The sequence below is a fragment of the Pseudomonas sp. LBUM1671 genome (assembly GCF_059695685.1).
The window spans coordinates 976,152-1,206,837 of sequence record NZ_CP166782.1; the positions used below are offsets into that span (position 1 = coordinate 976,152).

Consider the following 230,686-nt stretch of genomic DNA (forward strand, 5'->3'; position numbering starts at 1 on the left):
TACTCACGGCTTTGCCGTTGATGGCTCACGCCGTGGCAGCGCCCTCAGCGCACGATATCGTTAAAGACACCACCGATCGGCTGCTCGCCGATCTGTCGGCCAACAAAGAGAAGTACAAGCAGGACCCGCAAGACTTTTACACGGCGCTGAACACCATCGTCGGGCCGGTGGTGGATGCCGAGGGCATTTCCAAAAGCATCATGACGGTCAAATACTCGCGCAAAGCCACGCCGGCGCAGATGAAGACCTTTGAAGAGAACTTCAAAAGAGGCCTGTTCCAGTTCTATGGTAACGCCTTGCTCGAGTACAACAATCAGGGCATCACCGTCGATCCTGCCAAGGATGAGTCCGGAGACCGTACCAGCGTTGGCATGACGGTCAAAGGCACCAATGGCTCGATCTATCCCGTGTCGTACACACTCGAGAAGATCAACGGCGAGTGGAAACTGCGTAACGTGATCATCAACGGTATCAACATCGGCAAGCTGTTCCGCGATCAGTTCGCTGATGCGATGCAGCGCAATGGCAATGACCTGGACAAGACCATCAACGGTTGGGCCGGGGAAGTCGCCAAAGCCAAGGAAAAATCCGCGGACGCCACCGAGAAGTCTACGCAATGAGTGTGTCGGCCATTCGCATGAGCGAAACCGGCGAGCTGCGACTCAGTGGCATGCTGGATTACCGCACCGGCCCTGGTCTGCGCAAGCAGGGGCAGGCGTTGATCAAATCCAGTACGGCTGCCGAAGTGGTGGTCGATTGTTCGGCTGTGTTGAAGTCCAGCAGCGTGGGCTTGTCCCTGCTGCTGTGCTTCATGCGCGATGCTGAGGCGGCCGGCAAGGCGCTGAGCATTCGCGGGATGCCAGAAGACATGCGTGAAATCGCTCAGGTCAGCGAATTGACCGAGCTGTTGGCGCATCCCTAACCAGCATCTATAAAGAAGCCCCCCGTCAGAGTCCTGCTTCGCGGGGTTCGCAGGCGCGGGGCTTTTTTGTATGATGTCCGACCCGCGCGCACAGGGCGCCGATTGAGGTTGAGCATGCAGGCCGTAGAAGTGAAGAGCTTCCTTGAAGGAAAGCTGCCCGGAACGTTGGTAGAAGTTGAGGGCGAAGGCTGCAATTTCCAGCTGAACGTGATTAGCGATGAACTGGCGGCGTTGAGCCCGGTGAAGCGTCAGCAGCAGATCTATGCCCATTTGAACCCATGGATCACCGATGGCAGCATCCATGCGGTCACTATGAAATTTTTCAGCAGCGCGGCCTGGGCCGAGCGCACCTGAGCCCAAGGGCGTCGAGATTCTTATGGATAAATTGATTATTACTGGCGGCGTTCGTCTTGATGGCGAAATCCGCATCTCCGGGGCAAAGAACTCTGCCCTGCCGATCCTGGCTGCAACCCTGCTGTGCGATGGCCCGGTAACCGTTGCCAACCTGCCGCACCTGCACGACATCACTACCATGATCGAGCTGTTCGGTCGCATGGGTATTGAGCCGGTGATCGACGAGAAGCTCAGCGTCGAAATCGACCCGCGCACCATCAAGACCCTGATCGCCCCGTACGAACTGGTGAAAACCATGCGTGCGTCGATCCTGGTGCTGGGCCCGATGGTAGCCCGTTTCGGTGAAGCCGAAGTTGCCCTGCCTGGCGGTTGCGCCATCGGCTCGCGTCCGGTTGACCTGCACATCCGTGGTCTTGAAGCCATGGGCGCGGTCATCGATGTCGAAGGCGGCTACATCAAGGCCAAGGCGCCAGAAGGCGGTTTGCGCGGTGCGCACTTCTTCTTCGACACCGTCAGCGTGACCGGTACCGAAAACATCATGATGGCCGCCGCTCTGGCCAAGGGCCGCAGCGTGTTGCAAAACGCCGCTCGCGAACCTGAAGTCATCGACCTGGCGAACTTCCTGATCGCCATGGGTGCCAAGATCACTGGCGCCGGCACCGACACCATCACCATCGATGGCGTTGAGCGTCTGCACCCGACCACCTACAAAGTGATGCCTGACCGTATCGAAACCGGCACCTACCTGGTAGCGGCAGCCGTGACCGGCGGTCGCGTGAAGGTCAAGGACACTGATCCGACCATCCTTGAAGCCGTCCTGGAAAAACTCCGCGAGTCGGGTGCTGAAATCACCTGCGGCGAAGACTGGATCGAGCTGAACATGCATGGCAAGCGGCCGAAAGCCGTCAACGTGCGGACCGCGCCATACCCGGCGTTCCCGACTGACATGCAGGCGCAGTTCATCTCCCTCAACGCCATTGCCGAAGGCACAGGCGCTGTGATCGAGACGATCTTCGAAAACCGCTTCATGCACGTATACGAACTGCACCGCATGGGCGCGCACATCCAGGTCGAAGGCAACACCGCCATCGTCACCGGCATCGAAAAGCTCAAGGGCGCGCCAGTCATGGCCACCGACCTGCGTGCTTCGGCCAGCCTGGTGATCTCGGCACTGATCGCCGAAGGCGACACCCTGATTGACCGCATCTACCACATCGACCGTGGTTACGAGTGCATCGAAGAGAAACTGCAGATGCTCGGCGCCAAGATCCGCCGCGTACCGGGCTAGTTTCTGCTGCATGGGCGCAGGGAGGTGCCCGTTGGTTTCGTTTCAAGTCGAGGGTGTCTTTTCATTATGAGAAAGCCTTCGAAGTGTGTCCGGCGCCGTTTGCGACCGGGCATCAGTAGCCTGATAAGGACTGACGTTTCCCATGTTGACCATCGCACTGTCCAAGGGCCGCATCCTTGACGACACCCTGCCGCTTCTGGCTGAAGCGGGCATCGTGCCGACCGAGAATCCGGACAAGAGCCGCAAGCTGATTATCCCCACGACTCAGGCCGACGTGCGTCTGCTGATCGTGCGCGCCACCGATGTGCCGACCTACGTCGAGCATGGTGCCGCGGACCTGGGCGTCGCCGGTAAAGATGTGCTGATGGAATACGGCGGCCAGGGTCTGTACGAACCGCTGGACCTGCGCATTGCCCTCTGCAAGCTGATGACCGCCGGCCGTGTCGGCGACGTCGAGCCCAAGGGCCGTCTGCGCGTGGCGACCAAGTTCGTCAACGTCGCCAAGCGTTACTACGCCGAGCAGGGCCGTCAGGTCGACATCATCAAGCTCTACGGCTCGATGGAGCTGGCGCCGCTGATCGGTCTGGCGGACAAGATCATCGACGTGGTCGACACCGGCAACACCTTGCGTGCCAATGGCCTGGAACCCCAGGATTTCATTGCCGACATCAGCTCCCGGCTGATCGTCAACAAAGCTTCGATGAAGATGCAACACGCCCGTATCCAGGCGTTGATCGACACCCTGCGCAAGGCAGTGGAGTCTCGACACCGCGGCTGATTCACCTGCGCGACCGCAAGGCGCGCCGTCTATCCGCCTCATAGCCAGAATTCTCAGGTGCCCAAGCGGATCGAATGTTAGCTTCGGGTGCCTGAGTTTTTTGCCAATCCTATGAGGCTCTCGCTATGACCGCACCGACTGCAATTCGCCGACTCAACGCTGCTGACCCGGATTTCGCGCATCATCTGGATCATCTGCTGAGCTGGGAAAGTGTGTCTGACGACTCGGTCAATCAGCGCGTGCTGGACATCATCAAAGCCGTGCGCGAGCGTGGCGATGCGGCGTTGGTGGACTTCACCCGGCAGTTCGACGGCCTGGACGTTGCGTCCATGGCGGACCTGATCCTGCCGCGCGAACGCCTGGAACTGGCGCTGACCCGAATCACCGTGCCTCAGCGCGAAGCCCTGGAAAAAGCCGCGACTCGCGTGCGCAGCTACCACGAAAAACAGAAACAGGAATCCTGGACCTACACCGAAGCCGACGGCACGGTGCTGGGCCAGAAGGTCACGCCGCTGGATCGCGCCGGGCTGTACGTGCCGGGCGGCAAGGCGTCATACCCATCCTCGGTGTTGATGAACGCGATTCCGGCCAAGGTCGCCGGTGTGACCGAAGTGGTCATGGTGGTGCCGACCCCGCGCGGTGAAATCAACGAACTGGTGCTGGCCGCGGCTTGCATCGCCGGTGTCGACCGCGTCTTCACCATTGGCGGCGCCCAAGCGGTTGCCGCATTGGCTTACGGCACCGAAAGCGTACCGAAGGTCGACAAAGTGGTTGGCCCGGGCAACATCTATGTGGCCACCGCCAAGCGCCACGTATTCGGCCAGGTCGGCATCGACATGATCGCCGGCCCGTCGGAAATCCTCGTGGTATGCGACGGCCAGACCGATCCGGACTGGATCGCCATGGACCTGTTCTCCCAGGCCGAGCACGACGAAGACGCCCAGGCGATTCTGGTCAGCCCGGACGCCGAGTTCCTCGACAAGGTCGCCGCGAGCATCGCCAAACTGCTGCCGACCATGGAACGCGCCGAGATTATCGAAACCTCAATCAATGGCCGTGGCGCCCTGATTCAGGTTCGTGACATGGAGCAAGCCATCGAAGTGGCCAACCGCATTGCGCCGGAGCACCTGGAGTTGTCGGTGGCCGATCCGCAAGCCTGGCTGCCGCTGATCCGCCACGCGGGCGCGATCTTCATGGGTCGCCACACCTCTGAAGCCCTGGGCGATTACTGCGCAGGTCCGAACCACGTGTTGCCGACCTCCGGCACTGCGCGGTTCTCTTCGCCGCTGGGTGTGTACGACTTCCAGAAACGCTCGTCGATCATCTTCTGCTCCGAGCAGGGTGCGTCCGAACTGGGCAAGACCGCTTCCGTGCTGGCCCGTGGCGAGTCGCTGACCGCCCACGCGCGGAGCGCCGAATATCGCATCGTTGACGAAGACTCTTCACAAGGGCAGGGGAACTGAACATGAGTAAATTCTGGAGCCCGTTCGTCAAGGATCTGGTGCCCTACGTGCCGGGCGAGCAGCCGAAACTGGCGAAACTGGTCAAGCTCAACACCAACGAAAACCCTTACGGCCCCTCGCCCAAAGCCTTGGCGGCGATGCAGACCGAGCTCAACGACAACCTGCGTCTGTATCCGGACCCGAACAGCGATCTGCTGAAAAACGCCGTGGCTGCGTATTACGGCGTGCAGGCCAATCAGGTGTTCCTCGGCAACGGCTCGGACGAAGTCCTGGCGCACATTTTCCACGGCTTGCTGCAACACGACAAAGCGGTGTTGTTCCCGGACATCAGCTACAGCTTCTATCCGGTCTACTGCGGGTTGTATGGCATCAAGTTCGACGCGGTGCCGCTGGACGAACAGTTCCAGATCAACCCGGCGGATTATGCCAAGCCGAACGGCGGGATCATCTTCCCGAACCCTAACGCGCCGACCGGTTGCCTGTTGGCGCTGGAAGCGGTTGAGCAAATCCTCAAGGCCAGCCCGGATTCGGTGGTCGTGGTGGATGAGGCTTACATCGACTTTGGTGGGGAGACGGCAATCACTTTGGTCGACCGTTATCCGAACCTGCTGGTGACTCAGACCCTGTCCAAGTCCCGCTCGCTGGCCGGCCTGCGGGTTGGTCTGGCGGTGGGGCATCCCGATTTGATCGAGGCGCTGGAGCGGATCAAGAACAGCTTCAACTCTTATCCACTGGATCGCCTGGCAAATGTCGGGGCTGCTGCTGCGTTTGAAGACCGTGAATACTTCGACAAGACCTGCCGGTTGGTCATCGATCATCGTGAGTGGGTGGTTGCGCAACTGGAAGGGAAGGGCTTTGAAGTGCTGCCGTCCGCGGCGAACTTCATCTTCGCGCGCCATCCGAAGCATGATGCGTCGGGATTGGCTGCGAAGCTGCGTGAGCAGGGCGTGATCGTCCGGCACTTCAAGCAGGAGCGGATTGCACAGTTCCTGCGGATTTCCATCGGCACGCCTGAACAGAATCAGGCACTGATCGACGGCCTGGGCGACCTTTAAGGAATACCCCCGATCCTGTGGGAGCGTGGCTTGCCCGCGATGAACGATAACGCGGTGTAACTGATACACCGCGGTGTTCCCATCGCGGGCAAGCCTCGCTCCCACAGGGTTTTGTGGGTTATTCGTGATGCGGTTCGCCCAGGAACGTCAGCGAGCTGAACACCCCGCGTGTCGCCACATCCGGATTGTCCTTCAGCACAATCTCCATCTGCGCCGAAATCACATTCAACCCTTCATTACGCACCACCACCTGCGCGCGGCCGTCCTTATCCGTCTCGGTGCTCAACGTATTCGGCGCACTGCGGTAGTCGCCCATCAACTTCACACCCGCCGCCGGTTTCCCATCGAGCAGCACCCGCACGGGCAGCAACTTGCCCGGTCCGACCGTCAGCGGATCGACCTCCGGCAGAATCAGCAGCTTCATCTGATCCAGCTTCGGCAACTTCGCCCCTGGCTGATAGATCGCCAGGCTGTATTTGAAGGTCTGCGTTGACTCGATCGCCCCCGGCACTTTACTGCGTCCTTCGTTGATCCACTTTTTATCCGCTGTCTGCGACCACATGCCGTTGTCCAGTGCCACGGCCATCACGGCGGGCGGTTTCAAGGGTTGTAAACGCGCATGATCGGCCAGGCGTTGCACGGTCACCGGGATCATTTTGCCGTTGGCGTCATAGGCCCAGGCACCGCTGATTTTCTGCGCCTTGAAGGCGTTGTCTTCGGCACCGTGGCCGTAAATCACTTCGATGTTGCCGCGACGTTGTTCGGTCCAGAGACCATGGGCCGAGGCCTGGCCGGTAAACAACAGGCCGAGCAGCAGGCCGAGCAGCGCCAGGGGTTTGAGAGGGTGCATGGGAACTTCCTTTTACAGATTGAGTGTGAGGCTGACGGTGAAATTGCGCGGCTCGCCGGGGTTGACCCAGTAATTGCTGTACGAGCGCTCGTAGTATTTCTCGTCGAACAGGTTGTTCAGGTTCAGGCCGACAGTGACGTTTTCACTGGCCTTGTAATGGGCCAGCAGGTCGACGGTGTGGTAGGCGGGGAGCTCAAAATCGCTGCCGGATTCGCCTGAGCGATCACCGACGTACGTGAACGCCGCGCCGACGTCTGAGCCGCGCAAATGGCCATCCTGAAATTCATAAACACCCAGCAGACTGCCGCTACGCTTGGCGACGCCGAGGATGCTGCTGCCGGTGGGAATCACTTTGTCGCCTTCGGTGACCTCGGCGTCGATGTAGGCGAAGGCGCCGATCACTCGCACGGCGTCGGTCACTTGCCCGGTGACTTGCAGGTCGAATCCCTGGCTGCGGGCCTTGCCCATGGCGCGGCTGGTGTCGGTGCCCGGGTCGAGTGCGAGGACGTTTTCCTTTTCGATATGGAAGGCGGCGAGGGTGGTGCTCAAACGGTCGTCGAACAGCTCGCTCTTGATCCCCACTTCGTATCCGACGCCTTCTTCCGGGTCGAAGGATTTGCCGCCAGCGTCCAGGCCATTGTTCGGTTTGAACGAGGTGGACGCGTTGGCGAACAGCCCGACTTCGGGTGTCAGTTGATAGAGCAGGCCGGCCCGTTGGGTCAGCGCATCGTGGCTCTGACGGCTGGTGGCGCCGCGGCTGTGATCGTCGATGCTTTGCTCAAAGTGTTCGAAGCGGGCACCGAGCATGCCGCGCAGTTTGTCAGTGAAGACGATCTGATCCTGCAGGTTCAGCGCCTGGCTTTCGACGTGTTCGAAAAGGTCAGTGCCGGAGCGCGTGCCGTTGGGTTTCGGCTGACCGTAGACCGGCTGATAAATGTCGATGGCGTAGGGGCCGCCGGCAATGGTCGTGACCCGTTCGTTCTTGCGGAAGTTCTCATATTCGGTGCCGATCAGCAGTTCGTGCTGCCAGCTGCCGAGGTCGAACAGACCGCGCAATTCGAGTTGGGTGATGCTGTCGTGCCAATTGGTATCGCGCTCGCGATAACGTCGATTGACGGTGTGGCCGTCGGCATTCAGCGGACGGTTTTCGGAGGCGTAGCCCCAGAGTTTGCCTTCCTTGTAATGGCTGGCCAGGCGCAGCTTCCAGCTGTCATTGAGATGATGTTCGAGCGTGGCTTGCAGCAGGTTGTTGTGGTTGTCGATGTTGCCGTCGTTGGGTTCGCCGAGGAAGGTCGAACGTGACACGCCGCTCCACTTGTTATTCGGCGCGACAATGCCGCGATCGAACGTGGAGCTGTGACGCACGAATTCACTCTCCACCAACAGGCTGGTGTCCGGGTTCAATTGCCAACTGAAGGAGGGTGCGACGAACACTCGCTGGCTGTCGACGTGATCGCGAAAGCTGTGGTTGTCCTCGACGGACAGGTTGATTCGGGACAACACGTTGGCGTCGTCATCCAGCGGCGTGTTGACGTCGAGGGCGGTGCGATAGCGATCCCAACTGCCGGCGCTGGTTTGCAGGGTGGTGAACGCTTCGGGCTGGGGTTTCTTGGTGACGATGTTCACCGTGCCGCCGGGATCGCCGCGTCCATAGAGGCTGGCGGCGGGGCCCTTGAGCACTTCGATACGCTCGATGTTGGCCGCGTCCGGCGTGCTCGGATAACCCCGGTTGGCGCTGAAACCGTCCTTGTAGAACTCCGACGTGGTGAAGCCACGCACGCTGTATTCGTAAAGCGTCAGGCCGCCGAAGTTATTCTGCTTCGACACACCACCGGCAAAATCCAGGGCACGCTCGACGCTGGTGCTGCCCAGGTCATTGAGCACACTGACGGGAATCACGCTGATGGATTGCGGGATGTCGCGGATCGCGGTGTCGGTTTTGGTCGCGCTGGAAGACCGCGTGGCACGATAGCCCTTGACCGGGCCGGTGGGCGATTCGTAGTCGGAGGTGACGCTTATGGCGTCCAGTTCGAGGGTGCCGGGCTCTTCTGCGAAGACCGGATCCGCCAGCAGGCCAAGGGCAAGACTTGCCACGGAAGCCATTGTTCGAGACGACATGTTATGTTGTTCCAATTGAGATATTGAAACAATATAACATGTCTAATGAGACTTTCTTCTATTAGCCCGAAATCCTCGGGTTGATGTCAGCCTTCTTCTTTCTCTTTAACCGGCGCCGGTGGCGGACGCAGGCCGATCTCAGCCGTGAGCTTCAGCTCTTTGCCATTGCGCATCACCTGAATCGTGACCTTGTCGGTCGGTTTGATCCGCGCGACCTGGTTCATCGAACGACGACCGTCGCCGGCCGGTTCGCCGTCGATGCTGAGGATTACGTCGCCCAATTGCAGGCCGGCCTTCTGCGCCGGACCGTCGCGGAAAATCCCTGCGACCACAATCCCCGGGCGCCCCGACAGACCAAACGACTCCGCCAGTTCCTGACTCAATGGCTGCACTTCGATGCCGAGCCAGCCGCGAATCACCTGGCCGTGTTCGATGATCGACTTCATCACTTCCATGGCCAGTTTGACCGGGATCGCAAAACCGATGCCTTGCGAGCCGCCAGACTTGGAGAAGATCGCGGTGTTGATGCCGGTCAGGTTGCCGTTGGCGTCCACCAGCGCACCGCCGGAGTTGCCGGGGTTGATCGCGGCGTCGGTCTGGATGAAGTCTTCGTAGTTGTTCAGGCCCAACTGGTTACGCCCGGTGGCGCTGATGATGCCCATGGTCACGGTCTGGCCGACCCCGAACGGGTTGCCGATGGCCAGCGCGACGTCACCGATGCGAATGTTGTCGGAGCGGCCGACGGTGATCGACGGCAGGTTTTTCAGATCGATCTTCAGGACGGCGAGGTCGGTTTCCGGGTCGCTGCCGATCACCCGGGCCAGGGTTTCGCGACCGTCCTTGAGCGCGACCACAATCTGGTCGGCGCCGCTGGTCACGTGGTTGTTGGTCAGCAAATAACCTTCCGGGCTCATGATCACGCCCGAACCCAGGCTCGACTCCATGCGTTTCTGCTTGGGCGAGTTGTCGCCGAAGAAGCGGCGGAACTGCGGATCTTCGAACAACGGATGGTTCGGTTTGTTGATGACTTTGGTGGTGTACAGGTTCACCACCGACGGCGCGGCCGTGGTGACCGCGTCGGCATAGGACACCGGACCTTGCTGCATCGTGGTGGTTTGCGGGGCTTGCTGCAGGTTGACGTCGAGGCTCGGTAGCCCGACCCACTGCGGGTAACGCTGGATGATCAACAGAGCGATAAGCACGCCGGCCAACAACGGCCAGCCGGAAAAACGCAGCGCCTTGAGCATTAAGCACGTCCTGAGAGGTTGCAGGCGGTATGAGACCGCCCATAATGTCGCGCATTATACGAGGCGCAGCTCGCCTCTGAACGGGATATTTAGGAGTCTTTTATGGCCGTCGCCTTGAGCACCCTGGTCGAAGAAGCCGACCGTTACCTTAACAGTGCCAGGATTGCCGATTACTGCCCCAACGGCTTGCAGGTCGAAGGCCGCCCGCAGGTGATGCGCATCGTCAGTGGCGTCACCGCCAGCCAAGCGCTGCTGGACGCCGCCGTCGAAGCGCAGGCCGATCTGGTGCTGGTGCATCACGGCTATTTCTGGAAGGGCGAGAACCCGTGCATCACCGGCATGAAGCAGCGTAGGTTGAAAACCCTGCTCAAGCACGACATCAGCCTGCTGTCCTATCACTTGCCTCTGGATCTGCACCCGGACGTTGGCAACAACGTGCAGCTGGCGCGTCAGCTCGACATCACGGTCGAAGGCCCGCTGGATCCTGACAACCTTAAAGTGGTCGGCCTCGTTGGCTCGTTGAGCGAACCGATGACGCCGCGTGATTTTGCCCGTCGTGTGCAGGAAGTCATGGGTCGTGAACCGCTGCTGATTGAAGGCAGCGAGATGATCCGTCGCGTTGGCTGGTGCACCGGTGGTGGCCAGGGTTACATCGATCAGGCCGTGCTGGCCGGGGTCGATTTGTACCTTAGTGGCGAGGCTTCGGAGCAGACCTTCCACAGCGCCCGGGAAAACGACATCAGCTTCATCGCCGCCGGTCACCACGCCACCGAGCGTTACGGCGTGCAAGCATTGGGCGATTACCTGGCCCGCCGGTTCGCCCTCGAGCACATCTTCATCGATTGCCCGAATCCGATCTGATTTCCACCCAATCCCTGTAGGAGCGAGGCTTGCCCGCGAAGAACGATAACGCGGTGCATCAGGCATACCGTGTATCGTTCTTCGCCGGCAAGCCTCGCTCCTGCAAGGGGGCGGAGCCCAAACGAGGGGGTATATTCATATACCCTTTCGATCTAGTCGGCGGCCTGATTAGAAGAGGTCGCTGTGCTAGGATTCCTCGCTCGAACACGGCCCGCTGGCCGTCCATAAGATCGTTTTCGTGAGTAGCCATGGTCGACAAACTGACGCATCTGAAACAGCTGGAGGCCGAAAGCATCCACATCATCCGCGAGGTCGCCGCCGAGTTCGATAACCCGGTGATGCTGTACTCCGTCGGTAAAGACTCCGCCGTGATGCTGCACCTTGCGCGCAAGGCATTCTTCCCGGGCAAACTGCCGTTCCCGGTGATGCACGTCGACACCCGGTGGAAGTTCAAGGAAATGTACGCGTTCCGCGACCGCATGGTCGAAGATCTCGGCCTGGACCTGATCGTGCACGTGAACCCTGATGGCGTCGCGCAGGGCATCAACCCGCTGACCCACGGCAGTGCCAAGCACACCGACATCATGAAAACCGAAGGCCTGAAACAAGCCCTCGACAAGTATGGTTTCGATGCCGCTTTCGGTGGTGCTCGCCGCGACGAAGAGAAGTCCCGTGCCAAAGAGCGCGTGTATTCCTTCCGCGATACCAAGCACCGCTGGGACCCGAAAAACCAGCGCCCGGAACTGTGGAACGTCTATAACGGCAACGTCAACAAGGGCGAATCCATTCGTGTATTCCCGTTGTCGAACTGGACCGAACTGGATATCTGGCAGTACATCTACCTCGAAGGCATCCCGATCGTGCCGCTGTATTTCGCCGCCGAGCGCGACGTCATCGAGATGAATGGCACTTGGATCATGATCGACGACGAACGCCTGCTCAATCACCTGAGCGATGAAGATAAGGCGCGCATCGTCAAGAAGAAGGTCCGCTTCCGTACGCTCGGCGACTACCCGCTGACCGGTGCGGTCGAGTCCGAGGCCACCAGCCTGACCGACATCATTCAGGAAATGCTCCTGACGCGAACTTCCGAACGCCAGGGCCGGGTCATCGACCACGATGGCGCAGGCTCGATGGAAGAAAAGAAACGTCAGGGTTATTTCTAAGGGGTTGTCATGTCGCACGCATCTGATTTGATCAGCGAGGACATCCTCGCCTACCTGGGCCAGCACGAACGCAAGGAAATGCTGCGCTTTCTGACCTGTGGCAACGTCGACGACGGCAAGAGCACCCTGATCGGGCGCCTGCTGCACGACTCCAAGATGATCTACGAAGATCACCTGGAAGCCATCACCCGCGACTCGAAAAAAGTCGGCACCACCGGCGAAGACATCGACCTGGCATTGCTGGTCGACGGCCTGCAGGCCGAGCGTGAGCAGGGCATCACCATTGATGTCGCTTACCGCTATTTCTCTACCGCCAAGCGCAAATTCATCATCGCCGACACCCCTGGCCATGAGCAGTACACCCGCAACATGGCCACCGGTGCGTCCACCTGTGACCTGGCGATCATCCTGGTCGACGCCCGCTACGGCGTGCAGACCCAAACCCGTCGCCACAGCTTCATCGCCTCGTTGCTGGGCATCAAGCACATCGTGGTCGCCATCAACAAGATGGACCTCAATGGCTTCGACGAAACCGTGTTCGAGTCGATCAAGGCCGATTACCTGAAGTTCGCCGAAGGCATCGCGTTCAAGCCGACCACCATGGCGTTTGTGCCGATGTCGGCATTGAAAGGCGACAACGTGGTGAACAAGTCCGAGCGCTCGCCGTGGTACACCGGCCAGTCGCTGATGGAAATTCTCGAGACCGTCGAGATCGCCAACGACCGCAACTACACCGACCTGCGTTTCCCGGTGCAGTACGTCAACCGTCCGAACCTGAACTTCCGCGGTTTCGCCGGCACCCTGGCCAGCGGCGTCGTGCACAAGGGCGACGAAGTCGTCGTGCTGCCGTCGGGCAAGAGCAGCCGCGTGAAATCCATCGTCACCTTCGAAGGTGAGCTGGAGCATGCAGGTCCTGGTCAAGCGGTGACGCTGACCATGGAAGACGAGATCGACATCTCTCGCGGCGACTTGCTGGTGCACGCCGACAACCTGCCGCAAGTGACCGACGCCTTCGACGCCATGCTGGTGTGGATGGCCGAAGAGCCGATGCTGCCGGGCAAGAAATACGACATCAAACGCGCCACCAGTTATGTGCCGGGTTCGATCACCAGCATCGTCAACCGCGTTGACGTGAACACGCTGGAAGAAGGTCCTGCCAGCGCGTTGCAACTGAACGAGATTGGTCGGGTCAAGGTCAGCCTCGACGCGGCGATCGCTCTGGACGGTTACGCGAGCAACCGCACCACCGGTTCGTTCATCGTCATCGATCGTTTGACCAATGGCACCGTTGCCGCCGGCATGATCATCGCTCAGCCGTTGGCGCATGGCAGCAGCACGCACCACGGCAAACTGGCGCACGTGGCGACTGAAGAACGCGCCCAGCGTTTCGGTCAGCAACCGGCCACCGTGTTGTTCAGCGGCTTGTCGGGCGCGGGCAAAAGCACCTTGGCTTACGCGGTTGAGCGCAAGTTGTTCGACATGGGCCGTGCAGTGTTTGTACTCGATGGCCAGAACCTGCGTCACGACCTGAACAAAGGTCTGCCACAGGATCGCGCCGGGCGAACCGAAAACTGGCGCCGTGCCGCACACGTTGCGCGTCAGTTCAACGAAGCGGGTCTGCTGACACTGGCTGCATTTGTTGCACCGAGTGCCGAAGGTCGTGAGCAAGCCCGGGAGCTGATCGGCAAGGAGCGTCTGCTGACGGTCTACGTCCAGGCCTCGCCGACGGTTTGTGCCGAGCGTGATCCGCAAGGTCTGTACGCGGCGGCCGGGGATAACATTCCGGGCGACTCCTTCCCGTACGACGTGCCGCTGGACGCCGACCTCGTGGTCGACACCCAGTCGCTGTCGCTGGAAGAAAGCGTCAAGCAAGTGCTGGATCTGCTGCGTCAGCGTGGCGCGATCTAAGCGTTAGCCGTTAATAAAAAACCCGTCGATGATCACTCATCGGCGGGTTTTTTGTGGGTCAACTCGGTCAACTGTGGGAGCTAGCCTGCTAGCGATTGCGGTGATTCAGGCACTAAATCTGCTGAATGTGAACCCGCTATCGCCAGCAGGCTGGCTCCCACAGTGGGTCAGTGTTTATCGGGGTATTCGCGGTGCATCTGCTCCAGCAACGCATCCTTGTCTTCCCACAGCTGATTGATCCAGCCCTGAAACTGCAAGCGATACTCCCCATCCTGGTCGTAATTCTTGCCAATGAACTGCGGCGGAATCTTCAGTTCCTGAAAATGCACCACCACCTCTTCCACATTCCCACAGAGCAAATCCCAATACCCGGGACGCCCGGCCGGGTAATGAATGGTCACGTTCACAATGGACTCAAGCTGCTCACCCATCGCATCCAGCACAAACGCAATGCCGCCGGCCTTGGGTTTGAGCAGGTACTTGAACGGTGATTTCTGCTGCGCATGCTTGCCTTCAGTGAAGCGCGTGCCTTCGACAAAATTGAAGATCCCCACCGCGTTATTGCGAAACTTGTCGCAGGTCTTGCGGGTGGTTTCCAGGTCCTCGCCTTTCTTCTCCGGGTACTTTTCCAGGTAGGCCTTGGAATAACGCTTCATGAACGGAAAGCCGAGCGTCCACCAGGCCAGGCCAATCACCGGCACCCAGATCAGTTCCTGTTTGAGGAAGAACTTCAGCGGCTGGATGCGACGGTTGAGTACGTACTGCAACACCATGATGTCGACCCAGCTCTGGTGGTTGCTGGTGATCAGGTACGAGTGCTGATAATCCAGCCCTTGCAGACCGCTGAGGTGCCAGCGGGTGCGGCAGACCAGATTCATCCAGGCCTTGTTATTGCTGATCCAGGCTTCATGGGTATGGCTCATCAACCAGAGCGTGAAACGCTGGGTGAGGGCAAAGGGCAACACCTTGAAGATCGCCACGCAGAACAGAAACGAGCAGAGCAGAATGGTATTCAACGCCAGCAACAACGATGCAATCACGCCGCGCACGGCGGCAGGTAGAAAAGCCAGCATTTAAAGATCCATAGGTCGGTTGGCAGCTTGAATCGCGGTCAACGCGATGGTGTACACGATGTCATCGACTTGCGCGCCGCGCGGCAGGTCGTTCACCGGTTTGCGCAGGCCTTGCAGCATCGGTCCGAGGCTGACGCAATCGGCACTGCGCTGCACGGCTTTGTGCGTGGTGTTGCCAGTGTTGAGGTCGGGGAACACGAACACCGTGGCGCGACCGGCGACCTGGCTGTTCGGTGCCAGTTGCTTGGCCACGGTTTCGTTGGCGGCGGCATCGTATTGCAACGGGCCGTCGATCAGCAGCGAGTTCTGCTGTTCGTGGGCGAGCAACGTCGCTTCGCGAACTTTCTCGACTTCTTCGCCGCTGGCCGATTCACCGCTGGAGTAGCTGATCATCGCGACGCGCGGGGTGATGCCGAACGCTGCCGCCGAGTCCGCGCTTTGCAGGGCGATCTCGGCCAGTTCGCTGGCGCTCGGGTGCGGGTTCATCACGCAGTCGCCGTAGACCAGCACTTCTTCGGGAAACAGCATGAAGAATACCGACGACACCAGCGTGCAGCCCGGCGCCGTTTTGATCAGCTGCAGGGCAGGGCGGATGGTGTTGGCGGTGGAGTGGATGACGCCGGAGACGAGGCCGTCGACTTCATCCAGCGCCAGCATCATGGTGCCGATCACCACGGTGTCTTCCAGTTGCTGCTCGGCCATCGGCGCGTTGAGGCTTTTGCTTTTGCGCAGCGCCACCATCGGTTCGACGTAGCGTTCACGAATCAGGTCCGGATCGAGAATCTCCAGCCCCGGCGGCAGTTCGATGCCTTGAGCGCGGGCCACGGCTTCGACGTCTTCCGGTTTCGCCAGCAACACGCAGCGAGCGATGCCACGGGCCTGGCAGATTGCTGCCGCTTGCACGGTCAGTGGCTCGCTGCCTTCTGGCAGAACGATGCGTTTGTTGGCGGCCTGGGCGCGCTGGATCAATTGATAACGGAACACCGCTGGCGACAGGCGCATCTCACGCGGAGTACCGCAACGCTGGTGCAGCCAGTTGGCATCGAGGTGGCTGGCGACGAAGTCGGTGATGATCTCCGCGCGCTCGCGGTCGTCGATCGGGATTTCCTTGTTCAGACCGTTCAACTGGTTGGCAGTGTCATAGGAGCCGGTGCTCACCGACAACACCGGCAAGCCTGCCTGCAATGCGCCACGGCACAGGTCCATGATGCGCGGGTCGGGCAGGGTGTCGCTGGTCAGCAACAGGCCGGCCAGCGGCACGCCGTTCATGGCGGCGAGGCTGACGGCGAGGATGATGTCGTCGCGATCGCCCGGGGTCACCACCAGCACGCCGGGCTTGAGCAGCTCCACGGTGTTGCGCATGGTGCGGGCACAGATGATGATCTTGGTCATGCGCCGGGTTTCGTAATCGCCAGCATTGAGAATCTGCGCGCCCATAAGGTCGGCCACGTCGCGGGTGCGCGGTGCGTTCAGTTCCGGCTGGAACGGAATGCAGCCGAGCAAACGGAAGTCACCGCTGCGCAGCAACGGCGAGTGTTCCTTCAAGCGCGAAGCGAAAGCCTCCATGCTTTCATCGGTCTTGACCTTGTTGAGGATCACGCCGAGGACTTTCGGGTCTTTCGGGCCGCCGAACAATTGCGCCTGCAGTTCCACCCGGCCAGACAGTTCGGTCAGCACTTCGTTTTCCGGCGCCGAGACCAGGATCACTTCGGCATCCAGGCTCTTGGCCAGGTGCAGATTGACCCGCGCGGCGTAACTGGCGCTGCGGGTCGGGACCATACCTTCGACGATCAGCACGTCCTTGCCGACGGCGGCTTGCTGATACAGGGTGATGATTTCTTCGAGCAGCTCATCCAGTTGACCGTCGCCGAGCATGCGCTCGACATGGGCCAAGCCAAGTGGCTGTGGCGGTTTCAGGCCGTGGGTGCGCGCCACCAGTTCGGTGGAACGCTCCGGGCCGGTGTCGCCCGGATGCGGCTGGGCAATCGGTTTGAAAAAGCCGACTTTGAGGCCGGCTCGCTCAAGTGTGCGCACCAGCCCGAGGCTGATGGAGGTCAGACCCACACCAAAATCGGTGGGCGCGATAAAAAAAGTTTGCATGCGGATTCTCTGGAGGTGCATGGCAATGGTGACGACCTATGTCTGGCCGTTTACCGAAATTCAGTCGCCAAGGTTATCGCTAACCGAGCCTTGTGCGCACCAACCGCAATCAAAGGGCTGGCCTATTTTTTCAATGCGTTGCGCGGGGTCCAGGACCCAGGCGCGCGATTGCCACGGTGGCTGGTGACGCAGGTGCTGGGTGTGGCCGCAGGAAAGCTCGGCCACCCAATGCCCGTCCTCATCCTGATGGAAACCTGTGACCGTCGAGCCTTTAGTCGCCATCCGTCTGTCCGGGTTGTGTTCGCTTTCGGGCGATTGCTTCGCTAAACTTGGCCATTCTTCATTCTTATGCAAAAGGTCTCGCCCCATGCTGATCGCCGCCAATAAGGCTGTCTCCATCGACTATACCCTGACCAACGACGCTGGTGAGGTCATCGACAGCTCCGCCGGCGGCGCGCCGCTGGTCTACCTGCAAGGCGCAGGTAACATCATCCCGGGCCTGGAAAAGGCACTGGAAGGCAAAGCAGTCGGCGACGAGCTGACCGTAGCCGTTGAACCTGAAGATGCCTACGGCGAATACGCTGCCGAACTGGTCAGCACGTTGAGCCGCAGCATGTTCGAAGGCGTCGACGAACTGGAAGTGGGCATGCAGTTCCACGCTTCCGCGCCGGACGGCCAGATGCAGATCGTTACCATCCGCGATCTGGACGGCGACGACGTTACTGTCGACGGCAACCACCCGTTGGCCGGTCAGCGCCTGAATTTCCAGGTCAAGATCATCGACATCCGTGACGCCAGCCAGGAAGAAATCGCTCATGGTCACGTCCATGGCGAAGGTGGCCATCACCACTGATTTTCTGCGCTAAGCTCAGAGAACTGGAGAGGCGCCCGAGGGGCGCCTTTTTAGTCCGCGGCTGTCCCTGGCGACATCGCCAAGTGGCTGTTTCGAGTAGAACACGGGAATCTGGAGTTCGTCATGAGTGCTTTTCACGACCTTAAATTGACAGCCCTGGATGGTCAGGAGCTACCGCTGGCACCCCTCAAGGGGCACGTCGTGCTTGTGGTCAACGTCGCCTCCAAATGTGGCTTGACCCCACAGTACGCGGCGCTGGAAAACCTCTACCAGCAATACAAGGACAAAGGCTTCAGCGTGCTGGGTCTGCCGTGCAACCAGTTTGCCGGGCAGGAACCGGGCACCGAGCAAGAAATCCAGGATTTCTGCAGCCTCAACTATGGCGTGAGCTTTCCGTTGTCCAGCAAGCTGGAAGTCAACGGTCACGATCGTCATCAGTTGTACCGTTTGCTGGCGGGCGAGGGTGCGGAGTTTCCGGGGGATATCACCTGGAACTTCGAGAAATTCCTGCTGGGCAAAGACGGGCGTGTGTTGGCGCGGTTCTCGCCGCGTACGCCGCCGGATGATCCGACGGTCATCGCGGCGATTGAAAAAGCGCTGAGCTGAACCCCCAAAAATCGCAGCCACCGAGCTGCGATTTTTTATGCCTGCCTTTTGACCCTTAATCACCCAGATCAATAGTGCTGTGCATCGTGTTCCACTGTGCATATTATCGCCGTCATAAAATTTGTGTCCCGTCGATATCGTTTTCGTGGAGCGTCCCATGCCAGTCAAAGCCTTGTTCAAACCGTTCCACCTCGGCACCCTCGAACTGCCGACCCGCGTCGTCATGGCGCCGATGACCCGCTCGTTTTCGCCGGGCGGCGTTCCCAATTCCAAAGTGATCGAGTATTACCGTCGTCGCGCTGCCGCCGGCGTCGGCCTGATCATCACCGAAGGCACCACCGTCGGGCACAAGGCCTCCAACGGCTACCCGAACGTGCCGCATTTCTACGGTGAAGCTGCGCTGGCCGGCTGGAAGAAAGTGGTCGATGCGGTCCACGCCGAGGGCGGCAAGATCGTGCCTCAGCTTTGGCACGTGGGTAGCGTGCGTCGCATCGGCACCGAGCCGGATGCCAGCGTGCCGGGTTACGGTCCGTCGGAAAAACTGAAGGACGGTCAAGTCGTAGTGCACGGCATGACTAAACAAGACATCCAGGACGTGATCGCCGCATTCGCCCAAGCCGCTAAAGACGCTCAAAGCATCGGCATGGACGGTGTGGAAATCCACGGCGCCCATGGCTACCTCGTGGACCAGTTCTTCTGGGAAGGCAGTAACCAGCGCACCGACGAATACGGTGGCAGCCTGGCCAACCGTTCGCGTTTTGCCATTGAATTGATTCAGGCCGTGCGTGCAGCGGTCGGCGAAGGTTTCCCGATCATCTTCCGTTTCTCGCAGTGGAAGCAGCAGGATTACACCGCGCGTCTGGTGCAAACCCCGGAAGCGCTGGGTGAATTCCTCAAGCCGCTGTCCGACGCTGGCGTGGACATTTTCCACTGCTCGACGCGTCGTTTCTGGGAGCCGGAGTTCGACGGTTCCGAGCTGAACCTGGCTGGCTGGACCCGCAAGCTGACGGGCAAGCCGACCATCACCGTGGGCAGCGTTGGCCTGGATGGCGAGTTCCTGCAGTTCATGGTCAACACTGACAAGATCGCGCAGCCGGCCAGCCTGGAAAAACTGCTGGAGCGGTTGAACAACGATGAGTTCGATCTGGTGGCGGTAGGGCGTGCATTGCTGGTCGACCCGGACTGGGCGCAGAAAGTGCGTGAGGGTCGCGAGGAAGACATCCTGCCGTTCAGCCGTGAGGCGTTGATGACGCTGGTTTAAGCGGCGACTGGCAAGGCCTCATCGCCAGCCTGCTGGCGATGACTGACTCAATGTCACCCTAGGCTCGGGGCAAGGTTGGTGCATTTGGCACCACCTGCTCCCCCACACAAGCCCCCCGCAACTGCCCCTCAAACTGCTCGATAATTGCCGCCCAGCCCTGGCGACTCGCATGCTGGCGCGCATTGAGCCGCACGCAACGCAACGTTTCGCGCTCCTCCAACAACCACGTCGCGGCATCGCAGAACGCCTCTTCATCCCCCGGCATCGCCAGCACGCCGTTGTAGCCATGGCGAATATGCTGGGCTGCTGCCGCCTGATCGTAGGCCACCACGCCCAATCCCGAGGCCAGCGCTTCAAGCACCACATTGCCGAAGGTTTCGGTCAGGCTCGGAAACAGAAATACATCCGCCGACGCATAGTGGCTGGCCAACGCTTCGCCACGTTGTGAGCCGCAGAAAATCGCTTCAGACAGTTCCTTCTCCAAAACACTTCGCTGCGGTCCGTCGCCGACCACGATCAGTTTCAGATTGCGCTGTGGGTAAGTGGCTTTCAGCGCGTCGAAACAGCGCTTGAGCAAGCCAAGATTTTTCTCCTGCGCCAACCGTCCTACATGGATAACCGCGATGTCCTTCTCGGCCAGGCCCCACTGTTCGCGTAGCGATTGCAGGCGTTTAACCGGATGAAACAATTGACTGTCGACCCCTCGGGACAACAACGCCAGGCGTTCGAAATGCCGCCGCTCAAGTTCCAGTCGCTGGCTGATGCTGGGCACCAGCGTCAGCGTCGAACGGTTATGAAACCAGCGCAGGTAATGGGTCAGCAAACGCGACAGCAATCCGAGCCCGTACTGGCTGGAATACTGCTGGAAATTGGTGTGAAAACCGCTGACCACTGAAATGCCCAAACGCCGCGCCGCTCGCAATGCCGACAATCCCAGCGGTCCCTCGGTGGCGATGTAGAGCACGTCCGGACGATGCCGCTTCCAGCGCCGCAGCAGCTTGTGCATCGACGACTGACCCCATTGCAAACCGGGATAGCCCGGCAGCGGCCAGCCGCGACACAGCAACAACTCATCGCTGCTGGCCGCCAACTGATCGCAGCCCTGACGCGGCCGCACCAGCTCGACCTGGTGCCCGCGCGCGCGCAAGCCATCACACAAGCGGCCGAGGGTATTGGCCACGCCGTTGATTTCGGGAGGGAAGGTTTCGGTGATCAGGGTGATATGCAGAGTTGTCGTCATGACCTCAGTGTCGGCTGAGGCCATGTCGTCATTGTGGCGTTTCGATGATGGATTTGTGACGGTGTCAGCGTTGGGTCACCAGATTCTCTGCGCCACGCTCCCGCACCCAGAACAATGTCGCCCCGGCCACCGCCGCCGGCATCATCAGAATATTGACCACCGGAATCAGCAGCACCAGATACACGATCCCGCCAAAACTCATGCTCTGCCAGCGCTTCTCGCGCAGCCAGGCGAGCATTTCGTTCCAGCCGAGTTTGTGGTTGTCCGCGGGGTAGTCAATGTACTGGATCGCCATCATCCACACCCCGAACAGCAGCCACAATGGCGCAGCAATGATGTTCACCACGGGGATGAACGAGAGAATGAACAACCCGATCGCTCGCGGCAGGAAGTAACCGAGTTTGCGCATTTCCCGGGACAGGGTGCGCGGGATCATGGCGATCAGTTCACCCCAGCTGAAAGCCGGGAAGTCATCGGTGCCGCGCACCACCACTTCGACTTTCTCCGCGAGGAAGCCGTTGAACGGTGCGGCGATGACGTTGGCGAGCATGGTGAAGGTGAAAAACACCATCAGAACCACCAGCACGACAAAAATCGGCCAGAGGACGTAACTGAGAAAACTCAGCCAGTCGGGCAGGGACGGCATCAGCGTATCGACCCACAGGCTGAATTGATGGCTGGCCAGGTAGATCAATCCGACGAACAGCACGAGGTTGATCACCAAGGGCAACAACACGAACAAACGCAGGCTGGGGCTCAGGACCAGCTTGAGACCTTCGCGCAGGTATTGCGGGCCGGACAGAACGGGGGCGGGCATAACGTGCTCCGAGCAAAGGGTAAACGCGCCGACCTTACCGGCTTTGCCTGACAGGCGAAAGCGCGGCAGCGACATCGACATTAACTGTAACAAAGGCGCCTATAAATTCATCGTGACCGGATAGAGACCGCCTATGAGCTGGATTGTTAAACCGTATTTCCTTAATCTTCGCCCCCTCGATACGCTGCACCCATTCTTTTTACAGGACTGTCGAACCCGAGCCTTCCCCAAGGCATTCAACGGTCCTTTTTTATTCCCGCCGGCAACCCGGCGTTCCGCGCCAGGTGTTCCGGGCCGGTCAACAGGAGCAGGTCATGTCTGAAGTCCGTCATTCGCGAGTGATTATTCTCGGTTCCGGCCCTGCCGGTTACAGCGCCGCGGTCTATGCCGCCCGTGCCAACCTCAAGCCACTGCTGATCACCGGCATGCAAGCCGGCGGTCAACTGACCACCACCACCGAAGTCGACAACTGGCCGGGCGACGTCCACGGCCTGACCGGCCCGGCGCTGATGGAACGCATGAAAGAGCACGCCGAACGCTTTGAAACCGAGATCGTTTTCGATCACATCAATGCCGTCGACTTCGCTGCCAAGCCGTACACCCTGATCGGTGACAGCGCGACGTACACCTGCGACGCCCTGATCATCGCCACCGGCGCAAGCGCGCGTTACCTCGGTCTGCCGTCGGAAGAAGCGTTCATGGGCAAAGGCGTTTCGGCCTGCGCAACCTGCGACGGTTTCTTCTACCGCAACAAGCCTGTAGCCGTGGTCGGCGGCGGTAACACTGCTGTCGAAGAAGCACTGTACCTGGCCAACATCGCCAGCACCGTGACCCTGATCCACCGCCGCGAGACTTTCCGCGCCGAGAAGATCCTGATCGACAAGCTGAATGCGCGGGTTGCCGAAGGCAAAATCATCCTGAAGCTGAACTCGAACCTGGACGAAGTCCTGGGCGACAACATGGGCGTGACTGGTGCCCGCCTGAAGAACAACGACGGCAGCTTCGACGAGCTGAAAGTCGACGGCGTGTTCATCGCCATCGGCCACACCCCGAACACCTCGCTGTTCGAAGGCCAGCTGACGTTGAAAGACGGTTACCTGGTTGTCCACGGCGGCCGTGACGGCAACGCCACTGCGACCAGCGTTGAAGGCATCTTCGCGGCCGGTGACGTGGCTGACCACATTTACCGTCAAGCCATCACCTCGGCCGGCGCTGGCTGCATGGCGGCATTGGACACCGAGCGTTACCTCGACGGCCTGCAGAACGCTTCGTTCTGATTCTGTTGAAATGAAAAAACCGGCTTCGGCCGGTTTTTTTGTGTTCACAGAAAGTGCGGTCAACACAAACCCTTGTGGGAGCTAGCCTGCTAGCGATGGGGTGTCAGTCACATCGATGTAGCTGACCCCCCATCGCTAGCAGGCTAGCTCCCACAGGGTTAACAGGGTTTGCGGAAATTGCGATCAACCGCGAAATCGCTCCTGAACGAAGTCCATGACCTTCAGCGATCGATAGATCGCATTGGCAGCCACCCGCCCGAACGGCCCGCCGTTCCAGTCCAGCAAATACGGCTTGAACAATTCATACCGCGCACTCTCCCCGCACACCGCCTCAGCGATCACCCTGCCGCCAATCGAACCGGTATTCAGCCCATGGCCGCCAAACGACGTGCATGCCCAGACACCCGGTTCCAGCGCTCCCAGATTGGGCATTTTGTTGGTGGAATACCCCATCAAACCAGACCAGGCCAATTCGATCCTGACCGATGCCAATTGCGGATACACCGAGACCATGTCGGCCTTCAACATAGCCGCCAAGGCGTTTTCATCCTGTTCGTTGCGGGTCGTGATGCGCCCGCCCCAGAGCAGGCGATCGCCTTCGACGATGCGGTAATAGTCTGAGGCGCGACGGTCATCGGAGAATGCGGCGCCCGAGTCGAGAACGTTTTTGATCGAGTCGCCCAAATGTTCGGTGAGCACCACGTAGGTGGCGATCGGCAGGAAGGCGCGGCTGAGTTTTTGCAGCTCCGGACCGCCATAACCGCCGGCGCAGAACACCAGGTCGTGACAGCGCACGCTGCCGTGAGCGGTCTGGACGATTTTGTCGGTCCCTTCGCGCCGCCAGGCAAGCATTTTTGAGTGCTCAAAAATACGCCCGCCCGCGGCTTCAATGGCCAAAGCCAGACCCAGGCAATAATTCAACGGATGAAAATGCAGGGCGTTAGGGTCTTCGACACCCTGGAAATAGCGCAGGGTGTGTGCCCGTTCCCGCACCTCGGCGGTGTCGAGGAAATTGAGTTCATAGCCGAAGTCGCGACGCATCGTGTCGATGTGGTTTTTGACGCCAGCGCTGTCGTCGTAGCGCTTGACCCGGATCGTGCCGGCGGATGGATCGCAGCCGCTAAGCGCCAGTTCGGCGATGTTGCGCCGGACAATCTCTACACCTTCGACCGACAACTGGAATAGCGCTCTGGCGTGCTCCAGCCCCAGTTTCTTGCGGATCGCTCCCGATCCTTCTGCCCAGCCCGGCGAAACCACGCCGCCATTGCGGCCGGACGCGCCCCAGGCGACCTGATGGGCTTCGAGCATGATCACGCGCTTGCCGCGCCGGGTCAGTTCCAGGGCGGCGGTGAGGCCGGCAATGCCGGCACCGATGATGCAGACGTCGCAGGTTTCGTCGGTGTTCAATTCGGACCTGGCCGCGCGAGGCAGCGAGGTTTGGGAATACCAGGTGCTGGGGAAGGACATGGTCGATCCTTGAGAAATTGCTTTTTGTGGGAGCGGCGGTGCGACGATTCGACTTGCTCACGAAGACGCCGGCACATACAACATCAATGCAAGCTGAACCACCGCTTTCGCGGGCAAGCCCGCTCCCACAGGGGAGGGCGGTGTTATTTGATAGTCGAGTAGTCGACGCCGTACCACTTGTCCGACAGCTTGGTCAGCGTGCCGTCCTTGTGCATCTGGCCGATGATTTCACTCAGCTTGGCCTTCAACTCCGGGTCACCCTTGTCGGTGGCAACGGCCAGCGGTTCGTAGAACACAACGTCGTTGTCGACGGCGCGCAATGGATAACCTTTCTTGACGGCGGCATCCAGGGTGCTGCGTTGCGTGAGGATGGCGTCCAGTCGGGCGCCGTCGCCCAGGCGCAGATCGTCCAGCGGCCCGACGGAGCCGGCGTAGGTCTTCATTTTTTCGGTTTTTACGTCGTAGACGACGGGCGGCACGTCAGTGGTTTCGATCGCCAGCGCCTGGCTGAAATAGTCCTCGGAGGTCGTGCCGCCTTCGACGCCGATGGTTTTGCCATTCAGCGCCTTGTGGTCGGTGACCGTGGATTTGTTGTGCACCGCAAACACGTAGGGCACGTAGTAATAGGTGCCGGGGAAGTCGAGAATCCGCGCACGACTTTTGGTCGCAGTCATCGAACCTACGGATACATCCCAGCGGCCATTCCACTTGCCGGCGGTAATCACATCCCAGTCGGGGGTGATGAATTTGGCCTCGACGCCCATACGTTTGGCGATCTCCTTGGACACGTCAATATCAAAACCGTCGATTTCATTCTTGTCGTTGATGAAGCCCTGCGGAGGCCAGGTCGCCGAGGTGGCGACGGTCAACGTCTTGCTGCTCTCGATCTTGTCCAGAACGGCTCCGGCGTTCGCGGCGCCGATGAACAACAGTGACAGGGCGGCTGCGAGGGTGATTGCGGGTTTTTTACTGAGCATGTCCATCTCCACTTCTCGTTATTGTTATGCGGGGGTAAAGCGCTTCTCAGTGACCGATGATCTGCGACAGGAATTTCTGCGCGCGTTCGGTCTGCGGGTTGTTGAAAAATTCGGTCGGGGTGGCTTGTTCGATCACTTGGCCCTGGTCCATGAACAGCACCCGATCAGCGACTTTGCTGGCAAAGCCCATTTCGTGGGTCACGCAGATCATGGTCATGCCGTCGGTGGCCAGTTCACCCATCACGTCCAGCACCTCGTGGACCATTTCCGGGTCCAGCGCCGAGGTCGGCTCGTCGAACAGCATCACTTTGGGGTTCATGCACAGTGCTCGGGCAATGGCCACGCGCTGCTGCTGACCGCCGGAGAGCTGCGACGGATATTTGTGGGCGTGCTCGGCAATCCGCACCCGTTCCAGATAGACCTGCGCGCGTTTTTTCGCCTCGGCAGAGGACACGCCTTGCACCAGTTGCGGGGCCAGGGTCAGGTTGTCCATCACGCTCAAGTGCGGGAACAGGTTGAAGCTCTGGAACACCATGCCGATTTCGCTGCGCACGGCGCTGACACTTTCCGCTTCGCTGGTCAGGGTGATGCCGTTGACCTGAATGTGACCTTTCTGGAAATTTTCCAGGTGGTTGATGCAGCGAATCATGGTCGATTTTCCCGAGCCTGACGGTCCGCACACCACCAGGATTTCGCCGGTGGCGACGTTCAGGTCGACGTCGCGCAGGGCGTGAAAGTTGCCGTACCACTTGTTCAGGCCAGTGATTGAAATCATCGAGGGGCTGGTCTGCGCAGCAGGGGCCAGGTTGAGTTGTTCGGCGGTATTGGTTCGAGTCATCACGCATCAACCCCTTGCCACGGATCGGTTGACCCGCTTTTCGATTCGCGCCTGTACCCGTTCCAGGATGAATGACAGGGCCCAGTAAATCATCGCGGCGGTGATCAGCATTTCCAGGTGGCGGAAGTCCGCGCGGCCCTGGGTCTTGGCCAGGTACATCAGCTCCCAGACACCGATGACCGACACCAGCGAACTGTCCTTGAGCATCGCGATGAACTGGTTGCCGGTGGGTGGAATGATCACGCGCAGGGCCTGCGGCATGATCACCCGGCTCAGGGTCTTGAACGGGCTGATGTTCAGGGCGCGCGAGGCTTCCCACTGGCCGACCGGGATGCTCTGGATGCCCGCCCGGAAAATCTCGGTCATGTAGGCGCCGTAGCACAGGGACAACGCGAGGATGCCGGCCGGCACCGCATCGACCACGTAGCCGAGTTGCGGCAGACCGAGGTAAATCAGATAGATCTGAATCAGCAGCGGCACGCCGCGAAAGAACGAGGTGTAGAACGAGGCGAGGGCATTGGCCAGGCCGTTGTTCGACAGCTTGGCCACCGCGCCGATCAATGCCAGCACGAAGGCAAGCACAATCGCGATGGCGGAGATGTACAGAGTGGTCGCAGCGCCCTGGATGATCAGGAAACCGATCTTGTCGAGGATGAAACTGTAAGACAGGTTGAAGGTGTCGAAGAACGCCAGAAACAGGATCAGCAGTTCGATCCACACCACCGTGGTCTGCACTTTGAACTTCAGGCGTCCGAGGACATGGAAATTCAGTGTGCCCAGTACGGCGATGCCCAGCCCGATGGCGATGTTGCGCGCGGTCAGACTGTCCGGGGCGTTGCCCAGTAGCGGTTGCAGAAGATGGCTGAGGGCGCTGTTGCCCAGGTTCATCAGGTAGGAGCCGAGGAACAGCACCACGGCTACGCCGAGCAGAAATTGAGGATCGTTAGACTTTTTCTTATAAATTATATTGTCGTGATACATGTCTGCCTCGGCTTGTAGGTGGTGATGTTCTCGCTAAATAAAGGGGTCTTTGGTGAGTATTACGGCGCGGATTCCGGGACAACAAGCGAACATAATTCGCTACGTCAGTCCCGGAACACACGTTGCGATCAGGACAGTTTCGCCAGGCACGCCTGGAGGATGTCCAGCCCTTCCTCCAGCACCGCCGCCTCGGTGGTCAACGGCGCCAGCAACCGAATGATGTGTCGTGATTTGCCGCTCGGCATCAACAGCAGACCCGCATCGCGCGCCAGCGCCAGCAACTGTGTGAGCTGCGCCGAGGCCGGAGTGCCGTCGGTGTTGACCAGCTCGATGCCGCGCATCGCACCGACGCCGGTCAAGCGTCCCAGGTACGGCGACAGTTTGCTGGCACGCCAGGACGCATAGCGGCTGACAATCGCTTCTTCCTGCTGCGCGCCCCAGGCTTGCAAGTTCGCGTCAGTCATCTCGTCCAAGGTCGCCAATGCGGCTGCGCAGGCGATAGGGTTGCCTGAATAAGTGCCGCCCAGTCCGCCTTTGGGCAAGGTGTCGAGCAGCGACTTGCGTCCAACCACCGCGCCCAGTGGCACGCCGCCGGCAATGCTTTTGCCCAGCAGGATCAGGTCCGGCTCGATGCCCAGGCGCGAAAAGGCAAAACGTTCGCCGGTGCGGCCGAAGCCGGACTGGATTTCATCGGCGATCAACACGATGTTTTTTTCATCGCAGAACGTGCGCAGCGCCTGTGCGAACTCGACATCCATCGCCAGGAATCCTGCTTCACCTTGCACCGGTTCGACGATAAAACAGGCCACGTCATTGACGTCGATTTCGACGCTGAACAGTCGATCCATCGCTTTCAAGGCTTCGGCGCAGGTCACGCCGTTGTCCTTGCTTGGGTACGGCAAATGGAACACCGGACCCGGCAGCACGCCGACTTTCTGTTTGTAAGGCGCGACTTTGCCATTGAGATTGAGAGTGGCGAGCGTGCGTCCATGGAAGGCGCCGTCGAAGGCAATGACGGCCGTGCGGCCGGTCGAACCGCGGACGATCTTCAGGGCGTTTTCCGCCGCTTCTGCGCCGCTGTTGGTGAGCATGCCACTGACAGCGTAGTCCACAGGAATGAACGCCGTCAGACGATCCATCAGTTCGATGTAGGGCACATGCGGGGCGGCGTTGAACGCGTAGTGGGTCAGGCGCGTGGCCTGTTCCCGAATGGCCTCGACGATGCGCGGATGGCAGTGGCCGAGGTTCAGCACGCCGATGCCGCCGACGAAGTCGATGTAGCGTTTGCCGTCCGTGTCCCAGACCTCGGCGTTTTTGCCGTGGCTGAGCGTGACGGGATGAACGACGTTGATCGACTGGCTGATGTTTTCGCTGCTCATGGATGACCGACTCTGAAGAAGGGATGCTTCTTTTTATCTAAGCCGTGAGCAGTGGTGTGGGGCAAACGAAATAAAGTGGCCGGGTCAATCTTAAAAGTCGGGATGTGTGCGAACAAGCGATGGGCAGACCAGGCGCAACCTGTGGCGAGGGAGCTTACTCCCGCTGGACTGCGTAGCGGTCCCTCTTTTTTTGGGGCCGCTGCGCGACCCAGCGGGAGCAAGCTCCCTCGCCACAGGTTCAGTGTCGCTCGTGAAGTGTTTTGCGGACTTTGATCAGCGGCGAGTCAGTGGCTGTTGGGTGAATTTCACACCGGCCAGACCATGAGCGATCAATGCGCGGATATTTCCGTGGTCGCTGCCTTCAGGCGTGGCCACCACCGAGCGGTAATGCTCGCCGAAAGCCAACAGCGCTTCTTCATCGCTCAGGCCTTCCAGCAACGCCAGACCCAGGGTCTTGCACGAACCTTCGTTCTGCCCAGCGGCATTTTCCACGCCACCGTTGTTGAACGCCTGAGGCTGGTAGTCGTAACCCGCGGCGATGAACGCCAGGGTGTCGGCGAAAGCGTGTTCGCCGCTCTTGAGGCTGGCACGCAGGGTGTTCAAATCACTCATTGGGTTTTCCTTTGGCGAACGCTTCTTGTTGTTCGGCGCTGGCTTCTTGCTGGTATTGGGCTTTCCACTCGGCGTACGGCATGCCGTAGACCACTTCGCGGGCGTCATCGAGGCTGACCTCGATCTGGCGTTCATCGGCGGCGGCCTTGTACCACTTGGACAGGCAGTTGCGGCAGAAACCCGAGAGGTTCATCAGGTCGATGTTCTGCACATCCTTGCGGCTGTCCAGGTGGGCGACCAGCCGGCGAAAGGCGGCGGCTTCAAGTTCCAGGCGTTGTTGATCGTTCATGGCGGGCTCTGTGCAATCCAATCGTGGAGCGGATGATAAAAGTCTGACGGACAATGCGCCAGACGCGGTCAGCGGCTCGCGGCCAGGGTAATCGACACCGACTCGGCGAATCGCAGGGCGTGCGGCTTGTCGACTTCAACCTCGGCATACAGCACCGATTCGTTGGCCATCACCAGGTCGAGGATTTCCTGGGTCAGGCGTTCGAGCAGGGCAAAGCGATTGCCCTCCACGTGGGCGATGATCGCCTTGGTGATGGTGCGGTAATTGAGCGCGTGATCGATGTCGTTGTCACGCACCGCTTCCTGAGCGGCATACAGGATGGTCAGGTTGATCAGCACATCCTGCTTGTTGAGGATTTCATCCTCGTTGATCCCGATGAAGGTCCGCAGGCACAGGTCCTTGACCCGGATGCGTGCCATTCCTGGTTGAAGTTGTGGCATTACTACTTGCTCCGTCCAATCAATTGCAGGAACTCCTGGCGGGTGTTGCTCGACTCGCGGAAGGCGCCGAGCATCACCGAGGTGTTCATGGTCGAATTCTGTTTCTCGACGCCGCGCATCATCATGCACATGTGCCTGGCTTCGATGACCACCGCGACGCCCGCCGCGCCGGTCACTTGCTGCACTGCGTCGGCGATTTGCCGAGTGAGGTTTTCCTGGATCTGCAGGCGACGGGCGAACATATCCACCAGCCGCGCAATCTTCGACAGGCCCAGCACCTTGCCCGTTGGAATATAAGCCACATGCGCCTTGCCGATGAAGGGCAGCATGTGATGTTCGCAAAGCGAGTACAGCTCGATGTTATCGACGATGATCATTTCATCGTTGTCTGACGCAAACAGTGCGCCGTTGACGATCTCTTCGACACTCTGATCGTAGCCATGGCAGAGGTACTGCATGGCCTTGGCCGCGCGAACCGGGGTGTCTTGCAGTCCTTCGCGGTCGGGGTTTTCACCGAGGCCGATGAGGATTTCGCGATAGCTTTGGGACAGTGAATTCTGGGGCAGGGATAACGTCATGGAACATCCTCGCGGGGGCCGCTTATTTGATGTGCCGTCCGCCGTTGACGGTCAGGGTCGTGCCAGTGACATAAGGGTTGTCGAGCAAATAACGCAAGCTCTGGTAGATCACTTCGCTGCCGGGTTCGATGCCCAGCGCGGACTTGGCCAGGGCTTTGGCGCGGTACGCGGCGTCGTCGTCGGGATTGAACATTAGCAGGGCTGGCGCGATGCCGTTGACCTTGATTGTCGGCGCGTATTTCGCGGCGAAGGACAGGGTGAGGCTGTCGAGCCCGGCTTTGCTGGCGCAGTAGCCGATGTGCTTGCTGCTGCCCCTGCGGGTCACGTCATCGCTGATGTGCACGATGTCGGCCGGGCTAGAGCGTTCGAGCAAGTCGGCACAGTGCAGGTTGATCAGGTAGGGCGCGAGCATGTGCACGCTGAACATGCGGGTGAAGGCCTCGGCATCGGTGTCCGGGGTTTCGGCCAGCCATTCGGACGCGTTATGGACAATGGCTCGCAGGCTGTCGGTGTGAGTTTTCAGTTCGGTGATGAACGCGAGGATGCCCGCTTCAGTGGAGAAGTCCGCAAACACCGCGGTCGCGCCCAGGTCGCGCAATGTCTGCACGCCGGGGCGTTCACTTCGGTAGCTGAAGATCACTGAATGGCCGTCTTCGAGCAAACGCTGCGCACAGTGCAGGCCGACACGCTGGCCGGCACCGGTGATGAGGATCGGAGCTGCGGAAGAGGTCATGAACGGCTCGCGTCGCGGTGAGAGCAAAACTATACCAGCGCGCGGCGACGTACACCTATTGTGGGAGCCTTGTGGCGAGGGGATTTATCGGAATGCCGCACCACCCCGTTGGGCTGCGAAGCGGCCCCGATTCCAACACCGCGGTGAATCAGATGCGCCGCAGACAATGGTTTTACGACTGCTTCGCAGCCGAACGGGGATAAATCCCCTCGCCACAAAGGCTCGCTTCCACAACGGTTATCCGTGATTCTGGGTGGAGGGTTCGGTGGGCAACGGGCGCGTCGGTGGGCTGTTCAGCCAGCCGGCCAGCAGGCGGGTCGACAGCGGAATGAAGAAGTAGACCATCAACGGCGTCAGGCACAGGGTGCTGATGAGCACGCGAGGCAGCAGGCTCATGTCGCCGAGCAGCGGCCCCAATACGAAGTTGAACAGCAAGGACACCGGAAAGAACGCCAGCCAGATTGCCACAGCCTGTTTCCAGCGGGGTGGACGCTGGCCGACGGCGCCGAACCAGCCTTCGATGCCGCTCACACGATGTTCCGTCTTGTGCGCAAACAGATCGCTGCCACGCGCCAGCCATGCGGTACGCGAAGCGGAATGCTCCCAGGCGTACATGGTTTGCTCGTTGGCAAAACGGAAAATAATCTGGAATTCGTTATCGCCGGGCGGCGGAGCGAGCACGCCTGAGCCGAGATAACCGGGAAAGTCGGTGGCCAGTTGTTCGCCTTCGCGCAACCAGACCATCAGGTCTTGATAACGCCCATCGGCGACACGACGAGCAACCATCAGCGTGACGGGTGAGGTAGACATGGTGAATCTCCGTATAACAGATGCGTCGCTCCGGGTAGGAGTTTCGCCAGGCGCAGCGCCGGGGTGATGGGCTGCGTCTTGAGACAAGCAAGGATTATTCCTGATTCTGACGGATACACCAGCGACATTCGTCGTTCATCGGCCTTGAACACGCACGGGGTAGAGGAGTTAGAATGGGATCCAATTTTGCACGCGGACGTCAATTGCCTAATGCCTGTCCTGACCGAGGGTGCCCCAGCGCTGCAGCAAGGTACTGCGCTGGAACAAGAGGAGCTGTTTCCCATTCGTGAAGTGGCGCGTTTGACGGGTATCAACCCCGTCACCTTGCGGGCATGGGAACGACGTTATGGCCTGATCCAGCCCACACGCACCGAAAGCGGGCATCGGTTGTACTCGATGGCCGATATTGAAAAGGTTCGCAGCATTCTCGGCTGGATCGATCGCGGCGTCGCAGTCAGCAAGGTCGGCAAGATACTGGCCAAGACCGAACCCCTCAAAGCCCTGGCGAAGATCATTCCCGACGAACTCGTTCAGGCCGACTATGCCCAGTGGCAACAGCAGGTTGAGGCGGCCGTGACGGCATTTGACGAGGTGCAACTGGAGCAGATCTATGGACAGGTTTTTTCCAGCTATCCCCTGACAGTGGTGTTCCAGGACATCCTTATGCCGATCTGGAAGTTGATGCTTCAGCGACATGACGCGTTCGGTCAGACCAGCGAATGGCTGTTCCTGGATGGTTTTCTGCGATCTCGCGTATTGCAACGCATGCTGCTTGTGCGCGTCATGCAACCGCGCCGTGTGATTATCTGCGCCCTGGCCGATCAAGCCCATGAACTCGAAGTGCTGCTCACGGCGCTGTATCTGAGCAGTGTCGACTCGGCCATTCAATTGCTGGCGATCGGTCAGCCCTTCGACGAGTTGACCCTGGTTTGCGAGCGGATCAAGCCCACGGCACTGGTGCTGGTATCGAATCACGCGCCGGCCGCTGAATTGCCTCGACGTTTGAACCGACTGGCCATGAGCCTGGACTGTCAGTTGCTGCTGGCCGGCGATGCGTCGGACCTGGTACAGGACAGCCTGGCCGGAACGTCGATCGGGTGTCTGGGGAATGAGGGAATGGTGATGCGTCAGCGTCTGAAACAGTTCCTGGCAGGAAACCTGGATACCTGAATCAGATGTGCAGGGCGGGATGTGTCAGACGATGTTGCTGAAGGATGTACTGACGCAGACGCTCGGTCTCGTCCTTGTCACTCTGGCTCAATTCGTAGGCGTAGAAGCCTTGCTCGGTTTCACGCTCGAAGGTGCCGCGCAATGCAATCCGCTCATAGCCTGACGGGCTGAACCACAGCGCGAAGTGCTTGGGTGGTTTGGTCTTGTTGCGCACTTCCAGCAACACCCCTTTGAACGATATTTCATGCACCCACATCGTGCCGGGTTGGCCTTTGGCATTTTCCAGCGCCACCGGCTCTTCAAGTGACAAGCGCCATGGACGAACCATCGGCCCGTCTTCAAAAATACTCGGCACGCCCAGGCGCAAATGCAGCGCGTGAAACTCGTCTTCCACCAGGTGCAGCGGAAAGGTCATTTGCTGGTTTTCGAAGTTCGCCTGAATGGTGACTTGCTCATGTGCCGCCAGGCGCGTGAGCAAATCACGGATTTGCGATCCACCGTTGACGAGCAGGCTCGACGTCGCGTCCCGCACATTGAGTTGCGGGTTGTGTTGCATGGTCTGGATGAAATCCAGCTCATCCTGTGTCAGGAGTGCGTCGCGTTGCATGGCTAACTCGAAAGAAAAAGTTACAAAGTCATCGGTGATTGTAGTTAATGACAATTAATTCGCTGTTTTGTTTTCGCCGTTCGTCGCTTTGAGCGCAGCCAGTTCGGCTTGCGTCTCAGCCAATTGCGCTTCCAGTTGCGCTACTCGCTGCTGTGCCTTGACCTGCACCGTAACGTCTTTCTGAACGCCGACAAAATAAGTTTGCCCATCGCTCGGGTTCTTCACTGCAGAAAGGGACAGTTCATTCCAGAACGGCGTGCCGTCCTTACGGTAATTTCGCAGGATCTCCCGGCAGGAGCCGCCACGGGTCAACGACTCGCGAATCGTAGCGAGGGCCTCTTGATCGCGGTCGCCAGACTGCAGGAAACGGCAATCCTGGTAGAGAATTTCTTCGCTGGTGTAACCCGTCAGACGCTCAAACGCCGGGTTTACGTAAATCAGGATGTTGTCCTGTTCGCCTTCCTTTTCAGCAATCACGATGCCGTCGTTGGAAGCGTTTATCACCATTTGCAGCAGTTGAGCGTTGATCATCGGAGAGTCCTTTCCGTATTGATAGAGATTTTCATTCTAAAAGATCAAATGAGCCTGTGCTGTTAATATCTGTGTCTTTTACTCAGCTTCAGGATCAGTTTGATGAAAGTTGCCATCATTTCCGGCTCGGTGTACGGCACCGCTGAAGAAGTTGCCCGTCACGCCGCAAAGATTTTAAACGCCGCCGGTTTCGAGACCTGGCACAACCCGCGCGCATCACTTGCCGACGTTCAGGCCTTCGGCCCGGACGCGTTTCTGGCGGTGACGTCGACCACCGGTATGGGTGAATTGCCGGATAACCTGCAACCGTTGTATTCGATGATCCGTGACCAATTGCCTTCAGCCTGGCGCGGTTTGCCAGGGGCGGTGATCGGCCTTGGAGATGCAAGTTACGGTGATACTTTCTGCGGTGGTGGTGAACAGATGCGTGAATTGTTCGGCGAACTGGGCCTGCGCGAAGTGGCACCGATGCTGCGCCTGGACGCCAGCGAAAGCGTGACCCCGGAGACCGACGCCGAACCTTGGCTGGCCGAGTTGATCAGCGCGCTGCGGGGCTGACCGGCCGCTCGCGCAGGAGGGCGAGCCAGGCTTGTGCGGCCTTCGACAGGTACGCGCCCTGACGCCAGATAAAGGCAATGTCCCAGCGCAAATAGCTCGGGGCATTCAAGGTCAGGCGCACCACCCCTGGCCGCACCAGCCCGCGCGCCACCACGCTGGGCAACAGCACCACGCCCTGGCCGGCGGCCACCAGTGCCGCGAGAAAATCCGCCTGGCCACTGCGCCCACCTTCCTTGGGCGTAAAGCCCAACTGATGACAGGCCTGCAACAAACGGTCGTTGAGCACGAAGCTGCGTTGATACAACAGGAACGGCGTCTCGGCCAACTCCTCCAAACCGATCACCGACTTGTTCGCCAGTGGATGATCCGCAGGCAGCAGCGCGTCCAGCGGCTCATCACAGAACGGCTGGAAAGCGAACTGCGGATCCTTCGGCAACAGACTGCCACCGAGTTCGAGCTCACCGCTCAACACAGCCTGTTCGATGTTCAGGCTACCGCCCTCCAGTAACTGGATGCTGATATTCGGGTAGCGCCGCCGGTACTCGGCAATCAGCCCGGCAAACAGCGCGTCACTGCCCAGCAGAGGCAGTCCAAGGCGCAATTCCCCGCGAGCCAGTTGGCTCAAATCGTCCAGTTCGCTGAGCAATTCGTTGCGCAGGCGCAGCATGCCTTCGGCCCGTTGCAGCACCACGCTGCCGGCGGCGGTCAGGCGAAGCTGCGAACCCAGGCGTTCAAGCAGCGGGATGCCCAGGCTCTGTTCCAGCTGAGCGACTTGCTTGCTGACCGCCGATTGGCTGATGTGCAGGGTCTTGGCGGCTTGAGTGAAACCACCTTGGTGCATGACCTCAACAAAGCTGCGTAGCTGTTTGAATTCCATGAGCTGGATTCCATATTGGAATAGAGCAGAGTCTAACAATTCGTTTCGGGGATGGCAGCCCGCTCCGTAAAATGAGCGCCTGTGAGGACCGAAACCATGAATGCATCAACCCTGAAACGCCTGGCTCGATTAACCGCTGAACTGGCCGTGTTGCTCGGCATCTACCTGCTTGGCTGTGAGATTGCCGTAGGGTTTGCCTGGCCGATCCCGGGTGGCGTCGTCGGTATGGCGCTGTTGCTGCTGGCGTTCGCCGTTGGCGCTATCAAACCGGCGGCACTGCAAATGGGTGCCGGCCTGTTGATGGCCGAGATGCTGCTGTTTTTTATCCCGGCGCTGATGAGCCTGCTCGACTACGGTGGCCTGATGCGCGACGACGGCTGGCGGATTCTGCTGGTGATCGGCGTCAGTACGCTGATGGTGATGCTGGTCACCGCATTCACCGTGGAGTGGGTGGTGCGGTTGAGGAGGTCCCATGAAGCTTGAACTGATGCCGATGTTCTGGCTGGCCTTCACGCTCTCGGCCTATTTATTCAGTCGCTGGATCTATCGGCGCACCGGGCATTATCTGCTGTCGCCGCTGATTCTGGTTCCAGCCCTGCTGCTGGCCCTCGCTGTGCCGCTGCACACCGCGTATTCGGAATATTCGAGCAACACCCATTGGCTGATGTTGGTGCTGGGGCCCGTGACCGTCGCGTTCGCGGTGCCGATCTGGCAACAGCGGCAGATGCTGATGCGGCATTGGTCGGCGTTGCTGCTCGGAATGCTGGCGGGCAGCGCGGCGTCCATCGGCACATCGTTCGGTCTGGCCAAGGCGTTGGCACTGGACAGTTCGGTGACGATGTCGCTGGTGCCCCGTTCCATCACCACGCCCTTTGCCATGCCACTGGCTCAAGACCTCGGTGGCGTGCCGGAACTGACGGCGGTGTTCGTGATGTTCACCGGGGTGTTCGGGGCGATGCTCGGCGGCATTTTGCTGAAGTGGCTGCCGTTGCGCAGTGCCCTTGCGCGCGGCGCGTTGTTTGGCGTTGGCGCGCACGGTGCCGGCGTCAGTCGGGCCCATGAAGTGGGCGGTGAAGAAGGCTCGGTCGCGGGGCTTGTCATGGTGCTGACCGGGCTGTTGAACCTGTTTGCCGCGCCTTTGTTGGCGGCGGTCCTTTGACATGGATCCAGGCTTTCTTATGAACTGACTCGTTAGGCCATCAAGCTGGCTGCCAATGCAACTACACGAACTCCGGGGCCTGACTAGACTGCTGTAACGACAGTAAAACAATAAGAACAGGAGGTCCTTGCCGTGAATGTTGCTCCCGTCCAATCCCCCCACAGTGTCAAAGACCAGGTCAGTGCTGCCGAGTGGCAGACCCGCGTCGACCTGGCTGCCTGTTATCGTCTGGTCGCCTCGCATGGCTGGGACGATCTGATCTTTACGCACATTTCCGCCAAGGTGCCGGACACCGAAGATTTCCTGATCAACCCGTTCGGGCTGATGTTTCACGAGATCACCGCGTCGAGCCTGGTCAAGGTCGATCAGGCCGGCAACAAGCTGATGGACAGTCCTTACGAGATCAACCCGGCGGGTTACACCATTCACAGCGCGGTGCATGAAGTGCGTCACGATGTGGTCTGCGTGCTGCACACTCACACCGCAGCGGGTGTGGCGGTGTCTGCGCAAAAGCAGGGCATTCTGCCGATCAGTCAACAGTCATTGTTTGTGCTGTCCAGCCTGGCTTACCACGCCTACGAAGGCGTTGCCCTGAACCATGAAGAGAAGGCGCGCCTGCAAGCCGATCTGGGTGAAAACAATTTCCTGATGCTGCACAACCACGGCTTGCTGACCTGTGGCAGCACCATCGCCGACACGTTCCTGATGATGTTCACCTTCCAGCGTGCCTGCGATATCCAAGTGCTGGCGCAGAACGGTGGTGCCGAGCTGATTGCCATCGAGCCGCAGATTCTGGCGGGCGCCAAGGCGATGATCGCCGGCGTGACCAAAAGTGCTCAAGGAATGGGCGGCGCGTTGGCCTGGCCGGCGTTGCTGCGCAAACTCGATCAACAAGACCCGGGTTATAAACTCTAATGGCACTCGCCGAGATTCCCCTGTGCGTCTGGCGCAAACGCGGCCAGACATTCGTATTCCGTGGCCAGACCATCCGCTACTGGACGGCGGGGCAGGGTGAGCCGCTGCTGCTCATCCATGGTTTCCCGACCGCCAGTTGGGACTGGCATTACCTGTGGCAACCGCTGACGCAGCGCTATCGGGTGATTGCCTGCGACATGCTCGGCTTCGGCGACTCAGCCAAACCGGTCAACCATGAATACAGCCTGTTGGAGCAGGCCGATCTGCAACAGGCCTTGCTCGCGCACCTGAACGTCGAGCAGCCGGTGCATGTGTTGGCCCACGATTACGGCGACAGCGTGGCCCAGGAACTGTTGGCCCGGCATTACGAATCCCGCATTGATATCGCCAGTTGCGTGTTCCTCAATGGTGGCCTGTTTCCCGAAACCCATCGACCCCTGCTGGCGCAAAAGCTATTGCTCAGCCCCTTAGGCTGGATGATTGGCCGCGCCTTCACGCGTGATGCGATGGTGAAAAGTTTCCGGCAGATATTTGGTCCACAAACTCGACCCACCGAAAGTGAGATGGATGATTTCTGGGGCCTGATCGACAGCAATCACGGCCAGCGGATCATGCATAAACTCATCGCTTATATCCCTGAGCGGCGTGTCCAGCGCGAGCGTTGGGTCAGCGCCATGCAGCGCGGCGAGGTCCCGTTGCGGGTCATCGATGGCGAGGTGGATCCGATTTCCGGCGCGCACATGGTCAAGCGCTATCGGGAACTGGTCCCCAACCCGGACACGGTGCTGCTGCCTGATATTGGCCATTACCCACAGACCGAAGCACCGGCGCAGGTGCTCAAGCATTACCAGGAGTTTCGGGATCGGCTGGTTTCTCCGCCGCGCAGGGCCGCCTGTTCCTGACTATCCCCCAGCCTTATCGGGCACCATTCAGCTCTACCTGTGTTTATTGTGACCAGCAGCCTGGTGCCTGACACTCGGACTTACTGTCCCTGGTCTGCTGGAGTTCCCCCATGAGTGAGTCTGTGCGCTTCGAAGATAAAGTCGTGATCGTCACGGGTGCCGGCGGCGGCCTGGGCCGGGCGCATGCGCTGCTGTTCGCCAAACAAGGCGCCAAAGTGTTGGTCAACGATCTCGGCGGCTCGGCTCAAGGGGAAGGCGCGAACGCGTCGGCAGCAGACCGCGTAGTGGCGGAGATCCGTGAGGCGGGCGGCATCGCCGAAGCCAACCACGACTCCGTCACCGACGGCGACAAAATCGTCCAGCACGCCCTCGACGCCTTCGGCCGCATCGATGTCGTGGTCAATAACGCCGGAATCCTGCGCGACAAAACCTTCCACAAAATGGACGACGCCGACTGGGACCTGGTTTACCGCGTCCACGTCGAAGGCGCCTACAAAGTCACCCGCGCTGCCTGGCCGCACATGCGCGAGCAAAACTATGGCCGCGTGATCTTCACCGCATCGACCTCGGGCATCTACGGCAACTTCGGCCAGTCCAACTACGGCATGGCCAAACTCGGCCTCTACGGCCTGACCCGCACCCTCGCCATCGAGGGCCGCAAGAACAACATCCTGGTCAACGCCATCGCGCCCACCGGCGGCACTCGCATGACCGAAGGCCTGATTCCGCCGCAAGTGTTCGAGCAACTCAAGCCGGAACTGGTCAGCCCGTTGGTGGTGTACCTGGCCAGCGAGAATTGCCAGGAGACTTCCGGGTTGTTTGAAGTCGGCGGCGGCTGGATGGGCAAGGTGCGCTGGGAACGCAGCCTGGGCGCCGGGTTTGATCCGCGGGTGGGTTTCTCGCCGGAAGATGTCGCGGCGCAGTGGGAGCAGATTTGTGATTTCGAAGGGGCGGCGCATCCGAAGGACAATATTGAAGCGCTGAAGGAAATGATGGGGAATTTGCAGAAGTATTCGATTTAACAGTTTAGGGGAGCAAGCATGAATGCTTGCTCCCCTATTTTTTATTCTTCGGGTTTGAAGCCTGGTTTTCCGTTGGCGGCTCGCCATTCCTTGATGGCTTTTAGTACGCCAGCAGGGCTGTCTTCAACGCCCGGTTCGGGATAATACAAAATGCCTGTGCCGTTTGGGTGTTCTGAGGTGCTTACGATGTGGTCGACAATTGCATCGTGTTCTCGCTCCGATAGGTAGTCGCCTTCAATTAATCGGTTTATCAGGCTTATATATTCGGATTCTGTGTATTCTTCGAATTTTTTTTGAAAGGTCATCTCATTTATCTCCTTTTTTGGAGTGGATCCTGATGTGCTGTTTTGGTGTTAGTACTCGAAGATTATCTAGATCGTAAACCGAACCACCTTCGCTGATTGGCTGGATGTGGTGAATTTCAAACTTTTGCCGTCCACCCACTTGCTCTGATGGCAGAGCGCTCGGAGAAAGCCCTCTCCTGATATCAATTTTGTTGAAGAAGGAGAATTGGTCCATCAGAAACTTGTCATTCGCCACCGTCCTCCAAAACGCTCTCCGAAAAGCATCGAAACTCGAAAACTCCCTCCCACGAAGTTTATCCGCAATCTGCATCGGGATTGGGGCGCCTTCCAGTGTCGTGGCCGCACCCAACCAATTTCCTGAAACCGACTGACCAGCGCCGATGCCCACACCGGAATCCTGCCGTCGATCCCTAAGCAGGGTGAAGATCGGTGGAAGGCCGGAGTCGATCGGAAAGACGGTGATGAATCCGCCAAATCCGTAGCGATCAAACGCCGGAAATGGATCGATTCGTCCGGTGTGGGGAGTGACAGTGGCGCCTTCATAGATCGGCAGATCTGTTTCGGTCAGAGGGAAGTCAGTCGACGTATTTTGTGGGTCAACCAATGGCGTCCAGGTGATGACGGGACCATTGATGACGTTACTGCCGCAGACGTAAACATTCTTCTGTGGGTCAAAGTGAGCAAGCTTCACTGGCACTTTGTTAGGGACTGCCACTCCGTCAGTGGCAACGACGAAGAGTTCTACTCTATTGCGATACGTCTTCGAGCCTAGTGTCACCGGCAGGTCAATTTCTCCTCCGGTGACTGCTTGCTCGTACAGATTGGCAGTCGGAAGGGGCGCGAGCTCTGACAGGGGAACACTGACAGAATAAAGATCACTGTTGCCCAGCCTGGAGGGAACGATCAGCGCGGCGAAACCCATAAGGGTCGGCGCCGTTGCTGTTGCGAGCGCTTCGACAACGGCGACTACCGCAGTTCGCAGCGCAGCCTTAAGGGCCAAAGAGGCCTCGCGGCTAACGTCCACGGTTCCGTTTGTTCCGGAAAATACGGGGCCCGATGCCGCTGTCGATCCTGCGTTGGCGAACGTCAGACTGGCTTGGTATGCCTGCGTGCTCCATAGCGCATGGAGGCGCGCCTTCTCTCTCTCCACTTGTTGCTTTTCAGCTCGCGCCCGCTCGTTTTGCCGAACGAACTCGGCGTGCTTTTCCATCAACTCCCGTGAGTTTGCTTCCCTTTGTTTGCGGAACCGCTCCAATTCGGCTTCCCATTTGGCCTTGGCTTGTGCATCAAGACGGGCCTTTTCGGCGGCGACCTGCTGCGCTGCCGCTTGCGCCGCGACTCGAGCTTGTTCCTCCGCCACTCGCCGCGCATTTTCCAAGGCGGCAAGCCGCGCTTGTTCTCGAGCCCGGGCCGCAGCTTCCTCGTTTATGCGCGCCAACTCAGCGGCGGCCTTCTGTGCTTGTTCATTGGCCTGCACAGCACTGAGAAAGTTCTGCACATTGACGTTTTGCTGTCTGAGCAATTCGAGGCCTTGAGCCAACAATCTTGCATCGTGGGCCGCCCGAAGAGACTGAAATAATGCCTGCATGGCAACGCCGTTCGGCGCGGGTCTCTTTTCGATAGTTGTTGCCTTCTTCATGAATTCGTTGATGTGTCTGTTAAATGGATCTCCTCCATAAAAAGAATGGGCAACCGCTGTCTTGTTTTGGAACTCAGCCGTTTTTCGAGCGGTGAGTCTGCTTCGTACGTCCAGCTCGCGAATGATCGATTGCACAAGCGGAAGTGGATCGGTTGAACCCTCAAGCCGAGTGGTGGCGAGTTCATTCTCAATGGTTTGCGGTAGTTGGCTGGACTTGGTTTGATATTCCTGTTCCAGCGCATTGGAAGTGGCTTTGATTGTATTGAGATTCTGGTAGTAAACCGGTATGCCGTGTCCGTGTGGGCCGGTTGTTACTACGTTTGATGTTAGAGGTGCGGGGATGATGTGATCGGGTGCTTCGCCAATCGTGTGAACAGGTGTGCCGATATCAAGAAATCCTGGTCTTGATTGATCTGGTGGCTTTTGCATATTCATATCCTTTTGAATGTGCAGGGTGATTTAGAAAGCGCGCGTGGTTGGCATGTCTTCTAAAAATAAATTCGAGTTATTACGTCGTGCCCATAAAACGTTACAACCAAAACCAACAGTCTGGGTCCGAGAGATGTGTGGGCTGTTACAGACAGGATTGAGAGAAGTTTCGATGCGGCAGGAATAAAGACGTGAATGTCTTTCGCGTAAATAGATGTTTCTTATCCCGATATAGGAAATATCTTGCAGGAGATTCTCGAGCGGAAATCCCTGTCCCCATCGCCAGCCACAAAACCACCGCCCATAAAAAAGGCCGCTGCAAACGCAGCGGCCAAAGTAAGACGTTGGATCAAGGAGCTACAAATCAACGTCAGTGAACACGGGGCGATCAATCGATAAAGCGTCGATTCATCAGGATTCTGTCGCCAATGGCATGGGCATGATCACATGCCATCGCTTCGCGCTTCCTGGCTACTCACCGTGAAAGCCCGGCAAGAATAAGGCCTTGAGCCCAAAGGAAAAATAGCGATTCGCGACATGAACTGTTGCAGCATAAGTAAAAGTCCACTGCGCCAAGGCCCCTGTAGCAGCTGCCGAGCAACGCGAGGCTGCGTTCGGCTGCGAAGCAGTCGTTTAATCAGCCAACGCGGTTCACCAGGAGATTTGCATATGCAGGTTTTGCGACTGCTGCGCAGCCGAACGCAGCCTCGCGCTGCTCGGCAGCTGCTACATCGGTCGGTGCCATCCTCCCGCCATGCGTTCTGCTGATAACCCTCCATCCAGCCCATCCATGCTCAGCGCAAACGCCCGTCCCATCAGGCCATTCATCCTTTAGAGGTACACCACGAATACCTCCTTGGTGCGCTTATCGCTCCTCACGTGCGGCAGTAGGGTGGGGCCTTCTGTCACTCACCGGGGAAGACGCATGACAAAAACAACAATGCGCGCCATCTTCACGCCGCAAGCGCTGGCCGCTGCGGTTGCCTTGGGCTGCTGTGCCCAGGCGCAAGCGGTTGCATTCAACATTGGCGAAATCGAGGGGACGTTTGACTCCTCGCTGTCCGTCGGCGCGAGTTGGGGTATGCGCGATGCCGATAGATCGTTGGTGGGCACCGTCAACGGCGGGACCGGACAGTCTTCGACCGGTGATGACGGCCGGCTGAATTTCAAGAAGGGCGAAACCTTCTCCAAGATCTTCAAGGGCCTGCACGACCTCGAATTGAAATACGGCGACACCGGCGTGTTCGTCCGTGGCAAGTACTGGTACGACTTCGAGCTCAAGGACGAAGACCGCGAGTTCAAGCCGATCAGTGACAGTGGCCGCAAGGAGGGCGCCAAGTCGTCCGGTGCGCAGATTCTCGATGCCTTCGTCTATCACAACTATTCCATTGCCGATCTGCCGGGCACTGTGCGCGCCGGCAAGCAGGTGGTCAGTTGGGGTGAAAGTACCTTCATCGGCAACTCGATCAACAGCATCAACCCGATCGACGTCTCCGCGTTCCGTCGCCCAGGCGCCGAGATCAAGGAAGGTCTGATTCCGGTGAACATGCTGTTCGCCTCCCAGGGCCTGACCGATCAGCTCTCGGTGGAAGGTTTCTATCAACTGGAGTGGGACCAGACGGTCGTTGACAACTGCGGCACCTTCTTCGGCAACGACGTAGTGGCGGATGGTTGCAACAACAACTACACCGTCGGCAGCCCCGCGATTGCCCCGTTGGCGCCTTTGGCGTCAGCCTTCGGTCAACCAATCCAGGTGACCCGCGAAGGCGTGGTCGTTCCCCGTGGCGGCGACCGCGATGCGCGGGATTCCGGGCAGTGGGGCACGGCGTTGCGCTGGCTCGGTGACGACACCGAGTACGGCCTATATTTCATGAATTACCACAGCCGCACACCGACGGTCGGCACCACCACCGCCGGCCTGTCGACGCTGGCCAGCCTTCCAGGCATGGTGAGTGTGGCCAACCGTCTGGCGCCGGGCAGCGGTGCAGGCCTGGCCCAAAGCGTGATGCTCGGACGCGGTCAGTATTACCTCGAATACCCGGAAGACATTCGTCTCTACGGCGCGAGTTTCTCCACCACCTTGCCGACCGGCACCGCGTGGAGCGGCGAGATCAGTTATCGGCCGAATGCTCCGGTGCAGCTCAGCACCAACGACCTGACCCTGGCAATGGTCAACCCGATTGCCGGTGGCGCCGCATCGCCGATTGCCACCACGCCTGGCGCTGATAACAAAGGCTACCGCCGCAAGGAAATCACCCAGATCCAGACCACCCTCACGCAGTTCGTCGATCAAGTGTGGGGCGCCCAGCGCTTGACCCTGGTCGGCGAAGCAGCGGTGGTTCACGTCGGTGGTCTGGAGTCGCGCAGCAACCTGCGTTACGGCCGCGACTCGGTCTACGGCCAGTACGGTTTCGGCGGCGATACCGAAGGTTTCGTCACCTCGACCTCCTGGGGTTACCGCGCCCGGGCGATCCTCGATTACGCCAACGTGATTGGCGGGATCAACCTCAAACCCAACCTGTCCTGGTCCCATGACGTCGCGGGCTACGGCCCCAACGGGCTGTTCAACGAAGGCGCCAAGGCAGTCAGCGTCGGCGTCGATGCCGACTACCGCAACACCTATACCGCGAGCCTGAGTTACACCGATTTCTTCGGCGGTGACTACAACACCCTGGAAGACCGCGACTTCCTGGCACTGAGCTTCGGCGTGAACTTCTGATCTGGCTGAGAAGGATGAATGTGATGCGCAAGATGATTCTGCAATGCGGCGCCCTGGCCCTGAGCCTGCTGGCGGCCAACGTGATGGCGGCGGTCTCGCCGGACGAAGCGAACAAACTCGGCACCAACCTCACGCCGCTCGGCGCCGAGAAGGCCGGTAACGCGGATGGCTCGATCCCGGCGTGGACCGGTGGCATCCCGAAAAACGCCGGTGCGGTGGACAGCAAAGGCTTCCTGGCTGACCCCTTCGCCAGCGAAAAACCGCTGTTCGTGATCACCCCGGCCAACGTCGACAAGTACAAGGACAAACTCTCGGAAGGCCAGGTGGCGATGTTCAAGCGCTACCCGGAAACCTACAAGATCCCGGTCTACCCGACTCACCGCACCGTGGCCGTACCACCGGAGCTTGTCGAGTCGGCCAAGCGCAGCGCGTTGAATGTGAACAGCATCAACGAGGGTAACGGCCTGGCCAACTTCACCGGCAACCGCTACTACGCGTTCCCGATTCCGAAGACGGGCGTGGAGGTGTTGTGGAACCACATCACCCGTTATCACGGCGGCAACCTGCGTCGCATCATCACCCAGGTGACGCCGCAGACCAACGGCAGCTACACGCCAATCCGCTTTGAGGAAGAGATCGCCGTCCCGCAATTGATGAAGGACCTGGACGCGGAAAAAGCCGCCAACGTGCTGACCTTCTTCAAACAGTCGGTCACGGCGCCGGCGCGTCTGGCGGGTAACGTGCTGCTGGTGCACGAAACCCTCGATCAGGTGAAAGAACCGCGCCTGGCGTGGATCTACAACGCCGGCCAACGCCGTGTGCGCCGCGCGCCGCAAGTGGCCTACGACGGACCGGGCACCGCCGCCGACGGTCTGCGCACCTCCGATAACTTCGACATGTTCTCGGGTGCACCGGATCGCTACGACTGGAAACTGGTCGGCAAGAAGGAAATGTACATCCCCTACAACAGCTACAAACTCGACTCGCCGAGCCTCAAGTACGACGACATCGTCAAGGCCGGCCACATCAACCAGGACCTGACCCGCTATGAACTGCACCGCGTCTGGGAGGTGATCGGCACGGTCAAGTCGAGCGAGCGGCACATCTATGCCAAGCGCCACATGTACATCGACGAAGACAGCTGGCAAGTGGCGCTGGCGGACCACTACGACGGTCGCGGTCAACTGTGGCGAGTGGCCGAAGGTCACGCCCAGTACTACTACGATCACCAGACCCAGGCGTACACCCTGGAAGCGCTCTACGACATCATTGCCGGTCGTTACATTGCGTTGGGGATGAAGAACGAAGAGAAGCACAGCTTTGAATTCGGCTTCGAAGCCAAGGCGGCGGACTACACGCCATCGGCGCTGCGCGCGGAGGGCGTTCGGTAAGGCAATTGATACATTCGCAGTGCAAAAGGCGACCACTTGGTCGCCTTTTTTATGGGCGTCAATCAGCGTTCTGAATACTTCTAAACAAGCGGGTTGTAGAGGGCTAGGGTTGCCGGACAATTATAAATAGGCACGCCGCAATGACCGCCATGACCCCGTGTCTTGACCGTTCTGGATTCCTGCCCCGTCTGTCCTCGCATCACCTGTCGCGTGATCGATTGACCGGGCCTTTGCTGGCTTCCACGTCACGGGTGAAATTACTCTGCGCGCCCGCCGGCAGCGGCAAGACCGCGCTGCTCGCCGACTGCCTGTTACAGGCGCCGCCGCACTGCCGGGTGGGCTGGTTGCCGTTGTCCGGTGTGGCGATGAGCGCGGTGGATTTTCGTCAGCGAGTGGCCGAAGCGCTGGGGTTGGCTTCGTCGGAAGAGTCGGCAATGCTCGGCGCGCTGGCCCGATGGCAGACGCCGACCTGGCTGTTTCTCGATGACTATTGCCGCGTTCCGAACCCGGAGCTGGACCAACTGCTGGATCGCATGCTGGCCGTCAGCAGCCCGATGCTGACCTGGTGGCTGGGTGCCCGCCGCCGCCCGCAATGCAATTGGCCACGGTTGCTGCTCGATGACGAACTGTACGAATGCGAGCGCGCCACGCTGGCCTTCAATCAAGTTGAAATCGCCTCGCTGTTGCGTCACCTGACACCGGCCGATGCCAGCACCGCCGCCAGCAAAATTATCCAGCGCAGCGGAGGGTGGTGCGCCGGTGTGCGCGTTGCGCTGCTGCAAAAATGCGACTGGTCGCGCAACGACCCGCATCACAGCCGAGCGGACACGTTGCTTGATTACCTCGAGCACGAACTGTTCACCAGCTTGACTCCGGAGTTGACGGAGGCTTGGCGGGTGCTCGCGCATTTGCCACGCTTCAATGCGCGGTTGTGCGATCACCTGTTTGGTGCGGGGGAGGGCGCGCAATGCCTGAAGACGTTGCAGGACCTGGGCTGCTTTATCGAGCCTTGGCAGGACTCGACCGACTGGCTGCAGATCTTCCCTCCACTCACGCAGTTGATGCGCGATGAGCAATGGCCGGCCGGGCGTTCCTGGCATCGCCGCGCCTGCCAGTGGTTCGCCGCCGAACTGGACTGGAAAGCCGCGTTCGAACAGGCCTTGCTGGCCGAAGAGTTCGAGGTTGCGGTCAGCCTGTTACAGCATTTCAGTTTCGAGCATTTGTTCGAGGAACAGACGGTCGTGCTGTTGTTGCGGTTGTACGAGCAACAAGGCGAAGCGCTCATGTTCGGCTCGCCGCAACTGGTCGGGCTTATCAGCGCGGCATCGCTGTTTGCCGGACGGTTTGAACAGGCCGGGGATTGCATCGAGCAGTTGTCACGATTCACCCCGCAGCCGTCGGCGATTCTGCAACGGCAGTTGATCGCACGGTGGCAGGCTCAGCAGGGTTGGCTGTTGCATCTGCAGGGGCGGGCAGAGGGCTCACGCGCGCATTTTCTCGATGCGCTGAATGACCTCGGCCCCGAGCTCTGGACTGTGCGCGTGATGTGCTTGTCGGGGTTGACTCAGCAGGCCTTGCTGCGGGGTGAGCTGGATGTCGCTCAGGCGATGAATCGTGAAGCATTGTGCCTGGCGCGTGCGCAAGGCTCGCTGGTTTTCGAAGGACTGCTGGAGCTCGATCATGCGCAATTGCTGGAGCAGCGTGGTGCTCCCCAACGTGCCGAACACTTGCTCGCCAATGTGCATGACCGGTTCACTCGACAGCAGCGCAGCGCCGAGCCATTGCTGGGGCGGATTGCCCTGCACCGTGGGCGTTTGAGCCTGTGTCAGGGACAGGACACGCAGGCCTCCGAGTATTTCGAAAGCGGACTGCGGATCTGTCTGCGCAACCACGACAAACGGGTGTTGTATGGATTTCTCGGTCTGGCGCAGTTGGCGGCCAACCGGCGCGACTATGATTTGGCGTTTGCGCACCTGCGCGACGCAGAGCGTTTGATGCAGCAGCGAAAAAGCCCCGACACCGTTTACCGCGGCGTGTTGTTGCAAATCAGCAGTCATTTCTGGCTACAGCAAGGCCGTCCCGAACTGGCTCGCGAAGCACTCACTCGAGTGCTGCGCCATTATCGTGGTCCGCAAGCGCGGCAAGCTCCTCCCGCAACATTGATGTTGATCGCACGGATCGAATATTTACTGGTGTTGGCGCAAGTGTATCTACGCCAGGTCGACGACCCGATGAGCCAGATTGAGCAGATGCTTGAGCAGTCGCAGGGGGCCGCGATGCCGATACTGAAGGTTGAACTGCTGTTCGCAAGCTCCGAAGGTGCCTGGTTGAAAGGTGATCTGGCTGGCGCCAGGGAGTTCTTGCGCAAGGGCTTGAACCTCGCCGAGCGCTGTGGGTTGCGCCAAGCGTTTCGTGAATTACAACTGCGTCAGCCGGGGCTTCTGTCGTCGCTGGGTATTGCTGAAGATTTCATTGAAAACGCCCCATTGGTCAGTGAAATTAACCCACTCAGTCAACGTGAGTCTGAAGTGCTGAAGTTAATTGCCATGGGTAATTCCAATCAACAGATTGCAGAGCAGTTGTTTATCTCGTTACATACAGTCAAAACTCATGCGCGACGTATTCATGGGAAGTTAGGCGTGGAGCGCAGAACTCAGGCCGTTGCAAAGGCCAAACGATTGGGGCTGCTGGATTAAAGCTGCTTTGTGGATTCGTTACAGTGCTGTTGCTTTTAATTGCGATGAGAAATGTATGAGGTGTTTCTGAGTTGCGCATTATCGATTGACCAAATATGCAGAAAACTGTTTTTCGTTTTTATCGTTGAAGAGGGGCGTTAATGTTTGTTGGTAAATCAAATGGCGTATTGCCATTGATGTTATCAATAAGGATGAGTTTTATGAGTTTTATTAAAAGTGTGCCGAGCAAACGGGATTTGCGACTTGATTACTGGCGTAAGAGTTTTGCGGAACAACACGTTCAACATTTTCTGGAACTTGAGACGGCGCTGGTTGGAAGTGAAAAGAATCTGAATGAAGCGTTAGGCCCACGCGCTTCTCTAAAGTCTTATGCACTGAGCCGTGTCCGTTCGTGGGTACTCAGCGCCGCAGGTGTAGAGTGTGATCCCGACCAGATTATCGTGACGTCACGACATACGTTTCGCGTCGGTGGCAAAGAGATCATTCAGGAAGATAAAAGATCGCTGACCGAGTTTGCGATATTTGGTTTGCAAATGTCGACGCTTCAAGAATTGAGTCTTACAGGTCCGGTTTTCCCGGGGCTTACCAGCGCTAGCCTTCAACGCTGGCTTTCCTCTGTCGACATTCGTTCTGACTTCGCCGTGATGATGACTGCCGATGCAACTGGGGCGATCAATGAAGCGATGCAGGAGCATTTGGCCAGACAGATAGAATTCACTCTTTTTTGCGCAAGTGTCGAGCGTGCTTACGAACATCTGGACAATCGCTGGGTGATGCGATACCTGGCGGGTGATCCGGCATTGTTTGTCCGTGGCGTGGTGTTACCGGGTACGGGAGCTGCCATGAAAGATCTGTTTGTCATCAGCGAGAGAGGGAATCCGCAGGGGCGCAACATCCTGTATGCGCCCGGTGCGCCCGATGAGAAGGTTTGGCACAGTTTTAACAGTGTCGTCGAGATGGGTAACGCGGTCGGTGATTGGGCCAGCAAGTCTTCGGATTTTATCGATGATCAGGTTGATAGCCGTTTTCGGGATTCGGCTCACTTGTTTTTTCGTGAGCTCGCGGCGAATAAACGCTTCTGGAAAAACGACGATGTACAACTGCGTGAATTTATCGCGCCCAAGGCGGGACAGCCTTTGTTTGGTGTGGTGTCTGAAAGAATTCGTCGAGACAAAATTGAAGCGAACGAATTGGCCTCGGCAAACTATCGTAATGCGCCTGTCTTCTGGCGGGCGCAGTTTGCTCGACTCAATACCGAGCTCAAGGCGTTGTATACCATTGAGGCGCGGGATCATAAGTTGATCTCGTATCATCAGTTTGCGTATGACTTGATTAAGTATCAAGTTGAGCAGGTGCTGAAATCTCGGGGGGAACGTGTGTCGGTTGATCCGGATTTAATCATTATCGAGTTAAGTCCTTCAGAAAAATTGTCGCTCACTTCTGTAATTGTCAATGAACGTGTTTTCGAGGCCAGAAATGGGGGCGATGCGAAACCTTCGTACTACCCAAGATTCAGCCTCGCGGAGGGGCAGCCTGAATTCAAGAGGCTGGATATATACGAGTTGTCTTCGTGGTCCAAGGTGTTGCGTCCAGGTGAAAAATATATTGATATGTTGCGTGCGGTTTATCTGGATTCCACCGAGTTGAGTTACGCGTTCAGGCGCGGTGTCCATCAACAGCGTCAGCTGGCGGAAATGAACCGGGCTGCGCTGTCAGAATACTTTCAACAGCGAATTACCTTTGAACAACTCAATGGTCTTTTAGCTTTAATAAGTTCGCTGGAGGGTGCGCAAACTCGCCCTCCGTTGGGCGATTATCCAGCGATGGAAAACAGTATCTACCAGCTTCACCTTGGTCGGCTTCGTCCGGTGGAGGGGGTCTATGTGTTCCGGCTCATGACCGCGGGGAAAAACGAGGATTGGTTGTATACCCCGCAAGCACCGGACGGTTTATGGTTTCGCCCGTTCAGCCATTTTGATACGTCGGTTCGTATCAAGGGGTTGAGGGAGTACTACTCTACGCGCGTTCATTTCAGGGATCGACTCGCGGTCAGCAATTACTTTGATGGACTTGAGGCCTCGACTCGTAGCCTGCCTCCGCCGACATTGGAGCACAACAGTCGGGTCCGAGACTTCGTCAGGTCTTACGACGACATGATTTGGCGCGTCATCAGGGACGTGGACGCGCAGACGACCAGTCTGGCCGAGATCATCGCGGGCCTGACGTACAACGCTGTGATTAACGCCGCACAGGTCATCAGCCTGATTATTCCTCCTCTAGGGCTCGCGGTCGCCGGGATACAAATCACCAAAAACATTCTTGAAGGCGCGCAGGCCTATCACGATGGGGACAAAAATAAAGCGATCACCCATTTCAAGGACGCATTGATTGATCTGGCCACGTTGGGCTATGGCAAATACAAAGAGCTGGGCAAGGGCGCAATCACCGCAGCGCAAAAAACGCTGATCGACCTCGCGGGTGATGCGAAGACAGTTGCAGGCCTGGTTTCTGCCGCCACTGGGCAAGAGGTTCCGCACCAGGTACTGCAGCAAATTGTTCAGGATGTATTGGCCGACACCCAGGCACGTGGCAGCAAAACCATCGTCCGTTAACCCTGCTGATTAATCGCTGATCGGACTCGCTGCATGGACGGGCTCATGGCCCATCCGCCAACTCACGGCCCGCGTCGCCGCCAGCAATCGCTGCGCCGCCGGGCCGTTTTCGTCGGCGTGAAATAACGAGGTAGGGCCGACAATGGTCATGACCGCCGCGACATTCCCTACTGCGTTGAATACCGGTGCTGACAAGGCGTCCACCCCCGGCATGAGTAAACCATGCACATGATGCAGGCCGCGCTCGCGGATCTGTTCGCACAAGGCCGCATAGGCTTGATCGTCCGCCAAGACGTGCTCGTTGGTGTTTTGCAGTTCCTGATCGCGCAAGTCCACGGTTTCGCGCTTCGGTAGAAACGCGCCAAACACCAGGCCAGTGGACGAGCTGAGCAACGGCAGCACCGAACCCAACTGCGTCACAACCGTCACCGCACGCACCGCCGGTTCGATGTGCACCACGGTCGCACCCTGATTGCCCCACACCGCCAAAAAGCAAGTTTCGTTCAGTTCATCGCGCAACTCGGCCAAGGGCAGGGCGGCAACTTTCAGCACGTCCATACTGTTGAGCGCGGCGAGGCCCACGCGCAGTGCTTCACGGCCGAGTCCGTAATGGTTGGTGGCGGTGTTCTGCTCGGCGAAACCGCTGGCGATCAGCGCCTGCAAATAACGATGAACCTTGCTTGCCGGCATCTGCACGTGTTCGGCCAGGCGCGACAACGAGGTCGAGGGCGACAACTCGGCGAGTGCCTTGAGGATGTCGGTACCGACCTCGGCCGAGCGGACTTTCTGTTTGTCGTTGTTGCGCGGCGTTTCCATGAAGGCAGTCTGATCCCGGGGGCGAATGGGCGTCTTTATAGCTTGACGGTCAATACCAATCAAATTACGTTATGCGTAATCGAATTACGACAAAAATAACCCGGGCGTGCCGAGAACTCTGCAGTAGAGCGACAGGCCATTGCCTACTCCCTGTTCAGGAGGCTCCATGAACCTCGATTCAACGGCGCCAGCGCTGGCTTATCAGTCAGGCTTCGGCAACGAATTCAGCAGCGAAGCGTTGCCCGGCGCACTGCCCGTCGGCCAGAACTCCCCGCAAAAAGCCCCTTACGGCCTCTACACCGAACTGTTCTCCGGTACCGCGTTCACCATGGCCCGCAGCGAAGCGCGGCGCACCTGGATGTACCGGATTCAGCCGTCGGCCAATCACCCGGCGTTCGTCAAACTGGATCGGCAATTGGCCGGTGGTCCGTTGGGTGAAGTAACCCCCAATCGCCTGCGCTGGAACCCGCTGGACATCCCGAGCGAACCGACCGATTTCATTGACGGGCTGGTGAGCATGGCCGCCAACTCGGGCGCAGACAAACCCGCCGGGATCAGCATCTACAGCTACCGCGCCAACCGTTCCATGGAGCGCGTGTTCTTCAATGCCGACGGTGAACTGCTGCTGGTGCCTGAGCAGGGCCGCCTGCGCATCGCCACCGAATTGGGCGTGCTGGAACTGGAGCCGCTGGAAATCGCCGTGCTGCCGCGCGGTCTGAAATTCCGCGTCGAATTGCTCGACCCGCAAGCGCGCGGCTATATCGCCGAAAACCACGGCGCGCCACTGCGCCTGCCAGACCTGGGGCCGATCGGCAGCAACGGTCTGGCCAATGCCCGGGACTTCCTGACGCCCGTTGCGCATTACGAAAACCTCAAGCAACCGATCACTCTGGTGCAGAAATTCCTCGGCCAATTGTGGGGCTGTGAGCTCGATCATTCGCCGCTGAACGTGGTCGCCTGGCACGGCAATAACGTGCCGTACAAATATGACCTGCGCCGTTTCAACACCATCGGTACGGTGAGTTTCGATCACCCGGATCCGTCGATTTTCACCGTCCTGACCTCGCCGACCAGCGTCCACGGTCTGGCCAATCTGGACTTCGTGATCTTCCCGCCACGCTGGATGGTCGCCGAGAAAACCTTCCGTCCACCATGGTTCCACCGCAACCTGATGAACGAATTCATGGGCCTGATCAAGGGCGAGTACGACGCCAAGGCCGAAGGTTTCGTGCCCGGCGGCGCGTCGTTGCACAGCTGCATGAGCGCTCATGGCCCGGACGGCGAAACCTGCACCAAGGCCATGAACGCCGAACTGGCGCCAGCGAAAATCGACAACACCATGGCGTTCATGTTCGAGACCAGCCAGGTGCTGCGCCCGAGCCGTTTCGCCCTGGATTGCCCGCAACTTCAACCTAATTACGATGCCTGCTGGGCCACGCTGCCCGCCACTTTCGACCCGACCCGGAGATAACCCATGACTCAGACTTCCATCACTCGTAGCTGGGTTTCTTCCGCCAACGGCCATGCTGATTTCCCGCTGCAAAACCTGCCGCTGGGCGTGTTCAGTGTGAAGGGCTCTGCACCGCGCAGTGGCGTCGCCATTGGCGAACACATTTTTGATCTGGAAGCGGCGCTGGACGCCGGCCTCTTCGACGGCCTGGCAAAAACCGCCGTAGAAGCCACCCGTGGCGGTCAGCTGAATGCGTTTTTCGAATTGGGTCGTGAGGCTCGCGTTGCACTGCGTGAGCGTCTGCTGGAACTGTTCGCTGAAGGCAGCACCCTGCACGGCAAGATCGAAGCCCAAGGCGCAAAGCTGCTGCCACTGGCGGCAAACTGCGAGATGCACCTGCCGGCGAAAATCAACGATTACACCGACTTCTACGTCGGCATCGAGCACGCGCAGAACGTCGGCAAACTGTTCCGCCCGGACAACCCGTTGCTGCCGAACTATAAGTACGTACCGATCGGCTATCACGGTCGTGCTTCGACCATTCGCCCGTCCGGCACCGACGTTCGCCGTCCGAAAGGCCAGACCTTGCCAGCCGGTCAGACCGAGCCGACCTTTGGCCCGTGCGCACGCCTGGATTACGAACTGGAACTGGGTATCTGGATCGGTCAGGGCAACGAGATGGGTGACTCGATCGCCATTGGCGACGCGGCCGATCACATTGCCGGTTTTTGCCTGCTCAACGACTGGTCGGCGCGGGACATCCAGGCCTGGGAATACCAGCCGCTGGGGCCGTTCCTGTCGAAAAGTTTTATCACCAGCATCTCGCCCTGGGTCGTGACAGCCGAAGCGCTGGAGCCGTTCTGTCGTGCTCAACCGGCGCGCCCGGAAGGCGATCCGCAGCCGCTGCCGTACCTGTTCGACAAGCGTGATCAAGCCTTGGGTGCTTTCGATATCGAGCTGGAAGTGCTGCTGCTGACCGAAGGCCTGCGCGAGCAAAAACTGCCGGCCCATCGCCTGACGCTCAGCAACACCAAACACATGTACTGGACCGTGGCGCAAATGGTCGCGCACCACAGCGTCAACGGCTGCCAGTTGCAGGCCGGTGACCTGTTCGGTTCGGGCACGTTGTCGGGACCGGAAAACGGTCAGTTCGGCAGCCTGCTGGAAATCACCGAGGGCGGGAAAAAGCCGATCGAGCTGGCGTCGGGCGAGGTGCGCAAGTTCCTTGAAGACGGCGACGAAATCATCTTGCGGGCGCGTTGCAGCCGCGACGGTTTTGCCTCCATCGGTTTCGGCGAATGCCGCGGCAAAGTCATCGCGGCGCGCTAAGAGGATCGGCTCATGGAGCTCTACACCTACTACCGTTCGACGTCGTCTTACCGGGTGCGCATTGCGTTGGCATTGAAGGGCCTGGATGTCCAGGCGCTGCCGGTCAATCTGATCGCACCGCCGGGTGGCGAGCATCGGCAAGCACCGTATCTGGCGATCAATCCGCAAGGCCGGGTGCCGGCCTTGCGCACCGATGAAGGCGAACTGCTGATTCAGTCGCCGGCCATCATCGAGTACCTGGAGGAACGTTATCCACAGGTGCCGCTGCTGTCCAAAGACCTGGTCGCGCGCGCTCATGAGCGTGGTGTTGCAGCCGTAATTGGTTGCGACGTGCATCCGTTGCACAACGTCAGCGTGCTCAACAAGCTGCGGCAATTGGGTCACGATGAGACGCAGGTGGTGGAGTGGATCGGGCACTGGATCAGCCAGGGGCTGGCGACGGTCGAGCAGTTGATTGGGGATGAGGGGTTTTGCTTTGGGCCGGAGCCAGGCTTGGCGGACGTCTATCTGATACCTCAACTGTACGCGGCCGAGCGGTTCAGTATTTCGCTTGAAGCGTACCCGCGGATTCGTCGAGTGGCGGCACTGGCGGCGCAGCATCCCGCGTTCATCAAGGCCCACCCGGCCAACCAGCCGGATACCCCTTAACGCTTCACCCTCGACCGAATGTGGGAGCGGGCTTGCTCGCGAAAGCGGTGTGTCAGTCAGCATCGATGGTGACTGACACTCTGCTTTCGCGAGCAAGCCCGCTCCCACATTGGATCTGCGATCAGTGGACGATCGAGTTCGGCGGCAGATGCCCCAGTCGTTCAGTCAGGCGAATCCGCTGGATCGGGTCGTCACTGAGCAGCAATGCATGCTCCAGGTCGAAGCGCTCGGCGTTCGGGCAGTCCAGCCGTTGATAGAGGCTCGCCCGGGCCAGGTAATCGGAGGCGTTGGCGTTGCCCAGTTCCAGCACGCGTTCAGCGTCGATCAGCGCGCCGATGTAGTCATCGTGGGAAAGGTGCAACTGGCGCAGGTTGCGTGACAGCCGTTGCAGCATTTGCGCCGGTTCGGCGGTCAGCAAATGCTCGGCGTTGAGTTTTATGTTCGGGCCGTACTGGCGTTGCAGCAATTCACGGCAATCGTTGGGGTACAAGCGGCGCCCGCCGCACGGGTCCAGCAGGTGATCGGCACCTGGCACCCGCAGCAGGAAGTGCCCGGGGAAATTGACCCCGACCAACGGGATCTCCAGGCGTCTGGCCAGCTCCAGCGCGATCAACCCCAAGGACAGCGGCTGGCCGCGCCTGAGTTCCAGCACCTTATTGACCAGTGCCACTTGCGGGCGCAGCGGGGTGAAGTCGTCCTGGGCGAACCCCAGGTCATTCATCCGCCGCAACAGCGGCTGGGCCAGTTCGCTCACCGGCAGCATCGGCAAGCCATAACTGACCCGCTGTTGCAGATCGCGAAAGTCTGCCAGCACCTTCTCGGGATTTACCTCTTTGTCATGCTCGGCCGCCATCCACAGCGCCGCCTCGAACAGCGCGGGCGGTGATCGTTGCAGGCAGTCAAAAAAGTGTTGGCGCGGGGTCATCAAAATCTCCGGGCAATGCCTCGTTTTAGCCCCGTCGCCGGCATTCGTCCAGTGCGGCACACATGCGGTATCAGGTTATGTCCGAAAGCCTGCATTGCGGCGCTGCTTATTCCGGTGCGCTTCTGCAATTTTTGGGCGCAAGCCTATACTGGCGACTACAAGAAGTGATTCGGGAGCCCTACGATGTTCGCTCTCATGCAAAGCACTCGCCTTGAATCGCTGCATCTGAGCGTCGACCCGGTCACCGGGTTGAAGGCGGTCATTGCCATTCATAACAGCCGCCTGGGGCCAGCCCTGGGGGGATGTCGTTACCTTGCCTATCCCAGCGACGAATCTGCAGTCGAGGATGCCATTCGCCTGGCGCAGGGCATGAGTTACAAGGCGGCGCTGGCGGGCTTGGCCCAAGGTGGCGGGGTGGCGGTCATTGTCCGACCGGTGCATGTGGAAAATCGTGCCGCGCTGTTCGAAGCCTTCGGCCGCTGCATCAATCAACTCGACGGGCGCTACATCACCGCGATCGACAGCGGCACCTCGGTGGCGGACATGGATTGCATCGCCCAACAGACCCAACACGTTACCAGCACCACCTCGGCGGGCGACCCCGCGCCACACGCCGCGATGGGGGTGTTCACCGGCATTCGTGCCACCGCCATGGCTCGTCTGGGTAGTGATAACCTCGAAGGCCTGCGGGTCGCGATCCAGGGCTTGGGCAACGTCGGTTATGCCTTGGCCGAACAGCTGCACGCCGCTGGCGCCGAACTGCTGGTCAGCGACATCGATCACGGCAAGGTGCAATTGGCGATGGAGCAATTGGGCGCTCATCCGATCGCCAACGATGCGCTGCTCAGCACGCCGTGCGACATTCTCGCGCCCTGCGGCCTCGGTGGCGTGCTCAACAGCCACAGCGTCACTCAACTGCGCTGCTCGGCAGTGGCCGGTTCGGCGAACAATCAGCTGACGCATCTGGAAGTCGCCGATCAACTGGAGCGACGGGGCATTTTGTATGCGCCGGATTACGTGATCAATTCCGGCGGGCTGATCTACGTTTCGCTCAAACACCGTGGCGAAGAACTCACGACCATCACCGCGCACCTGTCGAAAATCGCCTCGCGGCTGACCGAAGTCTTTGCCCATGCGCAGGCGGAAAAACGTTCGCCTGCACGGGTGGCGGACGAGTTGGCGGAGAAAGTGCTGTACCGCTGAATCCTGCTTTTACTCCAGACATGAAAAAGGCCCTGAGCCATTCGACTCAGGGCCTATTCAATTCGGGCATTGCTTACTTCGGTGTCTTGGCGGCTTTAGCTGGCTTGGTCGGCTCAGCGGTGGCAACTTCTTCAACCGGTTCAGACGTTTCAACCACTTCGGCCGGCGCATTCAGCAGTTCGGACAAAGCATCCGGCTGGCTCTTGAATGCCTTGGCGAACACATCGCGATTCTTCGCCATGTAGATCCCGGCTTCTTCCACCTGCTGTTCGGTCAGGGACGGAACGGCTTTCTGCAACACTTCAGCCAGCAACTCAGCCAGTTCGAGCATTTTGTCATGACGGTCAGCTTCGGCTTTATCCATGAACAAGCGCTCCAGATCTCGGCTGCTGCGGTATACCACTTCGACGGCCATTCACCACCTCACATGCCTTCACATTAGTTGTCTGTTTCGACCACTGTATTTATATACAGCGAAAAGGATAAGCGAATCCCTGCGCTTTGGGTAGTGGCTTTTCAATGTAGACCGAAATCAGGGTTTGTCAGGTGGACCGAGTTGCTCCCTTCGCGAGCAGGCTGGCTCTCTCAGGTGCGACCAAACGCCACGGAGCGCGTTTTAGAGCATCTCGCCATCATGTGGCAGGCGCCTCTGGCCTTTTTTCTGCATGCAGAACAACCGTCACGTCAAACCCGCATCATCCGCTCGAACCGAGCTAAGGAAGAATCACCGTGAAAATCAACTGGGCCGAGAAACTGCGGCAGAACGTGCATCAATTGGCCGAGTCCCTGGGCAACCTGTTCGTCGAGACCTTCCATTACCTGGCGTTGTTCGCCATCGGTGCAGTGACCGCGTGGGCGGCGGTGATGGAATTTCTCGGGATGATCGAAGAAGGGCACATCAAGATCGATGACATCTTGCTGCTGTTCATCTACCTGGAACTGGGTGCGATGGTCGGGATTTACTTCAAGACCAACCACATGCCGGTGCGCTTCCTGATCTACGTGGCAATCACGGCGCTGACGCGACTGTTGATTTCCAACGTCTCGCACCACAACCCGCCGGACCTCGGCATCATTTACCTGTGCGGCGGGATTCTGCTGCTGGCGTTTGCGATTCTGGTGGTGCGTTACGCTTCGTCGCAATTCCCTTCGGTGAAGATCGAACACCCGCAACGCAAGGTCGGTGCGGGTTCCGGTGAACATCCCGAAGTGGAGAAGGGCGAAATCTAAAGTCCCATGGTGGGGCGGGGCTTGGCTTTGACTTGGGGTGGCGGCAGGTTGCGATTGTCGCCATCGGTCATGGCTTCGAGGATCGACATGGCGCTATGGCCCTGTTCGATGGCGATGCCGAACTGAATGCTTTGCACCAGGCGCTTGAGGCGCTTGGGGTCATTGCGCTGTTCGGCGCTGATCATCCGCTTGGCAACCACGTGGCCGCTGTTGGACAGGGTCAGCATGATGCGGCCGTCCAGCCCCTGAATGCTCAGGTTGATCTGATAGTCCGCTGCAAAGGCATCGGTAATGAGCTGAAAAGGGTTGTCCATGATGCGTCACCGCCTGATTGAACGTGCAGTTGTTGACCGGCCATGATCAGGTTGGTTCGCATTACCGGACCATTGGCAGGCCGCTCGCTGAGGTTTTCAAAAGTCCTTTTGCCTCAGACAAGACTTAGCAAGGGCCATGCCGGGAAAATTGTCGAACAATGATCACGGCAAAAAAGAGGCGGGCACTGAGGCCCGCCTTCTTTTTGCCTGCCCGTTTCAGGGCATGAATGAATAGATGATCGCAGACAGTGCAATCAAACCGATCAACACCACGAACACGTTCGACGCCTGCCCGGAATACTGGCGCAGGGCCGGCACGCGGCGGATGGCGTACATCGGCATCAGGAACAACAGGCACGCGATGATCGGCCCGCCGAGGGTTTCGATCATGCCGAGGATGCTCGGGTTGAAGGTCGCCACGGCCCAGCAGCTGAGGATCATGAACAGCGCCGTGATGCGGTTCAGCCAGCTCGCCGACATCACCCGGCCACGGCCGCGCAGGCTTTTCACGATCAGGCCCTGAAAGCCTTCGCTGGCGCCGATGTAGTGGCCGAGGAAGGATTTGGTGATCGCCACTAGCGCAATCAGCGGCGCCGCATAAGCGATGACCGGTGTCTGGAAGTGGTTGGCCAGGTACGACAGGATCGAGATGTTCTGCGCCTTCGCCGCCGCCAGATCAGCCGGGGACAGTGCCAGCACGCAGCTGAAGCAGAAGAACATCACCGTCACCACCATCATGGCGTGGGCGATGGCAAGAATGCCGCTGCTCTTGCGTTCGGCCTGTTCGCCGTAACGCTGTTTCTGGTCAACGGCGAACGCGGAAATGATCGGCGAATGGTTGAAAGAGAACACCATCACCGGGATCGCCAGCCACAAGGTTTTGAAGAACAGCGGCAGCGGCATGCCTTCGCTGGCGGTGGCGAAGAACGCGCCGTTCCAGTTAGGGATCAGGCTGACTCCGAGCAGCAGCAACGCCGCGACGAACGGATAAACCAGCACGCTCATGCATTTGACGATGACGCCCTGGCCACAACGCACGATGGCCATCAGACCGAGAATCAGCACCAGCGACAAAATCGCCCGCGGTGGCGGGGCGATGTGCAGTTGATGCTCCATGAAGCTGCTCAAGGTGTTGGTCAGCGCCACGCTGTACACCAGCAGAATCGGGAAGATCGCAAAGAAATACAGCAGCGTGATCAGCTTGCCGGCGCCAATGCCGAAGTGTTCTTCCACCACTTCGGTGATGTCTCCGGAGCGACCGGACAGCACGAAGCGTGTCAGGCCTCGGTGAGCGAAGTAGGTCATCGGAAACGCCAGCACCGCCAGGATCAGCAGCGGCCAGAAGCCACCCACGCCGGCGTTGATTGGCAGGAACAGCGTGCCGGCGCCGATAGCCGTGCCATAGAGGCCGAGCATCCAGGTGGTGTCGTGTTTGCTCCAGCCTTTGGTGGCGGTTGCTGTGTCGCGTTTGAGTTCTACAGCTGGGTTATCGGCAGCAGGTGTACGTACATCGGTCATCGTTTGGCCTCGTTATTGTTCTTGCTCGGGCTCACGGTTACGGGCGGTCAGGGAATGCTCCTCAGCACTCCACCCAGCTGACAGCCAGGCCGCCCCGTGAAGTCTCTTTGTATTTGTCGTGCATGTCGGCGCCGGTATCGCGCATGGTGCGGATTACCCGGTCCAGGGAAATAAAGTGTTTGCCGTCGCCGCGCAGGGCCATTTGCGTGGCGTTGATCGCCTTCACGGCGGCGATGGCGTTGCGTTCGATGCACGGCACTTGCACCAGGCCGCCAACCGGGTCGCAGGTCAGGCCAAGGTTGTGTTCCAGGCCTATTTCGGCGGCGTTTTCCAGTTGCTCGGGCGTGGCGCCGAGCACGTCAGCCAGGCCGGCAGCCGCCATGGCGCAGGCGGAACCGACTTCACCCTGGCAGCCGACTTCGGCACCGGAGATGGACGCGTTTTTCTTGCAGAGAATGCCTACGGCCGCCGCGCCCAAAAAGAACGCGACCACGTCATCGTCCGACGCGTCCGGGTTGAATTTCATGTAGTAGTGCAATACCGCCGGAATGATCCCTGCCGCGCCGTTGGTCGGCGCCGTCACCATGCGCCCGCCCGCTGCGTTTTCTTCGTTCACGGCGAGGGCGAACAGGTTCACCCACTCCATGGCCGACAGCGTGGACGTGATGACATTCGGCTTGCCGATTTCCAACAGGCTGCGGTGCAATTTCGCCGCGCGACGCGGAACATTCAGACCACCGGGCAGGATGCCTTCGTGACGCAAGCCTTGCTCGACGCACTCACGCATCACCGACCAGATGTGCAGCAAGCCCTGACGGATCTCGGCTTCGCTGCGCCAGGCCAGTTCGTTGGCCAACATCAACTCGGAAACCCGCAGGCCGTGCTGGTTACAGAGCTTGAGCAGTTCGCCAGCGCTGGAAAAATCGTAGGGCAGCACCACGTCGCTGGTCGGCGCGATACCGGACTCGGCTTCCGCCGCTTCGATGATGAAACCGCCGCCAATCGAGTAGTACGTTTGCTCCGACAACTCTCCGGTTTCGCCGAAGGCTGTCAGGGACATGGCGTTGGGGTGGTAGGGCAAACTCTCGTCGAGCAGCAGGAGATCGCGTTGCCAGTTGAAGGCAATGGTTTTGTTGCCGGCCAGAGACAACTCGCCGGTTTCGCGCAGGGTCTGGATGCGGCTGTCGATGGTGGTCGGGTCGATGCTGTCCGGCCATTCGCCCATCAGGCCCATGACGCAGGCGCGGTCGGTCGCGTGGCCGACGCCGGTGGCCGAAAGGGAGCCGTACAGACGGATTTCTACCCGACGCACGGCGTCCAGCAAACCCTGGTCAATCAGTGCCTGGGCAAAGGTCGCCGCGGCGCGCATCGGGCCGACGGTGTGGGAACTGGACGGACCGATGCCGACTTTGAAGAGATCGAAAACACTGATAGCCATGCTAAAGCCTATACAAGCAATGGAAGAGAAATCGCTGCCATTTTTGTAGGACAAGCGCAATGTCGGCGATACTGCCTACCTCGGTCCAACGTGACCAACGAAACTTCCTAAGACAGCCTTTAGCAGGACTAAACAATGAGTCGCCAATTGCACGCCCAGACTTACGTCTGGCTGCACGTGTTTTCCTGTGCCGCGCGGCACTTGTCGTTCACCCGATGTGCTGAAGAGCTGCACATCACGCCGGGTGCGGTCAGTCAGCAAATCCGTCAACTGGAAGAACGGTTGGGCTTTCGCTTGTTTCACCGCCGTGCCCGCGGTGTGGAATTGAGCGCCGAGGGCCAGCGACTGGCCATTACGGTCAACGAGGCTTACGGCAACATCGATGCGGAATTGCGACGACTGGACGCGGGAATGATCAGCGGGATTCTGCGGGTGCGGTCTATTCCATCGTTCCTGAGCAAGTGGCTGACCCCGCGCCTGCCGCGCTTGCAGCAGCGCTTCCCGGACATTCAGCTGCGCCTGGTGGCCGAGGACAGCAGCGTGCCGCTGCACGAAGGTGACTTCGACCTGGCCATCGACTTGAATGACGGCAGTTATCCCGGGTTGTTATCCACAACCCTGCTCGACGAACAGATCTTCCCGGTCTGCGCCCCGAGTCTGCTACGCGGCCGGCCACCGCTGCACGGTCCGGCCGGCCTGGTGCACTTTCCCCTGCTGCACGACATCACCGCCTGGCGCGGCAGTTACGAGTACGCGGAATGGGAGTTCTACCTCAATGCCATTGGCTTCGAGGGCGCGGACGTGCGGCGCGGGCATACCTTCAATCGCAATCACCTGACCATCGAAGCGGCGATTGCCGGCATGGGTGTGGCTATTGCGCGGCGCACGTTGCTCAACGATGAGCTGGAGCGCGGGACGTTGATTGTGCCGTTCGGCCTGGCGGTGCCCAATCACAAGCGTTACGTGCTGCTCTATGCGCCAGGCGCGCTGAGCCATCCGGGTGTGCGTGCGGTGCATGACTGGCTGGTGGAGGAGGCGGGGATCTTTCGGAGTCTGCACCCACTGGCGGAGCGGCAGATGTGAGCAATTGTGACTAAAGAGAGGGGCGACCCAACTCCCGACCTTAACAGCGCTTTTACCGGTTGTCCGGCTTTTTTTGCGAATCCATATTTATCTTTTTCTAGGGGTTGAAATGTTCTGCGCGCAGACCGATTGTGTAAGTAAGAGGTCACGGTGATGACGCCCAAGGGCCAGCCGATGCGCCTCTCGCGAGCTAGCTGAAATAAGGGATGAACTATGCAAATCCAAGTCAACAGTGATAACCATATTCAAAGCAGCATCCGACTGGAGGAGTGGGTACGTACTACCATTGAGAGCACGCTCGAACGTTATGAAGAGGACCTGACACGCGTCGAGGTTCATCTGCGGGACGAGAATGGCGACAAGCCAGGTCCCCATGACATGCGCTGCCAGCTGGAAGCGCGGCCAAAAGGCCACCAACCGATTTCTGTCACTCATAAAGCCGACACCCTGGAGCAAGCGATCGACGGTGCGGCGGAAAAACTCGAACATGCGCTTGAGCATCTGTTCGGCAAACTGCGGGGCAAACCACGTGCCGCTGTGATGCCATTCGAAAGGGCCACCGCCGACAAGCTGCTGGAAGACGAGTTTCTCGAGAACGAACAGGCTGCACAAAACGGCTGAAGCCTGATTCACTTTTTACCTTCCCACTGAAAACGGGCCTGCTGATGCAGGCCCGTTCTTGTTTCAGGGTTGGTGATTTCTATAGTTTATGAATACCTTGTGGCGAGGGGATTTATCCCCGTTCGGCTGCGAAGCAGTCGCCAATCCTGCATAGATAGTATTTCTGGAAGAATGCTAGGGGCCGCTTCGCAGCCCAACGGGGATAAATCCCCTCACCACAAAGCTGCCCGGCTTTAGAGGTCAGTGGGTCAAAACGCCACCGAGGTCTGCACATAAACCGTTCGCGGTTCCCCCACGTACTTGCCCTTGTTGTTGTCATCGAACGAGCGGGTGAAGTACTGGTGGTTGAAGATATTCTTCACCCCCACCGCTACATTCAAATCCGACAACTTCGGCCCGAAGTCATACGCCGCGCGGCTGCTGAACAACATGTACCCGGGAATCTTGCCCGTGCTGCCATCAGCGCTTTCGGCCGAGGTGTTGGCGTTGTCGGCAAACTGGTCGCTCTGATAACTGCTGTCCAGGTTCAGCTTCCATGCGCCTTCGGTGTAACCCACGCCAATCGTGCCCTTGTGTTTCGAGGAGAAAGGCACACGATTGCCCTTGTTCGGTCCGTCTTCGCGGATGGTCGCGTCCACAAAGGCGTAAGTGGCGTACACATCAAAACCGGCCAGCGACGGGCTCAAGTCATCCAGTGAATAGTTGATGCTGCTTTCGATCCCTTGATGACGCGTCTCGCCGCGGGCGATCACCGAGTCATTGGTCTGATTACTTTCGTACTGATTGTCGAAGTTGATCAGGAACGCGCCGATTTCCGCTCTCAACGCACCGTTGTCGTAACGGGTGCCCAGTTCCCAGGTCCGCGCCTTTTCCGGTTTGACTTCGCCGCTGGTCACCCGGTTAGGCATCTGGCTGTATTGCACGCTGCCGAACGAGCCTTCGGTATTGGCGTAGAGATTCCAGGAGTCCGTCACGTGATAGAGCACGTTCAGCGCCGGCAACGCGGTGTTGTAGTCGCCCTTGTACTTCACGTTGGTCAGGTTGTTGGTCTGCTGCGAATCGATCATCTCGTAGCGAATGCCCGGCGTGAGTGTCCACTTGCCGATGTCGATCCGGTCGTCGAGGAAGAACGCGTTGGCTTCGGTGCCGCCACGGGTGTCGCGATCATTGCGGCTGTTAGTGGTCGGGTAGGTATTGTTGGCAATCGGCTCGCGGTAACGCAGTTCGTGGCCGGCTTCGTTGATGTAGCGATAGCCGATACCGACTTCATGGCTGGTCGGGCCGAGGTCAAAGCCTTGGGCGAAACGGGTTTCCAGGCCGCGTACCCAATACTCGCGCGGGGACAGCGACAGGAACGTGCCCTGATCCAGATAACCACTGCGCAGGGTTTTGGTGAAGAACGTGTTGGCGGTGAATTCGCGACGGTCTTCCTGATAGCGATAGCCGAAGTTGAACATCGTCCGGCGGCCCCAGAACTGGTCTTTCGGGCGGGTCGACTGGTACGGGTCGGCATCGTAATCGGCGACGTTCAAGCCGCCGGGCATGTCGGCCTTGCCTTCGTAATACTGAGCCATCGCGTTGAAGCTGTTGGCGTCATCGAGCTGGTATTTGCCCTTGAGGATCAGGTCGTCGATTTCGGTATCGCTGCGTTCACGCCAGTCTCCACCGCGGGTGCCGGAATACAACAGCGCGCCGCCCAAGCCGTTGTCGGCGGTGCCGCCGGCCAGCAAGTTGCCGGTGGTTTTGAAGCCGTCGTGGCTGGAGGACGGGCTGGTTTCGGTCTGGAAACCACCTTTCACCGTTGGCTCATCGGGAATCGCGCGGGTCACGAAGTTGACCACGCCGCCGACGTTCTGCGGGCCGTAACGCACCGCGCCGCCGCCGCGCACCACGTCCACCGCGTCCATGTTGCCGATGCTCACTGGCGCGAAAGACAACTGCGGCTGGCCATAAGGTGCGAAGGGCACCGGGATGCCGTCCATCAATACGGTCGAGCGTGAAGCCAGGCGCGGATTGAGACCGCGAATGCCGAAGTTCAGCGCCATGTCGTGGCTGCCGGTGCCGTTGTTGTCCGGCGCGTTCACACCGGGGATGCGGTTGAGCACGTCCTTGGCCTGGGTCGCGCCCTGGCGTTCGAACTCCTCGCGGCGGATCACATCACGGGCGCCAGGATGCTCGAAGACGTTGATTTGCGCGGCGTCACCGAGCCAGTCGCCGACCACTTTCGAGGTATCCAGCTCCAGCGCGGTGTCGTCCGCCGGTTGCAGGCTGAAGGCATTGTCGCCCTCGGCACGCGCTTGCAGGCCGGTGCCTTCGAGCAATGCGTCCAGGCCCTGCGACGGGGTGAAGTTGCCTTCCAGGCCACTACTCTGCACACCGCTAGTGACTTGCGAACCGAAGGTGATCAACACGCCGGCTTCACGGCCGAACTGGTTGAGTGCGCTTTCGAGCGAGGACGGTGCGATGTGGTACGGCTTGGCATCGGCGGCGAACGCGAGCGGCAGCGCGCCGAAGCTCAAGCTGGCGCCGAGCAAGAGGTGGCGCACGGTTCGGGCCAGCGGAGTGAGGCGGGTGGGGTGCATGGAGGACGATCCTGAGAAGGTGGAATCAAGGGGGCTTTCCTTCTCTGTCACGCCAGATCTGAAAAACGGCTCACGTGGAACAAAACTTTTTTTGCGTGGATCACTTTTGTGGCGAGGGGATTTATCCCCGTTGGGCTGCGAAGCAGCCCCAAAACCAGATGAACGCATCCTTCAGGTAATCCACGTTTGCAGGTTTTGCGACTGCTGCGCAGTCGAACGGGGATAAATCCCCTCACCACAAAGCTTTTGTTTTGCCTTGGGTTACGCCTTCGCTTCGACGGTCACCCAATACCGGGTAAAGCGCTTCACTTTCACCGGCAAGCTGATTTCCAGCAGATCCAGAATCCGTTCGCTGTCGGCCAGCGGATACGTCCCGGAAATCAACAGATCCGCCACCTTCGCATCGCAATTCAACTGCCCGCGACGATAGCGGCCGAGCTCGTCGAGAAAATCCCCGAGGCGCATGTGGGCGGCCACCAGCATGCCGTCGGCCCAGGCGCCGCTGTTGGCCTCCAGCGGCAGCGGTTTACCCACGCCGCGCGGGCCGAAACCCAATTGCCGGGCGGCAGGTAAAACCAGTGGGGCGCCATCGTTCGGCATCAACTCGACTCTGCCCTCGAACACCGCCACCTGGGTGTGATCAGCAAACTGCCGCACGTTCAATCGTCCACCTTGCGTGGTCAACACGCCCTGCGCGGTCTGCACCTGAAACGCCTGGGTCGCGGTCAAGAGCAGTTCGCCCTCCAGCAAACGAATCAGCCGTTGCGGGCCCTCCACCCGCACATCCGCCGAACTCGCGGTGTTGAGCTGCAACTGATTGCCTGCGCCGAGCGCCACCTTGCGCCGCTGGCCGATGGGGCTGCGGTAATCAGCGAGCAACGGCGGCAGCACGTTGTGTTCGCGCATGCCCCAGGTGACCGCGGAACCTGCGCCGAGAATCAGCAGCAGTTTCAACGCCTGACGTCGGCTGCCGGACTTCGGCGCATTGAGCGCCGCGTGGGCCAGCGGCGAAGACAAACCGCGAAGTCGCTGATTGACCCGCTGGATATGTTCCCACGCCCGTTGATGCTCGCTGTGCCCATCGTGCCATTGCTGCCAGGCCTGTTGCTGGCGCGGGTTCAGCGGGTCTTGCTGCATTTCCATCAACCAGTGCACGGCCTGTTCGGCGACTTGGGAAGAAAAGTCCGGAGTACCGTTCATAGCGCGAAATAGCAGCGCATGGCTGCTTTACTCAAGTGGCGTTTGACCGTGGCAATGGAAATGCCCAGTTCCGCCGCGATCTGTGGATAAGTCAGGCCATCGACCTGCGCCAGCAGAAAGGCGCGTTTGACCAGACACGGCAAACCGTCCAGCAACTGATCCAGCTCCATCAGGGTTTGCAGGATGATCGCCCGTTCTTCTTCGGACGGCGCGTACACCTCAGGCATTTGTGCGAGTGCTTCGGCGTAGGCGCGTTCCAGATCATGGCGACGGTAATGGTTGAACAGCACGCGTTTGGCGATCGTGGTCAGGAATGCTCGCGGCTCGATGATCTGCGGTGTTTCCCGGGCGGTCAGCACGCGAATGAACGTGTCCTGAGCCAGGTCCGCCGCACTGTCCGGGCAGCCAAGCCTGCGCCGCAACCAACCGGTGAGCCAGTTGTGGTGGGCGTGATAGAGGATTTCGACGGGATTGGCGGGCTGCAACAGAACCACTCCGACACAAACGGATACGTTAGAGAACAAGAATTGTTCGCATTGTAGGGGTGTGCAATGCCCCCGGCAATCGGAACTGTTTTGCGTATGAGAATATTTATCATTAATATTGCGCGCTTGCTGGCCCGTGACTTTTACGCGGCCTCACCCGGTTTCAAGGTCGAAACATGAAAGGCAAAATCAGCACGCTTCCCGTTTTCTATCGATTGGCCGTCACTTCGCGAGTGCTGGCTGCGGTGTTGGGCGGCTATATCGTCGCGGCGCTGGCCAGTGTCAGCCTTAGTTTGTGGTTGCCGATGGCCCGCGCCGAAGCGGTGGTGACCGGGATGATGATCTCGTTTCTGGTCTATCTGGTCGCGGTGCTCTGGTGTTTTGCCTGTCGCAGCGCGTGGCAGGCCTGGTTCGGGTTGATCGTTCCGGGTCTGGTGCTGACAGCTGTTTCAGGGTTGGCGTACTGGATGGGCCACGCATGAAAGAAGGATTTCGTCAGGCGATGGCCTGGTTGCACACCTGGGCCGGGTTGACCTTCGGCTGGTTGCTGTTCGCGATTTTCCTGACCGGTACGCTCGCCTATTTCAAGGACGAGATCAGCCACTGGATGCAGCCCGAAATACCGGCGCGTTCGGTCACTGCCGAAACCAGTCTGACGCTGGCGCAAGACTATCTGCAGCAACACGCCCCAGGCGCCTCACGCTGGCTCATCGATTTGCCGAGTGCCCGGGAACCGGGCCTGTCGGTGCGCTGGCAGCAGTCGCCGCCCAATCCCGGTGAGCGCGGCCGTTTCACTGAAAAACTGCTCGACCCGCAAACCGGCACCGAAGTGCAGGGCCGCGAGACGATGGGCGGCGACTTCTTTTATCGCTTCCACTTCCAGTTGCAAATGCCTTATCCGTGGGGCCGCTGGTTGTCGACCATCGCGGCCATGGTGATGTTCATCGGCCTGATCACCGGGATCATCACCCACAAGAAAATCTTCAAGGACTTTTTCACCTTCCGCCCGCGCAAAGGCCAGCGCTCATGGCTGGACGGGCACAACGCCGTGGGCGTTCTGGTGCTGCCGTTTCACCTGATGATCACCTACAGCAGCCTGGTGATTTTCATGTCGATGGTGATGCCGGCGAGCATTCTGGCCTCGTACAAAGGGGATGTCCGGGCGTTTTTCGACGATGTGTTTCCAGCCTCCAGTACACCGGAACTGGCGGGAAAACCGGGGCAGTTGGCCCCCATGGCGCCACTGTTGGAACGGGCACGCGAGCAATGGGCGGGCGGTCGTGTGGAGCGCTTGACGGTGAACAATCCTGGGGATGCAAACGCCTCGGTGGTGCTGGTGCGTGACGGCGCGGATCGGGTGGTGCATGACGCGGGCAGCGCGGTGACGTTCAACGGCGTGACCGGGCAACAACTCAGCGCCACACCACAGCAACCGATGCCGATGGCGATTGCCGGCAGTTTTTATGGTTTGCACATGGGCCATTTTGCGAGCCCGGTGTTGCGCTGGTTGTACTTTATTTTCGGTCTGGCGAGCACCGCATTGATCGGCACCGGGCTGGTGGTCTGGCTCGGCAAGCGCCAGCTCAAGCATGCGAAAAGCGCCGTGATGCCCTTCGAACTGCGGTTGGTGGAAGTGCTGAACATCGCCAGCATGTCCGGGCTGGTGGTCGCAGTGGCGGCGTTCTTCTGGGCCAATCGGTTGCTGCCGGTTGAGATGGCCACTCGGTCGGATTGGGAAGTGAACAGCTTCTTCATCGTCTGGGGCTTTAGCGTGATTCACGCGGTGATCCGCCGTGGTCGCACGGCGTGGGTCGAACAATTGGCGTTGGCCGCGGTGCTGTTCTGCGGCGTGCCGCTATTGAACGCGCTGACCACGCCGTACCACTTGGGTGTGACGCTGGCTGAAGGCGACTGGACGCTCGCCGGGTTCGATTTGACCTGCCTGGGCAGTGGCCTGTTCCTGGCCTGGGCCGCGTGGAAAATGCAGCGCACCGGGCAGACCGTTCGCATTGCCAAAGAACGCGCCCGACCGATCACGCTTGAGCAGAAGGTGAACTGAATGCTGTTGGCCTTGCTGCTGTGCTACGGCGGATTCACCGCGCTGTGTTTGTCGATGGACCGGCATCACGTCGACCTGCTGGGGCGCAAGTCGTCGGCCCTGCGGCGTAAAGCATTCAAGCTGAGCGGCTGGTTGCTGCTGGCGGCTTCCTTATGGGCGGCGGTGTCGCAAACCGGCTGGGGCCTTGGGCTGGTGGAGTGGTTCGCGGTGTTGATGCTCAGCGCCTTGCTGCTGGTGTGGTTGATGCCGTATCGCCCGCGCCTGGCCCTGGCGTTGGCCGGGTTGAGCCTGCTCGCCAGCCCCGTCGCCGTGTTTGCGCAATGATGATCACCAATCCACCTGAAGCACACGATGAAGAGCATCGCGGCGCCCGTGCACATTTTCTTCAGGTGTTCCTGTCCCAGCGTTCGCAGATGGAAGCGCTGGTGAGTCGGCGTGTCGGCTGCCGAGCGACCGCCGCCGACCTGGTCCAGGATTTGTTCCTGCGGTTCTGGCGGCGGCCGCTGGTGCAGGTCGAGGAGCTCAGCACTTACCTGTTGCGTTGCGCCGGCAACATCGCCATCGACCATTTGCGCAGCGAAGGCACGCGGGTTCGGGTCAACGAAGGCTGGATGCCGGATCAACCGGACAGCCAGGGCAGCGAACCACAAGCGGCACTGGAGGCGGGCAACGATCTGCGTCACGTCGAAGCGGCGTTGCGCGCGTTGCCGGAACGCACCCGGCAGATCTTTCTGCTCAACCGCATCCATGGCCGCAAATACGCCGAGATCGCCAAGGCCATGGGCCTGTCCCAAAGCGCCGTGGAAAAACATATGATGCGCGCCCTCGATGCCTGCAAGGCCAGCCTGCAGGAACCGCCAACGCGCACGCCAAGGAAAGCACCGTGAATCAGCTCGACCGCGTCATCCCGACGCCCGCTCAGGAGCAGGCCGCGCTTGCCTGGCTGAGCCTGCTGCACGACCAGCCCAGCGGCGGCGATCAACTCACGTTCAGCCGCTGGCTGCAGGCTGATCCCGCCCACGCCGAGGCTTACGCCCAGGCGCAAGTGCTGTGGGAATTGAGCGAAGAGCCGGCGCGAACCTTGGCCGACGAAGACGCGTTCGCCTTGCAGGGTTACCTCAGTGCCATGAACCGGTCCCGCCGCACCCGTGTGCGGCGCTGGACTGGCGCGCTGGCCATGGCCGCGTGCCTGGTGTTGATGATCGGCCTTGGCGCAGGTTGGCAGCCGACGCGCTGGATCTATGATCTGGGGGCGGACTACGTGTCTGCACCGGGGGAAATCCGCACCGTGACGCTGGCCGATCAGTCGCAAGTCACGCTGGATGCCGACAGCGCCATCGCCGTGGATTTCAGTCGCGGTGAGCGCCACGTCCAGCTGCGTCGCGGTGCCGGATTTTTCAGCGTGACCCACACGGGCGATCCGTTTGTGGTGGACGCTGAAAAGGGCCAGGCGCGGGTGCTCGGTACGCAGTTCGAAGTGCGCCTGCAACCCCATGGCGCGCAGGTCACGGTGCTGTCCGGGCGGGTCGGCGTGACCGCGGACAATCACGCCGAGCAGCAGGTTCTGAGCGCTGGCCAGCAAGTGGCGTATGGCGAAGGCTCGGCGGAAAAACTGCATGCCGTCGACAGTGAAGCGCAGTTGGCGTGGCGTCAGGGCTGGCTCAATTACTACAAGGTCACCCTGGCCGAGGTGGTGCAGGATTTGGGGCGGTATTACCCGGGGCGGATTGTGTTGCTCAATGATGAACTGGCGGCGCGGCGGGTGAGTGGCAGTTTCCCCAGCAAGGATCCGCAGGCGGTGTTGAGTTCGTTGCAGGGTGTGTTGGGGTTTGAGCAGACCAGCGTTTTGGGGCATCTGATTATTGTGCGGTGAGGCAACTGGCGCCTTCGCGGGCAAGCCTCGCTCCTACAAGTTTGCGCGAACCTTGTAGGAGCGAGGCTTGCCCGCGAAGGCGTCAAACCCAACACCACTGACCCCCCAATAAAATTATTTTCAGAATTTTGATGAGGTAAACCCAACCCCCATCCGTGTAGTGACTGAAACTGCGAGTCATTCGCATCCCGTAGGTTCTACACAGGTCATTGAGCAATGAAGTCCAGGGCAAAATCGGGTTCGGTCAAACAGTGGTTGGGTGCTTCTGCACTGTGTATCTCGGCGTTGGCCTTGCTGCCATCGAGCGTCGCATCCGCCGCTGAGGCGGCCAACACGCAGCCGCTTACGCAGTTCAGTTTTGCTATCGCTGCCAAGCCGCTGCCCCAGGCCTTGAGCGACTTCAGCCGGGTCACTGGCATCAGCGTGGTCTACACCGATGAAGCGCCGTACGGTCTCACCGCCCCGGCGGTCAATGGCCAGTTGAACGCCGAGCAGGCCCTGCAGCGTTTGCTCGGCGGTTCGGGTTTCACCTTCCGCCGTAGCGACGCTCACACCCTGGTGCTTGAACCGCTGCCCACCGCCGGCACGTTGAATCTGGGCACCACCACCATCAACTCGGTGGCCGATCAAACCATGAGCTATCAGCCGCCGCCCACCAGTTCGGTGATGCGCTCGTCGGCCTTGCTCCAGGAAATCCCGCAGACCGTCAACGTCATCCCGGCCCAGGTGATTCGCGATCAGGCACCGCGCAATCTGGATGACGCGCTGGCCAACGTCAGCGGCATCACTCAGGGCAACACGCTGGCGAGCACCCAGGATTCGGTGATGACCCGCGGTTTCGGCGACAACCGCAACGGCTCGATCATGCGCGACGGCATGCCGATCGTGCAGGGCCGAGGCATGAACGCGACCGTGGACCGGGTCGAAGTGCTCAAGGGCCCGGCCTCGCTGCTGTACGGTATTCAGGACCCGGGCGGCGTGGTCAACATGGTCAGCAAGAAACCCGAACTGGAGCAATACAACGCCCTGACGCTGCGCGGTTCGACCTACGGCGACGGTAAAAACGGCAGCGGCGGCGGCCTCGACAGCACCGGCGCCCTCGGTGATTCCGGTTTCGCTTACCGCATGGTGCTGGACCACGAAGACGAAGATTACTGGCGCAACTTCGGCACCCACCGCGAGACGCTGGTGGCACCGTCGCTGGCCTGGTTCGGCGAAAGCACCAAGCTGCTTTTCTCCTACGAACACCGCGAGTTCCTGACCCCGTTCGATCGCGGCACGGTCATCGACCCGCGCACCAATCACCCGTTGGACATCTCGCGCAATGAGCGCCTCGACGAGCCGTTCAACAACATGGAAGGCCGCTCGGACCTGTACCACTTCGAGGCTGATCACGAGCTCAACGACAACTGGAACGCCCACTTCGGCTACAGCTGGAACCGTGAAACCTACGACGCCAGCCAGGTGCGCGTCACCGCCATCGACACTCGACGCGGCACGCTGACCCGCAGCATGGACGGCACCCAGAACGCCATCAGCACCGACCGTTTCACCACCGCCAGCCTTGAGGGCAAAGTGAACGCGCTGGGCATGCAGCATGACCTGGTGTTCGGCGTCGATGACGAATACCGCAAGATCTACCGCGAAGACCTGATTCGCCAGAGAAGCCTGAGCACCTTCAGTTACGTCAACCCGGTCTATGGCCGCGAGGTCGCCGGCACCACGGTCAGCCCGGCGGACAGCGCGCAGACCGATGAGCTGCGCAGCGATTCGATCTTCCTGCAGGACTCGATCCACCTCACCGATCAATGGATTTTCGTCGCGGGCGCACGCTTCCAGGAATACGACCAGTACGCCGGCAAAGGCGTGCCGTTCCAGGCCAACACCGACAGCAACGGCCAGAAATGGGTACCGCGTGCCGGTCTGGTCTATCGCTTCACCGATGAACTGTCGTTCTACGGCAGCTACACCGAATCGTTCAAACCCAACTCGACCATCGCGCCATTGAGCGGCAGCAGCACCGTGCTCGACGGCAGCGTGGCGCCGGAAGAAGCCAAGTCCTGGGAACTCGGCGCCAAGCTCGACATGCCGGGCCGCGTGACCGGTAACGTCGCGCTGTTCGACATCAAGAAACGCAACGTGCTGGTGGCCAACTCCGAAGGTCCGGTGACGATCTACAGCGCCGCCGGCGAAGTGCGCTCCCGTGGTCTGGAAGTGGACTTGACCGGCCAGCTCAGCGATCGCTGGAGCATGATCGGCAGCTATGCCTACACCGACGCCGAAGTCACCGAAGACCCGGTTTACAAGGGCAAAAAACTGCAAAACGTCGCGAAGAACAGTGGCTCGTTGTCGGCGGTCTATGACTTCGGGACCATTGTCGGCGGCGATCAATTGCGGGTCGGTGCAGGCGCGCGGTATGTCGGCGAGCGGGCGGGTAACGCCGTGAACGATTTCGACCTGCCGAGCTACACCGTGGCCGATGCCTTCGCGACCTACGACACCAAGGTTGAAGGGCAGAAGGTCAAGTTTCAGCTCAACGTGAAGAACCTGTTTGACCGCACGTACTACACCTCGGCGGCGAGCCGGTTCTTTGTGTCGATGGGGGATTCGCGGCAGATCTCACTGTCCAGCACATTGGAGTTTTGACGAAAAACCGCGTCATCGTTCATCGCGGGCAAGCCCGCTCCCACAGGGATAGTGTCGTTCGCAAAAGATGGGTTCGCCACCTGTCCTGTGGGAGCGGGCTTGCCCGCGATGGCGGCCTGATAGCCACTGATGATCTTCGGGATTAACGCAAAAACGCCTGCCGATACTCCCCAGGCGTCCCACCCAAAACCTGCCGAAACCGATTGGTGAAATGACTTGCACTGGCAAACCCGCACGCCAATGCAATCTCCCCCAGAGGCTGCGAAGTCGAACGCAACAACTCCTGCGCCCGACTCAATCGCCGCGCCAACACATACTGATGCGGCGGCAAGCCAAAGCTTTCCCGGAACATCCGCGCGAAATGATATTCCGACAGCGCACACAGCGCCGCCAATTGACCCAGGCTGATCGCCTCGGCCAATTGATTGTCGATGAACTCCACCAACTGCCGCCGCTGATGCGCCGCCAGTCCACCCTTGAGCCGCAAGCCCTCACGCATCCCGACCTGGCCGAGCAACACGTGGCTGAGCATTTCGTGAGCGAGGCTGCTGGTGAGCAAGCGTTCGCCGGGTTCGTCCCAGTTGAGCGTGAGCATCTGCCGAAAGCGCCGGGCTTGTGCCAGGTCATCAAGAAAAGTCGCTTCGCGCAATTGCAGTTCGCGCGGCTCGCGGTCCAGCAGCGTGACGCAGCCGAGGGCGAATTGCTCGGGGCTGAAATACACGTGGGCCAGGCGAATGTCGCCGTTGATTACCCAGCCTGACTGATGCTCGGCCGGCAGGATGCACAGCTTGTCCGGGCCGCCCTTGGTGCCGGGCTGGTCGCGACGGAAAGTGCCGGTGCCGCCGGCGATGTAGCAGGACAAGGTGTGGTGGCTTGGCGCCTCATAGTCCTGGGCATCGTGATGGTTGCTCCACAAGGCTGCAGCCATGCCGTCACCGAGCTCGGCGCTGTGCTCGAGGCGAGCATTGGGCGAGCGGTTGAGGGCTTGAAAGACTTGCAGGGTTTCCAGTGCGGGCATGATCGCTTTCTCTCCGACGCCTTGCATCCTACTCCGTAGACTTTGCGCTGCCAGCCTCTGCCACGACAAAAGCGCAAGTTTATGCAAGTGCGCCCACGATCAGCGCAGCACACTGGATCCCTAATCAGGCAATGCACTGTGGCGAGGGAGCTTGCTCCCGCTTGAGTGCGCAGCACTCACAATAACTGGAGAAACTTGCCAGGATGGGGCCGCTACGCAGCCCGGCGCGAGCAAGCTCGCTCACCACACCGCATTGCCCATTCCGGAGCTGTCGCCATGAACCTTTCGTTGTACTTGTTGACCGTGCTGATCTGGGGCACCACCTGGATTGCCTTGAAATGGCAGCTGGGCGTGGTGGCCATTCCCGTGTCGATCGTCTATCGCTTCGGCCTTGCTGCGCTGGTGCTGTTCGTCCTGTTGCTGCTCAGCCGACGCCTGCAAGTGATGAACCGTCGCGGGCATTTGATCTGTCTGGCTCAGGGACTGTGCCTGTTCTGCATCAACTTCATGTGCTTCCTGACCGCCAGTCAGTGGATACCCAGCGGTCTGGTCGCCGTGGTGTTTTCCACCGCCACGTTGTGGAATGCACTCAATGCGCGGGTGTTCTTCGGTCAGAAAATCGCCCGCAACGTGTTGATGGGCGGTGCACTGGGTTTGTTCGGCCTTGGCTTGCTGTTCTGGCCCGAGTTGGCCGGTCATACCGCCAGCCCGGAAACCTTGCTCGGCCTGGGTTTGGCGCTGCTCGGCACCCTGTGTTTCTCGGCCGGCAACATGCTCTCGAGCCTGCAACAGAAGGCCGGTTTGAAGCCGCTGACCACCAACGCCTGGGGCATGGCGTATGGCGCTGCGATGTTGTCGGTGTGGTGCCTGGTCAGGGGCATTCCATTCGACATGGAATGGAACGCGCGCTATATCGGCTCGCTGCTGTACCTGGTGATTCCGGGTTCGGTCATCGGCTTCACCGCGTACTTGACGCTGGTCGGGCGTATGGGGCCGGAGCGAGCGGCCTATTGCACCGTGCTGTTCCCGGTCGTGGCACTGAATGTCTCGGCATTTGCCGAAGGTTATCAATGGACCGCACCGGCATTGGTCGGGTTGGTGTTGGTGATGCTGGGCAACGTGCTGGTCTTTCGCAAGCCCAGGGCGCGAGTGTTGCAGCGGACTGGCAATCTGGTCTGACAAATCTGGAGGTCGAGCGCGTTACTGTTCAGCGCTCAATCTTTAACGCGATATACATCAGTAACGGCAACATGAAATCGACAATATGCCGAGCCCAATCCTTGGCATTCCATGTTTGCGATCTATCCATGTCGAACCATTCGACGCCCACGACCTGCAAGCAGACGTAATAGATGAATAAACCGATTAATAGACCCATGATCGAGAATTTTTTTGCTTCATGGAATTCACGGGCAGACGCATTCAGTTTTCGATAAAGGTGGTAAGTGCCTAACAGGCAGTAAATGGTGTAGGTCACTTCGAGGGTGATGATGAGCCAGTAGATGCGATGGTGCAACATGGGCGAAGTGATGGCCCGGTAGGTTGTTCGTTCGTTGTTGTAGGTTGTGTCCATGCTCAGGACATGGGCGACATATTCGTAGTTTGTGGTGTAGTCGGTGAAGTTGCTATACATCACCAAAAGTCCAAAAAAGCTTATATAAGCCATCAGTGCAATTTTGCTGATTCTGATGATCTTTTCAGTTGTGTAGTTGTTCAAGGTAATTGTTCTCCATGTACATAGTCCGGGGTCGGGCAAGTAAAGGAGAGTCTAAAGTGCTTAACTTTTTTTCGTCGGTTGACTGAATTGCAAGTTGTGTAAAGAAACGGGCAGGCACTTATAGTGTCTGCCCGTTTTAGTCAGCCTTTCCAGACTTGCGGGTTGACCAGATCCTGTGGCCGCTCGCCCAGCAGAGCGCTGCGCAGGTTACCCAGCGCGCGGTTGGCCATGGCTTCGCGGGTTTCATGGGTGGCGGAGCCGATGTGCGGCAATGTCACCGCGTTTTTCAGCTGGAACAACGGCGACTCGGCCAGTGGTTCTTTCTCGTAGACGTCCAGCCCGGCGCCGCGGATGCGGTTGTTTTGCAGCGCTTCGATCAGGGCAGGTTCATCGACGACCGGGCCGCGGGCGATGTTGACGAGGATGGCGCTTGGCTTCATCAGGGCCAGTTCGCGGTGGCTGATCAGGTGTCGGGTTTTTTCGCTGAGCGGGACGACCAGGCAGACGAAATCGGCTTCGGCCAGCAGTTCGTCAAGGCTGCGGAATTGCGCGCCGAGTTCTTGTTCCAGCTGAGTCTTGCGGCTGTTGCCGCTGTAGAGGATCGGCATGTTGAAGCCCAGGCGACCGCGACGGGCAATGGCGGCGCCGATGTTGCCCATGCCGACGATGCCCAGGGTTTTGCCGTGTACATCGCAGCCAAACAGTGGTGCGCCGATGGTGGCTTGCCATTGGCCGGCCTTGGTCCAGGCATCGAGTTCGGCGACGCGGCGGGCGCTGCTCATGAGCAGGGCGAAGGCCAGGTCGGCGGTGCTTTCGGTGAGGACGTCTGGGGTGTTGGTCAGCATGATCCCGCGTTCGTTGAAGTAGGCAACGTCGTAGTTGTCGTAGCCGACGGAGACGCTGGAGACGACTTCGAGTTTGGCGGCGTTTTCCAGTTGCGCGCGGCCGAGTTTGCGACCGACGCCGATCAGGCCGTGGGCGTGGGGCAGGGCTTCGTTGAATTGGGCGTTGATGTCGCCGTTTTTCGGGTTGGGGACGATGACGTTGAAGTCTTGCTGGAGGCGCTCGACCATTTCCGGGGTGACGCGGCTGAAGGCGAGGACGGTCTTTTTCATGGGAGGAGGGCTCGTCGGGGCTTGGTGAATGCCAAGCACGCTAACATTCTTCTCCGTTGTTGTGCGAGTCTGCGGATTGACTGGGAGTTTCTGTGGGAGCTGGCTTGCCAGCGATGGCGGCCTTCGGGCCGACCATGTTGTGGTTGACCGGGTACATATCCATTCCTGCGGTTACGGTTGCTGGCGGTTTCGCCCTTACGGCGACTCACTTTTTTTTCAAACGCCAAAAAAAAGTAAGCAAAAAAAGGCTCGCCCCAAACGTCCGGCCCCTCGCCTGGGCTCGGCGTTCCTTCGCTCCGGTATCCATCCGGGGACACTGCCCTCCGGTCTGCTTCGCGACGACCTACATGCAGCGTGTTCGACTGCGTCGAACGGCGCTGCGCGCCACTCCCCGGATGAACACCTCCACTCAGCCTCCCGACGGGGCGGGTGGATCAAGATCAAGAGCTGCAGGCGAGCTAACGCTCGGCCTGATGAGTGGTGAGAAGCGGGTGTACGTCGATCTGCTTTATGTGGGAGTGAGCCTGCTCGCGATGGCGGCCTGACAGCCGACCAATTTCTTGCAGATGTACACCAACCCCCTGTGGGAGCTGGCCTGCCAGCGATGGCGGCCTGACAGCTAACCAATCTCTTGCAGGTGTACACCAAACCCTTGTGGGAGCTGGCCTGCCAGCGATGGCGGAGTGTCAGCCAACATCAATGCCGGATGTCGGACCGCAATCGCGAGCAGGCTCGCTTCCACAGGGGGATTTGCTCCCTCAGGGATTAGCTGTGCGGCGCAGGTTTTGGTATGGCGACGTTATCCAGCATCCGGTTTGCGGCCAGTTCAGCCAGCATGACGATCTGTTGAATGGCCATCGCCTTGTGCCGGTGCGGGCCTTCCAGATAGTCCGCGAAGTCGCTCGCCATCACGCTGGCCTGGGCCAATGACTCGCAGGTGTGGGCCAGCAGGTCTTCGTCTTTGATGTCCGGTGCGATCAAAAACATCGTGCTGGGTTTGCGGTTGGCAGGGGATTTGAGGGCGGCGGGGTTGAGGTAGTGATCCAGCGCGCGTTCGGCGGCTTCGTTGAGTTTTTTGGAATCGAGGGATTCGTAGGGGGAAACGTCGTCGGTTTCCGGAGGGTTCGGTGTTTCTTTGATCATAAAAAATTACTCGATATGGGATTAATCGAGCTGCCATTTTCGTTTCCAAGCGAAAGGGTGGCAGCCATGCGCGGTCTGGAAAACCGGATATCCCACCAAAACCGGCAGACCCGAAGGTCTCCCGCGCACAGCCGCCATAACAAGGAATTGCGTGCAGAAAAAAGCGCCGCAGTATGCCATGTGCTGTGATGGGAATATCCAGGTTTCCAAGCCTGGCCGCTGATTTTGCAGCGACCCACAAAGCCTACCCATTTCCCGTCCGACCCAACAACCGACAGAACCCGTCGGAAACATTCCCCAAAATCACCGCGTCTGTAGGACCGTGAAATCAGTTCGCCACCCGAACCCCGCCCAGACTCCCACTCAATTCATACGCCACCAATTCCGCCTGATGCGCCGCCAGTATTTCCGGCAGTGACCCGCGCAAGTACTCGACCCACGTCTTGATCTTTGCGTCCAGGTACTGCCGCGACGGGTAGATCGCATACAGATTCAGTTCCTGCGAGCGGTAGTTCGGCATCACTCGCACCAGCGTGCCGTTGCGCAAGCCTTCGATCGCCGCGTACACCGGCAACACGCCGACGCCCATGCCGCTGATGATCGCGGTTTTCATCGCGTCAGCCGAGTTCACCAGGAATGGCGAGCTATTGATGGTGACCATTTCCTGGCCTTCCGGACCGTCGAAGGTCCATTTCTCCAGCGGGATCACCGGGCTCACCAGACGCAGGCACGCGTGGTTGAGCAAGTCGCTGGGTTTGTGTGCGCAGCCGTTGGCTTTCACATAAGCGGGCGAGGCGCAGACGATGCTGTAGGTGATGCCCAGGCGCTGGGAGACGAAGCCCGAGTCCGGCAGTTCGCTGGCCAGCACGATGGACACGTCGTAGCCCTCGTCGAGCAAGTCCGGCACGCGGTTGGCCATGGTCAGGTCGAAGGTCACGTCCGGGTGAGTCTTGCGATAGCGGGCGATGGCGTCGATCACGAAGTGCTGGCCGATGCCGGTCATGGTGTGCACTTTGAGCTGCCCGGCCGGGCGCGCGTGGGCGTCGCTGGCTTCGGCTTCGGCTTCTTCGACGTAGGCCAGGATCTGCTCGCAGCGCAACAGATAGCGCTTGCCGGCCTCGGTCAGGGCGATGCGGCGGGTGGTGCGGTTGAGCAGGCGGGTTTGCAGGTGGGCTTCCAGGTTGGAGACCGCGCGCGAGACGTTGGCCGTGGTGGTGTCGAGTTGCACGGCGGCGGCGGTGAAGCTGCCGGCCTCGGCCACGTAACTGAAGGCGCGCATGTTTTGCAAAGTGTCCATGGGGTGCTCTCGGGTGCGATGGCAAATTGTGACACAAGGTTTCAGAGACTGAGACCCCGACCAAGGGATTATCGCGTTAACGGTAACAAAGATTCACAGGATTCCCAGCTTATCGCCACTAAGACCCACCCCTAGAATTGCGTCGCTGCATGAAACCCTGTGGGAGCGAGCTTGCTCGCGATGGCGGTGGGGCAGGCAGCATCAATGTCAGCCGTAACGGCCTCATCGCGAGCAAGCTCGCTCCCACAAAGATCGCGTTGCCCGCTCTACCAATATCGTGCCTTCTCCATTTCAGGAATTTTCAGCAGTGCCGCGTCGCATCAACAGAGCGCTTCAGACGCTCAGTGTTCTGGCTTTATCCCTGACCCTCAGCGGCTGCATCGGAACCGGAGGAATTGCCCCGCAGGGCCAGGCACTGGAGGCCAATTCACTGGCCACCGACGACGCCATCCAGAGCGCCGCGCAGGACGCTCACTGGCCAACCGCGCAATGGTGGCAGGCCTATGGCGACCCGCAATTGAACCGCTGGATCGACCTCGCCGTGCAAGGCAGCCCGACCATGGCCATGGCCGCCGCGCGGGTGCGGCAGGCCAAGTCCATGGCCGGTATCGCCGAGTCCGCCGAGTCGTTGCAGATCAATGGCGAATCCACCCTCAAGCGCCACAACTGGCCCACGGATCAGTTTTATGGACCGGGCGAGTTGGCCAACTCGACGACCTGGGACAACAACGCCGCGCTGGGTTTCAGCTACGCCCTCGACCTTTGGGGCCGCGAAAGCAACGCCACCGAGCGCGCCGTGGACATGGCGCACATGACGGCCGCCGAAGCGCGTCTGGCTCAGCTCGAACTGCAGAACAACATCGTGCGCGCCTACATCGAACTGTCGTTGCATTACGCGCAGCGGGACATTGTCGAGGCGACCCTGAAACAGCAGCAGCAGATTCTCGATCTGGCGCAAAAACGCCTGAGCGGTGGCATCGGCACCCATTTCGAAGTCAGCCAGGCGGAAGCCCCGCTGCCGGAAACCCATCGCCAGATCGACGCGCTGGACGAAGAAATCGCCCTAAGCCGCAACCAGCTTGCAGCTCTCGCAGGGAAAGGCCCGGGCGAGGGCGCGCAGTTGCAGCGGCCCACGTTATCGTTGGCCGCGCCGCTGAAACTGCCGTCGTCTTTGCCCGCGCAATTGCTCGGCCAACGCCCGGACGTGGTTGCCAGTCGCTGGCAAGTGGCGGCCCAGGCGCGGGGCATCGATGTCGCCCACGCCGGTTTCTACCCCAACGTCGATCTGGTCGGCAGCCTCGGCTACATGGCCACTGGCGGCGGTGCGCTGGAGTTTTTGACCGGCAAGAAACTCAACTACAGCGTCGGTCCCGCGATCTCGTTGCCGATCTTCGATGGCGGGCGCTTGCGCTCGGAGCTGGGCGAAGCCTCGGCCGGGTACGACATTGCCGTGGCCCGGTACAACCAGACGCTGGTCAACGCGCTGAAAAACATCTCCGACCAGTTGATCCGCCGCGAGTCCATGGACAAGCAGCAAACCTTCGCCGCCGAGTCCGTGGCCACCGCGCAGAAGACTTACGACATCGCGATGATCGCGTATCAGCGCGGGCTCACCGATTACCTCAACGTGCTCAATGCGCAGACTTTGTTGTTCAAGCAACAGCAGGTGCAGCAGCGGGTTCAGGCGGCGCGGCTGAGTGCTCATGCTGAATTGGTGACGGCGCTCGGTGGAGGGCTTGGTGCAGGTAACGATGTGCCGGAAGACAGCCGGACCCAGGCACCGAAAACCCCGATGCTACTTAAGTGAACACAAACCCTGTGGGAGCCAGCCTGCTGGCGATTGCAGTGCGTCAGGTGACATCAGCATCGACTGACACACTGCAATCGCCAGCAGGCTGGCTCCCACAGGGATCTCATCTGGCTGAATATCAATGAGCAGGATTCCATGACTCCCTCGCCCGCACCTCTGCGCTGGCTGTATTCCCTTGAATGGCGCCGGGGTTTCTTCGACTGGGCACGCAGTGATGGCGTGACCTGGGTCTACATTTTCAAGGTGCTGATCGCCGCGTTCCTGACCCTGTGGCTGGCGATGCGCCTGGAATTGCCGCAACCGCGCACGGCGATGATCACCGTGTTCATCGTCATGCAGCCGCAAAGCGGCCAGGTATTCGCCAAGAGCTTTTACCGCTTCCTGGGCACTCTGACCGGGTCGGCGGTGATGGTCGCGTTGATTGCCTTGTTCGCCCAGAACACCGAACTGTTCCTCGGTTCGCTGGCGATCTGGGTCGGGATCTGCTCGGCCGGCGCCGCGCGATATCGCAACTTTCGCGCCTACGGTTTCGTGCTCGCCGGGTACACCGCCGCGATGGTCGGTTTGCCCGCGCTGGCCCACCCGGACGGCGCCTTCATGGCGGCGGTTTGGCGGGTGCTGGAAATCTCCTTGGGCATTCTCTGCGCCACCGTGGTGAGCGCCGCGATCCTGCCGCAAACCGCCAGCGCGGCGATGCGCAACGCCTTGTATCAGCGCTTCGGTGTGTTCGCCTTGTTCGTCACCGATGGCCTGCGCGGTCGCAGCAAACGGGACGCTTTCGAAGCCAGCAACGTGCGCTTTATCGCCGAAGCGGTCGGCCTGGAAGGGCTGCGCAGCGTCACTGTGTTCGAAGACCCACACATGCGTCGGCGCAACGGCCGGCTCAGTCGTTTGAACAGCGAATTCATGGGCATCACCACCCGGTTCAACGCCTTGCACCAGTTGCTCGAACGCTTGCGCAGCAGCGGCACCGATCACGTGGTGGCGGCGATCAAACCGGGGTTGCAAGACCTGGCGGAATTGCTCGACGGCTTCAGCGGTCGCGCCTTGACCAGCCCCGACGCCGCACGCCTGACCAGCGCATTGGCGATCTACAAGGAGCACCTGCCGACGCGGGTGCGTAGCCTGCGGGCGATCTTTCAGGAGCGCGATCCGAGCGACGCCGAGCAGCTCGATTTTCACACCGCGTACGAACTGCTTTATCGCTTCGTCGACGAGTTGCACAGTTATGCACAGACCCACGCTTCGCTGGCCGATCACAGCCATGCCCGGGAGCAATGGGACGAGCCCTTCACTCCGCAAACCAACTGGATGGCCTCGGCGGCTTCGGGGATTCGTGCGGCATTCATTCTGGTCGTACTCGGCAGCTATTGGGTGGCGACGGCGTGGCCGAGCGGGGCGACGATGACGCTGATCGCCGCGGCTACTGTCGGTCTTTCTGCCGCGACGCCGAACCCCAAGCGCATGGCATTCCAGATGGCGTGCGGGACTTTCCTCGGGGCGCTGATCGGCTTCGTCGAGATGTTTTTCATCTTCCCGTGGATCGACGGTTTTCCACTGCTGTGCGTGATGCTCGCACCGGTGATCGTGCTCGGCTCGTTCCTCACTTCGCGGCCGCAATACGCCGGTGTCGGCCTCGGTTTGCTGATCTTCTTCAGCACCGGTTCAGTGCCGGACAACCTCACCGTCTACAACCCTTACGCGTTCATCAACGACTACATCGCCATGGTGCTCGGCATGCTGGTGTGCGCCGCGGCCGGGGCGATCATTCTGCCGCCGAACAGCCGCTGGCTGTGGCGTCGGCTGGAGCAGGATTTGCGCGGGCAAGTGGTCTATGCAATCAGCGGCAAGCTCAAGGGCCTGGCCTCGAGTTTCGAAAGCCGTACCCGGGACTTGCTGCATCAGGCCTACGGTCTCGCGGTGGGTCAGCCGCAGGTACAACGGGACTTGCTGCGCTGGATGTTCGTGGTGCTGGAGGTCGGCCACGCGATCATCGAGTTGCGCAAGGAACAGGCAATTCTGCCGGTGCATCCTGCTTACGCAGAATCCCAGCCATGGCGCCATGCGATCCGCGTGATGGGCCGCTCGCTGGTGCGGCTGTTTCTGCAACCGAGCCAGAGCAATCTGGAGCGTGGATTGATCGCGGTCGACCATGCCATCAGTCGTGTGCAGGCCACCGACGAACCCTTTGCACCGCATTTCGACACCTCGGCTTTACGTCGGGTGAAGAGCTATCTGCACTTCATTCGTACGTCGCTGCTCGACCCGCAATCACCGCTCAGCGCCTATGCAACAACCCATTCCCAAGGACTTGAACATGCCTCGTGAAATCGCCTTCCACGGCGTGTACATGCCGACCATGACGCTGATGTTTTTCATCGCCGCGGCGCTGGCCTGGGCGCTGGACCGATTCCTGTCCGGGTTCGACCTGTACCGTTTTTTCTGGCACCCGGCGCTGCTGCGCCTGAGCCTGTTTAGCTGTCTGTTCGGCGCCCTGGCGCTGACTGTCTACCACTGACTCTCTATTTCTGAAGAAAAGGCACCGATGAAAAAGCTTTTCAGCCTGCTCGCCACCCTGTTGGTGCTGGCCCTCGCCCTATGGATCGGCCGCACCCTCTGGGTGCATTACATGGACACGCCGTGGACCCGCGACGGCCGGGTGCGCGCCGACATCATCAACGTCGCCGCCGACGTCACCGGCGAAGTGGTGGACGTGCCAGTGCGCGACAACCAACAGGTGAAAAAGGGCGATTTGCTGATGCGCATCGACCCCGAGCACTACCGCATCGCGGTCAAACAGGCGCAGGCATTGGTGGGTTCACGCAAGTCAACGTGGGAAATGCGCAAGGTCAACGCCCATCGCCGCGCCGACATGGATGCCCTGGTGATCTCCAAAGAAAACCGCGACGACGCCAGCAACATCGCCGACTCGGCCCTGGCCGATTACCAGCATGCCCAGGCGCAACTGGAAGCGGCCGAACTGAACCTCAAACGCACCGAGGTCCGCGCGGCGGTGGACGGTTATGTGACGAACCTCAACGTGCATCGGGGCGACTACGCGCGCATCGGCGAAGCGAAAATGGCCGTGGTCGATATGAACTCGTTCTGGGTGTATGGCTTCTTCGAGGAAACCAAGCTGCCGCACGTGCGGGTGGGCGACAAGGCCGACATGCAGTTGATGAGCGGCGAAGTGTTGAAAGGGCATGTGGAAAGTATTTCTCGCGGGATCTACGACCGCGATAACCCGGAAAGTCGCGAGCTGATTGCGGATGTGAACCCGACGTTCAATTGGGTACGCCTGGCGCAGCGGGTGCCAGTGCGGATTCACATTGATGAGGTGCCGGAGGGGGTGCTGTTGGCGGCGGGGATTACGTGCACGGTGGTGGTGAAGCAGGGTTCCGAATAGCAGGCAGCATTTGGTGAGCTCGCCTGCGCCTTACTTGCCGTCAGGCTTTGCGCAACGCATCGAATTCGGTGTCTGCATGTTGGCCATTGACCAGGAGGATTCCGGCAGTGCCGAACTTTGAACTGGGCGTCCCGTCGGGATTGAGGATCGCCACAAAACCGTGTTTCATTTCGTCCTGCGCCAGCGCATGGCCGGCGACCAGAATCCGGCCGTTGGACAGGATGTGGCAATCCTTCAGAGCGGTGGAGGCTGTTCCATCGGGCAGTTTTACTTCAACCCGTCCCTCTTTACCGAACGTTTTTACCGGGAAGCCCAGTGCGTCAAATTTGAGAAGCGTTGCTGTTTCAACGTTGAGCAGGGCTGTTACGTAGTTGGCTCCGACGATAATGCTTCCGCCCGCAAGGGTTCTAATCACTGGGGATTCGCCAATGCAGGGATGGCAGCCACTGGTGTTTTTGACGATGACTCGTCCATCGTCACCGAATTTTTTGTCCCAGCTTCCGCGGCTATCAATGCACAGAATCTCTATGTGTGGATCCAGGCAGTCAGGTGATGTTGACCAGCCAACCATAAAGACCCGGCCGTCGCCCACGGCAGTTTTAGTGCCGCCGGCATTGCCTGGAGTAGCGAATTTAATCTGCTCCGGATCCCAACTTTCATGGCGGTCTCGCGCTATGTGGTGGGGAATATTGGGTAGGGGCTGGGCCATCATGTCGACTCCCTCCTTCATCGAGCTCCAGTTGCCGGGACGAAAACTGATCTCAGATGAGGCATTGAGCCCCTGGCCCATCCTCATGACTCGCCTGTTTTCGGCGCCTCAACTTTGAGCTGATGTGATGGAGGTCGTCTACTGTCAACTCTGACAGGTAGACAAGCGTTAAATTGTGTGTTTCGCGGCTGCAATCCGACGTGCCCGGGTCTTACTGCTTGCAAAACGTCTCATGCAAATGCCGCCAGATCACCGGGCCGGACGCTTGCTTCTCAAACGCCACTGTCGAGCGTCGATCCGAATGCAGCCCCGTCGCATCCGTCTGCCGCTCGCGATAACTCACCACCGCGCCACCGTCGTACAGCGCGATACCCCGTAAATCGCTGAGCTCGATCCTGAACCCGAGTTTCCTTCCGCCCGCCAGCAGGAACAACTCGTTCAGCGCGGCGAAATCCAGCACCCGGCCCAATGGCGAGATCATGGAAAACTGTGGCGAAAAACGCGTTAGCAGGCGTTCAAGCGCGGACTCGTCCTGGTCCTCGGCCAGCCATTGCTCGATGGCGATGTGGGCCTGGATCACTTCGTCGAAGTATTCGGTGTAGTCGGTCATCAAAGTGTCCCTGAAATTTTCAATGTTCGTTCTGACGCCATCGCGGGCAAGCCCGCTCCCACAGGTTTAGCGCAGGTCCTGTGGGAGCGGGCTTGCCCGCGATGGTGTCGACTCGGTCTTAGAGTTGCCCCGTCAACCCAAACCGCTTCATCAACCCCGCCTCCAGCAACCCTTTAGGCAACAAGCCCGCCAACAACGGCAATGCCCGGCTGCCGTTGCCCAGTCGAATCAGACGCGGTGGCTTACCCTGCTGCACGGCCTTGAGCAAACCTTCGGCAAATTCCCGGGCCGGTGTCGGCTTGTCCTGAGACGCCTTGGCCCGCGCACGAATGCCTTCACGCAATGGCCACCACGGGGATTGCTCGGTAATCAATTGCTCCGCCTCATGCCCGGCATTCTTGGCGAAGCTGGATGCGATTGCCCCCGGCTGTACTTCCATTACTCGCACACCAAACGGCGCCAACTCCATGCGCAACGCATCGCTCAACGCGTGCACCGCCGCTTTCGAGGCGCAATAGGCGCCGGCAAATGGCGTGACCAATACCCCGGAAACGCTGCCGATGTTGACCACCAAACCCTTGGCACGGCGCAGCACCGGAAACAGCGCGCGTGTCACACCGACAATCGCAAACACATTGGTTTCGAACTGCCGCTGCATCGCCGGCACGCCGCCGTCGAGCAGCGGCCCCATGGCGCCGTAACCGGCATTGTTGATCAACACGTCGAGGCCGCCATGTTGCTGGTTGATCTGCTCGCTCAGCTGTTCGAGCGCGGCGCCGTCGTTGACGTCCAGTTGCACGGCGGTGAAACCGGCGGCGGCCAGAACAGCCACATCTTCAGCCTTGCGGGCGCTGGCCCAGACTTCGTATCCGGCACCTTTGAACACATCGGCGAGGGCGCGGCCAATGCCGCTGGAGCAACCGGTAATCAACGCAACGGGCATGGCGCGGTCCTTGTGCAAAAAAAATAGGGATCAGTCGGAGAAACTACCCTGCAAACGCTCGGCGCGAAACTCCAGGGTTTGCGGACGATAGCCAGGGCGTAGCGGCGGCAGGGGCAAGCAGTCTTCCCAATTGGCGCCGGCCTGCAGTTCGCCGGGGCCGCGATAGCGCGGGGCGGCGTATTGATTGTCGGCCAGATTCACCGTATCGCCCGGCGCGTACGCGGCAACGCGCCAGCGCAACTCGGTCAGCGGCACATCGTTGCCATTGTTCATGGTCAGCTGCAACGGGCGGTCCGCCGGGCAGTGTTCGGGCGCGTAGGTGATGCGTAACTCCAGGCGCGCCAGTTGCTTGACCTCGCGGCTGTCCATCCAGATCACCCACGTGGCCACCAGACCCAGGCCGATGGCGGCCGCCACAGAGACGGGCAACGCCTTGGCCGGGTAGCGCAGCAATAAAATCAGCCAGGTGATGACCAGCAGGACGCCGATGAACATGTTTGAACGCTCCTTGAACTCATGACCACCATCCTACCGAACGGCTGCCGGAATGGACATTCACGGATCAATCACGATCACCGTTGGTCGGTACTGTAATTTCTGACAGTAGCCATCCCTGAGCATGCGGAGTTAGATAACCGCAGGCAAACAGGGACGAATCGGCATGCAGGCTGCGGCAGCAGGAATGCACTACAACACACCCCGATTGTTCGCCGTCGATCCGCGAGGGCTGCCGGTTCGTTCGGTTGATTATTGGCGCGAAGACGAAAGCGCCACCGCGCTGGCGCGCATCAATCGCACCGCCTACGATGCCGCAGGTTTTGCAAGGAAGCTGTGGGATCCGCGGCTGTGGACGTCGCAAAAGGACGATCTCTCCACGCCTGCCAATCTCACGACCGTGCATTCGCTGACCGGTCATCCCGTCTGCACGGTCAGTGTCGATGCCGGCTCACAGACCAGCCTTCTCGGCCCGGCCAATGAAGTGCTGCAAGGCTGGGACAGTCGCGGTACCCGACGCGAGATTCACTACGACGAGCGGCTTCGTCCCTTGGCGGTGTTTGAGCACGTTGCCACGCAGCCACCCCGATGTGCCGAACGTATGGAATATGGTGGCGCCGATCCGGTTAACCGCGATCGTAATCAATGCGGGCAGTTGATTCGTCAGGACAGTCCCGGCGGGACCGTGCTGTTTGAGGCGTTTGCGATCACCGGCCAGTGCACCCGGCACATTCAGCACTTCACCCTCGACGCCGTTGCACCGGATTGGCCGGAGCGAATAGCGGATCGACAAACACTGCTGGAGCCGGGCGCGGGTGCCGTTTCAACGTGGCGTTACGGGCCGTTGGGGAATGTGCTGGAAACGGTCGATGCCCGGCAGAACTGCCAGGTCTTTGCCTTCACCCTTGATGCCCGGCTACGCCAAAGCGCCTTGAAGCTGGGCGGCAAAACCACTTGGCAAACACTGGTCAGCGAGATCGAGTACAACGCCGACGGACAGACCCTGCGCGAAGTCGCGGGTAATGGCGTACGAACAACGCTCACGTATGGCCCCGAGGATGGTCGGCTGATGGAGCGGCGAGCGGACAGCGATCGCGCCGGACTGCTGCAACATCTGTTCTACACCTATGACCGAATGGGCAATGTGCTGAGTATCGAAGACAAGGCACTGCCGGTGCGTTACTTCAACAATCAGCGTATTGATCCCGTCAGTCGCTTTATCTACGACAGTCTTTATCAGTTGATCCAGGCGTTTGGCTGGGAGGCGGGCAGCCCCAACCAGGGGCCGGAATCGGTCGTTCGTACTGATCCGGCGGCGGTCAGCAATTACCAGCAGACCTACCGCTACGACGAGGGCGGCAACCTGCTGAAGTTGACGCATGTCGGCGCACAAAACCCTGGGCGTGAATTGACCGCCGCGCTTTACAGCAATCGCTGCCTGCCCTGGCGCAACGGTGTGCCGCCGACGGAAGAGGACATCGCCGCTGCATTCGATGCCAACGGTAATTTACTGGAGCTGGACCCGGGGCGGTTTCTGACCTGGAATCTGCGTAATGAACTGGCGTCGGTCTGCCCGGTGGAGCGCGCGTCCGGGCGCAATGACTGTGAGCACTATCTCTACGATGGCGGCGGTCAGCGGGTGCGCAAAATTCGCTCGTTGCAGACCAATGCTCGGACCGTGGTGGCTGAAGTCCGCTATTTACCGGGGTTGGAAATTCGCACCGACAGCGGCACAGGGAAGGTGCGACAGGTCATCATTGCGCAGGCCGGGCTCAATAGTGTTCGGGTGCTGCATTGGGAAAGCGCTCCACCGTCAGGCGTCAACGATCAGTACCGCTTCACCCTGATCGATCACCTCAACTCCTGCAACGTGGAACTGACCGACGATGCGCAAATCATCAGTCAGGAAACTTACTACCCCTTTGGCGCAACAGCTTGGTCTGCCGGCCCGAACGACACCGATGGGGATTACAAAACAGATCGGTATTCGGGGAAGGAGCGAGATGCGACGGGGCTTTATTACTACGGGTACCGCTATTACATCCCGTGGTTGCAGCGTTGGCTGAATCCGGATCCGGCGGGGGATGTCGATGGTCTTAATTTGTATGCGATGGTCATTAATAACCCAATGACGTTATGGGATATGAATGGGCTGCAAAACACCGGGAACTATGTAGTGAATGTAGGGTTGAAGGAGAAACTGGCGCTGAAATTAGCTCAACTGAAGAAAATCAGCGTGCTTGATATCACGTCCGGGAAATATAAAAAGTCAGGTGAATTTAAGGTCGTGGAGGTAAATTCGGACAGCAAATACCTGGTGGTAGGTGACGAGGTAAAAAATAATCTGAAAAACTACAAGGACATTTATAGTCGGCGCTCTAACGTTTCTTCGCTCAAGAACGGAGTGAAAGAAGAATCTAACAATAGCCTTGGAAAAAGTGTTTCGGGCTACATGTTGCGAAGCGCAAATGACACCTTTGTGGAGGGGGCGAACGCTCTGGACTCACCGAACCGGCATCCTGATATGTCCGTTGAACGACGATTCTTTGTTGTTGTGAAAAGGGCGGATAAGTATAAATTGCCTGAGCAACGAGAAATTTACGGTATCTCCGAATTAAGCACTTTTACGGAAAAAGGAAAGACGGAGGTAACGGTCGTTCAAACCGTCGTCCACCCTGATACGCAAGGTGACGAGGAACAATCAGGGTCGAAGGTGGGGAGCACTGGTGCGGCAGGACGACTACCCCATATGCGAGGGATAGGTACTTACTTGACGGTGCAATCTATAACGAATGTGTCAAAAAAGATGAACGTTTCGAAAGTTCAGACCGAGGCGATCAATCCGCGCTCCGCCAAAATCGCAATAAGGTTTGGCGCTAAGTTAGTCAGTTAAACAAAAAACCGCCCAACCCGCTGCGGATAGGGAACGCAGCGGACTGGACGGGGGCTTCTGGTTTTGCTTAACGCTTACTGCGCGATGGTTTTCACCGACACGCCGCGTTCGATCGGGGTGGAGCGACCGTAGATATCTTCAAAGCGCTCGATATCGTCTTCGCCCAGGTAGCTGCCCGATTGCACTTCGATGATCTCGAGTGGAATCTTGCCCGGGTTGCGCAGACGGTGAACCGAAGCGATCGGGATGTAGGTCGACTGGTTCTCGCAGAGCAGGAACACGTTTTCGTCGCAGGTCACTTCGGCGGTGCCGCTGACCACGATCCAGTGTTCGGCGCGGTGGTGGTGCATTTGCAGCGACAGGCACGCGCCCGGCTTGACCGAGATGTGCTTGACCTGGAAACGGCCGCCCATGTCGACCGAGTCGTAGGAGCCCCACGGACGATAGACTTCGCAGTGGTTCTGGGTTTCGGTGCGGCCCTGTTCGTTCAGGGTGTTGACCATTTGTTTTACGCCTTGGACCGAGTCCTTGTGGGCGATCATCATGGCGTCCTTGGTTTCGACGACCACGATGTTTTCCAGGCCGATCACCGACACCAGTTTGCCGTTGCCGTGGATCATGCAGTTTTTGCTGTCCTGAATGACCACGTCGCCTTTGGTGACGTTACCGTTGACGTCTTTGTCATTCACTTCCCACAGCGACGCCCAGCAACCGACATCGCTCCAGCCTGCGGTCAGCGGCACGACGCAGGCGCGCTGGGTTTTTTCCATCACCGAGTAATCGATGGAATTGTCCGGGCAGCAGGCGAAGGTGGCTTCGTCGATGGTGACGGTGTCGGCATCCTGTTCGCTGCGCTCAAGCGTCAGCAGGCAGGTGTCGTAGATGTCCGGATCATGCTTTTTCAGCTCTTCCAGGAAGCGGCTGGCGCGGAACAGGAACATGCCGCTGTTCCAGAAGTAACCGCCGGACTGGACGAACTCGGTGGCGCGTTTCACATCCGGTTTTTCGACGAAGTGCGAGACGCGGCTGACGCCTTCGGGCAGCAGCGAGTCATTGGTGGACTTGATGTAGCCGTAGCCGGTTTCCGGTTTGGTGGCCGGTACGCCGAACAGCACCATTTCGCCGTTTTCGGCGGCGACGGTGGCCAGGGCCAGGGCGCGTTGCAAGGCTTTCTGGTCGTCCAGTACGTGGTCGGCCGGCAGCACCAGCATCAGCTCGTCACGACCTTCGTTGACCAGCATCATCGCGGTCAGGGCCACGGCCGGCGCCGTGTTGCGGCCGAACGGTTCCATCAGGATGCGCTGGGTTTCCAGTTTGCGGTTGGTCAACTGCTCGTTGACGATGAAGCGGTGGTCCTTGTTGCAGACCACGATCGGGGTGTCCATGCCTTCAAACACCAGGCGCTCCAGGGTTTGCTGGAACAGCGTGTGTTCGCCGGTCAGGGCGAGGAACTGTTTAGGGAACTGCTTACGGGAAAGCGGCCAAAGACGTGAGCCGCTACCACCTGACAAGATCACCGGAATCATGTTGTTACTCCTTGAAAATCGTATGGGTCAGAGCTACTGCGTTCTGTCGTTTCACTCTTGTTCTTATTCCGTAGCCAGGCCGTCTCACCGATCTCTGTAGCAGCTGCCGAGCCTGCGAGGCTGCGTTCGAGCGCGAAGCGGTCGTTATCCTGGCAACTCGGTCTCTCTGAAAGACCGAATGTGCCGGTTTTACGACTGCTGCGCAGCCGGACGCAGGCTTCGCCAGCTGCTACAGAGGGATCACCGTCCTGACGAATTATTTAGCGCGTCGAAACCGGGCGTTTTACCCAGACTGGCGACAGGCTGCTGCCTTTGCCTGTGACGTACAGCACGGCGGCTTCACCGCGTTCCAGGGCAACCGGTTTCACGTCGCCGACTTTGGTGGCGCCGTCATACAGGGCCAGGCTGACTTTGACCGGGTTGATTTCACGCTCGCCACGGCCCTTGGCCGCTACGGACGGAACCACTTCGGTCTTGCCGTCAGCAGTTTTCAGGGTCAGGGCCTTGTCGCTGAGGTTCTGTACGCGAACCAGGGATTTCTGCTTGTTCTTGAACGGCGGCTCTTCGATCAGTTGCGGCGCGCCGCTGGCGTTGTTGACCAGGGTGTAATAGTGGTCGCCGGCCAGTTTCACCGGCAGCGTCTGGCTGCCGACCTTGGCGCTGTAGTCGCCGCCCGGCATGAAGCTGAAGTCGGTGCTGGACAGCGGCGCGACTTCGGCCAGGTTGGTGCTGCCGACGGTGGCGCTGACTTCAGCGTTACCGGCGTTGTAGACACGGACGAAGCTCGAACCTTTCGGTGCAGTCGGGCCGTAGAGTGCAGCGTCACCAGCAAAGGCGGACATCGATAACACGCTCATGCCAGCAACAAGTGCAAAGGTCTTGGCGAGACGGCGAGGAGTAGTAGTGAAAGTCATGGTAGTACCTCTCTCTTTCAGTTTTGCGCCCGGTCGGGCGTCTCGGATTTAGTGTTTGCGGCTACGTTTTGTTGGCGGGCGCCGGCTTCTTTGAGCTCTGCGACCCACTGCGGGTCGGCGTCGCCGATTTCGTTGTTCACAGGCAGATAACGTTCAGGAAACTCCCAGATCAGCACCTGTGGCGGGCTGTTCTTGAAAGCATCACTTTTCAGGTAGCTGAGCATCGGCAGAATCGGGCCGTGGCCGTCTTCGGCGTAATTGACCACGTCGCTGTTCAGCGCTTGTTTCAGCGCACCGACGAAGTTCCAGTTCGGGTTGGCGCTGTAGCTGGTGCCGATCAGGGCCACCGGCACTTCAGTGTTGGCGAACAGCGCGTCATCACCGGCAGGCTGGTCTTGCGCGACCACGGTGTTGCGCTTTTGCAACGGTTCGGTCTTCGGCATCAGGTTTTCGAACAGCGGGTCCAGCGGCAGGAACAACCGCAGGTCGCCCTTGTGCGTGACTTTCTCCGCAGGTTCAGTGACGAAGCGTTGCGGCTCGCCGCTGAGCGGGGTCTTCTCGGCAATGGTCTTGGCCAGAGTCTCGGCGGCGATTTGTGCGCCTTCCGGGGTCCAGTGAGTGTCGGTTCGCAGGAACACTTGCTGACCGTCGAGCTTGGCGTGGAGCATCGGACCGAACAGGTCGGGCGCGATGATCTTGTTGGCCGCCACACGAGCGTGGAAGTCTTCATAGAGGTTGGCGTGAATGCTCGAAGGCTTCACTTGGCCCAGGTGTTCCGGGTACAGGCGAGTCTTGGCCGGCACGATCGCCATCACCAGTTTCACGCCTTTGGCCTTGAGTTCCTGACGTACGCCTTCTACGAGCGCGTAGTTGCCTTGCAGGTTCAACTCTTCGTTGACGATCGGGTTGAATTCTTCATCGCTGTACAACCATTGATCGCGGCCGAGCACGACGCCCGGACGACCTTCGTTGAACAGTTTGAAATCCAGCGCAGCCCAAAGGTTGGTGCCCAGGCGCTTGATCGGGAACTCTTCGTCGTAATGCGTTTCCACGGCTTTGGCCCAGCGGCCATTGAGCACTGTCGCGTCGGCGTTGGTGCTGAAGCCGAAGAAGCTGCGCGTCGACCACAGGCCCAGCACCAGCAGGGTCACCATGAACAGGGCGATGTAGAAGATACGTAATGAGCGGGTCATGGTCAGATCCCTCAGAACTGGAAGTAAAGGAACGGCGAGAAGCTTTGCGCCGAGAGTTTGAAAATCGAGGCGATGAACAGCACCAGGACCAGCGTGCGCATCACGTAACGGGACCAGTCCGCCGTCCAGTAGGCCGGTTGCACGGTGGCTTCAACGCCAACGGTGTAGCCAGGCTCATGGATGCTGGTCGGGTTGTCGCCCGGTACGGCTTTGATCATTCCTGGCGTGGCAGCGGCAGGGCCGTCGGCCTCGACGTTGACCACAGGCTTGGTCTTCTCAGGCGGCAGGTTGCTGTAGAAATCGCGGATGCCGAAGAACGCCAGGGTCATGTAAGCCACCACCAGGGTTGCCACTTGCAGGCCGGTGAGGCTGGCCGCGTTGAGTTCCGACAGTGACCATTCACCGAAGCTGAACATCGCGCCGTACATGCGACCGGCGACGTGCAGGTTTTCCGAGCGGAAGATCACCCAGCCCATGACCACGAGCAGGAAGGTCAGCGCCCAGCGGATCGGGTTGATGCTGCGTGGCGAGGTGTTCAGGCCCAGGGCTTTTTCAATCGCCAGCCACATGCCGTGCCACGCACCCCAGATGATGTAGGTGATGTTCGCGCCGTGCCACAGACCACCGAGCAGCATGGTCAGGAACAGGTTGCGATAGGTCATCAGCGTGCCTTTGCGATTGCCGCCCAGCGTGATGTACAGGTAGTCACGCAGCCAGGTGGACAGGCTGATGTGCCAGCGCCGCCAGAACTCGGTGATCGACTGGCTGATGTACGGCTGTTTGAAGTTTTCCATGAAGCGGAAACCCATCATCAAGCCCAGGCCGATGGCCATGTCGCTGTAGCCGGAGAAGTCGAAATACAACTGCGCGGTGTACGCCAGCGCGCCGAGCCAGGCATCGCCCGTGGTCGGGTTCTGCAAGGCGAAGCAATGGTCGGCGACCACCGCTAGGGTGTCGGCGATGAAGACTTTCTTGATGAAACCCTGCATGAACCGCGTGGCACCTTCGGAGAACTTGTCGAGGGTGTGGGTGCGGTTGTTGAACTGGTCGGCGAGGTCGCGAAAACGCAACACCGGGCCGGCAATCAGGTGCGGGAAGATCGCCACGAACGCCGCAAAGTCGATCAGGTTGCGCGTTGCCGGCGTGTCGCCACGGTAGACGTCGATGATGTAGCTGATGGACTCGAAGATGTAGAACGAGATCCCGATCGGCAACAGCACGTGGGTCAGGATGAACGGCGAAAGACCCACCGACGTCATCATCGCGTTGATGCTGTCGACGCCGAAGTTGGCGTACTTGAAGTAGCCGAGGATGCACAGGTCGACGCCCACGCCGAGCAGCAGCCAGCGCTGGGCCGGTTTGGTTCGAACGCCTGCGGCGCCGACTTTGAGGCCGATCCAGTAGTTCCACAGCGTGACGGCGGCGAACAGCGCGAGGAAGTCCACGCGCCACCAGGCATAGAACACATAGCTGGCGAGCAGCAGCAGCAGGTTGCGATAGCGTATTCCGCTTAAGTAGTACATGCCGAGAAAGATCGGCAGGAACAAAAACAGGAACACGTTGGATGAAAATACCATCCCGGTCTCTCCATGTTTAACCAACAGTCAAGGGCCAACGGCCCCCCCAAACCCCCCACCGAAAACCGAGGGAATATCACTCAACTCAAATCTTGCACTGACCCTAGTGGGAGCGAGCAAGCCCGCTCCCACAGGGGTTATGTGTTGGCCCTAAGAACCTTTGCCTTTCTCGTTGGCCGGGTCGTAGACCTTGGTCAGGTCACCCCCGAGGCGGAAGGTCTTGAACGGCTGCATCTCGTGTTTTTTCTCGAGCACATCCGGCGAGCAGGTGTAGAGCGTGCAGAACGGTTCCAGCCAGGCGAATTTCGAATCGACCTTGAGGTCGGTCATGTCCTGTTCTTTACCGTTCTTCTTCTCGAATTCGTCCGGGTCTTCAACCCCCGACAGCACTCGATCACCCAGGCGTTTCAGCGCGCCGTTGTTTTCCTGGCGCAAATCCACACCGTTGACCTGCGCAAAACTGGCGATCATCGCCAGCGGCGGCAGGGCGTAGTTGTGATAGGCGAGGGCGCGTTGCTGGCGCTTGAGTTCGTTGGGCAGGAAACCCTGGGCGTCAATTTGATTGGCGGCGACCTTGAATTCCTTCACCGACCAGTCGAACAGGTCGCGGCGGTTGGTGGCGATGGACGTTGCCATCACCGACCAGGCGGACCAGTACGAGTGGTTGTTGGTTTTTTCCAGCGGCAGGTTGTCCCAATCGCTGACCACCTGATCCGCCATTTTGCTGAACCAGGCTTCAATCAACTGCGACTCTTGCTGATGGTTGGCCAACGGATGCGAGTCGGAGAACTTCAGGCGCAGGTACGAAGACGCCATGCTGCCCAACGCCCATTTGCGCATGGACTTGCCGGTGTGGTTGAAGTCCTTGGACATCAATGCATCGGCCTTGGCCCAGGCGGTCAACCAGTTCAAGGTGCATTCCAGTTGTTCCGGACGACCGTCACGCATGTACTGCATCACGCGCTTGCTGGTGCCGCGCTCAATCTTGGTGATGTCGGCGGTGGTGTCGCGGAAGGCTTTTTCCGAGGCTTCGTTCAGGGTCGAACGGGCCTTGTCGGAGCCTTCGTACTTGCTGCGAAATTGCAGCGAACCGGTATACGGCGTCGGCACCGCATCACAGCCTTCGCTCTTGTCGCCGGTTTTGACTTTTTCAATCGGCGCGAAGTAGCCCTGGGGCGGACGAAGGGGCGCGGCGGCCTGCGTGGCGCCGGCGAACATCGCCAGCGTCAGCAGTGACGGTGCGAGTAATCTTTTCAAAGTTCGGGTTTGCATAATTGCCTCATTGCCCGGCCGAAGCGGTACGCTGCCCAGCGCCAGGGAATACGTTGCGTTTGCAGATTTTCGCTTCGACTTTCTGTGGCGTGGCACCTGCTTCAGGGCCCTGGATTTCGACGGCCAGCAAATTCTGCGTGGCCCAGTCTTCGTCCGTACGCAACTCAAAGGCAAAGCGCCCGTCGGTGTCGGAAGTTTCCGGTTTTTCGATTTTGATGTCCTCGTGGCGACCGTTCATGTACCAGAGGGTGGCTTGCAGGACTTTCACCGACGCATCGGCGAACTGGATGTCGACCTGGTGACTGCCGTTTTGCAGGTTCAGGTTCTTGCTGTTGACCATTAATTCGTTCTTGCCCGGTTTCAACGTGGTGCTGCCGGTCATCTGTGCATCCTTTCCTTCGCAACCGTTGTCCAGCAACGCCATCATCTGGCGGTAGGTGGTTTCCTGGTCTAGGCGATAGAGCGGCGAGAATTCCCAGATCAGAATCTTCGGCGGCTTGGTCTGGAACTCTTCGCTGCCCAGGTACTGCAGCATCGAACCTTCCAGGCCACCGCCGGGGAACGCCACGTTGAGGATGTCGGCGCCGATGGCCTCTTCGAGGAAACCGGCGAAGTTGTAGTTCTTGCCACTGTGGCTGGTGCCGACCAGGGTGATCTCTGGATTGCCGGAGTCACTGAACAGGTCGCCGTCGGCGGCTTCGCCCTTTGGCTCGGTGGTGAACTGATCCATGTACTGGATCGCGTAGCTGGTGCCACAGAGTTGACCGGCCATGTTGTGTAATGTTCCGGTCTTGCCCATGCGACCCGACTTATGGCTCTCGAACTCGCGCTTGGGAATGTCCGCGAACTCAGGCAATTGCTTGATTTTCTCGCCGACGATTTTCGCTGTGCGCTGGGCGCCATACGGCGTCCAGTGTTGGTCGCCGCGGAAGTAGAAGTCGTGGGCCGGCAGGGTGTCGGGCAGCGATTCGTTGGTCAGCGGCGACAGGTCCGGCACCACATAACCCATGGCGGCGAAACGGCCGAGCATGGTCTTGTAGTTCTTCAGCGCCTTGTCGAAATCGAACTTGGCTTTGTCTTCCGGATTGAGCTTGTTGCGGTTCACCAGGCCACGGGTCGGCTGGTAAACGACGACCAGTTCCACGCCTTTGCTCTTGAACGCATCGTGCAGTTCTTTCATGCGTTTGTAGCCGGCGGGGGTGGTGTCGAATTCGGTGCGCAAGTCTTCTTGCGTACGGAACAGCCAGTCGCCCTGAGCCTGCACCAGCGTGGTGAAGTTCTGCTGGTAGCGCGTGGTGTAGTTCTTCGCGTCGTGAGCTTCGGGGCACAGGTTGCAGCACGGTTCAGCACTGAAACTAGGGGCTTTGACTTCATCGGCCCGGACGCCGGCGCTGGCCGCGAGAATGCCGGCGGTCAGGGCCGACAGGCTGAGTAATTTGATCAAGTGTGGGTGCATAAAATTATCCTCAGTCCTGCATTTCGGTCTGGCGTTCGACAGGGTCGATCAGCACGGCTTTCTGCTGGCGCACCAGCAGGTCGAGAATTTCATCCTGGCGCTCGCCAAGAATCCCGTTGAAGCTGATGCCGCTGGATTTGGTCGGCGCGAGCATGGACACGCGATACAACTCGACGCTCAGCGGCGAGTCGATTGACAGCGGTCCGCTGCCGTTGCCGGCCAGTTCGCCGCCGACGATGATCAGCGACACCTGGGCGTCGAACGGGTCGAGCTTGATGTCCCGGTCGGTGTCGCTCAGGTCCTTGATGTGGCCGTAGACGCCGGTCAGGCCGTTGGCCATGGCGAGGTTTTCGTAGAGGCGGATGTTCACGCTGTTACGAATCCGGATGCCGTGGCGACGGTTGCTGATTACCTTGTTGCCGTAAATCAGATTGTCGCCACTCTCGTAGAGGGTGATGCCGTCCGTGTGGTTCTTGTAGATCTCGTTGTAGGCGATCAGGTTGTTAACGCTGTTACGGTCGATCACCAGGCCCGACAACTTGTTGTCGTAGCTGCGGTTGTTGAAGATGAAGCTGTCGTTGACCTCACGGGAAATAATGATCCCGTGCTTCTTCTTGGTCCCGTAAACGGTGTTGTCAGCGATGATCAGACCGTGTGAACGGTCATGCGGGTCAATGCCGTAGACGATGTTGTCTTTGTAGGTGTTGCCCTTGACCACGAAGTCGCGGGTTTCGTAGCAGTAGAAGCCGTACCACATGTCCGAGAACTCGGAGCCGACGATCCAGCCAGTCGGTTCAGGGCGCTTGAGCACCTTGGCCATGTTCGGCGTGTACTGGGAAATACTCACACCGTAGGACTTACTGTTGGCATAGCCGAAACTGGCGATCTTACTGTTGGCGATGTAGGTCTCGGTGCCGCCCCAGGACAGCAGGAACGGACGGAATTCCTTGGGCGACTTGAAGGCCGCCGGGCCGTTTGCCTTCTCGCTCCAGCCAGTGATTTTGGTATCACGCACGAACAGCTGGCCGTCGTTGACCAGGAACGAGCCGGCTTCTTGGGACAGGCGCAATTCCTGGGTCTGCTTGTCGATTTCCAGGATGCCGTTCTTGCCGACCACGATCGGCAGCTTCGCCAGGAACACGCCCGGCGAGGTTTCGCTGAAGTACTGCTTGGGCAGTTTCTTCGCCAGGTCCTTGAGGTTCATGTAGCCGTCGTCGACGAAGATCGCCTGCGGGATACCGTGCTGACGCACCACCCATTCAGCCATCTTGTTGTCGCCGCCGATGAAGTCCTTCAGCGCGTCTTCCTGCATCATCCGACGCACGCTGATCTTGCCGGCCTTGGTGCGCACGATCTTCGCGGCGATGGCTTCGGCGGTGTAGCCGGAGGTGTCCGGCAGTTTCGGCGCAGCCAGTTCCAGCGGCTCGGTCGGTGCGCTGCTGACGGTGTAGGTCTTGGCCTGTTGCAGGCCCTTGGCGATGGTCGCCGGCTGCCCTTTCTGCACGGGCGCTGACGGCTCCGCCGTGGCGAAGGCCGCCGAACTTGCCAGCAGCATCGCGCCGGCCAGCAAGGTCAATGAGCCTCTCTTCGGACTGTTCATGTCAGGAACTCCCTTCGCGGTTCGCATCAGAAGCGCCAGATCACGTCGATAAACGCGCGGTGCATGTACGAGTCGACGCCTTTGCCATACGCATCGCCCGGCTTGAACACACCGCCACGCAAACGCACGAGGGCCGAAGGCTCATCGATCGACTGACTCAGGGAGGCCGGCAGCAGGCCTTGCTTGAAGTACTTGGTGACGACCACGTCCATTTCCTGGCCGAGGTCTTTGTTGCCATCTTCCAGTGGCAGGGACGTGCTGGAGAGCACGGCGCCGGTCACGTCGTCAGTGTCGTTCTGCACGGCGTTGATGCCGTTGCTGCCGACTGGCTTGTTGCCGTCGACACGCCAGAATTTGTGGTAGATCACGCTGGCGTCGTATTCGTCGTTGAGCATCCACGAACCGAACAACGTCGCGGTTTGCATGTTGTTCATTTCGCCACGGAAGGCTTCGCCGAAACGGTGAACACGGGAACGGGTACCGGTGTAGTTCGAGCGGTTGCTTTCCAGACCGTTCTGTTCGTAATCGGCACTGGCGCGGGCATAGGCTGCACCGACTTGCCATTGCGGATCGAGGCGCAGACGCACGCCCAGGTCAGTGGCCCAGCCATCGACGTTACCGCTGGTCTTGGCTTGTGCCGGCGGAGTGCCGTCGGCGTTCAGCGGGTTGACCGTGTCGCGGTCGCCGTTCATGCCGGTGACGCTGCCCCAGTAATTGACAGTGTTGGTGTTGCGCCAGTTGTAGGCATCGCTGTCGGCGGTGAGGCCGATCCAGCTGATGTCGCCGTTCTCTTTCTTGTCCAGAGAATCGGCAGGAACACCTGGCTCTGGATAGTCGAGCTTGCCGTCATCGTGGGTGTGATGACCGCGAATGCCGACCCAGTTGCCCGGCGTCCACTGATACGCCGCATCGGCGTAGGCGTGCAGGCGATCCTTGTCTTTGGGCGCCAGCTCGGTGAGGTCGGTGCGGTATTCGCTGAAGCGTTCGGCGACACCGGCGTTGGCGCGCAACAGGGTGGTGTCGAAGGTCCAGTTCAGGGCTTCAATGTTGGTGTCGCGCCATTGGCCGTCGTCGTTGCGCAGGCGTTGACGACCGAGCTTGAGGATCTCGCCAGGGTACGGCGTCAAGCCGCTGTAGCCGACCCAGAACTCGCGCATCGCCAGGTAGTTTTTCTTGCTCTTGCGATCACCGTTGTCGGTGGCCTGGGTGCCGTCGCTGTCGGACTGCTGCAGGGTGTCGGTCTCGATGATGTCGGTGGACGTCACCGCCTGACCCATCGCGTATCCGCTCCACGCGCCGCTCTCGCCGTAGATCCAGGGACGCAGGTCGAGGCCGACGCCGTTGACGTCGCCGCCGCTCGCGGTACCCAGGTCGGTATCGTCTTCGGACTGGGCAGTGATTTTCACGTCCAGGCCGTAGTTCTGGTTTTCAGTCAGGGCCGCCAGGGTCGGGCACGACCACAAGAGGGCGAATGACAGGCCGATACCGGCCTTAACGAATGGATTCAGCTTCATAGGGATTCCTCGCCGTCTTCTTCTTGCAGGGCGTGCAGTTCCAGCGTGTTCTGGCTCAAGGCACCACGAACGGCCTGTTCTTGTTTCAACAGACGTTGGGCCTCGGCGAGCTGGGCAGGCGGCAGTTGCGCTTCGAGTGTTTGTGCAAGCTCGGTGGCTTGCGGGGTGTTCTGCGCCTTGGCCAATTGGCTGAAGACGTAAGCGTTAAGCGGGTCGGGCTTGGTGCCCTTGCCTTGGGAAAACAGTTGGGCAATGGCGAAGTCGGCGCTGTTCTGGCCGTTACGCGCAGCCTTGAGCAGGTGGTCCAGCGCTTTCTGCGAATAAACCTTGCCCAGGTAACCGCGACGGTAGATCTGGCCGAGGTAGTAATCGGCGGCCACTTCTCTGTCGACGGCTTTCTTGAAGTGTTCTTCGGCGACCTTCGCGTCGGCCGGGACCATTTTGCCTTCGTAGTAGAGCTTGCCCAGCAACAGTTCGGCACGCGGCTGGTCAGCGGCGCGGCCGTTGTCCAGGTACTTCATCATCGTGTCGACGTCGCCCAGTTCCGGGAAGTCGTAGAGCAATTGCGCGAGGCTGACCCAGGAAGCGGGGTAGCCCGGAGCGATGCTTTCGAGCAGCGTCTGAGCGGTTTTCTCGTCGGTCTTGCCGAGGGTCGCATCACCCAATACGCGAGCGACGCTGTCCACGCGTTGAGCAGTGACCGTGCCGCGAGCATGAGCGGCTTGCATCTGCTTGATCAGCTCGGCCTGTTGCTCAGGCTTGGCCTGTTTCTGATAAACCGTGGCCAGTTCGACGTAGCAGATGTCGGTGGTGTTCAACGCGGCCTTGCAGATGGTTTCCACTTCGTCCAGGTGCTGGTCGTAAGTGCCTTGGGTGCGATAAAGCAGCACTTGGGCCAGGCCCGCTTCCGGCTTGCCTTCGGCGCGCCATTGGCTGATCTGCTGCTGGGCGTTGACGTTCGGGAAACTGTGCGGGTATTGCAGGTACAGCATTGCCAGCGGGATCAGGGTGTTGCCTTCGCCAGCGGCCGAGGCTTTTTTCAACAAGCCTTCGGCTTCGTGCTGTTCGGCTTCGGTAGAACCCGGCTTGGCCACCAGCAGGCGACCCAGGCGAGCCTGAGCCCGCGGCGAGACGCTGGCCGCGGCGCGGTAAGTCGCCTCGGCCTGTTTGATTTGTGCCGGGTCACGGCTGTCGACCTGGATATCGGCCAGGCCAACCTGTGCTTCGCTGTAACCCAGGTCTGCCAGTTGCTGATAGTTCTGCGCCGCCAGCGCGGTGTCGCCGCGCTTGAGGGCTTCGTTGGCCAGACGCTGGTCGGGCAGGCCGGCGCAACCGGCCAGGCTTACGGCCAGGGCCAAAGCACACACCGTACCCATGTGGGAGCCAGCCTGCTGGCGATTCAAGTGACTCGGTCCATCAGACAGACCGCGGCGATCCCATCGCGAGCAGGCTCGCTCCCACAGGGACTGCGGTGCGTTCAAGATTTTTGAGATAGTCACGGGCATGTCCTCTGCTTAAAGACCGGAAGCCATGGCTTTGTCGATCAGCCAGTTCAGGTTCGGACCACGGGAGCTGTTCACTTCAACCGGGCGACCGGCGAATTTGCTGTCCAGCGGCTCGTCGGGCTGGATCAGCACGCGGATGTCGGAGGAAAGGTCGGCACTTTTCAGGCTGGTGCTGCTGACGATCTTGCCGGTGCGAGTGGTGTCTTCGCCGGCGATCTGGAAGCTGACGGTGCTGCCTGGACGCACATCGGCAAACTGGCGATAGGTGAAGCGTGCTTCAACGTTGGCTTCGCTGTTACGCGGCACCAGTTGGAAGATCACGTCGCCCTTGCTGGCGTACTGACCGTTGGCGACCAGTTGCTGGGCCACGGTGCAATCGCACGGCGACGTCAGGGTGCCGGTCATTTGCTTGCCGAACAGCTCTTCAACCTTGGCCGGTTGCAGTTGATTGTCGTCAAGATGGCCCTTGAGCACATCGAGCATGCTGGTGCTGAACGTCGCGAGCGGAGCACCTTTGGCGGCAACGCCGTCTGCCTTGATCAGGCTCTGCACGGTGCCGTCACGCGGCATGGTGATGTTCATGCCCGGCACGCTGACCAGACCGGCCTGTGCGTGGCTGACGAAGTACATGCCGTACACCGACTTGAAGATGAAACCGAACGCCGCCAGGCCGACGATGAAAATCGCCAGGCTGAACGTCACGGCGCGCAGGCGACCGAACGCGGTCATGCCGTGGCCGCCGTCCTTCATCTTGCGCGCCTTGGTGAAGTTGTCGCGCTGCAGGGTTGCCAGCACTTCACCCATGCTGACGATGTCGCCGGCCAGGTGCGAGGTGATCAGGTGGCGCAGGGTCGAGATGTCTTGCGGTTCCAGGTTCTGGAACTGGCAACCGGCACGACCGGTCTGGCGGTCGAAGGAGCGCACTTGCAGCTCCACGTCCATGGCCAGGCCGAGGTTATCGATGACGAATTGCAGGCGAGCCTTGTACACGTCGCCGATTTTCAGCGGCAGCTGACCGGCGTTGAAGGCCAGACCGCCAGCGGAAAGGTCGATCACTCGAGCTTCCATCGGGGTCCGGTCGGGACCGAAGAAGCGCAGCTTGGCCGGAATTTTTACTCGGGCGTGTTGGCGCTGGGCTTCTGACTCATGCACTACGTTGGCGTTGACGGCGGTATTCATATGGGCGATTTCCTAGTTAATTCAGGCGAGTTCGGTCAGACCATCATCAGCAGCACGGCAACAAAAATGCTGCCGGCGGAGAAGGTCATGGTCCGAGACGACCAAGTGTTGAACCAACCTTGAAAGCTGGCGAGATCACGGGTCAGGGAAGTGGGCTGGCGACTCCAGGACTGTCGGTCGAGGCGGAAGAACACGTAGATCTTCACCATCGCGCCGACGATCTGGTTGTAATAGAGAATCGCCGGGTAGGCCGGGCCGATCCGGTGACCGGACAACGACAGCAGCACGGTCAGGATCAGGCGGGTAATGCCGATCCACAGCAGGTACACCAGAATGAACGCGGTGCCGTACTTGAAGCTGGCGATCAGCGCGACCGTCAAGCCCAGCAACGAGGTCCACATCGACACGCGCTGATCGAACAGCACCACCGAGGTGAACAGGCCGAGGCGTTTAACCCCCAGGCCCAGGGCGCGGGCGTTCTGGCGCAGGTTGTTGCCGTACCAGCGGAACATCAGTTTGCGACTGGCCTTGATGAAGCTTTTTTCCGGCGGATGCTCCACGGTGTGGATCGCGGCGTCCGGCACGTAGAACGTGTCGTAGCCCAGGCGCATCAGGCTGAACCAGCTCGACTTGTCGTCACCGGTCAGGAACTTGAAGCGGCCCAGGCGCCAGTGTTGCAGCGAGTCGCTTTCCACGTCGGCGATGAAGTCCGGGTTGGTGACCACGGTGGCGCGGAATACCGACATCCGGCCGGTCATGGTCAGTACGCGTTTGGACAGGGCCATCGAGCACATGTTGATGTGGCGCTGGGCGAATCGCAGTTTGTGCCATTCGCTCATGATGTAGCCGCCGCGCACTTCGCAGAACTCGTTGGTGGTCAGGCCGCCGACATTGCCGAACAGCTGGAACCACGGCACGGTCTTGAGCACGGTGCCCTCGGCGAGCACGGTGTCGCCATCGATCACTGCAACCACTGCGCGGTCGTCCGGCAGGTGGCGGGAGATGGCGCGGAAACCGTAGGCCAGGCCATCACGCTTGCCGGTGCCGGGAATGCGCACGAAGTCGAGCTTGACCCGATCCGGCGGATTCATCTTCGTCCAAAGGCTTTTCACCAGCTTCTCATCGGACATTTCCACGATGGAGCACACCATGGTGGTCGGCAGGCCGCAGTCGATCGCTTCGCGAATGACGGAGGCGTAGACCTGTGCGGTGGTCAGCGCATCGATACGGAAGCTTGTGACCATCAGAAACACATGGGACGGGTTTGCCGCGTCACCCAGCTTGCGCACTTTGCGCCGCAGGTGCGGGTAGACCACGTACAGGAACAGCATCCCGCGCACAAAGTGCGTGGCGCCCATCGAGTAGCGCCAGATGCCGATGAAACCGATGAGGAAGATAAAGTCCTTCGAATCGGAATCGAATGTGGACGCAGGCAACGCCATGGCGATGCCCATCAATAAACTTAGGTAAAACAGCCAACCGGCGGCCTGAAGTAGGCCGTGCTTTAGCCTGTGCATAATCTGCATCCGTCTCTATCTCGGGCGAGCCTGTGGGGTGGCCCGATGGGGTTAAGGCAGGCGAAAAAGCCAGGAGGGTTGCGGGCTTTGTGAGCACCGCAAACCCTCCCGATACCGCTTGTTACCAGCAGATGCCTTCGGTACGGCCACTGACGCTGGTGGCTTTAGACATGAAGCCGACCAGGTCGACGACTTGCTTGCCGTGCGGAGCGTTCTGCGCCAGGGCGCGGAATTTCTCGTCACGGTTGCCGAGGATGATCACGTCGGAGTTGGCGATCACGTCGTCGAAGTCAGCGTTAAGCAAGGACGAGACGTGAGGGATCTTCGACTCGATGTAATCCTTGTTCGCGCCGTGGACACGGGCGTATTCGACGTTGCTGTCGTAGATGCTCAGGTCGTAACCCTTGCCGATCAGCATTTCCGCCAGATCCACCAGCGGGCTTTCGCGCAGGTCATCGGTGCCGGCCTTGAAGCTCAGGCCCAACAGGGCGACTTTGCGTTTGTCGTGGCTGGAAACGATGTCGAAGGCGTTCTGCACCTGCGATTCGTTACTGCGCATCAGCGAGTTCAGCAAAGGCGATTCCACGTCCAGGGCACCGGCGCGGTAGGTCAGGGCGCGCACGTCTTTGGGCAGGCAAGAGCCGCCGAACGCGAAGCCTGGGCGCATGTAGTACTGGGACAGGTTCAGTGTCTTGTCCTGGCAGACCACTTCCATCACTTCGCGACCGTCGACACCGCACGCCTTGGCGATGTTGCCGATCTCGTTGGCGAAGGTCACCTTGGTGGCGTGCCACACGTTACAGGTGTACTTGATCATTTCGGCAACGGCGATGTCCTTGCGGATGATCGGTGCGTCGAGCTCTTCGTACAGCGATTGCAGAACGTCGCCCGAGGCCTTGTCGAACTCGCCGATGACGGTCATTGGCGGCAGGTCGTAGTCGGCGATCGCGGTGCTTTCGCGCAGGAACTCAGGGTTCACTGCAACGCCGAAATCAACGCCGGCTTTCTTGCCGGAGCAGTCTTCGAGGATCGGGATGACAACGTTTGCGACCGTGCCTGGCAAAACGGTGCTGCGAACCACGATGGTGTGGCGGGTGGTCTTGTCACGCAGGACAAAACCGATCTCGCGGCACACGGCTTCGATGTAGTTCAGTTCCAGGTCGCCGTTCTTCTTGCTCGGCGTACCGACGCAGATCATCGACAGGTCGGTGTCACGAATCGCCTCGGCGAAGTTGGTCGTGCCGCGCAATTTGCCCGTCTCGATGCCCTTCTTCAGAAGTTCGCCCAGACCCGGTTCAACGATCGGCGATTTGCCGGCGTTGATCATATCGATTTTGTCTTTGGCAACATCGACGCCTACGACGTCATGGCCCCGTGCAGACAGGCAACCGGCACATACTGCGCCGACGTAACCCAAACCAAATATGCTGATGCGCATCGCAATTACCTCTGTGTTTTATCAAGCCATTACATGGCCGGAGTTAATGGTGTTCAGCGGTATAGTGCACTCGGAAGTGCGGCTTACAGGCGCCACAGTGCCGCGTGCAGGCATACAAAGTTCCGAGTGTCTAAATAAGTGCACTCAAGGGGTGCGCAACTAGGCCTTATTATTCTGATGTGCCCTGTTATGCAGCCGATCTTCTAATCAGAGGACCGTGAGCAAAGGTCTTGCGCGCTCAATGCCAGGCCAGAAGCCCGTAAATCAAGCGGTTGGGTGCTCAGATGAGCACGTTTATAGGGGCGCAGCCTTGGCCTTGAAGGGGATATTAATAAGCGTATCTCCTGTCCTTTATGTGTTGCCCAAATCAGAGGCCCAGTCTGCGGAAGTTAATGTGACAACTTCGCTACGTGGCGCTCTTCTCTGCGTAAGTTATCTCGTACATACATTGAGAAAATCGTTACCGGTGGTATGAGCTACGCATTTGGACATAGTTCCTGTCCGCCCATCGCGAATTCTGAAATTTCTTGAAATATTGAGAAAGATGGCACTGCTCTCAAACTGATAGCACTTACCGTTTGGCCCTTTATATATAGGCTTATTATCGACCCCGATAGTTTTGTGCCACTACCGAGAAAAATTTTCAGTGCCACTACTGAAAAAAATCATCAAAGTCGAGTGAAACTAAAGTTAGAAAATCGGGTGATGGATTTATGGCGCCAATAAGTCGGCGAATAAGGCGGGGGATTGTTGGACGATCAGGCGGTGGCGCACGACGCTTTTCTGCTGTCGTGCACCAACCGGGAGCTTACTCGGGCGCGTGATCGCGCAGGAATACCAGATGGTCCGGTTTAGACTGCTCGGCACTGTAGCGATAGCCTTGAACGTCAAATTTTTTGAGGTCTGCCGGGTCGTTGACGCGCTCTTCAATGACGAAACGGCTCATCATTCCCCGCGCTTTTTTCGCGTAGAAACTGATGATCTTGTATTGACCGTTCTTCAAGTCCTTGAAGTCGGTATTAATGATGCGTGCGTTCAAGGCACTGCGTTTGACCGCCGAGAAGTATTCGTTGGAGGCCAGGTTCAGCAATACGTCGTCGCCCTGATCGGCCAGGGCTTCGTTCAGCCATTCGCTGATCCGCGTGCCCCAGAACGCATACAGATCCTTGCCACGGGCATTTGCCAGTTTGGTGCCCATCTCCAGACGATACGGTTGCATCAGGTCCAGCGGGCGCAACAGACCGTACAGGCCTGAAAGCATGCGCAAGTGTTGTTGCGCGTAATCGAAATCGGCTTCGCTGAAGGTTTGCGCGTCGAGTCCGGTGTACACGTCGCCCTTGAAGGCGAGCAGCGCCTGCTTGGCGTTTTCCGGGGTGAACGCGGGCGTCCAGCTGCCGAAACGTGCGGCGTTGAGGCCGCCGATCTTGTCGGAGACGTGCATCAACTCGCTGATCTGCGCTGGCGTCAGGTCGCGCAACTGCATGATCAACTCTTGGGAATGGTCGAGGTACTGCGGCTGGGTAAAGCGCTGGGTCGCCGGCGGTGTTTCGTAGTCGAGGGTCTTGGCGGGGGAAATCACCATCAGCATGAAGTCGTCTCCTTTAATCGTGGGCGCGATTCTAGGGGGTTGGGCCGGTTGACTCCAGCTATCAAGTCCATAGGTGATGATCGGTGGCTTGATGTAAACCTTGTGGGAGCGGGCTTGCTCGCGAATGCGGTGTGTCAGTTACCGATGATGCCGACTGACACACCGCATTCGCGAGCAAGCCCGCTCCCACAGAGTTCGGTGCTGCTGCGGGAATGTGGGCTGGATCAGCTATAGTGCCGCGCGGGTTTTGTTATGGAGACATCCCTTTGCGTATCGTTTTTCTATTTTCGGCGTGGCTCTTGAGCTTCGGTGCCATGGCGGCGCCTGGCGACGTGGCGACGCTTGATCGCAGCACCTGGCCGGAACAGCTCAGCAGCCCGACGCTGTTCGACGTCGCATCACGCGCCGAAATCCTCATGTTCGCGCGGGTGTTGCTGGCCAGCGAATCGCTGGATGAACCGGCCCTGGCCCAACGCCTGGGCCTGCGGAAAATCAATCTGGAGGCCGTCAACAACCTGCGCCAACGCCTGTGGCAGCGCCTGCTCACCAACTACAACTTTGCCCAGCAGAGCTGCGATCAGGATGCTTCCTTCTGTTTCCTCGTCGAGGACATGGACACCCTGCGCCAGCAAGCGGCCAAGTTTCAGGTCAGCGACGACAGCTACTACATCAAGTGGTCGGAGCCGAGCCGGTTGTTCCACGCCCAGTATCTGGACGAGCAACTGCGCAAGGCGGCACTGTCCCCCCAGAGCAGCAGCGAAGTCGATCGTTTTGGCGACTATGAGCGCAACGGCGACGAGATGCATGACCGGCTGTTTTTGCTGACCTTCGACAGCGCCGCCAATGTCATGCCGGACAACACCGGCTGGGTCACGGAGTACCTGCGCAAGTCGAACATGAGCGGTACGTTCTTCGTGCTGGGCAAAGACATCCAGGCGCGTCTGGCCGAGCGCTCGGTGGCCAGTCTGCAAGCGACGTACTCAGCGCAGTGCATCGGCGTGCAAGGCTGGGAGTTTCGTTCCCACAGCCACTGGCAAGACTGGCAGGACTCGGTGCGCCGCAGCGTCGAGCTGGTCAAAAGCAAACTGCCGGAGAACTACGTGCCGCTGTTTCGTCCGCCCGATGGCCAGCGTCGTTCGGACGCCGAAGGCTTCTTCAAGGCTCAGGGTTTGCAGGTGGCGCTGTGGGACATCGATGCCCAGGACGGCGCCGGCAAACTCAAGGGCAACCCGAGTGCGCAACGCGTGTTGACGTTGATGCTGCTGTGGCGACACGGGGTGATTAACTTCAATGTGAAGCAGGATGCAGTGAAAACGGCGATGCCTTGGCTCATCACGCAAACGGCGCAAAGCGGGATCGGTTGGGAGGACTGTCAGGACGCGTTTCGCTGAAACCGTAAAAAGCCCGGAATCATTGGGTATGAGGGCGCAGCGGGGTGATTTTTGTGCAGAATTCGATGCAGGCGGACTTCCGACTTTAACGGGGTGATGGCCATCCGCCTAGTGCTATTGGTCACTCTGAAAAATAAACTTCAAAAAAGCGTCAAAGTACTTTTTTCTGTCATGGGTTTTGGAGTATTACGAAGACAGACCGCCGAAACCTGCACCACAGGTGGCGTCTTCCAAGACCCAACTATGGATGCAGTTCACTTGAGTCCCAGCAGGTGAAATTCGGTAGTCACTTCGAGGCGCAGCACCGCCAAGGTATTGCGTCGAATGGCTCCCACAAAGGTGACCGAGTATGGATGATCACGGACGTAGTTCTTCCTCCAACCAGCCAATCCTTTATGTACTCGATACCAACGTATTGATTCACGATCCAAACGCCCTTCTTAACTTCGAAGAACACCACGTTGCCATCCCGATGACCGTGCTTGAGGAGCTGGATAAGCTCAAGAGCGGGCATCACAGCGTGGCTGCGGAATGCCGTCAGGCGATTCGCCTGATCGACAAGACGTTGGGCGACGCCAGCCCAGAAGACGTCGAGCTCGGTGTACCGATCCAGCGCGGCAAGAGCGGGCCCAAAGGTTTGCTGTCAATTCTGATGAGCAAGCGTGCCGAACCGAACATCATTCTTCCCGAACACCTGAACGACAACATCATCATCAACCAGTTGATTGACCTGCACGCGCGCGAGCCGAAACTGCCCGTGGTGCTGGTCACCAAAGACATCAACATGCGCCTCAAGGCCCGGGCGTGCGGGATCGCGGCCGAGGACTACAGCACCGACCAACTGGTTGACGACGTATCGCTGCTGCCCAATGGTTATCACAACATGGACGGCTCCTTCTGGGATCGCGTGAAGAATGTCGAAACCCGTCAGGATCACGGTCGCACCTGGCATCAGGTGCAGCTGATCGACAACCTGCCGGCTGTGCATATCAATGAGTTCATCATCGACGAACAGGGTTTTGTCGGCTGGATCAAGGAGATCGAGGAGGACCGCCTGCTGATTCTCGACCTGCATCAGGAACCCCTGTTGCACCAGGAAGCCTGGGGCCTGAAACCGCGTGACATCTATCAAAGCCTGGCGCTGTATGCCTTGCTCGATCCGGATATCCACCTGGTTAACCTGACCGGGGCCGCCGGCTCGGGTAAAACCATCCTGGCCCTGGCGGCGGCGATCGAGCAGACCATGGTCAGCAAACGCTACCGCCGGATCATCGCGACGCGCAGCGTGCAGGGCCTGGACCAGGAAATCGGTTTCCTGCCCGGCACCGAAGCGGAAAAAATGGAGCCTTGGCTGGGCGCCATCACCGACAACCTCGAAGCCTTGCACATGGATGACGAAAACACCCATGGCAGCGTCGATTACATCCTCAGCAAAGTGCCGTTGCAGTTCAAATCCCTCAACTACATTCGAGGCCGCAGCTTCCAGCAGAGCCTGATCCTGATCGATGAATGCCAGAACCTGACCCCGCACCAGATGAAAACCATCATCACCCGTGCCGGCGCCGGTTCCAAAGTGGTGTGCCTGGGCAACCTGGCGCAGATCGACACTCCTTACCTGTCCGCGACCAGCTCCGGGCTGACGTACTTGACCGAACGCTTCAAGGATTTCCCCAACGGCGTACACATCACCCTGCAAGGGGTGCCACGTTCGATTCTGGCCGAATACGCCGAATCGCATTTGTAACCACGTCACCAGTACCGGGCGGCCCCAAAGCCGCCCGGTTTTTTTATGCCCGACACAAAACCCCTGTGGGAGCGGGCTTGTGGTGATCGGATAATCTTGCGTGCGGAAAATTGACCCGCAGGTTTACAATCGACGCTCCTGATCAGGAGTAACCCCGTGCTGACTCATCTCGATTCCCAAGGTCGCGCCAACATGGTCGACGTCACCGAAAAAGCCGTGACGTTCCGTGAAGCGACCGCCCAAGCGCTGGTGCGCATGCAGCCCGAAACCCTGCAGATGATCGTCAGTGGCGGTCACCCTAAAGGTGACGTGTTCGCCGTGGCGCGCATTGCCGGCATTCAGGCGGCGAAGAAGACCAGCGATCTGATTCCCCTGTGCCATCCGCTGATGCTCACCGGCGTCAAGGTCGAGCTCAGTGCCGAAGGCGATGACACCGTGCGCATCGTCGCGCGTTGCAAGCTGTCCGGGCAGACTGGCGTCGAGATGGAAGCGTTGACGGCCGCCAGTGTCGCCGCGCTGACTATCTACGACATGTGCAAGGCCGTGGACCGTGGCATGACCATCGAAAGCGTGCGGCTGCTGGAAAAACTCGGCGGCAAGAGCGGCCATTTTCAGGCAGATCAACCATGAACCTCACCGTGAAGTTTTTTGCCCGCTACCGCGAAGCCCTCGGCGTTGACTCGGTCAAGGTTGAAGGTGATTTCGCCACCGTCGACGATGTGCGTGCGCTGCTGGCTCAACGTGACGGTGCCGACGTGTTGAGCGAGCAGAACCTGATGTGCGCGCGCAACGAGGACCTTTGCCAACTCGACGAGCCGGTGACTGACGGTGATGAAGTGGCGTTCTTTCCGACCGTGACCGGGGGCTGACATGGCGATTCGCGTGCAGTCCACGGCGTTCGATCCGGGTGCTGAAGTCAATGCCATGCACGCCGCCAATGTCGGTGTTGGCGCGGTGGTGAGTTTTGTCGGTTACGTGCGCGACTTCAATGACGGGCTCGATGTGGCCGGGATGTTTCTCGAGCACTATCCGGGCATGACCGAAAAGGCTCTTGGCAAAATCGCCCTCGAGGCTGAGCAGCGCTGGCCGCTGTTGAAGCTTGAAGTGCTGCACCGGATCGGCGCCCTGGAACCGGGCGAACCGATCGTCTTCGTCGGCGCTGCGAGTGCCCACCGCCAGGCGGCTTTCGACGCCTGCGCCTTTGTCATGGACTACCTGAAAACGCGTGCGCCGTTCTGGAAGAAAGAAAACACCACTGACGGGCCGCGTTGGGTCGAAGGGCGTGACAGCGATCATGCGGCGGCGGATCGCTGGAAGCAGTGATTCCTGCGGCGTCTACAAGTACGCCTTCGCGGGCAAGCCCGCTCCCACAGGTTTTGTGTCGTGAACAGATTATGTGAACAACGTAAAAACTGTGGGAGCGTGGCTTGCCCGCGAAGAGGCCATCAGCAACACCAAAAATCCCAATGACCCACCGCCCGACCACTGGCCGGCACATCTTCATTTTGCCCGATTGACGACCTATACATTAAAGTCCAGTATGGAATTATAAGTACAAAAAAGGCGTTCCCCTGTTCCAGCTTTGTCTTCTGTCTTGCCAAACCAACAACAACCCGCGAGAGAACGAACATGAAGAAATTCCCCCTCATTACCGGTCTGGCGCTCAGCCTGTTGGCGTGCAGCTCTCTGTTCGCCGCTGACAACACCCTGCGCATCGGCATCGAAGCCGCTTATCCACCGTTCGCCTCCAAGACCGAAAAAGGCGAGATCGTCGGTTTCGACTACGACATCGGCAATGCCCTGTGCGCGCAGATGAAGGTCAAGTGTGTGTGGGTCGAAGGCGAATTCGACGGTCTGATTCCTTCCCTGAAAGTGAAGAAAATCGACATGGCGCTGTCGTCCATGACCATCAACGAAGACCGCAAGAAGTCGGTCGACTTCACTCACAAGTACTACTTCACCTCATCACGCCTGGTGATGAAGGAAGGCGCGGCTGTGGATGACCAGTACGCCAGCCTCAAGGGTAAGACCGTCGGTGTGCAGCGCGCCACCACCACCGACCGTTACGCCACCGAGGTGTTTGAGCCGAAGGGCATCAACGTCAAGCGCTACGGCAACAACGAAGAAATCTACATGGATCTGGCAGCCGGTCGCCTCGACGCCATTTTTGCCGACACCATTCCGCTGAGTGACTTCCTGGCGATGCCGCGTGGCAAGGGCTACGCGTTTGTCGGGCCGGAGTTGAAAGATCCGAAGTACGTGGGCGAGGGCGCCGGGATTGCGGTGCGCAAAGGCAACAGTGAGTTGGTTGCCAAGCTGAACACGGCCATTGATGGCATTCGCGCGAGTGGCGAGTACCAGAAGATTTCCGAGAAGTATTTCAAGTCTGACATCTACGGCGACTGATCAACCGCATCGCGAGCAGGCTCACTCCCGCATTGGAATGCGTTTCTCCTGTGGGAGCGGGCTTGCTCGCGAAGGGGCCCGATTAAACAACACACCTCTCAGGACTTAACCCTTCAATTCCTTCAAATGCTTGTAAACCGTCGCCCGCCCCATGTTCAGCACATTGGCCACGTAGTTCGAAGCACTCTTCCCCTTGAAGGCCCCCTCGGCGTGCAACGCCAGCACCAGCTCGCGTTTGTGGTCGCGCGTCAACACGTTCAGGCTCAGCTGACGTTCGCGCAGCCAGGCGTGCAGAAAGGTATTGATCCGCTCCTGCCAGTCATCACGAAACAGTGAATCCGGCTGCGGGATCAGCTTGCTCGGCGACAGGAACAGATCCAGCGCCGCTTTCGCGTTCTCAAACAGCGAAATATTCAGGTTGATGCACAGCACCGCCAGCGGATGACCTTCGCTGTCGCGCAAGACGCTGCTCAGGCTGCGAATCTTCTGGCCATCCCAATTCAGCTTTTCGTACGGCCCGATGTTCCGTTCGCTGACATCGTCGCTGAGCATGTCCTCCAGCGCCGAGTCGTCACCGATCTCCCGCTTGGACAGGTTGTTGGCGATGTAATCGACCTTCTGCGTGCGCAGGTCATGCAGCACCACTTCGGCGTGGGGGAAGAACAGCGTTGCGATGGCGTCGGCGATCGCACGGTAGTTGTCCAGAGAGGTGTTATCCACAGCCGGGTCTTTTTCAGGTGCGTTCATACAGTGGAACTCCAGGCAGCGTCAGCGCCCTGCAAAAAGGGCGCTGGAAGTTTGCCGCAATCGTGTCGACACGTCACCTGAGGGCGACAATCAGCCCAGGCGAGCAGGGGAGAGCATCTCGGCGTCCAGGCCGAAACGGCTGAGCTGATCCGGCAAGGCTTCACCGCGTACCAGCGCAGCGCTGGCCTGGCCCATGGCGGGTGAAGTCTGGATGCCGTAACCGCCCTGTGCCGCGACCCAAAACAGCCCCGGCACTTGCTGATCGAAGCCACTGATCAAATCGCCATCGCTGACGAAGCTGCGCAGGCCGGCCCAGGTGCGGGTCGGGCGGCGGATGGTCAGGGTGGTGGCTTCTTCTATCTGGTAGATGCCCATGGCGATGTCCAGCTCTTCAGGCTGCACGTCGTGTGGTTCCACCGGGTCGGCATTGGCCGGCGAGCCGAGGAACATCCCGGCATCGGGTTTCATGTAGAACGATTCGTCGAGGCTGACCAGCATCGGCCAATGGTGGATGTCCACGCCCTCGGGGCCGGCGAAAATGAACGCCGCACGCCGCTTGGGTTGCAGGCCCAGCGGCTTGGCGCCGGCCAGCTCGCCGATCTTGTCGGCCCATGCGCCTGCCGCGTTGATGATGACCGGTGCGCTGAAGGTCTGACCGCTGGTTTGGACCTGCCACAGGCCTTCGGTGTCACGGTTAAGGCCCAGTACTTCGCAGTCGGTATGCACTTCGCTTTTATTGCGTCGGATGCCGCGCAGGTAACCCTGGTGCAGGGCATCGGTGTCGATGTCGCTGGCGGTCGGATCGTAGATCGCGCCGTGGACTTTTTCCCGGCGCAGGATTGGCAGGCGTGCGCAGGCTTCGTCGGCGCTCAGCAGTTGCATCTCCGACACCGTGGCCTTGGCGCTCATGTATTGATTGTTCAGCTCGGCCGGGTCGCCGGTGAAGTCCACGGTCATCTCGCCGCGTGGGGTCAGCAGCGGGTGTTCGCAGAAACCGGCTGGCGGCGCGTCGAAGAAATCGCGGCTGGCCTGGGTCAGTGCCCGCACCTGCGGTGTGCCGTAAGCGGCGGTATACAGCGCAGCGGAGCGTCCGGTGGAGTGATAAGCCGGATGGGACTCGCGTTCGAGCACAATCACCCGAGCGTGCTGCGACAGCCAGAAACCGGTGGAAGCGCCGGCAATCCCGCCGCCGATGATGATGAAGTCTGCCTGGCTCATGAACGTCTCCTGTCGAGCGCAAATACCGAAATTGTAGAGATCCATTGTGGGAGCGGGCTTGCTCGCGAAAGCGGTGTGTCAGTCCACTCATTGGTGAATGTCAGACCGCATTCGCGAGCAAGCCCGCTCCCACAGGATTTAGGTGTCAGGGCTGCAAGCGGTAGATGGCATTGGCCAGCGCGATGTCTTCCAGGCCCAGGCCGATGGAGCGGAAGAACACATGGCGGTCATAGCCGGGGCGTTGGACTTTTTCGCTGAGCAGATCGGGCAGGTCGCCAACGATGGCGTTCTTGTCCCAGCCATGTTGTTCCCCCGCAATCAGCATTTCACCCGCCGAGCCCGGCGTGGTCTGACGATAGTCGCAGAACACCTGCATGTCGTTGAGGCTCTGCGGTGGCACTTCGTGGGCGCGAGGGGCGTTGGTGCTGATCGAGGTGATCAGCGCCGGTTTGCTCAAGCTGGAGGGATCGATCACCGGGCCGGCGGACGAGGTGCAAAGCATGATCACGTCAGCGTCCCGGATCGCCGCTTCGCGACTGTCGGCGATGGTCAGGCGCGAATCGAGGCTTTTGAGCTGTGCCAGCGTTTCAGGATTCTTATCGCTCAGGCTCGGCGAGTAGAGGCTGATGCTCTGCCAGTCACGAAGACCTTTCACGTAATGCAGGTGTGTCTGTGCCACCTTGCCGCTGCCGATGATCGCCAGGCGTTGCGCCTGTAACGGGGCGAGGGCATCGACGGCGACGGCAGTGGTCGCGGCCGTGCGAGCGGTAGTCAGTTCGCCGGCATCGCAAAGCAGCAACGGCTGGCCGGTTTGCATCGACATCAACAACGTCCAGGCGGTCACCAGTGGACCTTGCTCGCGCACGATGTAAGGCGATGTCTTGACCCCGTACACGCCGTCTTCAGCCAGCACGCCCAGGTAGTTGATGAAATCGCCAGCGCCCTGGGGGAATTCCACCAGCTGTTGGGCCGGTTGCACCGCTTGCCCCTCGGCCAGGTCGCGGAACAGCTTGCGCAGGATCTGTGGCACGTCGATCTGCGCCAGCAGCTCGCGGGCCTGGGGTTGGGTGATCACGTAAGGCGTACTGGACATGGTCGGCTCCGAGCGCTGCAATTAAACTAATTTGTCCATTATGGACTTTTAGTTGTGTCGAGCAATATCGGGACGAAAAAAAAGCGCAGTCCGTTTCCGGCTGCGCCTCTTTCAGCAAGGGCCCGGGTTACGGGCGCTTGCGCTCAACCGCCCGCAGTAGATGCGTCGGCGGCGTTTCACAGCTGATTTTCCGACCCAGCAACGCCTCGATAGACGGTAGCTGGTAGGAGTCGTCTTCACCGGCAAAACTGATGGACACGCCATCGGCGCCAGCACGACCGGTACGACCGATGCGGTGCACGTAATCGTCCGGGACTTCCGGCAGGGTGAAGTTGATCACGTGGCTGATGCCGTCGATGTGGATGCCACGACCGGCCACGTCGGTGGCGACCAGCACGCGAATCTTGCCTTCGCGGAAACCTTCCAGGGTCTTGATGCGCTTGTGCTGCGGCACGTCGCCGGACAGTTGCGCGGCGTTGACGCCGTCACGCACCAGGCGTTCTTCGATGCGCCGCACTTCATCCTTGCGGTTGGCAAACACCATCACCCGCTCCCAACCGTTGTCGTTGACCAGGTTGTAGAGCAGTTTGTATTTATCGGCACCGGCAACGGCGTAGATGTGTTGCTCGACGTTTTCGCTGGCCACGTTCTGTGATTCGATCTCGACGATCGACGGGTCGGTGGTCCATTGCTTGGCCAGGTTCATCACGTCTTCGGTGAAGGTCGCGGAGAACAGCAGCGTCTGACGCTCGTTCTTCGGTGGCGTCTGGCGAATGATCTGACGCACTTGCGGGATGAAACCCATGTCGAGCATTCGGTCGGCTTCGTCCAGCACCATGACTTCGACCATGTCCAGATGCACGTCGCCGCGCTGGTTGAAGTCGAGCAGGCGACCCGGAGTGGCCACGAGAATGTCGCAGTGACGGGCTTCGAGGTGCTTGAGCTGCTTGTCGAAATCCATGCCGCCGACAAACGTCATGACGTTGAGGCCGGTGTACTTGGTCAGGTCGGCGGCGTCCTTGGCGATCTGCACCACCAGTTCGCGGGTCGGCGCGATGATCAGCGCCCGGGGTTCACCCATGTAGCGTTCCTTGGGTGGCGGTGTTTCCAGCAGCTGGGTGATGATCGAGATCAGGAACGCAGCGGTTTTGCCGGTGCCGGTCTGGGCGCGACCGATGGCGTCTTTGCCGGCGAGGGTGAAGCCCAGCACTTGCGCCTGGATCGGCGTGCAATACGGGAAGCCCAGGTCCTGGATGGCGTGCATCAGTTCCGGAGCGAGTTTGAAATCGTGGAAACGGGTTTTGCCTTCCTGGGGTTCGACGGCGAAGTCTTCGAGTTTCCAGGGGATGACTGGCGCTTTGGGTTTTGGTTCGCGGCGCGGTTTTGCCGGTTTCGGCGTTTCGTTGCGCGGTGGCTCGGAGGCAGAAATATCGACAGGTTGGGCGGCCGGTGTGGTCACTGGCTCGTGTTTCGGTGCCGCTACGGTTGCGGTCCGGCCAGGCTGATTACCGTCGGTGCGGTGGCTGGGGATGTGAGACGGAGCGCTGGCAACTGGCGCGAGCTGCTCAGTCTCGCTTTTACCGAACATTTTCTTGAGTGCTTTGAGCACGGTCATCTCATCAATTGGTTAAGGAATATACGCCGGCCAGTGTAATGCAAGAATCGGGCGCGGCGTAGTGGGATGGATCAATGGGTAGCTTTTAGCGCAAACGCTCGGCCAGCCAGACGCCGATGTCGCGAATTTCCTCGGGTAACACTTCGTGGCCCATTGGGTATTCCTGCCATGTCACGGTGACACCATGCTGCTTCAAAAACTCGTAAGCGGTGCGACCCATGGCGTTTTGAACCACGTCATCGTACTGGCCGTGCAAAGACAGTACGGGAATGCGCTGCTGGCTGGCGGAAAGCTCCAGTTCATTGCTGAAGGTCGGTGCATAAGTGGAGAGGGCAAGTACGCCACCCAACGGCCCCTGCCATTTCAGGAAAGCGGTGTGCAAGACGACAGCGCCGCCTTGGGAAAAACCTGCCAGAAAAATCCGCGAGGCGTCTATTCCGCTGGCGCGCTGCTCTTCGATCAAGTCGAAGACTCTCTGCGCCGACGCTTCCAGCTGCTCACGGCTGATCGCGCGCGCCGGGCTCATGGCCAATATGTCGTACCAGCTCGGCATCTCGTAGCCGCCGTTGATGGTCACGGCGCGGGTCGGTGCCTGCGGGAGAACGAAGCGGGTGGTCAGCAGGCTTTCCTGCAGGGCTTCGGCCACTGGCAGGAAGTCGTAGCGGTCGGCGCCCAGGCCGTGCAGCCATATCACGCAGGCGTCTGCGGGCTTTACGGGTTGAAGAATCAAGGGCTCGGTCATGGCTGCTCCAATGTTGTGCGTGCGCTCTCAATGAGTGCGAGAGATGAGTGCGCGTCTGGTTGATCCGTTAAGAAGATGTCGCAAGGCTACAAGTTTTGCTATTGACCTGTCGCCGAACGGCTTCGGCGAGCGGTCTGGTACGGGCTTTGCTATGGGAAAGCCTGTACTGAAAATCCCACGCCTGTCGGTAACACTATCAGGCCATGGTGGTAGGTGGGATAGCAAAAGAATCCGGTGATGGATGTTCGCCAATGGCCGCTACGGGCTTCGCGAACGTGAAAGGGCTACCGCCCGTTCGGCCGATTGGTGAGAAGTGAGTAATCCATGATGTGGGTTTTCTCCTACTAGACTCATAGCGCAGGTCCTACGTCGGTTGACCCCAAAAAAAGCCAACACGGGTCGACTACGCCTCATAAGGGTGCGACAGGACTCAAGCTCCGACACAACAAGAGCAAAACTGGAGGTTTGAATGAAGATGTTGAAATCCACCCTGGCTATCGTGACTGCAGCCGCAGTACTCGGTGTCAGCGGGTTCGCTCAGGCGGGTGCAACCCTGGATGCAGTGCAGAAGAAAGGTTTCGTACAGTGCGGTGTAAGTGACGGTCTGCCGGGCTTCTCGGTTCCGGACTCCACCGGCAAGATCGTGGGTATCGATGCTGACTACTGCCGCGCTGTGGCTGCTGCCGTATTCGGCGACGCGACCAAAGTCAAATTCAGCCAGCTGAACGCCAAAGAGCGCTTCACCGCGCTGCAGTCTGGCGAAATTGACATTCTGTCGCGCAACACCACCATGACCAGCTCCCGTGACGCGGGCATGGGCCTGAAGTTCCCGGGCTTCATCACCTACTACGACGGCATTGGCTTCCTGGTAAATAGCAAGCTGGGCGTCAAGAGTGCCAAAGAGCTCGACGGTGCGACCATCTGCATCCAGGCCGGTACCACCACTGAGCTGAACGTTTCCGACTACTTCCGCGGCAACGGTCTGAAATACACCCCGATCACCTTCGACACCTCCGATGAAAGCGCCAAGTCGCTGGAATCCGGTCGTTGCGACGTACTGACCTCCGACAAGTCCCAACTGTTCGCTCAGCGCAGCAAGCTGGCTTCGCCGAAGGACTACGTGGTTCTGCCGGAAACCATTTCCAAGGAACCGCTGGGCCCGGTCGTGCGTAACGGCGACGACGAGTGGCTGGCCATTGTTCGCTGGGTAGGCTACGCCATGCTCAACGCTGAAGAGGCTGGTGTCACTTCGAAGAACGTCGAAGCCGAAGCCAAGGCCACCAAGAATCCGGACGTCGCACGTCTGCTGGGTACCGACGGCGAATACGGCAAAGACTTGAAAGTGAAGAAGGACTGGGTCGTCCAGATCGTCAAGCAAGTGGGTAACTATGGCGAAGTGTTCGAGAAAAACCTCGGCAAAGGCACTCCGCTGGAAATCGACCGCGGGCTGAACGCCTTGTGGAACGCTGGCGGCATTCAATACGCACCACCAGTGCGCTGATGGTTCTATCACCCGGTGGGCCAACCACCGGGTGATGTTCTGTTCCATTACATCCGGGGCACTTCATGCAAAATTCAATCGGCGCACCAAAGCAGAGGCTCAGCCTCAGCGATCCCAAAGTGCGTGCGTGGCTATTTCAGATCATCACCATTGTGGCGGTGGTCTCCATGGGCTGGTATCTGTTCGATAACACCCAGACCAACTTGCAACACCGGGGCATTACTTCCGGCTTCAGCTTTCTGGAGCGCAGTGCCGGTTTCGGCATCGCTCAAACCCTGATCGACTACACCGAATCGGACAGCTATGCCCGAGTGTTTGTCATCGGCCTGCTCAATACGCTGCTGGTGACCTTCATCGGGGTCATCCTGGCGACGCTCCTCGGTTTCATCGTCGGCGTTTCACGCCTGTCGAAGAACTGGATCATTGCCAAGCTGGCGACTGTTTATGTGGAAGTCTTCCGCAACATTCCGCCGCTGCTGCAAATCCTGTTCTGGTACTTCGCGGTGTTCCTGACCATGCCAGGGCCACGCAACAGCCATAACTTCGGCGACACCTTCTTCGTTAGCAGCCGCGGCCTGAACATGCCGGCCGCGTTGACCGCGGATGGTTTCTGGCCCTTCGTGGTCAGCATCGTCGTGGCCATTGTCGCCATCGTGCTGATGAGCCGCTGGGCGAACAAGCGCTTCGAAGCGACTGGCGTACCTTTCCATAAATTCTGGGTTGGCCTGGCGCTGTTCCTGGTGATCCCGGCACTGTGCGCACTGATCTTCGGCACGCCGGTGCACTGGGAAATGCCCAAGCTGCAAGGCTTCAACTTCGTTGGTGGCTGGGTGCTGATCCCGGAACTGCTGGCACTGACCCTGGCCCTGACCGTGTACACCGCGGCGTTCATCGCCGAGATCGTGCGTTCGGGCATCAAGTCGGTCAGCCACGGCCAGACCGAAGCGGCGCACTCGTTGGGCCTGCGCAACGGTCCGACCCTGCGCAAGGTGATCATCCCGCAAGCCCTGCGCGTGATCATTCCGCCGCTGACCAGCCAATACCTGAACCTGGCGAAGAACTCCTCGCTGGCGGCCGGTATCGGTTATCCGGAAATGGTGTCGTTGTTTGCCGGTACGGTGCTGAACCAGACCGGGCAGGCGATCGAGGTGATTGCCATCACCATGAGCGTGTACCTGGCGATCAGTATCAGCATCTCCCTGCTGATGAACTGGTACAACAAGCGCATTGCGCTGATCGAGCGGTAAGGAAAAGCGCATGAGTACTCATACTTTCAAACCCGACATGCCACCACCGAGCAGCAGCATCGGTGTGGTGGCGTGGATGCGCGCGAACATGTTCTCCAGCTGGCTCAACACCCTGCTGACCCTGTTCGCGTTCTATCTGATTTACCTGGTGGTCCCGCCAATCCTGCAGTGGGCGATCCTGGACGCCAACTGGGTCGGCACCTCCCAGGCCGACTGCACCAAGGAGGGCGCCTGCTGGGTGTTCATCCAGCAGCGTTTCGGCCAGTTCATGTACGGCTACTACCCGCCGGAACTGCGCTGGCGCGTGGACCTGACCGTGTGGCTGGCGGTCATCGGCGTGGCACCGTTGTTCATCTCGCGCTTCCCGCGTAAAGCGGTGTACGGGCTGAGCTTTCTGGTGCTGTACCCGATCATTGCCTGGTGCCTGTTGCATGGCGGCGTTTTCGGCCTGACCCAGGTGGCGACCAGCCAATGGGGCGGCCTGATGCTGACCCTGGTGATCGCCACCGTCGGTATTGCCGGTGCGTTGCCGCTGGGGATCGTGCTGGCGCTGGGCCGTCGTTCGAACATGCCGGCGATTCGAGTGGTCTGCGTGACCTTCATCGAATTCTGGCGCGGCGTGCCGTTGATCACCGTGCTGTTCATGTCCTCGGTGATGCTGCCGTTGTTCCTGCCCGAAGGCATGAACTTCGACAAACTGCTGCGGGCGCTGATCGGCGTGATCCTGTTCCAGTCGGCCTACGTGGCCGAAGTGGTGCGTGGCGGTCTGCAAGCGATTCCCAAAGGTCAGTACGAAGCGGCTGCAGCGATGGGCCTCGGTTACTGGCGCAGCATGGGCCTGGTGATTCTGCCGCAAGCCCTGAAGCTGGTGATCCCGGGCATCGTCAACACCTTCATTGCGCTGTTCAAGGACACCAGCCTGGTGATCATCATCGGCCTGTTCGACCTGCTCAACAGCGTCAAGCAAGCCGCCGCCGACCCGAAATGGTTGGGCATGGCCACCGAAGGCTATGTGTTCGCGGCCCTGGTGTTCTGGATTTTCTGTTTCGGTATGTCGCGCTATTCCATGCATCTGGAACGCAAGCTCGACACTGGCCACAAGCGTTAGGAGTTCTGTAATGAGCGAAGCAATCAAAAAGCCTGTGAGCCCTGAAGGCATTATTCAGATGCAGGGCGTGAACAAGTGGTACGGCCAGTTCCACGTACTGAAAGACATCAACCTGAACGTCAAGCAGGGCGAGCGAATCGTCCTGTGCGGCCCGTCAGGTTCCGGCAAGTCGACGACCATTCGTTGCCTCAACCGTCTGGAAGAACACCAGCAGGGTCGCATCGTGGTCGATGGCGTGGAATTGACCAACGACCTCAAGCAGATCGAATCGGTCCGTCGTGAAGTCGGCATGGTGTTCCAGCACTTCAACCTGTTCCCGCACCTGACCATCCTGCAGAACTGCACGCTGGCGCCGATGTGGGTGCGCAAGATGCCCAAGCGCCAGGCCGAAGAAATCGCCATGCATTACCTGGAACGCGTACGCATTCCGGAGCAGGCGCATAAATTCCCGGGGCAACTGTCCGGCGGCCAGCAACAGCGTGTGGCGATTGCCCGCGCCCTGTGCATGAAGCCGAAAATCATGCTGTTCGACGAACCGACTTCGGCACTCGACCCGGAGATGGTGAAAGAGGTTCTGGACACCATGATCGGCCTGGCCGAAGACGGCATGACCATGCTCTGCGTGACCCACGAAATGGGCTTCGCCCGCACCGTGGCCAACCGCGTGATCTTCATGGACAAAGGCGAAATCGTCGAACAGGCTGCGCCGAACGACTTCTTCGATAACCCGCAGAATGAGCGGACGAAGATGTTCTTGAGCCAGATCCTGCATTGATTGGTACTTGGCAGTGAAATAAACCCGGACAGTGTTCCGGGTTTATTTTTGCCTGGAGTTCAGGGTCTCAGGACAGGTCCTGTTTCAGAATTCGGTCCGATTCAGCTCGATGTGTCCTTGCGCTCAAGCGCCAGACGTACCGCTCGAAGTGCATTGAGGCGCCCGTATCCATAGTAATGACTATGACCTGCCTGATCATACTGACCGAGCGGGCCATCGTCGACATGGCCGATCTTGTCGCAACAATCAGCGAGGATTTGTCGAACAGCTTCGCGATCAAGTGCTTGATTGACTCCCAATATCAGCGCTGCCACGCCTGCTGCACCTGGACAGGCACTGGAGGTTCCACTGAACGATTCGGTGTAGGCCGCATTGTCTGGATCTGCAAATTTCCCGCTCAGGTCCGTGGTGCGAATGCCTCGGGTTTGCGGGATCGAGGTCGCGGGTTTGAATTTTGGATCCGGGTGCGGCTGGTCTCCGCTCGGAAAGGTGCACCAGAGCGCTTTGCCGTAATCGCTGTAGGCGCTACGTCGGCTCTGGTCATTGCAGGCACCGACGGCAATGACCATGGGATGGCTGGAATACCCATCGTTATCCACGCATTCATTCCCGTTGCCGGCACCAAAAAAAATGACGCAGCCTTTTCCGTTGCGACCCTTGGTCGCTGCATACTCAATGGCCAGTCGCGTGCTTGCAGCCAGTGGAAACACTTGGGTGTGCCGGGGGTCGGTGGGGTCGGCCCAATGACCTTCTGCAGGACCCCAGCTACAGGAAATGATATCGGCGCCCTTATCGGCGGCCCAGAAAAATGCGTCGGCTTCTGCCCGTGCGCCCAAAGGTTTGGTGAGCTTCAGCGGCATAAGGCTGGCCCGAGGGGCAACGCCGCTGGCGCCGGTGTCGCCATTGGCGCAGGCGACACCGGCGGCGGCTGTGCCGTGACGTTCATGGGCGTTTTTCGGCCGTGGGCCTTGCTTGGCATTACGGCGATCAAAGTTTTGCGCCCCGACGACTTTGCCGCATCCGGCAAATTCGGGATGGTCGATATCAAAGGCGTCGTCAATGACCGCGATGACAATACCTTCACCCTGAGTCAGGTCATGGGCCGCTTCAACGTTGGCGCTGGCATCGATGTGCGCCTGATAGGTCACGGTGGTCTTTTTCAGGTGCCACTGATTGTCGTGGATCGCCCGGCGTTTTCCCTGGCGCAATATTTCCGGATGACAGTAATCGATGTCTTCGCGCTGGAGCAGCTCAAGTGCGAATGAGCACACCTTGGTCCCGCAGCAATGGCTGTGATGAACGAAAAAGGCATTGGTCGCGTAGGGGACCTGCTGTTTGATGGTCAGCCCCAGCTCATCGAGTATCACGAGACACTGAGTCGAGGTGAGTTGATCAATAAATTTCAAAAAGATGTTTTCGGTGTAGAGAACAGGCTCCTGAGTGTGAGGATCGACCAGCACACTGCCGGCAAAGCGCAACTCCGGCAATTCACGCAACAACGCTTTGCGTCTGGATAAATCCGTATTTTTAGGCAGTTCGAAAACCTGCACGTCGGCGTCCTCGATGTGGTGCAGCAGATGACCGCCCGCCAGTGCGTGACAGGCTTTTTCGCATCCCATTATTGCGCCGATATCCTTTCCCCCCCGGCCGCGCACGGCGAGCAGTTGCTGACTTTTTGTCAGAAAAAAAGAAGGGCTGCCCTTCTTGCCGAAGTTGACTTCTTCCATGCGGTTTCCATTCCCTCTAGTGCAACGTGCCGAGCGAAACGCCCGCTCATCAATCTGCGAAATTCTGACGACAGGTTGCTGCAGTGGCTGTCAGCTCATTTCGTTGAAGGCGTAGGAAATTGCTCCGCGAATGAAGAGCTTTTTCGCTTCTTCCTGTGGAAATGCTTGCACGCTGTGTCGAGGCTCCACCTGATCCGCCGTTACTTGTGGGGGCGCACGATGTTGACTAACATGTCAGAAAATTCATCCTATGATTGGATGAAAGGGCGAATCCTATGGCAGAAATTTCTCTACTCGTTAAGCGATCCCTGGTCGATCAGGCCCTGGATCAACTGCGTCAACGCATCAACGACGGCGCCTGGCAGGTCGGCCAGCGCCTTCCTACTGAGCCAGAGCTGTCCGCCGAACTGGGCATCAGCCGCAACACCGTGCGTGAGGCCATGCGCGTACTGGCGTTTTCTGGGTTGATCGAAATTCGTCAGGGTGACGGCAGTTACTTGCGGGCGGTGATCGATCCGCTGGATACGATGAAGGCGTTATCGCGCTGCTCCCATGAACAGGCCCGCGAAACCCGGCACATCCTTGAAGTCGAAGCCATCGGCCTCGCTGCCTTGCGCAGAACTGATGAGGACCTTGTGGCCTTGCGCGAAGCATTGGGCGTCAGCGGCAGCCACTATCACGGTGATCTCGACAGCTACATCGCCTGCGATCTGGTGTTCCACCGTCGCCTGGTGGACGCCGCGCACAACCCGACTCTAAGCGAGCTGTACCGCTATTTCTCCAGCATCATCGGCGCGCAGTTGCGCCAGACACTGAACATCACTCCTCGACGCCAAGAGGTGTTCGATCTTCATATCGAACTGCTTGATGCGGTCGAACAACGCGACCCGGAACGGGCCAAAGCCCTGTCGAGGCAGTTGATCAATGAACCTTGAAACCGAGAATTCCATGTCTAGCCGCACCAGCAACATCCCTCAGCCCAAGCGCACAGCGGAGCTCGAAGAGCTGCTGATCGACTGCGAGGCCGATGACGAAGAGGTCCAGCAGCATCATCCGATCCTGCGTCGTCCGTGGCTGTTGCTGCTGGGTTTGATCCTGGTGGCGCTAAACCTGCGCCCGGCGCTCTCGAGCATGGCGCCGATGCTCAGCGAGATCTCGAAGACCCTCGGTCTATCGGCGGCCCAGGCCGGTTTGCTGACGACGTTGCCCGTGCTGTGTCTTGGCTTGTTTGCTCCGCTGGCACCCTTGCTCGCGCGACGTTTCGGCGCCGAGCGTGTGGTGTTGGGGATTCTGTTGATGCTGGCCGGCGGGATCATCCTGCGCAGTTCGTTCGGTGAAATCGGCCTGTTTGCCGGCAGCGTCCTGGCCGGCGCGAGCATCGGTGTGATCGGCGTTTTGTTGCCGGGCATCGTCAAGCGCGACTTCCCGAAACAGGCCGGGACCATGACCGGCGTGTACACCATGGCACTGTGTCTGGGCGCGGCGATGGCGGCCGGCGCGACGGTGCCATTGAGCGAGCATTTCGACAAAAGCTGGGCCTTGGGCCTCGGTTTCTGGGTGGTGCCGGCATTGGTGGCCGCGATTTTCTGGTTGCCGCAAGTCGGTCAGAAGCACGGCGCGCACAACGTCGCTTATCGGGTTCGCGGCCTGTTACGTGATCCGTTGGCCTGGCAAGTGACGCTCTACATGGGGCTGCAATCATCCCTGGCCTACATTGTGTTCGGCTGGTTGCCGTCGATCCTGATCGGTCGCGGCCTGACGCCGACCCAGGCTGGCCTTGTGCTCTCTGGTTCGGTGATCGTCCAGTTGGCCAGTTCACTGGCGGCGCCGTGGCTGGCAACCCGGGGCAAGGATCAGCGGCTGGCGATTGTCATCGTCATGCTGCTGACTCTCGGCGGTCTTTTTGGCTGTCTCTACGCGCCGATCGAAGGCCTGTGGGGCTGGGCGATCCTGCTCGGTCTGGGGCAGGGCGGTACGTTCAGCCTGGCGTTGACCCTGATCGTGCTGCGCTCGCGCGATTCCCATGTCGCCGCCAACCTGTCGAGCATGGCCCAGGGTTTCGGTTATACCCTTGCGTCGATGGGGCCGTTCGCGGTCGGTATCGTGCATGACTGGACAGGTGGCTGGACGGCGCTGGGCTGGATCTTCGGCGTGATCGGCCTCGGCGCCATCATCGCCGGCCTCGGTGCTGGACGGTCGTTGTACGTTCAGGTCGAAAGCGAAAAAGTCTGAGCCTTCACACTGTCGGTATTCGGGCCACGAATGCCGATAGTGTTCCGCGCATTTGTTGACTATCGTGCAGGCAATCCTTCAAACGTTCGGAGCCTGCCCATGAGTGATGCCAACCGCGCATTGATCACCCAGTTCTACCAAGCCTTTCAGCGGCTGGATGCCGAGGCCATGAGCGCCTGCTATACCGACGATGTGCTGTTCAGCGATCCTGCATTTGGCGAACTGCGCGGCCGCGATGCCGGCGACATGTGGCGCATGCTCACGACTCGGGCGAAGGATTTCTCCCTGACGTTCGATAACGTTCGAGCCGAAGAACGCACGGGCGGCGCGCATTGGGTCGCGACGTACCTGTTCAGCCAGACCGGCAACACGGTGGTCAACGATATTCAGGCGCAGTTCGTGTTTCGTGACGGCAAGATTTGCGAGCACCATGACAGCTTCGATATGTGGGCCTGGTCGCGGCAGGCGCTGGGTTTCAAGGGATTGCTGCTCGGCTGGTCGCCAGCAGTGAGAAATGCCGTTCGCGCTCAAGCCTTGAAGGGGCTGAAGGCATTCCAGGCCAGTCGCTGATAAGATCGCGGCTTGTTTCCTTTCAAGCCTTGATCGTCACGTGAACACCCCGAGCGAATCTCCCGTCATTGCCGCCGAACCGGCACCGGTCAACAAGCCCTGGTTCGTCTACCTCGTTCGCGCGGCCAATGGTTCGCTCTACTGCGGGATCAGCGACGATCCCGTGCGCCGCTTTGCCACTCACCAGAGTGGCAAGGGCGCGCGCTTCTTTCTCTCCAGTCCGGCCGTGGCGTTGGTCTACACGGAAGTTTGTCGCGACAAGGGCGAAGCACTGCGCCAAGAACGCTTGATCAAAAAACTCAAGAAAAGCGCCAAGGAATGCCTGGTCGCAAGCGCTGCCGTAGGCTTATCAACCTGACTGATAAGTGCCCATCAGGCAGATCTGTAGGCTGCCCACGAATTGCGCGCTAAGCTGCGGATTCCTTATCCGTGCGGCGGAGCCGAGCATGTCCGAGTTGATTCTTCATCATTACCCGACGTCCCTTTTCGCCGAAAAGGCCCGCCTGTTGCTGGGTTTCAAGGGGCTGTCCTGGCGTTCGGTGAAGATCTCGCCGGTGATGCCAAAACCTGATCTGACGGCCCTGACGGGCGGCTATCGCAAGACCCCGGTGTTGCAGATTGGCGCTGATATTTATTGCGACACCGCGCTGATCGCCCGTCGTCTGGAGCAGGAAAAAGCCTTGCCGGCGTTCTTCCCGGAAGGTCAGGAAATGATCTGCGCGACCTTCGCCGCCTGGGCCGATTCGGTGGTGTTCCAGCATGCGGTCAGCCTGGTGTTTCAGCCGGAATCCATCGCCGTGCGCTTCGGCAATATGCCGCCGGAAGCGATCAAGTCATTCCTGGCTGATCGCGCCGGGTTGTTCAGTGGCGGCAGCGCTGCCAGGTTGTCGGCCGAGCAAGCACGGCATCAATGGCCGACGATCATGGGGCGCCTAGAGCAGCAGTTTCAGCGCGAGCAGGGTGATTTCCTGTTCGGCGAGCCGTCGATTGCCGATTTTGCGTTGGCGCACTGCCTGTGGTTCCTCAAGGCGACGCCGGTGACTGCACCGCTGGTTGATGCTTATCCGGCGGTTTCTGCGTGGTTAGGGCGGGTGATGGGCTTCGGTCATGGCGCGTCCAGCGAGATGACGTCCGAGGACGCGTTGGCGGTGGCGCGCAATGCCACACCGGCCGCGTTGCCGGATGAGCAGTTTGATGAACCGAATGGTTTTGAAGCGGGTCAGCAGGTGGTGATCGCGGCGACCGACTACGGGGTTGACCCGGTGGCGGGTGAGTTGCTGTTTGCGGGCAGGGAAGAATTGATTCTGCGTCGAGAAGACGAGCGTGGCGGCTTGGTGCATGTGCACTTTCCGCGGTTTGGATTCCGCATAGAAGCGAAGTAGCCTGCTTCACGAATGGTTGGACTGGCTCGAACCTGTGGCGAGGGAGCTTGCTCCCGTTGGGCTGCGCAGCAGACCCAAACTCTTCGCAATGAATGCCTGTTTTGTGAGTGCTGCGCACTCAAGCGGGAGCAAGCTCCCTCGCCACAGGGATTGAGTAAGTCAGATGGGTTACTTCAGGGCTGCGAGGATTGCATCCGGGTCATACCCGCGAATCAACGTCCCATTCACATCGATGATCGGAATCCCGCCGCCACCCAACGCCTCATAGGCCTTGCGCGCCTCGGCATCCTTTTCGATATCGAATTCCTGGTACGGAATGCCTTTCTGATCGAGAAAGCGCCGCGTCAGTTTGCAGTAGCCACACCACTCGGTCGCATAGAGCACGACACTGGCCTTGGCCTGGGTCTGCTCCGACACCACCTGCGAGGGGTTGAACACCCGCTCGATCTTGCCCCAGTTCTGATAGACCACAACCACCAGCAGGATCAGCAGGCATTTTTTCAGCACGCCGTTCAGCATCAGTTACGTCGCTTGAGCTGATCAGTCAGCTGAGTGGGCAGGCCTTTGATGATCAGCGTGCCGGCTTCTTCGTCGTATTCGATCTTCGAGCCCAGCAGGTGCGCTTCGAAGCTGATCGACAGGCCTTCGGCGCGACCGGTAAAACGACGGAACTGATTCAAGGTGCGCTTATCTGCCGGAATTTCCGGGGACAGGCCGTAGTCCTTGTTGCGAATGTGATCGTAGAAAGCTTTCGGGCGCTCTTCGTCAATCAGCTCCGAAAGTTGTTCCAGGCCCATCGGCTCGCCGAGCTTGGCCTGGCTGCTGGCGTAGTCCACCAAGGTTTTGGTCTTCTCGCGGGCGGACTCTTCGGGCAAATCTTCGCTTTCAACGAAGTCACTGAATGCCTTGAGCAGGGTGCGGGTTTCGCCCGGGCCGTCGACGCCTTCCTGGCAGCCGATGAAGTCGCGGAAATACTCCGACACCTTTTTCCCGTTCTTGCCTTTGATGAACGAAATGTACTGCTTCGATTGTTTGTTGTTCTGCCACTCGGACACGTTGATCCGCGCGGCGAGGTGCAATTGGCCCAGGTCCAGGTGGCGGGACGGCGTCACGTCCAGCTGATCGGTCACTGCTACGCCTTCACTGTGGTGCAGCAGCGCGATCGCCAGGTAATCGGTCATGCCCTGCTGGTAATGCGCGAACAGCACGTGGCCGCCCACAGAGAGGTTCGACTCTTCCATCAGTTTTTGCAGGTGTTCCACCGCCACCCGGCTGAATGCCGTGAAATCCTTGCCGCCCTCGAGGTATTCCTTCAGCCAGCCGCTGAACGGATGCGCCCCGGACTCGGCATGAAAGAAACCCCAGGCCTTGCCTTGTTTGGCGTTATAGCTTTCGTTGAGGTCGGCAAGCATGTTCTCGATGGCGCTCGACTCGGCCAGTTCAGAGTCGCGAGCGTGGAGAACTGCAGGTGTGCCGTCGGGTTTTTTGTCGATCAGGTGGACGATGCAATGACGGATCGGCATGGGCTTCTCGGCTGATTGATGAGAGGAGGGCGCGCTCCCCCAAAAAGTGCCAAGTGTACCGCAACCACTGGTTTTGGCGCGGCTCAAAGGGCAATTCGCAGGCGTGCGGCGGCCCTTATGCAGTTTTTTCCTGTTTTAGAGCAATAAAGCTGACCAAATGGGTAGCTAGAGGCGGATATTTCCCCGTCTCTGTGCTAGTTTTGCCCCGTCTTACGCGAAGTCACTGCGTTAAGCGTGCATTCAGCATTTGTCAGGTCGAACCAAACCCTGATTTCGGTATCTATAACCCCGATCCCGTGGTTATTGGCCGAGGGTGCCAGATCCAGAAGATCGGGCTCGATGGCTGACACTGCACTCTGCAATCCATATGAATTTGATAGGGAAGGAACACTACATGGCTCTTACTAAAGACCAACTGATCGCCGACATCGCTGAAGCTATCGACGCGCCAAAAACCACCGCGCGTAACGCTCTGGACCAACTGGGCCAAATCGTTGCCGATCAGCTGGAAAACGGCGGCGAAATCACTCTGCCAGGTATCGGCAAACTGAAAGTGACTGAGCGTCCAGCCCGTACCGGCCGCAACCCTTCGACTGGCGCTGCCATCGAAATCGCTGCCAAGAAAGTTATCAAGCTGGTTGTGGCCAAAGGCCTGACCGACGCTGTTAACAAGTAAGACGCAGTAAAAAAAGCCGTGCTCCGGAGCGATCCGGGCACGGCTTTTTTGTGTCTGCGATTTGGCGATTGACCTGCAGCACCACTAAACCAATGTGGGAGCGAGCAAGCCCGCTCCCACAGTTGATCTGCGTTGGTCAGTTACCCTTGCGGGCCCAACGCTCACGCCAGACCTGCTGCTCGGACTTGGTCTGGAAGGTCCAGGCGACGAAGCGGCTTTGCTTCTGGCCCTGGGACATTTCCACCACCTGGCTTTCCAGAACACCGGCCTTTTTCAGCGCCGTCTGGATCGAAGGCAGGTTTGAAGCCTTAGACACCAGCGTGCTGAACCACAGGACCTTGTGCTGAAAGTGCGCACTCTCGGCGATCAGTTGCGTCACAAACCGGGCTTCGCCCCCTTCGCACCACAGTTCGGCCGATTGACCGCCAAAGTTCAATACGGGCAGCTTGCGTTTCGGGTCGGCGCGGCCCAGGGCGCGCCACTTACGCTCGCTGCCTTTGGTCGCTTCGTCCATCGACGCGTGGAACGGCGGGTTGCACATGGTCAGGTCAAAACGTTCGCCCGGTTCGAGCAAGCCCAGCAGGATGTGCTTGGGATTGCTTTGCTGGCGCAACTGGATGGCTTTGTTCAGCCCGTTGGACTGCACGATGGCTTTGGCCGCGGCTACGGCCGTCGGGTCGATTTCCGAGCCGAGGAAGTGCCAGCGGTAATCGCTGTAGCCGATCAACGGATAGACACAGTTGGCGCCCATGCCGATGTCGAGCACCTTGACCGGCGCCCCGCGCGGGATTTCGCCGTCGTTGACGCTGGCCAGCAGGTCGGCCAGGAAGTGCACGTAATCGGCACGGCCCGGCACCGGCGGGCAGAGGTAATCGGCTGGAATGTCCCAGTGAGCAATACCATAGAACGACTTGAGCAGCGCCCGGTTGAACACCCGCACCGCATCCGGGCTGGCGAAGTCGATACTTTCCTTGCCGTACGGGTTGATGATCACGAACTTCGCCAGTTCCGGCGTGGTTTTGATCAGCGCCGGGAAGTCGTAGCGACCCTGATGGCGATTGCGCGGGTGCAGGCTGGCCTTTTCACGCGGCTCAACGGCTTTGGCCGGGGTCGCGGTGTCAGGCTTCTTGCGCGCAGGTCTTGGTGTGCGGGGGGCGTTCATGGGCGTGGTCGATTCGGGCATGGCTGAAAGTGGCGGGTATTGTCCCACATTCAGGCCTTGTGAACCCAATACCTGTCGGAGCGGGTGTAGTGGTGTTTCTGGGTAAGTAGCAGGCATAAAAAAGGAGGCCGTAACGGGCCTCCCTTTTCATTGCCATTTGCCGTTACAAACTGGCAATCCGCGCATGCTGCTCGGCCAGCTTGCCCAAAGCCTGTTCAGCTTCAGCCAGTTTGGCGCGTTCCTTCTCGATAACTTCGGCCGGAGCCTTGTCAACGAAACCGGCGTTCGACAACTTGCCTCCCACCCGCTGAACTTCACCCTGCAAACGCAGGATTTCCTTGTCCAGGCGTGCCAGTTCGGCGTCTTTGTCGATCAGGCCAGCCATCGGCACCAGCACCTCCATCTCGCCGACCAGTGCAGTAGCGGACAGCGGTGCTTCTTCACCGGCAGCCAACACCGTGATCGATTCGAGGCGCGCCAGTTTCTTCAACAGGGCTTCGTTCTCGGTGAGACGACGCTGATCTTCGGCGCTGACGTTTTTCAGGAACAGGTTCAATGGCTTGCCCGGACCGATGTTCATCTCGCCACGGATGTTGCGCGTGCCGAGCATCAGCTCCTTGAGCCATTCGATGTCGTTCTCGGCCGCCGGATCGATGCGCTCTTCATTGGCCACTGGCCAAGGCTGCAGCATGATCGTCTTGCCTTCGATACCGGCCAGCGGCGCGATGCGCTGCCAGATTTCTTCGGTGATGAACGGCATGAACGGGTGCGCCAGACGCAACGCGACTTCCAGTACCCGAACCAGCGTGCGACGGGTGCCGCGCTGACGTTCAACCGGGGCATTTTCGTCCCACAGCACAGGCTTGGAGAGTTCCAGATACCAGTCGCAATACTGGTTCCATATGAACTCGTACAAGGCTTGGGCGGCCAGGTCGAAACGGAACTGGTCGAGCTGACGGGTCACTTCGGCTTCGGTGCGTTGCAGTTGCGAGATGATCCAGCGATCTGCCAGCGACAGTTCGTAGGCTTCGCCGTTCTGGCCGCAGTCTTCGCCCTTGTCCAGAACATAACGCGCGGCGTTCCAGATCTTGTTGCAGAAGTTGCGATAGCCCTCGACGCGGCCCATGTCGAACTTGATGTCGCGACCGGTGGACGCCAGCGAGCAGAAGGTGAAGCGCAGGGCGTCGGTGCCGTAGCTGGCGATGCCGTCGGCGAACTCGTCGCGGGTCTGCTTCTCGATCTTCTTCGCCAGTTTCGGCTGCATCATGCCGGAGGTGCGTTTTTGCACCAGGTCTTCGAGCTCGATACCGTCGATGATGTCCAGCGGGTCCAGGACGTTGCCCTTGGACTTGGACATCTTCTGGCCTTGGCCATCTCGCACCAGACCGTGAACGTAAACGGTCTTGAACGGAACCTGCGGCGTGCCGTCTTCGTTTTTCACCAGGTGCATGGTGAGCATGATCATCCGGGCAACCCAGAAGAAAATGATGTCGAAACCGGTCACCAACACGTCGGTCGAGTGGAATTTCTTCAGGAATTCGGTCTGCTCAGGCCAGCCCAGGGTGGAGAAGGTCCACAGGCCCGAACTGAACCAGGTGTCGAGAACGTCGTTGTCCTGTTGCAGCGCAACGTCCGGGCCGAGGTTGTGCTTGGCGCGGACTTCGGCTTCGTCGCGACCGACGTAGACTTTGCCCGACTCGTCGTACCAGGCCGGAATCCGGTGACCCCACCACAACTGACGGCTGATGCACCAATCCTGGATGTCGCGCATCCACGAGAAGTACATGTTTTCGTATTGCTTGGGCACGAACTGGATGCGGCCGTCTTCAACGGCGGCAATCGCAGGCTCGGCCAGTGGTTTGGTCGACACGTACCACTGGTCGGTCAGCCACGGCTCGATGATGGTGCCAGAACGGTCGCCTTTCGGCACTTTCAGGGCGTGATCGTTGACGCTGACCAGCAGGCCGGCGGCGTCGAATGCGGCAACAATTTGCTTACGGGCTTCGAAACGGTCGAGGCCGGCGTATTCCGCCGGGATCTTGCCGTCGATGCTTTCGTTGAGCGTGCCGTCAAGGTTGAACACCTGACAGGCCGGCAATACAGCGGCGTTCTTGTCGAAGATGTTCAGCAGCGGCAGGTTGTGGCGCTTGCCGACTTCGTAGTCGTTGAAATCGTGGGCCGGGGTGATTTTCACGCAACCGGTGCCGAATTCAGGATCGCAGTAATCGTCGGCGATGATCGGAATGCGGCGGCCGACCAGCGGCAGCTCGACAAATTTGCCGATCAAGGCTTTGTAGCGCTCGTCGTTCGGGTTCACCGCGACGGCGGCGTCGCCGAGCATGGTTTCCGGGCGAGTGGTCGCGACGATCAGGAAATCGTTGCCTTCAGCGGTCTTGACGCCGTCGGCCAGCGGGTATTTCAGGTTCCACAGGAAACCTTTCTCGTCGTGGTTTTCCACTTCGAGGTCGGAAATTGCCGTGTGCAACTTGGTGTCCCAGTTGACCAGACGCTTGCCGCGATAGATCAGGCCGTCTTCGTGTAAACGAACGAACGCTTCTTTAACGGCTTCCGAGAGGCCGTCGTCCATGGTGAAGCGCTCGCGGCTCCAGTCCACGGACGAGCCGAGGCGGCGGATCTGACGGCTGATGTTGCCACCGGACTGATCCTTCCATTCCCAGACTTTCTCAAGGAATTTTTCACGGCCCAGATCGTGACGGCTCTGGCCCTGAGCTTCGAGTTGGCGCTCCACCAGCATTTGCGTGGCGATACCGGCGTGGTCGGTGCCCGGCTGCCACAGGGTGTTGCGACCCTGCATGCGGCGGAAACGGATCAGGGCGTCCATGATTGCGTTGTTGAAGCCGTGACCCATGTGCAGGCTGCCGGTGACGTTAGGCGGCGGGATCATGATGGTGTAGGACTCGCCCGCGCCTTGCGGGGCGAAGTAATTCTCAGACTCCCAGGTGTTGTACCAGGAAGTTTCAATGGCGTGCGGCTGGTAGGTCTTATCCATGCGCGGCGGGACCCTATTGGCATTTATTCAGGAAAAGCCGGCAAGTATAGCGGGGCATGGGGCGCAGGGCGAGCGAGCAGGTGCCGAGCTGATCATCAAAAACTATGTCTATCGGATAGGGGCGGCGTTGCTTGTGTGGCGAAGGAGGGCCTGAGCATTTTTAATACTTCAGTTTTTGAGGCGAAGACTGGCGTGGTGTGCTTGTTGGTTATAAATAATTTTTGATTGATTCCATATGGATCTATTTAACTGTTATTTCTGACAGTTGCTGAAGGCTGTGATGAGTATTAGTGTTGAAGGTGATCAGGTTGTTAATTACAACTTTGATTGTGCCGGTCTTTCAACTAAATAATATTTTATATAGGGAGTCTCGATATGAAACGGATGTTGATGGTCGCCGTCTGTATGGTGTTCACTGCAAGTGCGTTTGCTGTCACGCTTACCGGCATTCCGGACGTGGATGAAGTGCTTCAAAACCGCAGTGAAGAGCACTATATGACTGATGCTACATGGCATGAAGTAACAAGGTTGCCAAGTGAAATAGGTCCAACCAAGAACTTTGTTATTGTTGGCAATAATTCATCAAAAAGTACGTTCATTGATGGTGACGACTTTCCGCGGGTTGAAGTCAAGCCGGGATATGCTGCGACAGTTGTATATGATCGTGATCAAAAAAAATGGGTAACCGCGAGAAATGAAAAACAACCAGACGGTATGGGGCATGTGTCGCCGCCTGGGCAGTAGTCATCGTTCTTGTCTTGGGCTGCCGGGTAAAATCATCAGTCTAGCCCGGAAATAGGTTTTTCCTATTTCGCCCCAACACCCGATGCCTGCATCGGGTGTTTTATATTTCAGCGACTGTCGCGCTGCCTTCTCGCCGCTTAACTTTGATACTGACTGAGCAACCGTTCCATCCGCGCATCCAGCCGGCGCTTGATCTCGGTTTCGATGTGCGGGGCGAAGTCGTCGATTACGTCTTGCATGATCAACAGCGCGGCAGCGCGCAGTTCGCTATCGAGGTGCAGCAAGGCGTCAGGGCCTTTGCTGGCCGCCGGCGCCGTTTGCGCGGCAGGGGCGGGCGGTGTCGGTTCGACGGTCTGCGGCGCGCCGCCGACTGAATCGAACAACATTGGAATCTGTTCCTGGTCACCGTCATTGACCGTGTCGGTCAGCAGTGGCGGTTGCAGGTTGTCATCGCCGAGCAGTTGGCGGATCGACTCGAGGTCGTCCAGCAGGTGCGCGGACTTCTGTTGCGGTTTCGGAGTGTCCATCGGAATGCTCAGAGTCGCTGTAAACGGTGGTCTTGCAGAGGATAGCCCTGTTCGCGGTAGAAACGGAAACTCTCCCGCGCGGCCGCGCGAATCGTCGGATCTTCCACCACTACTTCCGCCACGCGGGCGAACTTGTTGGCGAATACCGGCACCTTCAGGTCGAGATTGACCAGCAGATCCTGATGCAGACCGCAGTCATCGCCAAGACCCAGGACAATCAAACCCTCTGGTTCGATTTCGGCAGGACCATGGGGCACGAAGCTTTCACCCTTGAAGGCCCACAAACGTGCATCGAGATCCTCGCGCTGGGCGGCATCGCTGCAATGCAGGTAAATGCGGTGGCCCATGCGCCAGGCTTTCTCGGTGAGCTTGCAGGCGAAATCCAGCCGTGCCGACGGATCGGCGCTGGGCAGGATGTAGAAGTCGACTTTGGTCATTGCGGTTCCTGAGCCAGCAGCAGCGTCACCCGAAAGTGACGCCGCCGCGGGTCATCGGTTTCAGGCTTTGGCGCGGTCCAGCAGGTATTGGGTCAGCAACGGAACTGGACGGCCAGTAGCGCCCTTGTCCTTGCCGCCGCTGGTCCATGCGGTGCCGGCGATGTCCAGGTGCGCCCAGTTCAGGTTTTTGGTGAAGCGCGACAGGAAGCAGGCAGCGGTGATGGTGCCGGCTTTCGGGCCGCCGATGTTGGCGATGTCGGCGAACGGGCTGTCCAGCTGCTCTTGGTACTCATCGAACAGCGGCAGTTGCCAGGCGCGGTCGTCGGCAGCCTTGCCGGCGCTCAGCAGTTGGCCGATCAGCTCATCGTTGTTGCCCAGCAGGCCGGAGGTGTGCGCGCCCAGTGCAACGACGCAAGCGCCCGTCAGGGTGGCGATGTCGATCACGGCTTGCGGCTTGAAGCGCTCGGAGTAGGTCAGGGCATCGCACAGCACCAGACGGCCTTCGGCGTCGGTGTTGAGGATTTCCACGGTCTGGCCGCTCATGGTGGTGACGATATCGCCCGGACGCGAAGCGTTGCCGCTCGGCATGTTCTCGGCGCAGGCCAGGATGCACACCAGGTTGATCGGCAGTTTCAGCTCGAGCACGGCACGCAAGGTGCCGAACACGCTGGCAGCACCGCCCATGTCGTACTTCATTTCATCCATGCCCAAGCCAGGCTTGAGGCTGATGCCGCCGGTGTCGAAGGTGATGCCTTTGCCGACCAGTGCGTACGGCTTCTCGGATTTCTTGCCGCCGTTGTATTGCATGACGATCAGGCGTGGCGGCTGGGCGCTGCCTTGGCCGACTGCGTAGAACGAGCCCATGCCCAGGTCCTTGATCTTCTTTTCATCGAGGACTTCGACTTTCAGGCTCTTGAACTCTTTGCCCAGGTTCTTGGCTTGTTCGCCGAGGAACGTTGGATGGCAAATGTTCGGTGGCAGGTTGCCCAGGTTACGGGTGAACGCCATGCCGTTGGCGATCGCAGTGGCGTGGGCCACGGCGCGCTCGACTTCGGCCTGTGCAGCCTTGATGGTCACCAGAGTGATTTTCTTCAGGGAGCGAGGTTCAGCTTTCTGGCTCTTGAACTGGTCGAAGGCGTATTCGCCGTCCACCAGGGTTTCGGCCAGCAGACGGGTCTTGCCGTAGCTGTCGCGGCCTTTGACCACGACCTCGTCCAGCGCCAGCACGGCATCACTGCCGCCCAGGCCTTTAAGGGTATTGAGGACGCCGGCGATGATTTTGCGGAACGGGCGGTCGCCCAACTCTTCGTCTTTGCCCACGCCGACCAGCAGAACGCGTTCGGCCTTGAGGTTCGGCAGGCTGTGCAGCAACAGGCTCTGGCCGACTTTGCCAGCCAGGTCGCCGCGCTTGAGAACAGCGCTGATGGCGCCGCCGCTCAGTTCGTCGAGTTGTTTGGCGACGGCACCGAGCTTGCGGTCTTCGCCGACGGCGACCACCAGAGTGGCGGTCTTCAACGTTTCTGGGCTGACGCTTTTTACAACCAGTTCCATGTCCGGGTCCCTGAATTAATGGTCAACGTGCGCGGGCAAATCGGCGGCGCACAGACGCTTGCTTATAGATAGAAAGACGCAGGTCACGGCCCGCGACAAAGGCCGCAGTTTGAACCTCGCTCACTGCGCCTGACAACCCTCGGTTGTACGATCTTCAACGCATTACCCGCCTGCTTGAGCATGCGCAGTGACAGGCGCACCCAATCACAGGATAATGCGCCAACTTTTTCGGCGGCTCTGCCCTGCGGGCCGTCTGATACGTTTGCTTGTTTGGCCGCCTTAGCCTGACAACCCTGGAGTGTCTGGTTTGATTGTCTTCCGTTATCTGTCCCGCGAAGTCCTGTTGACCTTGAGCGCCGTCAGCGCCGTGCTGCTGGTCATCATCATGAGCGGTCGCTTCATCAAATACCTCGCCCAGGCGGCCTCGGGTCTGCTGGATCCGGGCTCCCTGTTTCTGATCATGGGCTTTCGCCTGCCGGGTTTCCTGCAACTGATCCTGCCGCTGGGCCTGTTCCTCGGGATCCTGCTGGCCTACGGTCGCTTGTACCTCGAAAGCGAAATGACCGTGTTGTCGGCCACTGGCATGAGCCAGCAACGTCTGCTTGCCATGACGCTGTTTCCGGCCACGCTGGTTGCGCTGGTCGTGGCCTGGCTGAGCCTGAGCCTGGCGCCACAAGGTGCCAATCAGTTCCAGCTGCTGCTGAACAAGCAGGATGCGCTGACCGAGTTCGATACCCTGGAGCCGGGTCGCTTCCAGGCCCTGCGCGACGGCACCCGGGTGACCTACACCGAGCAGCTATCGGATGACCGCATCAATCTGAACGGTGTGTTCATTTCGCAAAAAAACATCAACTCCGACAAGAAGGATCGCGGGATTTCCGTGCTGGTGGCCGAGAAGGGCCGTCAGGAAATCCGCCCTGACGGCAACCGCTACCTGATTCTCGACAACGGCTATCGCTACGACGGTAACCCGGGGCAGGCCGACTACCGGGCAATCAAATACGAAGAGTACGGTGTATTGCTGCCCAAGCCGGACGTCAGCGACGAAGTCACCGACCGCGATGCAATGACCACCCGTTCCTTGATCGGCAGCGATGACATTCGTTCGCGCACCGAGCTGCAATGGCGTTTGTCCCTGCCGTTGCTGGTGTTCATCGTGACCCTGATGGCGGTGCCGCTGTCGCGGGTCAATCCACGTCAGGGCCGTTTCCTCAAGCTGCTGCCGGCGATTCTTCTTTATATGGCTTACCTGAGCATCCTGATTGCCGCACGCGGCGCCCTCGAAAAGGGCAAGATCCCGCCGGCGCTGGGGTTGTGGTGGGTTCACGCAATCTTCCTGGCCATTGGCCTGGGCTTGCTCTACTGGGAGCCGTTGCGCTTGAAGATGGCGAGTCGCCGCAGTGCGCTGGAGGTGGCCCGTGGTTAAGCTCGATCGCTACATCGGTAGCAGCGTATTCGTCGCCATCCTGGCGGTGCTGGGGATTATCCTTGGCCTGGCGACCCTGTTTGCCTTCATCGATGAGATGAGTGACGTCAGCGACACCTACACCTTGATGGACGTCTTGAGCTACGTCTTGCTGACCGCGCCCCGTCGTTTGTATGACATGTTGCCGATGGCAGCATTGATCGGTTGCCTGATCGGTCTGGGCAGCCTGGCCAGCCACAGCGAGCTGACCATCATGCGCGCCGCCGGTGTGTCGGTCGGCCGGATAGTCTGGGCGGTCATGAAGCCGATGCTGGTGCTGATGGTGGTGGGTGTGCTGATCGGCGAATACGTCGCGCCGGCCACCGAAGTCACCGCTCAGGCCAACCGTTCCCTGGCTCAGGGTGGCGGCGATGCGCAGAGCGCCAAGCATGGTTTGTGGCATCGCCAGGGCGACGAGTTCATTCACGTCAACTCTGTGCAACCGAACGGTTTGCTGTACGGCGTCACCCGTTATCGTTTCGACAATGAGCGTCATATGCTGTCGTCCAGCTTCGCCAAGCGGGCGAAGTTCGATCAGGATCACTGGCAACTGAGCGACGTCACCACCACGCTGTTCCATGAAAAGAGCACCGAAGTGGTCACCACCCCGGTCGAGCGTTGGGATGTTGCCTTGAGTCCGCAACTGTTGAGCACGGTGGTGATGTCGCCGGACACCCTGTCGATCAGCGGCCTGTGGGGTTACATCCACTACCTGGCAGACCAGGGCCTGAGCAACGGCCGTTACTGGCTGGCGTTTTGGGTCAAGGTGTTGCAGCCGCTGGTAACCGCCGCGTTGGTACTGATGGCGATTTCCTTCATCTTTGGTCCGTTGCGCTCGGTGACTCTCGGTCAGCGGGTGTTCACTGGCGTGCTGGTCGGCTTCACCTTCCGTATCGTCCAGGATTTGCTGGGGCCTTCGAGCCTGGTGTTCGGTTTCTCGCCGCTGTTTGCGGTGCTGGTTCCGGCCGGTGTCTGTGCCTTGGCCGGTGTCTGGCTGTTGCGCCGAGCCGGCTGATCAGGGGGTTTCCTCGACCTCGCTGGTGATAAAAAACGCCCCTGTCGCAAGACCGGGGCGTTTTTGTAGGTGCCGTCTGACCTGTGAACGTGACGCTTGCGCCGTGGATCAGGTACAATTCCCGGCTATTTTTCGGCGGGCTATGCCTGCAGCCTTTTTGAGTGTTGATCCGTGAGTGATTTGAGTCATATCCGCAATTTCTCCATCATCGCCCACATTGACCATGGCAAGTCGACGCTGGCCGATCGCTTCATCCAGATGTGCGGCGGCCTTGCCGAGCGCGAAATGGAAGCCCAGGTGCTGGACTCCATGGACCTGGAACGTGAACGCGGGATCACCATCAAGGCCCATAGCGTCACCCTGTATTACACCGCTCGCGATGGCATCAAGTACCAGCTGAACTTCATTGACACCCCGGGCCACGTTGACTTCACCTACGAAGTCAGCCGGTCGCTGGCGGCCTGTGAAGGTGCGTTGCTGGTGGTCGATGCCGGTCAGGGCGTTGAAGCGCAGTCCGTTGCCAACTGCTACACGGCGATCGAGCAGGGCCTGGAAGTCATGCCGGTCCTGAACAAGATCGACCTGCCACAGGCCGATCCGGACCGCGTCAAAGAAGAAATCGAAAAAATCATCGGCATCGATGCCACCGATGCGGTCGAGTGCAGCGCCAAGACCGGCCTGGGCGTCGACGAAGTCCTCGAACGCCTGGTTCACACCATTCCTGCGCCGACCGGCAACTACGAAGATCCGCTGCAAGCGTTGATCATCGACTCCTGGTTCGATAACTACCTGGGCGTTGTTTCCCTGGTACGCGTGCGTCACGGTCGTGTGAAGAAGGGCGACAAGATTCTGGTCAAGTCCACCGGCAAGATCCACCTGGTGGACAGCGTCGGTGTCTTCAACCCGAAACACACCGCCACCGTTGACCTGAAGGCCGGCGAAGTGGGCTTCATCATTGCCGGCATCAAGGACATTCACGGTGCACCGGTGGGTGACACTCTGACCTTGAGCTCCACGCCAGACGTTGACGTGCTGCCAGGCTTCAAGCGCATTCAGCCGCAGGTCTACGCCGGCCTGTTCCCGGTCAGCTCCGACGACTTCGAAGATTTCCGTGAAGCCCTGCAAAAGCTCACGCTCAACGATTCGTCCCTGCAGTACACCCCGGAAAGCTCCGACGCCCTGGGCTTCGGCTTCCGTTGCGGGTTCCTCGGCATGCTGCACATGGAAATCATCCAGGAGCGCCTGGAGCGCGAGTACGACCTGGACCTGATCACCACGGCGCCGACGGTAATTTTCGAGCTGTTGCTGAAAACCGGTGAAACGATTTACGTCGACAACCCGTCGAAGCTTCCGGACGTGTCTTCGATCGAAGACATGCGTGAGCCGATCGTGCGGGCCAATATTCTTGTGCCGCAAGAGCACCTGGGCAACGTCATTACCCTGTGCATCGAGAAGCGTGGCGTGCAACACGACATGCTGTTCCTCGGGTCCCAGGTCCAGGTGACCTACGATATTCCGATGAACGAAGTGGTCCTGGACTTCTTCGACCGTCTGAAATCCACCAGCCGCGGCTATGCTTCGCTGGATTACCATTTCGACCGTTACCAATCGGCTAGTCTGGTGAAACTGGATGTGCTGATCAACGGCGACAAGGTCGACGCCCTGGCGTTGATCGTGCACCGGGACAATGCGCACTACAAAGGTCGCCAGTTGACCGAGAAGATGAAAGAACTGATTCCGCGCCAGATGTTCGACGTCGCGATCCAGGCCGCCATTGGCGGGCAGATCATTGCGCGGACCTCCGTCAAGGCTCTCAGAAAGAACGTATTGGCCAAATGCTACGGCGGTGACGTTAGCCGTAAGCGCAAGCTGTTGGAAAAGCAGAAGGCCGGTAAAAAACGCATGAAGCAAGTCGGCAACGTGGAAATTCCACAAGAAGCCTTCCTTGCGGTGCTCAGGTTGGATAGTTAGGTCCTATGTCACTAAATTTCCCGCTGTTGCTGGTCATCGCCGTGTTCGTCTGCGGCCTGTTGGCGTTGCTCGATCTGCTGTTCCTGGCGCCTCGGCGCCGGGCTGCCATCAACTCCTATCAGGGGAGCGTCAGCCAGGCTGACATGGTGGTCGTCGAGAAACTGAACAAAGAGCCGCTGCTGGTCGAATACGGCAAATCCTTCTTCCCGGTGTTGTTCATCGTGCTGGTGCTGCGTTCGTTCCTGGTGGAACCGTTCCAGATTCCTTCTGGCTCGATGAAGCCGACCCTCGACGTTGGCGACTTCATTCTGGTGAACAAGTTTTCTTACGGGATCCGCCTGCCGGTGATCGACAAGAAAGTCATCGAAGTCGGTGATCCACAGCGCGGCGATGTGATGGTGTTCCGCTACCCGAGCGATCCGAACGTCAACTACATCAAGCGTGTGGTGGGTCTGCCGGGTGACCAGATTCGCTACACCGCCGACAAGCGTTTGTTCGTCAACGGCGAATCGATTGCCGAACAGCTGGTCGGCTCCGAGCCGGGCACGCTGGGCAGTGCCGAGCTCTACAAGGAAAAACTCGGTGTCGCCGAGCACTTGATCCGCAAGGAAATGAGCCGCTACCGCGCCACGCCGGACCATTCGTGGACCGTGCCGGCCGGGCACTACTTCATGATGGGCGACAACCGCGACAACTCCAACGACAGTCGCTATTGGGATGATCCGAGCATTCCCAAGGATCTGCTGGGCATGGTTCCCGACAAGAATATCGTCGGCAAGGCCTTCGCAGTCTGGATGAGCTGGCCGGAACCCAAACTCAGTCACCTGCCGAATTTCTCGCGGGTTGGCCTGATCAAGTAATCACACACGGCGCTGTTGAACACAGCGCCGAATGCATTTCTGGAGCCGCCACAATCGGCGCCGGACGCATGAAAACAATGATATTCAGGACGTAATTTTTGAACACAGCGTTAATTGTCCCAAGCCTGCGCCGCATCACGGCCATGGCGGTGGAATCCAGCCACGAACTCAGCGTGGGTAAACCGTGAGCGTCTCCTTAAGCCGTCTAGAGCGTCAGCTCGGCTACACCTTCAAGGATCAGGAACTGATGGTCCTGGCCCTGACTCACCGCAGCTTTGCCGGGCGCAACAACGAACGCCTGGAATTCCTCGGTGATGCCATCCTCAACTTCGTCGCTGGCGAGGCGCTGTTCGATCGCTTCCCGCTGGCGCGCGAAGGCCAGTTGTCGCGTTTGCGCGCACGTCTGGTGAAAGGTGAGACGCTGGCCGTACTGGCCCGCGGTTTCGATCTGGGCGAATACCTGCGCCTGGGCTCCGGTGAGTTGAAAAGCGGCGGTTTCCGTCGCGAGTCGATTCTGGCCGATGCCCTTGAAGCGCTGATCGGTGCGATCTACCTGGATGCCGGCATGGACATGGCGCGCGAGCGTGTGCTGGCCTGGCTGGCCGGAGAGTTCGAAGGCCTGACGCTGGTCGACACCAACAAAGATCCAAAGACCCGCCTGCAGGAATTCCTGCAATCGCGTGGGTGTGAGCTGCCGCGTTACGAAGTGGTGGATATCCAGGGTGAGCCGCATTGCCGGACGTTCTTCGTCGAATGTGAAATCACCTTACTGAATGAAAAAAGCCGAGGTCAGGGTGTGAGTCGTCGTATTGCCGAACAGGTAGCGGCCGCCGCAGCACTGATTGCCCTGGGTGTGGAGAATGGCAATGACTGATTCAACTGCAACTCGCTGTGGCTATGTTGCCATCGTCGGCCGTCCCAACGTGGGCAAGTCCACGCTGCTGAACCACATCCTGGGTCAGAAACTGGCGATCACCTCGCGCAAGCCGCAAACCACCCGCCATAACATGCTGGGCATCAAGACCGAAGGCGCCGTGCAGGCGATCTACGTCGACACCCCGGGCATGCACAAGGGCGGCGAAAAGGCTCTGAACCGCTACATGAACAAGACCGCTTCGGCGGCGTTGAAAGACGTCGACGTGGTGATCTTCGTGGTGGATCGCACCAAGTGGACCGACGAAGACCAGATGGTCCTCGAACGCGTCCAGTACGTGACCGGCCCGCTGATCGTGGCACTGAACAAGACCGATCGCATCGAAGACAAAGCCGAGCTGATGCCGCACCTGACCTGGTTGCAGGAACAGCTGCCCAACGCGCAGATCATGCCGATCTCGGCCCAGCACGGGCACAACCTCGAAACGCTGGAGCGTATGATTGCCGGCTACCTGCCGGAAAACGATCACTTCTTCCCGGAAGACCAGATCACTGACCGCAGCAGCCGCTTCCTCGCTGCTGAACTGGTGCGCGAGAAAATCATGCGCCAGATGGGCGCCGAGCTGCCGTACCAGATCACCGTCGAAATCGAAGAGTTCAAGCAGCAGGGCAAAACCCTGCACATCCATGCCTTGATCCTCGTCGAACGTGACGGTCAGAAGAAGATCATCATTGGCGACAAGGGCGAGCGTATCAAACGTATCGGCACCGAGGCGCGCAAGGACATGGAGTTGCTGTTCGACTCCAAGATCATGCTCAACCTCTGGGTGAAAGTGAAAGGCGGCTGGTCCGACGACGAGCGCGCCTTGCGTTCGCTGGGTTACGGCGACCTGTAACACCGGATCCAGATACACCGAAGAACCCCTGTGGGAGCGAGCCTGCTCGCGATGAGGACCTGAAATTCAACATCACTGTTGACTGACAGACCGCAATCGCGAGCAGGCTCGCTCCCACATTGGTTTCTGGTCGTTTATAAGATCGCGTTTCTTCATTGAGAACTCCATGTCCCAGCCCATCGGCCAACCCGCCTACGTCCTCCACTCCCGCGCCTACCGCGAAAGCAGCGCGTTGGTGGACTTCCTCACGCCGCAAGGTCGGCTGCGGGCGGTATTGCGTAGCGCGCGGGGCAAGGCCGGGACATTGGCCCGGCCGTTCGTGCCGCTGGAAGTCGAGTTTCGCGGGCGGGGAGAGCTGAAGAACGTTGGGCGAATGGAAGCCGCCGGTGTTTCGACCTGGCTCAACGGTGAGGCGCTGTTCAGCGGCCTCTACCTAAACGAACTGCTGATCCGCCTGTTGCCTGCCGAAGACCCGCACCCCGGTGTGTTCGATCACTACGCCGCGACATTGCTCGCGCTGGCCGAAGGTCGCCCGCTGGAACCGTTATTGCGCTCTTTCGAGTGGCGCCTGCTCGACGACCTCGGTTACGGTTTCGCCCTGACCACCGACATCCACGGTGAGCCCATCGCCCCGGACGGCCTCTACCGTTTGCAAGTGGACGCCGGCCTGGAGCAGGTGTACCTGCTGCAACCCGGCCTGTTCAACGGCACCGAACTGTTGGCCATGGCCGAGGCCGACTGGACCGCACCCGGCGCATTGTCCGCTGCCAAGCGTTTGATGCGTCAGGCACTGGCCGTGCACTTGGGCGGCCGACCTTTGGTCAGTCGCGAACTGTTTCGCAAGCCATAGTCTTCCCCGTATGCTGTGCGCCGAATCTTTAATTCAGGAGCGCTTCCGTGACCACCAGCAATCGCATTCTTCTTGGCGTGAACATCGACCACGTTGCCACCCTGCGTCAGGCCCGGGGAACTCGCTACCCGGATCCGGTCAAGGCAGCACTGGACGCGGAAGAGGCGGGCGCTGACGGCATCACCGTGCACCTGCGCGAAGACCGCCGCCACATCCAGGAGCGCGACGTGCTGTTGCTCAAGGACGTGCTGCAAACCCGCATGAACTTCGAAATGGGCGTCACCGAAGAAATGATGGTGTTCGCCGAGCGCATCCGCCCGGCGCACATTTGCCTGGTCCCGGAAACCCGTCAGGAACTGACCACCGAAGGTGGCCTGGACGTGGCGGGGCAGGAGGCACGGATCAAGGCGGCAGTGGATCGCCTGGCGAAGATTGGCTGTGAAGTGTCGCTGTTCATCGATGCGGACGAGCGCCAGATCGAAGCGTCCCATCGGGTAGGCGCACCGGCGATCGAACTGCACACCGGTCGTTATGCCGATGCCGAGACACCGACCGACGTGGCTGAAGAACTCAAGCGTGTGGCGGATGGCGTGGCGTTTGGCCTGGCTCAAGGCCTGATCGTCAATGCCGGCCACGGTCTGCACTATCACAACGTTGAAGCGGTGGCCGCGATCAAGGGCATCAACGAGCTGAACATCGGCCATGCGCTGGTGGCGCATGCGTTGTTTGTCGGGTTCAAGTCGGCTGTGTCCGAGATGAAGGCGTTGATCCTGGCTGCGGCGTTGAAGGGCTAAGACCGAGGTGCTGCCTTCGCGGGCAAGCCTCGCTCCTACAAGTACGAGTTGAGCCACAACATTGTGTTCGACGCGGTCCTGTAGGAGCGAGGCTTGCCCGCGAAGGCGTCATTGAAACAACACAGGGTTAAAGCTGCGGGCTTTCCTGACTCGGCTTGGTCTTGTCGACCCCCGGCACGTGCAGGTTACCTTCAGCCACCTGATCACCTTCAAGTTGCGGCTGCGTGACCCACGTCAGGATGTCGTAGTAGCGACGGATGTTTGCCACGAAGTGTACCGGCTCGCCGCCGCGGGCGTAGCCATAACGGGTCTTGCTGTACCACTTCTTCTCTGACAGGCGCGGCAGGATCTTCTTCACGTCCAGCCACTTGTCGGGGTTCAGCCCTTCCTTCGCCGCCAGTTTGCGCGCGTCATCCAGGTGACCGCTGCCGACGTTGTAGGCCGCCAGGGCAAACCAGGTGCGATCCGGCTCCTGGATCGACTCGTCCAGCTGATCCTTCATGTAGGCCAGGTATTTGGCGCCGCCCATGATGCTTTGCTTGGGATCAAGGCGATTGGACACGCCCATGGCCTGTGCCGTGTTCTGGGTCAGCATCATCAGCCCGCGAACACCGGTCTTGGACGTGACCGCGGCTTGCCACAACGATTCCTGATAGCCGACGGCCGCCAGCAGGCGCCAATCGACTTTCTCTTTCTTGGCGTATGCCTTGAAGTGTTGTTCGTACTTGGGCAAGCGTTGCTGCAAGTGTTGGGCGAAGGTGTAGGCGCCCACGTAGCCGAGGACATCGACATGTCCGTAGTAACGGTCTTTCAGACGTTGCAGAGTGCCGTTTTTCTTCACCTTGTCGAGATACGCATTGATCTCGTTGAGCAGGCTATTGTCGTCACCCATCGCCACGGCCCAGCTTTGATCGCTGGCGTCACCGAGGTCGAAGGCGACCCGCACTTTGGGGAAATAGACCTGGTTCATTGCCACTTCGTTGGAGTCGACCAGGGTCAGGTCAATCTGGCCTTCATCGACCATGCGCAGCAGGTCGACGACTTCAACCGCGTCGGACTCTTCGTATTCAATGCCGGGATACTTCTTTTTCAGCTCCGCCAACTGTCCAGCGTGGGTGCTGCCCTTGAGCACCATGATCTTCTTGCCGACCAGATCGCCCGCGTCGGTCGGCCGTGACTGGCCGTTGCGGTAGATGATCTGCGGGGTGACTTCCAGGTAGGAGTGGGAAAACCGCACCTGCTGTTTGCGTTGCTCGCTGCTGACCAGACCGGCAGCAGCCAACACCGGGCCGTTAGGCTTGCCCACCTGGTTGAACAGGTCGTCAAGGTTGTCGGCGGTCTCGATCTTGAGTTCCACCCCCAGATCGTCGGCGAAGCGCTTCACCAGCTCGTATTCGAAGCCGGTTTCACCGTTGCGATCCTGAAAGTAGGTGGCGGGGCTGTTTCGGGTAACCACCCGCAGCACACCATCCTCCTTTACGCGCTCCAGTGTGTTGGGTTTATCAACACAGCCACTGAGCATCAGGAAGAGTCCGGTTGCGATCAGCCATTTGGCGTATCGCGGACGCAAAGCCGTTGGGGAAAACATCTGCGCAGTATACGCAAAGGACCACGACCGCCATATCTCGACAGCGAAGGGCTTGTCTGCTAGGGAGCGAAAAACCCGCTTGAAGCCCGCAGGAATGGGCCCAAACGCTAATTTGTGACATAAAAAATAACCCTCGGCCAACCGCCGCATAAGGTCCAAATACCCGGCCCGACGTTCGGGTACGGCCGCGCGCACCGTTTCGGGTGATGTCGCGGGCGGTTTAGGCTAGAATGCACGGCCTCAAAGCACACCCCTTCCCGAGGCTGTCCCGAAGATGTTGATCCTGCGCGGCGCTCCTGCCCTTTCTGCCTTTCGCCACAGCAAACTCCTTGAGCAACTGAGCCAGAAGGTCCCGGCTGTCAGCGGCCTGTATGCTGAATTCGCTCACTTCGCCGAAGTTACCGGCGTCCTGACCGGCGACGAACAGCAGGTGCTCGCGCGCCTTCTGAAGTACGGCCCAAGTGTTCCGGTTCAAGAGCCGACCGGTCGTCTGTTCCTGGTGTTGCCACGTTTCGGCACCATCTCGCCGTGGTCCAGCAAGGCCAGCGATATCGCTCGCAACTGCGGCCTGAGCAAGATCCAGCGCCTGGAGCGCGGCATCGCGTTCTACGTCGCCGGCCAGTTCAGCGACGCCGAAGCGCAGCTGATCTCCGATGCGCTGCACGATCGCATGACCCAGATCGTCCTCGGCAACCTTGAACAAGCCGCCGGCCTGTTCAGCCACGCCGAGCCGAAACCGCTGACCGCGATCGACGTGCTGGGTGGCGGCCGTGCCGCGCTGGAAAAAGCCAATACCGAGCTGGGCCTGGCCCTGGCGGAAGACGAGATTGACTACCTGGTCAACGCCTTCGTCGGCTTGAAGCGCAACCCGCACGACATCGAACTGATGATGTTTGCCCAGGCGAACTCCGAGCATTGCCGTCACAAGATCTTCAACGCCAGTTGGGACATCGACGGTCAGAGCCAGGAAAAAAGCCTGTTCGGCATGATCAAGAACACCTACCAGATGCACAGCGAAGGCGTCCTGTCCGCTTATAAGGACAACGCTTCGGTGATCGTCGGTAACGTCGCCGGCCGTTTCTTCCCGGACCCTGAGACCCGCCAGTACGGCGCGGTGCAGGAACCGGTGCACATCCTGATGAAGGTAGAAACCCACAACCACCCGACCGCGATTGCCCCGTTCCCGGGCGCATCCACCGGTTCCGGTGGCGAGATCCGCGACGAAGGCGCAACTGGTCGTGGCGCCAAGCCAAAGGCTGGCCTGACCGGCTTCACCGTATCGAACCTGCAGATCCCGGGCTTCGAACAGCCGTGGGAAGTGCCGTATGGCAAGCCTGAGCGCATCGTTACCGCGCTGGACATCATGATCGAAGGCCCACTGGGGGGCGCCGCGTTCAACAACGAATTCGGTCGTCCAGCCCTGACCGGTTACTTCCGTACCTTCGAACAGTCGATCACCACCCCGCGTGGCGACGAAGTTCGCGGTTACCACAAGCCGATCATGCTGGCCGGCGGCATGGGTAACATCCGTGCCGAACACGTACAGAAAGGCGAGATCACCGTCGGCTCCAAGCTGATCGTACTCGGCGGCCCGGCGATGTTGATCGGCCTGGGCGGCGGCGCGGCTTCCTCCATGGCCACCGGCACCAGCTCGGCTGACCTGGACTTCGCTTCCGTACAGCGCGAAAACCCGGAAATGGAACGTCGCTGCCAGGAAGTCATCGACCGTTGCTGGCAACTGGGTGACAAAAACCCGATCAGCTTCATCCACGACGTGGGTGCGGGCGGTCTGTCCAACGCCTTCCCGGAACTGGTCAACGACGGCAACCGTGGCGGTCGTTTCGAACTGCGCAATATTCCAAACGACGAGCCGGGCATGGCCCCGCACGAAATCTGGAGTAACGAATCCCAGGAACGCTACGTTCTGGCGGTCGGCCCGGCTGACTTCGAACGCTTCCAGGCGATCTGCGAACGTGAGCGTTGCCCGTTCGCCGTCGTCGGCGAAGCCACTGCGGAACCGCAGCTGACCGTTACCGACAGCCACTTCGGCAACAGCCCGGTGGACATGCCGCTCGAAGTGCTGCTGGGCAAAGCCCCGCGTATGCACCGTTCGGCCGTTCGCGAAAACGAACTGGGCGACGATTTCGATCCGTCGACCCTCGACATCGCCGACTGCGTCGAGCGTGTCCTGCATCACCCGGCCGTGGCGAGCAAAAGCTTCCTGATCACCATCGGCGACCGCACCATCACCGGCCTTGTTGCCCGTGATCAGATGGTCGGCCCGTGGCAGGTTCCGGTGGCTGACGTTGCCGTCACCGCCACCAGCTTCGACGTCTACACCGGCGAAGCCATGGCCATGGGCGAGCGCACTCCGCTGGCTCTGCTGGACGCTCCGGCGTCGGGCCGCATGGCCATCGGCGAAACCCTGACCAACATCGCGGCTTCGCGCATCAACAAGATCTCCGACATCAAGCTGTCGGCGAACTGGATGTCCGCTGCCGGTCACCCGGGTGAAGACGCGCGTCTGTACGACACCGTGAAAGCGGTCGGCATGGAACTGTGCCCTGACCTGGGTATCACCATTCCGGTGGGCAAGGACTCCATGTCCATGGCCACGCGCTGGAACGACGAAGGCGTCGACAAGACCGTCACCTCGCCAATGTCCCTGATCGTGACCGGTTTCGCGCCAGTGGCTGACATCCGTCAGACCCTGACCCCGGAACTGCGCATGGACAAGGGCACCACCGACCTGATCCTGATCGACCTGGGCCGTGGCCAGAACCGCATGGGCGCTTCGATCCTGGCCCAGGTTCACGGCAAGCTCGGCTCGCAAGCGCCGGACGTCGATGATGCCGAAGACCTCAAAGCCTTCTTCGCCGTGATCCAGGGGCTCAACGCCGACGGTCACTTGCTGGCGTACCACGACCGTTCCGACGGTGGTCTGCTGACCAGCACCGTGGAAATGGCCTTCGCTGGCCACTGCGGCCTGAGCCTGAACCTCGACGGTCTGGCTGAAACCTCCGCCGACATCGCTGCAATCCTGTTCAACGAAGAACTGGGCGCTGTAATCCAGGTTCGCCAGGACGCTACTCCAGACATCCTCGCGCAGTTCAGCGCTGCCGGTCTGGGCGAGTGCGTGTCGGTGATCGGTCAGCCAATGAACAACGGCCAGATCAACATCACCTTCAACGGCGAAACCGTGTTCGAAGGTCAGCGTCGTCTGCTGCAACGCCAGTGGGCTGAAACCAGCTACCAGATCCAGCGTCTGCGTGACAACGCCGACTGCGCTGAACAAGAGTTCGACGTGCTGCTGGAAGAAGACAACCCGGGCCTGAGCGTCAAGCTGAGCTACGACGTCAACCAGGACGTCGCCGCGCCTTACATCAAGAAAGGCATCCGCCCACAAGTTGCCGTGCTGCGTGAGCAGGGCGTCAACGGTCAGGTGGAAATGGCGGCCGCGTTCGACCGCGCCGGTTTCAACGCGATCGACGTGCACATGAGCGACATTCTGGCCGGCCGTGTCGACCTGAACGAGTTCAAAGGTCTGGTGGCGTGCGGCGGTTTCTCCTACGGCGACGTACTGGGTGCCGGCGAAGGCTGGGCCAAGTCCGCGCTGTTCAACAGCCGTGCTCGCGATGCGTTCCAGGGTTTCTTCGAGCGTACCGACAGCTTCACCCTCGGCGTGTGCAACGGTTGCCAGATGATGTCCAACCTGCACGAGCTGATCCCGGGCAGCGAGTTCTGGCCGCACTTCGTGCGTAACCGCTCCGAGCAGTTCGAAGCGCGCGTGGCGATGGTTCAGGTCCAGGAGTCGAACTCGATCTTCCTGCAAGGCATGGCCGGTTCGCGCATGCCGATCGCCATCGCTCACGGTGAAGGCCATGCCGAGTTCGCCAGCGAAGAAGCATTGCTGGAAGCCGATCTGTCGGGTTGCGTGGCGATGCGTTTCGTCGATAACCATGGCAAGGTCACCGAAAACTACCCGGCCAACCCGAACGGCTCGCCGCGCGGGATCACCGGTTTGACCAGCCGTGACGGTCGCGTAACGATCATGATGCCGCACCCGGAACGTGTGTTCCGCGCTGTGCAGAACTCGTGGCGTTCGGAAGACTGGAACGAAGACGCACCTTGGATGCGTATGTTCCGTAATGCTCGAGTCTGGGTGAACTAAGGGCCGTGTACAAGCTCAGCTTTTTCGTTCCGGCCAGTCACGTGGAACAGGTCAAAAGCGCCGTATTCGCTGCCGGTGGCGGGCGGATCGGGGCTTACGATCATTGCGCGTGGCAGGTGCTTGGCCTGGGCCAGTTTCGGCCGTTGGATGGCAGTCAGCCGTTTATTGGTGAGGCGGGGCAGGTCGAGCAGGTTGAGGAATGGAAGGTTGAGTTGGTGGTGGCGGATGAGTTGATCGTAGCCGTGGTGGCTGCATTAAAGCTGAGCCATCCCTACGAGACACCGGCTTATGAAGTGTGGCGGTTGGAGGATTTCTGATCTTCTACTGCTGAAATGAGAAACCCGCTGATGAAGATCAGCGGGTTTAATGAGATGGTCAGCCTGACCGAGAAGCCCTGCAGGTTTACGCTTGCAGGGCTTTTCTCGTTTTCGGCGGAGGATCTCTCATGAACACGATGACGCTTCTCGGTATCGACATTGGCAAACACAGTTTCCACCTACATGGCCAGGACGCCAAAGGTCATCAGGTATTGCGCAAGAAAACCAACCGCGGCCAATTGCTCAGCACATTGGCCCAGTTACCGGCCTGCACGGTGGTGATGGAGTCGTGCGGTGGCGCCCACTGGCTGGCTCGACAGATCGGTGCATTGGGCCACGAGGTGAAGCTGATCGCCCCGCAGCACGTCAAACCGTTCGTCAAAGGCAACAAAAACGACTTCATTGATGCCGAAGCGATTTGCGAGGCGGCGAGCCGCCCCGCGATGCGCTTCTGCTCGATCAAAACCGCAGAGCAACAAACGCTTTCAGCCCTGCATCGTGTCCGTAAATCTTTGATTGGCCAGCGAACCGTCGCGACCAACCAGATTCATGGCTTTCTGCTGGAGTTCGGGATCAGCCTGCCTATAGGTGCCGCTGCGTTGCACCGCGTGCCGGCGCTGTTGGACGACCCGCAGCACCCGGTTCCGTTGCGCCTAAAGGGCGTAGTGATGCGTCTCCATCATCAAATTCAACAGCTGAATGATGAAATCAAGGACATCGAGTCCGATCTGAAGCAACAGTTGAAAGAAGACGATGCCGGGAGTCGTTTGCAGAGTATTCCTGGCATCGGTCCCATCACCGCCAGTGCGGTATTGGCCGATGTAGGCGATGCGTCGAACTATCGAAGTGGACGCGATTTTGCCGCTTCGCTAGGGCTGGTGCCGAGGCAATATTCGACGGGCGGAAAGACAGTGCTTCTGGGGATCAGCAAGCGAGGCGACAAGCACATCCGCCAACTGCTGGTGCAGGGCGCGCGATCCATCATGCAGCATATCGATAAGCGGGAAGACGCCATTGGGCCTTGGGTTCGGGAGCTTCTGACGCGTCGACACTCCAATGTCGTCGCGTGCGCGCTGGCGAACAAACTGGCGCGAATCGTGTGGGCGGTACTGGCCAAAGGCGGCCAGTACGACCCACATCCGAACGCTTGAACGTACAGCTTTACTACCGGCTTTTGCGACGTCACTGACTGATGACAGTAAACGGCAAACGGCCCGACTGAGAACCTGGCAATAAAATCAGCTTTAGAGGCTGAGGGTTTTTTCAGGACAGTCGGGAGCGGCTACTCATCGAGGGCCGAGCGTTGTTGCAGCAACGCTCACAATGAGCCCGGATACATTAGCGCAAGCCAGCTTTACCGAAAACAGCCCATGAGGTTGCAGGAGATGGGCTGACCATACATTTTATTGCCGAAAACTTAATGAATCCACACAACCCTTGTAGGAGCTGTCGAGTGAAACGAGGCTGCGATCTTTTGATTTTGATTTTTAAAGACAAGATCAAAAGATCGCAGCCTCGTTTCACTCGACAGCTCCTACAGGGGGCGAGGGTTAGACCTTCGCACTGACCTCACTGCGATTGACCAACGCCTCCAGCGCCCCACTCAAACTCGGCGCCTTGTCACCAATCAGCAGGTGCCAGACACCGCCTTCAAGCTGACTGACTCCCTGACAACCCAGCGCCTTCAAATCACCCTCCGACAACGCTTTGCCATCCGCCAGTTGCAGGCGAATCCGGGTCATGGCCACGCAATCCATCTGCAAAACATTGTCCCCACCGCCCAACGCCTTCAGCCATTGCTGCGCCTCCGACTTTGCTACAGCTGCAGGTTCAGGCGCATCGACAACGGCAGGAGGGGAAGAAACAAGCGCACGCCCTAACGCCGGCATCGCCAGCCGAATCTCATCAGCAATGCTGTCCGCCATCGGCCCAACCACCACCTGCAAACTCCCGCCCTTGCCCGGACGCACAACCGCCATCGCCCCCAGCGCTTTCAACTCTGCGTCGTTTGCCTTGTTGCGATCCACCATGTCCAGGCGCAACCGCGTGGTACATGCGCCGACAGTGATCAAATTCTGTGCACCGCCCAGCGCCTTGATGTAAGCCCCGGCGCGCTCGTTCTCGGTGACTACAACCTTGTCACCCGCCGGCACTTCTTCACGCCCCGGTGTCTTGAGTTTGAAACGGCGAATGCAGAAATCAAACACCACGTAGTAGATCACCGCATACGCCAGACCCACCGGTACCACCAACCAGCCGTTGGTGGATTTACCCCAGCCGAGCACCATGTCGATGAAGCCGCCGGAGAAGGTGAAACCCAGGTGGATGTTCAGCGCATTGGTGATCGCCATCGACAGGCCGGTCAGCAGCGCATGGAGCAAAAAGAGAAACGGCGCGAGGAACATGAACGCAAATTCGATGGGTTCGGTGACGCCGGTCAGGAACGAGGTCAGCGCCATCGACAGAAAGATCCCGCCCATGACCTTGCGGCGTTCCGGCAGGGCGTTGCGGTACATCGCCAGGCACGCGGCGGGCAGGCCGAAGATCATCACCGGGAACATGCCGGTCATGAACTGGCCGCCCTTCGGGTCACCGGCGAAGTAGCGCGACAGGTCGCCAGTGACCATGGCGCCTGTGGTCGGGTCGGTGAAGTTGCCGAAGACGAACCACGCCATGTTGTTGAGGATGTGGTGCAGGCCGGTGACGATCAGCAGGCGGTTGAACACGCCGAAAACGAAGGCGCCGATGCTGCCGCTCTCCATCATCAATGTGCCGAAGCCGTTGATGCCGTGCTGGATCGGCGGCCAGATCAAACCGAAGATCACGCCCAGGCCGACGGCGGCGAAGCCGGTGACGATCGGCACGAAGCGCCTCCCGCCGAAAAACGCCAGGTACTCCGGCAGCTTGATGTCCTTGAAGCGGTTGTACAGCGCGCCGGCCATCAAACCGCTGACGATCCCGGCGAGCATGCCCATGTTGATGCTTGCATCCAGCACCTTGAGCGTGGAGATCATCACCAGGTAACCAATCACCCCGGCGAGGCCGGCGGTGCCGTTGTTGTCCTTGGCGAAACCGACCGCGATGCCGATGGCGAAGATCATTGCCAGGTTGGCGAAGATCACTTGGCCAGCGTCATGGATGATCGCGATGTTCAGCAGGTCTGTGTCACCCAGACGCAGCAACAGGCCGGCAATCGGCAGGATCGCAATCGGCAGCATCAGCGCGCGGCCGAGGCGTTGCAGGCCTTCGATGAAATATTGGTACATGGCAGATCTCCCTGGATTCTTGTAGTTGTTATTCAGCTCAGAGGCCATTGCTGGTGACAGGCGTGACGCACCGCGCCGGCACTGCTCAGCTTGAGCAGGCCGTGGCTGAGGCGTCGGCATTCGGCAGCGTCGAGGTGGCGCACGCGGTCCTTGATTTCACCGATCTGCACCGGGCTGACCGACAGCTCGCTGACGCCCAGGCCGATCAGTATCGGCGTGGCCAGCGGGTCGGAGGCGAGCGCCCCACAGACGCCCACCCAACGGTTATGCAGCGCCGCACCGGCGCAGGTCTGGGCGATCAGTCGCAGCAGCGCCGGATGCATCGCGTCGACGCGAGAGGCGAGACCCGCATGGTCGCGGTCCATCGCCAGGGTGTATTGCGACAAGTCGTTGGTGCCGATGGACAGGAAGTCCGAATGCTCTGCAAGCTGCTCGGCCAGCAATGCGGCGGCCGGGACTTCGATCATTACGCCCAGTTCGGGACGCTCACTCACACCGAGTTCAGTGCACAGCGCGTCGAGGCGCTGACGGATGTGCAACAGCTCATCGACCTCGGTGACCATCGGCAACAGGATCCGGCAGCGCGACAGCGGGCTGACGTGGAGCAGCGCGCGCAGTTGCTGATCGAGCAATTCTGGCCGCACCTGAGCCAGGCGAATACCGCGCAAGCCGAGTACCGGGTTGGCCTCGACCGGCAGCGGCAGGTAATCAAGTTGCTTATCGCCACCGACGTCGATGGTGCGGATGATCACCGACTTTTCGCCCATGGCATCGAGCACGGCTTGATAGGCGAGGCGTTGTTCCTGTTCGTCCGGCGCGGTGTTGCGGTCGACAAACAGAAACTCGGTGCGCAGCAGGCCGACGCCATCGGCGCCATTGGCCAGCGCGTCGACTGCTTCTGCACTGGACGCGACATTGGCGGCGACTTCGATGTGCACGCCATCGAGTGTCAGCGCCGGGGTGTGAGCCTGAGACTGCTGAAGCGCACGGCGTTGTTGATGATCAAGTTGTGCCTGATGCACCTTGGCAAGGCGTTCAGCAGTCGGTGTCAATTCGAGACGACCTCCGTCGGCATCGAGCACAACGGCCTGGCCTTGCGGCTGATCCAACAGCGCCGAACCCAGCGCTACCAGGCACGGCAAGCCTTTGCCTCGCGCCAGAATGGCGACATGCGAAGTCGCGCCGCCCTCGACCATGCACAACCCGGCGACCCCTTGCTCGCTCAGTTGCAGCAAGTCCGACGGGGTCAGTTCATGGGCGGCGACGATGGCGCCGGCCGGTACGTCGTAATGCCAGGCTTCGCCGAGCAGGGCACGCAGCACCCGTTGCTTGAGGTCGCGCAGATCGTTGGCGCGTTCGGCCAGCAATGCGCTGCCGAGTTGCTGGAGCACGTCGCACTGGGCGTCGATCGACTGGCTCCAGGCGTGCGTCGCGGCCATGCCTTGAACGATGGAGACGTTGGCAGCGTCCAGCAGCGCCGGGTCTTCGAGCAAGGCGAGGTGCGCGGCGAAGATCGCTTCTTCGTCAGTGTTCTTGTGTTTCCTGGCCTGGGCCAGCGTGTGGTCGATTTCGCAGCGTACGGCGCTCAGCGCGGTATCGAGGGAGTGCAGTTGTTGCTCGGGGTCGTGGCTGCCGGCATCCACCGGCAGGCTGATGGCGTTCAAGCGAAACAACGGCCCACCGACCAGGCCGGGCGCGGCGCACACACCGTGCAGCACGCCGGCTTCGGCCGTCCGCTGACGTCGAATATTCGATGCAGGCGCGGCGGCGTGGCTGTCTTCGGCCAGCGCCGTGGACAAGGCGATCAGCAACGCTTGCATCGCCGCTTCGGCATCCGGGCCCTGGCAGCTGACCTGAACCTCGTCCTGCTCGCCGACGGCCAGGCTCATCAGGCCGATCAAGCTGTCGCAGGTTGCCGATTTGCCGGCGAAATGCAGCTGCGATTTGCTCTTGAAGCCTTGTGCGGTCTGGCGAATCAGCGCAGCCGGGCGAGCGTGCAGACCGCCACGATGGGCGACGCGAATGTGGCCGACAATCTCTTCACCTGAAAGCTCAACTTCAGCCTGCGTACCTGGCGCGTACCGGCGAATGATGTGCAGCAGCGGATCGCCGACTTTCACCGATTTCAACGTAATGGGCCGCGCCTGAAAGTCCTGGCTGTTGGTCAGGATCATCAGGCTGACCAGGCTTTTGCACTGCTGCGCGACCTTGTCCAGGTCATAGCGCAACAGCGGCTGGCCGTTGCAGACGCGCGCGCCTTCCTTGACCAGCATCGAGAAACCTTCACCCTGCAATTCGACGGTGTCGAGGCCCAGATGCAAGAGCAATTCGGCGCCGTTGTCGGCACGCAAGGTGACGGCGTGACCGCTGCGGGCGACGTGCACAACGACGCCGGCACACGGCGCGTGAAGGGTGTCGTTCAGCGGGTCGATGGCGATCCCGTCGCCCATGGCGCCGCTGGCGAACACCGGGTCCGGGACTTTGGCGAGCGTGAGCACCGGGCCGCTGAGCGGGGCGCTGAGGGTCAGCTCTTTATTGTTGTTATGCATGGCTCGGTCTCATCAGGAAATCGTTCGGGGCAGACTTAGTGCGTACGCGTCACTTTGCTCAAATGGCGCGGTTGATCCGGGTCCATGCCACGGGCCACGGCCAAACCGGCGGCCATGACGTAGAAACTCTGGATCGCCAGAATCGGATCAAGGACCGGGTGCTCGGCGCAGCTCAGGGTGAGTTCGCGTTCGGCAATGTCATCCGGTGCCGCCAGCAGAACGCGAGCGCCGCGCTGGCGCATGTCTGCGGCGAGGCTCAGCAAACCGGCTTGCTCGGCACCGCGTGGTGCAAAAATCAGCAGCGGATAGTTTTCATCGATCAATGCCATCGGACCGTGACGCACTTCGGCGCTGCTGAAGGCTTCGGCCTGAATTGCCGAGGTTTCCTTGAATTTAAGGGCCGCTTCCTGAGCGATGGCAAAACCGGCGCCACGACCGATCACCATCAAACGCTGGCAATCGCGCAGGGCGTCAATGGCCAGGCTCCAATCCTGCTGCGCCGCTTCGCGCAGGCCCTCCGGCAAAGCGTTGCCGGCGTCCAGCAATTCCACGTCTTCCTTCCAATGGGCGATCAGCCGGGCGCTGGCGCTGAGGGTGGCGATAAAACTCTTGGTCGCGGCGACGCTGCTCTCTGTACCGGCGCACAGCGGCAGGCTGAATTCGCAGGCCGCTTCCAGTGGCGAACTTTCGGCGTTGACCATGGAAATGCTCAAGGCGCCGCGTTTGCGCAACAGACGCATGCTGTTCACCAGGTCCGGGCTTTGCCCCGACTGCGAGAACGCAAACGCCACTTGCCCGCTGACCTTCAACGGTGCTTGCAGCATGGTCACCACCGACATCGGCAGCGACGCCACCGGAATGCCCAGTTGCTGCATGGTCAGGTAGGCGAAGTAACTGGCGGCATGGTCGGAGCTGCCGCGCGCGACGGTCATCGCCACTTGCGGCGGCTGACGACGCAGGCGCCCGGCGATCTCGAGCATCTGCGGGTCGAGTTGCTGCAATTGGGCTTGCACGGCCTCGAACGAGGACAGCGCCTCTTCAAGCATTTTTGAAGTCAATGTCTTCTCCTTCGACCATGACGGCGGTGAGTGTGAGTGAGCGATCCAGCCGCACGCAGTCGGCCCAGCTGCCCGGTTGCAGGCGACCGCGTTCGGTGAGGCCGAGGTAGTCGGCGGGGAATTGCGAAAGACGTTGCGACGCCTCGGCGATCGGCAGACCGATCTTCACCAGATTGCGCAGCGCCTGATCCATGGTCAGCGTGCTGCCCGCCAGGGTGCCGTCGGGCAAGCGCACGCCACCCAGGCACTTAGTGACCGTGTGGCTGCCGAGCTTGTATTCACCGTCGGGCATGCCGGCAGCGGCGGTGGAGTCGGTGACGCAATACAGGCAGGGGATCGCGCGCAGGGCCACCCGCATGGCGCCGGGATGCACGTGCAGCAAGTCTGGAATCAGCTCGGCGTATTTGGCGTGGGCCAGCGCCGCACCGACGATGCCTGGCTCGCGGTGATGCAGCGGGCTCATGGCGTTGTAGAGGTGAGTGAAACTGCTGGCACCGGCCGCCAACGCTGCGACGCCTTCCTCGTAACTGCCCAGGGTGTGGCCGATCTGCATGCGGATGCCGCGTGCACTGAGGGTGCGGATCAAGGCATCGTGACCGGCGATTTCCGGGGCGATGGTGATCACCCGGATCGGTGCCAGCGCCAGGTACTCCTCGACTTCGGCCATCAACGCGGTGTGGGCGAAATTCGGCTGGGCGCCGAGTTTGCCGGGGTTGATGTACGGGCCTTCGAGGTGCACGCCGAGCACTCGGGCGCAGCCTGTTGGCCGCAGCTCGCAGAACTCGCCGACGGCTTTGAGCACGCTGGAAATCTCTTCCGGCGGCGCGGTCATGGTGGTCGCCAGCAGCGACGTAGTGCCGAAGCGCACGTGGGTTTTGCTGATGGTTTCGAAGGCGGTTGCGCCTTCCATGATGTCTTTGCCGCCGCCGCCGTGAACGTGCAGGTCGATGAAGCCGGGCAGCAGATAGGGCAAGTTGTTGTCGGCCGGATCGCAGGGCACGCCTTCGATGGACACGACCTTGCCGTGTTCGTGAATCAGCCGGCCGCGAACCCAGCCGTGGGCGGTGAGGATGTTGTCTTCAGACATGATCGGTTCTCGTTGCTCAATTAGCGGCAAAGTCTGTTAGCGGCGAAGCTCTGCGACAAAGTCGTAGTAGTCATTGCGGCAATAGGTGTCGGTGACTTCGATCGGTGTGTTGTCTTCCAGGTAGCCGACCCGGGTCATCAGCAACATGGCGGTGCCGGGGGCGATGCCGACGAGGGCGGCGAATTCGTCCGAGGCGTTGATCGCCTGGATGTGTTGCAGCGCGCGGACGATCGGCTTGCCGATGCCGTCGAGGTATTCGTAGAGGGAGTCGCCCACCGCCTGCGGCTTGGGAATGATCGAGGCGGGCAGGGTGCTCATCTCGATCGCCATCACCGTGTCGTCGGCTTTGCGCAGGCGTTTGAGGCGCGCGACCTTGTCATTGGGCGAGAGGCCCAGGCGGATCAGTTCTTCGTGGGTCGGCGGGGTGATCTCGCGTTCCAGCCATTGCGAGCCGGGCACGAAACCCTTGAGGCGCAGCATTTCGCTGAAACCCGAGAGGCGCGACAGCGGTTGTTCCAGGCGTGGCGTGATGAATGTGCCGGAACCTTGATTGCGGCGGATCAGGCCTTGCTCGAACAACACTTCCAGCGCCTTGCGGGCGGTGACGCGGGAAATGCCCAGCAACTCGCTCAGGTTGCGTTCCGAGGGCATTGCCTGCTCGGCTTTCCATTGGCCGGCATGAATCGCCGCTTCCAGATTGCGCGCCAGTTGCAGGTACAACGGCGTGGGCTGGGTGTCGTCAGGGCGTAGGGCCTGGAGGTCGTTCATGTCAGGGATGTCCGATGCGGATATTGGAGTGTTGTGTTCCGCGAATGGTCGAAAACTAATACCACTTGAATACCATGTCAATGCCAGTACTTTGCTGTTGGCGCAGTTAAGCCTGACCTGTTGGCCGGTTATGAAGGTCGTTGGTTTTAAGTGGTATTAGAGGTGGGGATTTTGAGCGCAAAGATCGCAGCCTGCGGTAACGCTTGCCGAGAGGATTGGTATCTTCCCGGCAGGCATTACCGCAGGCTGCGATCTTTTGAATTTATTTTTCGAGGAGCGACCGAAGGTAGCGCTCATAGGCCGAAGCAACTCGGCCCACTGTGGTGAGGGGATTTATCCCCGTTCGGCTGCGAAGCAGTCGCAGGCTCAGTCGACGCGGTGAGCCTGACCCAATGCAATTGCAGGTTTCAGCACTGCTTCGCAGCGCAACGGGGATAAATCCCCTCACCACAAAGGCTTTTCACCCGTCAGGGAAAGCTTCCCCAGTCTGGGACGCCGGGGGGTTACGGACGAATCTCGATCATCGTGCCATCCGGCACCAGGCCCCACACTTCACGCATGTCCATGTTGCGCATGGCAATGCAGCCGTCGGTCCAGTCCAGGGTGTGGAACAGGTCTTCCGGGTTTTCTTCGGTGTCCGGTGTGCCGTGGATCATGATCATGCCACCCGGATCGACGCCTTCGCGCCGGGCGCGGGCAGCGTCACTGATGTTCGGGTAGGAGATGTGCATCGACAGATTGAATTTGTCGCTGACCTTGCGCCAGTCCAGCCAGTAGAAACCTTCAGGCGTGCGTCTATCGCCTTCCATTAGTTTTTGGCCTTTCGGGTTTCTGCCCAGGGAAATGCGATAGGTCTTGAGCGGCTTGCCGTCATTGATCAATTGCAATTGATGGGCGGACTTGAGCACCAGAACTTTTTCGATGACTTTGCCGTTCAGGGTTTCCGCAACGGAAGCCTGTGACAGGGCGACGAACGACAAGCAAAACACGGCAAGCAACCAGCGCATTGAAACGATATCCCTGAAAGGTGTCGCGACTATTTAGTTAGTTATAGGTGATTTTGGAGCCAGGAGCTTTAGGTGATGGCAGGCTGGACAAGCGGCGGGATCGACTCGGACCGCACGGGGTAGACCTCGGTCCGCCGGTCAGCGAAGAAGTATTCTAAGGTACGGCCCACCGTGCGGAAAGCCAACTCGGACCACGGGATATCGGCTTCGTCGAAAAGCTGCACTTCCAGGCTCTCGGGACCGGCGGAAAAATCCGGGTCCACCAGCTCCGCGCGAAAGAACACATGCACTTGGCTAATGTGCGGCACGTCGATCAACGTGTAGATGCTCAGGTTGCGCACCCGCGCGCAGGCTTCTTCAGCGGTTTCGCGAATGGCCGCCTGCTCGATGGTTTCGCCGTTCTCCATGAAACCGGCGGGCAGGGTCCAGTAACCGAGCCGAGGCTCGATGGCGCGCCGGCACAGCAACACTTTCGAGCCCCAGGTCGCCACGCAACCGGCGACGATATTGGGGTTCTGGTAGTGAATCGCCTGACAGCTGTCGCAGACATAACGCAGGCGCGAATCGCCTTCGGGGATACGCTGGGTGACCGGGTTGCCGCACTGACTGCAAAATTTCATACGGGGGTTCCTGAATGCTGCGCCTATCTTGGCGTGCGGCGGTGCCTGTCGGCAAGTTGTCGTTTAGCGACATGCAGTGGTTATGGGGTTGGGCGGCCGGTGTGATTGGTGCATGATGCAAGGTAGCGAATAAATCGAGAAGACTCATGCTGGACGAGCTACTTCACCGGGTTAGCAACCACACGCCGCGTACCCTGGAAACCGATCGACGTTTCCCCGAAGCCGCAGTGCTGGTGCCCATCACCCGCAGCGACGAACCGGAACTGATTCTGACCCTGCGTGCCAGCGGGCTTTCGACCCATGGCGGCGAAGTCGCCTTCCCTGGCGGGCGGCGCGATCCGGAAGACCCGGACCTGGTGTTCACCGCGCTTCGGGAGGCCGAAGAAGAAATCGGCTTGCCGCCGGGCTTGGTCGAAGTGATCGGACCGCTGAGCCCGCTAATCTCCCTGCACGGCATCAAGGTCACGCCTTATGTCGGGGTGATTCCGGATTTTGTCGAATACCTGGCCAACGATGCCGAGATCGCCGCGGTGTTCAGTGTGCCTCTGGAGTTCTTCCGCGAGGATCCTCGGGAACATACTCACCGCATCGATTACCAGGGGCGCAGTTGGTACGTGCCGAGTTATCGTTACGGCGAATACAAAATCTGGGGCCTGACGGCGATCATGATCGTCGAGTTGATCAACCTGCTCTATGACGCCGACATCAGCCTGCACCACCCACCCAAAAGCTTCATCAATACTTGAAGCCATCGTTCGTATGGCGTGAAACGCGGCTGCCTGAGCCTTTGAGGAAAACAAGATGAAATATCGCCTGGGCGACGCCCGCGTCGAAACCCATCCGCAGAGCTGGGTCGCACCCAATGCCGTGCTGGTGGGCAAGGTCAAGCTGGAAGAGGGCGCCAACGTCTGGTTCAACGCCGTGTTGCGTGGCGACAATGAATTGATCCTGATCGGCAAGAACAGCAACGTCCAGGACGGGACGGTTATGCACACCGACATGGGCTACCCGCTGACCATCGGCACCGGCGTGACCATCGGCCACAACGCCATGCTTCACGGCTGCACCGTGGGCGATTACAGTCTGATCGGTATTAATGCGGTGATTCTCAATGGCGCGAAGATCGGCAAAAACTGCATCATCGGCGCCAACTCACTGATCGGCGAGGGCAAGGAGATTCCCGACGGTTCGCTGGTCATGGGCTCGCCGGGCAAAGTGGTTCGTGAGTTGACCGAGCCGCAAAAGAAGATGCTCGAGGCCAGCGCTGCGCACTATGTGCATAACTCGCAGCGTTATGCCCGTGATCTGGTTGAGCAGGAAGAATGAACGCCACCGAACGACCGGTTCTTTCGCCGTGCGTGAACATTTGTGCGCTGGATGAGGATGATATCTGCACCGGGTGTCAGCGCACGGTCGAGGAGATCACGCGCTGGAGCCGGATGGACAACGAAGAGCGCCGCAAGGTGTTGGGGTTGTGTCATGAGCGGGCGAAGTCGAGTGGGTTGATCTGGATGTTGCCTTCCAAATCCGATTCCTGAGTTTTGTGAGCTTTTGTGACTGATGAGGTTTTTAGTGGCGAGGGAGCTTGCTCCCGCTGGGCTGCGAAACAGCCCCATAGCTGACAAACACATTCAACCTGACACACCGCGCGCCCTGACTTCAGGGCCGCTTCGCGCCCCAGCGGGAGCAAGCTCCCTCGCCACAGGTTATTTGTGAGCCCAAGATAAAGTAATCTGTGCGCCAAATTGACAGGTATCCCGCCACCCCATGCTCTTCCTGATCGCCTACATCAGCAGCGTCGTGCTGATCAATTACGCCTTTTCCACCGCCCCGCACCTGGACGTCATCTGGTCGGCCTGGGGCGGGTTGGTGTTTGTCCTGCGCGACATGGTGCAAACCCGCTTCGGCCATGGCGCCATCGCGGCGATGCTCGCGGCGCTGGTCCTGTCCTATGTCACGTCCGATCCGTCCATCGCGTTGGCCAGCGCCACGGCGTTCGCGGTGTCCGAGTGCATCGACTGGCTGGTGTTCAGCATCACCAAACGCCCGTTGCACGATCGTCTGTGGATAAGTTCGGCCCTGAGCATTCCCCTCGATACGTTTATCTTCTTCGGCATGATCGACGCCTTCACCCCGGCCGTGATTCTTACCGCCATGGGCTCCAAGTTCGCGGGCGTGACGGTCGTGTGGCTGATCATGGCCTGGCGCTTGCGCAAACAGGCCGTCGCCAGCTGAAGCCAAACCCTTCGGTTCATGTAAAATGCCGCGCTTTCTCCCCATGGGAAGCGCGCGTGGCGCTGCATCCCTCGATGATCCGCTTCTTGAGGACCTGAGATGACCCGTATCGGAACTCCATTGTCGCCAACCGCGACCCGCGTATTGCTGTGTGGCTGTGGTGAGTTGGGCAAGGAAGTGGTGATCGAGCTGCAACGCCTGGGCGTTGAAGTGATTGCCGTCGACCGTTACGCCAACGCGCCGGCCATGCAAGTTGCGCATCGCAGCCATGTGATCAACATGCTCGACGGCGCCGCCCTGCGTGCCGTAATCGAAGCCGAGAAGCCGCACTTCATCGTGCCGGAAATCGAAGCCATCGCCACCGCAACCCTCGTGGAACTGGAAGCCGAAGGCTTCACCGTGATCCCGACCGCGCGCGCCGCGCAGTTGACCATGAACCGTGAAGGCATCCGTCGTCTGGCCGCTGAAGAGCTGGACCTGCCGACCTCGCCGTACCATTTCGCCGACACCTTCGAGGACTACAGCAAAGCCGTCCAGGACCTGGGCTTCCCGTGTGTCGTCAAGCCAGTCATGAGTTCGTCGGGCAAAGGCCAGAGCCTGCTGCGCAGCGCCGATGATGTGAAAACCGCTTGGGATTACGCACAAGAAGGCGGCCGTGCCGGTAAAGGTCGCGTGATCGTCGAAGGCTTTATCGACTTCGACTACGAAATCACCTTGCTGACCGTACGTCACGTCGGTGGTACGACCTTCTGCGCGCCAGTCGGTCACCGTCAGGAGAAGGGCGACTATCAGGAATCCTGGCAGCCACAAGCCATGAGCCCGATTGCCCTGGCTGAATCCGAGCGTGTTGCCAAAGCCGTCACCGAAGCCCTGGGCGGTCGTGGCCTGTTTGGTGTCGAGCTGTTCATCAAAGGTGATCAGGTGTGGTTCAGCGAAGTCTCGCCGCGTCCGCATGACACCGGTCTGGTGACCCTGATTTCTCAGGACCTGTCGCAGTTCGCGCTGCACGCACGGGCGATCCTGGGCCTGCCGATTCCGTTGATCCGCCAGTTCGGACCATCGGCTTCGGCGGTGATTCTGGTGGAAGGGCAGTCGACCCAGACCGCTTTCGCCAACCTCGGTGCTGCGTTGAGCGAGCCGGATACGGCGTTGCGTCTGTTCGGTAAGCCTGAGGTCAATGGCCAGCGCCGGATGGGCGTGGCGTTGGCGCGGGATGAGTCGATCGAGGCTGCCCGGGCTAAAGCGACCCGTGCTTCTCAGGCTGTTGTTGTAGAGCTGTAAACCGAGGGGCGGCAATCGCTAGCAGGCTAGCTCCCACAGAGTTATTGGTTGGTCACAAATTTTGTGTACACCCAATTTCCATGTGGGAGCCAGCCTGCTGGCGATGCTTCTGATTCAGGCAACCCGATTCAGATCGTTATGCCGCGTCTCCTTCAGGCACAGCACCGCAATCAAGCTCAACACCGCCGCCCCCGACACATACCCGCCGACATAACTCAAACCGCCCATTGCTACCAGTTTCTGCGCGAAGAACGGCGCCGCCGAGGCCCCGACGATGCCGCCCAGGTTGTAGGCTGCCGACGCGCCGGTATAGCGCACATGCGTGGGAAACAGCTCCGGCAGCAGCGCGCCCATCGGTGCAAATGTCACGCCCATCAGAAACAGCTCGATGCACAGGAACAGCGCCACGCCCCAGGTCGAGCCTTGGTTCAATAGCGGTTCCATCAAGAACCCGGACAGGATCGCCAGCACGCCACCAATGATCAGCACCGGCTTACGCCCGTAACGGTCACTGGCCCAGGCCGACAAAGGTGTTGCCGCCGCCATGAACAGTACGGCGAAGCACAGCAGGCCGAGGAAGGTTTCGCGGCTGTAGCCGAGTGTCGACACGCCATAACTCAGCGAAAACACCGTCGAGATGTAGAACAGCGCGTAGCACACCACCATCGACCCGGCCCCCAACAGCATCGGCGCCCAGTACTGGCTGAACAGCTCGACCAGCGGGATCTTTACGCGCTCCTGACGGGCCATGGCGTTGGCAAACACTGGGGTTTCGTGGAGTTTCAGTCGAACATACAAACCCACCATCACCAATGCGGCGCTGAGCAGGAACGGAATCCGCCAGCCCCACGAGCGGAACTGCTCGTCATCCAGGGTCATCGCCAAGGTAAGGAACAAGCCGTTCGCCGCCAGAAATCCGATCGACGGACCGAGCTGCGGGAACATGCCGAACCAGGCGCGTTTGCCTTTGGGCGCATTCTCCGTCGCCAGCAGCGCCGCACCGCCCCATTCACCGCCCAGCCCCAAGCCTTGGCCGAAACGCAGCACACAGAGCAGGATCGGCGCCCAGGCCCCGATGCTGTCGTAACCCGGCAGCACGCCGATCAGCGTGGTGCACACGCCCATCAACAGCAACGAAGCGACCAGTGTCGATTTGCGCCCGATGCGGTCACCGAAGTGGCCAAACAGCGCCGAGCCCAATGGTCGTGCGAGGAAGGCGATGCCGAAGGTGAGGAACGCCGACAGCATCTGGGCGGTGCCGGAGGTCTGCGGAAAGAACACCGGACCGATCACCAGCGCAGCGGCGGTGGCGTAGACGTAGAAGTCGTAAAACTCGATGGCCGTGCCGATAAAACTCGCCGTCGCCACGCGGGTGGCGGAGTTCGTCGGTTGCGCAGGCGTGGTTTCGGTATAAGTCGTGCTGGTCGTCATGCGGTTATCCCTGACAGTCATGTGCCCCAGTGGAGCGAATTATTATGGTCGAACACCCAGGGATGTGGGAGTGAGGCGCGGCCGCTGTTCAAGGTAGGAACAGTCGTCGGTGTAGTGCGGAAATTGCCGATGGTCTGGCCGGAACCTGCTGCGTGCGGGGTAAGCACGTGGCCCGGCGGGGCTTGGGTAAGCGGATTCGATTATAGGAAGGTGGCTAACGATCAAACAAGTGTCGCGGGCAGAGTGATGGCTTTTGTGGCGAGGGAGCTTGCTCCCGCTCGGGCGCGCAGAGGCCGCAAATGGCTGGATGCGTTCTTCAGGATGGTCGCTGCGTCTGTTATCGGGCCTGCTTCGCAGTCCAGCAGGAGAAAGCTCCCTCGCCACAGGTCGGGTGTCAGGGTTTAGATAACGACTGGCACCGAGCTGGTATGCCAGATCAAAACCTGAGTAACGCGATTGTCTTCCGTCTCCAGAATCTCCAGCCGATAACGCCCGATCTTCAGGCACACCGCACTGTCCGGAATCGTCTCCAGCGCCTCGGTCACCAGACCGTTGAGGGTCTTAGGACCGTCGCTGGGCAGGTGCCAGCCCAGGCTCTTGTTCAATTCGCGAATCGACGCGGCACCTTCGATCATCAGGCGCCCATCGGCCTGCGGGTGGATGTGCGGGTTTTCCAGGCTGTGCTGGCTTTCGAATTCGCCGACGATTTCTTCGAGAATGTCTTCCAGGGTCACGATGCCGAGCACTTCGCCGTACTCGTCGACCACCATGCCCAGTCGACGCTGCTGCTTGTGGAAGTTCAGCAGTTGCAACTGCAGCGGCGTGCTTTCCGGCACGAAGTACGGTTCGTGGCTGGCGGCCAGCAGCGCTTCGAGGGTCAGGCTCGCGTTGGGCAGCATATGGCGGATCTGCCGGGTGTTGAGCACCGCTTCGACCTGGTTGATGTCGCTGTGGAACACCGGCAGGCGGGTGCGCTTGTTGTTGCGCAATTGCTCGATGATCTCTTCCAGGGAGTCGTCGAGGTTGATCCCGTCGACGTCACTGCGCGGCACCAGGATGTCGTTGACCGTGATGTTGTCGAGCGCATGGATGCCCGACAGCGGGTGTGGGCGGCAGACGGCTTGATCGAGCTCGTCTTTACGGTCGTTCGGGGCTTCGTCTTCACTCTGTTGCACCACTTTGACTTTGCGGGCAAACGGTCGCATCAGCAGTTGAGTGAAGCCGTTGAGTAGCCACGCGGCCGGGTAGATGATTTTCAGTGGCGCGCCGAGCAACGTGTTGCCCAGGGCCAGGGCTGCGTCGGGATAGCGCACGGCGAGGGTGCGGGGCAGGTAGTCGGCGAACACCAGAAGTGCAGCGCCGGCACCCAGGCAGGCAACCCACGGCCCGTTTTCTGCCCAGATGAAAATCGCCAGCAAGGTGCTGATGACCACGGCCAGAGCGCGGCACAGGGTATTGCAGAAGATCAGGCTGTTGATCGGGAAGCTCAGTTTCGCGACCGGTTTGTCGCCGGAGCGCGAGGCGGTTCGTTGCGCCAGCAAGTGCTGTTGCGCCGTTTCGATGGCGGTAAACAGCCCCGACCATAAAATCAGCAGGGCCACTACCGCGAGCATCGGCCCTATGGGCAAGTCGTCCATTAATGCCGCCCGTCAGATGTGCAGGATGTATTCACGGACCAGCTTACTGCCGAAGTACGCCAGCATCAGCAGGCAGAAACCGGCGAGGGTCCAGCGAATGGCCTTGTGTCCGCGCCAGCCGAGGCGGTTACGGCCCCAAAGCAGCACGCTGAAGACGATCCAGGCCAGGCAAGCCAGCAAGGTTTTGTGCACCAGGTGCTGGGCAAACAGGTTGTCGACGAACAGCCAGCCGGACAGCAACGACAGCGACAGCAGGGTCCAGCCGGCCCAGAGAAAGCCAAACAGCAGGCTTTCCATGGTTTGCAGCGGCGGGAAGTTCTTGATCAGCCCCGATGGGTGCTTGTGCTTGAGCTGATGGTCCTGGACCAGCAGCAACAAGGCCTGAAACATCGCGATGGTGAACATGCCGTAGGCGAGGATCGATAGCAGGATGTGCGCGAGGATGCCCGGCTCTTCATCGATGACCTGCACCGTACCTGCGGGGGCGAACTGTGCCAGCAGCACCGTGGCGGCACCCAACGGGAACAGCAATATAAGCAGGTTTTCCACCGGTATCCGCGAACAGGCCAGCAGGGTCAGGGCGATGACCGCTGCGGCAATCAGGCTGGCAGCACTGAAAAAGTCCAGGCCCAGGCCGATTGGTGTCAGCAGGTGGGTGAACAGGCTGGCGCTGTGAGCCAGCACGGCAAGCACGCCGAGCGTGACCAGCAGGCGTTTGTTCGCCTTGGCGCCAGTGGCCAGACGAGTGCCTTGATAGATAGTCGCAGCGGCATATAAGCAGGCGGCGGCGAGGGTAGTCAGCAAACTGGGTGACAAGGGGAGCATAAATCCTGTTAGGCAAGCCCGAAAGGCGCTGAGTTTGGCATAGAACCCCCGCAGCACGAAAGACCATGCAACCTGACGACGAGGTGTCCGCCAGACGCAGTCTTCGCTATAATCCGCGACCTGCCCACGCCGCAGGCTCGCCGAGCACATGTTTATTCCGGTCTGGGCCGCCATTATCCCGGTCTACACAGGGCCTGAAAGGATCGCGCAATGTTTGAAAACTTAACCGACCGTCTCTCGCAGACGCTGCGCCATGTCACCGGCAAGGCCAAGCTGACCGAGGACAACATCAAAGACACCCTGCGCGAAGTGCGCATGGCGTTGCTCGAAGCCGACGTCGCCTTGCCGGTGGTGAAAGACTTCGTCAATTCGGTCAAGGAGCGCGCCGTCGGCACCGAGGTGTCACGCAGCCTGACGCCGGGCCAGGCCTTCGTGAAGATCGTCCAGGCCGAACTCGAAAGCCTGATGGGCGCCGCCAACGAAGATTTGAACCTGAGCGCCGTTCCGCCAGCCGTCGTGCTGATGGCCGGTTTGCAGGGCGCGGGTAAAACCACTACCGCCGGCAAACTTGCGCGCTTCCTTAAAGAGCGCAAGAAGAAGTCGGTCATGGTCGTGTCCGCGGACGTTTACCGTCCGGCGGCGATCAAGCAGCTGGAAATGCTTGCCGGTGAAGTCGGCGTCACCTTCTTCCCGTCCGACCTGAGCCAGAAGCCGGTCGAGATCGCGCAAGCGGCTATTAAAGAAGCGAAGCTTAAGTTTATTGATGTGGTCATCGTCGATACCGCCGGTCGTCTGCATATCGATGAAGAGATGATGGGCGAGATCAAGGCGTTGCACGCCGCGATCAACCCGGTCGAAACCCTGTTCGTGGTCGACGCCATGACCGGCCAGGATGCTGCCAACACGGCCAAGGCCTTCGGCGACGCATTGCCGCTGACCGGTGTGATCCTGACCAAGGTCGACGGCGACGCCCGTGGCGGTGCCGCCCTGTCGGTGCGTGCCATCACCGGCAAGCCGATCAAGTTCATCGGTATGGGCGAGAAGAGCGAAGCGCTCGAACCGTTCCACCCTGAGCGTATCGCTTCGCGCATCCTCGGCATGGGCGACGTGCTCAGCCTGATCGAACAGGCCGAAGCGACCCTCGACAAGGACAAGGCCGACAAACTGGCCAAGAAGCTGAAGAAGGGCAAGGGCTTCGACCTCGAAGACTTCCGCGATCAGCTGCAACAGATGAAGAACATGGGCGGCCTTGGCGGCCTCATGGACAAACTGCCGAACATCGGCGGCGTGAACCTGGCGCAAATGGGCAATGCCCAGGGCGCGGCAGAGAAACAATTCAAGCAGATGGAAGCCATCATCAATTCCATGACCCCGGCCGAGCGCCGCGACCCTGAGCTGATCAGCGGTTCGCGCAAACGCCGGATCGCCATGGGTTCCGGCACCCAGGTGCAGGACATCGGTCGCTTGATCAAGCAGCACAAGCAGATGCAGAAGATGATGAAGAAATTCTCCGCAAAAGGCGGAATGGCCAAAATGATGCGCGGCATGGGCGGTATGTTGCCCGGCGGCGGCATGCCCAAGATGTAAAGAATTCGCGTCGGCATCTATGTCGGCGCTTACCCACAAGGATGTGGGATCAACAGCAAACCCGCACTTGGCGGGAGCTGACTGGCCGTTTTCAACGACGGCTCTATAGCAAATCTTGATGGCGTCCGAAAGGCCGTCGGAAAAAGTCATTTGCAAAAGTCCGGATATTCCTTAGAATATGCGGCCTTTCGGGCACCTATGCCCGCTGTGCCTTTAGATTTGCAGCACCGACTACAGGAACGATGTTCACATGCTAACAATCCGTCTTGCCCTTGGCGGCTCCAAAAAGCGCCCGTTTTACCACTTGACCGTAACCGACAGCCGCAACCCGCGCGACGGTTCGCACAAGGAACAGGTTGGTTTCTTCAACCCTGTTGCTCGTGGTCAAGAAGTCCGTCTGTCCGTGAACCAAGAGCGCGTAGCCTACTGGCTGAGCGTTGGTGCACAGCCTTCTGAGCGTGTTGCTCAGTTGTTGAAGGACGCTGCTAAGGCTGCGGCCTGAGCAATATGAACGCGACGCCTGCTGTTGCTGATGATTTGATCGTTATCGGCAAGATTTATTCTGTTCACGGCGTTCGCGGCGAAGTGAAGGTTTATTCCTTTACTGATCCGACTGAAAACCTGTTGCAGTACAAAACCTGGACGCTCAAGCGCGAAGGCAATGTGAAACAGGTCGAGCTGGTCAGCGGACGCGGGAACGACAAGTTCCTGGTCGCAAAGCTCAAGGGTCTTGATGATCGTGAAGAAGCTCGTCTTCTGGCCGGTTATGAGATCTGCGTGCCGCGCAACCTGTTCCCTGAATTGACCGACGGCGAGTACTACTGGTACCAGCTGGAAGGTCTGAAGGTTATTGATCAACTCGGGCAATTGCTCGGGAAAATCGATCATCTTCTGGAAACCGGCGCCAATGATGTAATGGTGGTCAAGCCTTGCGCTGGCAGCCTGGATGATCGCGAACGCCTGTTGCCCTATACGGAGCAATGCGTGTTGGCCGTCGACCTTGCCGCAGGCGAGATGAAGGTGGAATGGGATGCGGACTTCTAAGCGTGGCTAACTTGCGCGTAGAAGTGATCAGTTTGTTTCCCGAGATGTTCTCCGCCATCAGCGAGTACGGCATCACCAGTCGTGCGGTGAAACAGGGGCTGTTGCAGCTCACCTGTTGGAATCCGCGAGACTACACGACGGATCGACATCACACTGTGGACGATCGCCCATTTGGCGGTGGCCCGGGCATGGTGATGAAGATCAAGCCCCTGGAAGATGCTCTGGTTCAGGCCAAGGCAGCAGCCGGGGAGGCGGCGAAGGTAATTTACCTGTCCCCCCAAGGCCGTCAACTGACTCAGTCGGCGGTACGCGAGTTGGCGAATCTGGATGCATTGATCCTGATTGCCGGCCGCTATGAAGGCATTGACGAGCGATTTATTGAAGCTCATGTCGATGAAGAGTGGTCGATTGGCGACTATGTACTGTCTGGCGGCGAGCTGCCGGCGATGGTCCTGATCGATGCGGTTACACGACTGCTGCCTGGAGCTTTAGGGCATGCGGACTCCGCCGAGGAAGATTCCTTTACGGATGGTTTGCTGGATTGCCCGCACTACACCCGACCGGAGGTGTATGCGGATCAGCGTGTTCCCGACGTGTTGCTAAGTGGCAATCACGCGCATATCCGGCGTTGGCGTTTACAGCAGTCCCTTGGTAGGACCTTTGAACGACGCGCCGATCTTCTGGAAAGCCGCTCGCTTTCTGGAGAAGAGAAGAAGCTGCTCGAGGAATACATCCGCGAGCGGGACGATAGTTAACAACGTATCGATGGTAGATCCGACGATCTACCTTAGGAGCACAGCATGACTAACAAAATCATCCTTGCACTCGAAGCAGAGCAGATGACCAAAGAGATCCCTACCTTTGCCCCGGGCGACACCATTGTCGTTCAGGTGAAAGTGAAGGAAGGCGACCGTTCGCGTCTGCAAGCGTTCGAAGGTGTTGTTATCGCCAAGCGTAACCGCGGCGTAAACAGTGCTTTCACCGTTCGTAAAATCTCCAACGGTGTTGGCGTAGAGCGTACTTTCCAGACCTACAGCCCGCAAATCGACAGCATGGCCGTTAAACGTCGCGGTGACGTACGTAAAGCCAAGCTGTACTACCTGCGTGACCTGTCCGGTAAAGCAGCTCGCATCAAGGAAAAACTGGCTTAAGTCCAGCTTCCGATGCAAAAAAAAGCAGCCTACGGGCTGCTTTTTTGTTGCCTGCGATTTATACGTGCAATGGTTCCGCAGGCGGGCGCGCTATGAAAGACTGTCCAGTCGTTACCTGTCTTGCCTGAGCCTCTATGCCCGCCATCGATCATCCCCTGATAGACCAATTCCTCGACGCTCTCTGGCTGGAGAAAGGCCTGTCCGATAACACCCGCGATGCCTATCGCAGCGACCTGGCCTTATTCAACGGCTGGCTGCAGGACAAGGGCCTGGAACTGATCAACGCAGGGCGCGAGCTGATCCTCGATCACTTGGCCTGGCGTCTGGAGCAAAATTACAAACCCCGTTCAACGGCGCGATTCCTCTCCGGTGTGCGTGGCTTTTATCGTTATCTGCTGCGTGAAAAGCTGATCGCCGTCGATCCGACCTTGCGCGTCGATATGCCCCAACTGGGTAGGCCGTTGCCTAAATCTCTGTCGGAAGCGGACGTGGAAGCGCTGCTGAAGGCACCAGACTTGAGCGAAGCCATCGGCCAACGGGACCGCGCCATGCTCGAAGTGCTTTACGCGTGCGGCTTGCGGGTGACGGAGTTGATCAGCCTGACGCTGGAGCAGGTCAATCTGCGTCAAGGCGTGCTGCGGGTGATGGGCAAGGGCAGCAAGGAGCGCTTGGTGCCGATGGGCGAAGAGGCGATTGTCTGGGTCGAGCGATACCTGCGCGATGGCCGCCAGGAACTGCTCGGCGGGCGTCCCAGCGATGTCATGTTCCCCAGCCAGCGCGGCGATCAGATGACCCGCCAGACCTTCTGGCACCGCATCAAGCACCAGGCCAAGGTCGCCGGGATCGGCAAGTCGCTGTCGCCGCATACCTTGCGCCACGCTTTCGCCACACATCTGCTCAACCACGGCGCTGACCTGCGGGTGGTGCAAATGCTGCTCGGCCACAGCGACCTGTCGACCACCCAGATCTACACCCACGTCGCCCGCGCACGCTTGCAGGATCTGCACGCCAAACATCACCCGCGCGGCTGAACCCAGTTCCTGAAGTGGATTGCTGACCTGTGGCGAGGGGTGTCAGTCAGACATGGTTGTATCACCCGCATTCGGCCACAGGGGCCTTATGTGGTAGGCTTTGCCGGTTTGCACGATGGGCGGTTATGACCCTGTGTTTCGGCACGGGCGTTCTGATCGTCCCATTTGTCCGTCTTCAGGAGTTCTCATGCGTCTGACCCAGATTTTCGCCGCCGCAGCCATTGCGTTGGTCAGCACCTTTGCCGTCGCCGATGACGCGGCCGACAAAGCCATTCGTAAAAGCCTGGAAAACCTCCAGCTCGAAGTGCCGGTAGAAAGCATCTCCGCCAGTCCGCTGCCGGGCCTGTACGAAGTCAAGCTGCAAGGCAGCCGCGTGCTCTACGCCAGCGCCGACGGTCAATACGTAGTTCAGGGCTACATGTTCCAGCTCAAGGACGGCAAACCGATCAACTTGACCGAGAAGACCGAACGCCTGGGCGTGTCCAAACTGGTCAACGCCATTCCCGTCGCGGAAACAGTGGTCTACCCGGCGATCGGCGAAACCAAATCGCACATCACCGTGTTCACCGACACCACTTGCCCGTACTGCCACAAACTGCACGCCGAAGTGCCTGAGCTGAACAAGCGCGGCATCGAAGTGCGTTACGTCGCGTTCCCGCGCCAAGGCCTGGGCTCGCCGGGTGACGAACAGCTGCAAGCGGTCTGGTGCTCGAAAGACAAGAAAGCGGCCATGGACAAGATGGTCGACGGCAAGGAAATCAAGGCCGCCAAGTGCGATAACCCGGTCTCCAAACAGTTCGCCCTCGGTCAGTCGATCGGCGTGAATGGCACACCGGCCATCGTTTTGGCTGACGGTCAGGTCATTCCGGGCTACCAGCCTGCGCCACAAGTCGCCAAACTGGCGCTGGGCGCGAAATAATTCGCATCGTCACGGCCAGCCCTTGACGATCATGGTCCGGTGGCACCATTTGCCGGGCCATTAATAGAGAGCCGCGAGCATGCGGCTGTTTTCACGGCCGGCCTTGAGTCGGCCGTTTTATGGGGAGTTCACAGTGAAACCGGTCAAAGTAGGCATCTGTGGGTTAGGGACCGTCGGTGGCGGTACCTTCAACGTACTTCAGCGCAACGCCGAGGAAATTGCTCGTCGTGCCGGGCGTGGAATCGAAGTGGCACAAATTGCCATGCGCACGCCAAAGCCTCAGTTCCAAACGACCGGTATTGCGATTACCAACGATGTCTTCGAAGTGGCCACGAACCCTGAGATCGACATCGTTATAGAGCTGATGGGCGGCTATACCGTTGCCCGCGAGCTGGTACTCAAGGCCATCGAGAATGGCAAGCATGTGGTCACCGCGAACAAGGCACTGATCGCCGTTCACGGTAATGAGATTTTCGCCAAGGCTCGCGAGAAAGGCGTGATCGTGGCGTTCGAAGCGGCTGTGGCCGGTGGCATTCCGGTGATCAAGGCGATCCGTGAAGGCCTGTCGGCCAACCGCATCAACTGGGTCGCCGGGATCATCAACGGCACCGGCAACTTCATCCTCACCGAAATGCGTGAGAAGGGTCGCACCTTCGAAGACGTACTGGCCGAGGCGCAAGCCTTGGGTTACGCCGAAGCCGATCCGACCTTCGACGTTGAAGGCATCGACGCGGCCCACAAGCTGACGATCCTGGCCTCCATCGCCTTCGGCATCCCGCTGCAATTTGACAAGGCCTACACCGAAGGCATCACCAAGCTGACCACCGCTGACGTGAACTACGCCGAAGCGCTGGGCTATCGCATCAAGCACCTCGGCGTCGCTCGCAGCACTGCGTCCGGCATCGAGCTGCGTGTGCACCCGACGCTGATCCCGGCTGATCGCCTGATCGCCAACGTCAATGGCGTGATGAACGCGGTGATGGTCAACGGTGATGCTGCCGGTTCGACCCTGTTCTACGGTGCGGGCGCCGGCATGGAACCGACCGCTTCGTCGGTGATCGCCGACCTGGTGGACGTGGTTCGCGCCATGACCTCCGACCCGGAAAACCGTGTGCCGCACCTGGCCTTCCAGCCGGACTCGCTGTCGGCGCACCCGATCCTGCCGATCGAAGCCTGCGAAAGCGCCTACTACCTGCGCATTCAGGCCAAGGACCATCCGGGCGTATTGGCCCAGGTGGCGAGTATCCTGTCGGAGCGCGGCATCAACATCGAATCGATCATGCAGAAAGAAGTCGAAGAGCATGACGGTCTGGTGCCGATGATCCTGCTGACTCATCGCGTGCTGGAACAGCACATGAACGACGCGATCGCCGCCCTCGAAGCCCTGACAGGCGTGGTCGGTCCGGTTGTACGGATCCGTGTCGAGCACCTGAACTAAGCCGTTATCGTTCACCGGGCCTGCGAGCGGGCCCGGGTTTGCGAACACTGTCTATTGGAGCCAGTCATGCGTTATATCAGTACCCGCGGCCAGGCACCGGCCCTGAATTTCGAAGATGTCCTGCTGGCCGGTCTCGCTACCGATGGCGGTCTGTACGTCCCGGAAAACCTGCCACGTTTCACCCAGGAAGAAATCGCTTCCTGGGCCGGACTTCCGTATCACGAGCTGGCCTTCCGGGTGATGCGCCCGTTCGTCACCGGCAGCATCCCTGATGCCGATTTCAAAAAGATTCTTGAAGAGACTTACGGCGTGTTCTCGCACAACGCTGTCGCGCCGCTGCGTCAGTTGAACGGCAACGAATGGGTGCTGGAGCTTTTCCACGGCCCGACCCTGGCGTTCAAGGACTTCGCCCTGCAACTGCTCGGCCGCTTGCTCGACTACGTGCTGGAAAAACGCGGCGAGCGCGTGGTCATCGTCGGTGCCACTTCCGGTGACACCGGTTCGGCCGCCATCGAAGGCTGCAAGCACTGCGAAAACGTCGACATCTTCATCCTGCACCCGCACAACCGCGTGTCCGAAGTGCAGCGTCGCCAGATGACCACCCTCTTCGGCGAGAACATCCACAACATCGCCATCGAAGGCAACTTCGATGACTGCCAGGAAATGGTCAAGGCGAGCTTCGCCGACCAGAGTTTCCTCAAGGGCACGCGCCTGGTGGCGGTGAACTCGATCAACTGGGCGCGGATCATGGCCCAGATCGTTTACTACTTCCACGCAGCCCTGCAGTTGGGTGGCCCGGCGCGTTCGGTATCGTTCTCGGTGCCGACCGGCAACTTCGGCGACATCTTCGCCGGTTACCTGGCACGCAACATGGGCCTGCCGATCAACCAGTTGATCGTCGCCACCAACCGCAACGACATCCTGCACCGCTTCATGAGCGGCAATCAGTACGTCAAGGAAACCCTGCACGCCACGCTGTCGCCGTCGATGGACATCATGGTGTCGTCGAACTTCGAACGCCTGCTGTTCGACCTGCACGGTCGCAATGGCGCAGCGATTGCCGGTTTGATGGACAACTTCAAACAGGGTGGCGGCTTCAGCGTCGAACAAGAACGCTGGACCGAAGCCCGCAAGCTGTTCGATTCCCTGGCCGTGGATGACGCACAAACCTGCGAAACCATTGCTGACGTCTATGAGCAAACCGGTGAGCTGCTGGATCCGCATACCGCCATCGGTGTGAAGGCTGCGCGCGAATGCCGTCGTAGCCTGGATATTCCAATGGTGATTCTCGGCACGGCCCATCCGGTCAAATTCCCGGATGCAGTAGAGAAAGCCGGCGTAGGAAAAGCGCTTGAACTACCTGCACATCTTTCTGATTTGTTTGAGAGAGATGAGCGTTGCACCGTGTTGCCAAATGATTTGAAAGCCGTGCAGGCCTTTGTCAGTCAGCATGGCAACCGCGGCAAGCCGCTGTAACCGCTAAAAGCTGTCACATTTTGAAGCCCGTCTCCTGACGGGCTTTCTCATTTCTGCATGCCACACTTGTCGCGTTTTCGCCCCAGGAAGGACGGGCGAGTTGATTGCGAAGGAAGTGGTAATGCTGTTTTTCAGAGGGTTAAAGCCAGCCGTGTGCTGGATGTTTTTGATCGGCGTCCTGGGCTTGGCCCAAAAAGGGACGGCTGCGCAATTGGCGGCACCTGAGTCCAGCGGCTCGGGCGGCGCAACCGTCGATCTGGACGCTCAGGAAATGAGGTGGATTGCCGAGCACCCGCAAGTCATCGTCTCATCGGTGCAATACCCGCTTTATCTGTTCAAGGATGAGCACGGCCAATGGAGCGGTCTGAACAACGATCTGCTCAATCGCATCAGTGCCATGACAGGCTTGCAGTTTGTTCACGAAGAGTCGTTCTCTACCGATCAGTTACTTGGGCGTCTGGAAAATGGCGAGGCGGACATGAGCACCACCCTGGCAATGAATGACGAGCGCAAGGCGTTTCTGGATTTCAGTCATGCGTTCGGTGGCGCTGGCTGGGTGGTTGTCGGGCGAGCAGATGCACCGGTCGTGCACTCCCTGGAGCAGTTGGCAAAAAGAGTGCTTGTGTTGCCGGCCCGGCACGCACTCGAAGGCACGATTCGCCGCGACCACCCGTCGATCGAGTTGCGCACGGTCAAGACGTATGCCGAAGCCAGGGCGCTGGTTGAAAGTGGTGAAGCCTTTGCCACTATCGAAAATGAAATCGGGGCGCAGCTCTATCCGTTGGGCCAGCTCAAGGTCGGGCGGGCAGTGGAGGGCAAATGGGAGGCTGATCACCTCGCGGTACGCAAAGGTCAGTCGCCGTTGCTGAGCATTCTCAACAAGGCGCTTGAGGCCTTTCCGGCAGCAGAACTGCGCACGATCCGCCTGAAGTGGCTCAATGGAATCGCCCCCGTTCAGTCACCTTCCCGTTGGCGGCAGATGACTCATTGGCTTTGCTGGAGCATGTTTATCGTCAGCCTGTTCGGCCTGCTTTCCTTGCTCTGGAACCGCAGGCTTGCGGCGCTGATCAAGCAGCGCGTCGACGCCGAGATAGGTCTCGGCGATCAACTGGCGTTCCAGCATGCGTTGATGGACGCCATGCCCGATCCGATGTTTGTTCGTGACCTGGAAGGGCGTTTGATCATGTGCAACAAGAGTTACGAAGAAAGTCTCTGCACTCGTTTTGATCAGGTCCAGGGCAGACGGCTGATTGAGCTCGATGTGTTGCCCAAAGAGACCGCTGAGCTGCTGCATGCCGAATTCATGGCGCAGATGGAGACTCGAAAGCCACGCTTCAGTGAGCGTCAATTAATGTTCAACAACGGTGTCCAGGACATCTACCAGTGGACGGTGCCGTTCTACAGCGCCGATGGTCAATTGCGAGGATTGCTGGGTGGATGGACCGATATCGGTCGCCGGACAAGGCACATGTGAATCGTCTGTTTTTTCCCTGTCATCTTTGCCGTGCATGCTCAGTCGACCTGGGACGCCGACGCGTCTGCACCTGGAATCCAGAACTTTCTTCTCGGGCCAGTGGTCACTTACTGTGAACACGCCCCAGGCACTTTGTTTTCGGACTATTGAGTGGTGATCGAGATGGAAAGTATCAGTCTATTGCTCGGTGAGGCGCTGAGCCCGTATCAGGTCACGCTGACCCCGTCGGGCGCCCATGGCGAATGCCTGGTGACACTGAAGAATGCGACCGGCGCGATCGTGGTCGAACGGGCGTTCAATCAAGCCCAGTTAACCGATTACCGTCTGTTGACGGATGTCGTCGACGGCTTGCACCGCGACGTGCTGATTGCCGAAGGACGGCTGGAGCCCTGCGTCATCGCGGCTCTGCGCAATGCGGCTCAGGACAAGATTCTGGCCAGTCGAAATTGAATTGTTCTTTTGTGGGAACCTTCCTGCACTCAGGTCGTCAGACCATGTAACAGCAGGATCAAGCATTGTGCTCCGGTGCTTGTAGCCTGCAGTTACTGGTCTTTATGTAGGCCACGTTTAACCCCGAGTCGTCTCCCCACTTCTCGGGGTTTCTTTTGCCTGCGATTTGTCATTGCTGCGCCTGATGCTCGAAGAACACTCGGGATTCTTCGAGGTAAGCACTGCGACTTTCCGGGTCGAGCCACGCGGCGTAAGCCTCGCTCAACTGGTCGCGGGGCAGTTTGCGCAGCAGCTGATTGATCTCGACGATCGCTTGCCGGCCCTTGCGTGTGTCGGTACAGCCGATGTAACCGGACAAGAATTTTTCCGCGCCACGAATCGGGTAAAACTGCAGCTCATCCTCCGCGATTCCCTGCTGCTGGGCCTGGTAACGGATTTCCGGGCGATAGCCCAGTAGCAGGCGCAATCGTCCCAGACGTTGCATTTGCAGGAGACTGCCCAAGGCGTCGTTGCCGTAGTGCAGCGTCAGCGCGTCGGGCGGCGCTTGCTTGAGCAGTGCGTCGAGGTACTCGCCATAGTTGCGCTCGGCGATGATGCCCAGCTTCTCGCGGCCACTGGCTAGCAGGGCGGCCAAGTCCAGTTCACCGTCCTGGATAAAGGGTGTCAGCGCCTCACGATCCACCCGCCTTACCGCCACACCATTACTCATGGCCCGAAAAACCGGAATGGAAAACGCAATCCAGCGCTCGCGCTCCTTGCTTTTGTTCAGCGCCGCGTCGCACGTGAGGGAGGGGTCGTGGAGCATTTGCAAGCCGCGAGCGCGATTGACCCGCATCAGCGTGTGTTCGTATTGCGGCATGCCGGCGATCAACAGCGGCAACAGTTGATCGATAACGCCCTGGCCTTTTTTCGGTCCTTCGAAGATCGTCAATGGCGGCAAATCACGCATCAGCCAGATCAGCGTTTCCTTGGGTTGCGCCATCGCGGATGGGGCCAGCCCGGCGAGCAGAAGCGTAACCAGCAGCGCGCGCACTAGCCGTCCGCCATGCGCCAGGCAGATTCTGATGGACTGCGCTAGCCGGCGCCTCAGCTTAGATGGCTCCGTCTTTGCGCAGTTGAGCAATCTGCGACGCGTCATAGCCAAGTTCCTGGAGTACCTGTGCGTTGTGCTCACCCAGTTGTGGCCCGACCCATTCGCAATCGCCGGGTGTCTCAGAGAGTTTCGGCACAATCCCCGGCATCTTGAAGTCTTTACCGTCCGGCAACTTGGCTTGCAGGAACATTTCCCGGGCCAGGTATTGCGGATCGCTGAACATGTCTTCGGCGCTGAAGATCCGGCTGACGGGCACCTCGGCCTGATTCAGCTTCGCCAGCACGGTGTCCAGCGGCTGCGAATTGACCCAGCGATCGATCACCCCATAAATCTCGTCGCGGCGGCTGTCGCGGCCATCGTTGCTGGCCAGCACCGGGTCGTTGGCCAGGTCTTCGCGGCCGATGACCAGCATGAAACGCTTGAAGATCGCATCGCCATTGGCGCCGATCTGCACATGCTTGCCGTCAGCGCTGGTGTGGATCGAGGAGGGCGTGATGCCCGGCATGATATTGCCGGTGCGCTCACGGATGAAACCAAATACGTCGAACTCCGGCACCATGCTTTCCATCATGGCGAAGATCGCTTCATACAGCGCCACGTCCACCACCTGGCCCTGGCCGCCATTGACCTCGCGATGACGCAACGCCATCAGCGCACCAATCACACCCCAAAGCGCGGCAATCGAGTCACCGATGGAAATCCCGGTGCGCACCGGTGGCCGGTCTTCGAAACCGGTGATGTAGCGCAAACCGCCCATGGATTCGCCGACCGCGCCAAAACCGGGCTGATCTTTCATCGGCCCGGTCTGGCCGAACCCCGACAGCCGCACCATCACCAGTTTGGGGTTGAGGGCGTGCAAGACGTCCCAGCCCAGGCCGAGCTTTTCCAGCACGCCAGGGCGAAAATTCTCGATCAGGATGTCTGCTTCGCTCAGCAGTTTTTTCAGGATTGCCAGGCCGTCGGGGTGTTTCAGGTTCAACGTCAGGGACTTTTTATTGCGGGCTTGCACGAACCACCACAGCGAGGTGCCTTCGTACAGTTTTCGCCACTTGCGTAGCGGATCACCGCCGTCGGGGGATTCAATCTTGATCACTTCGGCGCCGAACTCAGCGCAAATGCGCGAGGCAAACGGCCCGGCGATCAAGGTGCCCAATTCGATGACTTTCAGACCTGAGAGCGGTTTGGCGGTGAACGGCATGCTGGATCCTGTAAGACAAAGGCTGAGCGGATATAGCCTTTTAACATAGCCCAATGTCAGACGACCAAGGTTCATCGCCTTCTATTCGTTGATTGCCTACTGCATCGGTTAGACTTGCCGCCTTTCCTCGTATCAAGAAGCCCGTTCATGGCCCAGCCGTCCACGACCTACAAGTTTGAACTGAACCTCACCGACCTCGACCGCAGCGTTTACGAGACCGTGAAGCAGACCATCGCCCGCCACCCTTCGGAAACCGAAGAGCGCATGACTGTGCGGCTGCTGGCCTACGCCTTCTGGTACAACGAGCAGCTGTCGTTCGGTCGCGGTCTGTCAGACGTGGATGAACCCGCCCTGTGGGAAAAGAGCCTGGATGATCGTGTCCTGCACTGGATCGAAGTCGGCCAGCCAGACGCTGATCGCCTGACCTGGTGCTCGCGCCGTACCGAGCGCACCAGCCTGCTGGCCTACGGCAGCCTGCGCGTCTGGGAAACCAAAGTGATCCCGGCGATCAAGAACCTGAAAAACGTGCACATCGCGGCCGTGCCTCAGGACATCCTGGAAACCCTGGCCAAAGACATGCCCCGCGTTATCAAGTGGGACGTGATGATCAGCGAAGGGACGATTTTCGTCACCGACGATCGTGGTCAGCACGAAGTGCAATTGCAGTGGCTGAGCGGCGAACGCGGCTGATTTTTCGCCGTTTGTTCGTGTTATCCGGTTTTATCCTACGTATTCAAGAGAAGCACCTGTCACCCCATGCGCATCGAACCTCGCCTGTTGCCCGACACCCTGCCATTCCTCGGTGATCTGCCTCCACTGCTGACGCGTCTTTACGCGGCGCGGGGCGTGCAATCCGAGGCGGAACTGGACAAGAGCCTGGCGCGGCTGATTCCGTTCCAGCAGCTCAAAGGCATCGATGCGGCGGTGGATTTGCTGGTGTCAGCACTGGAGCAGCGCCAGCGGATTCTGATTGTCGGCGACTTCGACGCTGATGGCGCGACGGCCAGTACCGTGGGCGTGCTGGGGTTGCGGCTGCTGGGCGCGGCGCATGTCGATTATCTGGTGCCGAACCGATTCGAATATGGCTATGGCCTGACCCCGGAAATCGTTGAAGTGGCGCTGACGCGCACGCCGCAGTTGCTGATCACCGTGGACAACGGCATTTCCAGTGTCGAAGGCGTGGCGGCGGCGAAGAAGGCGGGCCTGAACGTGCTGGTCACCGACCACCACTTGCCCGGTGACGAACTGCCGTTGGCCGATGCCATCGTCAATCCGAACCAGCCCGGCTGCGAATTTCCGAGCAAGGCACTGGCCGGCGTCGGGGTGATTTTCTATGTGTTGATGGCCCTGCGCGCACGGTTGCGCAGCCTTGGCTGGTACGCAAACACGCCGCAGCCGAACATCGGCGAATTGCTGGATCTGGTGGCGCTGGGCAGCGTCGCCGACGTCGTACCGCTGGATGCCAACAACCGGATTCTGGTGCACCAGGGCCTGGAGCGGATTCGCGCCGGGCGTGCCCGTCCGGGCATCAAGGCGATTCTCGAAGTGGCCAAGCGTGAACCGGCGCGCATCACCTCGACCGACCTGGGCTTCATTGTCGGCCCGCGCCTGAATGCGGCGGGACGCCTGGATGATATGAGCCTGGGCATCGAATGCCTGATCACCGAAGACGCGGGGCTGGCGCGGGAAATGGCCGTGCAGCTCGACGGCATGAACCAGGACCGCAAATCCATCGAGCAGGGCATGCAGCGTGAAGCGCTGGCTCAACTGAAGGATTTGCCGGTCGAGTCGATGCCGTTTGGCCTGTGCCTGTTTGATCCCGAGTGGCACCAGGGTGTCATCGGAATTCTCGCCTCGCGTATGAAAGAGCGCTATTTCCGTCCGACCATTGCCTTTGCCGATGCCGGCGATGGGTTGCTCAAGGGCTCGGGGCGTTCGGTTCAGGGTTTCCACATCCGTGACGCCTTGAGCGTGGTGGCCGCGCAACATCCGAACCTGATCAGCAAGTACGGCGGCCACGCCATGGCGGCCGGTCTGACCTTGCCCGAAGCGAATTTTCCGTTGTTCGCCGAGGCCTTTGACGCTGAAGTGCGCAGGCAATTGCGCGAAGAAGACCTGACCGGGCGGCTGCTCTCGGATGGAGTGTTGGCGGTCGAGGAATTCCATCTGGAACTGGCCCGTGCCCTGCGCCATGCAGGCCCGTGGGGGCAGCACTTTCCGGAGCCGCTGTTCCATGGCGTGTTTCAGTTGGTTGAGCAGCGCGTCGTCGGCGAACGGCACCTCAAAGTGGTGCTGAGAAGCGAATGCGGCTCGGTGAAGCTCGATGGCATTGCCTTCGGCATCGACCGCGACATCTGGCCGAATCCGACGATCAAATGGGTGGAGTTGGCCTACAAACTCGACCTCAACGAGTTTCGCGGGAACGAGACGGTGCAACTGATGATTGCCCACATAGAACCGCGCTGAGTCTTTCGCGAGCAAGCCCGCTCCCACAGGATTTGCGCAAACCCTGTGGGAGCGGGCTTGCTCGCGAAAGCGATCGCCCTCACGCCAAATATCCCCGGAACCCTCCCTCATCCCCCGATGTCGACTAGGCTCTAAGCACTGCTTGATTATCCTTGTGACGTCTTGTCCAATTTTTGCCCGCGGGGGCGGGTGCTACGCCTTTTTCCTGTCACTCGTCGACTTTTCAAACAGAACCCTGGAGCCTGCCCACTGATTCGAGAGGTGCCCCATGAGTCTGCTGCTTGAACCCTATACCCTTCGTCAATTGACCCTGCTCAACCGCATTGCCGTATCACCGATGTGCCAGTACTCCAGCGTCGATGGGCTGGCCAATGACTGGCACCTGGTTCACCTCGGCAGCCGCGCCGTTGGCGGCGCAGGCCTGATTTTTACCGAAGCCACGGCGGTCACGGCCGACGGGCGCATCACCGCCGAGGACCTCGGCCTGTGGAATGACGAGCAGATCGAACCCCTGCAACGCATCACGCGCTTCATCGCCGCTCAAGGCGCTGTGGCCGGCATTCAACTGGCGCACGCCGGGCGCAAGGCCAGCACTCATCGGCCGTGGATCGGCAAGCATGGCAGCGTCAAACCCGAAGACGGTGGCTGGGTGCCGGTGGGGCCTTCGCCGATTGCTTTCGACCCGCAGCACACCCATCCGAAGCAGCTGGATGAAAGCGAGATTGCAGCGGTGATTCAGGCCTTTGTCGCCTCAGCCAAGCGAGCGCTGACGGCCGGTTTCAAAGTGGTAGAAGTCCATGCCGCTCACGGTTACCTGCTGCATCAGTTTCTTTCGCCCCTGAGCAATCAGCGGCGCGACCAATACGGCGGTTCGTTCGAGAACCGGATTCGGCTGGTGCTGCAAGTCACCGAAGCGGTACGTGCGGTCTGGCCTGAGGAGTTGCCGGTGTTTGTGCGAGTGTCGGCCACCGATTGGGTGGAAGACGGCTGGAATCCTGATGAAACCGTTGAACTGGCACGACGCCTCAAAGACTTGGGTGTCGACCTGATTGATGTTTCGTCGGGTGGTACGGCGGCCAACGCGGAAATTCCTACAGGGCCGGGCTATCAGACGCGTTTCGCCGAACGTGTGCGCAAGGAGTCAGGCATCGCCACTGGCACGGTAGGAATGATTACCGAGCCGGCCCAGGCCGAGCACATTTTGCGCACCTGTCAGGCTGACATCATCTTCCTCGCGCGGGAGCTGCTGCGCGATCCGTACTGGCCGTTGCATGCCGATGATGATCTGGGCGGGCGCAAGGCGATCTGGCCGGCGCAGTATCAGCGGGCGACGCACCGGGATCAGCCGATTCATGAGTCGGATTTGCGCGACTGAATGCAGCTGAAAAACCAAAAAGCCCCGATCGAGTTGATCGGGGCTTTTGCGTTTCTGGGCGGGAACATCTGTCGTCTGTCAGGCCGTCTTCGCGAGCAAGCCCGCTCCCACATTGGATCTCCATAAAACACAAATTTTGTATCCAACGAAGAACCCCTGTGGGAGCGAGCCTGCTCGCGATGGGGCCAGCCCAGGCAAACCCTTATTATCAGGTGTACTTACGCTTATCCGGCGCCGGCGGGAAATACTGGTACAACCAGGTCTCGCTCAATGTCCGGTCATTGGTGCGAATGAACAACCGCAGCTCAACCGGCGCCACGCTGTCATTGGTCGGGTACCAATCGAAGGTAATCCGATAACCCTTGATGTCATCCAGCACCAGCACGTTGAAGTCCTTCACCTCGCCGTTTGAGCAGGTCACCACAGGCTCGATCCCCGCGCCTTCCGGCAAGCGGTCCAGACCGCCACCGGTGAAGTCCACGGCAAAGCGTCGTGCCCAGACTTCCGGGTAATGCTCGCCCGGCGCCCAGCCTTCGATAAAGCCGCCCATGCCCGAACGGGTCGCATTGACCCGCGCCAGCGGCGTGCTTACCGGTGGCAGCGCGCTCCAGTAGAGCTTGTAGCCGTAGTTCAGGGAATCACCGGCCGCGACCGGTTTTTTCGGGGTCCAGAACGCGACGATGTTATCGAGGGTTTCGCCGGTTGTAGGAATTTCCAACAGATCGATGGAGCCTTCGCCCCACGCGGTCGTAGGTTCTACCCACAGGCTTGGACGCTTGCTGTACCAGTCGACGGTGTCCTGATAATTGGCGAACTCGTGATCGGTCTGCACCAGGCCAAAACCTTTCGGGTCGGTGTCGGCAAAGGCGTTGAACTGCAGGGTCGCCGGATTATTCAGCGGGCGGCAGATCCACTCGCCGTTGCCGCGCCACATGGCCAAGCGATCCGAGTCGTGGATTTGCGGGTGAATGGTGTCGCACATGCGGCGCTCGTGGGTGCCGCAACTGAACATGCTGGTCATCGGAGCGATGCCCAGTTGTTCGATGGCCGTGCGTGCGTTGATATGAGCGTCAATATCCATCACCACGCGTTCGGCCTGGCAATCAATGTCAAAGCGGTACGCACCGGTAGCGCTCGGCGAGTCCAGCAGGGCGTAGACCACGAAACGGGTGCTGTCCTTGCCCGGGGTCTCGAACCAAAACTTGGTGAAGTCCGGGAACTCCTCACGCTTCTTGGCGTAGGTATCAACCGCCAGACCGCGGGCCGACAGTCCGTACTGGCCGGTGGCGTCTACCGCACGGAAATAACTGGCGCCGAGGAAGGACAGCACGTCATGCCTGTCCAGTTCCGGGGCCTTGAACAGCTTGAACCCGGAAAACCCCAGGTCGCCGGTCAGCTGCTTGGTGTCGACCGTGGTCTTTTCATAGTTGAACAGCGAAGGGCGGAAATGCACTTCACGGGCCTGACGCGTCTTGGGATCGACGCTGTACATGCGCACAGGCTGCTTGAAGCCCATGCCGACGTGGAAGAATTGCACGTCCAGCTGACCGTTCAAGTCTTTCCACAGCGAGTGGTTGCCGTCGTAGCGGATCGCATTGAAATTCTGCGGCGTCATGGTCGCCAGGGTCGGCGGCAGCACCTGCTTGGTGTCCTGATAGCGATTGCCGGCGAGTTGCTTGGCCTGAATCTTCAGCGCCTCGAAATCGAACGCCTGGGCCTCGCCATCAGCGGCGCCGGTGCCCGCCCATGCACGGGCGGCCAGCAGGCCGGTGGCAGACAAGCCGGTGTAGGCAGCGATGGCCATGGACGCTTTGAGCAAATTCCTGCGATGCATAAGTAAAACCTGTCGTGAACAATCCCGCGCCGTTCCTGGCACGTGCTGGATCAAAAATATCGGTTCGGACATGCCTTCGGCCAAACGCAACGGACTTTAAACAGATAACAAATAGCTTAAACCGTTCGGTTACAGAGAAAAAATGATTGGTAGCACTTTGATGATGCGGCAATGAAACAAGAAATGTCGGTTAATTTTTCCGACAGCACTTTCTGATTTTTAGGGCATTTCTGCTTTTTTTGACTAATTACTCTAAAAACCGCTTTTCAGCGCCGGGAATCTTCCTATTCTGTGTTCATGGCCGGTTTCTGCCCTTCAGGCTGGCGACTAATAAAAGGATAGGGCGATGCGGTTTTTGAAGTTTTCTCGGGCTTATAGAAGGACATCGTCCATGACGAAAGTACAAGGCATCACCGAAATGTTGGGAATCTTCCCTTGCCTCGCAACAGGGCGGCGAAGGCATCGGCTCAGTTCGGACGAAATGAAGCTGTTGGAACGGTATCGCGAGTTGTCGGAAAACGACCGGATTGCGATGCGGTATCTGGTGGATGCGATGCGGAGTGTTTCGCGGTTTTGAGCGCCAAACCAAAGGGGCGGACTGTGAAGTCTGCCCCTTTTTCATTTTTCACCCTGCGTTCAACTGCAAGTGCCCATGATCGTGAACGGTCGCTGTGCCTGCATCAGGTCAGGCATGTCCCGCCACTTGATCCACGCTTGATTCTTCCAGTGCAGCAGCGGCACCGAGATGCCTGCCCACTGCAACGAACTCAGGCTTGGAATGTTATCCACAGATGGCGCACTCGAATTACGCAGCATGGGGATGACTTCGTTGCTCAGCCACTGACGCAGGTTTCGATTTTCCGGGATGAAATGATGGACTAGCAGCGCATACATTCCCGATTCGCTGACCATCAGTGATTCGACGGTTTTGCCGTCTTTCAGCAACCAGACGTATCGGCGTTGATCGGGATCGAGTTTCAGAGTGAGACGTTGGTCCAGCGGACGACCCATCAAGCGACCGAGATCCTGGACGCAGAACCAGGCTTGGTTGTCTTGCATGAAGGCGTGAAGGAAGCGGTTGTGGCGGGTGAAGATGGAAGGGATGAAATGAGGATGGGTGTCAGATGGATTTAGCGTGTGCTTAAGCATTTTTTCGACTCCATGTTGAAAAGGGAGCCGCCACTAATCCTTCGACAGATTATGGGTGGCGGACCGTGCGGCGTTCGAAGTCGGGACATTCTCGATCAACATGCAAGCCAAGAGGCCCGCGCCACACGGCCCACCATAAAGCGAAACTGAAAGGCAAAAAATTGCCCCAGTTCATATGGGGGCGCGGATGCGCCATGTTGATGATTTACCGGCTTCGACCCCGGGTCGCTGATTTGGCAGCGACGAGGTAAAGCCTATCGTTCAGGCGCTCGCGGCGCCAAGTCTACTCTGGCGCCGCGTGTTGTAGGAATTGGAGTCTTCCCCGGAAGGCTTGGTCTGTAGGAATTTCCTGTTTTTGCCTGAAGTGCGCTGAAGCAGCATCGTCACCCTGGTTTTTCCTATAGTTTTTTCCGCTTTCAGGAACGAACTGCAGGTTTGCTACATGTTGATCGAATTTTCAGTTTCCAATTACCGCTCCTTCCGTGACAAGCAAACCCTGTCCATGGCAGCAACGCCGCGCCTGAGCAAAAAGCGCAACCTTTTCAAGTCGCCGGTGAATGGAGAAAAACTGCCGGACTTACTGAAGATCGCTGCGATATACGGGCCAAACGCGTCGGGTAAATCGTCACTGATCCGGGCGATGGGAATTATGGGAAGCTTGCTCGCTGCGCCTCCGACCTCAAATGAGGAATCGCTACCGGTTTCCCCGTTTCGTTTTGACCCGCAGCTTAAAGACGAGCCAAGTTGTTTCGAGTACAACTTCATTCAAGGCTCACTCCGTTATCGGTTTTTACTGCGCATGACGGCGCAACGAATCATCGAGGAACACCTGGTCTCTTATCCGAAAGGAAAGGAAACGCTTTTATATCAGCGTTGTTTGGGGGAGGAGGGTGAGCAGTACGTGTTTGGCTCAAGCCTTGAGGGAGGCAAAGAGGTTCACAATGCCTGGCGGCGTTTGACCAGTCCGAAGATGTTATTCATTGCACAGGCTGTCGCGAACAGCAGCGAAGAGCTGGCGCAGTTGCGAGAACCATTTGGCTGGTTTCAATCCGGCCTTCTCGTCATCGAACAGAACAACATGATGGGATTGTCGGCAGCCTCCATCCGGTTTCTTCAGATGGCATCGGACTACACGTGCGACTTGAGAGACTTTCTAAAAGAGGTCGATATTCCAGTCTCGGACATTCAACTGAATTCTGATGCAGACGCTGCTCCAGCCAGCAGAAAACTCACGCTTAAAGAATTCTTCGCGGCGGCGCGAAAAGACAAAGTGACCCTGACGCATACGAGTCATCTAGGAGATGCGGAGTTTGATTTTTCAGAAGAGTCTGGTGGCACAAAAAACCTGATTGGATTCTGGTTGCCCTGGTTCATGATCAATCACACAGACGGGAGCGGAATACTGGCCGTCGATGAGTTGGACAGCAGCCTTCATCCAGCAATAGTGGCTGATCTGATTGGAAAACATTTGGACAGTGGGCAGAACACCCAGCTGATTTTCACGACTCACGACACTCATCTGATGAATACCCAAATGCTTCGGCGAGATCAAATCTGGATCACCGAGCGTGATGCCAATGGCGCCACCCGTCTTTTTTCCGTCCACGATTTTGACGGGCGCGAGGGAGAGGACGTTGAGAAGCGGTACTTCGAAGGCCGTTACCGTGGTTTGCCGTTGATCAGGCGGAGGTAACCATGGCGCGGACGACACGCTTGTTTGATCGAAAGAAGTCGCGGTTCAAACCGCAACCCAAGGTGCTGATCCTTTGTGAGGACAGTCAATCAGGAAAGCGATACCTGGAGGATGCGGCCTTTCATTTTCGTGCCAACGCCCACGTTGAAATTGCCCATTGCGGCCTGACTCATCCAAGTGGGATTGTCGAAAGGGCGATTGCCCGGCAAAGAAACTTCGACAAGGTTTTTTGTGCCTTGGACCGCGACACTCATCTTTGCTTCGACCGTGCGGTCGACCTGGCGAAACCGCATCCGAAGATAAAAGTGATAGCGTCTTTTCCCTGTTTCGAGTTTTGGTTGCTATTGCACTTTGGCTACAACAGAAAGCCATTCGCTGCAGCAGGTGGGAAATCCCCCGGCGAACTTGTGACCAGAAGTCTTAGGGGCCAACCTCTGATGGAGGATTATGAAAAGGGTAAAAATGTCAGCCATTTTGATCTGTTGAAGGGAGAGCTTTTCAATACTGCAAGGGTGCTTGCTCCTCGAATTCTTCTCGATGCTGTTAACAGCGGTGAGCTCAATCCCAGTACTGAAATCCATCTGCTAATGGATGAGTTTGAAGTCCTTTCCGTCCCCCAATCGATCTAACGTCGTAACAACTCGCCCCGGTGCCACAACCAGCCCCGGGGCGAAATCAATTACCGACTAACCTTCCACGCATCCCCCGCCGGCACCGTCCCATGGTCATACGGCTTGGCCAACCACATGTAGATCAACCCCAACCCAGTAACGATCGCCGTACTCAACACCATCGCATAGTTGATGTACCACTCCGCATCCGGTGTACGCGTTGCTCGGCGTCGCTGTCGGCGACGGCTGCTGAGAGTTCGGGTAGTGCACTCATGGTGTGTCAGCTCCGGAAAATCGGCAGATTTCGGATGTCCGAAACCGTGGCAGGGCCGTGATGGCGCTGCCCGGATCGGTGGTTACAGTTTTGGTTTTCTGGCTTTGAATCCTGGCGGTGCGTGGTGCCGGTTTCGACCTTGAAACCGAGGTGACGCCTTCGCGAGCAAGCCCGCTCCCACATGGAATGCATTTCAACTGTGGGAGTGAGCCTGCTCGCGATGCTTTTAGTGCTTGAACATCACATGCCGAACCACGGTGTAGTCCTCCAGCCCATACATGGACATGTCCTTCCCGTAGCCGGACAATTTCTGACCGCCGTGGGGCATTTCACTGACCAGCATGAAGTGCGTATTCACCCAGGTGCAGCCGTACTGCAAGCGTGCAGACAGGCGATGCGCGCGACCGACATCCGAGGTCCAGACCGACGACGCCAAGCCGTAGTTCGAGTCGTTGGCCCAGCCCAGCACCTGTGCTTCATCGATGAACTTGGTCACCGACACCACCGGCCCGAACACTTCACGACGGACGATTTCGTCGTCCTGCTGAGCGTCCGCCAACACCGTCGGTTCGAAGAAGAAACCATTCCCCTCCACAGCCTTGCCGCCCGTGACCAAACGGATATGCGGTTGTGCCACGGCACGCTCGACAAACCCGGCCACGCGGTCACGGTGCTGCGCAGTGATCAGCGGCCCCAGCTCGGTGGACGGATCATCCTGCAACCCGTACTTGATGCTGCTGACCGCTTCGCCGAGTTTCTCGACGAATTTTTCGTAGATGCCTTCCTGTGCGTAGATGCGGCAAGCCGCGGTGCAATCCTGGCCGGCGTTGTAGAAACCGAAGGTGCGAATGCCTTCCACGGCAGCATCGATGTCGGCGTCGTCGAAGATGATTACCGGGGCCTTGCCGCCCAGTTCCATGTGCATGCGTTTGACGCTGTCGGCGGTGCTGGAAATGATGTTCGAACCGGTGGCGATCGATCCGGTCAGCGAGACCATGCGCACTTTCGGGTGCGTGACCAGCGGGCTGCCAACGCTAGGACCACGACCGAAGACGAGGTTGAGTACGCCGGCCGGGAAGATTTCCGACGCCAGTTCAGCCAGGCGCAACGCGGTCAGCGGGGTTTGTTCCGACGGCTTGAGCACCACGGTATTACCGGCGGCGAGGGCCGGGGCGATTTTCCAGGCGACCATCATCAGTGGGTAGTTCCACGGTGCGATGGAGGCGATCACGCCGACCGGGTCGCGACGGATCATTGAAGTGTGGCCGGGCAAGTATTCGCCGCCCGCCGAACCGCTCATGCAACGGCTGGCGCCGGCGAAGAAACGGAACACGTCGGCAATCGCCGGGATCTCGTCGTTCAGTGCTGCACTGTAGGGTTTGCCGCAGTTGTCCGATTCCAGCTTGGCCAGTTCTTCGCCGTGGGCTTCGATGGCGTCGGCGAGTTTGAGCAGCAGCAGCGAGCGTTCTTTCGGCGTGGTTTGCGACCAGCCTTCGAAGGCACTGTCGGCGGCACGCACGGCGGCATCGACCTGGGCTTCGCTGGCTTCGTTGATTTCCACCAGCACCCGGCCGAGGGCCGGGTTGAACACCGGTTGGGCGGGGCCGTCGCCGTCGATCAGTTGGCCGTTGATCAAGAGTTTGGTTTGCATTGTCTTGCCCTCATTGACGCTTTTATTGTTCTGTCGAAACCGGATCCCTGTAGGAGCGAGGCTTGCCCGCGAAGAGGCCATCACATTCAACATTGATGTTGGCTGACACACCGCTTTCGCGGGCAAGCCTCGCTCCTACAGGATCCGGTTTCCACATTAGGATCTGAGTTGTCGGTTATTTTCCGCCACTGCCCGCAACACTCTCACCGCCCCGGGTCAGGTAATACGCGCCGAGAATCGGCAGCATGGTCACCATCATCACCAGCATCGCGACGACGTTGGTCACCGGCACATCCCGTGGGCGACTGAGCTGGTTGAGCAGCCACAGCGGCAACGTGCGTTCATGCCCGGCGGTGAAGGTGGTGACGATGATTTCGTCGAACGACAACGCAAACGCGAGCATGCCGCCGGCCAGCAACGCCGAGCCGAGGTTCGGCAGGACGATGTAGCGAAAGGTCTGCCAGCCATCGGCGCCAAGGTCCATCGACGCTTCAATCAAACTGTGCGAAGTGCGGCGCAAACGGGCGATCACGTTGTTGTAGACGATCACCACACAGAAGGTCGCGTGGCCGACGATGATGGTGAACATTCCCGGTTCGATCCCCAGCGTCTTGAAGGTCGCCAGCAACGCGATACCGGTGATGATCCCGGGCAAGGCAATCGGCAGGATCAGCATCAGTGAGATGCCTTGCTTGCCGAAGAAATCCCGCCGGTACAACGCCGCCGACGCGAGCGTGCCGAGGACCAATGCGATCAACGTCGCGACGGACGCAATCTGCAACGACAACTTGATCGCTTCCAGCACGTCGGGACGCGAGAACGCGACGCCGATCCACTTCAGGGTGAAGCCCTTGGGCGGAAAGCTGAACGCCGTGTCTTCAGTGTTGAAGGCGTACAGGAAGATGATCAGGATCGGGAAGTGCAGGAACACCAGCCCGCCCCAGGCTGCGATTTTCAGGCCTAAAGAAGCTTTCTCAGAGTGCATCGAAAGCCCCCAGTCGTTTGACGATGGTCAGGTAAATGGCGATCAGCACAATCGGCACCAGCGTGAAGGCCGCGGCCATCGGCATGTTGCCGATTGCGCCTTGCTGCGCGTACACCATGCTGCCCACGAAGTAACCCGGCGGACCCACCAGTTGCGGCACGATGAAGTCGCCCAGGGTCAGCGAAAAGGTGAAGATCGAACCGGCCGCGATGCCTGGAATCGACAGCGGCAGAATCACCTGCATGAAAGTCTGGCGCGGCTTGGCGCCAAGGTCGGCCGACGCTTGCAGCAGCGAAGGCGGCAGGCGTTCCAGCGAGGCCTGGATCGGCAGGATCATGAACGGCAGCCAGATGTAGACGAACACCATGAAACGACCCAAGTGCGAGGTCGACAACGTGCTGCCACCGACGCCCGGAATGCCCAGCACAAACTGCAAAACCGGCTCCAGTCCAAGGTACTGAACAAACCACTGCGCAACACCGCCCTTGGCCAGCAGCAAGGTCCACGCGTAAGCCTTGACGATGTAACTGGCCCACATCGGCATCATCACCGCGATGTAGAAAAACGCCTTGGTCTTGCCGGTGGTGTAGCGCGCCATGTAATAGGCGATCGGGAACGCGACGATGGCGCTGGCAATCGAGACGGCGACGGCCATGCTCAGGGTGCGCAGGATGATGTCGAAGTTCGACGGCTGGAACAGCGCGGCAAAGTTCGCCAGGGTCAGGTCGGGGGTGACCGCCATGGTGAAGTCATCGAAGGTGTAGAAGCCTTGCCACAGCAGCACCAGCAGCGAACCGAGGTAGATCGCGCCGAACCACAGCAGCGGCGGCACCAGCAGCAGCGACAGGTAAAAATTCGGTCGGCGATAGAGCAGGTTGGAAAACCTGCGCAACGGCGAACCGCCGGCCGGGGTTTGAGGGAGAGCCACGCTGGTCATTTCACACCCCACCGACAGCGTTGTCGTGCAGCGGGATCATCGCCTCGCGAGCCCAGCGTGCGCTGATGCGTTGCCCGGTCTGGTGCTGGGCGCTGACGTCCAGCCACTGCACGTTGGCCTGGCTGATGTTGAGGGTCTGGCCGTTCTCCAGTTTCAGTTCATAGCGCGTGGCGCTGCCCTGGTACTGAATGTCGTGGAGCAAACCGCTGACTTCAATCTCGTGGCTGGCCAGCGGGCCTTCGGCAAAACGCACGTGTTCGGGGCGAATCGAAAACGGCTGTGGATTGCCGCTCAATTGCTTCGCCAGATCGCCGCGAATCACATTGGACGTACCGACGAATTCAGCAACAAAAGTGGTCGCCGGTTTCATGTACAGGTTGCGTGGTGTGTCGACCTGCTCGATGCGCCCTTTGTTGAATACCGCCACGCGGTCAGACATCGACAACGCTTCGGTCTGGTCGTGAGTGACGAAGATGAACGTGATGCCGAGTTGGCGTTGCAGCTTTTTCAGCTCGCTCTGCATTTGTTCGCGCAGTTTCAGATCGAGGGCGCCCAATGGCTCGTCGAGCAGCAGCACGCGAGGGCGATTGACCAGGGCGCGGGCCAGGGCCACACGCTGGCGCTGACCACCGGACAGTTGCACCGGTTTGCGTTCGCCGTAACCGCCTAGGGCGACCATGTCGAGGGCCTCTTCGGCACGCTGCTGGCGTTCAGCTTTGCCGACGCCTTTGACTTTCAAACCGTAGGCGACGTTGTCGAGCACGTTCATATGCGGGAACAGCGCGTAATCCTGAAACACCGTGTTGACGTCACGCTCATACGGCGGCAGCCCGGCGGCTTCTTCGCCATGAATCCGGATAGAGCCTGCGCTCGGTTGTTCGAAACCGGCGATCAGGCGCAAACAGGTGGTCTTGCCCGAGCCGGAAGGGCCCAGCATGGAAAAGAACTCGCCGTCCTGGATATCGATGGAAACCCGGTCAACGGCCTTCACTTCGCCGAACTGACGGGAAACGTTGGTGAACTGGACTGCAAGCGTCATGGTGCGGAACTCCGAAAATCTGAATCTTTAAAAGCATCGCGAGCAGGCTCGCTCCCACAGGTATTGCAGTGAAGATGGGGGATCAAGTTTGTAGCAGCTGCCGAGGAACGAGGCTGCGTCGGGCTGCGCAGCGGCCCCCGAGGGCGGTCCTGCGGACACGCAACGCAGCCTCGTTCCTCGGCAGCTGCTACAGGGGCTTAGCGGCCGCCCATGATCGCGATGTAGTCCTGGGTCCAGCGGCTGTACGGCACGAACTTGCCGCCTTCGGCCTGCGGGGTTTTCCAGAAAGCGATTTTCTCGAACTGGTCGAAACCGTTGGTCTTGCAGCCCTCGGCACCGAGCAGTTCGCTCTCCTTGCACCCGGCTGGAACCGATGGCAACGAACCGAACCAGGCCGCCAGGTCACCCTGGACTTTCGGTTGCAGTGAATGGTCCATCCACTTGTAAGCGCAGTTCGGGTGCTTGGCGTCGGCGTGCAGCATGGTGGTATCGGCCCAGCCCGTCGCACCTTCCTTGGGAATGACCGAGGCCACCGGCTGCTTGTCCGCCACCAGGCCATTGACCATGTAGCCCCAGGTGCTGGAAGCCACGACACCTTCGTTTTTGACGTCGCTCATCTGTACGGTCGCGTCATGCCAATAACGGTGGATCAAGGGCTGCTGCTTGCGAAGCAGGTCCAGTACCGCTTTGTATTGCGCTTCGTTGAGCTGGTACGGGTCCTTGATCCCCAGTTCCGGCTGTTTGGATTTGAGATAGAGCGCCGCATCGGCGATGTAGATCGGGCCGTCGTACGCCTGGACCCGGCCCTTGTTGGACTTGCCGTCCGGCAGGGTCTGCTCTTCAAACACCACGCTCCAGCTGTCCGGGGCGGTCTTGAAGACATTGGTGTTGTACATCAGGACGTTCGGGCCCCATTGATACGGGGTGCCAAAGGTTTGGTTATTGACGACGTACCACGGGCCATCCTTGAGACGAGGGTCGATGTTCTTCCAGTTCGGGATCAACGCGGTGTTGATCGGCTGCACACGCTTGCCGGCGATCAACCGCAACGAGGCATCGCCCGATGCCGTCACCAGGTCGTAACCGCCCTTGGACATCAGGCTGACCATCTCGTCGGAAGTCGCCGCAGTCTTCACATTGACCTTGCAGCCGGTTTCCTTCTCGAAACCGGTCACCCAGTCGTAAGCCTTGTCGCTTTCGCCACGTTCGATGTAGCCGGGCCACGCCACGATATCCAGCTGACCTTCGCCGGCGCCGACGGCTTTCAGCGGTTCAGCGGCCTGAATGCTGGCGCTGGCCAGCAGGGCCGTGGTGATTGCACTGAGCAGTGCGGTCTTGTGCACGAACATGGGAATTCCCTCTTCTTTAATTATGGTCGGGGCAGTTGTGAACGTGGTGAAACGTGCCGTGAGCGGCTTGTTATTAGCGTAGTCAGAGATGCTGGCCGTGGCGGGCCATGATGTGCCGCACCACGCTGTAGTCCTGAAGCGAATCGCTGGATAAGTCTTTGCCATAGCCCGAGCGCTTGAGGCCGCCGTGGGGCATTTCGCTGACCAGCATGAAATGGCTGTTGATCCAGGTGCAGCCGTACTGCAAGCGCGCCGCGACCTGCATGGCTTTGTCCAGGTTCTGGGTCCAGACCGAGGAGGCGAGTCCGTATTCCGAATCGTTGGCCCAGTCCACCGCTTGTTCGAGTTGATCGAAACGGGTCACGGTGACCACCGGCCCGAACACTTCGCGCTGGACGATTTCATCGCTCTGTTTGCAACCGGCCAGCAGGGTGGGCTGGTAATAGAAGCCAGCGCCTGAATGCACTGCCGCGCCCGTCACCCGCTCGATGTGCGGCTGGCCGAGGGCGCGTTCGACGAAACTGGCCACGCGGTCGCGCTGGCGAGTGCTGATCAGCGGGCCGATCTCGTTGTCGGCGTCGCGTTTACCGGCAAAGCGCAGGCTGCTGACCGCCGCACCGAGTTCCGCCACCAATCGATCATGAATCCCGGCCTGTGCGTAAATCCGGCAAGCCGCGGTGCAATCCTGGCCAGCGTTGTAATAACCGTAGGTGCGCACGCCTTCGACCACGGCCTGAATATCCGCATCGTTGCAGACGATCACCGGCGCTTTACCGCCGAGCTCAAGGTGCGTGCGTTTCAGGGTTTTTGCCGCGGCCTGGAGGATTTTTTGCCCGGTGACGATATCGCCGGTCAGCGACACCATGCGCACTTTGGGATGACTGACCAAGTGGCTGCCGACGCCTTCACCACCGCCGCAGACGATATTGATTACGCCGCGCGGCAGGATCTCTGCCAGCGTGGGCGCCAGGGCCAGAATCGACAGCGGCGTGTGTTCGGACGGCTTGAACACCAGCGTGTTGCCGGCAGCGAGGGCCGGGGCGATTTTCCACGCGGCCATCATGATCGGGTAGTTCCACGGCGCAATCGAGGCGACCACGCCAATCGGATCGCGACGGACCATGCTGGTGTAGCCCGGTAGGTATTCGCCGCTGAGCTGGCCAGTCTGGCAGCGCACGGCACCGGCGAAGAAGCGGAACACATCGACCGTCGCGCTCAAGTCATCCTGGCGAGCCAGGTGCAACGGCTTGCCGCAGTTCAGGGATTCGAGACGGGCGAGGAGGTCGGCTTGTTTTTCGATGGCGTTGGCGATGTCCAACAACAGGTTCGAACGTTGCTGCGGCGTGGTCCGCGACCAACCGGCGAAGGCGCGGTGGGCGGCGAGGATGGCGGCTTCGGCTTGCTCGGTGCTGGCTTCGGCGATGTGGGTCAGCACTTCCCCGGTGGCCGGGTTGAGGATCGGTTCGACAAACCCCTGGCCCGCGACCAATTCGCCATCGATCAACAACGCGGTGAACAACGGGGTCTGCGCGCCAGCCATTTTTCGGGTTCTCTTTTCTTGTGTGGCCATGCTGCTCCCAGTGACTGGGGCCCCGGCCGTCTTAATGATTCTGCAAGACTAGTGCGCGGGCCCGAGGTCGACAAATTCTAAATACTGAAGGTGGCGTTCGATTAAATAGATGGCTTGCGCCCGCCGTGGGGTTGCTCCCGAGCGACAGTTAAAAACGGATCAACCAACGCCGGGCGCGCGGTGCCACGGCGCCAGGCGAGGCCAACGTCAAGAGTCTGGCTCAGGTCGGCAATCGGCCGCGCTTCAATGATGTCGCCCTCCAGTGACCACGGACGGTAGGTCATGTCGGGCTGGATCGACACGCCTAAACCGGCGGCCACCAGGCTTCGCACGGCTTCCGTCGAGGCCGTTCTCAAGGTGATTCGTGGTTGCAATGACGCGGCCGACCACATGCGCTGGGCGTTGCGGTCCATTTCGTCGACGTTGAGCTGAATCAGCGGCTCGCGGGCCACGTCGGCGAGGTTGATGCTGTCGTGTTCCAGCAGCGGATGCTGGGCCGGCAACCACAGGCGATGGGGCGAGTGGGTCAACACTTCGGTCTGCAAGGCGTGGCGGTCTTCGAGGTTGGAGAGGATCAATACACCGATATCGATCTCGCCGCTGACCAGCAAATGCTCGATATACGGCCTCTCGTCCTCCATCACCCGGATCTCGACGTTGGGATAGGCGCGCTGGAAACGAGTGAGCAGATCCGCGAGGTAGTAACCGGCCACCAGACTCGTCACGCCAATGATCAACTGGCCGGCGACCTGGTCGGTGCTTTGTTGCAGGCTGCGTTTGGCGTTGTCCACCGTGGCCAGAATCAGGTGTGCCTGGCGCAGGAATTGATGGCCCTGGTGGGTCAGGCTCATGCCCTTGGCGTGCCGGTTAAACAGGCCGACGCCAATCTCCTCCTCCAGTTGCTGGATTGCCAGGGTCAATGTCGATTGGGAAATGAACGCAGTTTGCGCGGCAGCGGAGATCGAGCCGGTCTCGGCCACAGCGATGAAGTGACGAATCTGACGCAAGGTCATCATGGGAAATTACCCGGTGGGCGGTTTTTATAGATTCGCTTGAGTGTATATCGCTTTAATCGATGGCTCTGTTTTTCCAGGCAACATCCAGAAGCACTCTCGTCCCCGGTCGCCGGGCACTTTCGTTCTAGGCTGGTGGCCTTAAGTGTCCGGTTAACCCCTTTCGTGGAGGCGGCAAATGAATACGCGTGGATTGCTCGATCAACTACTCAAGTCCGGTCAGGACCTGATGCAGAACAAGGCCAGCGGCAATCAAAACAAGTCGTCCAGCGGTGGATTGGGCGGATTGCTCGGCGGCAGCGGTGGTTCGGGCGGCCTCGGTGGTCTGCTCTCCGGCGCGGGCGGTGGCGCACTGGCGGCGGGCGCCATGGGCTTGTTGCTCGGTAGCAAAAAGGCCCGCAATGTTGGCGGCAAAGTCGCCATCTACGGCGGCCTCGCAGCCCTCGGCGTCATTGCCTACAAGGCTTACGGCAATTGGCAGGCCCAGCAGGGCACCGCGCCGAAGACTGAACCGCAGACACTCGATCGTCTGCCCCCGGCGCAAGTCGAACTGCACAGCCAGGCGATTCTCAAGGCGCTGGTCGCCGCAGCCAAAGCCGATGGCCACGTTGATGATCGCGAGCGCGCATTGATCGAAGGCGAATTCACCAAACTCGACAACGATCAGGAACTGCAGCAGTGGCTGCACGCCGAACTCAGCAAGCCGCTCGACCCGACAGAAGTCGCCCGCGCGGCCAGCACCCCGGAAATGGCGGCCGAGATGTACATCGCCAGCGTGATGCTGGTGGATGAGGAGAGCTTCATGGAGAAGTCCTACCTCGACGAACTGGCGCGGCAACTGAAGCTTGAGCCGGGGTTGAAGGCTGAGTTGGAAAAACAAGTGCGGCAGGCTTCGGTATAACCAACAAGTTTTCTCGAAACGGACTCCATCGAAACCCCGCCCACTCTTGAAAAGAGGGGCGGGTTTTTCATGTCTGAGTGAAAAGAAGTGAGCGATCAGCCATAAACCGTCGGTCTGAAAACACAGAGTACCTGTTATTTCTGACAGTAGCCGAGCACACGTTTCGGCGGTTTGATACCGCTACTTGCGCCGCTCTTTGCGGCTTGTCGACGAGGAGCGTGTGTGATGACCGATACATCAAGTGCTGCCGAAACCCTGGCTTTGGTTCCGCCGAACATTTTCGGCGGAATTCTAAATGTAAAGTCGGAAGATCCCTCTGTCGGCGACCCCGTTCTAGGTGCCCCATTGAGACTTACAGAAAAAGGGCATCTGGAAGTTATCGTCGATGCTCCCTTTCCTGCTGCGGATAAGCTGACCCTCTACCTGAATGGCAGGCGCATCGACGTCCCTTATGAGGTCGATGCGCAGGATCGTACCCGTTTCAGAGTGCCAAAGGCATTGCTTCGCGAAGGTGCCCAAAATCTTCAGTATGAGGCCGAGCGTGGCAGTGGTAACTCTGAGAAATCGCCCGAGCTATGGGTCTTGTACTCTCTGATTCGCCCCGGTGGCCGAGACCCGTTTGGTGGCAATGACTACCAGGACAACCTGAAAATCGGCTTGCCTGAGGCGATTATAAAATTGGGCGTGGGCCCGGAAGAGGCAGCGCAAGATATCCCGCTGACCGTTTCCTACCCGTTTGCGAAACTCCACGATGTCGTGGAGGTTAACTGTAACGGTTATACATTCACCTACACCGTGACCCAGAATGACCTCGGCGGTTCGTTTGACATTCCGATCCCTGAAGAAGCCTTTATCGAAGGGGGTAATAGTGAGAGCTTCTTGGTCTCCTATACGGTATGGGACCAGCTAGAGAACTACACGCAAGACGGGCTTCCATCGATTGCGCTCTCGATAGTCGTCGACCTCAAACCAAAAGAGATGGATCGGCCGGATCTCATCGAGGATATGGCCGGAGAGGAGGATGACGCCGACACCATTGATCGATCCAGTCTCAAAGACTTCCTGTTTGCCAGAGTGCATGTCCGTACTCCCCTCTGGAAGAAAGGCGATTCCATTCGATTGACTTATACCTGCATCCCGGCCGAAGGCGCGCCGGTGACCCGAACCCTGGCCGATGTCCTAGTTAACCGGGTTCCTGACTTTGTTGAAATGAAGATGCCGGCTGCTCAAGTCATTGCGGTCGCCTGGGTAAGGGTGGATTACAGCCTCGTGAGGAGCGGCAAGGTTGTGGCCAGTTCATACCTCACCAAAGCGGAGGTCGTGGGTGGAGGCTCCAGCGAATTGCCCGCACCTTTGGTGCCAGGGCTGGTGGGCAAAAGTATCGATCCAACGAAACACCCGGATGGTTTTACGGTGCGGGTCGATTGGGCGACCGGCTGGAAGACTGGGGATAAAGTCAAACTGGTGGTCACGGGTGGAGCGTCGGGCGTGGGAACGCCGGTGTTCGGCTTTATTCTTTTCAATGTCAACTCCCGCGCCAATTTCAAGTTGAACCGGGATTTCATCATGGCCAACGCGAACCTGGAGGTGGGGTTTAAGTGGGTGCTGTTGCGTGACGGCAAGGAAACGGAATCCAAACTTCTGCCCCTTACGATCGAGAGAATCAACGCTGAAAATCCGAATTTTCCATCAGCGGAAATTACGCAGGCCATTGAAATTAACGGGTCGAAAGTGGTGGATTTACGGTCGTTCAAAGGTGATGCGCAGGTCGTCTGTCCAGTTTGGCCGTTTATTGCAGCTCTTCAACGGTACTGGCTGCAAGTCGAAGGCACTGGGTTTGATGGTGAGCGCAAGGTTTCTATTATCGTAGATGGCTTAAAGTTGACACCGGCTCAAGTCGAGAGTGGACTTGATCATGTACTGCCGCGTTCAGAACTAGAGCAGTTCAAGCCTGGCCACCAGTTGACAGTCCGGTTGCGTGTAGATCTGTACCCGAACGAAAACGCTGAGACGATTGTGACCTTCATACCGGTTCTCTATACACTGATTACTGCAGGGATGTATGACACGCTAGAGTTTGTAAATTCGCCTTATACCGTCGCTCCGCTAGGCCGTCTAAAAAATATTGAATTGAAGGTGGTTGACGCGAACGGAGAGTTCATCAAGCAAAAGTCGATTTCTGTAATTATTCCGAAAGGGTTTACATTCTCAGACGGGGGGGAGGGGCGTCGTGAATTCAAAACCGGCATTTTCGGCGAGATTATCATCAGTGGAGTTAAAGCACCTGATGCACCTCAAGCAAGTTACTCGCTCCAGGCAGAACTTGATGGTCAGCCCGTAGTCGCCGCCTTGAATGTTACGGCTCGGGGGAAGTTGGGGGAGCTAGCGTCTAATAGATTAACCAGAGACGTTGTTATAAGTCCTGATGGTACCCGTATCTATGCTGCTGACACGCACAGTGGCCTCTTGGTCATTGATAGTCAGACGTTGCAGGTCATTGGGACAGCTATCACGGAATCTCATGGTCCCCTCGTAACTGTCAGTCCGGACGGGGGGCGTGCCTTTGTTTGCTATGGTATAACAATTGTAAATTTAATGGCTTCTGAAAGGCTTGCTAGGATCTCAAGTACATATACAGCGGGAAAGGGTGTTTTTAGTCTGGACGGCGTTCATGCTTATTTTGTAGGGTCTTCTGGCCTTGTGATGATTAACACGGCACTTATGCGAGAGGAAGAAGTTTTTTCTGTGGGTGGTTTTAGTTATGAAGATTTCATAGCTATTAGTCCAAGCAGTAAAAACGTATTTGTCTGTGAAATTAATACGGCAAAGCTATCGATTTTCGATCCCCGCAAGAAAGTGATATTCAGGACCAGCTCGGTGTTTCAGGGTCGGGTGGGTGGTTTTGCTATGAGCTCGGATGGGAGAGTTCTCTACGTTAGCTATTCCGGTGAAAAAAGAATTAGGGTGTTCAACGCTGAAACTCTATCTGTGAGTCATGTACTAGAAGCGTTGTTAGGAGGAGGGGCTATTGCACTGGGTTCTGACGGTCGCTTACTGTTCGTTGCAAGTACTGATGAGAGCATAGTAAGGGTCGTCGATACCGTAAGTTTAAAGGTGGTAAGGATTTTAGACGTCGCGGGAAAGCCAAGACATATTTTCATCAGTCCGGATGATGCCCGCCTCTACGTTTGTTATAGCGATCTAGCAAAAATGTCTTCCATTCAAATCAGGTAGCACTAAAACATAAACGAAGCCGGTGCGTGAAATGGCGTGAAATGTTGACGGATCTATTTACTCTGGTGAGCAGATCCACGAGGTAATAACCAGCCACCAGACTGGTTACGCCGATGATCAATTGGCCGGCGCGGCGCAGAACAACGCGTCCAGTGGCGGCCTGCTCGGTAGCAACGGTGGTTCGGGCGGCCTCGGCAGCTTGCTCTCGGGTGCGGGCGGCGGGGCATTGGCGGCCGGCGCCATGGGGCTTTTGCTGGGTAACAAGAAGGCGCGCAAAGTCGGCGGCATCGCCAGCGTGATGCTGGTGGATGAGGAGAGCTTCATGGCGAAGTCGTACCTTGATTAACTGGCGCGCCAGTTGAATCTGGAGCCGGGTTTGAAGGCTGAGTTGGAGAAACAGGTGCGTCAGGCGATGACTTGAGCCTTATGGGTTTGCGGGTGCATCGTTGATGTGCACTCGCCCCAAGCCTACCCACACTTAAGCGACCACCGACAACAACGCTTGAGGTCCGCGACGGCCAACATTGGAGTCCTGATCGGGTACACGTCAGATTGAGCAGTGGCATGACACCTGTCTTATAAACGCAACACCCTCAGCTATACTCCGCAGCATTTGACCCGCCCCGAGGACTGACTGTGAAGAACTGGACGTTGCGCCAACGCATCTTGGCGAGCTTTGCGGTGATTATCGCCATCATGTTGCTGATGGTCATCGTCTCGTATTCGCGGCTGTTGAAGATTGAAACCAGCGAAGCCAGTGTTCGTGAGGACGCGTTGCCCGGGTTGTATTACAGCTCGATGATTCGCAGCGCCTGGGTCGACACCTACCTTCGGACCCAGGAAATGCTCGGTTTGAAAGAGGGGCAGGGTTTCAGCGCTGAAGAAGCCGAAAGCTTCAAAAACTTCGAGGCGCGTTTGCTGGAGCAGATGAAGAATTACCAGGGCACCGTCACCACGGATGAAGACAAGGTCGAATACGCTGTTTTCGAAAAACTCCATGATGATTACAACAAGGTTCTGGCCGCTGTGCTCGACCTGCACAAGCGCAATCAGGAAGCCGAGGCCATCAAGATGTTCAACGAGCAACTGACCCCGGCCTGGACCGCAGGTCGCATGAAGCTCAATGACATCATTCGCGAAAACAAAGCCGTGGCTGATCAGGACATTGCGGCCATCGATGACGCTGTGATTACCGCGAAAGTGATCATGGGCATTTCCCTGCTGGTCGCGGTATTGGCCGCCGGCCTCTGTGGTTTGCTGTTGATGCGCGCGATCATGGCGCCGATGAACCGGATTGTGCAGATCCTCGAAATCATGCGCACCGGCGACCTCAGCGGCCGTCTGAATCTGGAGCGCAAAGACGAATTCGGCGCTGTGGAAACCGGCTTCAACGACATGATGACCGAGCTCACCTCGCTCGTGTCTCAGGCCCAACGCTCCTCGGTCCAGGTCACCACGTCGGTAACCGAGATCGCCGCGACCTCCAAGCAACAACAGGCCACTGCCACCGAAACCGCGGCCACCACCACCGAGATCGGCGCGACGTCCCGTGAAATCGCCGCCACTTCCCGTGATCTGGTGCGCACCATGACCGAAGTCTCCACCGCCGCCGATCAGGCCTCGGTCGCGGCCGGCTCCGGGCAGCAAGGCCTGGCGCGGATGGAAGAAACCATGCACTCGGTGATGGGCGCGGCGGATCTGGTCAACGCCAAACTGGCGATCCTCAACGAGAAGGCCGGCAACATTAACCAAGTGGTGGTGACCATCGTCAAAGTCGCCGACCAGACCAATCTCTTGTCGCTGAACGCCGCCATCGAAGCCGAAAAGGCTGGCGAATACGGTCGCGGGTTTGCCGTGGTCGCCACCGAAGTGCGGCGTCTGGCGGACCAGACCGCCGTCGCTACCTACGACATCGAGCAGATGGTCCGTGAGATCCAGTCGGCGGTCTCGGCCGGGGTTATGGGCATGGACAAATTCTCCGAAGAAGTGCGCCGCGGCATGTCCGAAGTGCAGCAGGTCGGCGAGCAACTGTCGCAGATCATCCACCAGGTTCAGGCGCTGGCGCCGCGGGTGTTGATGGTCAACGAAGGCATGCAGGCGCAAGCCACCGGCGCCGAACAGATCAACCACGCGCTGGTGCAGTTGGGCGATGCCAGCAGCCAGACCGTTGAGTCCCTGCGCCAAGCCAGTTTTGCCATTGACGAGCTGAGCCAGGTGGCCGTAGGGCTGCGGGGCGGCGTCTCGCGATTCAAAGTCTGATGAGCGAACTTGTGGTCAAACGCGGCGCGGTGGTGCCGGCAAAACACGCGTTGTTTCTGCTGTTTCGCATCGGCAACGAACGTTATGCCTTGCAGGCGCGCGAAGTGGCCGAGGTGCTGCCGCGCCTGCCGTTGAAGCCGATTGCCAAGGCACCGGCCTGGGTTGCCGGGGTGTTCGCCTATCGCGGCACGGTGGTGCCGGTGATCGACCTCAGCGCGCTGACGTTTGGCGAGCCGGCGCAAGCCCGCAACAGCACGCGGTTGGTGCTGGTGCACTATTGGCCGGATGAGGAAACCCCTGCACAGTTGCTCGGACTGATTCTGGAGCAGGCCACCGACACCTTGCGCTGCAACCCGGCGGACTTTAAACCCTATGGCCTGGACAATCGCCAGGCGCCTTACCTGGGGCCGGTCCGAGAAGATGCCCAGGGTTTGCTTCAATGGGTGCGGGTGGCCGATCTGCTCGATGATCAGGTGCGCGCACTGCTGTTTCCTTCGCCACCGCTGGACCCGGCGCTGCTTGAGGAGCGGCCATGAGCAGCGATCAGCGTTTTTTCGACTTCCTCAAGGAACGCATCGGCCTCGACGTGACGTCGGTGGGCCCGGCGATCATCGAACGCGCGGTGCGCCAGCGCAGCACCGCTTCCAGGGCGCTGACGGCCGATGAGTATTGGCACACGCTGCAAGGTTCGCGAGACGAACAGCAGGCGTTGATCGAAGCAGTGATCGTTCCCGAGACCTGGTTTTTCCGCTACCCGGAATCCTTCGCGACCTTGGCGAAACTGGCGATCCAGCGCTTGGCCGAGATCAACAACATGCGTGCGTTGAGGATTCTCAGCCTGCCGTGCTCCACAGGCGAGGAGCCGTACTCCATCGCCATGGCCTTGCTCGATGCCGGACTCAAGCCGCATCAGTTCAAGGTCGAAGGCATGGACGTCAGCCCGCTGTCGGTGGAAAAGGCCAAGCGCGCGCTGTACGGCAAGAATTCGTTTCGTGGCCAGGACATCGAGTTTCGCGAGCGGCATTTCAGTGCCGAAGAAGAGGGCTACCGCCTCGACGAGCGTGTGCTGGAACAGGTGCGTTTGCAGGTCGGCAATCTGCTCGATCCGGCATTGTTGGCCAGCGAGCCGCCTTACGATTTTGTGTTCTGCCGCAACCTGCTGATCTATTTCGATCTGCCCACCCAGCAGCAAGTCTTCGAAGTGCTCAAACGCCTGACGCATGTCGACGGTGTGCTGTTTATCGGCCCGGCCGAAGGCAATTTGCTCGGCCGTTTCGGCATGCGCTCGATTGGCATCCCGCAGTCTTTTGCGTTCAGCCGCCAGAGCGCGCCGGCGCCTCAGCCTGTGCCGGTCTTCGTACCGACGCCGCTGCCAGTGCGCCAACCGGTGCGCAGCGTGACACCGCCGCCCGTGCGCAATCGTCCGTTCACCACCGTCGCGCCGCTGCCCAACACGCCGAAAACGGCTATCGCGGACGCTGCCGCGCTGCTGGCGAACATTGCCGCACTGGCCAACGAAGGCAAAAGTGCCGACGCCCGCGCGGCCTGCGAAACGTATTTGCGCAGTCACGAACCGGTGGCCCAGGTGTTTTACTGGCTGGGACTGCTCAGTGATGTCGGCGGCAGAGTCCTCGAAGCCCAGGGTTTTTATCGCAAGGCGTTGTACCTCGAACCGCAACACCCCGACGCGTTGATGCACCTGGCTGCCTTGCTGCAATCCCAGGGCGACTCGGCGGGTGCCAAAAGATTGCAGGACCGCGCCGCCCGCAGCGAGCGCGCCGCCGACAGTGAGCGTAAACGATGAACGCCTCCGACACCTTGAGCGTCACCCATGAAGATGCCCTGGCCATCGATGACTGCTGGAACCGCATAGGGATCCACGGCGACAAATCCTGCCCGCTGCTGATCGAACACATTCACTGCCGCAACTGCGCGGTGTATTCAGCCGCTGCCACGCGCTTGCTCGACCGCTACGCCTTGCAACAGGTCGATCGCGAGCAGGTCTCGGTGGCGGTCGAAATCGACGTGAAAACCCGCTCGCTGCTGATGTTTCGTCTCGGCGAAGAATGGCTGGGCCTGGCCACCCGCAGCCTGGTGGAAGTCGCGCCGCTGCAAGCGATTCACTCGTTGCCGCATCAGCGCTCCCGGGCGTTGCTCGGCGTGGCGAACGTGCGCGGTGCGTTGGTGGCGTGCCTGTCGCTGGTGGAGCTGCTCGGTCTGGATGGCTCCGGCAGCGTGGCCTCTGGCGCGCGGGTGATGCCGAGGATGCTGATCATTGCCGCTCACGGCGGGCCAGTAGTGGTGCCGGTGGACGAAGTGGACGGGATTCACGCCATCGACGAGCGCATCCTTGAGGCCGCTTCGCAGTCCGGCACCCAGGCCAGCGCCAGATACACCCGGGGTGTGTTGCAATTCAAGGGTCGCAGCCTGCGTTGGCTGGATGAAGAACAGCTGTTGTCCGCCGTGACCCGGAGCCTCACATGACCCCCGAGCAAATGCGCGACGCCTCGTTGCTGGAGCTGTTCAGCCTCGAAGCCGAAGCCCAGACCCAGGTGCTGAGCGCGGGTCTTTTGGCGCTCGAACGCGATCCGACCCAGGCCGATCACCTTGAATCGTGCATGCGCGCGGCTCACTCGCTCAAAGGTGCGGCGCGGATTGTCGGCGTCGATGCCGGCGTCAGCGTCGCGCATGTGATGGAAGATTGCCTGGTCAGCGCGCAGGAAGGGCGCTTGTACCTGCGGCCCGAGCACATCGACGCCTTGTTGCAAGGCACCGATTTGCTGATGCGCATTGCGACGCCGAATAACAACCCGGGGCCGACGGATATCGAGGCCTATGTGGCGTTGATGGCGCGGCTGCTGGATCCGCTGGCGTTGGCCGTGCCGATCAGCACGCCTATCGCGCCGTTCATCACCGAGTCCGAACCTGAAGCGCTCGCGCCAACGGTCGAAGCACTGATTCCGGTCGCCGTACCACCACCGCTAGAGCCAGCGAAAAGAACCCGGCGCACCACAGATACTGGCGAACGGGTGCTGCGCGTCACGGCCGAACGCTTGAACAGCCTGCTCGATTTGTCGAGCAAATCCCTGGTGGAAACCCAGCGACTCAAGCCGCACCTGGCCACAATGCAGCGCCTCAAGCGTATGCAGAACAATGGCCTGCGGGCGCTGGAAAACCTCAATGTCCACCTCAAGGAACACGCCTTGAGCCTCGAAGCCCAGGAAGCCTTGGGCGATGCCCGACGGCTGCTGGCCGAGGCGCAGCAAGTGCTGGTGGAAAAAAACGCCGAGCTGGATGAGTTTGCCTGGCAGGCCAGTCAACGGGCGCAGGTTTTGTACGACACCGCGCTGGCCTGTCGCATGCGGCCGTTTGCCGACGTGTTGGGCGGGCAAGTGCGCATGGTTCGCGACCTCGGACGCAGTCTTGGTAAACAGGTGCGGCTGGAGATCGAGGGCGAGAAAACCCAGGTGGATCGTGACGTCCTGGAAAAACTCGAAGCGCCGCTGACGCACTTGCTGCGCAACGCCGTCGATCACGGCATCGAGTCCCCCGAGCAACGTCTGCTGGCGGGTAAACCAGAAGAAGGCCTGATTCGTCTGCGCGCCTCCCATCAAGCCGGATTGTTGGTGCTGGAACTCAGCGATGACGGCAGCGGCGTCGATCTGGAAAAGGTTCGCCGCAGCATCATCGCGCGGCAGTTATCCCCCGCTGAAACGGCTGCCCAGTTGAGCGAAGAAGAGCTGCTGACGTTCCTGTTCCTGCCGGGTTTCAGCCTGCGCGACACGGTCACCGAAGTGTCCGGGCGCGGCGTCGGCCTCGATGCGGTTCAGCACATGGTCCGCCAGTTGCGTGGCGCAGTGGTGCTGGAGCAAACGGCGGGCGAGGGCAGCCGTTTTCACCTCGAAGTGCCGCTGACGCTGTCGGTGGTGCGCAGTCTGGTGGTGGAGGTCGGTGACGAGGCGTATGCGTTTCCGCTGGCGCACATCGAGCGCATGTGCGACCTGGAGCCGGCGGACATTGTTCAGGTCGAAGGGCGTCAGCACTTCTGGTACGAAGGCCGGCACGTCGGGCTGGTTGCCGCCAGTCAGCTGTTGCAGCGCCCGGCGAGCGCGAGCAGCCAGCAAACCCTGAAAGTCGTGGTGATCCGCGAGCGCGAGGCGATTTACGGCGTGGCGGTCGAGCGCTTTATCGGCGATCGGACACTGGTGGTATTGCCGCTGGACGAACGTCTGGGCAAGGTGCAGGACATTTCCGCCGGGGCTTTGCTCGACGACGGGTCGGTGGTGCTGATCGTCGACGTTGAAGACATGCTGCGCTCGGTGGACAAACTGCTCAACACTGGGCGTCTTGAGCGAATTGCCCGTCAAGGCAGCCAAGTCGTCGAGGCGGCTCGCAAACGGATCCTGGTGGTCGACGATTCGTTGACCGTTCGCGAGTTGCAGCGCAAGTTGCTGCTCAATCGCGGTTACGACGTGGCCGTGGCGGTCGACGGTATGGATGGCTGGAACGCGCTGCGTTCGGAGGATTTCGATCTGCTGATCACCGACATTGATATGCCGCGCATGGACGGCATCGAACTGGTGTCTTTGTTGCGCCAGGACAATCGCCTGCAATCGCTGCCGGTTATGGTGGTGTCCTATAAGGATCGCGAAGAAGACCGTCGTCGTGGACTGGACGCCGGAGCCGACTATTATCTAGCCAAAGCCAGTTTTCATGACGACGCCCTGCTTGACGCAGTGGTTGAGCTCATCGGAGGAGCGCGGGCATGAAAATAGCGATCGTCAACGACATGCCCATGGCCGTGGAGGCCCTGCGCCGCGCCCTGGCATTCGAACCGGCGCATGAAGTGGTCTGGGTCGCCGGCAATGGCGCCGAGGCGGTGCAGCGTTGCGCCGAATACACACCGGACCTGATCCTGATGGACCTGATCATGCCGGTAATGGACGGCGTGGAGGCTACCCGGCGGATCATGGCCGACACGCCTTGTGCCATCGTCATTGTTACGGTCGACCGTCAGCAGAACGTGCACCGGGTGTTCGAGGCCATGGGGCACGGCGCGCTGGACGTGGTCGACACCCCGGCCCTCGGTGCCGGCAATGCCCAAGAGGCCGCGGCGCCGTTGTTGCGCAAGATCATGAACATTGGCTGGCTGATTGGTGACAAGGGCAATCGCGAACGACCGGCCCCCAGCCCGCTGCGCAGTTCGGCCTCGCGCCAGCGCCTGATCGCGATCGGCTCGTCCGCCGGCGGTCCGGCGGCGCTGGAAGTCTTGCTCAAGGGCCTGCCACAGGACTTTTCGACCGCGATAGTGTTGGTGCAACATGTGGACCAAGTATTCGCCGCTGGCATGGCCGAATGGCTCAGCAGCGCCAGCGGCTTGAACGTACGACTGGCCCAGGAAGGCGAGCCGCCGCAGGCCGGCACGGTGTTGCTGGCGGGCACCAACCATCATATTCGCTTGCTGAAAAACGGCACGCTGGCCTACACCGCCGAACCGGTCAACGAGATCTATCGGCCCTCGATCGATGTGTTTTTCGAGAGCGTGGCCAGTTACTGGAACGGCGATGCCGTGGGCGTTTTGCTCACCGGCATGGGGCGCGACGGCGCGCAGGGGCTTAAACTCATGCGCCAACAGGGCTACCTGACCATCGCGCAGGACCAACAAAGCAGTGCGGTTTACGGAATGCCGAAAGCGGCAGTGGCCATCGATGCCGCCGTGGAAGTTCGCCCACTGGACAAGATAGCGCCACGATTGCTGGAGATTTTCCCCAAATGAAGACTTTTCGCAGCAATCCTGGCCCAAGCAGTATTCAGGTGACCGCACATGACTGACTTACAGCTCGACGACTTCAAGACCGACGAAAACGCCGCCATGGTGTTATTGGTGGACGATCAGGCGATGATCGGCGAAGCGGTGCGCCGCGGGTTGTCGAACGAAGACAATATCGACTTCCACTTCTGCGCCGACCCGCACCAGGCCATTGCGCAGGCGATCCGTATCAAACCGACGGTGATCCTGCAGGATCTGGTGATGCCCGGCCTGGACGGCCTGAGCCTGGTGCGTGAATACCGCAACCATCCGGCGACCAAAAACATCCCGATCATTGTTCTCTCGACCAAGGAAGACCCGCTGATCAAGAGCGCGGCGTTTGCGGCCGGGGCCAATGATTACCTGGTCAAGCTGCCGGACAACATCGAACTGGTGGCGCGCATTCGCTATCACTCGCGTTCCTACATGACGCTGTTGCAGCGCGATGCGGCCTACCGCGCGCTGCGGGTCAGCCAGCAGCAATTGCTCGACACCAACCTGGTGTTGCAGCGGCTGATGAATTCCGACGGCTTGACCGGGCTGTCGAACCGCCGGCACTTCGACGAATACCTGGAACTGGAATGGCGCCGTTCGCTGCGCGATCAGAGCCAGTTGTCGCTGTTGATGATCGATGTCGACTACTTCAAGTCCTACAACGACAGTTTTGGCCACCTCGAAGGCGATGAAGCCCTGCGTAAAGTTGCCACCGCGATTCGCGACGCCAGCGCCCGGCCGTCGGACCTGCCGGCCCGTTACGGCGGAGAAGAGTTTGTCCTGGTGCTGCCCAACACCACACCGGGTGGCGCGCGCCTGGTGGCGGAAAAACTTCGCATGACTGTGGAAGCGCTGAAGATTCCGCACATTGTCCCCAGCGAAGGCTCAAGCCTGACCATCAGCATCGGCCTGTCGACCATGATCCCGCAGCCGGGCAGCGATTGCCGGCAACTGATCTCGGCGGCGGACAAGGGGCTGTACCTGGCGAAGAACAATGGGCGTAATCAGGTAGGGATTGAGTGAGGATTGGTTGGGATTTTGTGCTGCGGCTTGAATCCACCCCTCACCCCAGCCCTCTCCCCAGAGGGGAGAGGGGAGAGGGGAGAGGGGGAAAGGGAGCAGATCTTCAAGCTTTTCAAAGCCTGAGTTCGACTCGGAATTTCAGGTCGATGTAACTCTAAGAACAACTCGGTCAGTCCCCTCTACCCTCTGGGGAGAGGGTTAGGGTGAGGGGAGCGATCTCAAGCCAGGCAAATAACCTCAATCCATTCGCCCCTAAAGCCGCCAGGCGGGCTGCCGTGACAGCTTGATTACGTTATACTCGCCGGCTTTCAAAAGTTCGCCAACGAGTGCTGCCCGCCATGGAAATCAACCCGATCCTTAACAGTATCAAGGACCTGTCCGAGCGCTCCGAAACTATTCGGGGGTATCTTTGACTACGATCAAAAGCATGAGCGTCTGACTGAAGTCAATCGCGAGCTTGAAGATCCGGCTGTCTGGAACAACCCGTCGTACGCTCAGGAACTGGGCCGCGAGCGGTCGCTGCTGGCTCAGATCGTCGAAACCCTCGACGAAATGCACAGCGGTCTGGCCGATGCCAAAGATTTGCTGCTGATGTCCGCCGAAGAAGAAGACCAGGCCGCCGTCGATGACGTCGCTGCCGAAGTCGAGCGCCTGCGCGAGTCGCTGGAAAAACTCGAATTCCGTCGCATGTTCAGCGGTGAGATGGACGCCAACAACGCCTACCTGGACATCCAGGCCGGCTCCGGCGGTACCGAAGCCCAGGACTGGGCCAACATCCTGTTGCGCATGTACCTGCGCTGGGCTGACAAACGCGGTTTCGACGCGACCATCATGGAGCTGTCGGCCGGTGAAGTCGCCGGGATCAAGGGCGCCACGGTCCACATCAAGGGCGAATACGCCTTTGGCTGGCTGCGCACCGAGATCGGCGTGCACCGTCTGGTGCGCAAGAGTCCGTTCGACTCCGGCAACCGTCGCCACACCTCGTTCTCGGCCGTGTTCGTGTCGCCGGAAATCGATGACAACATCGAAATCGACATCAACCCGTCGGACCTGCGCATCGACACCTACCGCTCCTCGGGTGCCGGTGGTCAGCACGTAAACACCACCGACTCGGCCGTACGGATTACTCACGTACCGACCAACACCGTGGTCAGCTGCCAGAACGAACGCTCCCAGCACGCCAACAAAGACACCGCGATGAAAATGTTGCGGGCGCGCTTGTACGAGCAGGAAGTGCAGAAACGCAACGCCGCCTCCCAGGCCCTGGAAGACACCAAGTCGGACATCGGCTGGGGTCACCAGATTCGCTCTTACGTGCTCGATGCGTCGCGAATCAAGGATTTGCGCACTAACATCGAACGCAGTGACTGCGACAAGGTACTCGACGGCGATATCGACGAATACCTGGTGGCGAGCCTGAAACAAGGGCTGTAAACCGTCAGTCAAGACCTTAAGTCCCCTGCCCTCGGTGGGGGCAACGAACCTGTGATGGAATTTTTAAAGACATGAGCGACCTACAACTCGACCCGCAAGCCCTGCAACAGGAAGAAAACTCCCTGATCGCCCTGCGCAAGGAAAAGCTTGCTGCCGAGCGCGCCAAGGGCAATGCCTTCCCCAACGACTTCCGCCGCGACAACTACTGCGAAGACTTGCAGAAACAGTACGCGGACAAGACCAAGGAAGAGCTGGCAGAGGCTGCGATCCCGGTCAAGGTTGCCGGTCGCATCATGCTCAACCGTGGCTCGTTCATGGTGATCCAGGACATGACCGGGCGCATCCAGGTCTACGTCAACCGCAAGACCCTGTCCGAAGATACCCTGGCCGCGGTGAAAACCTGGGACATGGGCGACATCATTGCAGCCGTTGGCACCCTGGCCCGTTCCGGCAAGGGCGACCTGTACGTTGAAATGACCGAAGTGCGCCTGCTGACCAAGTCGCTGCGCCCGCTGCCGGACAAGCACCACGGCCTGACCGACACCGAACAGCGCTACCGTCAGCGCTACGTTGACCTGATCGTCAACGAAGAGGTGCGCCAGACCTTCCGCGTGCGTTCGCAAGTGATTGCGCACATCCGCAGCTTCCTGATGAAGCGCGACTTCCTCGAAGTCGAAACGCCGATGCTGCAAACCATCCCGGGCGGCGCTGCGGCCAAGCCGTTCGAGACTCACCACAACGCGCTGGACATGGAAATGTTCCTGCGTATCGCGCCTGAGCTGTACTTGAAGCGCCTGGTTGTCGGCGGCTTCGAGAAAGTGTTCGAGATCAACCGCAACTTCCGTAACGAAGGCGTTTCGACCCGTCACAACCCTGAATTCACCATGTTGGAGTTCTACCAGGCGTACGCCGACTACGAAGACAACATGGACCTGACCGAAGAGCTGTTCCGCGAACTGGCGCAACTGGTTCTGGGCAGCACCGACGTGCCATATGGCGACAAAGTGTTCCACTTCGGCGAACCGTTCGTGCGTCTGTCGGTGTTCGACTCGATCCTCAAGTACAACCCCGAGCTGACCGCTGACGACCTGAACGACATCGAGAAGGCTCGCGCCATCGCCAAGAAGGCCGGCGCCAAGGTGCTGGGCTTCGAAGGTCTGGGCAAGTTGCAGGTAATGATTTTCGAAGAACTGGTCGAGCACAAGCTGGAGCAGCCGCACTTCATCACCCAGTACCCGTTCGAAGTGTCGCCGCTGGCCCGTCGCAACGACGAGAACCCAAGCGTTACCGACCGTTTTGAACTGTTCATCGGTGGCCGCGAAATCGCCAACGCCTATTCCGAGTTGAATGACGCGGAAGACCAGGCCGAGCGCTTCATGGCTCAGGTGGCCGACAAGGACGCGGGCGACGACGAAGCCATGCACTACGACGCCGACTTCGTTCGCGCGCTGGAGTACGGCATGCCGCCAACGGCGGGTGAAGGGATCGGCATCGACCGCCTGGTGATGTTGCTGACCAACTCACCGTCGATCCGCGACGTGATCCTGTTCCCGCACATGCGGCCGCAAGCGTAAGTGTTTCGATAAAAAAGCCGCCTGAAATGGGCGGCTTTTTATTGCCTGTCTGGTACAAACGTATCAAATGGTTACTTTTGAAGTAAGAGAGGAATACCTGTCGTGAACCGTGCAATGGCTCAAGAGGGTGCAGCGGATGTCGCCACTGCAGTCGCTGAAAGTGTTCAGTACCAAGGCCGAAAGGCCAGCCGACAGGGCAGCGAGCAGCGTCGACAGGAGATTCTCGATGCGGCGATGCGCATTGTCGTGCGTGATGGCGTGCGGGCCGTGCGTCACCGTGCGGTTGCCGCAGAGGCCGGTGTGCCGCTGTCGGCCACCACTTATTACTTCAAGGATATCGATGACTTGCTCACCGATACCTTCGCCCAATACGTCGAACGCAGCGCCGCGTTCATGGCCAAGCTGTGGGTGAACAACGAGGGCCTGCTGCGCGAGATGGTGGTCAGCGGCGACGGCAGCCCCGAGTCGCGCTCGCAACTGGCGGACGACATTGCGCGGTTGATGGCGGACTATGTGCACCGGCAACTGATCAACCGCCGCGAACACTTGATGGCCGAACAGGCGTTCCGCCAGGAAGCGCTGCTGAACCCGCGCCTGGCGCTGTTGGTGCGTTCACATCAGCAAATTCTGCTACAGGGCACGTGCCAGCTTTTCCAGGTATTGGGTTCGCGCGAACCGCAACAGGATGCCAAGGTGTTGACGGCGATTATCGGACGGATGGAATATCAGGGCCTGCTCAACGACGCCGAGCCTGTCGCCGAGGCTGAAATGCTCGGTATCCTGACTCGCTACATGCACCTGGTATTGGCCTCGGTGTAATTCCGGGGTGCACCGCGACCCTGTAGGAGCGAGGCTTGCCCGCGAAGGCGGCTTAACATTCAACATCTATGTTGACTGACATATCGCCTTCGCGGGCAAGCCTCGCTCCTACAGGTTCGATGACCATCCGGGGCTGCGTGTGTTCATAGGGAGTGTTAAATGAAAGCCTGGCGTGTGGTTGTGATCGCCTTGTCGTTCCTGCTGCTCAGTGGCTGTCTGGTGACCTTCAAGGACCCACTGCCCGCCAGCGACCCCGCGCCCAAAGGTTTGCTGGGTAAATGGACCAGCACCAACGCCTGGGGCGAGCCTATGAATCTGGAACTGACGCGCCTGGGCGACAATCGCTATCAGGCGGTCGGCTACTTCAAGGCCACACCCAAGGAGCGCGAAGCCTACCCGTTTACGGTGTCGCGTCATGGCAGCCGCTGGTACTTGTCGGCGAAGGTGCCGGCACAGTTCGGCGGGCATTTCATCATCGCCGGGTTTGAACTCACCGATAAACACGAATTGGTGATCTACAACCTCGACCTCGAGCAAATCAATCAAGCCCTCGGACAAGAAGCCCTGAGCGGTGAAGGCTTCCAGACCGATGATGGCGACGGCGTCTTGATCAACAACAGCATGGACCAGGTCTTCGCTTACCTCGATGATCCGGCCAATTCCGATGTCTTCGTTGAGGCGGTGCGTTATCAGCGCCTGGCCAAAGCCAAATAGATCCAGCACGTAACGGTTTTTCTACAGGAGTTTCGGGTGGACGATTACCAGCAGACGATACGCATTTTGTCCGATCGCATTGTGCTGGCGCAGACGCCGATTCGCGTCCTCGATGCGGTCAAGTGGGACGACAGCATCCGCAAGGGTTTCCTCAAGGCCAAGGGCAAGGAAATGCCGGCGGTGGACCGCGACTATTACCTCAATCGGCCACTGTCTTTCGATTCCAGCAAAGTGAAGCTGGAATTCCAGAACATCGAGCGTGACATCACCCGTCAGCTCGGCCAGTTCAACCCGGTCGGCCAGATCATGCGGCGCATGTGCAAGGAATACCGGATGGTGGTGCGCATGCTCGAAGCGCGCGGCACCGAGGATTTCGGGCTGATTTCCCAGGAGTTGTACGGCGCCGCGTCCGACGCGTTCCACGCCGGCGACCCGACGCTGTCCGACCTCGGCCTGATGCTCTCCGATTACCTGAACAACATCGATGGTCGGGGTGACCTGAAGGACGAGCCGAAAACCCTCACCGCCAAGGATGCCGTGCATCTGCTGCAAACCCGGCTGAGCAAAGTGTTTGGCGAAGCCGAGGAAACCATTCGGGTGTTCGAGTCCGACGGCATCGTGGCCGATGCGGCGGCCGGTGCCGACTACATCAAGATTCGCACCGACGCGATGTTCAACGAACGTGACGTGCGCGCCCTGGAGGTGCATGAGGGGCTGGTCCACGTCGGCACCACGCTCAACGGGCTAAACCAGCCGATCTGCACTTTCCTCTCCAAAGGTCCGCCGTCGTCGACAGTGACCCAGGAAGGCCTGGCGATCCTGATGGAAATCATCACCTTCGCTTCCTACCCGAGCCGCCTGCGCAAACTGACCAACCGCACCCGAGCCATTCACATGGTGGAGGAGGGCGCGGACTTCTTGCAGGTCTTCGAGTTCTTCCGCGAGCAAGGTTTTGAAATGGCTGAAAGCTACGGCAACGCCAGTCGGGTGTTCCGTGGTTCGATACCGACCGGCCTGCCCTTTACCAAAGACTTGTCCTACCTCAAGGGCTTTATCATGGTTTACAACTACATTCAGTTGGCCGTGCGTAAAGGCAAGCTTGAGCAGATTCCGCTGCTGTTTTGCGGCAAGACCACGCTGGAAGACATGCGCACCCTGCGTCAGTTGGTGGACGAAGGACTGGTGGTGCCACCCAAGTATTTGCCGGATCAGTTCCGCGACCTGAACGCACTGTCGGCGTGGATGTGCTTCTCCAACTTCCTCAACCACCTGAGCCTGGACCGGATCGAAGCGGATTACTCCAATATTTTGTGATCACCACAAGACCTGTAGGAGCGAGGCTTGCCCGCGAAGTCGATATGTCAGTCAACATAGATGTTGAATGTTAAACCGCCTTCGCGGGCAAGCCTCGCTCCTACAGGGTCGCGGTGCTTTCCCACTCCATCTCTGCGAGGTTTCAACGGATGAGAATCCTCGGCATCGTCTGCCTTCTCCTGACCCTGAACGGTTGCAGCTCCCTGCTGTTCTACCCTGAACCCGGCCAGATATTCACCCCGGAAAAGGCCAAGCTCGAATACCGCGAAGTGACCCTCACCACCGCCGATGGCCTCAGGCTGAACGCTTGGTGGCTGCCGGCGAAAAAAGGTGTCGAGGTTAAAGGTACGGTGCTGCATCTGCACGGTAACGGCGGCAATCTGCCGATGCATCTGGGCGGCAGTTGGTGGTTGCCGGAGGAAGGCTATCAAGTGCTGCTGATCGACTATCGCGGATACGGTTTGTCTGAAGGCGAACCGAGTTTGCCGGCGATCTATCAGGACATCGACGCTGCCTTCAAGTGGCTCGACCAGGCGCCGGAAGTCAAAGGCAGGCCGCTGATCCTGCTTGGCCAGAGTCTTGGCGGATCGATGGCGGTGCATTACCTGGTTCAGCACCCCGAACGTCAGAAACAACTCAAGGCCTTCGTCCTTGATGGCGTGCCCGCCAGCTACCGCAGCATCGGCCGCTTTGCCCTGAGCAATTCCTGGCTGACCTGGGCGTTCCAGGTGCCGCTGTCGTGGCTGGTGCCGGACGGCGACAGCGCGATCAATTCCATGGCGCAGCTCAACGGCGTGCCGAAACTGATCTATCACAGCATCGACGATCCGATCGTGCCCCTTTCCAACGGCATCCGTCTGTATCAAGCTGCGCCGCCGCCGCGCGTGCTGCAATTGACCCGAGGTGGTCATGTGCAGACCTTTGCCGACCCGGTCTGGCGAAAAGTCATGCTGCGTTATCTCGACGACCCGCAGCACTTCAACGGCCTGCGCCGCCTGGGTGAAATCCCCAATTACCCGGCACCCCCGAATTCAGAAGATGAACCCTCAGAGAGTCCGCAATGAGTGAAGAACGTAACGCCATCCCGATGATCATCACCGGTATCTGCAGCATCCTCGGCACTGTTGGCGCCTTGTGGTACTACGGCTACCTGCACTTCGCCAAACCCGAAGATGCGCTGCTGCTCAGCGACTTCACCATGATCAAGACCGTGCCGGGGGAGGACTACAAAGTCTCCCTGGAGCCTGCGGCGCAAGTGGCCCAATGCATCGATGGCGTACTGGTGATGTTCGACACCGAACAGAAAGGCCTGACCGGTGTACTGGTCAACAGCAAGAAAAAAGCCGTGCGTTGCATGGGCGAGGAAACCCCGCAGAAGCTGGAGCAGTAACCAGTCCGGAGCTCACTAAAGATCCTCTGTGGGAGCGAGCCTCTGTGGCGAGGGGATTTATCCCCGTTCGGCTGCGAAGCAGTCGTAAAAACGTTGCATGCGGTGTATCTGATCCAACGTAGTTGTTGGTCTCGGGGCTGCTTCGCAGCCCAACGGGGATAAATCCCCTCGCCACAGAGGCTCGCTCCCACAGGAAGTTGTGTGATCTGCAGACATAAAAAGCCCCGCCTGATCGACTCAGGCGGGGCTTTTGTGTTTCAGCAGGCGAAGCTTAGTTCGAGCTGATGGCCGAACGCGGGATCACGGGCTGGTTGTCGTTGGAAATGGTCACTTCCACACGACGGTTCATTGCACGACCCGAGGTGCTGGTGTTTTCAGCAACCGGGTATTCCTTGCCATAACCCTGGGCAACGATGCGTGCTGGATCAACGCCCATCTTCACCAGCGCCATGCGCACGGAACCGGCACGACGCTCGGACAGCGACTGGTTGTGGCTCGCGGTGCCGGTGCTGTCGGTGTAACCCTCGACGATCACTTTGCGATCAGCGTTTTCCTGAAGGAACTGCGCCAGTTTGTTGATGTTCACCAGACCGCTGGATTTCAGGTCAGCACGGTCGGTCGCAAACAGCACGTCACCGAAGGTCACCAGCGTACCGCGATCGGTCTGCTTGGCGTTGAGGCTGTCCTGCAATTGCTTGATCTGCTGATCGCGAGCATCGAGACGTGCCTGGGCACGTTGCGCAGAAGCGTTTTTCAGGTTGGCTTCAGCGGTGCGCAGGGCGATGGTCTGCTTCGCCACTTCAACGCGCTGATTGGTCAGATACGCCAGTTGATCGACCTCGTTCTGATCTTTCTTGTCCAGGTAAGCCTTGTCGGCCTTGTCCAGGTAATCGCTGGCGTCTTTGGTTTCCAGTGCCGCCACTTTGCTGGCTTGCGGGTTGGCTTGCAGGCCGCTGTAGTTGGTGCGGGCCTGTTCCAGGTTCGCGTTAGGCGGGGTGGAGCAGGCAGCCAGTGCAACGCTTGCGGCCAGGAGAGCGGGGATCATCAATTGTTTACGCATAATAATTCGTCCTTTCTATCGATAAGAGCTTCAGAGGTCTGGATGCGCGCTTACTGCACGGTGCGCTGACTTTCCTGACGCAGTTCCTGAACCCCTTTCTGAGAGTCCTTCACAGCTTGTTCGGCTTTCATCGCCTGAGCTTTGCGTTCAGCTACGCGAGCGTCCCACTCAGCTTGCTCGGCCAGCACTTTGGCCTCGGCATACTTCTCGTCGTGCATGGCGATTTCGGCTTGTTTGAGCTTGTCTTGCGCGGACTTCATTTCCACGGCAGCAAATTCGGTACCGCCGGCGCTGACGGCGCCATTCACTGCTGATTGGGTCACGGCGAATTGCTCGGTCGGCGGGTTGCCGGCACAACCGGCCAGTACGAAGCTGCTGCCGATTGCAAGGGCAGCCAGTTTCAAACCGCGCAGTTGATTGAACGAGGTCTTGGCAGTGCTGATCTTCATGGTCTTCAACTCCATTGGTATAACTCCTGAAAAACTTAAAAATCCATGCTGGGCAAGGAGCCGTAACCGTCAATTTCCGGGGTGTTTTGAAACGGCCGTCCCAGGCGTGGTTACTGGCTGTGACCCGAGGCGTTTTTCAAAAGTTCAGAGAAGATGGCCTATCGCCCGAAAATAATTTGACCGAACGGACAAGGCTCTAAATCGGGAACTTTGGCGATGTGCAGCGGTATACCCGACCTGTTGAAGGCTTGGGGTACGCAATTTTTGAAGGGGGTACGCAGGTCAATGTGGGAGCGAGCCTGCTCGCGATTGCGGTTGAACATTCAACATTTCTGTTGGCTGACACACCGCTATCGCGAGCAGGCTCGCTCCCACAGGTATTGGGGGAAATCAGTGTTTTTGCTTGTCGTCAACGGATGACAAATCATGCAAGTGACGACGGGACAACGCGAGGAAGCGCGGGGTAGGGCCGACGTCTTCGTACAGCGGATCACCTTCTTCATCGGTGGCCACCACAGTCGATCCTTTCACGTACGGAAAGCTCTTTTCGAGCTCCTCCAGCGCGGCACCGATCAGCTCGCCAAGCAGTTCCTCGGGTTGGCGTTTGGGGTACATCTCGATAATCGCCGCCAGCCGTGCGGCCGCTTCCATGTCCAGATGAATCCTGTAACCGGTGTCGGTCAGGCGACCTTTTGCGTTTTCTTCCCAGTGCTGGGCAAGTTCGCGGATTTTCATAAAAACCTCAATTCGCTCCTGCTCGTGGCAGGCGGTGTGAGAGCCCGCCAATGGTCGGCGGCAAGCCGTTGTACGGCTTACTCTTCAGACTAGCTCGAACCCGCAAGGTTTAATGTCCCTGCGTCGTCTGCTTGTAAGAAGCGCTTTAGAGCGGCACTCTCTGTGATCAGAGCATGGCATTCAAAGACACCCGGATTTTCGCTGGAGAACTGCTGATGACCGATATTGATGCACGCTTGCGCGAGGACGTTCACCTGTTGGGTGAGCTGTTGGGCAACACCATTCGTGAACAGTACGGGGACGGCTTTCTCGACAAGATCGAGCAGATCCGCAAGGGCGCCAAGGCCGACCGTCGCGGTTCGATGGACGCTGAACTGAGCGCCAGCCTCAACCAATTGAGCGAAGCAGAGTTGCTGCCGGTGGCGCGGGCGTTCAACCAGTTTCTCAACCTGGCCAATATCGCCGAGCAATATCAGCTGATTCACCGCCGCGAAGAGTCGCAGCCAGCCCCGTTTGAAGCGCGAGTGCTGCCGGAACTGCTCGCGCGCCTGCGCGCCGAAGGCCATAGCGCCGAATCCCTGGCCCGGCAACTGGGGCGACTGGAGATCGAACTGGTCCTCACCGCGCACCCGACCGAAGTCGCGCGCCGCACGCTGATCCAGAAATACGACGCCATCGCCGCGCAACTGGCCGCCCAGGATCATCGCGACCTGACCACCGCCGAGCGCGAGCAGATCCAGGCGAAGTTGCAACGTTTGATCGCCGAAGCCTGGCACACCGAAGAAATCCGCCGCACTCGACCGACGCCCGTGGACGAAGCCAAATGGGGCTTCGCGGTGATCGAACATTCGCTGTGGCAAGCGATCCCCAATTACATGCGCAAGGCCGATAAGGCCCTGCACGCCGCCACCGGCCTGCATTTGCCATTGGAAGGCGCGCCGATCCGCTTCGCCTCGTGGATGGGCGGCGATCGCGACGGCAACCCGAACGTGACGGCTGCCGTGACCCGCGAAGTGTTGCTGCTGGCACGCTGGATGGCCGCTGATTTGTACCTGCGCGATATCGATCACCTCGCCGCTGAACTGTCGATGCAACAGGCCAGCGATGCGCTGAAAGCCAAGGCCGGGGACAGCGCCGAACCTTATCGCGCGGTGCTTAAACAGTTGCGTGAACGTCTGCGCGCGACGCGTAACTGGGCGCATGCCTCGTTGACGGCCACCACCCCGGCAACCGCCGATGTGCTGCACAACAACCGCGACCTGCTGGATCCGCTGGAGCTGTGCTACCAGTCTTTGCACGAGTGCGGCATGGGCGTGATCGCGGATGGTCCGTTGCTCGACTGCTTGCGTCGGGCGGTGACCTTCGGCCTGTTCCTCGTGCGGCTCGATGTGCGTCAGGACTCGTCCCGTCACACGGCGGCGATGACCGAAATCACCGACTACCTCGGCCTCGGTCGCTACGAAGACTGGAGCGAGGAGGAGCGCATCGCCTTCCTGGTGCGTGAACAGAACAACCGTCGGCCGTTGCTGCCGGCGTATTTCAAACCCTCGGCCGACACCGCCGAAGTGCTGGCGACATGCCGGGAAATTGCCGCCGCCCCGGGGGCTTCGCTCGGCTCTTATGTGATCTCCATGGCCGGCGCCGCTTCCGACGTGCTCGCCGTGCAATTGTTGCTCAAGGAATCCGGCGTGTTGCGGCCAATGCGCGTGGTGCCGCTGTTCGAAACCCTTGCCGACCTCGACAACGCCGGTCCGGTGATTGAAAAGCTGTTGCTGCTGCCGGGCTATCGCTCGCGCCTGCAAGGGCCGCAGGAAGTGATGATCGGTTATTCCGATTCGGCCAAGGACGCCGGCACAACGGCAGCGGCCTGGGCGCAATATCGGGCACAGGAACGTTTGGTCGATATCTGCCGCGAGCAGCAAGTCGAGCTGTTGTTGTTCCACGGTCGCGGCGGCACCGTGGGGCGCGGCGGTGGTCCGGCGCACGCGGCGATTCTGTCGCAGCCACCCGGTTCGGTAGCGGGACGTTTCCGCACCACCGAGCAGGGCGAAATGATTCGTTTCAAATTCGGCCTGCCGGACATCGCCGAGCAGAACCTCAATCTGTACCTGGCGGCGGTGCTGGAAGCGACCTTGCTGCCGCCCCCGCCACCGGAACCGGCCTGGCGCCATCTGATGGACGAATTGGCCGCCGACGGGGTCAAGGCTTACCGCGCCGTGGTGCGGGAAAATCCGCAGTTCGTCGAGTATTTCCGTCAGTCCACCCCGGAACAGGAACTGGGCCGTTTGCCGTTGGGTAGCCGCCCGGCCAAGCGTCGCGCGGGGGGTATTGAGAGCCTGCGCGCCATTCCATGGATCTTCGGCTGGACCCAGACGCGACTGATGCTGCCGGCCTGGCTCGGCTGGGAAGCAGCGCTGAGCAAGGCGCTGGAACGCGGCGAAGGTGAACTGCTGGGGCAGATGCGTGAACAGTGGCCGTTCTTCCGTACGCGCATCGACATGCTGGAAATGGTCTTGGCCAAAGCCGATGCCGACATCGCCCGATCCTACGATGAGCGTCTGGTCGAGCCGGATTTGCTACCTTTGGGTGCGCATTTACGCGACCTATTGTCGCAGGCGTGCGCCGTGGTCCTCGGGCTGACCGGTCAGTCTCAGCTACTGGCACATAGCCCAGCCACCCTCGAATTCATCCGCCTGCGCAACACCTACCTCGACCCGCTTCATCTATTGCAGGCCGAACTGTTGGCCCGT

Annotated in this window: 203 protein-coding genes and 2 pseudogenes (2 of these 205 only partly in view); 112 read left to right on the plus strand and 93 right to left on the minus strand. The window is 59.5% G+C overall.

Annotated features, from left to right (window positions below):
* From ACA060_RS04295 to hisC, 7 genes are all read left to right on the plus strand, one after another.
* On the plus strand, positions 1-620 hold the 3' portion of the coding sequence (locus tag ACA060_RS04295) for an MlaC/ttg2D family ABC transporter substrate-binding protein (RefSeq protein ID WP_497315615.1). It extends 34 nt beyond the left edge of the window; only the last 620 of its 654 coding nucleotides appear in the window; its start codon lies beyond the left edge, outside the window; the stop codon is at positions 618-620.
* Positions 617-922: an STAS domain-containing protein gene (locus ACA060_RS04300; RefSeq protein WP_109627994.1), complete on the plus strand. Its 306-nt coding sequence runs from the start codon at positions 617-619 to the stop codon at positions 920-922. Before ACA060_RS04295 ends, ACA060_RS04300 begins: the two co-directional genes overlap by 4 nt.
* A 114-nt stretch (positions 923-1,036) precedes the next feature.
* On the plus strand, positions 1,037-1,276 hold the full coding sequence (locus ACA060_RS04305) for a BolA family protein (RefSeq protein WP_007912386.1): 240 nt from the start codon (positions 1,037-1,039) through the stop codon (positions 1,274-1,276).
* Between the two features lie 22 nt (positions 1,277-1,298).
* On the plus strand, positions 1,299-2,564 hold the full coding sequence (murA, locus tag ACA060_RS04310) for a UDP-N-acetylglucosamine 1-carboxyvinyltransferase (protein ID WP_109627995.1): 1,266 nt from the start codon (positions 1,299-1,301) through the stop codon (positions 2,562-2,564).
* A 142-nt stretch (positions 2,565-2,706) separates the two neighbouring features.
* Positions 2,707-3,342 carry an ATP phosphoribosyltransferase gene (hisG, locus tag ACA060_RS04315; RefSeq protein ID WP_007901570.1) on the plus strand — a complete coding sequence of 212 codons (636 nt, stop codon included), beginning with the start codon at positions 2,707-2,709 and terminating at the stop codon, positions 3,340-3,342.
* A 125-nt stretch (positions 3,343-3,467) separates the two neighbouring features.
* A complete protein-coding gene (gene hisD, locus ACA060_RS04320) occupies positions 3,468-4,805 on the plus strand; it encodes a histidinol dehydrogenase (RefSeq protein WP_497315618.1) in 1,338 nt (445 codons plus the stop codon).
* Positions 4,806-4,807: 2 nt separating this feature from the next.
* On the plus strand, positions 4,808-5,860 hold the full coding sequence (gene hisC, locus ACA060_RS04325) for a histidinol-phosphate transaminase (protein WP_497315620.1): 1,053 nt from the start codon (positions 4,808-4,810) through the stop codon (positions 5,858-5,860).
* Positions 5,861-5,978: 118 nt separating this feature from the next.
* Here the strand turns inward: hisC and ACA060_RS04330 are convergent, their stop codons facing one another.
* The 3 genes from ACA060_RS04330 to algW form a co-directional block, all read right to left on the minus strand.
* Positions 5,979-6,710 carry a DUF4198 domain-containing protein gene (locus ACA060_RS04330; RefSeq protein ID WP_497315622.1) on the minus strand — a complete coding sequence of 244 codons (732 nt, stop codon included), beginning with the start codon at positions 6,708-6,710 and terminating at the stop codon, positions 5,979-5,981.
* 12 nt (positions 6,711-6,722) lie between these two features.
* The gene (locus tag ACA060_RS04335) at positions 6,723-8,828 is read right to left on the minus strand and encodes a TonB-dependent siderophore receptor (protein WP_497315624.1); all 2,106 of its coding nucleotides are present in this window, start codon (positions 8,826-8,828) and stop codon (positions 6,723-6,725) included.
* An 86-nt stretch (positions 8,829-8,914) separates the two neighbouring features.
* On the minus strand, positions 8,915-10,075 hold the full coding sequence (gene algW, locus ACA060_RS04340) for a Do family serine endopeptidase AlgW (RefSeq protein WP_109628000.1): 1,161 nt from the start codon (positions 10,073-10,075) through the stop codon (positions 8,915-8,917).
* Between the two features lie 102 nt (positions 10,076-10,177).
* Between algW and ACA060_RS04345 the strand changes: the two genes are divergently transcribed.
* From ACA060_RS04345 to cysN, 3 genes are all read left to right on the plus strand, one after another.
* Positions 10,178-10,936, plus strand: a complete 759-nt coding sequence (locus tag ACA060_RS04345; RefSeq protein ID WP_109628001.1) for a Nif3-like dinuclear metal center hexameric protein — start codon at positions 10,178-10,180, stop codon at positions 10,934-10,936.
* A 248-nt stretch (positions 10,937-11,184) separates the two neighbouring features.
* Positions 11,185-12,102 (plus strand): sulfate adenylyltransferase subunit CysD, encoded by a 918-nt coding sequence (gene cysD, locus ACA060_RS04350; RefSeq protein ID WP_109628002.1) that lies wholly within the window; start codon positions 11,185-11,187, stop codon positions 12,100-12,102.
* Between the two features lie 9 nt (positions 12,103-12,111).
* A complete protein-coding gene (cysN, locus tag ACA060_RS04355; RefSeq protein ID WP_497315627.1) occupies positions 12,112-14,010 on the plus strand; it encodes a sulfate adenylyltransferase subunit CysN in 1,899 nt (632 codons plus the stop codon).
* 167 nt (positions 14,011-14,177) lie between these two features.
* Here cysN and yihG read toward each other — a convergent pair whose 3' ends face one another.
* Genes yihG through ACA060_RS04370 form a run of 3 tightly spaced genes read right to left on the minus strand, consistent with a single transcriptional unit; the run spans position 14,178 to position 17,582 of the window.
* Complete coding sequence (yihG, locus tag ACA060_RS04360) at positions 14,178-15,083, minus strand: 1-acylglycerol-3-phosphate O-acyltransferase, YihG family (protein WP_497315629.1); 906 nt, start codon at positions 15,081-15,083, stop codon at positions 14,178-14,180.
* Positions 15,084-17,183, minus strand: coding sequence for a phosphate acetyltransferase (pta, locus tag ACA060_RS04365; protein WP_219095737.1), 2,100 nt, complete (start codon positions 17,181-17,183; stop codon positions 15,084-15,086). It abuts the gene before it with no gap.
* A gap of 60 nt (positions 17,184-17,243) precedes the next feature.
* Complete coding sequence (locus tag ACA060_RS04370; RefSeq protein ID WP_497315631.1) at positions 17,244-17,582, minus strand: DUF3565 domain-containing protein; 339 nt, start codon at positions 17,580-17,582, stop codon at positions 17,244-17,246.
* On the opposite strand from ACA060_RS04370, the gene ACA060_RS04375 reads away from it, so the two are divergent.
* The 3 genes from ACA060_RS04375 (at position 17,551) to ACA060_RS04385 (ending at position 19,903) form a co-directional block, all read left to right on the plus strand.
* The gene (locus tag ACA060_RS04375) at positions 17,551-18,036 is read left to right on the plus strand and encodes an FKBP-type peptidyl-prolyl cis-trans isomerase (protein ID WP_007901600.1); all 486 of its coding nucleotides are present in this window, start codon (positions 17,551-17,553) and stop codon (positions 18,034-18,036) included. The genes ACA060_RS04370 and ACA060_RS04375 overlap by 32 nt on opposite strands.
* 123 nt (positions 18,037-18,159) lie before the next feature.
* Positions 18,160-18,642, plus strand: coding sequence for a glutathione peroxidase (locus ACA060_RS04380; RefSeq protein ID WP_497315632.1), 483 nt, complete (start codon positions 18,160-18,162; stop codon positions 18,640-18,642).
* A 157-nt stretch (positions 18,643-18,799) separates the two neighbouring features.
* On the plus strand, positions 18,800-19,903 hold the full coding sequence (locus ACA060_RS04385; protein ID WP_109628008.1) for an NADH:flavin oxidoreductase: 1,104 nt from the start codon (positions 18,800-18,802) through the stop codon (positions 19,901-19,903).
* A 58-nt stretch (positions 19,904-19,961) separates the two neighbouring features.
* On the opposite strand, the gene ACA060_RS04390 is transcribed toward ACA060_RS04385, so the two are convergent.
* Together ACA060_RS04390 and cysZ are read right to left on the minus strand one after the other, a co-directional pair.
* A complete protein-coding gene (locus tag ACA060_RS04390; RefSeq protein WP_497315635.1) occupies positions 19,962-21,167 on the minus strand; it encodes a glycosyltransferase family 4 protein in 1,206 nt (401 codons plus the stop codon).
* 40 nt (positions 21,168-21,207) lie between these two features.
* Positions 21,208-21,960, minus strand: a complete 753-nt coding sequence (cysZ, locus tag ACA060_RS04395; protein WP_109635948.1) for a sulfate transporter CysZ — start codon at positions 21,958-21,960, stop codon at positions 21,208-21,210.
* A 314-nt stretch (positions 21,961-22,274) separates the two neighbouring features.
* On the opposite strand from cysZ, the gene trxB reads away from it, so the two are divergent.
* Positions 22,275-23,237, plus strand: coding sequence for a thioredoxin-disulfide reductase (gene trxB, locus ACA060_RS04400; protein WP_497315637.1), 963 nt, complete (start codon positions 22,275-22,277; stop codon positions 23,235-23,237).
* A gap of 183 nt (positions 23,238-23,420) precedes the next feature.
* Here the strand turns inward: trxB and ACA060_RS04405 are convergent, their stop codons facing one another.
* The 11 genes from ACA060_RS04405 to ACA060_RS04455 all read right to left on the minus strand — a co-directional run bounded on the left by ACA060_RS04405 (position 23,421) and on the right by ACA060_RS04455 (position 32,341).
* On the minus strand, positions 23,421-24,704 hold the full coding sequence (locus tag ACA060_RS04405) for an NAD(P)/FAD-dependent oxidoreductase (RefSeq protein WP_497315639.1): 1,284 nt from the start codon (positions 24,702-24,704) through the stop codon (positions 23,421-23,423).
* Between the two features lie 143 nt (positions 24,705-24,847).
* Positions 24,848-25,681, minus strand: coding sequence for a transporter substrate-binding domain-containing protein (locus ACA060_RS04410; protein ID WP_497315641.1), 834 nt, complete (start codon positions 25,679-25,681; stop codon positions 24,848-24,850).
* Positions 25,682-25,727: 46 nt separating this feature from the next.
* Positions 25,728-26,456 carry an amino acid ABC transporter ATP-binding protein gene (locus ACA060_RS04415; RefSeq protein ID WP_497318176.1) on the minus strand — a complete coding sequence of 243 codons (729 nt, stop codon included), beginning with the start codon at positions 26,454-26,456 and terminating at the stop codon, positions 25,728-25,730.
* Between the two features lie 69 nt (positions 26,457-26,525).
* Positions 26,526-27,500: an amino acid ABC transporter permease gene (locus tag ACA060_RS04420; RefSeq protein WP_497315643.1), complete on the minus strand. Its 975-nt coding sequence runs from the start codon at positions 27,498-27,500 to the stop codon at positions 26,526-26,528.
* 128 nt (positions 27,501-27,628) lie between these two features.
* Positions 27,629-28,879 carry a 2-aminoadipate transaminase gene (locus tag ACA060_RS04425; protein ID WP_497315645.1) on the minus strand — a complete coding sequence of 417 codons (1,251 nt, stop codon included), beginning with the start codon at positions 28,877-28,879 and terminating at the stop codon, positions 27,629-27,631.
* A gap of 273 nt (positions 28,880-29,152) precedes the next feature.
* A complete protein-coding gene (locus tag ACA060_RS04430) occupies positions 29,153-29,491 on the minus strand; it encodes a HopJ type III effector protein (protein ID WP_027924562.1) in 339 nt (112 codons plus the stop codon).
* Positions 29,484-29,780, minus strand: coding sequence for a DUF1244 domain-containing protein (locus tag ACA060_RS04435; protein ID WP_497315647.1), 297 nt, complete (start codon positions 29,778-29,780; stop codon positions 29,484-29,486). The genes ACA060_RS04430 and ACA060_RS04435 overlap by 8 nt, the downstream gene beginning before the upstream one ends.
* A gap of 68 nt (positions 29,781-29,848) precedes the next feature.
* A complete protein-coding gene (gene folX, locus ACA060_RS04440) occupies positions 29,849-30,220 on the minus strand; it encodes a dihydroneopterin triphosphate 2'-epimerase (RefSeq protein WP_008026970.1) in 372 nt (123 codons plus the stop codon).
* Between the two features lie 2 nt (positions 30,221-30,222).
* Positions 30,223-30,798, minus strand: a complete 576-nt coding sequence (gene folE, locus ACA060_RS04445; RefSeq protein ID WP_109628013.1) for a GTP cyclohydrolase I FolE — start codon at positions 30,796-30,798, stop codon at positions 30,223-30,225.
* 22 nt (positions 30,799-30,820) lie between these two features.
* Positions 30,821-31,531 (minus strand): dihydromonapterin reductase, encoded by a 711-nt coding sequence (gene folM / locus ACA060_RS04450; RefSeq protein WP_497315649.1) that lies wholly within the window; start codon positions 31,529-31,531, stop codon positions 30,821-30,823.
* Positions 31,532-31,768: 237 nt separating this feature from the next.
* Positions 31,769-32,341, minus strand: coding sequence for an antibiotic biosynthesis monooxygenase (locus ACA060_RS04455; RefSeq protein WP_497315651.1), 573 nt, complete (start codon positions 32,339-32,341; stop codon positions 31,769-31,771).
* Between the two features lie 210 nt (positions 32,342-32,551).
* On the opposite strand from ACA060_RS04455, the gene ACA060_RS04460 reads away from it, so the two are divergent.
* On the plus strand, positions 32,552-33,511 hold the full coding sequence (locus tag ACA060_RS04460) for a MerR family transcriptional regulator (protein ID WP_497315653.1): 960 nt from the start codon (positions 32,552-32,554) through the stop codon (positions 33,509-33,511).
* A gap of 1 nt (position 33,512) precedes the next feature.
* Here the strand turns inward: ACA060_RS04460 and ACA060_RS04465 are convergent, their stop codons facing one another.
* Positions 33,513-34,118, minus strand: coding sequence for a hypothetical protein (locus ACA060_RS04465; RefSeq protein WP_109628017.1), 606 nt, complete (start codon positions 34,116-34,118; stop codon positions 33,513-33,515).
* A 54-nt stretch (positions 34,119-34,172) separates the two neighbouring features.
* Positions 34,173-34,649 (minus strand): PAS domain-containing protein, encoded by a 477-nt coding sequence (locus ACA060_RS04470; RefSeq protein ID WP_497315655.1) that lies wholly within the window; start codon positions 34,647-34,649, stop codon positions 34,173-34,175.
* Positions 34,650-34,751: 102 nt separating this feature from the next.
* On the opposite strand from ACA060_RS04470, the gene ACA060_RS04475 reads away from it, so the two are divergent.
* On the plus strand, positions 34,752-35,207 hold the full coding sequence (locus ACA060_RS04475; RefSeq protein ID WP_497315657.1) for a flavodoxin: 456 nt from the start codon (positions 34,752-34,754) through the stop codon (positions 35,205-35,207).
* Here the strand turns inward: ACA060_RS04475 and ACA060_RS04480 are convergent.
* Positions 35,188-36,084, minus strand: a complete 897-nt coding sequence (locus ACA060_RS04480) for a LysR family transcriptional regulator (protein WP_497315659.1) — start codon at positions 36,082-36,084, stop codon at positions 35,188-35,190. The two genes, ACA060_RS04475 and ACA060_RS04480, sit on opposite strands and share 20 nt — an antisense overlap.
* Positions 36,085-36,180: 96 nt before the next feature.
* On the opposite strand from ACA060_RS04480, the gene ACA060_RS04485 reads away from it, so the two are divergent.
* From ACA060_RS04485 to ACA060_RS04505, 5 genes are all read left to right on the plus strand, one after another.
* Positions 36,181-36,567 (plus strand): CidA/LrgA family protein, encoded by a 387-nt coding sequence (locus tag ACA060_RS04485; protein ID WP_109628021.1) that lies wholly within the window; start codon positions 36,181-36,183, stop codon positions 36,565-36,567.
* A complete protein-coding gene (locus ACA060_RS04490) occupies positions 36,557-37,243 on the plus strand; it encodes an LrgB family protein (protein WP_497315661.1) in 687 nt (228 codons plus the stop codon). The genes ACA060_RS04485 and ACA060_RS04490 overlap by 11 nt, the downstream gene beginning before the upstream one ends.
* Positions 37,244-37,375: 132 nt before the next feature.
* Complete coding sequence (locus tag ACA060_RS04495; protein WP_497315663.1) at positions 37,376-38,158, plus strand: class II aldolase/adducin family protein; 783 nt, start codon at positions 37,376-37,378, stop codon at positions 38,156-38,158.
* Positions 38,158-39,060 carry an alpha/beta fold hydrolase gene (locus tag ACA060_RS04500; protein ID WP_497315665.1) on the plus strand — a complete coding sequence of 301 codons (903 nt, stop codon included), beginning with the start codon at positions 38,158-38,160 and terminating at the stop codon, positions 39,058-39,060. The genes ACA060_RS04495 and ACA060_RS04500 overlap by 1 nt, the downstream gene beginning before the upstream one ends.
* Before the next feature lie 110 nt (positions 39,061-39,170).
* On the plus strand, positions 39,171-40,082 hold the full coding sequence (locus tag ACA060_RS04505; RefSeq protein WP_497315667.1) for an SDR family oxidoreductase: 912 nt from the start codon (positions 39,171-39,173) through the stop codon (positions 40,080-40,082).
* 41 nt (positions 40,083-40,123) lie between these two features.
* Here the strand turns inward: ACA060_RS04505 and ACA060_RS04510 are convergent, their stop codons facing one another.
* The gene (locus tag ACA060_RS04510; RefSeq protein ID WP_109628026.1) at positions 40,124-40,387 is read right to left on the minus strand and encodes a bacteriocin immunity protein; all 264 of its coding nucleotides are present in this window, start codon (positions 40,385-40,387) and stop codon (positions 40,124-40,126) included.
* A gap of 1 nt (position 40,388) precedes the next feature.
* Complete coding sequence (locus ACA060_RS04515) at positions 40,389-42,455, minus strand: pyocin-S2/colicin E7-DNase domain-containing protein (protein WP_497315669.1); 2,067 nt, start codon at positions 42,453-42,455, stop codon at positions 40,389-40,391.
* Between the two features lie 925 nt (positions 42,456-43,380).
* Here ACA060_RS04515 and ACA060_RS04520 point away from each other — a divergent pair.
* The 4 genes from ACA060_RS04520 to ACA060_RS04535 all read left to right on the plus strand — a co-directional run bounded on the left by ACA060_RS04520 (position 43,381) and on the right by ACA060_RS04535 (position 51,873).
* A complete protein-coding gene (locus ACA060_RS04520) occupies positions 43,381-45,174 on the plus strand; it encodes a DUF1302 domain-containing protein (protein ID WP_497315671.1) in 1,794 nt (597 codons plus the stop codon).
* Between the two features lie 23 nt (positions 45,175-45,197).
* The gene (locus tag ACA060_RS04525) at positions 45,198-46,565 is read left to right on the plus strand and encodes a DUF1329 domain-containing protein (protein ID WP_497315673.1); all 1,368 of its coding nucleotides are present in this window, start codon (positions 45,198-45,200) and stop codon (positions 46,563-46,565) included.
* A 140-nt stretch (positions 46,566-46,705) separates the two neighbouring features.
* Positions 46,706-49,261, plus strand: a complete 2,556-nt coding sequence (locus ACA060_RS04530; protein WP_497315675.1) for a LuxR C-terminal-related transcriptional regulator — start codon at positions 46,706-46,708, stop codon at positions 49,259-49,261.
* Between the two features lie 140 nt (positions 49,262-49,401).
* Positions 49,402-51,873 (plus strand): hypothetical protein, encoded by a 2,472-nt coding sequence (locus tag ACA060_RS04535; RefSeq protein WP_497315677.1) that lies wholly within the window; start codon positions 49,402-49,404, stop codon positions 51,871-51,873.
* A gap of 9 nt (positions 51,874-51,882) precedes the next feature.
* On the opposite strand, the gene ACA060_RS04540 is transcribed toward ACA060_RS04535, so the two are convergent.
* Positions 51,883-52,689 (minus strand): IclR family transcriptional regulator, encoded by an 807-nt coding sequence (locus ACA060_RS04540; RefSeq protein WP_109628032.1) that lies wholly within the window; start codon positions 52,687-52,689, stop codon positions 51,883-51,885.
* A gap of 166 nt (positions 52,690-52,855) precedes the next feature.
* Here ACA060_RS04540 and hmgA point away from each other — a divergent pair, with 166 nt between their 5' ends.
* Genes hmgA through maiA form a run of 3 tightly spaced genes read left to right on the plus strand, consistent with a single transcriptional unit; the run spans position 52,856 to position 56,116 of the window.
* The gene (gene hmgA, locus ACA060_RS04545; RefSeq protein WP_497315679.1) at positions 52,856-54,160 is read left to right on the plus strand and encodes a homogentisate 1,2-dioxygenase; all 1,305 of its coding nucleotides are present in this window, start codon (positions 52,856-52,858) and stop codon (positions 54,158-54,160) included.
* Between the two features lie 3 nt (positions 54,161-54,163).
* Positions 54,164-55,468 carry a fumarylacetoacetase gene (gene fahA, locus ACA060_RS04550; protein ID WP_497315681.1) on the plus strand — a complete coding sequence of 435 codons (1,305 nt, stop codon included), beginning with the start codon at positions 54,164-54,166 and terminating at the stop codon, positions 55,466-55,468.
* A gap of 12 nt (positions 55,469-55,480) precedes the next feature.
* Positions 55,481-56,116, plus strand: coding sequence for a maleylacetoacetate isomerase (gene maiA / locus ACA060_RS04555; RefSeq protein WP_497315683.1), 636 nt, complete (start codon positions 55,481-55,483; stop codon positions 56,114-56,116).
* Between the two features lie 121 nt (positions 56,117-56,237).
* On the opposite strand, the gene ACA060_RS04560 is transcribed toward maiA, so the two are convergent.
* A complete protein-coding gene (locus tag ACA060_RS04560; protein WP_497315685.1) occupies positions 56,238-57,041 on the minus strand; it encodes a SirB1 family protein in 804 nt (267 codons plus the stop codon).
* Positions 57,042-57,224: 183 nt separating this feature from the next.
* On the opposite strand from ACA060_RS04560, the gene ACA060_RS04565 reads away from it, so the two are divergent.
* On the plus strand, positions 57,225-58,244 hold the full coding sequence (locus tag ACA060_RS04565) for a Glu/Leu/Phe/Val dehydrogenase family protein (protein ID WP_219095759.1): 1,020 nt from the start codon (positions 57,225-57,227) through the stop codon (positions 58,242-58,244).
* Positions 58,245-58,404: 160 nt separating this feature from the next.
* On the opposite strand, the pseudogene ACA060_RS04570 reads toward ACA060_RS04565, so the two are convergent.
* Positions 58,405-58,659: pseudogene (locus tag ACA060_RS04570) on the minus strand (YebG family protein); the annotation flags it as partial.
* A 314-nt stretch (positions 58,660-58,973) separates the two neighbouring features.
* On the opposite strand from ACA060_RS04570, the gene ACA060_RS04575 reads away from it, so the two are divergent.
* Positions 58,974-59,474 (plus strand): phosphate-starvation-inducible protein PsiE, encoded by a 501-nt coding sequence (locus ACA060_RS04575; protein WP_109628039.1) that lies wholly within the window; start codon positions 58,974-58,976, stop codon positions 59,472-59,474.
* Here the strand turns inward: ACA060_RS04575 and ACA060_RS04580 are convergent.
* The 3 genes from ACA060_RS04580 to ACA060_RS04590 all read right to left on the minus strand — a co-directional run bounded on the left by ACA060_RS04580 (position 59,471) and on the right by ACA060_RS04590 (position 62,744).
* Positions 59,471-59,788 carry a DUF3509 domain-containing protein gene (locus ACA060_RS04580; protein WP_109628040.1) on the minus strand — a complete coding sequence of 106 codons (318 nt, stop codon included), beginning with the start codon at positions 59,786-59,788 and terminating at the stop codon, positions 59,471-59,473. The two genes, ACA060_RS04575 and ACA060_RS04580, sit on opposite strands and share 4 nt — an antisense overlap.
* 216 nt (positions 59,789-60,004) lie before the next feature.
* A complete protein-coding gene (locus ACA060_RS04585) occupies positions 60,005-61,306 on the minus strand; it encodes an HAAAP family serine/threonine permease (protein ID WP_497315687.1) in 1,302 nt (433 codons plus the stop codon).
* 61 nt (positions 61,307-61,367) lie between these two features.
* Positions 61,368-62,744 (minus strand): L-serine ammonia-lyase, encoded by a 1,377-nt coding sequence (locus ACA060_RS04590; RefSeq protein WP_109628042.1) that lies wholly within the window; start codon positions 62,742-62,744, stop codon positions 61,368-61,370.
* Positions 62,745-62,879: 135 nt separating this feature from the next.
* On the opposite strand from ACA060_RS04590, the gene ACA060_RS04595 reads away from it, so the two are divergent.
* Positions 62,880-63,827, plus strand: coding sequence for a LysR substrate-binding domain-containing protein (locus tag ACA060_RS04595; RefSeq protein WP_109628043.1), 948 nt, complete (start codon positions 62,880-62,882; stop codon positions 63,825-63,827).
* A 213-nt stretch (positions 63,828-64,040) separates the two neighbouring features.
* Positions 64,041-64,448 carry an HPF/RaiA family ribosome-associated protein gene (locus ACA060_RS04600; RefSeq protein ID WP_497315690.1) on the plus strand — a complete coding sequence of 136 codons (408 nt, stop codon included), beginning with the start codon at positions 64,041-64,043 and terminating at the stop codon, positions 64,446-64,448.
* A 248-nt stretch (positions 64,449-64,696) separates the two neighbouring features.
* Here the strand turns inward: ACA060_RS04600 and fecA are convergent, their stop codons facing one another.
* From fecA to ACA060_RS04615, 3 genes are all read right to left on the minus strand, one after another.
* Entirely contained in the window at positions 64,697-67,030 is a 2,334-nt protein-coding gene (gene fecA, locus ACA060_RS04605) for a TonB-dependent Fe(3+) dicitrate receptor FecA (protein WP_497315692.1), read from the minus strand.
* Between the two features lie 261 nt (positions 67,031-67,291).
* Entirely contained in the window at positions 67,292-68,230 is a 939-nt protein-coding gene (locus ACA060_RS04610) for a FecR domain-containing protein (protein WP_497315694.1), read from the minus strand.
* Positions 68,227-68,715, minus strand: a complete 489-nt coding sequence (locus ACA060_RS04615) for a sigma-70 family RNA polymerase sigma factor (protein ID WP_497315696.1) — start codon at positions 68,713-68,715, stop codon at positions 68,227-68,229. Before ACA060_RS04615 ends, ACA060_RS04610 begins: the two co-directional genes overlap by 4 nt.
* Before the next feature lie 176 nt (positions 68,716-68,891).
* Between ACA060_RS04615 and ACA060_RS04620 the strand changes: the two genes are divergently transcribed.
* The 6 genes from ACA060_RS04620 (at position 68,892) to ACA060_RS04645 (ending at position 75,293) form a co-directional block, all read left to right on the plus strand.
* Positions 68,892-69,197 (plus strand): DUF3649 domain-containing protein, encoded by a 306-nt coding sequence (locus ACA060_RS04620; protein ID WP_497315698.1) that lies wholly within the window; start codon positions 68,892-68,894, stop codon positions 69,195-69,197.
* Positions 69,194-70,774, plus strand: coding sequence for a PepSY-associated TM helix domain-containing protein (locus ACA060_RS04625; RefSeq protein ID WP_497315700.1), 1,581 nt, complete (start codon positions 69,194-69,196; stop codon positions 70,772-70,774). The genes ACA060_RS04620 and ACA060_RS04625 overlap by 4 nt, the downstream gene beginning before the upstream one ends.
* On the plus strand, positions 70,775-71,098 hold the full coding sequence (locus ACA060_RS04630) for a DUF3325 domain-containing protein (protein ID WP_497315702.1): 324 nt from the start codon (positions 70,775-70,777) through the stop codon (positions 71,096-71,098). It begins immediately after the preceding gene.
* A complete protein-coding gene (locus ACA060_RS04635; RefSeq protein WP_497315704.1) occupies positions 71,095-71,661 on the plus strand; it encodes an RNA polymerase sigma factor in 567 nt (188 codons plus the stop codon). Before ACA060_RS04630 ends, ACA060_RS04635 begins: the two co-directional genes overlap by 4 nt.
* Positions 71,658-72,647, plus strand: coding sequence for a FecR family protein (locus ACA060_RS04640; protein WP_497315706.1), 990 nt, complete (start codon positions 71,658-71,660; stop codon positions 72,645-72,647). Before ACA060_RS04635 ends, ACA060_RS04640 begins: the two co-directional genes overlap by 4 nt.
* A gap of 216 nt (positions 72,648-72,863) precedes the next feature.
* Complete coding sequence (locus tag ACA060_RS04645) at positions 72,864-75,293, plus strand: TonB-dependent siderophore receptor (RefSeq protein WP_109628052.1); 2,430 nt, start codon at positions 72,864-72,866, stop codon at positions 75,291-75,293.
* 142 nt (positions 75,294-75,435) lie between these two features.
* Here the strand turns inward: ACA060_RS04645 and ACA060_RS04650 are convergent, their stop codons facing one another.
* Positions 75,436-76,311, minus strand: coding sequence for a helix-turn-helix domain-containing protein (locus ACA060_RS04650; protein WP_497318178.1), 876 nt, complete (start codon positions 76,309-76,311; stop codon positions 75,436-75,438).
* 276 nt (positions 76,312-76,587) lie between these two features.
* Between ACA060_RS04650 and ACA060_RS04655 the strand changes: the two genes are divergently transcribed.
* A complete protein-coding gene (locus tag ACA060_RS04655) occupies positions 76,588-77,490 on the plus strand; it encodes a DMT family transporter (protein WP_109628053.1) in 903 nt (300 codons plus the stop codon).
* A gap of 28 nt (positions 77,491-77,518) precedes the next feature.
* Here ACA060_RS04655 and ACA060_RS04660 read toward each other — a convergent pair whose 3' ends face one another.
* From ACA060_RS04660 to ACA060_RS04675, 4 genes are all read right to left on the minus strand, one after another.
* Positions 77,519-78,028, minus strand: a complete 510-nt coding sequence (locus ACA060_RS04660) for a DUF2165 family protein (protein ID WP_497315708.1) — start codon at positions 78,026-78,028, stop codon at positions 77,519-77,521.
* Between the two features lie 140 nt (positions 78,029-78,168).
* The gene (locus ACA060_RS04665) at positions 78,169-79,143 is read right to left on the minus strand and encodes a 2-hydroxyacid dehydrogenase (protein ID WP_497315710.1); all 975 of its coding nucleotides are present in this window, start codon (positions 79,141-79,143) and stop codon (positions 78,169-78,171) included.
* Between the two features lie 765 nt (positions 79,144-79,908).
* Positions 79,909-80,286, minus strand: coding sequence for a DUF6124 family protein (locus tag ACA060_RS04670; RefSeq protein WP_497315712.1), 378 nt, complete (start codon positions 80,284-80,286; stop codon positions 79,909-79,911).
* A 328-nt stretch (positions 80,287-80,614) separates the two neighbouring features.
* Complete coding sequence (locus ACA060_RS04675) at positions 80,615-81,583, minus strand: LysR family transcriptional regulator (protein ID WP_010463147.1); 969 nt, start codon at positions 81,581-81,583, stop codon at positions 80,615-80,617.
* Positions 81,584-81,890: 307 nt separating this feature from the next.
* On the opposite strand from ACA060_RS04675, the gene ACA060_RS04680 reads away from it, so the two are divergent.
* The 4 genes from ACA060_RS04680 (at position 81,891) to ACA060_RS04695 (ending at position 86,799) form a co-directional block, all read left to right on the plus strand.
* Complete coding sequence (locus ACA060_RS04680) at positions 81,891-83,390, plus strand: efflux transporter outer membrane subunit (protein WP_497315714.1); 1,500 nt, start codon at positions 81,891-81,893, stop codon at positions 83,388-83,390.
* Positions 83,391-83,528: 138 nt separating this feature from the next.
* Positions 83,529-85,721, plus strand: a complete 2,193-nt coding sequence (locus ACA060_RS04685) for an FUSC family protein (protein ID WP_497315716.1) — start codon at positions 83,529-83,531, stop codon at positions 85,719-85,721.
* Positions 85,711-85,911, plus strand: a complete 201-nt coding sequence (locus ACA060_RS04690) for a DUF1656 domain-containing protein (RefSeq protein WP_109628062.1) — start codon at positions 85,711-85,713, stop codon at positions 85,909-85,911. The genes ACA060_RS04685 and ACA060_RS04690 overlap by 11 nt, the downstream gene beginning before the upstream one ends.
* Before the next feature lie 27 nt (positions 85,912-85,938).
* The gene (locus tag ACA060_RS04695) at positions 85,939-86,799 is read left to right on the plus strand and encodes an efflux RND transporter periplasmic adaptor subunit (RefSeq protein WP_497315718.1); all 861 of its coding nucleotides are present in this window, start codon (positions 85,939-85,941) and stop codon (positions 86,797-86,799) included.
* Positions 86,800-86,839: 40 nt separating this feature from the next.
* Here ACA060_RS04695 and ACA060_RS04700 read toward each other — a convergent pair whose 3' ends face one another.
* From ACA060_RS04700 to ACA060_RS04715, 4 genes are all read right to left on the minus strand, one after another.
* Positions 86,840-87,511: an NHL repeat-containing protein gene (locus tag ACA060_RS04700; RefSeq protein WP_497315720.1), complete on the minus strand. Its 672-nt coding sequence runs from the start codon at positions 87,509-87,511 to the stop codon at positions 86,840-86,842.
* A 208-nt stretch (positions 87,512-87,719) separates the two neighbouring features.
* Positions 87,720-88,118 carry a DUF4440 domain-containing protein gene (locus ACA060_RS04705; protein ID WP_109628065.1) on the minus strand — a complete coding sequence of 133 codons (399 nt, stop codon included), beginning with the start codon at positions 88,116-88,118 and terminating at the stop codon, positions 87,720-87,722.
* A 118-nt stretch (positions 88,119-88,236) separates the two neighbouring features.
* Positions 88,237-89,061 carry an SDR family oxidoreductase gene (locus ACA060_RS04710; RefSeq protein ID WP_497315722.1) on the minus strand — a complete coding sequence of 275 codons (825 nt, stop codon included), beginning with the start codon at positions 89,059-89,061 and terminating at the stop codon, positions 88,237-88,239.
* Between the two features lie 30 nt (positions 89,062-89,091).
* Complete coding sequence (locus tag ACA060_RS04715; protein WP_109628067.1) at positions 89,092-89,556, minus strand: multidrug transporter; 465 nt, start codon at positions 89,554-89,556, stop codon at positions 89,092-89,094.
* A 166-nt stretch (positions 89,557-89,722) separates the two neighbouring features.
* On the opposite strand from ACA060_RS04715, the gene ACA060_RS04720 reads away from it, so the two are divergent.
* A complete protein-coding gene (locus tag ACA060_RS04720; RefSeq protein ID WP_497315724.1) occupies positions 89,723-92,449 on the plus strand; it encodes an RHS repeat domain-containing protein in 2,727 nt (908 codons plus the stop codon).
* Positions 92,450-92,523: 74 nt separating this feature from the next.
* Here ACA060_RS04720 and ACA060_RS04725 read toward each other — a convergent pair whose 3' ends face one another.
* The 13 genes from ACA060_RS04725 to yaaA all read right to left on the minus strand — a co-directional run bounded on the left by ACA060_RS04725 (position 92,524) and on the right by yaaA (position 110,728).
* Complete coding sequence (locus tag ACA060_RS04725) at positions 92,524-93,975, minus strand: mannose-1-phosphate guanylyltransferase/mannose-6-phosphate isomerase (RefSeq protein ID WP_109628068.1); 1,452 nt, start codon at positions 93,973-93,975, stop codon at positions 92,524-92,526.
* Positions 93,976-94,235: 260 nt separating this feature from the next.
* A complete protein-coding gene (locus tag ACA060_RS04730; RefSeq protein ID WP_042932354.1) occupies positions 94,236-94,889 on the minus strand; it encodes an alginate O-acetyltransferase AlgF in 654 nt (217 codons plus the stop codon).
* 17 nt (positions 94,890-94,906) lie between these two features.
* Positions 94,907-96,082: an alginate O-acetyltransferase gene (locus ACA060_RS04735; RefSeq protein WP_109628069.1), complete on the minus strand. Its 1,176-nt coding sequence runs from the start codon at positions 96,080-96,082 to the stop codon at positions 94,907-94,909.
* Between the two features lie 11 nt (positions 96,083-96,093).
* The gene (locus ACA060_RS04740; RefSeq protein WP_109628070.1) at positions 96,094-97,659 is read right to left on the minus strand and encodes an MBOAT family O-acyltransferase; all 1,566 of its coding nucleotides are present in this window, start codon (positions 97,657-97,659) and stop codon (positions 96,094-96,096) included.
* Between the two features lie 150 nt (positions 97,660-97,809).
* On the minus strand, positions 97,810-98,931 hold the full coding sequence (locus ACA060_RS04745) for a mannuronate-specific alginate lyase (protein ID WP_497315727.1): 1,122 nt from the start codon (positions 98,929-98,931) through the stop codon (positions 97,810-97,812).
* 7 nt (positions 98,932-98,938) lie between these two features.
* Positions 98,939-100,387, minus strand: a complete 1,449-nt coding sequence (locus ACA060_RS04750; RefSeq protein WP_109628072.1) for an alginate O-acetyltransferase — start codon at positions 100,385-100,387, stop codon at positions 98,939-98,941.
* Positions 100,388-100,397: 10 nt separating this feature from the next.
* Positions 100,398-101,987 (minus strand): mannuronan 5-epimerase AlgG, encoded by a 1,590-nt coding sequence (gene algG, locus ACA060_RS04755; protein WP_497315729.1) that lies wholly within the window; start codon positions 101,985-101,987, stop codon positions 100,398-100,400.
* 26 nt (positions 101,988-102,013) lie between these two features.
* Complete coding sequence (locus tag ACA060_RS04760; protein ID WP_497315731.1) at positions 102,014-103,501, minus strand: alginate export family protein; 1,488 nt, start codon at positions 103,499-103,501, stop codon at positions 102,014-102,016.
* Entirely contained in the window at positions 103,498-104,877 is a 1,380-nt protein-coding gene (gene algK, locus ACA060_RS04765) for an alginate biosynthesis TPR repeat lipoprotein AlgK (protein WP_497318180.1), read from the minus strand. Before algK ends, ACA060_RS04760 begins: the two co-directional genes overlap by 4 nt.
* Positions 104,878-105,015: 138 nt before the next feature.
* Entirely contained in the window at positions 105,016-106,185 is a 1,170-nt protein-coding gene (locus tag ACA060_RS04770) for a PilZ domain-containing protein (protein ID WP_497315733.1), read from the minus strand.
* 35 nt (positions 106,186-106,220) lie between these two features.
* Entirely contained in the window at positions 106,221-107,702 is a 1,482-nt protein-coding gene (gene alg8 / locus ACA060_RS04775; protein WP_497315735.1) for a mannuronan synthase, read from the minus strand.
* Positions 107,703-107,823: 121 nt separating this feature from the next.
* Positions 107,824-109,140 (minus strand): nucleotide sugar dehydrogenase, encoded by a 1,317-nt coding sequence (locus tag ACA060_RS04780; RefSeq protein WP_109628077.1) that lies wholly within the window; start codon positions 109,138-109,140, stop codon positions 107,824-107,826.
* 808 nt (positions 109,141-109,948) lie between these two features.
* A complete protein-coding gene (yaaA, locus tag ACA060_RS04785; protein ID WP_497315737.1) occupies positions 109,949-110,728 on the minus strand; it encodes a peroxide stress protein YaaA in 780 nt (259 codons plus the stop codon).
* Positions 110,729-110,994: 266 nt separating this feature from the next.
* Between yaaA and ACA060_RS04790 the strand changes: the two genes are divergently transcribed.
* The 6 genes from ACA060_RS04790 (at position 110,995) to ACA060_RS04815 (ending at position 116,269) form a co-directional block, all read left to right on the plus strand.
* Positions 110,995-112,119 (plus strand): polysaccharide deacetylase family protein, encoded by a 1,125-nt coding sequence (locus tag ACA060_RS04790; RefSeq protein WP_497315739.1) that lies wholly within the window; start codon positions 110,995-110,997, stop codon positions 112,117-112,119.
* A 349-nt stretch (positions 112,120-112,468) separates the two neighbouring features.
* Positions 112,469-113,863, plus strand: coding sequence for a PhoH family protein (locus ACA060_RS04795; RefSeq protein WP_109628080.1), 1,395 nt, complete (start codon positions 112,469-112,471; stop codon positions 113,861-113,863).
* 156 nt (positions 113,864-114,019) lie between these two features.
* Complete coding sequence (gene moaC / locus ACA060_RS04800) at positions 114,020-114,493, plus strand: cyclic pyranopterin monophosphate synthase MoaC (RefSeq protein ID WP_109628081.1); 474 nt, start codon at positions 114,020-114,022, stop codon at positions 114,491-114,493.
* Positions 114,490-114,732, plus strand: a complete 243-nt coding sequence (locus ACA060_RS04805) for a MoaD/ThiS family protein (RefSeq protein WP_109628082.1) — start codon at positions 114,490-114,492, stop codon at positions 114,730-114,732. Before moaC ends, ACA060_RS04805 begins: the two co-directional genes overlap by 4 nt.
* Position 114,733: 1 nt before the next feature.
* Positions 114,734-115,186: a molybdopterin synthase catalytic subunit MoaE gene (gene moaE / locus ACA060_RS04810; protein WP_109628083.1), complete on the plus strand. Its 453-nt coding sequence runs from the start codon at positions 114,734-114,736 to the stop codon at positions 115,184-115,186.
* 306 nt (positions 115,187-115,492) lie between these two features.
* Positions 115,493-116,269: an ABC transporter substrate-binding protein gene (locus ACA060_RS04815; RefSeq protein ID WP_109628084.1), complete on the plus strand. Its 777-nt coding sequence runs from the start codon at positions 115,493-115,495 to the stop codon at positions 116,267-116,269.
* A 105-nt stretch (positions 116,270-116,374) separates the two neighbouring features.
* On the opposite strand, the gene ACA060_RS04820 is transcribed toward ACA060_RS04815, so the two are convergent.
* From ACA060_RS04820 to ACA060_RS04840, 5 genes are all read right to left on the minus strand, one after another.
* Positions 116,375-117,016 (minus strand): helix-turn-helix transcriptional regulator, encoded by a 642-nt coding sequence (locus ACA060_RS04820; RefSeq protein ID WP_109628085.1) that lies wholly within the window; start codon positions 117,014-117,016, stop codon positions 116,375-116,377.
* A 90-nt stretch (positions 117,017-117,106) separates the two neighbouring features.
* Positions 117,107-118,234 (minus strand): NAD(P)/FAD-dependent oxidoreductase, encoded by a 1,128-nt coding sequence (locus ACA060_RS04825; protein ID WP_109628086.1) that lies wholly within the window; start codon positions 118,232-118,234, stop codon positions 117,107-117,109.
* A gap of 145 nt (positions 118,235-118,379) precedes the next feature.
* Positions 118,380-119,327: an ornithine cyclodeaminase family protein gene (locus ACA060_RS04830; RefSeq protein WP_497315743.1), complete on the minus strand. Its 948-nt coding sequence runs from the start codon at positions 119,325-119,327 to the stop codon at positions 118,380-118,382.
* A 127-nt stretch (positions 119,328-119,454) separates the two neighbouring features.
* Positions 119,455-120,942, minus strand: a complete 1,488-nt coding sequence (gene rhlB, locus ACA060_RS04835) for an ATP-dependent RNA helicase RhlB (protein ID WP_497315744.1) — start codon at positions 120,940-120,942, stop codon at positions 119,455-119,457.
* 85 nt (positions 120,943-121,027) lie between these two features.
* Positions 121,028-121,684 carry an alpha/beta hydrolase gene (locus ACA060_RS04840; protein WP_109628089.1) on the minus strand — a complete coding sequence of 219 codons (657 nt, stop codon included), beginning with the start codon at positions 121,682-121,684 and terminating at the stop codon, positions 121,028-121,030.
* Positions 121,685-122,153: 469 nt separating this feature from the next.
* Between ACA060_RS04840 and ACA060_RS04845 the strand changes: the two genes are divergently transcribed.
* The 4 genes from ACA060_RS04845 (at position 122,154) to ACA060_RS04860 (ending at position 126,315) form a co-directional block, all read left to right on the plus strand.
* Positions 122,154-123,185 (plus strand): amino acid ABC transporter substrate-binding protein, encoded by a 1,032-nt coding sequence (locus ACA060_RS04845; protein ID WP_109628090.1) that lies wholly within the window; start codon positions 122,154-122,156, stop codon positions 123,183-123,185.
* A 65-nt stretch (positions 123,186-123,250) separates the two neighbouring features.
* Entirely contained in the window at positions 123,251-124,432 is a 1,182-nt protein-coding gene (locus ACA060_RS04850; protein WP_109628091.1) for an amino acid ABC transporter permease, read from the plus strand.
* A 10-nt stretch (positions 124,433-124,442) separates the two neighbouring features.
* The gene (locus ACA060_RS04855; protein WP_109628092.1) at positions 124,443-125,540 is read left to right on the plus strand and encodes an amino acid ABC transporter permease; all 1,098 of its coding nucleotides are present in this window, start codon (positions 124,443-124,445) and stop codon (positions 125,538-125,540) included.
* A 10-nt stretch (positions 125,541-125,550) separates the two neighbouring features.
* Positions 125,551-126,315 (plus strand): amino acid ABC transporter ATP-binding protein, encoded by a 765-nt coding sequence (locus ACA060_RS04860; RefSeq protein ID WP_007944823.1) that lies wholly within the window; start codon positions 125,551-125,553, stop codon positions 126,313-126,315.
* Positions 126,316-126,416: 101 nt separating this feature from the next.
* On the opposite strand, the gene ACA060_RS04865 is transcribed toward ACA060_RS04860, so the two are convergent.
* On the minus strand, positions 126,417-128,042 hold the full coding sequence (locus ACA060_RS04865; protein WP_497315747.1) for a S8 family peptidase: 1,626 nt from the start codon (positions 128,040-128,042) through the stop codon (positions 126,417-126,419).
* A gap of 275 nt (positions 128,043-128,317) precedes the next feature.
* Between ACA060_RS04865 and ACA060_RS04870 the strand changes: the two genes are divergently transcribed.
* The 5 genes from ACA060_RS04870 (at position 128,318) to ACA060_RS04890 (ending at position 132,226) form a co-directional block, all read left to right on the plus strand.
* Entirely contained in the window at positions 128,318-128,977 is a 660-nt protein-coding gene (locus ACA060_RS04870; protein ID WP_497315749.1) for a FadR/GntR family transcriptional regulator, read from the plus strand.
* Positions 128,967-130,274, plus strand: a complete 1,308-nt coding sequence (locus ACA060_RS04875; RefSeq protein WP_497315751.1) for a CynX/NimT family MFS transporter — start codon at positions 128,967-128,969, stop codon at positions 130,272-130,274. The genes ACA060_RS04870 and ACA060_RS04875 overlap by 11 nt, the downstream gene beginning before the upstream one ends.
* 99 nt (positions 130,275-130,373) lie before the next feature.
* Positions 130,374-130,844 (plus strand): nuclear transport factor 2 family protein, encoded by a 471-nt coding sequence (locus tag ACA060_RS04880; protein WP_109628103.1) that lies wholly within the window; start codon positions 130,374-130,376, stop codon positions 130,842-130,844.
* 40 nt (positions 130,845-130,884) lie between these two features.
* Positions 130,885-131,202 (plus strand): GIY-YIG nuclease family protein, encoded by a 318-nt coding sequence (locus ACA060_RS04885; protein ID WP_497315753.1) that lies wholly within the window; start codon positions 130,885-130,887, stop codon positions 131,200-131,202.
* Positions 131,203-131,290: 88 nt separating this feature from the next.
* The gene (locus ACA060_RS04890) at positions 131,291-132,226 is read left to right on the plus strand and encodes a glutathione S-transferase family protein (protein ID WP_497315755.1); all 936 of its coding nucleotides are present in this window, start codon (positions 131,291-131,293) and stop codon (positions 132,224-132,226) included.
* Positions 132,227-132,394: 168 nt separating this feature from the next.
* On the opposite strand, the gene ACA060_RS04895 is transcribed toward ACA060_RS04890, so the two are convergent.
* The gene (locus ACA060_RS04895) at positions 132,395-132,745 is read right to left on the minus strand and encodes a glutaredoxin family protein (RefSeq protein WP_497315757.1); all 351 of its coding nucleotides are present in this window, start codon (positions 132,743-132,745) and stop codon (positions 132,395-132,397) included.
* A complete protein-coding gene (yejK, locus tag ACA060_RS04900; protein WP_497315759.1) occupies positions 132,745-133,749 on the minus strand; it encodes a nucleoid-associated protein YejK in 1,005 nt (334 codons plus the stop codon). The genes ACA060_RS04895 and yejK overlap by 1 nt, the downstream gene beginning before the upstream one ends.
* Before the next feature lie 394 nt (positions 133,750-134,143).
* On the opposite strand from yejK, the gene ACA060_RS04905 reads away from it, so the two are divergent.
* Entirely contained in the window at positions 134,144-134,425 is a 282-nt protein-coding gene (locus ACA060_RS04905) for an HU family DNA-binding protein (RefSeq protein ID WP_007905514.1), read from the plus strand.
* A gap of 136 nt (positions 134,426-134,561) precedes the next feature.
* On the opposite strand, the gene rlmF is transcribed toward ACA060_RS04905, so the two are convergent.
* Both rlmF and ACA060_RS04915 read right to left on the minus strand, forming a co-directional pair.
* The gene (gene rlmF / locus ACA060_RS04910; RefSeq protein WP_109628108.1) at positions 134,562-135,587 is read right to left on the minus strand and encodes a 23S rRNA (adenine(1618)-N(6))-methyltransferase RlmF; all 1,026 of its coding nucleotides are present in this window, start codon (positions 135,585-135,587) and stop codon (positions 134,562-134,564) included.
* 163 nt (positions 135,588-135,750) lie between these two features.
* Positions 135,751-138,597, minus strand: a complete 2,847-nt coding sequence (locus tag ACA060_RS04915; RefSeq protein ID WP_497315761.1) for a valine--tRNA ligase — start codon at positions 138,595-138,597, stop codon at positions 135,751-135,753.
* 375 nt (positions 138,598-138,972) lie between these two features.
* Between ACA060_RS04915 and ACA060_RS04920 the strand changes: the two genes are divergently transcribed.
* Positions 138,973-139,341 carry a hypothetical protein gene (locus tag ACA060_RS04920; RefSeq protein ID WP_497315763.1) on the plus strand — a complete coding sequence of 123 codons (369 nt, stop codon included), beginning with the start codon at positions 138,973-138,975 and terminating at the stop codon, positions 139,339-139,341.
* 137 nt (positions 139,342-139,478) lie between these two features.
* On the opposite strand, the gene ACA060_RS04925 is transcribed toward ACA060_RS04920, so the two are convergent.
* Genes ACA060_RS04925 through ACA060_RS04935 form a run of 3 tightly spaced genes read right to left on the minus strand, consistent with a single transcriptional unit; the run spans position 139,479 to position 141,856 of the window.
* Entirely contained in the window at positions 139,479-139,868 is a 390-nt protein-coding gene (locus tag ACA060_RS04925) for a DNA polymerase III subunit chi (protein ID WP_109628114.1), read from the minus strand.
* A gap of 8 nt (positions 139,869-139,876) precedes the next feature.
* A complete protein-coding gene (locus ACA060_RS04930) occupies positions 139,877-140,305 on the minus strand; it encodes a DNA polymerase III subunit chi (RefSeq protein ID WP_497315765.1) in 429 nt (142 codons plus the stop codon).
* A 60-nt stretch (positions 140,306-140,365) separates the two neighbouring features.
* Complete coding sequence (locus ACA060_RS04935; RefSeq protein ID WP_497315767.1) at positions 140,366-141,856, minus strand: leucyl aminopeptidase; 1,491 nt, start codon at positions 141,854-141,856, stop codon at positions 140,366-140,368.
* A 307-nt stretch (positions 141,857-142,163) separates the two neighbouring features.
* Here ACA060_RS04935 and lptF (ACA060_RS04940) point away from each other — a divergent pair, with 307 nt between their 5' ends.
* From lptF (ACA060_RS04940) to pdxJ, 8 genes are all read left to right on the plus strand, one after another.
* Entirely contained in the window at positions 142,164-143,282 is a 1,119-nt protein-coding gene (lptF, locus tag ACA060_RS04940) for an LPS export ABC transporter permease LptF (protein WP_109628117.1), read from the plus strand.
* A complete protein-coding gene (gene lptG / locus ACA060_RS04945) occupies positions 143,275-144,336 on the plus strand; it encodes an LPS export ABC transporter permease LptG (RefSeq protein WP_109628118.1) in 1,062 nt (353 codons plus the stop codon). Before lptF (ACA060_RS04940) ends, lptG begins: the two co-directional genes overlap by 8 nt.
* Before the next feature lie 171 nt (positions 144,337-144,507).
* The gene (gene lepA / locus ACA060_RS04950; protein WP_090188076.1) at positions 144,508-146,307 is read left to right on the plus strand and encodes a translation elongation factor 4; all 1,800 of its coding nucleotides are present in this window, start codon (positions 144,508-144,510) and stop codon (positions 146,305-146,307) included.
* Between the two features lie 5 nt (positions 146,308-146,312).
* Positions 146,313-147,167 (plus strand): signal peptidase I, encoded by an 855-nt coding sequence (lepB, locus tag ACA060_RS04955; protein WP_109628119.1) that lies wholly within the window; start codon positions 146,313-146,315, stop codon positions 147,165-147,167.
* 184 nt (positions 147,168-147,351) lie between these two features.
* The gene (gene rnc / locus ACA060_RS04960) at positions 147,352-148,041 is read left to right on the plus strand and encodes a ribonuclease III (RefSeq protein ID WP_010463056.1); all 690 of its coding nucleotides are present in this window, start codon (positions 147,352-147,354) and stop codon (positions 148,039-148,041) included.
* Positions 148,034-148,936: a GTPase Era gene (era, locus tag ACA060_RS04965; protein WP_497315770.1), complete on the plus strand. Its 903-nt coding sequence runs from the start codon at positions 148,034-148,036 to the stop codon at positions 148,934-148,936. The genes rnc and era overlap by 8 nt, the downstream gene beginning before the upstream one ends.
* A 166-nt stretch (positions 148,937-149,102) precedes the next feature.
* Positions 149,103-149,786 carry a DNA repair protein RecO gene (gene recO / locus ACA060_RS04970; RefSeq protein ID WP_010463052.1) on the plus strand — a complete coding sequence of 228 codons (684 nt, stop codon included), beginning with the start codon at positions 149,103-149,105 and terminating at the stop codon, positions 149,784-149,786.
* Between the two features lie 47 nt (positions 149,787-149,833).
* Positions 149,834-150,580, plus strand: a complete 747-nt coding sequence (pdxJ, locus tag ACA060_RS04975) for a pyridoxine 5'-phosphate synthase (protein WP_497315773.1) — start codon at positions 149,834-149,836, stop codon at positions 150,578-150,580.
* 127 nt (positions 150,581-150,707) lie between these two features.
* On the opposite strand, the gene mltF is transcribed toward pdxJ, so the two are convergent.
* A complete protein-coding gene (gene mltF / locus ACA060_RS04980) occupies positions 150,708-152,168 on the minus strand; it encodes a membrane-bound lytic murein transglycosylase MltF (protein ID WP_497315775.1) in 1,461 nt (486 codons plus the stop codon).
* A gap of 274 nt (positions 152,169-152,442) precedes the next feature.
* Here mltF and purL point away from each other — a divergent pair, with 274 nt between their 5' ends.
* The 3 genes from purL (at position 152,443) to ACA060_RS04995 (ending at position 157,807) form a co-directional block, all read left to right on the plus strand.
* A complete protein-coding gene (purL, locus tag ACA060_RS04985; RefSeq protein WP_497315777.1) occupies positions 152,443-156,339 on the plus strand; it encodes a phosphoribosylformylglycinamidine synthase in 3,897 nt (1,298 codons plus the stop codon).
* 5 nt (positions 156,340-156,344) lie between these two features.
* Positions 156,345-156,656 carry a YqfO family protein gene (locus ACA060_RS04990; protein ID WP_109628126.1) on the plus strand — a complete coding sequence of 104 codons (312 nt, stop codon included), beginning with the start codon at positions 156,345-156,347 and terminating at the stop codon, positions 156,654-156,656.
* Between the two features lie 128 nt (positions 156,657-156,784).
* Positions 156,785-157,807, plus strand: coding sequence for an IS110 family RNA-guided transposase (locus ACA060_RS04995; protein ID WP_497312317.1), 1,023 nt, complete (start codon positions 156,785-156,787; stop codon positions 157,805-157,807).
* 399 nt (positions 157,808-158,206) lie between these two features.
* Here ACA060_RS04995 and nagE read toward each other — a convergent pair whose 3' ends face one another.
* The 7 genes from nagE to ACA060_RS05030 form a co-directional block, all read right to left on the minus strand.
* Positions 158,207-159,922, minus strand: coding sequence for an N-acetylglucosamine-specific PTS transporter subunit IIBC (gene nagE, locus ACA060_RS05000; protein WP_497315779.1), 1,716 nt, complete (start codon positions 159,920-159,922; stop codon positions 158,207-158,209).
* 32 nt (positions 159,923-159,954) lie between these two features.
* Entirely contained in the window at positions 159,955-162,471 is a 2,517-nt protein-coding gene (gene ptsP, locus ACA060_RS05005; protein WP_497315781.1) for a phosphoenolpyruvate--protein phosphotransferase, read from the minus strand.
* Positions 162,472-162,506: 35 nt separating this feature from the next.
* A complete protein-coding gene (locus tag ACA060_RS05010) occupies positions 162,507-163,529 on the minus strand; it encodes an SIS domain-containing protein (protein WP_497315783.1) in 1,023 nt (340 codons plus the stop codon).
* On the minus strand, positions 163,510-164,616 hold the full coding sequence (gene nagA / locus ACA060_RS05015) for an N-acetylglucosamine-6-phosphate deacetylase (protein WP_497315785.1): 1,107 nt from the start codon (positions 164,614-164,616) through the stop codon (positions 163,510-163,512). Before nagA ends, ACA060_RS05010 begins: the two co-directional genes overlap by 20 nt.
* Before the next feature lie 36 nt (positions 164,617-164,652).
* A complete protein-coding gene (locus ACA060_RS05020) occupies positions 164,653-165,384 on the minus strand; it encodes a GntR family transcriptional regulator (protein ID WP_010463034.1) in 732 nt (243 codons plus the stop codon).
* Positions 165,385-165,887: 503 nt separating this feature from the next.
* A complete protein-coding gene (locus ACA060_RS05025) occupies positions 165,888-166,391 on the minus strand; it encodes a L,D-transpeptidase family protein (protein WP_497315787.1) in 504 nt (167 codons plus the stop codon).
* A gap of 68 nt (positions 166,392-166,459) precedes the next feature.
* The gene (locus tag ACA060_RS05030) at positions 166,460-167,011 is read right to left on the minus strand and encodes an NUDIX hydrolase (RefSeq protein WP_109628132.1); all 552 of its coding nucleotides are present in this window, start codon (positions 167,009-167,011) and stop codon (positions 166,460-166,462) included.
* 146 nt (positions 167,012-167,157) lie between these two features.
* On the opposite strand from ACA060_RS05030, the gene ACA060_RS05035 reads away from it, so the two are divergent.
* The 5 genes from ACA060_RS05035 to purT all read left to right on the plus strand — a co-directional run bounded on the left by ACA060_RS05035 (position 167,158) and on the right by purT (position 170,527).
* Positions 167,158-167,757 (plus strand): CoA pyrophosphatase, encoded by a 600-nt coding sequence (locus ACA060_RS05035; RefSeq protein WP_109628133.1) that lies wholly within the window; start codon positions 167,158-167,160, stop codon positions 167,755-167,757.
* Positions 167,758-167,812: 55 nt separating this feature from the next.
* Positions 167,813-168,337, plus strand: a complete 525-nt coding sequence (locus tag ACA060_RS05040) for a gamma carbonic anhydrase family protein (protein WP_007954617.1) — start codon at positions 167,813-167,815, stop codon at positions 168,335-168,337.
* Positions 168,334-168,549, plus strand: coding sequence for a DUF1289 domain-containing protein (locus ACA060_RS05045; protein ID WP_109628134.1), 216 nt, complete (start codon positions 168,334-168,336; stop codon positions 168,547-168,549). Before ACA060_RS05040 ends, ACA060_RS05045 begins: the two co-directional genes overlap by 4 nt.
* Positions 168,550-168,778: 229 nt before the next feature.
* On the plus strand, positions 168,779-169,246 hold the full coding sequence (locus ACA060_RS05050; RefSeq protein ID WP_109628135.1) for a 7-cyano-7-deazaguanine/7-aminomethyl-7-deazaguanine transporter: 468 nt from the start codon (positions 168,779-168,781) through the stop codon (positions 169,244-169,246).
* Between the two features lie 99 nt (positions 169,247-169,345).
* Positions 169,346-170,527, plus strand: a complete 1,182-nt coding sequence (purT, locus tag ACA060_RS05055; RefSeq protein WP_461957368.1) for a formate-dependent phosphoribosylglycinamide formyltransferase — start codon at positions 169,346-169,348, stop codon at positions 170,525-170,527.
* Between the two features lie 114 nt (positions 170,528-170,641).
* Here purT and ACA060_RS05060 read toward each other — a convergent pair whose 3' ends face one another.
* The 3 genes from ACA060_RS05060 to ACA060_RS05070 all read right to left on the minus strand — a co-directional run bounded on the left by ACA060_RS05060 (position 170,642) and on the right by ACA060_RS05070 (position 174,420).
* Positions 170,642-171,958: an MFS transporter gene (locus ACA060_RS05060; protein ID WP_497315790.1), complete on the minus strand. Its 1,317-nt coding sequence runs from the start codon at positions 171,956-171,958 to the stop codon at positions 170,642-170,644.
* 401 nt (positions 171,959-172,359) lie between these two features.
* Entirely contained in the window at positions 172,360-173,595 is a 1,236-nt protein-coding gene (locus ACA060_RS05065) for a transporter associated domain-containing protein (RefSeq protein WP_497315792.1), read from the minus strand.
* Positions 173,596-173,607: 12 nt separating this feature from the next.
* Positions 173,608-174,420, minus strand: a complete 813-nt coding sequence (locus tag ACA060_RS05070) for a cytochrome C assembly family protein (RefSeq protein ID WP_109628138.1) — start codon at positions 174,418-174,420, stop codon at positions 173,608-173,610.
* Between the two features lie 210 nt (positions 174,421-174,630).
* On the opposite strand from ACA060_RS05070, the gene ffh reads away from it, so the two are divergent.
* The 11 genes from ffh to ACA060_RS05125 all read left to right on the plus strand — a co-directional run bounded on the left by ffh (position 174,631) and on the right by ACA060_RS05125 (position 184,990).
* The gene (ffh, locus tag ACA060_RS05075; RefSeq protein WP_017340267.1) at positions 174,631-176,007 is read left to right on the plus strand and encodes a signal recognition particle protein; all 1,377 of its coding nucleotides are present in this window, start codon (positions 174,631-174,633) and stop codon (positions 176,005-176,007) included.
* 250 nt (positions 176,008-176,257) lie between these two features.
* Entirely contained in the window at positions 176,258-176,509 is a 252-nt protein-coding gene (gene rpsP / locus ACA060_RS05080; protein ID WP_007944872.1) for a 30S ribosomal protein S16, read from the plus strand.
* Positions 176,510-176,514: 5 nt separating this feature from the next.
* Positions 176,515-177,051: a ribosome maturation factor RimM gene (gene rimM / locus ACA060_RS05085; RefSeq protein ID WP_008014731.1), complete on the plus strand. Its 537-nt coding sequence runs from the start codon at positions 176,515-176,517 to the stop codon at positions 177,049-177,051.
* On the plus strand, positions 177,033-177,806 hold the full coding sequence (trmD, locus tag ACA060_RS05090) for a tRNA (guanosine(37)-N1)-methyltransferase TrmD (RefSeq protein ID WP_154503229.1): 774 nt from the start codon (positions 177,033-177,035) through the stop codon (positions 177,804-177,806). The genes rimM and trmD overlap by 19 nt, the downstream gene beginning before the upstream one ends.
* Before the next feature lie 45 nt (positions 177,807-177,851).
* The gene (gene rplS / locus ACA060_RS05095) at positions 177,852-178,202 is read left to right on the plus strand and encodes a 50S ribosomal protein L19 (RefSeq protein WP_003175895.1); all 351 of its coding nucleotides are present in this window, start codon (positions 177,852-177,854) and stop codon (positions 178,200-178,202) included.
* A gap of 134 nt (positions 178,203-178,336) precedes the next feature.
* Positions 178,337-179,233, plus strand: coding sequence for a site-specific tyrosine recombinase XerD (gene xerD / locus ACA060_RS05100; RefSeq protein WP_429533491.1), 897 nt, complete (start codon positions 178,337-178,339; stop codon positions 179,231-179,233).
* A gap of 187 nt (positions 179,234-179,420) precedes the next feature.
* Positions 179,421-180,152 carry a bifunctional protein-disulfide isomerase/oxidoreductase DsbC gene (gene dsbC / locus ACA060_RS05105; protein WP_109628141.1) on the plus strand — a complete coding sequence of 244 codons (732 nt, stop codon included), beginning with the start codon at positions 179,421-179,423 and terminating at the stop codon, positions 180,150-180,152.
* Positions 180,153-180,285: 133 nt separating this feature from the next.
* Positions 180,286-181,590, plus strand: a complete 1,305-nt coding sequence (locus ACA060_RS05110) for a homoserine dehydrogenase (protein ID WP_109635956.1) — start codon at positions 180,286-180,288, stop codon at positions 181,588-181,590.
* A 66-nt stretch (positions 181,591-181,656) separates the two neighbouring features.
* The gene (thrC, locus tag ACA060_RS05115) at positions 181,657-183,066 is read left to right on the plus strand and encodes a threonine synthase (protein WP_497315796.1); all 1,410 of its coding nucleotides are present in this window, start codon (positions 181,657-181,659) and stop codon (positions 183,064-183,066) included.
* Positions 183,067-183,187: 121 nt separating this feature from the next.
* Positions 183,188-184,540: a transporter substrate-binding domain-containing protein gene (locus tag ACA060_RS05120; protein WP_497315798.1), complete on the plus strand. Its 1,353-nt coding sequence runs from the start codon at positions 183,188-183,190 to the stop codon at positions 184,538-184,540.
* Positions 184,541-184,702: 162 nt separating this feature from the next.
* On the plus strand, positions 184,703-184,990 hold the full coding sequence (locus tag ACA060_RS05125; protein ID WP_109628144.1) for a DUF3509 domain-containing protein: 288 nt from the start codon (positions 184,703-184,705) through the stop codon (positions 184,988-184,990).
* A 169-nt stretch (positions 184,991-185,159) separates the two neighbouring features.
* Here ACA060_RS05125 and ACA060_RS05130 read toward each other — a convergent pair whose 3' ends face one another.
* Together ACA060_RS05130 and ACA060_RS05135 are read right to left on the minus strand one after the other, a co-directional pair.
* On the minus strand, positions 185,160-186,128 hold the full coding sequence (locus ACA060_RS05130; RefSeq protein ID WP_497315800.1) for a TIGR02285 family protein: 969 nt from the start codon (positions 186,126-186,128) through the stop codon (positions 185,160-185,162).
* Entirely contained in the window at positions 186,082-187,281 is a 1,200-nt protein-coding gene (locus tag ACA060_RS05135) for a CaiB/BaiF CoA transferase family protein (protein ID WP_497315802.1), read from the minus strand. The genes ACA060_RS05130 and ACA060_RS05135 overlap by 47 nt, the downstream gene beginning before the upstream one ends.
* A gap of 147 nt (positions 187,282-187,428) precedes the next feature.
* Between ACA060_RS05135 and ACA060_RS05140 the strand changes: the two genes are divergently transcribed.
* The 3 genes from ACA060_RS05140 (at position 187,429) to ACA060_RS05150 (ending at position 191,122) form a co-directional block, all read left to right on the plus strand.
* Positions 187,429-187,971, plus strand: coding sequence for a YaeQ family protein (locus tag ACA060_RS05140; RefSeq protein WP_150709869.1), 543 nt, complete (start codon positions 187,429-187,431; stop codon positions 187,969-187,971).
* A gap of 66 nt (positions 187,972-188,037) precedes the next feature.
* On the plus strand, positions 188,038-189,747 hold the full coding sequence (gene recJ / locus ACA060_RS05145) for a single-stranded-DNA-specific exonuclease RecJ (RefSeq protein WP_497315804.1): 1,710 nt from the start codon (positions 188,038-188,040) through the stop codon (positions 189,745-189,747).
* A 268-nt stretch (positions 189,748-190,015) separates the two neighbouring features.
* A complete protein-coding gene (locus ACA060_RS05150; protein WP_497315806.1) occupies positions 190,016-191,122 on the plus strand; it encodes an NADH:flavin oxidoreductase/NADH oxidase in 1,107 nt (368 codons plus the stop codon).
* 208 nt (positions 191,123-191,330) lie between these two features.
* On the opposite strand, the gene ACA060_RS05155 is transcribed toward ACA060_RS05150, so the two are convergent.
* Entirely contained in the window at positions 191,331-192,956 is a 1,626-nt protein-coding gene (locus ACA060_RS05155; protein WP_497315808.1) for a glucan biosynthesis protein D, read from the minus strand.
* Positions 192,957-193,347: 391 nt separating this feature from the next.
* Between ACA060_RS05155 and ACA060_RS05160 the strand changes: the two genes are divergently transcribed.
* Entirely contained in the window at positions 193,348-193,533 is a 186-nt protein-coding gene (locus ACA060_RS05160; protein WP_010462962.1) for a hypothetical protein, read from the plus strand.
* Between the two features lie 59 nt (positions 193,534-193,592).
* Here ACA060_RS05160 and ACA060_RS05165 read toward each other — a convergent pair whose 3' ends face one another.
* Complete coding sequence (locus ACA060_RS05165; RefSeq protein WP_497315810.1) at positions 193,593-194,105, minus strand: BRO-N domain-containing protein; 513 nt, start codon at positions 194,103-194,105, stop codon at positions 193,593-193,595.
* A gap of 442 nt (positions 194,106-194,547) precedes the next feature.
* Here ACA060_RS05165 and ACA060_RS05170 point away from each other — a divergent pair, with 442 nt between their 5' ends.
* Together ACA060_RS05170 and ACA060_RS05175 are read left to right on the plus strand one after the other, a co-directional pair.
* Complete coding sequence (locus ACA060_RS05170; protein WP_497315812.1) at positions 194,548-195,798, plus strand: AAA family ATPase; 1,251 nt, start codon at positions 194,548-194,550, stop codon at positions 195,796-195,798.
* A gap of 2 nt (positions 195,799-195,800) precedes the next feature.
* Positions 195,801-196,427 (plus strand): RloB family protein, encoded by a 627-nt coding sequence (locus ACA060_RS05175; RefSeq protein WP_109628153.1) that lies wholly within the window; start codon positions 195,801-195,803, stop codon positions 196,425-196,427.
* Between the two features lie 482 nt (positions 196,428-196,909).
* Here the strand turns inward: ACA060_RS05175 and ACA060_RS05180 are convergent, their stop codons facing one another.
* The 7 genes from ACA060_RS05180 to ACA060_RS05210 form a co-directional block, all read right to left on the minus strand.
* Entirely contained in the window at positions 196,910-198,334 is a 1,425-nt protein-coding gene (locus ACA060_RS05180; RefSeq protein ID WP_497315814.1) for a gamma-aminobutyraldehyde dehydrogenase, read from the minus strand.
* A 175-nt stretch (positions 198,335-198,509) separates the two neighbouring features.
* Positions 198,510-199,319 (minus strand): ABC transporter permease, encoded by an 810-nt coding sequence (locus ACA060_RS05185; RefSeq protein WP_150710010.1) that lies wholly within the window; start codon positions 199,317-199,319, stop codon positions 198,510-198,512.
* Positions 199,309-200,256, minus strand: a complete 948-nt coding sequence (locus tag ACA060_RS05190; protein WP_497315816.1) for an ABC transporter permease — start codon at positions 200,254-200,256, stop codon at positions 199,309-199,311. Before ACA060_RS05190 ends, ACA060_RS05185 begins: the two co-directional genes overlap by 11 nt.
* Before the next feature lies 1 nt (position 200,257).
* Positions 200,258-201,295, minus strand: coding sequence for an ABC transporter ATP-binding protein (locus ACA060_RS05195; RefSeq protein WP_497315818.1), 1,038 nt, complete (start codon positions 201,293-201,295; stop codon positions 200,258-200,260).
* Between the two features lie 197 nt (positions 201,296-201,492).
* The gene (gene ydcS / locus ACA060_RS05200; protein WP_497315820.1) at positions 201,493-202,644 is read right to left on the minus strand and encodes a putative ABC transporter substrate-binding protein YdcS; all 1,152 of its coding nucleotides are present in this window, start codon (positions 202,642-202,644) and stop codon (positions 201,493-201,495) included.
* Positions 202,645-202,726: 82 nt separating this feature from the next.
* Entirely contained in the window at positions 202,727-204,214 is a 1,488-nt protein-coding gene (locus tag ACA060_RS05205) for a gamma-aminobutyraldehyde dehydrogenase (RefSeq protein ID WP_497315822.1), read from the minus strand.
* Positions 204,215-204,315: 101 nt separating this feature from the next.
* The gene (locus ACA060_RS05210) at positions 204,316-205,230 is read right to left on the minus strand and encodes a LysR family transcriptional regulator (RefSeq protein ID WP_497315824.1); all 915 of its coding nucleotides are present in this window, start codon (positions 205,228-205,230) and stop codon (positions 204,316-204,318) included.
* Positions 205,231-205,405: 175 nt separating this feature from the next.
* Between ACA060_RS05210 and ACA060_RS05215 the strand changes: the two genes are divergently transcribed.
* The 17 genes and pseudogenes from ACA060_RS05215 (at position 205,406) to ACA060_RS05295 (ending at position 225,692) form a co-directional block, all read left to right on the plus strand.
* A complete protein-coding gene (locus tag ACA060_RS05215; RefSeq protein ID WP_497315826.1) occupies positions 205,406-206,128 on the plus strand; it encodes a tellurite resistance TerB family protein in 723 nt (240 codons plus the stop codon).
* Positions 206,129-206,353: 225 nt separating this feature from the next.
* Entirely contained in the window at positions 206,354-209,362 is a 3,009-nt protein-coding gene (locus ACA060_RS05220) for a YncE family protein (RefSeq protein WP_497315828.1), read from the plus strand.
* Between the two features lie 121 nt (positions 209,363-209,483).
* A pseudogene (locus ACA060_RS05225) lies at positions 209,484-209,654 on the plus strand (hypothetical protein); the annotation flags it as partial.
* Between the two features lie 344 nt (positions 209,655-209,998).
* Positions 209,999-211,621: a methyl-accepting chemotaxis protein gene (locus ACA060_RS05230; protein WP_497315830.1), complete on the plus strand. Its 1,623-nt coding sequence runs from the start codon at positions 209,999-210,001 to the stop codon at positions 211,619-211,621.
* Positions 211,621-212,157 carry a chemotaxis protein CheW gene (locus ACA060_RS05235; RefSeq protein WP_497315832.1) on the plus strand — a complete coding sequence of 179 codons (537 nt, stop codon included), beginning with the start codon at positions 211,621-211,623 and terminating at the stop codon, positions 212,155-212,157. Before ACA060_RS05230 ends, ACA060_RS05235 begins: the two co-directional genes overlap by 1 nt.
* Entirely contained in the window at positions 212,154-213,425 is a 1,272-nt protein-coding gene (locus tag ACA060_RS05240) for a CheR family methyltransferase (RefSeq protein WP_497315834.1), read from the plus strand. The genes ACA060_RS05235 and ACA060_RS05240 overlap by 4 nt, the downstream gene beginning before the upstream one ends.
* A complete protein-coding gene (locus ACA060_RS05245; protein ID WP_497315836.1) occupies positions 213,422-214,105 on the plus strand; it encodes a chemotaxis protein CheW in 684 nt (227 codons plus the stop codon). The genes ACA060_RS05240 and ACA060_RS05245 overlap by 4 nt, the downstream gene beginning before the upstream one ends.
* The gene (locus ACA060_RS05250; protein ID WP_497315838.1) at positions 214,102-216,390 is read left to right on the plus strand and encodes a hybrid sensor histidine kinase/response regulator; all 2,289 of its coding nucleotides are present in this window, start codon (positions 214,102-214,104) and stop codon (positions 216,388-216,390) included. The genes ACA060_RS05245 and ACA060_RS05250 overlap by 4 nt, the downstream gene beginning before the upstream one ends.
* Positions 216,387-217,397, plus strand: a complete 1,011-nt coding sequence (locus ACA060_RS05255) for a chemotaxis response regulator protein-glutamate methylesterase (protein ID WP_497315840.1) — start codon at positions 216,387-216,389, stop codon at positions 217,395-217,397. The genes ACA060_RS05250 and ACA060_RS05255 overlap by 4 nt, the downstream gene beginning before the upstream one ends.
* Before the next feature lie 48 nt (positions 217,398-217,445).
* Positions 217,446-218,447: a diguanylate cyclase domain-containing protein gene (locus tag ACA060_RS05260; RefSeq protein WP_109628167.1), complete on the plus strand. Its 1,002-nt coding sequence runs from the start codon at positions 217,446-217,448 to the stop codon at positions 218,445-218,447.
* Positions 218,448-218,785: 338 nt separating this feature from the next.
* Positions 218,786-219,881 (plus strand): peptide chain release factor 2 gene (prfB, locus tag ACA060_RS05265; RefSeq protein ID WP_102593528.1). Its coding sequence is split into 2 segments (ribosomal slippage): positions 218,786-218,857 and positions 218,859-219,881, totalling 1,095 coding nucleotides; the frame shifts between segments, so codons are not numbered across the junction.
* Positions 219,882-219,952: 71 nt separating this feature from the next.
* Positions 219,953-221,455: a lysine--tRNA ligase gene (gene lysS / locus ACA060_RS05270; RefSeq protein ID WP_497315842.1), complete on the plus strand. Its 1,503-nt coding sequence runs from the start codon at positions 219,953-219,955 to the stop codon at positions 221,453-221,455.
* 102 nt (positions 221,456-221,557) lie between these two features.
* On the plus strand, positions 221,558-222,274 hold the full coding sequence (locus ACA060_RS05275; protein WP_497315844.1) for a TetR/AcrR family transcriptional regulator: 717 nt from the start codon (positions 221,558-221,560) through the stop codon (positions 222,272-222,274).
* Between the two features lie 159 nt (positions 222,275-222,433).
* Positions 222,434-222,988, plus strand: a complete 555-nt coding sequence (locus tag ACA060_RS05280) for a hypothetical protein (protein WP_109628171.1) — start codon at positions 222,434-222,436, stop codon at positions 222,986-222,988.
* A gap of 36 nt (positions 222,989-223,024) precedes the next feature.
* Positions 223,025-224,302, plus strand: coding sequence for a flavohemoglobin expression-modulating QEGLA motif protein (locus ACA060_RS05285; protein WP_109628172.1), 1,278 nt, complete (start codon positions 223,025-223,027; stop codon positions 224,300-224,302).
* Positions 224,303-224,451: 149 nt separating this feature from the next.
* Positions 224,452-225,366: an alpha/beta hydrolase gene (locus tag ACA060_RS05290; protein WP_497315847.1), complete on the plus strand. Its 915-nt coding sequence runs from the start codon at positions 224,452-224,454 to the stop codon at positions 225,364-225,366.
* Positions 225,363-225,692: a PA3694 family proteiin gene (locus tag ACA060_RS05295; protein ID WP_497315849.1), complete on the plus strand. Its 330-nt coding sequence runs from the start codon at positions 225,363-225,365 to the stop codon at positions 225,690-225,692. Before ACA060_RS05290 ends, ACA060_RS05295 begins: the two co-directional genes overlap by 4 nt.
* Before the next feature lie 271 nt (positions 225,693-225,963).
* Here the strand turns inward: ACA060_RS05295 and lptF (ACA060_RS05300) are convergent, their stop codons facing one another.
* The 3 genes from lptF (ACA060_RS05300) to ACA060_RS05310 all read right to left on the minus strand — a co-directional run bounded on the left by lptF (ACA060_RS05300) (position 225,964) and on the right by ACA060_RS05310 (position 227,936).
* Positions 225,964-226,752 carry a lipotoxin F family OmpA-related lipoprotein LptF gene (lptF, locus tag ACA060_RS05300; RefSeq protein ID WP_109628175.1) on the minus strand — a complete coding sequence of 263 codons (789 nt, stop codon included), beginning with the start codon at positions 226,750-226,752 and terminating at the stop codon, positions 225,964-225,966.
* A 50-nt stretch (positions 226,753-226,802) separates the two neighbouring features.
* Positions 226,803-227,216, minus strand: a complete 414-nt coding sequence (locus ACA060_RS05305) for a DUF4398 domain-containing protein (RefSeq protein WP_109628176.1) — start codon at positions 227,214-227,216, stop codon at positions 226,803-226,805.
* Between the two features lie 375 nt (positions 227,217-227,591).
* Positions 227,592-227,936 carry a pilin assembly protein gene (locus ACA060_RS05310; protein WP_497315851.1) on the minus strand — a complete coding sequence of 115 codons (345 nt, stop codon included), beginning with the start codon at positions 227,934-227,936 and terminating at the stop codon, positions 227,592-227,594.
* Between the two features lie 215 nt (positions 227,937-228,151).
* On the opposite strand from ACA060_RS05310, the gene ppc reads away from it, so the two are divergent.
* On the plus strand, positions 228,152-230,686 hold the 5' portion of the coding sequence (ppc, locus tag ACA060_RS05315) for a phosphoenolpyruvate carboxylase (protein ID WP_497315853.1). Its footprint extends 96 nt past the window's final position; the window shows 2,535 of its 2,631 coding nt (coding positions 1-2,535); the start codon lies at positions 228,152-228,154; its stop codon lies beyond the right edge, outside the window.

Excerpts from the sequence above, each read along its gene's own strand:
- nagE (WP_497315779.1), bottom strand. The coding sequence starts at position 159,922 with ATGTACCAATATTTCATCGAAGGCCTGCAACGCCTCGGCCGCGCGCTG.
- ACA060_RS04515 (WP_497315669.1), bottom strand. The coding sequence starts at position 42,455 with ATGCAAAAGCCACCAGATCAATCAAGACCAGGATTTCTTGATATCGGC.
- ACA060_RS04530 (WP_497315675.1), top strand. The coding sequence starts at position 46,706 with ATGACCGCCATGACCCCGTGTCTTGACCGTTCTGGATTCCTGCCCCGT.
- ACA060_RS04730 (WP_042932354.1), bottom strand. The coding sequence starts at position 94,889 with ATGACTTTCACTACTACTCCTCGCCGTCTCGCCAAGACCTTTGCACTT.
- ACA060_RS04855 (WP_109628092.1), top strand. The coding sequence starts at position 124,443 with ATGAGTACTCATACTTTCAAACCCGACATGCCACCACCGAGCAGCAGC.
- ACA060_RS04670 (WP_497315712.1), bottom strand. The coding sequence starts at position 80,286 with ATGATCAAAGAAACACCGAACCCTCCGGAAACCGACGACGTTTCCCCC.
- ACA060_RS04740 (WP_109628070.1), bottom strand. The coding sequence starts at position 97,659 with ATGGTATTTTCATCCAACGTGTTCCTGTTTTTGTTCCTGCCGATCTTT.
- ACA060_RS04935 (WP_497315767.1), bottom strand. The coding sequence starts at position 141,856 with ATGGAACTGGTTGTAAAAAGCGTCAGCCCAGAAACGTTGAAGACCGCC.
- ACA060_RS04560 (WP_497315685.1), bottom strand. The coding sequence starts at position 57,041 with ATGACCCCGCGCCAACACTTTTTTGACTGCCTGCAACGATCACCGCCC.
- dsbC (WP_109628141.1), top strand. The coding sequence starts at position 179,421 with ATGCGTCTGACCCAGATTTTCGCCGCCGCAGCCATTGCGTTGGTCAGC.
- ACA060_RS04430 (WP_027924562.1), bottom strand. The coding sequence starts at position 29,491 with ATGAGTGATTTGAACACCCTGCGTGCCAGCCTCAAGAGCGGCGAACAC.
- ACA060_RS04330 (WP_497315622.1), bottom strand. The coding sequence starts at position 6,710 with ATGCACCCTCTCAAACCCCTGGCGCTGCTCGGCCTGCTGCTCGGCCTG.
- ACA060_RS04390 (WP_497315635.1), bottom strand. The coding sequence starts at position 21,167 with ATGGCCTCAGCCGACACTGAGGTCATGACGACAACTCTGCATATCACC.
- ACA060_RS05205 (WP_497315822.1), bottom strand. The coding sequence starts at position 204,214 with ATGGCCACACAAGAAAAGAGAACCCGAAAAATGGCTGGCGCGCAGACC.
- ACA060_RS05310 (WP_497315851.1), bottom strand. The coding sequence starts at position 227,936 with ATGAAAATCCGCGAACTTGCCCAGCACTGGGAAGAAAACGCAAAAGGT.
- rhlB (WP_497315744.1), bottom strand. The coding sequence starts at position 120,942 with ATGACCGTGCTCAAAGCACTCAAGAAAATGTTCGGTAAAAGCGAGACT.
- ACA060_RS04620 (WP_497315698.1), top strand. The coding sequence starts at position 68,892 with ATGAAAGGCAAAATCAGCACGCTTCCCGTTTTCTATCGATTGGCCGTC.
- ACA060_RS04795 (WP_109628080.1), top strand. The coding sequence starts at position 112,469 with ATGGATGATCACGGACGTAGTTCTTCCTCCAACCAGCCAATCCTTTAT.
- ACA060_RS04595 (WP_109628043.1), top strand. The coding sequence starts at position 62,880 with ATGAGTCGCCAATTGCACGCCCAGACTTACGTCTGGCTGCACGTGTTT.
- ACA060_RS04995 (WP_497312317.1), top strand. The coding sequence starts at position 156,785 with ATGAACACGATGACGCTTCTCGGTATCGACATTGGCAAACACAGTTTC.
- cysN (WP_497315627.1), top strand. The coding sequence starts at position 12,112 with ATGTCGCACGCATCTGATTTGATCAGCGAGGACATCCTCGCCTACCTG.
- moaE (WP_109628083.1), top strand. The coding sequence starts at position 114,734 with ATGGCGATTCGCGTGCAGTCCACGGCGTTCGATCCGGGTGCTGAAGTC.
- ACA060_RS05120 (WP_497315798.1), top strand. The coding sequence starts at position 183,188 with ATGCTGTTTTTCAGAGGGTTAAAGCCAGCCGTGTGCTGGATGTTTTTG.
- nagA (WP_497315785.1), bottom strand. The coding sequence starts at position 164,616 with ATGTCTGAAGACAACATCCTCACCGCCCACGGCTGGGTTCGCGGCCGG.
- ACA060_RS04425 (WP_497315645.1), bottom strand. The coding sequence starts at position 28,879 with ATGAGCAGCGAAAACATCAGCCAGTCGATCAACGTCGTTCATCCCGTC.
- purT (WP_461957368.1), top strand. The coding sequence starts at position 169,346 with ATGACCCGTATCGGAACTCCATTGTCGCCAACCGCGACCCGCGTATTG.
- trxB (WP_497315637.1), top strand. The coding sequence starts at position 22,275 with ATGTCTGAAGTCCGTCATTCGCGAGTGATTATTCTCGGTTCCGGCCCT.
- ACA060_RS04860 (WP_007944823.1), top strand. The coding sequence starts at position 125,551 with ATGAGCGAAGCAATCAAAAAGCCTGTGAGCCCTGAAGGCATTATTCAG.
- ACA060_RS04915 (WP_497315761.1), bottom strand. The coding sequence starts at position 138,597 with ATGGATAAGACCTACCAGCCGCACGCCATTGAAACTTCCTGGTACAAC.
- maiA (WP_497315683.1), top strand. The coding sequence starts at position 55,481 with ATGGAGCTCTACACCTACTACCGTTCGACGTCGTCTTACCGGGTGCGC.
- ACA060_RS04725 (WP_109628068.1), bottom strand. The coding sequence starts at position 93,975 with ATGATTCCGGTGATCTTGTCAGGTGGTAGCGGCTCACGTCTTTGGCCG.
- ACA060_RS04925 (WP_109628114.1), bottom strand. The coding sequence starts at position 139,868 with ATGGACACTCCGAAACCGCAACAGAAGTCCGCGCACCTGCTGGACGAC.
- ACA060_RS05065 (WP_497315792.1), bottom strand. The coding sequence starts at position 173,595 with ATGGACGACTTGCCCATAGGGCCGATGCTCGCGGTAGTGGCCCTGCTG.
- ACA060_RS04685 (WP_497315716.1), top strand. The coding sequence starts at position 83,529 with ATGACTCCCTCGCCCGCACCTCTGCGCTGGCTGTATTCCCTTGAATGG.
- ACA060_RS04475 (WP_497315657.1), top strand. The coding sequence starts at position 34,752 with ATGAAAGTTGCCATCATTTCCGGCTCGGTGTACGGCACCGCTGAAGAA.
- pta (WP_219095737.1), bottom strand. The coding sequence starts at position 17,183 with ATGCAAACTTTTTTTATCGCGCCCACCGATTTTGGTGTGGGTCTGACC.
- ACA060_RS04845 (WP_109628090.1), top strand. The coding sequence starts at position 122,154 with ATGAAGATGTTGAAATCCACCCTGGCTATCGTGACTGCAGCCGCAGTA.
- ACA060_RS05135 (WP_497315802.1), bottom strand. The coding sequence starts at position 187,281 with ATGCCGTTCACCGCCAAACCGCTCTCAGGTCTGAAAGTCATCGAATTG.
- ACA060_RS04720 (WP_497315724.1), top strand. The coding sequence starts at position 89,723 with ATGCAGGCTGCGGCAGCAGGAATGCACTACAACACACCCCGATTGTTC.
- ACA060_RS05250 (WP_497315838.1), top strand. The coding sequence starts at position 214,102 with ATGACCCCCGAGCAAATGCGCGACGCCTCGTTGCTGGAGCTGTTCAGC.
- ACA060_RS04875 (WP_497315751.1), top strand. The coding sequence starts at position 128,967 with ATGAACCTTGAAACCGAGAATTCCATGTCTAGCCGCACCAGCAACATC.
- algK (WP_497318180.1), bottom strand. The coding sequence starts at position 104,877 with ATGGGTACGGTGTGTGCTTTGGCCCTGGCCGTAAGCCTGGCCGGTTGC.
- ACA060_RS04435 (WP_497315647.1), bottom strand. The coding sequence starts at position 29,780 with ATGAACGATCAACAACGCCTGGAACTTGAAGCCGCCGCCTTTCGCCGG.
- lptF (WP_109628175.1), bottom strand. The coding sequence starts at position 226,752 with ATGCGTAAACAATTGATGATCCCCGCTCTCCTGGCCGCAAGCGTTGCA.
- fecA (WP_497315692.1), bottom strand. The coding sequence starts at position 67,030 with ATGCACCCCACCCGCCTCACTCCGCTGGCCCGAACCGTGCGCCACCTC.
- ACA060_RS05150 (WP_497315806.1), top strand. The coding sequence starts at position 190,016 with ATGAGTCTGCTGCTTGAACCCTATACCCTTCGTCAATTGACCCTGCTC.
- ACA060_RS04655 (WP_109628053.1), top strand. The coding sequence starts at position 76,588 with ATGAACCTTTCGTTGTACTTGTTGACCGTGCTGATCTGGGGCACCACC.
- ACA060_RS04705 (WP_109628065.1), bottom strand. The coding sequence starts at position 88,118 with ATGACCGACTACACCGAATACTTCGACGAAGTGATCCAGGCCCACATC.
- ACA060_RS04300 (WP_109627994.1), top strand. The coding sequence starts at position 617 with ATGAGTGTGTCGGCCATTCGCATGAGCGAAACCGGCGAGCTGCGACTC.
- cysD (WP_109628002.1), top strand. The coding sequence starts at position 11,185 with ATGGTCGACAAACTGACGCATCTGAAACAGCTGGAGGCCGAAAGCATC.
- ACA060_RS04585 (WP_497315687.1), bottom strand. The coding sequence starts at position 61,306 with ATGACCGATGTACGTACACCTGCTGCCGATAACCCAGCTGTAGAACTC.
- ACA060_RS05155 (WP_497315808.1), bottom strand. The coding sequence starts at position 192,956 with ATGCATCGCAGGAATTTGCTCAAAGCGTCCATGGCCATCGCTGCCTAC.
- ACA060_RS04505 (WP_497315667.1), top strand. The coding sequence starts at position 39,171 with ATGAGTGAGTCTGTGCGCTTCGAAGATAAAGTCGTGATCGTCACGGGT.
- ACA060_RS05305 (WP_109628176.1), bottom strand. The coding sequence starts at position 227,216 with ATGGAGTTGAAGACCATGAAGATCAGCACTGCCAAGACCTCGTTCAAT.
- lysS (WP_497315842.1), top strand. The coding sequence starts at position 219,953 with ATGAGCGACCTACAACTCGACCCGCAAGCCCTGCAACAGGAAGAAAAC.
- ACA060_RS04690 (WP_109628062.1), top strand. The coding sequence starts at position 85,711 with ATGCCTCGTGAAATCGCCTTCCACGGCGTGTACATGCCGACCATGACG.
- ydcS (WP_497315820.1), bottom strand. The coding sequence starts at position 202,644 with ATGTTCGTGCACAAGACCGCACTGCTCAGTGCAATCACCACGGCCCTG.
- ACA060_RS05190 (WP_497315816.1), bottom strand. The coding sequence starts at position 200,256 with ATGACCAGCGTGGCTCTCCCTCAAACCCCGGCCGGCGGTTCGCCGTTG.
- rpsP (WP_007944872.1), top strand. The coding sequence starts at position 176,258 with ATGCTAACAATCCGTCTTGCCCTTGGCGGCTCCAAAAAGCGCCCGTTT.
- ACA060_RS04850 (WP_109628091.1), top strand. The coding sequence starts at position 123,251 with ATGCAAAATTCAATCGGCGCACCAAAGCAGAGGCTCAGCCTCAGCGAT.
- hisD (WP_497315618.1), top strand. The coding sequence starts at position 3,468 with ATGACCGCACCGACTGCAATTCGCCGACTCAACGCTGCTGACCCGGAT.
- purL (WP_497315777.1), top strand. The coding sequence starts at position 152,443 with ATGTTGATCCTGCGCGGCGCTCCTGCCCTTTCTGCCTTTCGCCACAGC.
- algW (WP_109628000.1), bottom strand. The coding sequence starts at position 10,075 with ATGCTCAAGGCGCTGCGTTTTTCCGGCTGGCCGTTGTTGGCCGGCGTG.
- mltF (WP_497315775.1), bottom strand. The coding sequence starts at position 152,168 with ATGTTTTCCCCAACGGCTTTGCGTCCGCGATACGCCAAATGGCTGATC.
- ACA060_RS05240 (WP_497315834.1), top strand. The coding sequence starts at position 212,154 with ATGAGCAGCGATCAGCGTTTTTTCGACTTCCTCAAGGAACGCATCGGC.
- hmgA (WP_497315679.1), top strand. The coding sequence starts at position 52,856 with ATGAACCTCGATTCAACGGCGCCAGCGCTGGCTTATCAGTCAGGCTTC.
- ACA060_RS04610 (WP_497315694.1), bottom strand. The coding sequence starts at position 68,230 with ATGAACGGTACTCCGGACTTTTCTTCCCAAGTCGCCGAACAGGCCGTG.
- ACA060_RS04565 (WP_219095759.1), top strand. The coding sequence starts at position 57,225 with ATGTTCGCTCTCATGCAAAGCACTCGCCTTGAATCGCTGCATCTGAGC.
- ACA060_RS04370 (WP_497315631.1), bottom strand. The coding sequence starts at position 17,582 with ATGGAGACAGCCTTATTGGCGGCGATCAGCATGGGGCGAGACCTTTTG.
- fahA (WP_497315681.1), top strand. The coding sequence starts at position 54,164 with ATGACTCAGACTTCCATCACTCGTAGCTGGGTTTCTTCCGCCAACGGC.
- ACA060_RS04820 (WP_109628085.1), bottom strand. The coding sequence starts at position 117,016 with ATGAACGCACCTGAAAAAGACCCGGCTGTGGATAACACCTCTCTGGAC.
- ACA060_RS04465 (WP_109628017.1), bottom strand. The coding sequence starts at position 34,118 with ATGCAACGCGACGCACTCCTGACACAGGATGAGCTGGATTTCATCCAG.
- alg8 (WP_497315735.1), bottom strand. The coding sequence starts at position 107,702 with ATGCACAGGCTAAAGCACGGCCTACTTCAGGCCGCCGGTTGGCTGTTT.
- ACA060_RS04335 (WP_497315624.1), bottom strand. The coding sequence starts at position 8,828 with ATGTCGTCTCGAACAATGGCTTCCGTGGCAAGTCTTGCCCTTGGCCTG.
- hisG (WP_007901570.1), top strand. The coding sequence starts at position 2,707 with ATGTTGACCATCGCACTGTCCAAGGGCCGCATCCTTGACGACACCCTG.
- ACA060_RS04470 (WP_497315655.1), bottom strand. The coding sequence starts at position 34,649 with ATGATCAACGCTCAACTGCTGCAAATGGTGATAAACGCTTCCAACGAC.
- ACA060_RS04770 (WP_497315733.1), bottom strand. The coding sequence starts at position 106,185 with ATGAATACCGCCGTCAACGCCAACGTAGTGCATGAGTCAGAAGCCCAG.
- recJ (WP_497315804.1), top strand. The coding sequence starts at position 188,038 with ATGCGCATCGAACCTCGCCTGTTGCCCGACACCCTGCCATTCCTCGGT.
- ACA060_RS04635 (WP_497315704.1), top strand. The coding sequence starts at position 71,095 with ATGATGATCACCAATCCACCTGAAGCACACGATGAAGAGCATCGCGGC.
- hisC (WP_497315620.1), top strand. The coding sequence starts at position 4,808 with ATGAGTAAATTCTGGAGCCCGTTCGTCAAGGATCTGGTGCCCTACGTG.
- ACA060_RS05140 (WP_150709869.1), top strand. The coding sequence starts at position 187,429 with ATGGCCCAGCCGTCCACGACCTACAAGTTTGAACTGAACCTCACCGAC.
- ACA060_RS05185 (WP_150710010.1), bottom strand. The coding sequence starts at position 199,319 with ATGCACTCTGAGAAAGCTTCTTTAGGCCTGAAAATCGCAGCCTGGGGC.
- ACA060_RS05210 (WP_497315824.1), bottom strand. The coding sequence starts at position 205,230 with ATGATGACCTTGCGTCAGATTCGTCACTTCATCGCTGTGGCCGAGACC.
- ACA060_RS05175 (WP_109628153.1), top strand. The coding sequence starts at position 195,801 with ATGGCGCGGACGACACGCTTGTTTGATCGAAAGAAGTCGCGGTTCAAA.
- ACA060_RS04870 (WP_497315749.1), top strand. The coding sequence starts at position 128,318 with ATGGCAGAAATTTCTCTACTCGTTAAGCGATCCCTGGTCGATCAGGCC.
- ACA060_RS04485 (WP_109628021.1), top strand. The coding sequence starts at position 36,181 with ATGAATGCATCAACCCTGAAACGCCTGGCTCGATTAACCGCTGAACTG.
- ACA060_RS05195 (WP_497315818.1), bottom strand. The coding sequence starts at position 201,295 with ATGACGCTTGCAGTCCAGTTCACCAACGTTTCCCGTCAGTTCGGCGAA.
- ACA060_RS04380 (WP_497315632.1), top strand. The coding sequence starts at position 18,160 with ATGAGTGCTTTTCACGACCTTAAATTGACAGCCCTGGATGGTCAGGAG.
- ptsP (WP_497315781.1), bottom strand. The coding sequence starts at position 162,471 with ATGCATAACAACAATAAAGAGCTGACCCTCAGCGCCCCGCTCAGCGGC.
- ACA060_RS05070 (WP_109628138.1), bottom strand. The coding sequence starts at position 174,420 with ATGCTCCCCTTGTCACCCAGTTTGCTGACTACCCTCGCCGCCGCCTGC.
- ACA060_RS05125 (WP_109628144.1), top strand. The coding sequence starts at position 184,703 with ATGGAAAGTATCAGTCTATTGCTCGGTGAGGCGCTGAGCCCGTATCAG.
- ACA060_RS04890 (WP_497315755.1), top strand. The coding sequence starts at position 131,291 with ATGTCCGAGTTGATTCTTCATCATTACCCGACGTCCCTTTTCGCCGAA.
- cysZ (WP_109635948.1), bottom strand. The coding sequence starts at position 21,960 with ATGCCCGCCCCCGTTCTGTCCGGCCCGCAATACCTGCGCGAAGGTCTC.
- trmD (WP_154503229.1), top strand. The coding sequence starts at position 177,033 with ATGGGATGCGGACTTCTAAGCGTGGCTAACTTGCGCGTAGAAGTGATC.
- ACA060_RS04415 (WP_497318176.1), bottom strand. The coding sequence starts at position 26,456 with ATGATTTCAATCACTGGCCTGAACAAGTGGTACGGCAACTTTCACGCC.
- ACA060_RS04375 (WP_007901600.1), top strand. The coding sequence starts at position 17,551 with ATGCTGATCGCCGCCAATAAGGCTGTCTCCATCGACTATACCCTGACC.
- ACA060_RS05245 (WP_497315836.1), top strand. The coding sequence starts at position 213,422 with ATGAACGCCTCCGACACCTTGAGCGTCACCCATGAAGATGCCCTGGCC.
- ACA060_RS04600 (WP_497315690.1), top strand. The coding sequence starts at position 64,041 with ATGCAAATCCAAGTCAACAGTGATAACCATATTCAAAGCAGCATCCGA.
- ACA060_RS05160 (WP_010462962.1), top strand. The coding sequence starts at position 193,348 with ATGACGAAAGTACAAGGCATCACCGAAATGTTGGGAATCTTCCCTTGC.
- ACA060_RS05180 (WP_497315814.1), bottom strand. The coding sequence starts at position 198,334 with ATGCAAACCAAACTCTTGATCAACGGCCAACTGATCGACGGCGACGGC.
- ACA060_RS04930 (WP_497315765.1), bottom strand. The coding sequence starts at position 140,305 with ATGACCAAAGTCGACTTCTACATCCTGCCCAGCGCCGATCCGTCGGCA.
- ACA060_RS05220 (WP_497315828.1), top strand. The coding sequence starts at position 206,354 with ATGACCGATACATCAAGTGCTGCCGAAACCCTGGCTTTGGTTCCGCCG.
- ACA060_RS04745 (WP_497315727.1), bottom strand. The coding sequence starts at position 98,931 with ATGCAAACCCGAACTTTGAAAAGATTACTCGCACCGTCACTGCTGACG.
- ACA060_RS04630 (WP_497315702.1), top strand. The coding sequence starts at position 70,775 with ATGCTGTTGGCCTTGCTGCTGTGCTACGGCGGATTCACCGCGCTGTGT.
- ACA060_RS04880 (WP_109628103.1), top strand. The coding sequence starts at position 130,374 with ATGAGTGATGCCAACCGCGCATTGATCACCCAGTTCTACCAAGCCTTT.
- ACA060_RS04865 (WP_497315747.1), bottom strand. The coding sequence starts at position 128,042 with ATGGAAGAAGTCAACTTCGGCAAGAAGGGCAGCCCTTCTTTTTTTCTG.
- ACA060_RS04825 (WP_109628086.1), bottom strand. The coding sequence starts at position 118,234 with ATGAGCCAGGCAGACTTCATCATCATCGGCGGCGGGATTGCCGGCGCT.
- ACA060_RS05260 (WP_109628167.1), top strand. The coding sequence starts at position 217,446 with ATGACTGACTTACAGCTCGACGACTTCAAGACCGACGAAAACGCCGCC.
- ACA060_RS04500 (WP_497315665.1), top strand. The coding sequence starts at position 38,158 with ATGGCACTCGCCGAGATTCCCCTGTGCGTCTGGCGCAAACGCGGCCAG.
- ACA060_RS04510 (WP_109628026.1), bottom strand. The coding sequence starts at position 40,387 with ATGACCTTTCAAAAAAAATTCGAAGAATACACAGAATCCGAATATATA.
- ACA060_RS04710 (WP_497315722.1), bottom strand. The coding sequence starts at position 89,061 with ATGCCCGTTGCGTTGATTACCGGTTGCTCCAGCGGCATTGGCCGCGCC.
- ACA060_RS05235 (WP_497315832.1), top strand. The coding sequence starts at position 211,621 with ATGAGCGAACTTGTGGTCAAACGCGGCGCGGTGGTGCCGGCAAAACAC.
- ACA060_RS05170 (WP_497315812.1), top strand. The coding sequence starts at position 194,548 with ATGTTGATCGAATTTTCAGTTTCCAATTACCGCTCCTTCCGTGACAAG.
- rimM (WP_008014731.1), top strand. The coding sequence starts at position 176,515 with ATGAACGCGACGCCTGCTGTTGCTGATGATTTGATCGTTATCGGCAAG.
- ACA060_RS04345 (WP_109628001.1), top strand. The coding sequence starts at position 10,178 with ATGGCCGTCGCCTTGAGCACCCTGGTCGAAGAAGCCGACCGTTACCTT.
- ACA060_RS05035 (WP_109628133.1), top strand. The coding sequence starts at position 167,158 with ATGCTGGACGAGCTACTTCACCGGGTTAGCAACCACACGCCGCGTACC.
- ACA060_RS04920 (WP_497315763.1), top strand. The coding sequence starts at position 138,973 with ATGAAACGGATGTTGATGGTCGCCGTCTGTATGGTGTTCACTGCAAGT.
- ACA060_RS04385 (WP_109628008.1), top strand. The coding sequence starts at position 18,800 with ATGCCAGTCAAAGCCTTGTTCAAACCGTTCCACCTCGGCACCCTCGAA.
- ACA060_RS05280 (WP_109628171.1), top strand. The coding sequence starts at position 222,434 with ATGAAAGCCTGGCGTGTGGTTGTGATCGCCTTGTCGTTCCTGCTGCTC.
- ACA060_RS04830 (WP_497315743.1), bottom strand. The coding sequence starts at position 119,327 with ATGTCCAGTACGCCTTACGTGATCACCCAACCCCAGGCCCGCGAGCTG.
- ACA060_RS04650 (WP_497318178.1), bottom strand. The coding sequence starts at position 76,311 with ATGCCCGCACTGGAAACCCTGCAAGTCTTTCAAGCCCTCAACCGCTCG.
- recO (WP_010463052.1), top strand. The coding sequence starts at position 149,103 with ATGTCCCAGCCCATCGGCCAACCCGCCTACGTCCTCCACTCCCGCGCC.
- murA (WP_109627995.1), top strand. The coding sequence starts at position 1,299 with ATGGATAAATTGATTATTACTGGCGGCGTTCGTCTTGATGGCGAAATC.
- ACA060_RS05290 (WP_497315847.1), top strand. The coding sequence starts at position 224,452 with ATGAGAATCCTCGGCATCGTCTGCCTTCTCCTGACCCTGAACGGTTGC.
- ACA060_RS04715 (WP_109628067.1), bottom strand. The coding sequence starts at position 89,556 with ATGTTCATCGGCGTCCTGCTGGTCATCACCTGGCTGATTTTATTGCTG.
- ACA060_RS04590 (WP_109628042.1), bottom strand. The coding sequence starts at position 62,744 with ATGGCTATCAGTGTTTTCGATCTCTTCAAAGTCGGCATCGGTCCGTCC.
- ACA060_RS04525 (WP_497315673.1), top strand. The coding sequence starts at position 45,198 with ATGCGCAAGATGATTCTGCAATGCGGCGCCCTGGCCCTGAGCCTGCTG.
- ACA060_RS04735 (WP_109628069.1), bottom strand. The coding sequence starts at position 96,082 with ATGACCCGCTCATTACGTATCTTCTACATCGCCCTGTTCATGGTGACC.
- ACA060_RS04305 (WP_007912386.1), top strand. The coding sequence starts at position 1,037 with ATGCAGGCCGTAGAAGTGAAGAGCTTCCTTGAAGGAAAGCTGCCCGGA.
- ACA060_RS04625 (WP_497315700.1), top strand. The coding sequence starts at position 69,194 with ATGAAAGAAGGATTTCGTCAGGCGATGGCCTGGTTGCACACCTGGGCC.
- ACA060_RS04645 (WP_109628052.1), top strand. The coding sequence starts at position 72,864 with ATGAAGTCCAGGGCAAAATCGGGTTCGGTCAAACAGTGGTTGGGTGCT.
- ffh (WP_017340267.1), top strand. The coding sequence starts at position 174,631 with ATGTTTGAAAACTTAACCGACCGTCTCTCGCAGACGCTGCGCCATGTC.
- ACA060_RS04750 (WP_109628072.1), bottom strand. The coding sequence starts at position 100,387 with ATGCACCCACACTTGATCAAATTACTCAGCCTGTCGGCCCTGACCGCC.
- folX (WP_008026970.1), bottom strand. The coding sequence starts at position 30,220 with ATGCCACAACTTCAACCAGGAATGGCACGCATCCGGGTCAAGGACCTG.
- ACA060_RS04780 (WP_109628077.1), bottom strand. The coding sequence starts at position 109,140 with ATGCGCATCAGCATATTTGGTTTGGGTTACGTCGGCGCAGTATGTGCC.
- ACA060_RS04905 (WP_007905514.1), top strand. The coding sequence starts at position 134,144 with ATGGCTCTTACTAAAGACCAACTGATCGCCGACATCGCTGAAGCTATC.
- ACA060_RS05255 (WP_497315840.1), top strand. The coding sequence starts at position 216,387 with ATGAAAATAGCGATCGTCAACGACATGCCCATGGCCGTGGAGGCCCTG.
- xerD (WP_429533491.1), top strand. The coding sequence starts at position 178,337 with ATGCCCGCCATCGATCATCCCCTGATAGACCAATTCCTCGACGCTCTC.
- ACA060_RS04840 (WP_109628089.1), bottom strand. The coding sequence starts at position 121,684 with ATGACCGAGCCCTTGATTCTTCAACCCGTAAAGCCCGCAGACGCCTGC.
- folE (WP_109628013.1), bottom strand. The coding sequence starts at position 30,798 with ATGACGTTATCCCTGCCCCAGAATTCACTGTCCCAAAGCTATCGCGAA.
- ACA060_RS04490 (WP_497315661.1), top strand. The coding sequence starts at position 36,557 with ATGAAGCTTGAACTGATGCCGATGTTCTGGCTGGCCTTCACGCTCTCG.
- ACA060_RS04760 (WP_497315731.1), bottom strand. The coding sequence starts at position 103,501 with ATGAAGCTGAATCCATTCGTTAAGGCCGGTATCGGCCTGTCATTCGCC.
- ACA060_RS04410 (WP_497315641.1), bottom strand. The coding sequence starts at position 25,681 with ATGCTCAGTAAAAAACCCGCAATCACCCTCGCAGCCGCCCTGTCACTG.
- ACA060_RS04535 (WP_497315677.1), top strand. The coding sequence starts at position 49,402 with ATGTTTGTTGGTAAATCAAATGGCGTATTGCCATTGATGTTATCAATA.
- yaaA (WP_497315737.1), bottom strand. The coding sequence starts at position 110,728 with ATGCTGATGGTGATTTCCCCCGCCAAGACCCTCGACTACGAAACACCG.
- ACA060_RS05020 (WP_010463034.1), bottom strand. The coding sequence starts at position 165,384 with ATGAACGACCTCCAGGCCCTACGCCCTGACGACACCCAGCCCACGCCG.
- ACA060_RS04480 (WP_497315659.1), bottom strand. The coding sequence starts at position 36,084 with ATGGAATTCAAACAGCTACGCAGCTTTGTTGAGGTCATGCACCAAGGT.
- rplS (WP_003175895.1), top strand. The coding sequence starts at position 177,852 with ATGACTAACAAAATCATCCTTGCACTCGAAGCAGAGCAGATGACCAAA.
- yejK (WP_497315759.1), bottom strand. The coding sequence starts at position 133,749 with ATGCCGATCCGTCATTGCATCGTCCACCTGATCGACAAAAAACCCGAC.
- ACA060_RS04405 (WP_497315639.1), bottom strand. The coding sequence starts at position 24,704 with ATGTCCTTCCCCAGCACCTGGTATTCCCAAACCTCGCTGCCTCGCGCG.
- ACA060_RS04675 (WP_010463147.1), bottom strand. The coding sequence starts at position 81,583 with ATGGACACTTTGCAAAACATGCGCGCCTTCAGTTACGTGGCCGAGGCC.
- ACA060_RS04665 (WP_497315710.1), bottom strand. The coding sequence starts at position 79,143 with ATGAAAAAGACCGTCCTCGCCTTCAGCCGCGTCACCCCGGAAATGGTC.
- ACA060_RS05295 (WP_497315849.1), top strand. The coding sequence starts at position 225,363 with ATGAGTGAAGAACGTAACGCCATCCCGATGATCATCACCGGTATCTGC.
- ACA060_RS04805 (WP_109628082.1), top strand. The coding sequence starts at position 114,490 with ATGAACCTCACCGTGAAGTTTTTTGCCCGCTACCGCGAAGCCCTCGGC.
- folM (WP_497315649.1), bottom strand. The coding sequence starts at position 31,531 with ATGACCTCTTCCGCAGCTCCGATCCTCATCACCGGTGCCGGCCAGCGT.
- rlmF (WP_109628108.1), bottom strand. The coding sequence starts at position 135,587 with ATGAACGCCCCCCGCACACCAAGACCTGCGCGCAAGAAGCCTGACACC.
- ACA060_RS05025 (WP_497315787.1), bottom strand. The coding sequence starts at position 166,391 with ATGCGCTGGTTGCTTGCCGTGTTTTGCTTGTCGTTCGTCGCCCTGTCA.
- ACA060_RS04540 (WP_109628032.1), bottom strand. The coding sequence starts at position 52,689 with ATGGAAACGCCGCGCAACAACGACAAACAGAAAGTCCGCTCGGCCGAG.
- ACA060_RS04700 (WP_497315720.1), bottom strand. The coding sequence starts at position 87,511 with ATGATGGCCCAGCCCCTACCCAATATTCCCCACCACATAGCGCGAGAC.
- ACA060_RS04695 (WP_497315718.1), top strand. The coding sequence starts at position 85,939 with ATGAAAAAGCTTTTCAGCCTGCTCGCCACCCTGTTGGTGCTGGCCCTC.
- yihG (WP_497315629.1), bottom strand. The coding sequence starts at position 15,083 with ATGCTGGCTTTTCTACCTGCCGCCGTGCGCGGCGTGATTGCATCGTTG.
- ACA060_RS04460 (WP_497315653.1), top strand. The coding sequence starts at position 32,552 with ATGCCTGTCCTGACCGAGGGTGCCCCAGCGCTGCAGCAAGGTACTGCG.
- ACA060_RS05130 (WP_497315800.1), bottom strand. The coding sequence starts at position 186,128 with ATGACGCGTCGCAGATTGCTCAACTGCGCAAAGACGGAGCCATCTAAG.
- thrC (WP_497315796.1), top strand. The coding sequence starts at position 181,657 with ATGCGTTATATCAGTACCCGCGGCCAGGCACCGGCCCTGAATTTCGAA.
- ACA060_RS04420 (WP_497315643.1), bottom strand. The coding sequence starts at position 27,500 with ATGTATCACGACAATATAATTTATAAGAAAAAGTCTAACGATCCTCAA.
- ACA060_RS05165 (WP_497315810.1), bottom strand. The coding sequence starts at position 194,105 with ATGCTTAAGCACACGCTAAATCCATCTGACACCCATCCTCATTTCATC.
- ACA060_RS04815 (WP_109628084.1), top strand. The coding sequence starts at position 115,493 with ATGAAGAAATTCCCCCTCATTACCGGTCTGGCGCTCAGCCTGTTGGCG.
- ACA060_RS05215 (WP_497315826.1), top strand. The coding sequence starts at position 205,406 with ATGAATACGCGTGGATTGCTCGATCAACTACTCAAGTCCGGTCAGGAC.
- ACA060_RS05060 (WP_497315790.1), bottom strand. The coding sequence starts at position 171,958 with ATGACGACCAGCACGACTTATACCGAAACCACGCCTGCGCAACCGACG.
- ACA060_RS04455 (WP_497315651.1), bottom strand. The coding sequence starts at position 32,341 with ATGTCTACCTCACCCGTCACGCTGATGGTTGCTCGTCGTGTCGCCGAT.
- algG (WP_497315729.1), bottom strand. The coding sequence starts at position 101,987 with ATGAACAGTCCGAAGAGAGGCTCATTGACCTTGCTGGCCGGCGCGATG.
- lepB (WP_109628119.1), top strand. The coding sequence starts at position 146,313 with ATGTCACTAAATTTCCCGCTGTTGCTGGTCATCGCCGTGTTCGTCTGC.
- era (WP_497315770.1), top strand. The coding sequence starts at position 148,034 with ATGACTGATTCAACTGCAACTCGCTGTGGCTATGTTGCCATCGTCGGC.
- ACA060_RS05050 (WP_109628135.1), top strand. The coding sequence starts at position 168,779 with ATGCTCTTCCTGATCGCCTACATCAGCAGCGTCGTGCTGATCAATTAC.
- ACA060_RS05040 (WP_007954617.1), top strand. The coding sequence starts at position 167,813 with ATGAAATATCGCCTGGGCGACGCCCGCGTCGAAACCCATCCGCAGAGC.
- ACA060_RS04895 (WP_497315757.1), bottom strand. The coding sequence starts at position 132,745 with ATGCTGAACGGCGTGCTGAAAAAATGCCTGCTGATCCTGCTGGTGGTT.
- ACA060_RS04520 (WP_497315671.1), top strand. The coding sequence starts at position 43,381 with ATGACAAAAACAACAATGCGCGCCATCTTCACGCCGCAAGCGCTGGCC.
- ACA060_RS04580 (WP_109628040.1), bottom strand. The coding sequence starts at position 59,788 with ATGGACAACCCTTTTCAGCTCATTACCGATGCCTTTGCAGCGGACTAT.
- ACA060_RS05045 (WP_109628134.1), top strand. The coding sequence starts at position 168,334 with ATGAACGCCACCGAACGACCGGTTCTTTCGCCGTGCGTGAACATTTGT.
- ACA060_RS05030 (WP_109628132.1), bottom strand. The coding sequence starts at position 167,011 with ATGAAATTTTGCAGTCAGTGCGGCAACCCGGTCACCCAGCGTATCCCC.